The organism is Trinickia sp. Z7 (genome assembly GCF_056498045.1).
Genome location: NZ_JAUEQW010000008.1, coordinates 1 through 230,686, shown reverse-complemented (window position 1 = coordinate 230,686; position 230,686 = coordinate 1). Strand labels below are relative to the sequence as shown.

The following is a 230,686-nucleotide window of genomic DNA, read 5'->3' as shown; positions in this document are numbered from 1 at the left end:
GGCTTGGTTCATCATTCTGGCCACGGGGGTGACGCTTCATGCAGCCGGCGTCACGAGCATCGATACCGCAGCGCAGGCCGCGAGCGCGCTGCGCCCGCTGGCGGGCAATTTCGCGTCGTTGTTGTTCGCAACGGGCATTCTCGGCGTGGGCATGATCGGTGTGCCGGTGCTGGCGGGCTCGGGCGCATATGCGCTGTCGGAGGCGTTGAACTGGAAGGAGGGGCTCGAGCGAGAAGTCACGGATGCGCGCGGCTTCTACGGCATTATCGCAGTGAGCGTGCTAGTGGGGCTCCTGCTGCAATACACGCCCATCAGCCCCATGAAAGCGCTGGTCCTGAGCGCGATCATCAACGGTGTCGTCGCGGTCCCGCTCATCGTCGTCGTCATCGTGCTCGTGTCGAAGCCTTCGGTGATGGGGCGCTACACGGCAGGTCGCGCGGTGCGCGCATTGGGATGGCTCACGGCAGCGATCATGGCCGCCGCGGCGCTGGTGATGTTCGTGCGGCTGGCGTAGCGCAGCCGGCTGGCCGCCCTGCAGGCTGCAAGGGGTAGCTCATAGCTCGAATGCGCTTGGACCCGGCGGCCGCTCCCGCTTCACATGCCGAGCGTCATCGCGATCCAACCCGCGATCACGCCTGCCGCCACCACGGATGCGCATGTGAGCGCCAAAATTCTCGGTGGAAACGATCGCCCGAGCATGGCCACGGAAGGCACGCTCACGGGCGGCAGCGTCACGAGCAGGGCAGCGGCGGGCGCCGTCGCCATACCCAACGACAGCATGGCCTGAATGATCGGGACTTCGCCCGCGGTCGGAATGACGAACAGCGCGCCCGCAACGGCGAACGCGAAGATCCATGCGATGCTCGCATCGATACCGGGACCGATGTGCGGGAACAGCCACGCACGCGCCGCGCCCATCAACAACACCAGCACGATGTACTCGGGAATGAGACGCAGCGCCATGCGCGCGAGGATTCTCAGCCAGCGCGTGAGCATGCGCCCCGTATCCTCGACACGCGTCATCTCGTCGAGCGCACCACCCGCGGCAACGGCCTCTTCCTCGGTCGCGCTGCGGTCGACCCAGTAGCCGATGCCGAGCACCATGGCCAGGCCGAGCACGAGCCGCAGCCCCATCCACTGCCACCCGAGCACGAAGCCGATGAACACGAGCGTGGCCGGATTGAGCAGCGTGTTACCGAGCCAGAACGCGATCGCGGCGCCCGGCGCCGCTCGGCACGCGCGCAATCCGGCCACGACGGGCGCCGCGCAGCACGTGCACATCATGCCGGGCAACGACATGACCGCACCCGTTACCACGCTGCCGAAGCCGGTTCTTCCCAGCGCGCGCATGATCCACTGCACCGGAATCAACGCCTGCACGGCCGAGCCCAACAAGAGGCCGAGCACCATCGCCTGCCAGATCGCCTTGCCATAAGCGATCGCATAGCCGAGCGCCGAGCTCCATGAGGCGGCAGGCGGGGCGGACGCCGTGCCCATCAAAATGGAATTGCCGATCGCATGGCGGCTGGCGGCGACGAACGCGCGGTTGTAATACGGGAACCACTTGACGTAAAACAGCCCGCACACGGCGATGGCGAGCAATAGGGCGGGCCCGAGCAGTTGGCGACGGTTTCTGGCGGCAATCGTGATCATCGGCGTGAGCATTGACAGGGCGATACGGCGGACAACGAAGGCGAAGGCGCCTCATTGCCCGGATCCGGAATAAAGGTGGGATCATACTGCAGGTCGTTATCGTATCGAGCAGGCGCGAACCGCTGCGCCGAGCGGACGCTTCACACCGCCGGTGCAGCGGGCCTCGAACTGGGTTTCGCGACCGGCGATCCGGCCGCCGCTCGATTGGCGGCGTTCCCGGTGGCCACCTCACTGTCCTTCGCACTGGTGGCGTCGATATGCCCTTGCTTGATGATGGCGCACATCGCGATCAAGAGTGCGAACGCGATCGACCAAAGCGTGCAGTATCCGATGACTTTCATGGTAAGCACCTAACCGCGGAACGCGCGTGGGGCCGGCACGCGCACACGATTGCCCGCGGCTTTTATAGCACGAACGTGTGACAGTTCGCGACGGCAAAATACTTAGGTATCCGACTTATTGGGCCATCGGCCCGGCGACAGGGCTCGTCGCGTCAACGCAGTTGCGCGGCTGCGATGAACAGCACCATGCTGCCGATCGCGCCGTCCAGAATGCGCCAGGCGGTCGCCTTGCGAAACAGCGGGGCCAGCAGCCGCGCACCGTACCCGAGCGATGCGAACCACAGCGGGCTGATCGTCATCGCGCCCAGCGCAAACGCGACGCGAGATCCTTCGGGCTCCCGCGCTCCCGCCGTTCCGATCAGCAGTAAGACGTCCACATAGACATGCGGATTGAGCCACGTGAACGCCAAAGCCATGAGCACCACTGAGTAACCGCGTTGCGTACTTGCCGTAGGTTGGGCCGACGGTTCGCCGGCGACTTCCATCGCCGCATGACCGGGGCGCCACGCGCGCCGCAGCGTGGATAGCCCGAACCAGGCGAGATAGGCGAGCCCGCCGTACAAGATCCACTCCACGACGCGCGGATACCGTGCCGCAAGCGCTGCTGCGCCGCCTACTCCGCCTGCAATGAGAATGAAATCGGAAACCGTGCAAAGCAGGACGATCTTGCCCACGTGCGATCGCAAAATGCCTTGGCGCAGCACGAAGGCGTTCTGCGCGCCGATCGTAACGATGAGCGAAGCGCAAAGCGCCGCGCCGTGGGTATAAGCGGTCCAATTCATGGCGATGCCGATAGACGATACGAAGCAATGGCGCTAGTCTGCATGCCGGATGAGTCTAAGAACAGCTAATTTATCTAAGGCGGATTAAGGAGCGCTAATGCTCGACTACGCTTTGTTGGACGCGCTCGCCGCGGTGGTGCGTCTGGGTTCGTTCGATCGCGCGGCATCGGAATTGAACGTTACCGCGTCGGCCGTTTCGCAGCGTGTCAAGCTGCTCGAAGAGCGCGTGGGAAGCGTGCTGGTCAAGCGCGGGCAGCCCTGCATCGCCACGGCGTCGGGCGCATTGCTTTGCCGGCACACCGAACGCGTGCGCCTGCTCGAGGCGCAGTTGTCCGACGACATGCCTGGGATGGCCGGCAGCGTGCTCGGCCAGTCGTGGCCGACGCTGCGTGTCGCCGTCAACGACGATAGTGTGGGGACTTGGTTCGTCGATGCGGTTGCGGCGTTTTGCTCGCAGCGGCGGATGTTGCTCGATCTCGTCATCGACGATCAGGATCACACCGCGCAGCGCATTCGTGACGGCAGCGTGCAAGGGGCGGTCACCACGCAGGCCGAGCCGGTTCAGGGATGTCGTTCAGTGCGACTGGGGCGAATGCGCTATTTGGCCGTATGCTCGCCAGCATTTTTTGCGCGCTATTTCGAGGATGGCGTCAACCGGGAATCGCTGCGGCGTGCGCCGTGTGTCGTCTTCAATCCGAAAGATGCATTGCAAGCGCGGTTCATGCGGCGCGTGACCCGTGCCGACATCGATCCGCCGCAGCATTGGGTGCCGCACGTCGGCGGTTTCTTGCGCGCTTGCATCACGGGTTTGGGTTGGGGCATGTGCCCGACGAAGATGCTGGGTCCGGCGTTTGCCTCCGGCGAGCTGGTCGAACTGGCGCCGGGGCGTCATCTCGACGTCGATTTGTATTGGCAGAGTTGGCGCTTGTCGATCGGTTGGCTCGATGAATTCAGCGCGGCCTTGAAACAGCGCGCCGGCGAATATCTCGACTAGTCGCCCCGAGCCGAGGCAAAGGGCTTGCGACGGCCGGGATCGAACCGGCCCTAATCGCTGCGGGCAGGCGTTGCGGTAAACCCTTCCTTTTGCGTTCGGCAAGCGTGTTCTGGCAACATAGAGTGCTTTTTCTTCTTGGGAAGCCGGCTGCGCGAAGATGCGCCGGGCGCTTTGCGCCGCATAAACAGCTTTGATTCGACCACCACTAACTAGTTGCCGCGAGCAACGTATTCCCTATGCCTTTGAACGTCGAAAGTGCCCGCCAAGCTGCGGATTTGGGCAGCAAGATACGAGCGCTGCGGCACCGCCTGCATAAGACGCTCGATGCAACGGCCACGGCGGCCGGTATCTCCAAGCCATTTTTGTCGCAAGTGGAACGCGGTCTCGCTACGCCTTCGCTGACTTCCCTCGCGGGAATTGCCGCTGCACTCGGCGTGACGTTGCAGTATTTCGTCGATACCCCGAGCGAGGAGCGTTCGGTGCGCCGCGCCGGTCAACTGCGCTTCTTCAGCTTCGCCGATTCGACGGACCTATTCGCGCGGTTGACGAACTCGTCGGTCGGCAGCCAGCTCGAGAGCATTCTCGTGCGCTTGCCGGCGGGGCAGAGCGAGGCGGCGGAGGTGACGACGCATGCGGGCGAGGAATTCCTTTACGTGATTTCCGGCGAAATGTCGTTGACGCTCGAAGGCAAGACCTTCGTGCTTTACGCCGGAGACAGCGCCCACTACGAATCGACGGTGCCTCATAGCTGGGCCAACACGGGCAAGGGCGAAGTCACGCTCGTTTGGGTGGGCACGCCGCGGTTGTTTTAGCGTGCGGTTTAGCCGTTGTGCGGCCGGCGCGAGCGGGTGAGCCGTATCGGCGCTAATCGGGCGTGTTGCCGATGCGTTCGATCAGCGCCATCGCCGCGGCCGGATTACGCACCTTGTGACCGCTGATGACATAGAGGTACACGTCGCGAGGCGCGGGCTCGCCCTTCGTTGGGGCGATCGTTTGCAAGTCTTTCGGCTGCTTTCCCTCGGCCCACGTTTTCGCCCGCGCCGCCCAGGCATCCAACGCCGGTTCCGAATACCCGAGCGCTTGCGAATCGACGGTGCCCATGATGCGCGCGTAGACGAATGGGGCCGTGACGTCGGCGATTTGCGGATGGTCGCTATCGCCCGCTGTCACGATCGCGACGCCATGTTCGCGCGCGAGCGAGACGAACTCGGTGTGGCGAAAGCTCTCGTGCCTCACTTCCACGGCATGTCGGATCGCACGGCCTTCGACGCGCTTGGGTAGGAGCGCGAGGAAGGCGTCGAAATCTTCCCCATCGAACTGCTTGGTCGTCGCGAACTGCCAATTGATCGGGCCGAGCTTATCCTTGAGCGCGAGCACACCGCTCGCAAAGAAACGCTCGATGGAGTCCCCGGCTTCGGCAAGCACGCGCCGGTGCGTAGCAAAGCGCGGCGCCTTCAACGAAAAGACGAAATCGTCGGGCGTCTCGTCGCGCCACTTCTCGAAGCTCGTCGCTCTTTGCGTGCCGTAGAAGGTGCCGTTGATTTCGATCGAGGTTAGTTTGCGGCTGGCGTATTCGAGCTCGCGTTTTTGCGTGAGTTCGGCCGGGTAAAACGGGCCGCGCCATGGTTCGAATGTCCAGCCGCCAATGCCGATGCGGATTCTGCCGGCCCCGTTGTGGCGTTTGCGCGTGCGCGATGCGTCGGTCATAGCGGCTCCTTTGCTCGATGGGTAGCGGAGAATCGACGATTCGATGCGCGGTGGTCCGAACGTCAGCCGGGTCCCGTTACATCGTATGTCTAGCTCATTCGGCCGCCATGCTATGCGACGCTGCGAACGCGTCTTCGGATGCGCGACGGTGTTGATCCGATAGCTTGCGCATGAGCGGCAGCAGGATCAGCGACATTAGCACGCCTGCCGCCGCGAGCCAGCCCAACTCGGCAAACAGGTTCGTATACAGCGGCAGCGATTGCGTGGCGGGTAGGTCGTTGGACGGCAGTTGCGCGAAGTTCGCCACCACGCTGCCGAGATACTGCGATATTCCCGTTGCCAAAAAGTACGTGCCCATCATGAAGCCGCTCATCCGAGCCGGGATATAACGCGCGATCATCGCCAGGCCGAGGCCGCTCACGAGCAGTTCGCCGAGCGAGTTCAAGCCGTAGCCCCACACCATGAACCACGACGACACGCGCCCGTCCACTGCATAGCGGCCGCTAAACGCGTAAATCACGAACCCGAGGGCAACGGCCACGTATCCGAGCGCGAATTTCGCGGCGATGCTGATATCGCCGCGCCCTTTCGCGAGGCGCGTGTACGTCGACGCCAGCACGGGGCTGAGCAGCATGATCCAGATCGGATTGAGCGCTTGGAACTGGGCGGCGCTCCAGGAGAACAGGTGCACGCCGAACAGCGAGAAGGCCGGCTCGACATTGCGCAGCGCGAACAATGTCAGCGAGGTCATTTGCTGCTGATAGAAGATGAAAAACAAGATCGACTGCATGACGAGAATGAGGGCGGCGATGAGCCCGGCGCGCTCCGAGCGATCGCATTTGACGATCATGTAAGCGAACAGCGCGAGGATGATAGTGGCGGCAACATAGACGCAGGCGACAGCGAGGGTTTTGTCGCCGAGCACGAACGAAGTTGCCGTGCCTAGCAACACGGCGCCGGCCGCGACAGCCGCGACGCGCCGCCATACGATCGGCTGGCTGTCGGGCGCCGACCCGACATGGGACAACGAACGGTAGCGCACGAGAAAGTTCACCACGCCGAGCAACATGCCGGCGCAGCAGACGGCAAAGGCCGTGCGCCAGCCCCAACGATCCTTGATCCAGGGCGTGGCGAGAATGGATAGCGTCGAGCCGACGTTGACGGCCATGTAGTAAATCGTGAATGCGCTGTCGATGCGCGCGTCGTCGCCCTCGTAGATGCGGCGCACGAGGTTGGCCGAGTTCGCTTTGAACAGGCCATTGCCCACGACGATGACGCCGAGCGAGGCGTAAAGGAACGATAGATGATCGTTCGGCAGTGCGAGCATGCCGTAGCCGAGAGAGAGCACGATGGCGCCGAACAGCATCGTGCGCCGCGAGCCGAGCACCTTGTCGCCGATCCATCCACCGATCGACGGCGCGGCGTAGACGAGCGCCGTGAACGCGCCCCACGTGAGATTGGCGCGCGCATCGCCGAAGCCGAGCCGCTCCACCATATAAAGCACGAGCAATGCGCCCATGCCGTAATAGCCGAAGCGTTCCCACATTTCGATCAAGAAGACCGTGGTGAACGACCGCGTTTGCGAAACCGACGAATTCATCTAAAAGTTCTCCCGGATAGGTCGAATTAGGTTCGCACGTTGTGCGTGCGGTATTGGAACGCCGTTGCTCGATTGCGCACGGTAGTGCGCCGCGTGCCGGACGCGCTCGAGCGAGCTTACTCCGCTGCGCCGCGGCCGTACATGCCGCGCGCGATTCTCCTAGTGCCGGCTGCGGGCGTCACTTCGGGTATGCACCAGTGAGCGCCCCACATGGTTGATAGCTGCACACGAAAACGGGCGCGTGGTCTGATGCCGACTGCAATGCTCGATTGCATTTTTTTGCCGTTTTCCGACCCTCTCGTCACCACTATGAAAGCCACGCATCGTCTCGCGAGGGCGTTGATCGCCTTCGCCTTCTCATACGCCTTCGGGTTCAGCGAAACCGCAATGGCCGTTCTCGTTCCAGCGGGCGTGAAGCTTGCGCCCGTGCAGGAAATCACGCGCCAGCTTCCCGCGGAAATCGAAGCGGTCGATCCCGCGCATATCGAGTCGTGGGCTGCCAACACGGTAGGGCTCGATGTGTTCGAAGGCCTGACGCGCATCGATGCGGCGGGCACGATCGTACCCGGTGTTGCGAGATCGTGGACGCGAACGGCCCCCGATACCTGGCGCTTCACGCTACGCGACGATGCGAGGTGGAGCGACGGGCAGCCCGTGACGGCAGACGACTTCGTCTATGCATGGCGGCGCGTCGTCGATCCAAAGACCGGCTCGAAGTATACGGTGCTTGCCGAGTTCGTCAAAAATGGCAAAGCCATCGTGGCGGGCGAGGCCGCGCCCGCGTCGTTGGGCGTAACGGCCATCGACGCGCATACGCTCGAGGTGAGAACCGAAACGCCCGCTGCCTTCTTTCCCGAGTTGGCCGCGATGGCGTCGATGGCGCCCGTGCCGCGACATGCCGTGGAGCAGGCGCCCGAGCGGTGGGCCAAGCCCGGCAGCTTGATCGGCAACGGCGCCTTCGTCTTGGCCAATTGGCAACCGAACGATCGCATCGTCCTCCTAAAGAATGCGAGGTATTGGAACGCGAACAGCGTCGCGATTTCGAAAGTGACGTACGTTCCGATCGAAGACGACGGCACGGCTTTGCGCATGTACGAGGCCGGTCAGTTCGACTACACCTATCGCATCCCGTCGGGCCTTTACGGCCAAGTGCACGAGCGCTTCGGCAGCGAGTTGCGCACGGGCATGCAAATCGCCACGTATTTCTACAGCCTCGACAATCGCGCTTCGGCATTCCAAGACAAGCGCGTGCGGCAGGCGCTATCGATGGTGCTCGACCGCGATCTCTTGACGAAGCGGCTGGTGCAAGGGGGCGAAGCGCCCCTGTACGGTCTGATCGCCGTCGGGACGAAGGGGGCGAGCCCATTCGTTCCGGACTGGGCGGCCTGGCCGATGGACAAGCGCGTCGCCTATGCGCGGGATCTATTGCGGCAAGCCGGATACTCGAGCGCCAAACCGCTCCGATTCACGCTCACTTACAACACGAACGATCTGCACAAGAAGGTCGCCCTGTTCGCCGTATCGGAGTGGCGCTCGAAGCTTGGCGTCGACGCCAAGCTCGAGAACGTGGAGTTCAGGGTGTTGCTCCGCGAACGTCATGCAGGGAAAGTGCAGGCCTCGCGCGATGGTTGGTTCGTCGACTACAACGATGCCATGTCGTACTTCGACGTCCTTCGTTGCGGCAGCATTCAAAACGATCAGCGCTACTGCAATCCAAAGGTGGATGCGCTCGTTGCGCAGGCGAATGCGCGGCTCGATCCGAACGAGCGCGCTGCGCTGCTGTCGCGGGCGCACGCGCTCGCCATGGAGGACTACCCGATGATCGCGCTCTTCCAATACTCGGCCGACCGCCTCGTGAAAAGCTATGTGGGCGGTTATTCGGCGACGAACTACGTCGATCAGCGCGCGTCCCAAGACCTCTACATCGTCGCGCACTGAGCGAGGAGGAACGATGCTTCGCTACACGCTGCGCCGCACGCTCTGGACCATTCCCACGCTGCTGGGCGTCATCACGGCCTGCTACCTGCTGCTGCACGCGACGCCCGGCGGACCGTTCGATTCGGAGAAGCAACTCTCGGCCGCGGCGCTGGCCAATCTGGAGATGAAGTATCACTTGAGCGAGCCGCTCTGGCGTCAATACCTGCGCTATCTCGGCGCGCTTGCGCAAGGCGACTTGGGGCTGTCCTACCGCTACGTCGATTGGAGCGTCACCGATCTGGTCGCGAAGGCGCTGCCCGTCAGCATCGGCGTGGGTGGGGCATCGATCCCGATTGCGCTCGTGCTGGGTGTGCTGCTCGGGGCGGCCGCGGCCGTCCATCGTGATCGATGGATCGATCGCCTCGTGATGCTGCTCGGCAACGTAGGCAACGTCGTGCCGCCGTTCGTGCTCGGTCCCGTGCTCGTTTGGATCTTCGCAATCGTGTTGCGCACGCACGAGGGCCATGGATGGCTGCCCGCCGGCGGCTGGGGCGATGGCGCCTGGACGTACCGGCTGCTGCCGATCGCTCTACTGGTCGTCATCAACGTCGCGACCATCGCACGTGTGATGCGCGCGAGCATGATCGAAGTGTTGTCGAGCCCGTTCATTCGCACGGCGCGCGCGAAAGGTATGCCGCCGCGCATCGTGCTCTGGCGCCATGCGCTCAAACCGGCGCTGATTCCGATCGTGTCCTTGCTCGGCGCCATCTCGATCTCGTCGATCACGGCCGCGGTGGTGACGGAGTCGGTTTTCTCACTGCCCGGGTTGGGGCAGCTCGTCGCCAACGGCGCGATCAACCGTGACTACACGCTGGTCCTCGGCATCGTCGTGCTCACGACGGCCGTGGCCGTTCTATTCAATCTGCTGGTCGATCTCGCTTACGCGTTGCTCGACCCCCGCATTCGGTACTGACAACCATGACGCTTTCTTCTTCGTCCGATTTAGACGGTGCGTCCGCGCCGTGCGGATATCGCCAGCCCCCAGCGAGCGGGCCGGTGCTTTCCCTTCTTACCCGCTTCGCGCGCAATCGCGCCGCGGTGGCCGGCGCCGCAGTGCTGGCCTTGGTGGTGCTCGCCTGCTTCGCAGGTCCGCTCTGGCTCGGCCGCGATCCCGCGCAAAGCGATTGGACTGCGCTGAGTCTGCCGCCCACGCTGCATGGCGGTCATTGGTTCGGCACCGACGAATTGGGCCGAGATCTGCTGGTCCGCACGCTTACCGGCGGCCGCGTTTCACTCGAAGTCGGATTGCTCGGCACGCTTGCCGCCTGCGTATTCGGCGTGGCCTACGGCGCGTGCGCGGGATATTTCGGTGGCCGAATCGATGCAGCCATGATGCGCATCGTCGACGTCATGTATGCGATTCCTTACATGTTGATCGCGATTCTCATGATGACGCTTTTCGGCCGAGAATTTTATTTGGTAATCCTAACGATAGCCGCCTTCTCATGGCTCGATATGGCGCGGGTGGTCCGCGGGCAAACGCTGTCGTTGCGCACCCGAGAATTCGTCGATGCGGCGAAAGCGATGGGCGTGGCAGGGCCGGTAATCGTCGTGCGGCACATCGTGCCCAACCTCGCTGGCGTGGTGATCGTCTATGCGACGGTCATGGCGCCCGGCATCGTGCTGACCGAATCGGTCCTTTCGTTCCTCGGGCTGGGCGTGCAAGAACCGATGACGAGCTGGGGCGTCTTGATCGAAGACGGCGCGCAAAAGCTCGAAGCGATGCCGTGGCTGTTGTTGTCCCCGGCCGCCATGTTGTGCTCGACGCTTTACTGCGTCGGTTTTCTAGGCGACGGCCTGCGCGATGCGCTCGATCCCAAGGAGCGGTCATGAAGCCGGTATTGGAAGTTGACCGGCTGCGCGTGCGCTTCTTGCCGCGCAACGGGGTGCCCGTCGATGCGGTGCAGGCGCTGTCGTTTTCGCTCGAAGCGGGCGAGACGCTCGGCATGGTCGGCGAATCGGGCTCCGGCAAGAGCCAGACGGCAATGGCCATCATGGGCCTGCTGCCTTCGAACGCTCGCGTGTCGGGCGCGGTGCGCTACGGCGGCACGGATCTGCTGAAGCTCGATCAGCGGGCGCTCAATAGGCTCAGAGGCGAGCGCATCGCGATTGTTTTTCAGGACCCGATGACTTCGCTCAATCCGTTTCTGACGATCGAGCGGCAGTTGACCGAACCGTTGCAGACCCATCGCGGCGTCTCGCGCCGCGAGGCGCGCCGGCGTGCAATCGAAGCGCTGGAACAGGTTCATATTCCCGATGCGGCGCGCCGCATCGGGATGTATCCGCACGAATTTTCGGGCGGGATGCGTCAGCGTGCGGCGATTGCGATGGCGCTCGTCACCGAGCCGCGCATTCTGATCGCCGATGAGCCGACAACGGCGCTCGACGTCACGGTGCAGGCGCAGATCATCGACTTGTTGGGCTCGCTGATTCGCGGCCGAGGCATGTCGATGCTGCTGATTTCGCACGATATGGGCGTCGTCGCGAGCCTATGCGAGCGCGTCGTGGTGATGTGCGCGGGGTGCGCGGTCGAGCAGGCCGAGGCCGCGCGACTGTTCGGCGCACCCGCGCATCCGTACACGATCGGCCTCTTGAGCGCTAGGCCGCGGCTGCGCTCGCGCGTGCAAGAGCCGGTTGCCGGAGGCTGCGATGAACGATGAGAAACCGATCGCGAGCGACGCGCCGCTACTGTCGGTGCGTGAGTTGAACGTTCATTTTCGCGCTCGGTACACCGGCTCCCCGTGGCCTTGGCAAGTCCGGCGCCGCTGCATGTCGGTACGCGCGGTCGACGGCTTGTCGTTCGACATTCGCCCCGGCGAGGTGATGGGCCTCGTCGGGGAGTCCGGATGCGGAAAGTCGACCCTTGCCCGCGCAATCGTCGGTCTTGCGCCGGTCACGAGCGGCAGCGTCTGTTGGCGCGGGCACGAAACGGTGCGAGAGAACGGGCGAGACGACCACCAGATGCGGCGCTTGCGCCGCGAGGTGCAGATGGTTTTTCAGGATCCGCTCGCGTCGCTCGATCCGCGCATGACGATCGAACGCATCGTGTCCGAGCCTCTCGTCACGCATTGGCCGCAGATGCCCCGCGCGCAGGTGCGGGCGAGGGTGCGCACGATGCTCGAGCGCGTCGGGTTGAATGCGCATCATCTATCGCGCTATCCGCACGAGTTCTCGGGTGGTCAGTGCCAGCGCGTCGGTATCGCGCGCGCGTTGGTTGCGCAGCCGCGCCTTGTCATCTGCGATGAGCCCGTCTCCGCATTGGACGTGACCATCCAAGCGCAAATCGTGAACCTGCTGAGCGATTTGCGGCGCGAGCTATCACTCGCGATGCTGTTCGTCTCGCACGATCTCGCCGTGGTTCAGGCCGTGAGCACGCGCGTGCTCGTCATGTACCTGGGCCGCGCCATGGAGTTCGGCGACAGCCAGGCGGTCTATGACGCCCCGTCTCACCCCTACACGCACGCGTTGCTATCGGCGGTGCCGTTTTCCGATCCCGTGCTCGAACGCAGCCGGCCGCGTGTGCTGCTCAGGGGCGATTTGCCGTCACCGCTGGAGCCGCCTTCGGGTTGCGTGTTCCGCACGCGCTGCCCCCGCGCGGTACCGACGTGCGGGCACGCGGCGCCGAAGCTCGAAGCGCGCGAAGGCGCGAGCTCGCTCGCCGCTTGCTTTCGCGCTGGCGAGCCTTAGCAAGCGCACTTTTTCAATGCGGTCATTCGTTCAAGCGGCGTGGCCCCTGCCACGCCGAGGGAAGCGTTCGTCTTGCCGCAAGGCAGAAGAACGAGAACGCTCGTCGGCATCGTATCGACGGGCAGGGTCGATCTTTCAATGAGGTAGCCATGTCTGCGAGACGAGACAGCCTATTCGCCGTCGAAGTGCGCGCAATTGCGATCGCGTGGGTGTGCGGCGTGCAATTGACGAGCGGGATCGCAGCGGTCCGAGCCGACGAAGCGCCGATGCTTGCACCGCTTGCCGCGCCTTCTTCCGTGCAGCGACCTCCAATGGAGCTGCCACCCGCTTGCGCACAGCCGCCGGAGCACAGCGCCGGCGCGCACGGCCAGCCCGCAAAGACGTCATCGCAACTCGTGCAGCAAGCCACCACGCCGAACGCCGTGGTCAGTGCGGAGTCGGCGTTGACCCAAACGCCATCGTCGCCGCGCTCGAGCCAAACGAACAGTAAAGGATTTCTTTCCGACAGCCGCCTCGATCTCGAATGGCGCAATTACACCGACTACTTTTATGCCAATGGCTCGGGCCGTCGCCATGCCTGGGTCGAGGGATTGCAAGCGAAATTCGAATCGGGCTTCACGAAAGGCCCCATCGGTTTCGGTGTCGATGCGGCGCTGTTCGGTGCGGTCAAGCTCGACGGCGGGCGCGGCGCGCACAACATGGTCTATTTGGGGCGGCACGGTGATGGCGCCAATCGCCTCACGTGGGCTTATCCGGGCATGTATGCGGTGAAGGCCCGTATTTCGGACTCCTTATTGGAGTATGGGCTTCAGGACGTCTCGAATCCGTTCTTGGACCCGCACGACAACCGCGCGTTGCCGCCAACCTTTTTAGGAGCGTCTCTGCTCAGCCGCGAAATCGACGGGCTGGCCGTTCAGGCCGGCAGTTTCACGAAGGTCGTTGCGCGCGGGCAATCGAATTTGACCGATTTGCGCACGACCTACGGCGGGACGGCGGTCAAGCGCGTGACCTATGCGGGTGCGACCTGGGACTACGCGCCGGACGGCTCCGCATCGCTCTACGCAGATCAGGCCGACGACGTATGGCGGCAATACTACGCGTCGCTGCAACACGGCATCGGCACGCCCGATACGCTCGAGGTGACCGGCTTCGCGAATCTATATGCGACGCGCGACACCGGCGCCGCATTGCAAGGGCCGTTGAACGACGCGGCCTACAGCGTTTCGGTATCCGCGCAGCATGGGCCGCATGGATTGTTGCTTGGTTATCAAAAGATCCTCGGCGATCAGTTCTTCGACTACATCGACGAGACGGCGGGTGTCTATCTGGTCAATTCGATGGACGTCGATTACAACGCGCCGCACGAGCAATCGCTACAGCTGCGCTACACGTTCGACGGTAAATACGCGGGATTGCCGGGGTTTTTAGCGATGATTTGGGCCCAGCAAGGGTGGGGCGCCGATGCATCGGCCATGGCGAGGCGTAATGCGGTGAACGGCCCGTCCTATGCGGCGCTTTACTTCAAGAACGGCCAACCCGTGCATGGGCGACACCACGAATTCGGCTTCATTCCCACGTATGTCGTGCAAAGCGGGCCGCTGAAGAACGCGAAAGTGACGCTCATTGCGCAATGGCATGTCGGCTCGGCATATTACTCGGATAGCACGAACCAGGTGTATCGGCTTTTGGTGACGCTGCCTTTGCGGATGTTTTGACGATGCGTTGCCCGATAGGGCGGTAGGCGACCAGCGGCGAGCCGCCACGGCCGCCGCAGGGGTTCAGCTTCGCGAACGGTGAAGGCTCGAGCCGGAAGCGCTGGATTCGTATGAGCCGAGTTCGGTAAGTCTTTTCCGAAAATTCAACGGACGTGCTGCTCGCCCGGTAATTCCGCCCCATGCGCGCGGATTGCCGCGATGAGTTCGGCCGGCGTGATCTCATAGCGTACTTCGCGATGGATGCCGGGTTTGCGCTCGTCGATTTCGATCAGATGAATACTCTTTCCGTCGTCTGTCGCTTCAAGCCGCAAAGTGCGGACGACGTGTCCGCCCGTGTCGTGGATCTCGGTGAGCAGGGCCATTGCCCCGGAAGAGCCGGTGGTGCGCATCGAACGTTCCTCGAGTCGTGGTGAAGCGATTGTACGGGCTTACAGAGGCTTATGTCTGTCGTCGGCCGCGCATAGCGCTGGTGCGACAGGGTCGTGCGCCTCTTGCCCATTTCATGTCGATGAGTGTATCGCGAAGTGCGCTCGCTTCAGCGGCTTTTAAAAGTACTCGAACACAAAGCGCCACAGCGGGAGCGTTTGGGGGTTGACGCTCCCGGATTTTTCGCCGCTTGGGCACCGCCGGCGCTGCGGCCGACGGTGGTATTCGCCGTTACGCGACGTGCATGCGCTCGTTCTCGACCAAGGCTTGCGCGATCTCCCATGCATCGCGCGCGGCATCGACGCGGCCGCTCAACTGCCGGGCGAGCGTCGCGCCGTCGATAAGGAGCGCGCAGCGCCGCGCGAGCCGCGCCGCCGTGTCGCCGTCGAAGCGCTCGTCGAGGATGCGTTGCAGCGAATGCACGAACGCGCCGCGTTGGGCTTCCGATGTGGCGAGGATTTCGTTCTCTTCGGCATGAAATTCCGCCGCCGCATGGATAAGGAGGCTACCGGTAAAGGCATCGGAGCGAAACCACGCGTCGTGCCATTGGAAGATGGCGTGAAGCTTGTCCAAGGGATCGGTATGCGCGGCGACGGCAGCAGCGATGCCGGCTGCGAGCGTCGCCCCTTGCTCGTTCAATACCTCGACGACCAGGCGGCTCTTGGATGGAAAATGTTTGTACATCGTCATCTTGGCGACGCGCGATTCGGCGATGATGCGATCGATGCCAACGGCGTGAAAACCGAACTGCGCGAATAGACGAGTTGCGGTTTCAATCAAGGCTTTCTTTTTTTCGCTCATTTAGAGGCCCGCTTCTATAGTGAAAGTTTGTGTTTTCGCGGCGAAACCGGCAAGGAAGGAAGCTTCCTTCTCAAGAAACGATTTTGAGAGGAAGGGGGTTCGCTGTGCCTGGCTGGATTCGGGCTACCGCGCACGCTCTCAATGCGCGGAATGTTCTCGAAGCCTCGTCATTCAAATCGAAGCGGTCGCTGAAATCAACCCCCTGCGGATGAGAATCAGTAAGACGCTCGTTTTATTTATCGCCGAAAAGCGCACTCGGCTTATCGTGCGCACGCCAAGCGGGATGCGACCGCCTGCGCTCGGCGCCTGCGTGCATGCTTCAGGCGAGCGCGGTGTTACGATCTACAGCCCGGCAACCACTCCCTTCGACGAGCCATGGCGACGTTGTACGAAACGCTCGGCGTGCACGAGGACGCCTCCCACGACGAAATCAAGCGCGCCTATCGGAAGGCCGCGATGCGGGCGCATCCCGATCGCAATAAGGGCCGTGAAGCTGCCGCGCATGATGCGTTTCAGGAAATCAAAGAGGCGTATGCCATCTTGTCCGACCCGGCGCAGCGGCGCGTCTACGATGCCGTGTTCGCCGAGGAAATGAGCAAGCTGCGGCGCAGCGCGGCGCAGGGTGAGCGACGCGAGCCGCATCGGCAGCAACGGCAGGAGCCGCATCAACAACATTCGCAGGAACGCGAAGGACGGCAGGACGGGCAGGCGCGGCAGGAACGGCAGGACGGGCAGGCGCGGCAGGACGGGCAGGCGCGGCAGGAACGGCAGGAACGGCAGGCGCAGAAGAACGCCGAGCGCCAAGCGCAGGCCGAGCAGGAACGTTATGAGCGCTATGTATCGCAGGCGATGCGCTACGGCGAGCGCGGACATAACCGCGATGTGGTGTTCGGCGTCCTGCTCGGCTGCGGCTGCGAGGACGCGCTAGCGGCGCGCATCGCCGATGGCGTCGCGGCGCTGTGCGCTTCGCGCCAAGCCGCCCCGATCGGCCGCGAGGCCGGCGCTACCCGGACCGGGGCCGTTCGACCCGACGCGCGTCGGCGCACTGCTAGCAAGGGCGAAGCGGGCCAAGGGCACGCGAACCGAGAGCACGCGAACCAAGCAACCGCGAACCAAGCAACCGCGAACCAAGCAACCGCGAACCAAGCGCCCGCCGATGCATCGGATGTGGTTTGCTCGGCCGAGCCAAGCCGGCCGCGTCAACCGGCCAAATCGCAAAAGGAGCGTGCCGACGCGGCCGAAGAAGCGCAGAGCGCCGCGCATGCCGGGCTCTTCAGCTCGCTCTGGCACGGCATATTCGGCATTCGTCCGTAGCGCATGGGTGGGGCTGTGACGAATGCCGAACGAGCGTTCGTCAAGAGAAATCCGTCGATTTCGATAACGACTCCCACGCCTTCAGCTCCGCACGCAGCGCATCGAGTTTCTCGTTGACGAGCTTGACCGCATCGGGACCGAGCAACACATGCACGGGAGGCTCGGTCGCGGCGACGATCTCGAGGATGGCGCGCGCGGCTTTTGCCGGATCGCCCGGCTGCTTACCGCTGATCGCTTGGCGCCGCTCGCGCAGGTGATCGAAGACGGCGTCGTAGTCGGGGATCGAACGCTGTGCGCGCACCATCGAACGCCCGGCCCAATCCGTGCGGAACGCCCCGGGCGCAACGGCCGTTACTTTGATGCCGAAATCCTTCACTTCCTTCGATAGGCTTTCGGAGATACCCTCGAGTGCAAACTTCGTGCCGTTGTAGGCGCCGATGCCGGGCCCGGTGATATAACCTCCCATCGACGTGATGTTGATGATGTGGCCGCGTTTGCGGCGGCGCATGTACGGCAGCACGGCCTGCATCATGGCGACGGCGCCGAAGACGTTGACGTCGAATTGCTTGCGCCATTCGTCGAGCGTCGACTCCTCCAGCAGGCTCTCGTAGCCGTAACCGGCGTTATTGACGAGCACGTCGATGGGACCGACTTTGCCCTCGATATCGGCGACGACACCGGCAATGGCGTCGGTGTGCGTCACGTCGAGCAATTTGCCGATCGCTCGGCCGGGACCGAGCAATTCGAACTCGCCGAGCGCCGTCTGGTCGCGCAGCGTGCCGACGACGCGATGCCCGTCAGCGAGCGCCGCCTGCGCCAATGCGCGCCCGAAGCCCGTGCTCACGCCTGTGATGAAAAACAGCTTGCTCTGCGTAGTAGACATCGATTTCTCCCATCGGAAAAGCAATGAAGTCGGCTGTCTATGCTACGGCAAGTAGCGTATGTCGGTGGATCGTAAGGCGGTGCGATTCGGCGCAGGGCTCGGTTTCTAGCCGCGGCGGCCCTGCGTCATTCCCTGGCTCAAACGATTCCCGTTGCGTAATACACGGCGATGACGAAAAAGACAGCCAGGGTCTTGATCAACGTCACGGCGAAAATGTCGCGATAGGACTCCTTGTGCGTGAGCCCCGTCACCGCGAGCAACGTGATGACCGCCCCGTTGTGCGGCAACGTATCCATGCCGCCGCTGGCCATGGCGACGACGCGATGCAGCACTTCGAGCGGGATATGCGCCGCTTCGGCGTTCTTGATGAACCAGTCGGACATGGCGGCGAGCGCGATGCTCATTCCGCCCGAGGCCGACCCCGTGATGCCCGCGAGCGAGCTGACCGAGACGGCCGCGTTCACGAGCGGATTGGGAATCGACTTCAACGCGCCGCCTACCACGACGAAGCCGGGCAACGCCGCGATCACGCCGCCGAAGCCATATTCGGAAGCGGTATTCATCGAAGCGAGCAGTGCGCCGGCGATGGCGCTCTTCGTGCCGGTGGCGAAGCGCTCGCGCACACGGTTGAATGCGGTGAGCACGACGAGGACGATACCGGCGATCAACGCGCCTTCGACCGACCAGACGGCGACGACGGTTTTAATCGTCGCGGATAGGGGCGTATGCACGCCGGGCAACACCTCGGGCGGCACCGTATAGGCACCCGTGCCGTACCACTGCGGAATCAGCTTGGTCAACGCGAAGTTCGCAGCGCCCACGAGCACGAGCGGCGCAATGGCGAGCAGCGGGTGGGGCAGCGTTGCCGTGCCGATATGCTCGGGTTCGTTCACGAGCGAGGTGCCGTACCCTTCGCCTTTGGCGAGGGCCGAACGGCGACGCCACTCCAAATACGTGAGGCCCACGACGAGAATGAACAACGAGCCGATCGTGCCGAGCGCGGGGGCCGCCCATCCCGTCGTTTTGAAGAAGGCGCTCGGAATGATGTTTTGGATTTGCGGCGTGCCGGGCAGCGAATCCATCGTGAACGAAAACGCGCCCAATGCGATCGCGCCCGGCATGAGGCGCTTCGGAATGCCGCTTTGCCGATACAGCTCGGCCGCGAACGGATAGACCGCGAATACGACGACGAACAACGACACGCCCCCATACGTCAGCAGCGCGCAGACCGCGACGATGACCGCATTGGCGCGGCCTCGGCCGATGTAGCGAATGGCCGCCGCCACGATCGCCTCGGAAAAGCCGGCGAGTTCGATCACCTTGCCGAACACGGCGCCGAGCAGGAAGACGGGGAAATACAGTTTGACGAAGCCGACCATCTTCTCCATGAAGATGCCGGTGAACACGGGGGCGACCGCGGCGGGATCGGTCAGCAGCACCGCAGCGAGCGCGGCGATCGGTGCGAACAGAATGACGCTGTAGCCGCGGTAGGCGGCGAACATCAAGAACGCCAATGCGGCAAGAACGATGACGAACGACATCGAGTCTCCAAGTTGTGATTGTGGGTGCTAGCGAGCGCGGAAAAAGCGCAGGCAGCCCGCATTGCAGGTTTCGTGCCATTGCCGGCCGCTGCGTGCGCGGGACGGCATGTTCTCGCATTTGCGTGCGAAACCGGTTCTAAATGAGCATCGCTTTCTCTAAATGGAGACGCCCTTTGCAGCAACCTACCGTAGAGAGCACGCCAAAACCGCTCGAAATCGGGGATTTGGCGCTGTCTCTATTCTGAGATATGCTGTCTCCCTTTCGAGAATGGGGAGCGGCGGGATGCCGCGCCAACACGTGCAATGCTGCGTAGCCGCGACGGCGCACGAGCCGCGCACTGCGCCATTAGGACTTGGGATGATGACGGAGCTCATCGGCGTGCCCGCCGATTACAACGCGATCCTGCGCCGCGCCATGGATTCGCTGTTTCGCACCTTCGAAAACTTCAGCGAAGGCACGCTGATCGTCGATGCCGATGCGCGCATCGTTTGGATCAACGAGCGTTACGCCGCGCGGTTCGGCTTCGCCGACAGCCAACAGGCCATCGGCCTCGATTGCGAAACGGTCATCCCGAACAGCCTGATGCGCGAAGTCGTGCAAACGGGCAAGCCGATCCTGCTCGATGTGCTCGAGAACGGGCGCGAGCCGCTCGTCGTGACGCGCCTGCCGCTCAAGGACGAGGCCGGGGAGACGGTGGGTGCGGTCGGCTTTGCGCTGTTCGACGAAATGAAGTCGCTGACGCCGCTGTTCTCGCACTATTCGCGCGTGCAGGAAGAACTGATTGCGGCGCGTCAATCGCTCGCGCAGGCCAGGCGCGCTAAGTACACGCTGGCGAGCTTCGTCGGCACGAGCGCGGCCAGTCTCGAAGTCAAGCGCCAAGCGCGCCGTGCTTCGTACGTCGATTCGCCCGTGCTGCTGCTCGGCGAAACGGGCACGGGCAAGGAGTTGCTGGCCCATGCGATTCATGGCACATCGGTGCGCGCCCAAGGCCCGCTCGTCACCGTCAACGTGGCGGCTATTCCCGATACGCTGCTCGAAGTCGAATTCTTCGGGGCGGCGCCCGGCGCCTACACCGGCGTCGAACGGCGCGGTCGCGTGGGCAAGTTCGAGTTGGCCAACGGGGGCACGTTGTTTCTCGACGAGATCGGCGATATGCCTTTGCCGTTACAAGGCAAGTTGCTGCGCGTGTTGCAGGACCAGGAGTTCGAGCCGCTCGGCTCGAACCGTATCGTGCGCACCGACGTGCGCATCGTGGCGGCCACGTCGGCCGACCTGCCCGCGCTCGTCGCCGCGGGCCGCTTTCGCGCCGATTTGTTTTATCGGCTCAACGTCCTCACGATTCATGCGCCGCCGTTGCGGGCGCGCCGTTCGGACATCGAAGCGTTGGCCTACGCGATCTTGGAGGATCTTTCCACGCCGGGCCGAGGCGGACATGGCCGTCACTTCGAGCTGCAAGACGACGCACTGCGCCTGCTGGCGGCGCACGATTGGCCCGGCAATGTGCGCGAGCTGCGCAATACGCTCGAGCGCGCGGTCATGCTGTGCGACACGGAGCGGATCGACGCGCGCACGCTTGCGCCTTTCATCGGCGCGGCGTCGTTGCCACCGGCGGGATTCGCCGCGGCCGCGGACGGGCTCGATTGCGCGGGCGTACCGGCACGGCCAGTCGATTCCCATGCCCAAGCAATGGCCGATTTCGAACGGCGTTTCTTGAGCGATGCGCTGCGCGCGACTGGAGGCCGGGTGGCCGAAGCGGCGGCGCGGATCGGCATGGGACGCGCTACGCTTTATAAAAAGATCGCGGCGCTCGGGATTGCCATTTGAAGAACGCAGCGCGACGGGTCTCATAACGAGACATTTGCCCGATCGCATCGGCGTTATGCCATGGCATACTCCGGCCATTCGAAAAAGAACGTCAGGCCAAAGGAGTTCGTTCAATGCAATGCAAGTCTTGGTTTCAATTGCCCGCGGGGGCGTTGGTGCGCGCCGTGACTGCCGCGTCGCTGGGCGCGGTCATGCTGGCAGGGTGCGGCAGCAGCGCTCCGCTCTTCACGCGCGACGGGCGTCCCACGACGGCCGTCCAATGCTCGGCTTCCGGTCCTTGGGCGAACTGCACGGACCAAGCTCGCGGCATCTGCCAGAGCGATATCGATGTCATCGATCGATCGACCCAAGACGGCGTCAATAAGTTACTGTTTGCTTGCAAGGCCAAGTGACTTGCGGGCATTAGGCGTGGCAGTCTGCATCGCGCGGCGGCCGAAGATCGCCGAGGTCCATGGCTTGCTCTTGCCTTTTCCTATAGCGGCTTCGGCGATTGCACTTTTGCGCGAAAGAGTTGTCAGAACGCTGTGAGCGTCATCCAATCAATCAAGTCTTACCAACCAGGAGGCGAATGTCTATGCCAACTTACCGGCAGTTGACCGAGCAGCTTGCAAAAGTTCAAGCTCAAATGGAAGCCGCACGTGAAAAGGAGCTGGCCAGCGCCATCGAGCACATCAAGGCGCAGATCGCGGAATACGGCATTACGGCCGAAGAGCTTGGATTTGCGAGCAAGCGCACGGCGGCGCGCAAGACGGGCGGTTTGCCTCCGAAGTACCGCGACCCCAAGACCGGCAAGACGTGGACCGGGCGCGGCCGCGCCCCGGCGTGGCTCGGCAAGCGGCGTGAGAAGTTTCTGATCGAGCAATAAGCAGGCGTAAAGTAAGCGCGATTCGCACCCACCGGTGCGATCGAGCCGAGCGAAAAAGCGCGAAAGCGCTTTTCGTTCGGTTGCTGTTTGGTTTAGCATCGGCGCCAGTTCTCGAAAAACGTCGAATTCGAAATCGATATGGCTCCGATCGCCCGAAACCTGTTGGGAATGGCCGCGCTATTGGCCATCGCATTCGTATTCTCCAGCAACCGCCGCGCAATCCGACCACGCACGGTGGCGGCGGCGCTGCTCGCGCAAGTGGCAATCGGCGCATTCGTGCTATTCGTACCGTTCGGTAAGGTGGCGCTTGCCGATATGGCGGCCGGCGTCAATCACGTTCTGGACTACGGCAATGCCGGCATCGAGTTTCTATTCGGCGGCCTCGTGCAATCGAAAATGTTCGCGCTATTCGGCGATGGCGGATTCGTATTCGCCGTGCGCGTGTTGCCGGCCATCATTTTCGTGACCGCCTTGATTTCCGTGCTTTATTACATCGGCGTCATGCGCTGGATCGTGATTGCGCTCGGCACGGTGTTTCAAAAGCTGCTGGGCGTGTCGAAGCTCGAATCGTTCTCGGCCGTCACGACGATTTTTTTAGGGCAAAGCGAAATGCCGGCCGTCGTCAAACCATTTGCGCGCGATATGACGGGCGCGGAGTTGTTTGCGGTCATGTCGAGCGGGATGGCCGCCGTGGCCGGTTCGGTGCTGGCGGGCTACGCGGGCCTTGGCGTGCGCATCGAATATTTGCTGGCCGCCTCGTTCATGGCCGTCCCCGGCGGCCTCCTATTCGCGAAGATCCTGCATCCGACCACGGAGGCGACCCGCGTAAAACTCGACCAACTGAGTTTCGACGAGCGTCGTCCGGCCAACGTGATCGAGGCGGCCAGCTCCGGCGCCGCGGTGGGCCTGAAGATCGCGGTCATGGTGGGCGCGATGCTGATCGCGTTCGTCGGATTGATCGCACTCCTAAATGGTTTGGTGGGCGGCGTCGGCGCGTGGTTCGGGCACCCGCACGTTTCGATGCAATCGATTCTCGGCGTGGTGTTCGCGCCGCTCGCCTACTTGATCGGGGTGCCTTGGAACGAGTCGATGGTGGCGGGCAACTTCCTCGGTCAAAAGATCATCCTCAACGAATTCGTGGCCTACGCCTCGCTGTCGCCTTATCTGAAGGATGCGGCGAGCGTGGCCGCCGCAGGGCTCCCGGTGTTGACGCCGCGCACGCTCGCGATTTTGTCCTTCGCTTTGTGCGGTTTTGCGAATTTTGCCTCGATCGCCGTCTTGACGGGTGGTTTCAGCGCCGTTGCGCCGGAGCGCCGCTCTGAAGTCGCGCGTTACGGGCTGCGCGTCGTGCTGGCCGGAACGCTCTCGAATTTGATGAGCGCGACGATTGCGGGTATGTTTTTGACGTTACATTGAGCGTCGAGCCGATCGAATGAAAGGGGTCTCCATGACGTTGGAGCAGTTGCTCGAACGGGCACGCACTGCCCGCGAAAATGCGTATGCGCCGTACTCGAAGTTCAAGGTCGGCGCGGCGTTGTTGACGAAAGATGGGCGCGTTTTTGCCGGTTGCAATATCGAGAACGCGTCGTATGGCCTTTGCAATTGCGCGGAGCGCACGGCGTTTTTCAGCGCCGTCGCCGCCGGTTGCCGGCGCGACGAATTCGCAGCGCTCGCGGTGATCGGCGATACGGACGGACCGATTGCGCCGTGCGGCGCCTGCCGCCAAATCATCATCGAACTTGGCGGGCCGGACCTGAAGATTCGACTAGGCAACGTGCGCGGCGCTACACGGGACACGACCGCGGGCGAACAACTGCCCGATCCCTTCTATCTTTGAATATGCACAAAGTCATCTACGACACGGATCCCGGCGTCGACGACGCGATGGCGCTCGTATTTCAGGCGCTGCATCCGCAAATCGAACTGCTCGGCGTGACGAGTGTGTTCGGCAATTCGACGATCGAAATCACCACACGCAATGCGCTTTATTTGGCGCGGCGCTTCGCGCCCGGCACGCCCGTGGCGCGCGGTGCGGCCGCGCCTTTGCGGCGTGCGGCGCCTGCGCCCATCGATTGGATTCATGGCAGTGACGGCCTGGGCAATACCGGGCTAAGCGCGACTGATCGAAGCCCGCTCGATCCTCGTCCTGCGCATCGCTTCATCATCGATACCGTGCGAGCGTTGCCGCACCAAGTGACGCTTCTGGCGGTAGGGCCGCTGACCAATCTCGCGCTCGCGCTAGGCGAAGCCCCCGAGATCGCTTCGCTCGTCAAGCAGGTGGTGGTGATGGGCGGGGCGTTCGGCACCAACGGCATCAACGGCAATGTATCGCCGGCCGCCGAAGCGAACATGCTGGGCGACCCCGATGCGGCCGATATCGTCTTCGGCGCGCAGTGGCCCGTCGCGATCGTTGGCCTCGACGTGACCGAGCGCACCATCATGACGACGGACTATCTGGCGCGGCTGCGCGACGAAGCGGGCGAGGCGGGACGTTTCGTGTGGGACGTTTCTCGGCACTACGAAGCATTCCATCTGTCGAGTGCCGGCCTTGCCGGCACCTATGTGCACGACTCGTCGGCCGTCGCGTATCTGCTTGCGCCGCAACTGTACACAACGAGAAAGGGGCCGGTGCGCGTGCTGACCGAAGGCATCGCTGCCGGGCATACGCTGCAAAAGCCGCCGGCGTTCGCTGCGCCAGCGCCCGATTGGGATGGCCGTCCCGCCTGCGACGTGTGCGTGGAGGTGGACGCGGCGCAGATGCTCGCGCTGTATGCGCGCACGCTGGCCGGCAAGGTTTGAGTGCGATCGGCTGTGGGGGCCGTCGAGCCGCTTTGCCTGGGTTAAGTCGTTGCGGCCGGCTGCTCGGGGCCGAAGAAAACGACCCACGTGCGGAAATCGGGGGTGAACTGTTCGAACCGATGCTCGACATGAGCGGGAACGAACAACAGGTCGCCGCTTTGAAACTCGGTGCGCTGCCCCGCGCGCGTGAAGACGCCCGACCCCGATGCAACGATGTACAACTCGTCACGTGTATGCGGCGATTGCGTGTCGACTTCGCGCGGGGCGAATAGCTCGACCGACACGTCGGCACGCTGGAACAACACCACGAACGGTTGCGGCAAGCCGGATAGCGCATGCGCGGCATCGGTTTGCGCGATACGCAGCACGTCGTCAGGGATGGGGTTCATGGCAACTCCTGGCGGAGGAAGGAAGGGCGTTCGCGGACATTCTGGCCTGCGCGCCGTGCACCGACCATGTACAGTCACACGATATCCCATCGCGCCAGTCGCGTGTGCGGCGCACGACCGGCGATCACGAGCGCGACACCCCCACGAACGCTCGCGGCGTGTCGTTGCTCGCGGCGCGATTCGCCGCTCCCGAAAACCCTCACCTCAACCAGTGCATCGCGCGCGCTTGTGCCGCTATCCAGAAGGCTTGCGGGGCGGGCGATCGGGGGTGTCCCGAAAACACTCACCTTTCGAAGGGAGCGCTGCCGAAAAGCCTCGCCACCGGACCCTTGGCTCACCGCTTGTTGCCGCGCTGGCCCGACGTCTTCTCCTTGACCTTGGCGCGGGTCGTTTTACGTAGCTGCGGGCGCGCCTCGCGTTCGACGGCCCACAAGTGCAACAGAGCACGCGTGTTGGCAAAGATCGTTTGTTTGACGAGTTCGATTTTCTCGGCGTCGATCTTTGACCACCCAAGCAGCGTCATCACGCTGCGCGGCGCCATGTGGAACGACATGAATTGTCCATGTAGCGCGAGCAAACGAAGGATGGTGAGCGGATCCTCGGGAGCGGTGCCGCAGATCTTCGCGACGAGGGCCGTCGCTACGTTGTTGAGCGGCCCACGCACGCGGCTCTGAAAAATCTCGGTGGCGATGGGAGGCTCTTGCCCGCCTTGCTCGCGCACGAAGAATAGTTTCAAGGTGGGTGCGGACGGTGTCGTGAGCGCCTTGTCGATCATCACGTTTTGGATGCCGACGAACGCTTCGATCAATTCAGCCACGTTCTCGGTCGAGCGCAGCGTGTCCGACGCGCGGCGCACGGCGGGCTCGAACACGCCCCACACCTCGGCGGCAAGATGTTCGGCGCAGGCCCGATAAACGCCTTCCTTGTTCTCGAAGTAGTACTGCAGCGCCGGCGCATTCACGCCCGCGCGCGCGGCAATCTCGCGCGTGGAGGCCGCGACGAACCCATGCTCGCCGAATAGCTCGATCGCTGCATGGATGATGCGAAGGCGCGTTTCCTCTCCGCGTGCGTAGCCGCTTTCCGTCGAACGGCGAGGGCGCTTCGTTTCGCTCATGGTTTGCTAGTCAATCTTTTCAAACGACTGCGGATAGTACACCTGTCCAAAATATATCACTTGACACAAATTTTCCAACTGGAATAATTGTGCCCGCATCGCCTCATAGGATTTCTCGAACATGTCCACGACTACCGACGCGCCGCCTCGTGGCCGCACGCAGCAAGAGACCGGCGCCAATGGCCCGCGGCGTGCGCGCAGCCGCCCTTGGCTCATTGGTTTGCTGATCGTCGCGCTGGTCGCGGGTTCGGTTTGGTTTGCCCATTGGTGGACGGTCGATCGCTTCATCGAAAGCACCGACGACGCCTATCTGAAAGCCGACAACGTGACCGTCGCGCCGAAAATCAGCGGCTACGTCACCCAAGTATTCGTGCGCGACAACGAGACCGTTGCCGCGGGCGCCCCGCTCGTGCGCCTCGATACACGGCAGTACGAAGCCTCGCTCGCGCAAGCGCAGGCCACGGTCGCCGCCCGCGAAGCGGACCTGGCGCGAGCCCAAGCCGATCTGAAGCAGCAGCAAGCGGCGGTCGCGCAGGCGCAAGCGCAGGAAGAAGTGGCGCGCGTCGCGGTGCGCCACGCGCAAGACGACGTAGCCCGCTATGCGCCGCTGGCGGCCACGGGGGCCGAGACCGGCGAACGGCTGGCGAGCCTCGTCAGCACACGCGATCAAGCACGCGCAACGCTCGCGGCCAATGCCGCCGCGGTGCGCTCGGCGCAGACGCAAATCGATGCGACCACCGCCCAAATCGCGCAGGCCCGTGCGCAGGTGGAAGCGGCTCGCGCGAGCTTGCGGCAGGCTCAACTCGACGTGAACGACACCACGCTGTATAGCTCGATGGCGGGCCGCATTGGCGATCGATCCGTGCGCGTGGGGCAATACGTGCAGCCCGGTACGCGTTTGCTGACGGTCGTGCCGGTGCAAAGCCTGTATCTCGAAGCGAACTTCAAGGAAACGCAAATCGGCCGCATGCGCCCGGGGCAGCCGGCCACGCTGCACGTCGATGCATTGCGCGGCGTCGATTTGCACGGCGTCGTCGATAGTTTCGCGCCCGGAACCGGTGCGCAGTTCGCGTTGCTGCCGCCGGAGAACGCCACCGGCAACTTCACGAAAATCGTCCAACGCGTGCCGGTGCGCATTCGCGTCCAAGCCGATGCGCAAACGCGTAACGTACTGCTGCCGGGCTTGTCGGTGACGGTCGATATCGACACGCGCGGCGCCGCGCCGGACGATCGACGCCCCGCAGCCGATAGCAACCATGGCTGAGACGACCTTGCCGGCGGGCGCCGCTGGCACGCCCGGCCATCCGGAGCGCGCCGGCGCGGTGGATTGGATCGCCGTGGCGGCGGGCTCGCTCGGGGCATTAATGGCGACGCTCGATATTTCGATCACGAATTCGGCGCTACCCCAAATCCAGGGCTCGGTAGGTGCGACCGGCACCGAAGGCACGTGGATTTCGACGGGCTACCTGATGTCCGAGATCGTCATGATTCCGCTCGCGGCATGGCTCACGCGCGTGTTCGGGCTACGCAATTTCTTGCTGACCAATGCCGCTTTGTTCATGTTGTTTTCGATCATGTGCGGCGCGTCGCATTCGCTCGAGTGGATGATCATCGGCCGTGTGGGCCAAGGCTTCACCGGCGGTGCGATGATTCCGACGGCACAGACGATCATCCGCACGCGGTTGCCGCGCACGCAGCTTGCCGTCGGAATGACGATCTTCGGCCTGATCGTGCTGCTCGGGCCGTTGCTCGGCCCCGTGCTCGGCGGCTGGCTAGCCGAAAATGTGTCGTGGAAGTGGTGCTTCTTCATCAACTTGCCGGTCTGCATTGCGTTGCTCGCGTTGCTGATCGCCGGGTTGCCCGCCGATCCGCCGCATTGGCATGAGTTCATCAATGCCGATTGGATCGGTATCGTCGGTCTGTCGATCGGGCTCAGTTCACTGACGCTCGTGCTCGAGGAAGGACAGCGGCACCAATGGTTCGAGTCGAGCGAAATCGTCAGCTTCGCGGTCATTGCCGCGCTCGGCTTCATCTTGATCGGCGTTTCCCAATTCGTCGCGCGCAAGCCCATCATGCGGCTTTCGCTGTTGCGCAACGCGCGGTACGCGAGCGTGATCGTCATCGTGTTCGCCGTGGGTGCGGGCTTGTACGGCGTTTCTTATCTCGTGCCGCAGTTTTTGAGCTTGATCTCGGGCTATAACGCCGAGCAATCGGGCGACATCATGCTGCTCTCGGGCTTGCCCGCATTCCTGATGATGCCGATCCTGCCGCGCCTGCTCGGCAAGGTCGACTTTCGTTTGCTGGTCATCGGCGGGCTCGTTTGCTTCGGAGTCAGTTGTCTGCTCGATACGAGCTTGACCGCGCAAAGCGCGGGCCATGACTTCATTTGGTCGCAACTGCTGCGCGGGGCCGGTCAAATGCTGGCGATGATGCCGCTCAATCAGGCGTCGATGGCGGCCGTGTCGCGCGAAGATTCGGGCGACGCCGCAGGGCTCTACAACATGGCGCGCAATCTGGGCGGCTCCGTCGGACTTGCCGTCATCGGGGTCGTCATCGATCGCCGCAATGCCTTTCACGTCGCCGCGTTGCGTGAATCGGTGACGGGCAATTCGTTGATCGGTCAAGAGCGGATTGCCGCCAGTGCCGCCGGCTGGCTCGCGCGAACGGGCGATGCCGCCTATGCGAAGCTGCAGGCGCTGGGGCAGTTGGCCGCGCAAATTCAGCAGCAAGCGGCGGTGATCACGTACGCCGAAACGTTTTATTTGCTTGCCATCGCGCTACTCGCCTGCATTCCGCTCGCGCTACTGCTCAAAACGCCGGCTGCTCAGCCGGGCCGCCCGCCTTCGGCAGGGCACTGACTTTTTTGAATTCGATCATGTCGATGCCTCGTTCCCTCCGATATGTAGCGGTATGGTGCGTCCACGCCGCGCTATGCGGGTTGGCCGCTTGCACGGTAGGCCCCGATTACCGCGGTGCGCCGTCAGTCGCAGCCGATGCGTTGAAGGCGCCGACATTCGTGCGGGCGCCGTCCACGGGTGTCGTCGCCACGGCGCCGAGCGCCAGCGCCTGGTGGCGCACGCTGGGCGATCCGCAATTGGACGCGCTCGTCGAAGCGGCGCTGGCGCATAGTCCGGACGTGCGCGCGGCGCAGGCGCGTTTGCGCGAGGCGCGGGCGCAGCTCGTGGGGCAACGTGCCCAGGAACTGCCGAAGGCGTCGGCGGACGTGGCCGCGGTGAGAATGCGCAGCCCCGATCTGTCGAAGCTATCGTCGGGTAGCAACGGCGGCAGCGGCGCGGGGCGCGGCCCGCTGCAGCTGTATACGGCAGGCCTGGATGCGTCGTGGGAGATCGATCTGTTCGGCGGTACCCGCCGCTCGATCGAGGCGGCGTCGGCGCAGGCCGACGCGATCGAAGCGGACCTCGCCGATACGCAGGTGTCGCTTGCGGCCGAGGTGGCGCAGGCCTATGTCGATCTGCGCGACGAGCAGCAGCGGCTCATCCTTGCACGGCAGTCGGCCGACCTGCAGCAGCGCATGCTCGCATTGACGCAAGCGCGCCGAGCACACGGCACCGCGGCCGAGGTGGACGTCGAACGTCTGTCCGGGCAGGTCCAAACGACCCGCGCCGCGCTCGTTCCGCTCGACGAGCAGATTGCCGAATCGCTCGATCGGCTGGCCGTCTTGACGGGGCGTACCCCCGGCGCGCTCGATGCGGATCTGTCCGCGGCCGCACCGTTGCCGGCATTGCCGGCGAAGGTCGAGGTAGGCGAACCGGGCGCACTGCTGCGGCAGCGCCCCGATATCCGTGCCGCCGAGCGCCGGCTCGCGGCGAGCAACGCGCAGATCGGGGAACATGTGGCCGATTATTTTCCCAAAGTGTCGTTGCTCGGCGATTTGGGCTTCACGGCAGCCGATCCCGGCCATTTGTTTAGGAAAACTAACTTTTCTTGGCTCGGTGTGCCCTATTTGCAATGGAACGTGCTCGATTTCGGGCGCACGGCGGCCGACGTGCGTTCTGCCGAAGCATCGCGAGACGAGGCCGGCGCGCGCTATGAACATGCCGTGCTGGCCGCGCTTCAGGACGCGAATTCGGCCTTGTCGCGTTACGGGCACCAGCGCGAACACGTGGTGAGGCTCGAGCAAGTCGACGCCTCGGCGCAGCACGCATCGGCGTTGATGCGGCAACGCTACGCGGCCGGCGTCGCGACGGCAATCGATCTGCTCGATACCGAGCGCACCCAGTTTTCGGCGCAGCAGGATGTGATTGCCGGCCGCGCTGAATTGCTCAAGGATTTCGTGCTCCTGCAAAAGAGTCTCGGCCTCGGATGGCAAGTGCCGGGCTAAGGGCGACGGCAAGCACGACGGCAAGCGAGCTAGCGGCGCTTTGCCCTGTCAAAGCCTACGACAATGCGCACTGCAGGTTTTACAATGCGTGCAATTTCGAAACGGCGTCGAGTGCTGCCATGCTTCGCACGAACTTCGGTACGGCGCCGGATGTCGCGGCCCCAAGTGCGGTCGTCGACGCACGGGCAAATTCACGGCACGGGTCCCAGGGTGCAATAAACGGCATACTTTCATGCGATGCTGACGACTGACCAAACCCCGATTACTAGATGATCGCAATACGACATAGAAGCCGTCGTTTTTGCCGATCGGCAAGTGCATCGCCACTATTTGCCGGTGTTTTCCGGCAATGTTGCGAATAACGGTGGCATCTTAGGCGCCATGCTCATCTGCTAGCGCAAAAAAATCGATCAAAAATCTCCGTGTTGGCATCGCGCAACCGCTTGTCATGGCTGTCGCGCCACGCTGCAAGCCGCAGCGCATTTTTTTGAAATATTTTGAGGGTTTACGCGAAATAGTTTGTTCGTAGGCTAGGGCGCCTAGAGGAGAAGCGCATGAGCCATATGAGCCACGACACTTTCGCCGATTCGCCCGCAACGTTCGAGGACGGCGCCTATCGCACCGACTCGAGGATGCCGATCGATCGCACGCCGCGCGTCGCGATCGTCCACGATTGGCTCGTTACGTACGCGGGCGCCGAACGCGTGCTCGAACAGATGATCGCCTGTTTTCCGCAGGCGGACATCTTCAGCCTCGTCGATTTCGTCGAGGACCGTAAGTTCTTGCAAGGAAAGCGCGCCACGACTTCTTTCATCCAAAGACTGCCGTTTGCGAGAAAGAAATACCGCGCTTACTTGCCGTTGATGCCGCTCGCGATCGAACAACTCGATCTGAGTGCATACGACCTCGTTATCTCGAGCAGCCATGCCGTCGCCAAAGGGGTGTTGACGGGTCCCGATCAGGTGCATATCAGTTACGTGCATTCGCCCATTCGCTACGCGTGGGATTTGCAGCATCAGTACTTGGCGCAATCGAATTTGACGCGGGGTCTGCGCTCGATCATGGCCCGCGTGATCCTGCATTACATTCGCAACTGGGATTGCCGCACCGCCAACTCGGTCGATCATTTCGTCGCCAATTCGCAGTTCATCGCGCGCCGAATCAAGAAGGTCTATCAGCGCCGGGCCGATGTCATTTTTCCGCCCGTGGACGTGCAGTCCTTCGTCGTCGGCGAGCAGAAGGAAGACTTTTACCTGACCGCTTCGCGCATGGTGCCTTATAAGAAGATCGACCTCATCGTCGAGGCTTTTTCGCGCATGCCGGGCAAGCGGCTCGTCGTCATTGGCGATGGACCCGAAATGAAGTCGATCCGCGCGAAGGCGGGACCGAACGTCGAGATCCTCGGCTACCAACCGTTTGCCGTTTTGCATGACCATATGCGCCGCGCGAAAGCATTCGTGTTCGCAGCGGAAGAAGACTTCGGCATTGCACCGGTGGAGGCGCAAGCGTGCGGCACCCCGGTGATTGCATTCGGAAAGGGCGGCGTGCTGGAGACGGTGCGCGAACTGGGTCAACCGCACCCGACCGGGATCTTCTTTCGCGAGCAAACGGTGCCGGCGGTGGTCGCCGCGGTGCGCGAATTCGAGGCGCATGCCGGCCGCTTCGCGGCGCGCGATTGCCGCACGAACGCCGAGCGCTTTTCGATCGCGACGTTCCGCGAGCGGTTCATGGGCTACGTCGAGGACGTCATGCCCGGTGCGACGACTCAGCGAGGCGGCAAGGGGATGCACGGCAAGGACGACGCGAGCGGCGGGCCGCAAAGAAGGCCCGTGCGCGTGCTGGCCCTGGACCAAAGCGGTGGACTCGACAAGGCAGAGGTTTCCTTGTTGAGCGTGGCGAGTCGTCTGAAGGATTCGCTCGAAGTCGTGCTGTTCGACGACGGCCCGTTTCGGCTCGCGCTCGAAGAAGCCGGGGTTGCGGTCGACGTGCTGGACGCGCCCGTGCTCAGAGGAATGACGAACGCACGGCGTCTGCCTAGATCGCAAACGTTGCGAGGCATGGTGTCGATCGTGCGCGAAACGGTTCGACGGGCGCGGCACGTCGATGTGATTTATGCCAATACGCCCCGTGCGATGGTGGTGGGCGCACTAGCGGGCATGCTCGCGCGGCGTCCCGTGGTATGGCACTTGCGTAATGGCACCGCAGCCTATCCGCTGGGACGCGTGCAGCGCGCGGCGTTCAAGTGGTGCGCCCGGATCGCACTGGCACGCGCGATTGCCGATAGCGCTGCCTCGAAAGATGCGTTCGAAGCTTTTCTCAAAGCGTCGCGGTTGCGTATCGATATCGTCGACGAAGCATCGTCGGCGCCGAGGATGGCCGATGCGGCCGTCTCGGCAATACTCGGTGAAGCCGCGGTGCGATAGCAATTTCGCAAGGAAACGAACGATGTTCAAAGTCACCAAAGCAGTGTTTCCAGTGGCGGGACTAGGCACCCGGTTTCTCCCGGCGACGAAGGCGAGCCCGAAGGAAATGCTGCCGGTCGTCGACAAGCCCTTGATCCAGTACGCGGTGGAAGAGGCGATCGCGGCGGGCATTACGGAACTCATCTTCGTGACCGGCCGCAGCAAGCGAGCGATCGAGGATCACTTCGACACCTCCTACGAGATCGAGGCGGAACTCGAGGCGCGCGGCAAGGAGAAGCTGCTGGAACTCGTGCGCGGCATCAAGCCGAGCCATGTCGATTGCTTTTACGTACGGCAGCCGGCCGCGCGCGGGCTCGGTCATGCGGTGCTGTGCGCCGAGAAGCTGGTGTCGGGCAGCCCCTTCGCCGTGATTCTCGCCGACGATTTACTGCACGGCGCCGAGCCCGTGATGAAGCAGATGATCGATGTCTTCAACCACTATCACAGCACGATCGTCGGTGTGGAAACCATCGCGCGGGAGGATAGCCGCTCGTACGGGATCGTCGAGGGCCGCGAGTGGGAAGAAGATATCTTCAAGCTCTCGGGCATCGTCGAAAAGCCCGCGCCCGAGGCCGCGCCCTCCAATTTGGGCGTAGTGGGCCGGTATGTTCTGATGCCGAGCATCTTCGATCACCTACGGCGGCTCGAACCCACCGTGCTCGGCGAGCTGCAATTGACCGACGCCCTGCACTCGCTGCTGGCCGAAGAGCAGGTGCTCGCCTACCGTTACTTCGGCCGCCGCTTCGATTGCGGCAGCAAGCTCGGGTACTTGAAAGCGACCGTCGAGTTCGCGATGCGCCACCCTGAAATCGGCGCATCGTTCGAAACCTATCTGCGCGATTACGTCGGCCACCTAGTGGCTTCCTCTCCGTCCTAACGGAAAGCGCAAGGCGGCTCGATCGCGCCGCCTTCCCGCCCATTCCTCTCTTCGCTGCTTCTTTTGCGCGCCCCGCCGCCAGCCGGGCGCGCATTCGTCGTCGTGCCTGCGCGTTTCATCTGTCGGACATGATTCGTTTCTATGCTGATCGGCTAATCGAGCGCGCTGGGCACACACATCTGTGGGTATTCGATGCGGGCGGACGCGAGCAGACTCACGAATCGGAGAGGGCAGTGGCGATCATGGAGCGGCAGCCGCCGGGCATACATACCCCGTGGAGCAAACGTTTGTTTCCGGGCCGATTCCTCGCAATGCAGGGCCGTGCCGTATCGCGTTCAGTGCTGACCGGGGCGGCGCTTTTCGTGCTCGCCGCACTCGCGGCGGGATGCAGCGGCGATGACGAACGCGCCGTCCAGGCACCCGCGGCCAATGCGGCGCCGATGCTGCCCGGCACGAGAAGCGCGAGCGCTTCGCAGGCCGATGCGAATCCGGGCGCGCAACGATTCGACACTGCGGGCGCGGTGACCGATGGCGAGGCGCGCAAACCGTTGCTGCCGCCTGTCATGCATACGGCCGATTGAGCGGCCCATGGAGCGGCTTGTCGAGCGGCTGTCGAGCCGCCCAGAGCCGTTCGTTTGTCCGTCGATTCGGTGGCCGGCCCGCAAGCGTTGCGCCGCGCGCCGCTCGAGTTCCCAGCTTGTTCCTGAAGTGCGTTCGCTGTTCGCAGGTGGTTGATTTTGCCGTAGTGCGTCGGCGTGCCTCGCCCATGACGAGCACGCTCCCGTTCCTTTCCTTCGCCATGAAACACGACATCCAATGACATCGAAAAGCCGCCGTGATTTTCTGCGCGCCGCCGCTCAAGCGGCCGGTGCAGCCGCCGCGATGGGCGCATTGCCCGCCGGTATTCGCAATGCGCTCGCGATCCCCGCGCACGATGCGACGCGCAGCATCAAAGACATCGAACACATCGTGATCCTCATGCAGGAGAACCGCTCGTTCGATCATTACTTCGGCACGCTGCGCGGCGTGCGCGGCTATGGCGACCGCCGCGCGATCGATCTGCCGAACGGCAAGAGCGTTTGGCATCAGCCGTTGGCTGCCGATACGGGCTATCTGCTGCCGTTCCGGCCGAGCGCGCCCGATCTCGGCATGCAGTTCCTGCAAGATCTTCCGCACGACTGGACGACGACGCAAACCGCATGGAATCGCGGCCGCTACGATCAATGGATCGCGGCGAAAGGCACGACGACGATGGCCTATCTCACGCGCCAAGACATCCCGTTCCACTATCAGCTCGCCGACGCCTTCACGATTTGCGACGCCTATCACTGCTCGGGCATGACGCCGACGGATCCGAACCGCTATTACATGTGGACAGGTTGGGTCGGCAACGACGGCACGGGCGGCGGCCCCGTCATCGACAACGCCGAGGCGGGATACGGATGGTCGACGTATCCCGAGGTGCTTCAAGCCGCCGGCGTTTCGTGGAAGGTCTATCAGGACATCGGCACGGGCCTCGATGCGGCCGGCTCGTGGGGTTGGACGCAAAACGCTTATATCGGCAATTACGGCGACAATTCGCTGCTCTACTTCAATCAGTATCGCAACGCGCAACCGGGCAATCCCCTTTACGACAATGCGCGGACGGGGACGAACGTAGCGGCGGGCGGCGGCTATTTCGACGTGCTCAAGAAAGACGTGCAGAACGATACGTTGCCGCAGGTATCGTGGATCGTGGCGCCCGAAGCGTATTCGGAGCATCCGAATTGGCCTGCCAACTACGGCGCTTGGTACATCGATCAGGTCCTGCAAGTTCTGACCTCGAACCCCGAGATGTGGAGCAAGACGGCGCTCTTCGTGACTTACGACGAGAACGACGGTTTCTTCGATCACATCGCGCCGCCCTATGCGCCTTGGTCGAAAGAGGCCGGTCTCTCAACCGTCGATGTCGCGAACGAACATTTCCCCGGCAATGGCAACTATCCGGCCGGGCCGTATGGGTTGGGCCCGCGCGTGCCGATGCTCGTGGTGTCGCCGTGGTCCAAGGGCGGCTGGGTATGCTCGGAGACCTTCGACCACACCTCGCTCATTCGCTTCATCGAGCGGCGCTTCGGACACGGGCGCAACATGTGCGAAGCGAACATCACGCCATGGCGCAAGGCCGTATGCGGCGATCTGACGCGCGCATTCGATTTCGCCCATCCCAACGCCGCCATGCCGAACTTGCCTAGCACCAAGGCATACGCGCCCGCGGACCAGCAACGGCACGCCGATTACGTTCCGCTGCCGCCGCTCGTCCAGGCCAAGCCGCAGCAAGAACCGGGCGTGAGGCCTGCCCGTGCGTTGCCGTATGAACTGTTCGCACGGGCGCAGCTTCAGGCGGGTCAGGCGCAATTGCGCGTGAAGTTGACCAATACCGGGCACGCCGGGGCCGTGTTTCACGTTTACAAGGCGCTTAGCCTCGATGCGCCTCGCACCTACACGGTCGAGCCGCGCAAACATCTGCTGGACGAATTCCCGCTGAACCTGGACGGTACCTACGATTACGCGGTGCACGGGCCCAACGGTTTCGCGCGCCGCTTTGCCGGGCGAGCGCTCGCCGTGCATCTATGGACGAGCGGCCTGGCGGCGCCCGAGGTGAGCGAGTCGTACGACGTGGCGAACGGCAACATCGAGCTCCATCTTAAAAACGCCGGCGCCGCGGCTTGCGAGTTCACGATCTTCAACGCCTATGACGGAGCAAGCATGAAACGTCGCGTCGCCGGTGGCGAAAGCGCCGACCTGTACGTCGATTTGCGGGCTCATCACGGTTGGTACGACCTTCACGTGAGCGTCGACACCGACTCGAAGTTCGTGCGCAAGCTCGCAGGCCATGTCGAAACGGGGCAGCCGAGCATGAGCGATCCCGCGCTCGGCATGGCTTCGAATTAAGCTCGCACCTGCACGCAGGCCGAGGGTTGGCCCCTCCGGGCAAACCCTCGGCCTGCGCCGGCGAAGATGCGTCTCGCTCGACGACGCACCGCGGCAGCGCTGAAATAGTCAGCGCCACGCAACAAATCTCCCTGTAAACACGCGTCGAAAACACAAAACAGATGCATGAAGCCGCGCGGCGCTTGTAGAATCCGGCGTTGAAGCGGCGTACGCCGTACGCGCTTCGTGCGTTCAACGACCCATAGGTAGGAGAAACATGTCGACTTCCGCAAAGAAGGTTGCGAAAAAGGCTGCCGCCGCTCCGGCAAAAAAAGCAGCCGCCAAGAAAGCTCCCGCGAAGAATGCCGCGGCTAAGAAGGTCGCCGTGAAGGCGTCCGGCGCTGCGTCGCCGATCAAGGACACCTTCACGAAGGCCTCGCTGGCTGCTCACCTCGCGGAGCGTGCATCGGTCGAGCCGAAGTCCGTCAAGGCCGTCTTGGCCGCGCTCGAAGACACGATCCTCGGCGCGGTTCACAAGAAGGGCGCGGGCGAGTTCACGCTCTCGGGCTTGCTCAAGATCGTGGTGCAAGCGGTGCCGGCCAAGAAGCGGCGCTTCGGCAAGGACCCGTTCTCGGGTGAAGAGCGCTGGTTCCCGGCCAAGCCGGCCAGCGTGCGCATCAAGGCGCGCCCGCTGAAGAAGCTGAAAGACGCGGCCGCAGGCTAAGTCCGCTTCGGCAAAACAAAACCCCGCAAAGGCCGAGCGCCTTTGCGGGGTTTATTCATTGGAGCGGCGAATTCGGCCCGGAGCTCAGTGCGTTTTGCCTTCGCTCGTATAACCGTCGGTGAGCGTTTGCAGGAAGGCGACGATGTCTTTCATATCCGCGTCCGTCATCGGCGGCGCATCGCCCGGCCTGCGATCGAACGGCGCATCGGCCTTGTCGATGTTGCCGTGAAATTTGGCCGGCAGATCGTTGTATTGCGCGATATGGCCTTGGGCGTCGCGCGGGTAGATTTTCCCCGGCTCGACATCGCGCAGGTTATAGAACGTCAGCACGTCCTCGAGCGAGCGATAAACGCCGTTGTGGAAAAACGCATGACGGGTGGCCGAATTGCGCAGCGTCGGCGTGAGGAACATGCCGCAGTACTGTGTCTGCTGCGCCAGGTCGGTCCGGTGCGGGCCGCACAATCCCATGTCGTAATGGTTGGCGTCGCGGTTGACGGCCAGCGCGGTATTGCGCGGCACCCCCAACGCTTCGTATTCGTAATCCGTGAACATCGGCGGCTGGCCGTCGCGCGACGGTTGCGACAAATGACAGCCGGCGCAGTTCGCTTTCTTGGGATCATTGAATAGCCGCAGGCCGCGCAGCTCTGCCTGCGTCAGTCGTGCACGTCCTTCCAGCCAGTAATCGTATTTGCTCGAGTACGGGTGAAACGAGGGATCTTCGACTTGATAGCGCGCAACGGCGAACATCGCTTCCGATAACAGCAAGCGCGGATTCTTGAAAACCTGCGGCCCGAACAACTGCAAGAACACGTCGCGGTATGCACCGCTGTCGAATTTGCGAGCAACCGCGTCCTCGCTCGTATTGGCCATCTCGACGGGGTTCAGCAGCGGGCCGAGGGCCTGCGCTTGCAATGTGTCGGCGCGCCCGTCCCAGAACATGCCGCCTTGGGGAACCATCGCCGGCGCGGCAGGCGCGCTGCCGGCGCTCTTTTGCGCGAGCGTGGCGCCCGACGCTTGCGCTGCTTGCTGCGCCAAATCGGCGGGCGTATCGGCGTCTGCTGGCTCGGCGCCGATGCTGAAATTCGGCTGGCGGTAGAGATACATCAACGAAGGCGGAGGGCGGTCGCCTTGCAGCGTCATCGCGGGACCGCCGAACTGGACCGGCAGCGCGTTGGGTGGCCCATACGCGTGCGCGGGGCTGTGACACGAAGCGCACGAAAGCTTGCCCGACGCCGACAGGCTGGGATCGAAGAAGATGCGTTTGCCTAGCAGCGCCATTGCGCTGAGCGGCGCGGTTTGCGGGCGTTGCAGATGAACGGGGTGCGGGTTCGCGCCCGTCAAGCGCTCGACGATTTCGCCGACGGCGGACGGCGTGTGCTCCGGGTAGGCGAAGGCCCAGGCGCAGGCGCCGGTGGCGGCAACGAGAAGACCGAGTGCGAGCGTGCGCACCATCATGCGGCTGCGCACGGCGGGGTGGCGGCCATCGGCGGCCGGGTTCGGCAGGGCTGAATCGAGCGGTTGCATCGTGTCGAAGGGGCTAGCTGGCAAAAGAACACAGCCCGTTGCCGGGCTGTGGAGGAGCGAGGGCCGAGCAAACGGCTCGTGTCGTATCCGTGTCGCGTCTTGACTCGACCCGACCCGATGCTCGGCGATCTCTGCTTCGCAGGACGTACTACGGAGCGGTGCTCACCTGCGTGCCCAAGTTCGGGTCGAGGGACAGCGGCGTCGTGCGCGCGGCGCTCGAGAAGTCGAACATGCCGTTGATGCCGCCCGCCGTCGCGTCGAACGAGCCGCTGCCGATGCGCTGGCCGCCGAGCCAGTTGTCCTCGATGAAGCGAACGATCGACGCTTGCGAGATGGCCGTGTGATCGACGTAGTTCTTCTTCGCGTACGGCGAGATCACGAGGAACGGGATGCGCGTGCCCGGGCCGCAGCGGCCGTTCACGGGCTGGCCGTTCACGCCGAGCGGCGCGGTGCCGCTGCCGCACACGCTCGTGCCGTTCAACATGTCGGCGCTCGAGAACGAGGCCGAGGTAGGCGGCACGTAGGCGTGATCGTACCAACCGTCGGAATCATCCCAGGCCACGAGCACGGCGGTGTTCTTCCAGTCGGGCTGCTGCTGCAGGAAGTTCACCACCTTCGTCACGAACGCTTGCTCGTCGAGCGGATCCGAGTAGCCCGCGTGGCCGTCCTGATAAGCGGGCGCCTTCAGGAAGCTCACGGACGGGAAGTTGCCGGCCTTCACCGCGGCGAAGAAATCGTCCGAGTCGTACTGGTGGTTGGCCGGGTCGGCCGTCGTCGCGCCGGGCGCCGTCGTGTAGCCCACTGCCGCCATCGACGCGGGCCGCAAGTGCTGCGGGTTGGCCGTAGAAGCGTAGTACTGGAACCAGTTGTGGTGGGGGATGTAATCGGCCGTCGCCGCGCCCACTACCGTCGAGGTCGTGCTGCGCGCGCAACCGGTCGTGCCGTTGGCGTTCGTCGTCGATAGGTTGAAGCCGCCCATGAAACCGCCCCACGTGATGTTCTTCGCGTTGAGCAGGTCGCCGATGTTCTTGCCGGTCATCATGGCTTGGTCGGTCGTGCTCGAGCACACGTCCGAGCCCGGATCGACGTCGTTGATCATCGTGAGGCCGCCTTGACCGTCGGCCACGTAGTACGAGCTGCGCGACGATTTCACGATCTGCATGCCGTTGGTTTGCCCGGCGATCGCTTCGAGAGCGCCCGGGGTGGACGGACCGTACGTATCGGTGAAGGCGTTGTCGCTCATCGCATAGTTCTGCGCGTAGTTCCACAGCGCAGTGACCGTGTTGCCGTCGTAGTAGCCCATGACCTGGCCCGTCGTGCCGAACGCGCCGGCGCCGCCGCTCGTGCCGCGGCCCGTATATTTCGGGAAGAGGTCCATGAGGCCGTTGTCGTACGCTTGCTCTTCGGCCGTATAAGCGTGGTTCTGGTCGGCCGTCGCCGCTTGCGTGCGATCGAGGCGGAACGGGTTCGACGCGCCGGCGCCGTTGGCCGCGTTGGTCGCGTTCGGGTTGGCGGTCAGCAGCGTGCCGCTCAAGCCGTTGACGCTCGGCGTGCCGGCCGCGGCCGTGAACACCGGTTCGCCCGTCGGGTTGGTCGCATTCGGATAGGTGGCGAAGTAATGATCGAACGAGACGTTTTCGCCGTAGATCACGACTACGTGTTTGATCGGCGTCGCGGTCGCGGCCGCGTTTTGCACCGAAAGCGAAGACGCCGCCGGCGTATCGTTCGAACTGCCGCATGCGGCGAGAACGCCGAGTGCTGCGACGGCTACTGCAATGGGAACAAGCGTACGGCGAAGCATGGGGACGAGCTCCTGAATTGTCGTTGCCGCGAGCTCCCCATACGCAGATGCCGTCACCCCTTCCCGTGGGGATGATGAGCGAGGAAGCCGCCGCCAACGGTGGTTATTTTCGGAAGAACGGCGCATTGGACCATGTGCATATGAAGCGTCCGAGGCATATCCCTTTCAAATTCATTTCGCATGCGTGCGGCTTCCTGGAGTACTTGCACTAAAACTAAAGCGGCCCGAGGCCGTCGCCGAGCAGCCATGAAAAAAGCCAGCCGGGCGGACCCGGCTGGCTCGAGGTACTTCGTACTGCTAACTAGCTGCGCTGTCGATTAGAACTTGTGGCGCAGGCCCAAAGCGACGAGTTCTTGCGAGCTCGTGCCGTTGTAGCCGTACGAGCCGATCGACGCTTGCGCGTTCGTCACGGCGCCCGTGTCCGGGTTACGCGTCTGACCGCTGGCGTGCTGATAGGCGCCGACCAGGTACACGTCCGTGCGCTTGGAGAGCGAGTAATCCGCGCCCAACGAAGCTTGGTGATACGTGGCCGACGTATCGCCGCTCGACTTCGTGTAGGTGTAGCCCAGACCCAGCAGCAGCGCCGGCGTGGCTTGGTAGTTCAAGAAGCCTTGACCGACGTTGAACTTCTCGCTCGATCCGAACCCGGAGAAACCATCGGGCTTGTACTGTGCGTTGCTGTAGCTCGCGCCCATCGTGAACGGGCCGACCGTGTACTGCGCGGCCAGGCGTGCGATGCCGATCGACTTGGCCGTGGCGTAGAAGTTGTTGATGTTGGCATCGAACGTGCCATCCGACGTGCTGTTCCAGCCGGTGCGCAGGCCGTTTGCCAGCGTGTTCGAATTGTCGGCGTGGAAGTAGCCGGCAGCCAGGCCGAGCGGGCCGTTGTTGTAAGCCGCGGCCAGCGACCAGGTTTGGCCGGCGCCGGTCGAACCGGCAACGCCGCCGAACGCGTACATAGCTTCGAATTGCAGGCCGGCGTACGAGATCGATTGGAACTTGATCGCGTTGTTCGTGCGCGAGCTGTTGTCGTAGTTATCGACATCGCCCGGGGTGGCGAACGCGCTGCCGAAGTAGTTATCGGCCGTGATGGCTTGAACCAGGTCGACCACCGGGTCGTATTGGCGGCCGAGCGTCACCGTGCCGAACTGCGAGCTCGTCAAGCCGACGAACGCTTGACGGCCGAATTCGCGGTTGCCTTGCAGGTTACGGCCGTTCGACGGATCGAAGCCGTTTTCCAATTGGAAGATCGCGGCCAGACCGTTGCCCAGGTCTTCTTGGCCCTTGATGCCCCAACGCGTGCCGGCCAAATCGCCGCCGCTGGCATTGCCGAGCGCCCACAGATGTTGATTGCCCGATGCGTTATGGACGTACGTGAGCGACGTGTCGATCACGCCGTACAGCGTCACGCTGCTTTGCGCATGAGCAGCGCCGGCTGCACCGAGCAGCGCGAGCGAGAGGGTTGACAAAGCGATTTTTTTCATCATTTCTCCACGCGAAACGTTATTAGACTGTTGCGGGAAGGAGAATAGCGCAATGGAGTTGAAAGGCAGAACGGAAATTTATTCGTTGTCGCCAAAACGAAACACGCCGGGATTAGAGCAAGCCAATAGTGGCTATCGAGTGGGGTGTGAATTATTGCCGCATTTGAAATACTAAATTAGCGAAAGCGCAAAACTGTGACGCAATTGTGCAAATTTTCCCCGCGGCCGTGCATGACGCCCAATATTGGCGGCTCGGGTGAGTGGCCGCCTGCCCAAAGTGGGCGCGGCTCGGCGCACTTCGGTGCGGCTTGCACGGTAAGGCGACATTCGGTTCGGTGCCGGTGCCCGAGTGACGGGTAGACAAGTTTGTCGAAATATGGCCGCCGGCGGCCGAAACTAATCATCTGGCTTATTACGCCGCATGCGCGCGGCCGATTGCAGACGCTGGCGCCCGCGCGCCGCCGCGTATTCGGCGCCGAGTAATAGCACGGCGGCGGAAAAGTACAGCCACATCAATAAAGCGGCGAGCGAGCCCGCCGCGCCGAACGCATTGGCGAGCCCGGCGTGGGCCAAGTAAATCGCGAAAAGCTTCTTGCCGGCGGTGAACAGCAATGCGGCCACGATGCCGCCGGTGAGCGCATCGCGCCATGCGACGTGCGCATCGGGCAGGAACTTGAGCAAGGCGGCGAACGAGAAGGCGAGCACGACTACGCCCAGGACGAGCTGCAGGATGTCGCCGATCACCACGAAAGGCGTGCCGCCCAAGAGCCAGTCGCCGATGAAGGTCACGACCGTATCGAGCACGAGCGAGACGATGGCGAGAAAGGCCACGCCGAGCACGAGACCGAACGAGATCAACCGGACTTTGACGAGCGCAATGACGCTGGATACGCGTTGCGATGCATCGGCGGGCCAAACGATGGACAGCGCCGTATTGAGCGAGGCGAATGTCGCGGATGCGCCGAGCGCGAGCGCGACGAACGACACGAATGCGGCGGTCCCGCCCGCGCCGCTATGGGAGCGCGCGTTGGCGACGATCATTTGGACCGCCGCGGCGGCCTCGTCGCCGATCAGAAGGTGGGCGTCTTGAAAGATCTGCCCGCGAATGGCGTTCGCCCCGAAGAACCAGCCGGCCACGGCAATCACCATGACGAGCATCGGGGCCAGCGAGAACGCCGAAAAAAAGGCGATGCCGGCGGCCATGGTCGAACAGCGGTCATCGCCGAAGTGTTGCACTGCATCGACCGCGCAGGCGCCCTCCCGGCGCGCTTCGCGCGGCAAACGACTCAACCAGAATGAAGCCATCGATCGACCCTCGAGCGGACCCGTACCGTGATGCTTCGGGCTGTCGCAGGCGGCATGCCTGTGCGGCGATCGACGCGAGCGCGCGCTCGCCGGCGGCCTACCGCCTAGCGCCTGTCCGTCCGCAGCAGACCATAGATCACACTATTGGAGATCTCGCCGTCGATGATCCATCGTTCGCGCAAAAGTCCTTCGCGCACAAAGCCTAGGCGCTCGAGCACCCGGGCCGATGCGACGTTGCGCGGGTCGGTTTCGGCTTCGAGGCGATGCAGGCCCAAGACGTCGAACGCGCAATCGATCACGGCGCGCGCCGCCTCGCTCATGTAGCCTTTGCCCCAGAACGCGTTTTGCAAGCCGAAGCCGATCTCGGCGCGCGTGGACGCCATCTCCAGGTTGAACAGCGAGCATATGCCGATCACTTCGCGCGTCGCCTCGAGTTCGATGGCCCAGACGATCTCGATGTCCGCGCCGGAGCCTTGCACGCGGCGCGCGACGTAGTCGACGGCTTGCTCGAAGCGCCTCATGACCGGAAACGACCAGTAGCGCATGAATTGCGCGTCCGAGTACATGACGAAGAGCGGGGTGGCGTCTTGCGGGCCGAGCGGGCGAAGCTTGAGTCGGGCGGTCGATAGAATGGCAGCGTCGAGTGGCGGCATGAGGCGGCGAATAGGGGGATGCGGCGGGGATTCGGTTGGCGTTCTCGCAGTGTATAACGCGCATCCTCTCGCCATCGCAACCGCTACTTGGGCGTGACTGTGCGCCTAGCCACCATGGCCGCGCTGAGCTTGGCCAGTTGCCGGTGATCCAACCATGCTTGCGCAAGCGGCAGGATTTCGCTCTCCTCGAAGGCCATGTGATTGCGATATGCGTTCACGAACCGGTCCGCCAAACCGCGCTCGAGCGGCGTGGCGAGGCCCTGGGCGATATCGGCGAGCACGGGGCGCAACTGCGCCCAGGCCGCTTCGAGCTCGCGATGCTCGTCCAGCAACGCTTCGATCCTTTCGCCGATCGGCGAGCCGCGACGCCGGGCGCTCTCGCGCAACAGCGGAAAAAGATCGTCTTCCTCGTCCGCATGATGATGCGGACCCGCGACGTCGAAGTAGCGCATGATGTTTTTGCTTGCCTGTTGCGCTTGCTCGTCCGCGCCGTGCGAAAGGAGGTGAGCCGCCAGCTTTTCGAGCGTCGCGCACTGCGCGGCAATGCGCTCATGACAGGCCTTGAGCATTTCGAGCGGCTCATCGAACGATGGTGCAGGCTTGACGAGGACGTTGTCGGATTTCACTTTGCGCACGGGTTCTGCCTCGCTTCGGTCGATGACGCCTGGGCTCCCGCGCCGGCCAGGGATGACCGGATGAATGGGCGGGGGGCCGGATGGCGCTGCTTAAAAACATACGTACAATATATCAATTATGGTGGCCGGGCAACTCAGACGGGGAAGCCTCACAGCCATGTCATATGAAGTATTTGGCATAAATAGGGATGTTTTGGCCCTCTAATTGTTCTGATGCTCCGATAAAAGATGGATGAGAAATATATATAAACGACGTGGAGTCCGGTCTTGTGCCATCCTCGCCCACCTCTGGCAACGGGTGGCAGCGCAGGGCGTTCTTGCCATCGCCGGATTCCAGCCTCGAGCCGGGCGCGTGCCGACGGCGCTGCCAAGCTGGCACGACTCACTCGATCGATAGCGGCAACGTGGAGTAACCGGCCGCCGGATAAACGGCGTTCACGGGGGCGCTGCCGGAACCTGCGAGGCCGATCTTCGTCGTGCCCGCCAGCAGGGCTTCCATCATGACGCGCAACTCGAGCCGAGCCAACGGTGCGCCCGGACAAGCGTGGATACCCGCGCCGTACAGCAGGTTGTCGGCGGGGTCGCGATCCAATCGAAACTCGTCGGGGTTGCCGAACACGGCTTCGTCGCGATTGGCCGAGGCCCAGATCAGCGTGAGCCGGTCTCCTGCCGCGATCGTGCGCCCCCCGATCGACACGGCTTGCGTGGGCGTTCTGCGGTTGGCGATGAACGGCGGGTGGATCCGCAAAATCTCGTCGATGGCCTTCGGCAGTAGATGGGGGCATGCGCGAAGGTCGTGCTGAACATCGGCGTGCGCGGCGACGTAGTGAGCGAGGATGCCGACACAGGCAGCGATCGTTCCCAGTTCCCCGACGGTCCAATTGCGCAGGATACTGACGATCTCCGCATCGGAGAGCGGGCGCGCGCCGATTCGTTCCCTCAATAAGCGTGTCGTGAGGTCATCGGGTGCTCGCTCGCCCAACGCGCGCCGTTCGTCGAGCAATGCGCGGATATGGCCGTCGAACTGAACCGCGAGGCGTCCCATCGCCTCCTTGTCGCCCGCGAGCGTGGCTGTCTGGTTCAGCCCCATCCACTCGAGCAGCGGGGCCTGCAGCGTTCGCGGCCAGCCGAGAAACTCGCACTGGACCCGTATCGCGAACGTCTGTGCGAATCCGGACATGAATTCCATTTCGCCCGGCTTGTTCAAAGCGTCGACGAGCTCCCTCGCCACATCGCGGCAAGCGGGTTCGAACGTGCGCATGCGCTCGGGGTCGAAATACGGATCGATGATCGCGCGATAGCGTTCGTGTTCGGGCGGGTCCATGCCGTTGGGCACCGCCAAGTGACCCGATGCGGCATTGCTGAACGTGTGCGGGTCGTTCAGCACGCGCATGACATCGTCGTGCCGAAAAAGGGACCATTTCAGGTAACGGCTGTGAGCAACGGGGCAGTGCCGCCGCATCGCGTCATATGCGGCGATCTGATCTCGCAGGACAGGATCCGACGTTGGATCCCAGTCGTTCAACGGCTTGCTCATGCTCGTTCCTAATCATTGTTCCGCCCGCGAATGAGTCACGCCGCCCGAGTTAGACCGGATCGATCATGGATAGCCTGCGATGGACGCCACCCGCCGTGCAGTCTTGCACTGAAAACAATGATGTCGCGGGCCGCGCAGTCTTGCTTTGATTTATGTCACAACGTGAGGATTGGATGGGGCGGGAGCGCGCCGCGGCGGCAGACGATGCACCGCTGAAGCGGCGAAGCGAAGCGCGGCGCTCGTGAGTTCGCCGCACAGGGGATGCCGCGCTCGCTAGCCGCCCCTGCTGCCGCTGCGGCGGCGCTTCCTGGCAGGCGTCTCGCCCCCTTTCTCCGCGCGCGGCGCTTGCTTGCTCGCCGTCACGGCGCCGCCCATCGATTCGAGGCACGACAAGGCGTCGACATACGAGAGAAATTGCTGCAGATACCCCGGAGAGAGGTCGTGCATCAGCGACAGGGCGCGATGCACGAGGCTGCTCGAATTGAGCGGACCTGCGTTTCCGGGTACCTGCGCGAGCGATTGCCGCAACTGCTTCCGTGCGCTGATGCCGGACCATAGTGCCCGTAACTCATCGAGCATCGGCAGCTCTGGGTACGACGATGCCCCAGGCGCGGCACGCTCGGGCGCCTGGCTGTCGCTGCGCGCCTGCGCGTGGCTTGCGAGTGCGTCGGTCAGCACGGCAAGCCGGCCGCGCGCGGGTTTGCACCCGGATAATGCCGTCGCATCATGGAGGGAGGGCGACGCCGCCGCCCGCTCGATCTCGCGCCGATATGCTTCCAGCAATGCGGACAGCTTGTTGTCGATGAGATGGCGGACTTCGCCGCTGCGGTTTGCCGCACGCCGCGCCAATGCCTCGATGAAACGAAAGCGGACCGGGTCGATGCGGTCGGCGCCTTGCGCGCGCCATGCGTCGAGCACCGCCTGCGCTTGCATTGCGCCGCTACTCATGGCGTGCCGTCGCGGTGGATGGCTTCGGCACGGGCGCGATTTCCACGCGCCGGTTTTTGGCGCGCCCCGCATCGTCGGCGTTCGAGCTGACCGGCTGCTGCGAGCCGAATGCGGCCGCGAATACCGACGAGGCGGGCACGCCCTCATCGATCAAAGTGCGCGTCACCGTCAGCGCGCGCTGCGCGGACAGCTCCCAATTGTCGGCGAAGCGCCGGTTGCCGTCGCGCACCTGCCGGTCGTCGGTAAAGCCGCTCACCATCAGAATCTCATCGCGGGCTTGTAGATAGTTCGACAGTGGTCCGGCCAGGCTTTTCAGCAGTTCGCGGCCCTCCGGTTGCAATCGATCGGAATTGAGCGCGAACAGCACGCTGCCGTTGATGCCGATGCGCCCGTTCACGAGCGTCACGCGTCCGGCCGCGAGCGGGCCGGCCAGTGCATGCTCGAGCGCTTCGCGGCGCTGGGTTTCCATTTGCCGCTGTTTGACTTCGTGTTCGAGCCGGGACGAAAGCTCCAATTGTGCGCCGACGACGCACACGAGGATCAGCATGAAGGCGCCCAGCAAGACCGACATCAGATCGCCGAAGGCGGCCCATACCGGCACCGCGTGCGACAGGGCGTCGTCGATCTCTTCGCTCATGCCGCTTTCGCTCCGGCTAACGCGCGCTGTCCGGCGAGCTGTTGCAAGTCTTCGATGATCTGCTTCTGCGACATCACGCTCAGATCGACGACTTCTCTCGCTTGCGCCACATAGTAGGCAAGCTGTTCGTCGCTGCGAGCAAGCGACTTGTCGAGCGCGGCCTCGATACGTTGCAGGTGCGTCACGAGTTCGGTGTTGGACTCGCCGAACAGTTGCACGGCCATGCCGAACGCCTCGCCCAAGCTCGCTACTTCCACGGCGCTGCCGGCGACTTGGGCCGCGACGGCGCCTAGTTTTGCGGTTTCGGTATCGACCTTGTCGGCGAAGTGCGCGCCGACCCGGTCGAGCAGCCCAGCCGACGTGGCAACCAGCGCATCGACGGCCGACCGTTGCTCGGTGCTGGCGTGATTGACGGCGCCGAGCAGCGTTTCCAGTGTTTCGAGCAAACGGCTGCGTTCTTCGAGCATCGCGGTGTCGCGCACCATGCTCTCGGAGAGCTTCTGGCGCAATTCGGCGACGACTTCGGCCGCGGCCCGCGGAGCTTGTGCGGCGGCGTCCACGAGCCGGGCGACCTCGGCAATCGTCTCGCCGGTATGCGCCTGCATGTTGGCCGAAATGTCGCGCGCGGTCTGCGCCAACGCATCGCAGATTTCCTGCTGGCGCTCGGCCGTGCGCACTCCGGCCCGTTCCCATTGCCGACTCAACTCGGCCGCCATCGAGCCGAGCGTCTCGGCCCACGCTGCCACGCGCCGTTCGTCCTGAGACGCCAATTGCGCTTGCAACTGGGCATGCGATTGATCGACGGCGTGCAGCAAGCCTGCGCCATGTTGCTCGAAGGTCGCCGCGGCGGCGGCCAAGGCTTCCCGGTTGCGCTCGGCTAGCGTTTCGTTGACACGTTCCTGGTGCGTGAGCGCTTCCGTCCACGCGCCCGAGAGACGGCCTGCCGTGGCGTCCAAGCGTTCGGCGACGTCTTGCACCAGGTTGGCCGAGCGTTGCTCGAAGGTTTCGGTGAAGCGTGAGAGCGAGTGCGTCAGGTGTTGCGAGAGCGATTCGTTCGAGTGCCGATGAGCGGCCAGTGCATCGTTCCAGATACCCGCCACTTTCTGCGTCGATGTCTCGAACCCGGTTGCGAGCCCCGCAAGCTGTCGCTCCACCGCTTGCATGACGGCGCGATGCAACGAGGCACTTTCTTGCGCAAGCCCCGCCATCGTGGCTTCGACGACGGGTTGCAACGCCGCGCCCGCGGCCCGCGCGCTATCGGTGACGGTGCGCTTCAACGATTGTTCGACGGACGAAGCCAAACGCACGTAGGCCGTTTCGACATCGCGGTGAAAGGCGTCCTGGCTGGCAAGTTGTCGTGCGTTCGAGGCCGAGCTCTGTTGCTCGATGGTGACCATCATCGTCTGTAGACGGTCGATCAACGCGGGCATCATCTCGGCTTGACGCTGCAACAGCTTGAACGATTCCTCGCGCCGATGCGCGGGCGAAAACGCGCGCAACGTCGTGGCGATTTTGGTATCGAGCGCGCGGCCCGCTTCCATCCGCTCCCGCCGGCACAACGCGCTGAGCAAGCCGAGCATGGCGGAGGCGGCCACGCCTGCGATCGAGGTGCCGAACGCAAAGCCCAGCCCTCTGACCGGCGCGGCGAGCGAAGCGCGTATCGCTTGGATGTCCGCCGCGCTCTCCAGCGCCATTCCGGTGCCGCGCAATGTTGCCGCCATCCCCAGCAGCGTGCCGAGCATGCCCAACAGCACGAGCAGTCCGACGAGGTACGGCGTGAGTGCCGGGCCGGGCAGCCCCGCACGCTCGCCCTCGATACGCAAGCGCACCGCGTTGCGCAAGCTCGGATGCAATGAGTCGAGGCAGGCGCCGAGGCTGGCAGGCGGTTCGGACAGGCCGGCGACGGTGCGCGTCAATGTATCGGTGGCTTGGCTGTAGCGTCGCAGTTCCGATGCGCCGACGATGTAACACACGCCTACCAGCAGCGTGGCGGCAAGCGCCAGCGGGTTGGAGGCGACATAGCCGGCGCCGACCCAACAAACGACGGCAAGACCCGCCACGAACACGATGAGGTTGATCAGATGTCTGGGCATAGTGAGCCAGTTAGCTAGCTAGTGCGAAGTGCGGCGAGCAATGCTTCGATCGGTTGAAAACGGACTTCCATCTCGGCGAGCAAAACGTTTTGCACGTCCTTGCGCAATGCATCGAGCCACGCGTGCGGTGCGATGCACGGCCCGTCGCCCGAGGTATCGGCCGGGGCGCCGGTTGCCGCGCCGGCCGGCGCTTCTTGCGCGGCCTGGCGCAAACGCTCGAAATACCCCGCGAGCAACAGCGGCACATTCGCGAGCAGCGTTTGCTCGCGCGGCGCGAGTGCGCGCTCCATGACGGCGTCCACCATCGCCAGTCGCGCCATGGCAGGCGTTGCGGCAGCCAATGTCACGCGCAGGCGTTCGCGCAGGTTGCCGATCGCCGTTCCCATCTCCCGCTGCAGGAGCTGATATCGCTGGCGAAACGACGCGTAATCGACCGGAGCGTCGAGCGTAGCGGGGGCGCTCGTGTTGGAGCGCCCCCGCGTGGACGTGGCGAATACGCTGTCGTGGGCGATGGCGCGCGTTAACGTGGCGCGCACGCGAGCGGCGTCGTCCGCGGCCGCCGCGGCGTCGCCGCTCGGGCCGGGGGCGATGACCGGTGGATTGCCGTTCAGCGCGGTGGACAGCTTGATCGCGTCGGTCCAGTCGAGCCACTGGCTCAGCCGGTCCGGCAAAGCGGGACGGGCGTCGGGAACATCGGCAACTGTCAGTCGCGCAAGTAAGCGAATCAGGGTCGGGCCACTTATGGCTGTGCGCTGAGGGGCTTGCACCATACGACGAAAGTCAAAAGAGTCGAAGTTTACACGCTGACGGGACCGGACTGCCTCTGAGACCTGCACCCGGTGCGTTTTTGCAACCCGCGCGATCGGCGGCTCTGTGACGCGTGCTCCCGTCATGGTGGAGCGAGAGGTGTTTGAAACGGCTGGCTCGCCTGGCGCGGCTAACGTGGCATGCGCGGGCAGACGATATAGGTGCGAGGTGGGGTTGCCGACGAACCGTTCCGGTTCACCGATGATGTGGCGCCAGAAGAACCGAGAACGCGGCTGGGGGATCAGCCCCGGTTATCGATCCACTCGCGAGCCCAGCGGCTCGAGTAATGCAAGGCGGCTTCTTTGCTGCCGAAATATTCCAACGAGTAGAACTCGTAGGTACTGGCTTCATCGTCGGCCCCGCGAAGCACGAGGTTCGAGGAAAAACTGCCGTCAGCCAGACGATGGGCGGAAGGGGAAATCGCGTAACCGCGATAATGGTTGGTGAGTGATTGCATAAATGAATAAAGTGTTTGGGCGCATGGTAGTCAAGGGTTCCCGTCGAACGATAGGGTTACGTTCGAACATGATCTGGGCGGGAACGTGGCTCGCGCCGCGTCCCGCGTCCATCAACGCCGGTTGAAACGTGTTCGCGATGCGGCGGTCGTTGCCCGCTCGTCTTTGTGCCGATAGTTGATACGGCCTTTGGTGAGGTCGTACATCGACAACTCGAGCCTGACGCGATCGCCCGCGAGAATGCGGATGTGGTTCTTGCGCAAGCGTCCAGAGGCATAGGCGGCGACGATGGCGCCGTTCTCGAGCGTCACGCGATAACGGCTATCAGGCAGCACTTCATCGACGACGCCGTCCAATTCCAACAATTCTTCTTTTGCCATTGAGGCCTCCGGTTACTGCGTAGATTGAATGGTGGGACGCGCATCGCGCAACCAATCCTGCCGCGTAGCGGCAACCGGCTGATGCGCACAATGTTGAAAGCACGACGAGAGACGCACGAACGCGAAACGGCGGCTGCGATGCCACGAAGCGGCGAGGCCGCCTAGCATCACGACACCGGTGCATCCTTCCGGCTTGCGCATGGACGGACGCCAGCCGTGAAGCGTGGCAATGAGCGATGAAGCGGGGGAATGCGTTGCAGACGACCTGCCGGCGCGCGATTGCGCCGGCAGGCCGGAGACGATGGATGCGTTGCCGCCGATCGTCTCCGTCGCGCCCCAGGAGGAGGTGCGCAGGCGAATCAGAGGGGCTTGATGTTCGACGCTTGCAGACCCTTCGGGCCTTGCTTCGTCTCGAAGCTGACGCGCTGGCCTTCGACGAGCGTGCGGAAGCCGTCGGCGCGAATTTCCGAGAAATGCGCGAACAGGTCGTCCTTGCCGCTGTCAGGCGAAATAAAACCAAAACCCTTGCTGTCGTTGAACCACTTGACGATACCGGTATCCATGAAAATCCTTCAATGAAGACAAATGAACAGATGCGCCGCTAAGCGTGCGCGAAAAAAAGAATCAAGGAGGGAGAGGACAACGAGTACCGCAGTACGTGCGGCCAATGATGAGCAACAATCGCGCTTCTTGAAGACTTGAGTGACGGAATGTACGTGCTGCCGGGGGATCGGTCAAGCGATTTCTCTGGGGCGGGGCGATTTCGGCCGTCGGTGCGGCGGATGGGTTGGGCGCGATGATTTCATGGGGACGGCGTGCGATCGCTTGTCCCATATGGAACGGAGGGTGCGGGGCGCCCCATTTTTCACGCCGTTTCGTAGCAGGGGGCGTTGCGAGCCGAGGGAAAATATAAATCCGCGGCTCGCGCCGGGGCTGTGCGACCGGAGTATGATGGTCTGCGACCGGGTTCGAAGCTCACCTCCCCGCTCACAGGCCGCATCGATCGCTACTTGTTGGCACGCGCGTTCTCGCCGTCGATAGTTCGACCTCCCCCTCGTCCTTAGCCTGCCTCGGCGCCTGCGCGCCGGCAGCCGCTCACCATCGACGGCATCACTTTCAATGATTGCCAGGAGTCTGCCATGAGCATGCACGTGTACCGCGGCTTTGAAATCTACCCTTTGATCTACTGTCATTCGGAAACGACGGCCGGATCGAGTCGTAACTACGACAGCGGTTTCGACGCCGCCGTGAGAATTTGTCTGCGAGATGCCGATACGACCTCGGTCTTCAGCGATACGTTCAAGCTGAACGACAGTGCGCCCTTTCTGAGCACGGGCGCCGCGCGCCGCGCTTCGGTCGCGTTCGGCCAAGCCATCATCGACGAGCACAACGGCGAAAACTGGATGCAGTCGTAACGGCAGCCGAGCCGCGGCGGCGGCCCGCGCGAGGCGGCGTCGGCGATAAGCTTCGTTCGCTTGCGCAACAGGGCGCGATGCGCAGTGCGCCGGCATCCCACGAGATTTTCTAGAAGGTACCTATGACCAAAATCGTTTTGAAATTGAATGAACCCGTTGAAGTCGCACTTCGGCGCTTTCGCAGAGAAATCCAGAAAACCGGTTTGATTCAGGAGTTGAGGGCGCGTTGCGCCTATGAGAAGCCGACGTCCGAGCGCAAACGGAAACTGGCGAGCGCGGTGTCCCGGCAGCGAGCGCGGCTCAAACGGCAGACGCCGCCGCGCAAGATGTACTAACGGTACGCCGCGCGAACGACTCGGCCGCCGGCCGTTGGCCGTTCGCGCCAAGCTGGACGAGCGCAGCGGCGGCCCGTGGCGGCCCACCGCGGCTAGGCCGCGACGTTAATTCAACAGCCCGTTCTCGAGCGCATAGCGCGTCAACTCGGCGTTGCTGCCCAGGTGCATTTTGTCGAGAATGCGCGAGCGGTAAGTCGTAACGGTCTTCGGGCTCAGATGCAGTTGCTCGCCGATGTTGACGAGGCTTTCGCCGCGTGCGAGCAACTTGAGCACCTCCAATTCGCGATCGGACAGGACTTCGTGCGAGGACGGCGGCTGGCCGCTCATCGCGCTGGCAAACTTTTCCGCAAGCGACGGGCTCACGTACTTGCCCCCGTTCGAAGCCTTGCGCACGGCCTCGACGAGCGTGGCCGCCGAGCTGTCCTTGGTCAGGTACCCTGCCGCGCCCAGTTTGAGCGCCCGCATGGCGTAGATGTCTTCCGCGTATGTGCTGAGGATCAAGACCGCCAGTTGCGGATGCGCGGCGCGGAGCGTTTTGAGCAGGTCGAGCCCGTTCTTTCCGGGTAGCGCGATGTCCACGAGCGCCACGTCGAACCGTTGCGCATCCACCGCGCGAACGGCTTCCTGCGCCGACGCCGCCTCACCCGTCACTTCGATGTCGCTCGCGGAGCTCAGCATGAGCCGCACGCCGTTGCGCACCACCGTGTGATCGTCGACGAGCAAGACTTTGATGGTTTCAATGCCCATGTATATTCCCCATCGGCACCCTCAGCTCGACCGTGGTGCCTTGTCCCGCGCGCCCCGATATCGTCAAGCTGCCGCCGAAATGCCGGGCCCGTTCATGCATGCCGAGGATGCCCCATGTTTGGCCGCGGGCGGAATCCTCGCCGGCGAACCCCATGCCGTCGTCTTTGATTTCCACCACGAATTCGCCGTCGTGCGCTTCGGCGCGCACCGATACGCACGAGGCGCCCGCATGCCGTACGACGTTCGTCAGCGCCTCTTGCACGACTCGGAACAGCATCGTGCTGAGGTCGGCGTCGATGGCGAACGTCGATAAAGCCGTGTCGATCGAGCAGTCGCAAATGAGATCGGAGCGCGTCTGTATCTGGTTGGCGTACCACCTCATGGCCTCCCACACGCCCAACTGATCCAAGACGCTCGGCCGCAAATCCGTGATGACCCGGCGCACGGCTCCCAGGGCTTCCTCCGCCAAGCGGGTTGCGTCCACGAGCAGCGGATCGGCCGTTCCTCCCGCTTGGATCGAGCGTTCCACGGAGACCGAGACATACGCCTTGATGCCGGTCAAAAGACTGCCGAGTTCGTCGTGGATTTCTTGCGCGATGCGCTTGCGCTCGTTTTCTTTGATGTTCTCCTGGTGCGCCGCGAGCGAGCGCAGCTCGGCTTGCGATTGCTGCAACGTTTCCTGGGCGAGCTTGCTCTGCGTGATGTCGAGCAAGATGCCTTGCACGGGTGGATGGTCCGAACCGTCATGGATCGTCTGCGCTTCGTCGCGCACCCACAGGATCTCGCGATCCTTCGCGAACAAGCGGTATTCGATGCTGAGCGCCGCGCCGCTCGCCCGGCTGAGCGCGACGGCTTCTTGCACGCGCCGACGATCGTCGGGGTGGACATGAGCTTCGTGAAACGACGGCCCGAGCACCCATTCGTCGGCGGTGTATCCGAGCATGGCGATTTGCGGGCTGACGTACTCGAGCCGGCCGTGCTCGGACGACCAAATATAGGTAATGGCGGGGATTTGCTCGACCAGCGTGCGAAATTTCGCTTCCGCTTCGCGTTTGGCTTCGATCAGCCGCTGAGCGTTCAGCATCCGTTCGATGGCCGCCGGTACTTGCTCGAGGTAGCGCCGGTCCGCGTCCTTCGTCAGATAGTCCCGCGCCCCGCGGCGCATCAATTCCACCGCCAGCGCTGCATTGCTGCCGCCGGTCAGGACCATGACAGGGATGGCGACTTCGCCGTCGTCGCCCGCCAGGGCGGCCAGGAATTCGAGACCGGTGTGATCGGGCAGGTTGTAGTCGAGCAAGATGCAATCGGGCCGCTGCTCCATCGCCAATTGGAGCCCTTGCTCTCCCGTCTCCGCTTCGAACACCACGTACCGGCGTGCGGAATCGGCGGCCAAGGCGCGTTTGCACGCCATGCGATCGACGAGATCGTCTTCCACGAGCAGGATTCGAGTTTCTCGCGACACGGTCAGGCCTTCGTGCGGATCGAGGGAGGGCGGCGCGCGATCATCCCGGTAGCTCGCTGAGCGACCAGTAGACGTCGATCGAGCGCATGACATCGACGAAGTGCCGGTAATCGACGGGTTTGGCCATGTAACCGGCCACGCTGAAATTGAAGCTGTTGATCTTGTCTTCCTGTTCCTTGGACGTCGTAAGCACGATCACAGGGATGCGTCGCAGGTTTTCGTCGGCCTTGATGATCTCCAAAAATTCGATGCCGCTCATGACGGGCATATTCAGGTCGAGCAGAATGATGCACGGCAAGGCGTTGCTCGGATCGCGCAGGTAGTCGATCGCCATCTCGCCGTTTTCCTGGCGAACGACCGGGTTCGTGACGCGGATCTCTTTGAATGCCCGCTGTATCGTCATGACATCCACGTCGTCGTCTTCCACGACCAGGATGGGTTGATTCATTATCTTCATGCTTTGTTCTCCATCGACATGGCGGGGGTGTGCTGGGGCAGCGTGAAAAAGAAGGTGCTTCCGGCACCCACCACCGACTCCAGCCACACATGCCCGCCGTACATTTCCACGATTTTTTTCACGAGCGCCAAACCAACGCCCGTGCTTTCGACTTGATCGCGAGGGGTCAGCGTTTGGAACAGCTGAAAGATGCGCTCGAAGTGCCGTTGTTCGATGCCGGGCCCGTTATCCGCCACGGAAAACCGATAGGCGCGCTCTTGCTTGACCCACTCGATTCGGATTTGGCCGGCCGGCTTATCCATGTATTTGATCGAATTCGATAATAGATTCTGAAAAACTTGTTGGATTCGCGTTTTATCCGCAAGCACGGTGGGCAAGGGTCGCGTGACGATGATTTCGACGTTCGAGGGGGGCGCGAGCAGGTCGACGACCTCGCGCACCAACGCGTTCAGATCCACCCAAGTCGAAGTCTCCTTGATTCGGCCCGCGCGGGAATATTCGAGAATCCCGTCGATCAGCGCGCTCATGCGGTGGACGCGGCGTATCAGCAAGCGCATATGCTCGCGGCCTTCGGCATCGAATTTATCGGCGTAGTCGTGCGACAACCAATCGGCCAGCGACCCGATGCCGCGCAACGGCGCTTTCAAGTCGTGCGATACGACGTACGCGAAGTTGGTCAGCTCTTCGTTCGCCGTCGTGATTTCCTGCATCAAGACGCGTTGCCGCTCTTCGCTTTCCTTGCGCTCGGTGATGTCGCGCACGACGGCTGCGAGCATCCGGTGATTGCCCAGCCGAAACTTCGAAAGCGACAGCTCGACCGGCAGTTCGGAGCCGTCCGCGCGCCGCCCGGCCAGCTCGCGGCGGGCGCCATTGGTCAATGTGTCATCCGATAACGTGCCCGACAGCGCCGGCATCAACAGCGCGATGTTTTGTCCGATCAGGGCTTCGCGCTTGTAGCCGAAAAGCTGCTCCGTGCGTGGATTGACACTCTCGATCGCGCCCGTGTCGTGCAGCGTGATGATCGCGTCGGCCGCCGTATCCACGACGGCGCGCATGCGCGCCTCGCTGTCGAGCACGGCTTGCTCCGCGCGCTTGCGAAGCGAGACGTCGTGAATGGTCGCCATGACGAGCCGCAACCCGCGATCGGTCTCGAGCGGCGACAAGCTCACTTCGATCGGGATCTCGGCGCCGTCGCTGCGCTGGCCGCGCAGCTCCATGCCCACGCCCATCGGACGCGCCCGCAGTTGCGAAAAGAAGTTCGTGCGCTCCGTGACATGTGCGGAACGGAATCGCTCGGGCATCAGCATCTCGAGCATCTGCCCGTTCAAGCCCTGTTTCGGATAGCCGAACAGGCGTTCGGCGGGCGGGTTCGCAAGCGCGATTCGACCGTCCGGATCGACGATGATCAGTGCGTCGGCCGCCGAACTGAGGAGCCAATCCAATGTTTGGCCTTCCAGGATGTGATTTTTCATCTCGGCGATTCTGTGATGTCCGGTTTCCTGTATCGAGACCCGTGCGGGACGTGCGCGCCGCGCCCCGGACGATTCGCGCAGAAATGCGGCGGATGGGCGATCGGGGCAGCCGGCGTAGCGCCAATGTTACCAGCGCCGAGGCATCGCCTCCTCGGCCGCGCGCTGCCTCCGGGGAGGAGTGTGAATGACGGGTGCTTGACCCAGGTCACATTAGAAGGCGTCGTGGCGCGGCAAGATAGAGACCCGAGCATCAGGAAAGATAGGCGCGGCCTGCTGTTGCGCATGCATGCCGCTGGAATCGCGCCGCGCCGAGCAAGGCAACTCTCATGGAAGGCACGCACTTTTGTTATCCCGCACCCCAATGGTATGCGCAGGCGCTCGGCGCTTCCTGTGTCGAATCTTGGGTCAAGGCCAGCCGTCAGCCGTATTGGTACCGGCCAGCCGCATTGGCGGTTCTCGCCCCGCTCGACCGGCAGCGCGGTGGGGATCGCGCGCGCACCGGCGCCTATGACACCGTTCGCGCCGTCCAGTTGCGGCGCGAGATGGTGCTGTTTGCGCGCGAGCACGGCGTGTGCGCAGGCGTGGCGGAGGTGTATTGGTCCGCCGGCGTGACCGCGTTGTCCGAGCACGCGTTGCGGGCGGTCCATCATGCGGTCACGGAATGTTTCGACGTGGAGGCGGGCGCCGCGTTCACGGCCTGCGTCGCGGCGTCGCGGCCGCCGCACCCGGAGATCTTGAGCGCGCTGCGCGAGTTCGGCGTCACCACGTTGCATGCCGGCATCGACGCAAAGGACCCCCATCAGGGGGATGCGATCGAGCCGTTCATGGCCGCAGCGCGTAACGGCGGCTTTCGTTCCATTGCCGTGGAAGTGCCCATCGTGGCCGCGGATGCCTCCGTACGAAGTGCGCGGGCCTGGGTGGAGACCCTGCTGGCGTGCCGGCCGAGCCGCATCTTGTTGAGCGCGGGCGGCGGGGAGCAAGCGGCCGGCGGATATCGGAGCACGGCCGATATAGAAGCTCGCCTGCAGCAGATTCGGCGAGAGACGTTTGCCCGACTCATCGCGGCCGGCTACGAGTACGTGGCGCACGACGCTTTTGCCCTGCGCTCCGATGAATGGGTCGGCGCCAAGCGCATTGCGGCGCTCACGCCGCGGCCTTATGGCTATTCGACTCGAATGACGTACGCATCCATCGGGATCGGCCAAGGGGCGATCGGAAACGTCGGGCCGATGCAATACCAGAACTGCCGGGACGCGGGTGCGTATGCGCAGATGCTTACGCGTGGCGTATTGCCGGTGGAGCGCGGGCTGCTCTGCACGCCGGACGATTTAGTGCGACGCACGATCATGGCCGGTCTGCTCGCGAATTTTTCGGTGGACATCGAATCGATCGAGGAGTGCTACGACATCGACTTCCATATGACCTTCCGTCGCGAACTGGCGGCGCTCGAGCCGCTCGCGCGCAAGGGCTATGTAGAGCTCGACGCCAAGCGCCTCTTTTTGACTCCGGTAGGGCGTTTCGCCTGCGGCCATGTGGCGGACGCTTTCGATCGTTATCTAAGGCAGCTCGAGCAGGCGCGCTGGGAGCCGGAGGAGCCCTGAACCGTCGCCGAAGGTGTAGGGGATCACCTACATAACGCGACATGGATCGCCGATATGCTCGGCGCTCCCGATTCATGACAATGCGTACCAGCAGCGATAGAACGATTGGCGGCCCTGTTCGCCAAGCCTGGTTCTACGCGTCTTGGAGCATGGACATGGATACCACCGCATTTGCAGAAGTCGAACGTCTCACACCGCGCGCAGCGCACAAGCAAGTGGCTGGGGCATCCCCGATCGCATGGCTCAAGCCACAACGGGAAGTTAGCGCCAAGGCGGCAAGCGCTGCCGATCATCACGATTGCGCGAGTTGCGGCTCTCGCCGGTTTTGCCTGCCGGACGATTTCGATGTGGGCAATACGGCCGCGGTCAAGGGCGTGTTCGGCAACTATCGCAAGGTGAAGCAAGGCGAGGCGATTTTTCGCGCCGGCGAGCCGTTCCGGCATCTTTACGTTGCCAAAGTGGGGTCGTGCAAGACCTTTGCGATCGACAACGAAGGCCGCGAGCAGATCATCGGTTTCCAGATCGCTGGCGAATTCATGGGAATGGACGGCATCAGTACAGGGCATCACGTGTTGGACGCGATCGCGATGGAAGATAGCGTGATCTGCTACCTCCCGTTCAAGGAACTCGCCGCGGCCGGCGAAAACAACGTTGCCTTGCGCAACCATCTGCACAAACTCATGAGCCGAGAGCTGGTGCGCGAATCAGCGTTGTTGATGCTGATCGGACGAATGAATTCGATGGAGCGGCTCATTGCCTTCCTGCTCAACTTGTCCAAGCGCTATGCCCAGCGCGGCTATTCCTCGCAAGAGTTCAACCTGCGCATGACGCGCGACGAAATCGGGTCCCACTTGGGATTGACGCTCGAAACGGTCAGCCGTGGGCTGTCGAAGTTGGGATCGCTCGGGCTGATCAAGTGCTCGGGCAAGCGTGTGTCGATCACGGACCGAGCCGGGCTCGAAGAAATGAGCGGCCATCTCATTCCGCAGTGACGGAGAGCGCTGCGCCTGTGTGTCCTGCCTGTGCGTGCTGGCGAAGGGTGGACCCCAGGCGAGTTCGGCGCGGGCGGGCTTCTCCCTGCCACCAGCATCTATCTATCTGCCGCGACCGATGCTTTACGGGTGGCGGCCTTTCCGGTACGATTCTAGTTGTACGATGACAGATGACATGGCGCGTCCGCGGCAATGGACCACGCGGACCGAGCCGCGCTTGCGCGCCGACCTGCGAACGGGCCGTACCATGTGAGGCCGAGAGGGTCATGCTTCCCCGACACCTGTCAAGGCTCGAGAGAACGGACAAACCGCCGTTAACTTCGAGACGTACGATGACATCGGTGCTGGAAATCCATGAGAAACATAAAAGTTCGAACGAGCTTGCTGGCGGTGCTCGTGCTGTTTGCGGCGATGATCGTGATGGGCGGTGCGGCCGGGGTGCTCGCGCTGCATAGCGCCAATTCCAATGCGCAACGTTTGCACGAAATCGCGAGCCAGACGCGGCTCGTCAACGACGGCTACAAGGACAGCACCCGTACGCGGTCCGCGCTCGTGCGCGCCTATTCGGCGCTGAAAGAACATAACGACCCGGCGGCGCGCGACGCCGCACTGCAAAGCGCGAAGCGAACGTTCGACCTCTCGGCGAAGGAAACCTCGGCGTTTCAGGACGCGCCGCGCTTCGATGGGCTAGACGAAGCATTGAAGCAGGAACTCGTGAATGCGTCGACGCACCTGGCCGATTGCCTGCAGCGCGCGACCGATGCACTGCGCAGCGGCGATACTGCGGCCTATGCGACGATCAACGATCGGGACGTCACGCTGGCGGGGCAGGTCTACTCCGCGAACGTGGAGAAATTCCAGCGGCTCGCCAATCAACTCGATGAAACGACGCTCGACCAAGGCAACTCGCATTACGAGTGGATCGTCGTTTTGGTTTGCGCCGGCGTGGCGATCGCGCTGCTGGTGACGGTGGCGACGCATTTCGCGCTGCGGCGCGTGGTGACGCAGCCGCTCGCCGTAGCAGCCCAATGGCTCGATCGGATCGCGTCCAACGATCTCAGTGGACGGGTGCCCGAGGGCGGCCGCAACGAGATCGGGCAGTTGTTCGCGTCGATGAGCCGAATGCAGGCGGGCCTGCTGCGCACCGTCTCCAGCGTGCGCGCAAGCAGCGACGCGATTCATACGGCAGCCCGCGAAATCGCGGCGGGCAACCTCGATTTGTCCAGTCGGACGGAGCAGCAATCCGCTTCGCTTGAAGAAACGGCCGCCAGCATGGAAGAGCTGACCGCGACCGTCAAGCAAAACGCCGACAACGCGTCGGAAGCGTCGACGCTGGCCGACGGCGCGGCCGATCTCGCGCAGCGCGGCGGCGATGTGGTGGATCGCGCCGTGCAGATGATGGGCGTCATCAGCGCGAGCTCGAAAAAGATCGCGGACATCACCGGCATCATCGATAGCATCGCCTTTCAAACCAACATTCTTGCGCTGAACGCCGCCGTGGAATCGGCGCGCGCGGGCGAGCACGGGCGCGGCTTCGCCGTGGTGGCGGGCGAAGTGCGCACGTTGGCGCAACGCAGTGCGGGCGCAGCGCGCGAGATCAAGGCGCTGATAGGCGCTTCGATCGACGACGTCAAGAACGGCAACGAACTCGTCGGCAACGTGGGTCAGACGATGAGCGAGATCGTCCGCTCGATCCGCGGCGTGGCCGGCATCATGTCCGAAATCACGACGGCGACGGCAGAGCAGCGTATGGGCATCGAACACGTGGGGCAGGCGGTGAGCCAGATGGACCAAGTGACGCAACAGAACGCCGCGTTGGTCGAGCAGGCCGCTGCGGCCGCCCATGCGTTGGAGGAACAGGCGCAATCGATGCGGGAGGCGATGGCCGTGTTTCGCATCGATCGAGCGCGCTGACCGGTCCATCGAGTCGGCGCTCAGCCGCCGTTTGTGCGCGGAAGCTTTCCCTTTGAAACTCTAACGACGAGACAAGGATAATGGTCACAAAAACTGCGACTCGCGCCATCGCAGGCGCCGTCATGAGCTTGAGCCTCTCGGTCGCGGCGCACGCCGCAACGTTCGTGTACGTATCGAATGCGGATAGTCAAGACATTTCCGTGTTCCGCCTCGATCCATCGAACGGCGAGCTGGCGAGCGTGGAGACGGTCGCGGCGGGCGGCACGGCGATGCCCATGGCCCTTTCGCCGGATCATCGCCACTTGTATGCAGCGTTGCGCTCGAAGCCTTATCGCGTGGTGAGCTTCGCGGTCAATCCGATCGACGGCAGGTTGCTCGAACTCGGCAAAGCGCCGCTCGCCGAGAGCATGGCCTACCTATCGACCGATGCGAGCGGCCGGTATCTATTGTCCGCTTCGTACGGCGGCAACCTGCTGGCCGTCAATTGCATCGGCGCCGACGGCGTCGCGGGCGACGTGCTGCAGACGGTGTCGACCGGGCCGATGGCACATGCGATCAGAACCTCGGGGGACAACCGGTATGCGTTCGCTTCGGTGTTGGGATCCGATGCGTGGCTGCGCTTGAAGTTCGACGCGTCGACAGGAAACTTGACCAAAGAGGATGCGCCGGCCTACCAACTCCCGGAAAAATCGGGACCGCGGCATTTCGTCTTTTCGGCGGATCAACGTTTCGCGTATTTGATCGACGAACTGGATGGAAAGCTGCATGTGCTCTCGCTTCGCCATGACGGCCAAAGCGTTGAGCCCATTCAGGCGGTTTCGATTTTGCCGAAAGATTTTGGCGGTCAAAAGCCTTGGGGCGCCGATCTGCATTTGACGCCCGACGGAAGATTTCTTTACGCTTCGGAGCGCACTTCCAGCACGCTCGCCGCTTACCGCGTGAATCCATCCACCGGCAAGCTGACGCGAATGGGGACCTATGCGACGGAAAAACAGCCTCGCGGTTTCAATATCGATTCCTCCGGGCGGTACCTGCTCGCGGTTGGGCAGTTGTCGCCGACGATGACCGTCTATGCGATCGATCCGAAGAGCGGCGCGTTGCGTGAATCGGGCAAGTTTGCTGTCGGCAAGGGCGCCAACTGGGTCGAAACCGTGACCTACGAAGGGACGAACTGATCGGACCATCCTTGCCGCACCGGGCGCGATACGTTGCGCCTGAACCAAAGATCGATCCGCGAATGCCGCTCGCCGCCGAGCGTCATCGCGGGATAACCTGCCGGACTTCATGTCAGCGCGGGACCGTGTTGCCGTAGCCCTCGAGTATGCCTTTCACTCGAAGCGGCGTTCACTAGGCCGTAGTCCCCACGCAAAAAAGGCCAGGCCCGAATCTTGCGCGCCCCCCATTGAACCGACGAATGCCGATCTTCGGCATTTCGCCTAAGGCTTTGCCTGGTCGGAAACATCCAAGACGAAAATGGCAATTGAGGCTGACGTCGATAATTTATTTACAAGCTGCTTTCAAACGTTTGCGCGGCTTTGCAAACGTTTGTTTCCTCGATTCGGGCACAACCCGCGTCGGTTAAGCACGACGGCGGCGCTAGACTGTTGTTTCACCATTTCTAGATCCATGTTATTTTTGCGCCCGAAAAGGGGAGGTTGGGCAGCATTTTGTTCGTCCGACACTCGGTCCATGCCGAATAACTGGCGGCACGAAGATCGCCCCCTAAAAGCAGCGACATTCAAACGGGGAATGGTGTGATCAGTTTTGCCATTGATATCGCGCTCCGCGTGCGGTCGGCTCATCGCTGGCTCCGCAGTTGCCAAGCGCAGCGTCCGCTCGTGGTGGCGTTGTGCATGGCGTTGGGTGTTGCCGCGATCGTGCGTCCCGACGCTGCGAGCGCTGCGCCCGTCGCACGATCGCAAGACGCCGCGCGAAGCACGAGCGGCGTCGATGTCTCGAACGCCGCGTCCGCCGCGCACGTCAATCTCGCCGTCTACGAAGGCGACGATCCCCCGATGGACCTCCTGCAGGCGTTCGACGCAGTCGTCCTGGATCCCGCCCGCACCTTCGATCCCTCTTCGCGGCCGCTCCAGCACACGACGTATCTCGCACGCCTCGACGGCGCCGATACGCACGCGTCCTCCTTCATTGCCGACCAAATCGCGCCGCTGTGGCAGCGTGGCTTCCGCGGCTTCGTCGTCGATGCGAAAGGCGGCGAGGGTGCAATCGATGCGATCCGCGCAGCCTACCCGGAAGCGAAGGTCGTCGTTGAAGGCACTAATGCGCTGGACATCGCCCGCGCGCATCGCAACAACCTATATGCAGTGTTGGTGCAAGGGCTCTTCACCTCGATGCCGGGGAACGACGCCGATTCGTCGCCCGCTGCCTCCGCCGGTCTCGATGCCGTGCGCGCTTTCGTTCGCGACACACGCGTTCCCGTCGTCACCATCGAATACTGCGAGAAGACCGACCGCACTTGCGCGCGCAAGGCGGCGCACGACGCGATCGCCGCGGGGCTCGATGTGTATGCGACCGACCCGTCGCAGACGGTGGTCGGCATCGGCCGCATCGAAGTCATGCCGCGTAAAGTGCTCGTCGTGCAAGACCGCGAGGCGAGCATGCCGGTGGATCTCACGCCCGGCGTGCGCTTGCTCGCGACGCCGCTCAACTACCTCGGGTACGACATTCAATACGTCGATGCGACGAGCGCCTTGCCCGCCAACGTGACGCCCGACCGCTATGCGGGCGTCGTCGCGTGGATCCAGCGCGGCGACGTGGCCGATCAAACGGCGTGGCGCCGCTGGGTTCGCCGCGTCGTCGCCGCGCAGGTACCGATCGCGTTCATCGGGCAGTTCGGCTTCGCGGCCGATAGCGACGAGTTGCCCGGGCTGCGGCGTGTGAGCGGGACGCTCGCGCGGCCGATATCGATCGTCGCGCACGACCCGATGGTCGGCTTCGAGACGATGCCGCCCCCCGATATGCGCGACCTGCCGCGCGTTCGGGTGGAGGGCGCCGGCCGCTCGCTGCTCGGTATCGACGCCGCCGGCACGCGCGTCGATGCGGGTGGCGTGATGCCCTGGGGCGGTTTCGCGCTCAATCAATATTCGGAACTGTCGCTCGACGCGATCGAGCAAGAGCGGTGGGTCATTCAGCCGATCGATTTCCTGAAGGCGGCGCTGCGGTTGCCGGCGCTGCCGGGGCCCAGCGTGACGACCGAGAACGGGCGACGCTTGCTGATGTCGCATGTCGACGGTGACGGCTTTGCGTCCCACGTCGAATTCCCGGGGCCGGACTACGCAGGGCAGGCGCTGTACGATCGCATCTGGACCAGATATCCGATTCCCGTCACGCTCTCGGTCATCGAGGGCGAGGTGGGCCCGGCAGGCCTCTATCCGAAGCTTTCGCCCCGCCTCGAGCAGATCGCGCGCAAGATGTTTGCGTTGCCGTACGTGGAGATGGGCACGCACACGTATTCGCATCCGTTCATCTGGGAAGAGGTCGACACCAAAAGCGGCGCCCGCACCGATCGCGGCGGCACCGATGCGGCGTTCTCGTTGAATATTCCCGGTTATAAATTCAACCTCGACCGCGAGATCTCCGGCTCCATTCAATATATCGACAGCCGCCTCGCGCCGCCGGGCAAGCACGTCACCATCCTGCAGTGGTCGGGCGATTGCATGCCGCCCGCCGTGGCCGTGAGGCGGGCCTATGAGAGCGGCGTCTACAACATCAATGGCGGGGATACGGTTATCACGAAGACGCAGAACAGTTGGACCGCCATTGCGCCGATCGGTATCGACAAAGGCCCGGGCGCCTATCAAGTGTTCGCGCCGAATCAAGACGAGAACGTCTACACCAACGATTGGCAGGGTCCCTTTTACGGCTTCGAGCAGGTGCTGCAAACCTTCGCGATGACCGACGCGCCGTTGCGGTTCAAGCCGATCGACCTGTACTACCACATGTACAGCGGCACTAAAATCGCCTCGCTGACCGCGTTGGACCACATCCTGAAAGCCGTGTTGGCCCAGCCGGTGTTGCCCGTGCGCATCACCGACTATGTACGCAAGGTGCTGGATTGGCACACTTTCGCGGTGGCGCGCGAGGGCGATGCCTGGCTCGTGCGCGGCAACGGCTCCGTGCGCGAATTGCACTGGACCGGCAGCGAGGTGCCGCGGTTGTCCGACGCATCGGGGGTGACGGGCTACGCGCGCGGGCCGGACGGCATCTATGTGCATTTCGACGGCGGGGCGGCGCGTTTCGCGCTCGAATCGCCCTCGCAGACGCGCAATACGGCGCCTTATATCGCGCAAGCCAACGGCTTCGTGCAGGACTTCCAACGCGGCGCAAAGAGCCTGCGCTTCGCGTTCGGCGGGTATTACAAGCCGTTCGTCACGATCGCGAACGCCGCACAGTGCCGCGCGTCCAGCGCGGGCCGCGCGCTCGACGCGCGCCGCGACGGCGGCGCCCTGACGATCGCGCTGCCGGCCGTGCCGGGACAGCAAGTGGCCTATCAACCGATCCAAATCGACTGTGGCGAATAACCGACCCCGTATCGCGGCGCCGACCACGCTCGCGGGCCTAACGCTCGCGGTCGTCGCGGCGCTCGGCGCAATTTACCAAGGTGGCCGACTGCGCGAGCGCATCGTCGACGACCGCACGCCGAGCGAGCTCAACGTCGCGTACCTCGAGGCGTGGCTGCGCAGCGCGCCTTCCGATCCCGTATATCTTCGGGTGCTCGGCGAGCAATACGTGGCGCTGGGGCAGATCGATCATGCCGAGGCGATCGCAGCACGTCTGAGCGCGCTCGATGCGCCTGTCGCGCGTCGCAACGGCGAGCGTCTCGCGCTGCGCTGCGATATGCAGCGGGCGTTCGCGGCCACGCCGGGTTCGGCGGATCGCGAGGCGGGCCTCGCGCGCGCTCGAGAGCACCTGGCTGCCATGGCGGCCGAATCGTGGAGCGCCGACGATTTGCGCACGCTTGCCGGGCAGGCCCTGGCCGTGGGTGCGACGGACATTGCCGTGCGCTACGAAATGCAGCTCGTTCAGGCCGATCCCGATCGTCGCCTGTATTGGCAGCGGCGTGTGGCGCAACATCGGTTGGGGCTTGGCGACTATCGAGGCACGGCCCAGGCGTACTTCGCCGCGCAGGCGATGGATACCGACCGTGCGTCCGCGCGGCGCGATTTTCTTGCCGCCGTGCGGGCGTTGCAGTCTGGGAATCTGCTCGACGTGGCGTTGAGCGAGGGCGATGCCCATCTCGGCGCACTCGCCGACGATCGCGAATCGCTCGAGGCGATGCTCACGCTTGCCCGAGCCGCCCATCGCACCGATCTCGTGGAGCGCTATGGGCGCGCGTTGATGAAATTCGTCGTGCCGTCGGCGACGGGGGGCGCCACTAGCGAAACGAGAGGCGGCTTCTTGCCGGTATCGGCATCGCTGAAGGTAGAGCAAGCGCGTGGGGAGCGTGTCCGGCAGCAACCCGAGCGCGGTGTTTGGTTGCGGCTTGGGCAGGCCGAGGCAGAGCGCCTGCGGGCCGCCGGGGGGCCGTCGCGGTCGAGTCGTTTCGCTGCCGCCGCTTTCCCCGCTGCGGGGCGCGTGAGCGTGGTTCGCATCGCGACCGGCGCAGCCGTGCCCGCGTCGCAGCCCGCTGCGTCGCCGCAGTCGAGTGTCCATGCCGGGACAAACGCGAATGGCGCGCTGGCGCTCACGTTGTATCAATCTTTTCTCGAAGCGGGCGATCTCGCCAACGCCGAGCGAATCGCGGCGGAGGAAGTCAAACGCGCGCCCGATGCAGCAGCATGGCAGGCGCGGCTCGCCCAAGTCCAGGAGTGGCGCAACGAGCCGGCGGCTGCCCTGCAATCGTGGCTCGCCGCTGCAAAGGGGACGGGCGATGCGACGGCATGGCGCAACGTGCAGCGTCTTGCACCGATGCTGCATGACGACGAGCGTTATGTGCAAGCGCTCGCCCATGCTTCGAACGCCGCGCCGGACGACATGACGCTCGTCGACGGCGTGATCGCCGCCTATGAGCGGCTGGGGCGGCCCGACGATGCTCTGGCCTTCCTCGATGCCCGCGTGCACGGGCCGCAAGCCGAAGCGATCCGTAGTCGAATCGCCCTGCTGGCGCAGCGGGCCGGGCGCGACGATCTCGCGCTCGCGACCTACCGATCGCTGCAGCTTCAAGCACCGAGCAAGGTCGAATACGCGCTGCACGGCGCCAACTTGTTGTACGCGCACAATGATTTCGCGGGCGCGCTCGCGATGCTCAAGCGCTCCGCGCCCTATGCAACCGACGCCGATGTGCTGTTCTGGCGCACGTACGGCCAACTCGCCCAACGGTTGCAGGACGAGAAACAGACGCATCTCGCCTACCGCCATCTGCTTGCCGGCGGACAGGCCTCGCCCGAAGATCTGGCGGCCATGACGTTCTTCTACGATCCGCATCCGCTCGACGCGGCGCGCACGGCCGAGCGTCAATATCAGCGTACTGGCGAAATCCGCGCATTGCGCGATGCGATCGATTACTACCTCGCCGCGCACACGCGCGAGCGCGTCGCCGCACTGCTCGAAAGCTTGACGCCCGAACAGCGGGCAGCGGCCGAGCGCGACTCGGGGTTCCTTGCCGCGCGTGCGGAATACGAACGTCAATCGGGCAAGGTAGGCGATGCGCTCGACGATCTGCGGCGTGCGATCGCGCGGCCCGACTCGACGCCCGATACACGGGCCGCGTATCTGTGGATGCTCGTGGACCAGGGCAGCGAAGGCGAACTGCGCACGGTGCTGCAGCGGTGGCGGGCCGCCTCGCTCGAAAACGAATCGCTGTGGGGACCCTTCGCAGCTGCCGAGCTGCGGCTGAACCGGCCGGTCGCCGCCCTCGGTTATCTGCGCCGCCAGGCCGCGGCGCAGGCGCGCGACCCGCTGTGGCTGCTCACGTATGCCGACGCGCAAGAGATGGCGGGGCACCCCGGGCTTGCGTGGTCGATGCGCCGTGAGGTATGGCGTTCGCTGATGCGCGAAACCGAAGCTGCGCGCACCGCCAAACCCGGCCCGCGCGCGGGCGGCCCGGCATTGCGCTTGCCTGCGCGCGGCGATTGGGAGGCGAGCACTCAGTTGCAAGGGCGCCGAGCGATGCTCGCGCAGACGCTGACGAACGGCGACTTTGCGCGGCGCTTGCTCGATTCGTTGGCGGGACCGTCTGCGGATGCGCCTGCAGATTCCACGTCGGTGAGCTTGCTCGGCAATGCCAAGGGTCTCTCGCCGTTGCCGTCGTCGTCTACGCGCGGCGCACAATACCGGAGCCAACGCGAAGCGGTGGCCCGCGACGTCGCCGTGGCGTGGGCGGTTTCGCACGAGCGTTACGACGTCGCCAAGCGTTGGCTCGCGCGCCGCTACGCGCTGCGCTTGACCGGCTCGCAAGACGAGCAACTCGCCATTGCGCTCGCGAACGACGACGTACGCAAGATCGACGCGTTGCTCGACGATCGCACCGCGGTTCTGCCGCTCGCGAACCGGATCGACGGCGCGAACCGAGCCGACCGGCAGGGCCAGGCGCAAGCACTGGCGTTCGCCGGGCTGGACGGTGCGCCGGACGACGATATGCACCAGCGCCTCGTCGATACGTCGCTGTTCTGGAATCAGTCGATCGACGCGTCGGTCGACAATTACGTCGAGCATCCGCTCGATTACGTTCAGCAAACGCTGGGCGGCAGCCTCAAGCTGTCGGACCACTACATGATCGGCATGCGTGCCTATCAGCGCGAGCAGCGTTCGGCGGATACCACGCAGCTCGTCGGCGTCGATCCGCTCGACCGCGCGGCCGAATTCTATGCGCGCCGCCTCACGCACGATATGCGCACCGAGATCGGCTTCGGGCGACGCACGGCGCTGGACTCGTTCTACACGTTTCGCGCGGAAGCGACGGTCGGGACCAATTCGCCGCTTTCGTTCAACGCGTCGGTCGCGCGCAACGCCGAGGCCACCGAACTGCAAACGCTGCAGGTGGGCGGCATGAAAGACAAGGCGATGGGCGGGTTCACCTGGCAAATGACGCCGCGCTGGTCGCTCAGCGGTTCGATCGAGGCCGACCGGTTCTACAGTCAAGCGCGTACGTTCGTCGGCAGCGGCGCCGTGCAACAGGCGGAGATCGACTACAAGATCCGTACCGAGTACCCCGACTACACGGTGCGCTTCGTGGGCGCGCACGGGCAGTACAACGACAGCGGCCAGTCCGACGCGTTGCTCGCGCGCCTGTTGCCGGCCGACGCGGGGCCGGCGACGGCCGCGACCTTCACGCCGAACAGCTATACGGAGTTCGGTGCGTACATCGGCTTCGGCAACGATCTCGTCGATCGCTATACGCACGCGTGGCGGCCGTACCTGGACGTCGGGACCGTGCACGACACCGTGCAGGGGTGGGGTATCGATGCGAACGTCGGGATTGCCGGCTCGGTATTCGGCGGGGATCAGGCGGCGCTGTACTTCCGGCATCAGCGCGTGGCGCAGACGGGGTCGGCTGTCACCGTGATCGGCGCGCGGTATCGCTGGCTATATTGAACTCAAGCGCGGCGCAAGCTAGCGCGCCGCTTGCGGAAATCCACAAACGAAGAGGAAGAACGGACATGACTACAATCGAGCGTATCTCCAGGGCTATGGGCCTGCTGCTCACCGTCGCCTGCGGGCTCATCGTCAGCGCATGCGCAAGCGTCGAATCGACACCGGCGCCCGCGCTGGCCGATAGCGGCGCCATCGCCGTGCTGCCGCTCGCGAACTTCACCGAGACGCCCGACGCCGGCCGCGCCGCTCAAGCGATCGCTGCGAACACGCTGCGCACGGCCGGCGTTGCGCAGGTCGACACGATGCTCGCCACCGATAGCGGCGATGCGCTCGATCCGACCGCGCAGCCGAACCTGGAGCGGGGTCTGGACTGGGCGCGCACGCAGCATGCGAAGTATGTCTTGACCGGCGCCGTCGAAGAATGGCGCTATAAGGTCGGCGTCGATGGCGAACCGGTCGTGTCGATGACGTTCGAACTGCGCGAATTGCCCGCGGGCAAGGTCGTATGGAGCGCAGTCGGCACGCGCAGCGGCTTTAGCCGCTCGTCGCTCGGCGGCGTCGCACAGAAGCTCGCCCAGAAATTGCTTGCTCCGCTGGCCGTGCATCGGTAAGCGGAACGTATCGAGGACACGATGAACGCCCCAACCGTTGCCGAGCGCAATAGCACCGCCCCCGCGGGCGGCCGCCCGCGCGATCTGTTTAAAACGCCGACGACCGGCGCGGGCCGCCTGCGACGCTTCCTCGCACCCCTCGCGCGGCCCGCTTACGCGTGGGCCGAGGCGGCCGGATTCACGATCGCCGTGCTCGCGCTCGCGTGGTTCCTCGATCGCACCGACCCTTTGGTGATCGCCAAAGGCTTCCCATGGCTGTGGCTCGTGCCGATGATCATCTCGCTGCGTTACGGCGTCGTGCTCGGCGTCGGCTCGGGGTTGGTGTTCGCCGCATCCTGGCCCTTGACCTATCCGGCAGGCACGCCCTGGCCAGCGCCGTTTTTCGTCGGGGGCTTCGTGCTCACGATCGTCGCGGGGCATTTCGCCGATACTTGGAATCGGCGCAGCGACCGCGCAAGCGCAGTCAACGACTATTTGAACGAGCGCCTGTCAGCGCTGACCGACAACCACTATTTGCTGCGGTTGTCGCACGAGCGGCTCGAGAACGACTTGCTCACGCGGCCCACGACGTTGCGCGACTCGATCGCCGCGTTGCGCATGATCGCGGCAGCGCAAGGCTCGGCGGACGTGGATGCGGACGCCAATGAGCGCGCGCACGCGTCCGCCGGTGTCGACCGGAGCGCACCGAGGCCGGTTTCGGTAGCCGACGAAACGCTGCCCGGCGCTGCGGCGCTGATGGAATTCGTGGCGCGCGCCTGTCAGATCGAAGTGGCCGCGCTCTACGCCGTGCATAACGGCGCCCCGGCCCGCAGCGCGGCCACGGCGGTAGGCGAGGCTTTCGATTTCGATCCCGCCGATCCGCTCGTCGAACTCGCGCTCGCGACGGGCAAGCTTGCGCACCTGAAGTCGGAAGGCATGCTCACGAGCGGGAGCCAGTATCTCGTCTGCGCGCCGCTGTTGTCGGCCGACGATCGCATGCTCGGGTTGCTCGTCGTCAAGCGGATGGCGTTCCTGTCGCTGAACAACGACAACCTCCAGCTTCTGCTCGTGCTGCTCGGCTATTACGGCGACGGTGTCGAGCACGGCCGCGCCATGCACGCGATGCTCGTCGCGATACCGGATTGCCCGCGGCAGTTCGCGCTCGAATACGCGCGGCTCGTGCGGCTGCATCGGCGCAGCGGCATCCAATCGTCGATCGTCGCGCTGTCGTTTCCGCGTAGCGAGGAGCACGATTCGCTCTTCGAGCACGTCTTGCGTCGCGGCCGCTCGCTCGATTTCGCATGGCCGCGGCAGACGCCCCATCGCTCCGTGCTGGTCAATCTGATGCCGCTCGCCGATCCGGCAGGGGTCGCTGGCTATCTCGCGCGGGTGGAGGGCAATCTGCGCAATCAGTTCGACACCGACTTCGACGGCGCGCGCATCGGCGTGCATACGCTGCATGTGACGAGCGAATCGAACGAGATGAATGTGGCCGAACTGCTCGATCGGGTAGCCGGCAATGTTTGAGGTGCTCGCGCTCGTCGTCGCGGTCCCCGTCGCCGTGCTGTGTCAGGGCGTGGCGCTCCTTTACCTGTTGCACCCGTCGGCTACGACCGATCCTTTGGCGGCATTCCTCGGCGCTCAGGCGCTCGCCGCCGCCGGGCAGGCGGTCGTGTTCCGCCGCATGCTGCCCGCGGCACAGCGCTTCCCGCGTGGCGCCGTACTGGCGCAGTTGTGGTTGCTGTCGTTCCTGGCGCCGTGCGTGGGCGGCTTGCTGGAAGTGCTGGTGACCGCGTGCGGTGTCTGGCTGCCCTTACCCAGCAAGTCCCGTTCGATGACGACGCTGGGCCGGCCCGCGTTCGTTTCGCATTTGGTCTCGCGCGTGGCGCATGGCGGCGGCGCACGCGTGCAATCGCGCCTCGCGAACGCGAACGTCGCGACGCAAGACCGGCTCGCGGCGCTCGTCGCGATACAGCATTTGCCGACGCGCACCACCGGCGGGTTGCTGCGCGATCTGCTCGCCGATCCGGTCGACGATTTGCGGCTGCTCGCATACGGTCGTCTCGATCAAGCGGAAAACGAGATCGTCACGCGCATCTCCGATGGCCGCGAGGCGCTCGAGCAGGCGCAGGACGAGGACGAGATCCACATGCTGCATCATCGGTTGGCCGAACTGCATTTCGAACTCGTCTATCAACGATTGGCGCAAGGCGACGTGCATGCGCATACGATCGGCCAGGCCGAGGCGCACGTGCGCGCGGCGCTGGCCGTCGGCGAGGGTGAGCGCGACGCTGCGTTGTGGCTGCTGCTCGCCCGTCTAGCGCTTGCGCGCGGCGCATCCGAAGAGGCCGGCCCTTTCCTCGAGCGTGCGCGTGCGCTCGGCTTTCCGCGGGAGCGTTTGTTGCCTTGGCTCGCCGAAGTCGCCTTCCGGAAAGGACGCCATACGCAGGCGGCCGAGATTGTCGGCGAAATGGCGGCGCGCACCGGTGCGCCGGCGCTCCAACCCGTGGTCGAATACTGGACGAGATGAACACTTCGTTGAAACGGCATGCTGCCGAAGCCGACGTCTGCTTGCTGCTCGAGGGGACGTTCCCGTTCGTGCGCGGGGGCGTGTCGAGTTGGGTCAACGACATGATCCGCGCCTATCCGGACACCCGGTTCGGGATCGTCTTCATCGGCAGCCGTGCGCAGGATTACCCCACGGCCGTCTACCCGCTGCCCGATAACGTCGTGCATTTCGAGGCGCATTACTTGTACGAGGACGCGCCCGCGGACGCCGAACCCCGTCGCGCCCGCCATGGCGATCGCAATGCGTTCGCGTATTCGTCGAAGTTCCATGAGTTGCTGCGCGATGGGCGCCAGCACGCCGAAGTCGGCACGATGATGATCGATCTGATCGGTATGCTGTCCGACGGCGGCGCGCTCTCGGAAGAGCAATTTCTGTATAGCCGCGAAGCGTGGGACTACATCGAGGAACAGTATTCGAAGCGCTGCACGGATCCATCTTTCACGGATTATTTCTGGACCGTGCGCAACATGCATAAGCCGATCTGGCAATTGGCGCGAGTGGCGGAGCGCACGTTGCGCGCAAAGGTCTACCACACCGTGTCCACGGGTTACGCGGGCTATCTCGGTGCGCTGCTGCACTATCGAACGGGGCGGCCGCTGATCGTCAGCGAGCATGGCATCTACACGAAGGAGCGCAAGATCGATCTGCTGCAAAGCCGCTGGATTCGCGACAACCGTGGGTTGTTCGAGCGCGACGTGTCCGACGTCAGCTACTTTCGCGAACTCTGGGTGCGCTTCTTCGAAGCGCTGGGGCGCTTCGCTTACGACGCGGCCAGCGAGATCGTCGCTCTCTACGAAGGAAACCGGCTGCGCCAGGTTGCCGACGGCGCGCGCGCCGAACTCACGCGCACGATCCCGAACGGCATCGACGTCGACGGCTTGCGGCCGCTACTCGCGCGGCGCGACCCGGCTCGGCCGCGCCGGGTCGTCGCGCTGATCGGGCGCGTCGTGCCGATCAAGGACATCAAGACGTTCATTCGCGCGATCTTCGTTGCGACGCGGACGTTGCCCGACATCGAAGGCTGGATCGTCGGCCCCGAAGAAGAGGATCGCGACTACGCGCACGAGTGCCGTGCGCTGGCGGAAAGCTTGGGGCTCGAGCGCAACTTGAAGTTCTTCGGATTTCAGCGGATTGCCGATGTCTTGCCGCAAGTCGATCTCGTCGCGTTGAGTTCCATCAGCGAGGCGCTGCCGCTCGTCGTGCTCGAGGGCTTCGCGGCCGGCGTGCCCGCCGTGACGACCGATGTCGGCGCTTGCCGCGAACTGATCGAAGGGGCGCTGCCCGAAGACCGCGCCCTCGGCGTGGCCGGCGCGGTGGTGCCGATCGCCAATCCGGCCGCGTTTGCCGAGGCGGCCATCGCGCTCTTGACCGATGAGGCGCGCTGGGACACCGCGCAACGCGCGGGTCTCGCGCGGGCGCAGCGCTATTACACACGGCCGCAAATGATCGAGCGCTACCGCGGGATATACCAGCGGGCGGCGGCGCAGCCCGACGCCGCGCCGCGCGAATCGCGCGGCGGGGGGGGCGCAGCCCTCGGGTGTCCGATGCACGCGGCGAACGGCGGCGCAAGCGCAAGCACCGCGCCTTCCGGCGCGCGACCCACCACGCAGCCGGCCACCGTGTTCGGTGCGCTGCGCGACGTCCTGAACCGGAGGCGATGATGGCGGGAATCGGATTCGAACTACGCAAGTTGATGCATCGCAACACCCTGAGCGGTGTCGCGCGCGCGTACCTGTATGCGGGGCTCATCAGCTCCGGGCCGATGATCCTCTCTTGCTTCGGCATCTTGATCATCGGCGTGCTGAGCTTGACGGTCGTGGTCCCGACCGTGCTGATCACGCAATTCCAGGTCTCCGTCACCTACATGATTGCGTGCAGCCTCATCGTCACGGGGCCGCTGCAACTCGCCTTCACGCGCTTCGTGTCGGACCGGCTGTTCGAGGAACGTGATGATCTCGTCATATCGAACTACCGCGCCGTGCAGCTCGCGTGCACGGTGGCGTCGGGCCTGATCGCGGTCGTGGCCATGGGTTTCGGCTTTCGCGCCGAGCCGCTCGGCTACCGTATCTTGATGATCGCGGGCTTCGTGATTGCGAGCAATATTTGGATCGCGGTGATCTTTCTGTCGAGCGTCAAGCAGTACCGGCAGATCCTGCTTTCGTTTGCGATCGGCTATGGCTTCGTGGTCGGACTGACGCTTTCGCTGAATCGTCATGGCATCACCGGGCTGCTCGGCGGGTTCGTCGCCGGGCACGCGATCCTGTTCGCGCTGCTCTCGGGCATCGTTCATCGCCATTTCCACAGCCCGCGGTTCATGTCGTTCGAAGTGTTCGACCGCAAGATGATGTACCCGAGCCTCGCGTGGGTTGGGCTGATGTTCAACCTTGGCGTGTGGGCCGACAAGTTCGTGTTCTGGTACGTGCCCGAGACGGGAACGCGCGTCATCGGCTGGTTTCATGCGTCGCTGATCTACGATATCCCCGTGTTTCTCGCGTATGTCTGCGTGATGCCCGCCATGGCAGCGTTCCTGGTACGAATCGAGGCCGATTTCGTCGAATACTACGACGCCTTTTACGATGCCGTGCGCACCGGCGCGACGCTGCAGCGTATTCACGCCATGCGCGACATGATGGTGGGCAGCGTTCGCGCGGGGCTTTACGAAATCATCAAGGTGCAAGTCGTCACGTTGCTGTTGATGGTTGCGTTCGGCGCCGCGTTGCTCGGCGCGCTACGTATCTCGTCGCTGTATCTCCCGTTGCTGCTCGTCGATGTGATCGCGGCTAGCCTTCAGGTGTTGTTCCTGGGCCTCTTGAACGTGCTGTTCTACCTGGACGCACGCCGCGACGTGTTGCGGTTGACGGGGCTGTTCGTGCTGCTGAACACGGGCTTCACGCTGCTGTCGATCAAGATCGGTCCCGAGGCGTACGGGTACGGTTTTGCGGCGGCGCTCGTGGCGGTGACCGTTGTCGCCGTGCGCACGCTGGATCGCAAGTTCGCTTTTCTCGAGTACGAAACGTACATGCTCCAATGACCTCGCCGAAGGTGCCGCCATTGCGCCGGATCGCCCGCCTGCCTCGGGCGGTCCGCTCCGCGTTCGTCGCCTTGCTTGCGCTTACGCCGATCGCCTCCTTTGCCTGCATGCCCCGGCCGTCCGGCCCCAGCGTCGCGCTGTACTACGGAGAGGAACCTTCGGCGGATTGGTTCTCCGGCTATGACATCGCCGTGCTCGAGCCCGACAGCGGCTTCGAGCCGCGCGAGCACGCGAGCGCGCGCACGCAGTGGTTTGCCTACGCGAGCGTCGGCGAAGTGACGCCGCAGCGCGCTTACTATTCGGCGCTTCCAAGCGACTGGCTGCTCGGCAAGAACAAGGCTTGGGCCTCGCGCGTCGTGGATCAGGCCGCGCCGGGGTGGCCGGCCTTCTTCGTGCGCCACGTGATCGATCCGTTGTGGGCGCGCGGCTATCGCGGCTTCTTTCTCGATACGCTCGATTCCTACGAACTCGTCGCGAAGACGGACTCCGAGCGTGCGCGGCAGCGTGCCGGCCTCGAGCGCGTGATTCATGCGATCAAGGCGCGGCATCGTGGTGCGCGTTTGATCCTGAATCGCGGTTTCGAACTCTTGCCACAGGTCCATGACGAGGTCTACGCCGTTGCGTTCGAATCGCTTTTCAGCGGGTGGGATCAAGCGAAGGCCCGCTATGTCGAGGTGCCGCAGGCAGACCGCGATTGGCTGCTTTCGCAAGCGCAGATCGCTCGCGATCGATATGGCCTGCCGGTGATTTCGATCGACTATTGCGCGCCGGGCGATGACGCCTGCGCGCAATCGACAGCGGCGCGCATCGCGGCGCTCGGCATCGTGCCCTACGTCACCGATGGCGCGTTGCGCACCGTGCGGCCGGCCGAGGTGGCGCAGGCCCGTTGCGGCCGGCAGTAGAGGCACGAGAACACGGGCGCGCCGTCACGCGCATTCAGGCCCGCCTCGCGAGGCTGAAGAATCACCGCGCCTCCCGTAAGGGGTTTCCCTGAAGCGCGCGCAAGCTTGTTGACGGCCGATTTTGGAAGTCTCGGACAGGCGTCGAAGTCTTGACGGCCGCGGCTTGGTACCTGCTACCTGCGCTCGTCAGAAGGTTTGCCAGCTTGCGTCGGAGGTTTCCGCAAGGGCGTGCGCAGGTTTCATCATCCGCATTTTAGTTTCGCTCGGTTCATGCTTGGGCGCGCGCTGACTTGCGCGCGGCGCCGCAGTGCGCGACGGGCTAGGCGAGGGCGCGGCAGCCACGGGCCGAGCGCGGTTCGTGGCGACTTCGCGCCGCGCCGCCGGCGAGACGCGGGCCGCATCGTCCAATCGGAAGAATGCGATCGCCTCGTTGAGTACCCGGCCTTGATCCTCGAGCGACTTGGACGCCGCCGCGGCTTCTTCCACCAGAGCCGCATTCTGCTGCGTGACTTCGTCCATCTGCGTGATCGCCTGATTGACCTGCTCGATGCCGCGGCTTTGTTCGGTCGATGCGGCCGCGATCTCGCCCATGATGTCCGTGACGCGCGCGACCGCTTGCGTCACCTCCGTCATCGTCTTGCCTGCTTCGCCCGCCAGCGACGAGCCGTCGTGAATTTTCTGCACCGAAGCGCCGATCAGGTCTTTGATTTCCTTGGCCGCGCTCGAGGAGCGCTGCGCAAGCGAGCGCACTTCGCTCGCGACCACGGCGAAACCGCGGCCTTGCTCGCCCGCGCGCGCCGCTTCGACGGCCGCATTCAATGCCAGGATGTTCGTTTGGAAAGCGATGCCTTCGATGAGGCCGGTGATATCGGCGATCTTCGACGAGCTTTCGCTGATCTCGGTCATCGTCGTCACGACCTGGCCCACCACGGCGCTGCCCTTGGTCGCGACGTCCGAAGCGTTCGCCGCCAAGGAACTCGCCTGTTGAGCGTTCTCGGCGTTTTGCCTGACGGTCGAGGTCAGTTCCTCCATGCTCGACGCCGTTTCCTCGAGCGAGGCCGCTTGCTCTTCCGTGCGCGAGGACAGGTCCACATTGCCCGCGGCGATCTGGCTCGCTCCCGTCGCGATGTTATCGGCCGTGGCCCGCACTTGGCCGATCAGCTTCACGAGGCCGGTCTGCATGGTCGACATGGAGGCGAGCACGCTTCCCGGCGGCGCGGATTGCGCGCCCGCCACCGTGCCCAAATCGCCCTCGGCGATCCGCCGGGTGATGTCCGACAATTCATTGGGCTCGGCGCCGAGCGCCCGCGTGATGCTGCGCGTGATCAGCAGCGCGGCGAGGAGTGCCGCTACCACCGTGGCGGCGCAAATGCCGAACAGCAGCGCGCGCTGGCTGGAATACAACTCGCCAGCAAGCTGGACTTTGTGTTCGGCGCGCGTTTCGGTATATGCCGAAAAGGTATCGGTTGCCTTCACGAGTTCGGCAAGCAGCGGACGGCAGTTTTCGTCGATCTTTCTGATGGCGTCGTCACGTTTGCCGTTGAGCGCATCGTTCTCGATGTCGGCTGCCACGGGCCCATACTCCGCTTCGATGCGCCCGATCTCCGCGATCATCGCCTTCGCTTGCTCGTTGGTGTCGCTGCCCGCGGCGGCGGCTTGGTCGTTGAGTTTCTTCAGCGAAGACTTCACGTCGTTGTCGGCGCGTTGCAGCGCCGCCTTTTCCAGATCGACATCCGCGGGCTTGGTCACGAGCACCAAGTTGCGCGCCGCGATCGCGCGCCGGTCGACTGCGGCGCGCACGTCGGCAGCGGTGCGGGCGCGGGCGTCGATGCCCCTGACGTATAGCGAGAAGCTACCGTTGATTTGGCTCAGGGAATACAACGCGAGGCCGGAGACGACGAGGACCAGCGCCGCGAGCACGCCGAACGAAAGCGAAAGCTTTGCCTTGACGGTCATTGCGTTGAAGTTCATGAAGAAACCCCTATTAAAAAGCGAGTACATAAGGGCGACGTTTCGCGTCGCTATAGACGCCATATCGGCGGCTAGCAGGGCGAAAACTACATCACAATGTGATAGAAAACGTTTGCGTCAGGGATTTGGAGCGATGGGAGTTACCCGGGAAGCCGGATCCTCGCCTCTCGCATCGATGCAAGTGGGCGTGCGCGCGGCGGGGCTGTACGCTCTTAAATCGCGCGCGGCGCGTTGCCGGTCAGCGCCTTCATGAAAGACCACAAGGCCGGCACATCGGAGGTCGCCGCATTGAAGCGAAACCATGCCGAGGCCGTCTCTTCCGGGCGGAAGTACGAGCCGGGCGCCAGCCAGATCCCTTTGCTCAACGCGTCGCTGGTCACGGCGATACTGTCTTCGGGCTGGATCGGCAGCTTGGCCCAGAGAAACAACCCCGCGTTCGGTGCATGAAATAGTTCGAGCCCCACATCGGCCATGGCTTGCGTGACTCGACTATGCGCATTGAACAATCGTTCTCGAAGGTGCGCGGTATGGCGGTCGTAGTGGCCGTCGACGAGCACGTTGGCAACGGCGCGCTCGGTAATCTCCGAGGAGGTCAATCCGACGGCCATTTTGGTCAGCGCGAAGCGGGAGATCAGATCGCGGCTGGCCGCGATATACCCCACGCGCATGGCGGGCGTGATCGTCTTCGAAAACCCGGACAAATAGATGACCCTGCGCAACCCTTCCATGGCAGCGAGGCAGGGCGCACCCGCCGGTGCAAGGGGTCGCGAGATATCGTCCTCGACCACCCACAGGCCTTCGCGGTCTGCGATCTGCAGCAGACGAAACGCGGCCTGCGCATTGAGCGATGCGCCGGAAGGGTTCTGCAGCACCGTGTTGATGAACAGGCCCTTGGGCCGATGCTGCTCGATCAATGCTTCGAGCCGTTCGATATCGATGCCCTCCGGCGTGCGCGGCACACTGACGACATTGACGAACGCCACCTTCAGAATTTGAAGCAGGTTGCAGTAGCAGGGATCTTCGACGACAACCGTGTCCCCGGGCCGCAGCAAGGTGCGAACGACGAGGTCCAGCGCTTGGGTGACGCCTTGCGTCATCAAGACGTCGGCTGCACCGATAGCGAGGCCGTAGCGGCGCAGCGTGTCGGCGATCAGATCGCGCAGCGGGCCGAACCCGTGCGGGTGGCCGTATCCGCCTATACGTGGCCCCGGCACGCGGCTGACGACGCGCAGGGCGTGTTGAATTCCGCTTTCGTCGATCCAGTCGTTGGGGATCCAGCCGCATCCGGCCTTGATGGGGACGGTCTGATCGGCGAATACGTCGGACAAAAGCCACGCCGCGTTCAGGCTGGGCGTGCTCCAGCCCGGGGCCGCGGGCGCTTTGGCCGGCGGCGTCGCGACGCGGTAACCGGCGCCTGCTCGCGCGACCACGAGCCCCAGCGAAACCAGGCGTTGATACGCCTCCGATACCGTGTACGTGCTCAGGCCGTGCGATTTCGCGAGCGCGCGCACGGAAGGCAGCAAGGTCCCGGCCGGATAAGTCCCATGCCGCAATTCTCCTTGGATCGAGGAAACGATCTGATCGACCAGCGTGCCCTCGTCCTTGCGGCAACGAGAGAGCTTCAGCGTGAACATTTCAATACAGTTGGGAAGAAAAAATCAGCACGGTTTGATTGCTCGTTTTTTGCTGTGCAGTGATTGTAGCCCGCCGAACCGATACAGTCGGCGCCATATTCCACGGAGCCCACTCATGAGCACATCGCACAGCAGCCCCGATCTCTCGAACTTCTGGATGCCGTTTACGGCGAATCGGCAATTCAAGGCGTCGCCGCGATTGTTCAAGGCCGCGAAGGGGATGTACTACACGACGGTCGACGACCGTGCCGTTCTGGACGCCACAGCCGGGCTCTGGTGCGTGAATGCCGGTCACGGTCGCGCGGAGATCACCCGCGCCGTGGCCGAGCAGCTCGACACGATGGGCTATGCGCCCACGTTCCAAATGGGGCACCCGCTGGCGTTCGAAGCGGCGACGCGCGTGGCCGAGTTGATGCCGGCCGGCCTCGATCGCATCTTCTTCACGAATTCGGGCTCGGAATCGGTCGATACCGCATTGAAGATCGCACTCGCCTACCACCGCGCGCGAGGCGAGGGGCAGCGCACGCGGTTCATCGGGCGCGAGCGCGGCTATCACGGCGTGGGTTTCGGCGGCATCTCGGTTGGCGGCATCCTCGCGAATCGCAAGACGTTCTCGGGCAATTTGATGCCGCACGTGGATCATTTGCCGCATACCTTGAACATCGCCGAGGCAGGGTTTACGCGCGGCCAGCCCACGTGGGGCGCGCACCTGGCCGATGAGCTCGAACGGCTCGTCGCGCTGCACGACGCTTCTACGATCGCGGCCGTGATCGTCGAGCCGCTGGCCGGATCGACTGGCGTTCTCGTGCCGCCGAAAGGCTATTTGGAGCGGTTGCGCGAACTGTGCACGAAGCACGGCATTTTGTTGATTTTCGATGAAGTGATCACGGGGTTCGGGCGGCTTGGCGCGCCTACCGCGAGCGAGTACTTCGGCGTGACGCCCGACATCTTGACGCTGGCGAAGGCGATCAACAACGCCGCCGTTCCGATGGGCGCGGTAGCGGCCAGTCGCGCGGTGCATGATGCGGTGGTCGACGCGGGCGCCGCGAATGCCATCGAGTTCTTTCACGGCTACACTTATACCGCGCATCCGGCGGCCGCGGCCGCGGCTATCGCCACGCTCGATATCTATCGGCGCGACGGGTTGTTCGAGCGCGCAAAAGAACTATCCGGCGTGTTCGAAGATGCCGTGCATGAACTGCGCGGCGCGGCGCATGTGAAGGACATTCGAAACCTCGGGCTCGTGGCCGGCGTCGAGCTCGAGTCTCGTCCGGGCGCGGTGGGCACGCGTGCCTATGACGTCTTCCTCAAATGCTTCGAAGCGGGCGTGCTCGTGCGTTACACGGGCGATATCCTCGCGTTCTCGCCGCCGCTGATCATCGAAGAAAAGCAAATCGACCAGATTTTTTCAACGGTGCGGGACGTGCTCGGTAGTGTTGCCTAAGCCTGATACGAAGCGAAACGCGATCGGGCTTCGTCGCCCTCGTCACCCTCGTGGATCTGCGGCGTGATGTAGGCGATGGGGCTGGCGACGAAGGAGCGATGCGAAGGAGCCCGCGCGGCGTGCTTCTGTCGTCTCGTCTCGGTGACGCAGAAGAGCGTCGACGTGGTGCGTATTGGCGCAGGCGTTCGAGACCGAGTATGCGAGGGTGGAACGCGACGTGGGGAGCGTGGTGGTCGAGCGCGTCTAACCGGCCGGTAGACGCGCTGCTCGATGGCTTCGATCGATAGGCGATCGATAGAGCCGATCAAGCGCCGATCAATAGCGCGAAATCTGGTTGCCGTCGATGCGCACGCGATCGCCGGGTCGCAGATCGCCGGGCGTCTGCATGTCGAAGGAACGCATGCTGCCGTCGCTCAGTTGAATGTCGACACGGTAGCCCGAGGGCTGCCCAACGTTTTGACCGATCTGATTGCCGGCGACCGCACCGCCGAGCGCACCGATGACCGTGGCCGCATCGCGCCCATGGCCGCGACCGAACTGATTGCCGATCACCCCGCCTACCACTGCGCCGACCAGCGTCCCGGCCACGCCCGAGGGGCTCGTTGCGCCGCCGATCGGACGAATGCCTGCCACGGTGCCGTACTGTTCGCCATAACCGCCGGGTTGAACGTAGGCGGGCTGAGGCGGCGGCGCGTAGGCGGGCTGCGCGTAGGCGGGCTGCGCGTAGCTCGGTTGAGCGTAAGCCGGCTGCGCATACTGAGGTTGCGAACCGTAGGCGCCGTACGGATTGGGTGCGATGCAGCCGGTGAGCGATACGGCGCAAACCGCGGCGAGGGGCAGGAGAACGGCGGTTTTGGTCAGCGTGCGGTGTTTCATGGGATGACTCGATATCGATTAAACGCTAGCGAAACGGGAATGAATCGGTTGCGCCTCGGAGTATAGGGATTGGCGAATCGTCTGTACGCGGCCACGGGGTAACAGTGTGTAAAGTCTGTTGCCGGGCAAAGGCGCTATCATCGCCGCCCGAATGGAACCTAGCGGCAACGAAACGTGGACCGGATATAAATGGGGCGCGCGCATACCGAAAGTGATATCGGTGATGCAATTCGCGATCGACGTGCCATCCCGGTATCGAGCCTCGCGTATGTGCCGAACGCTGGCCCCCGCGACGTTTCAACCCTTGCAGTCCTTCACTTCGATTGCAGAAATGCCGTAACAGCTTTTGCTTCTTCTTTCCCGAGCGTATGAGCCACGGCCGACATCACGGGGGCATTCGCCCGCGTACCGTTTTGAAAAACCTCGATTTGGCGCATCAAGTACTCGGCATGCTGGCCCGCAAGCCGGGGAAATTGTCCGTTTCCTTGTCCCTGCGCGCCATGACACGAGGCGCACGCCGGCACGCCTTTCTCGGAAAGACCTTGTTCGAAGATCTTCTGGCCTTCTGCCACTAGCGCCGCGTCGCCGGCGCCGCCAGCCGTCGGCGTTTGTTGGGCATAGTAATCGGCCAACGAAGCAATGGTCGCATCGTCCAGTTGTGATGCGATCGCCCACATGTACGAGCGTGCGTCGGACTCCGAGCGCTGATGTTGCCCGAATCCCTTCAACTGCGCGACGAGATAGTCTCGCGTCTGGCCATTGAGCTTCGGAAACATGGGCGACTGACTGTCTCCATGCACGCCGTGGCATGCCACGCACAATTGAGAGGCCAAGCGCGCGCCGTCCTGCGCCGAGGCGCGAGGCGTGCCAAGAGCAAGGACGATAGCGACGACCGGTAACGCGGCCGATGCGCTGAGTCGAGCGGAATAACGCGACAGTCGTTTCATATGCCGGCCCACTTTTTCATTTGATTCGATTTCCGATGCTCGCGCTCTAGAACATGATCCAGGCCAGCAAATACAACGTATTGTTGTCGCTGGCGTTGCGACCGTTGCCGTCATAGTTGTAGCGCGCCCCGTTGAACCTCAGGAACCACGTGTACTGCACCGCGATCTTGACTTGCGGTATCGGTAAGTAATCCGCTTCGAGGATGACGCCGTTGGAGTTAGGGGTTCCATTCGCACTGCCGGTTACGGGCGCCGGTCCATATAGACCGGGGTCCGTGCTTCCCGTCGTTTGAAAGTAGGCGAGTGTGGCGCCGTACTTTCGCTGATAGTAGTACGACGCTTTCGCTTTGAAGGTATTGAGCGTATCGGACGCGTTCGTCGGCGTTGGCCCCGCACCGATTCCTCCGCTCGCAAAACTTGCATCCCAGCTCTGCTTTTCGTGAATCCAGGTGGCTTGCGCGGTGATCGAATGCGTGTACGTCAAGTATTGGTACTGGGTGTCGAAAGCGATATCCGTGAAGCGATCGGTCGGCGAAACGGGGATCGTGTTGTCGGGATACTTGTCGGCAATGAGGCCGTATGTGCCGAACATGATCGAGTGCGGTCCCCATTCGGCGTTGTAGGCAAGCCGCCAGTACGGGTTGTTGCCGGACAGGCGCGCCACGCCGCCGGGGCTCGTGATGTCCTGCCCCGTGCGCAAGAACGAGAACATCTTGTCCGCGGTTCGATACAAGCCGACCTCCGCGTAAATGCTGCGTTGCCAGAACACATAGGCCGTGGCGCCGGCCACTTGCTGCGCGAGTCCGCCGTCGATGAGCGTGCTGGCCATCGGCGTGAGCGAGACGCTGCTCGACGCGTAGGGGTAACCGAAGGCCGGCGTGCTGTTCCAGACATCCGACACGGTCGGGTTATTGTTGAGTGTCATGCCGTAGATAAAGTCGATGTCACCCTGCGTGAAATGGCCGGCCGCGCGGATATCGGTGTTGTCGATGCCGCTGTGGTGCGCAATACCGTCATAGGTCCATTGCGCGAAGGCGCCGACTGGCCCGGCGATCCGGCCTGCATAGAAGATGCTGGCCTGCTGTAGCGCCACCCCGCCGTTGCGTACGAAGTCGTAGTCGTTGTTATCGATCGTGCGCGTATTCGTTTGAGAGAACTGCAACATCGCGGCGAGGGGAATCGTTTTATTGTTGGTCAGCGTATAGCCAGTCAACTTGAAAAACCTGCCGAACGGGGTGAGTTCGGGAAAACTCACGTGGCAGGCCACGCATGCGAGGCCGGTTTGGCGGGCGAATGCAGGCACCGCCTGCGCCGCGCGACCGATTAGACATAGCGCCACGGCCATGAGAAACATCGCGCACCGAGCGCGAATGACGCGTTTGCCCCAGGCATTCATGGCGCCTCCCCCAAATATCTTTCGTCGTTTATAGGACAAATCGGACGAACCAAGTGGCTTTCTCGCGTGCTTTCGTTCGAATCGACACGTAACGCTCGATTGCGCCTCCCTTTGCACATACCGTAATGCTCGGTCGTCCGACGGTTCTTGACATGGCTCAAGGTGTCCATTGCTTGCGGGTTTACCGCTAGCGATTGGAATCGGCGTCGTTCTGCGACAATACCGGCCCCTCGTCTTCGATTCCAACCGCACACACGAAATGGCATCGCATAGCGCACACCATGCCCTGGGTTGGGCTGCCGGCATGACGGCGGCCGCAACCGTCACCGCAGCCGGAGCGGCCGGACCTTGGCACGTCGGCGCGTTGATGGCGTTTATGGCCGGCGTGGCAGGAGGCACGGCGCCCGACTGGCTCGAAATCGCGTGGTGGTCTCGCGCGCGGCGGCTATGGATCGCACATCGAACGGCGACGCATTGGGGAATCGGTTGGGCGGCCGCGCTGATCTTCGCCTACCACTCGCTTGGCCGCATCCATCCGTTTGCCGCCGCGCTGTTCGGTTTCGCATGCGGCGGTCTCACGCATCTGCTGGCGGATTGGCCCAACCCGCTCGGCGTGCCATGGATCTGGCGACGTCATTCGCTGAACCTATGGAACAGCGGGCGCTGCGATTTGATCGTCGTGGCCTTGGGGTGGGCGGGGGCGGCCTGGGTTGCACGACCGCTATGGGTTCCGTACGTCGCGCCCCTGATGCGTGGGTTGCATCCGCTCGTGCGCTGAGCTTCGCAGTGACCTGACGATCACGCCCCTAACGCCTGCGTACCGACATCGACACTCGACAGTTCGACGATCTCCTCGGTGATTTGCTCTTGCCGCAACCGGCGATATTCCATCGTCAACTGCATGGCCGTTTCGTCGATATTGCGCCGGGCGGCCATCATCGTGCGCATGCGCGCTTCGCTTTCCGCAGCGAACGACAAGACGATGGCTTCGCCCACCTGCGTGTACACGTATTCCTCCGCCAGCCTTTCGAGCAACACGCGCGCAGGCAGGGTGACCATGGGCGGCAGGCGGCGATGCGCCGGCTCGAAGCGCCCGAAATCGAAAGGCAGCAGCGATGTCGTCGCGATCGATGCGCCTTCCACGGGGTGCGGCGCGCCATGCACGAGCGTAACGCGGGAGACGCCGCCGTCTTGCAAGCGGCCATACAACGCGTGCACGATGCGCCCGGCAAGTTCGGGCACGGCATCCACATGCAGCGCCATTTCGGCAGACCAACTCGCCCGATAGCCGAATTCCTCTGCCACCAACTGGGCGCGATCGCCGACGATGAAATATTCGATGTCGCCCATTGAGGGGCGATGCGCCGCTTGCATCACCCGGTGGTTGTACGTACCGACGAAGCCTTGCTCCGTGCCGATCACGATCAGAATCTGCACGTCGCGCGATCGAGCCGGCGTCGATAGGTCCGAGGGAAAGGATGTCGCCAAGGTCATCGCGTCCGCAATTGCTGCCGCGATTTGAGCGGCGCATGCGCGGATACCCGGCAGACGTGCAAGCGCCTCGCGTGTGCGGGCAGCGGCGATGCCGCGCATCGCCGTGACGACCGATGCCAGTTCGCCGGCCGTATCCAGGCGCGCTTGCACCACGCCAAGTTCGTTGCTCATGGACTGCTCCGACCTTGCGGGCTTTGCTCGCTCGGTGGCCTCTGCGAATTTGTCGAGCTTGTCGGACTCGGCGGGCTTGGCGGGCTTTGCTCATCGCGAGGCACGAGATCCCGCACGATGCCGATCAGCATCTCACGGTCATCCGGCTGTACTTGCGCACCGTGTTGCAGCGCCGGGCCGAGCTTCGCCGCGATGCCGATGGCGTCCAGGCGCGCGGGAAGCGCCTCGCGCACTTGCGCAACGGCCGCGTTCGAGCACGTGTCGAACACGCCCTCGGCCAGCGCAAGCAGCAGGGCGATTTCCCCGATCGGGCGCAGCGGCGAGAACCTCGGTTGAGCGATCAGCGCACGGATGCGTTCGCCGCGCGCGATCTGTGCCTTCAGCCGCGCGTCGCTCAAGCCGCCGAAGCGCGTGAACATTTCGAGTTCGAGGAACTGCGCGTAGTCGAGCCGCAAACGCCCGGAAGCGGCGCGCAACGCCGGAAGCTGTGCCTTGCCGCCCACGCGGCTCACACTGAGCCCGACGTCGATCGCGGGGCGCTGGTTCGCCGCGAACAAGCGCGCATCGAGCACGATCTGTCCGTCCGTGATCGAGATCAGATTGGTCGGGATGTAAGCGGCCAGATTTCCCGCGTCGGTCTCCGCGATCGGGATCGCGGTGAGCGAGCCGCCGCCTCGCTCCGAACAGAGCTTCGCCGCACGTTCGAGCAACCGAGCGTGCAAGTAGAAGATATCGCCGGGGTAGGCTTCCCGTCCGGGCGGTGCGCGCGTGAGCAGCGACAACTCGCGATGCGTGGCGGCATGTTTGGACAGATCGTCGATCACGACGAGCGCATGCCCGCCGCGGTCTCGGAAATACTCGGCAATGCTGAAAGCCGCGAACGGCGCGATCCATTGAAGACCAGGCGGATCGGATGCGGACGCAACGACGAAAACACAACGCTCGGGGGCGCCGTGCTTGCGGACCGCATCGATCACGCGCTCGACCGCCGTCGCCCGTTGGCCGATGGCGACATAGACGCAAGTCACGTCGGAATGTTTTTGATTGACGATCGCATCGATGGCAATCGAGGTCTTTCCCGTCGCGCGATCGCCGATGATCAGTTCGCGTTGCCCGCGGCCGATGGCGAACAATGCGTCGATCAACAGAATGCCGGTTTCGATCGGCTCGGATACCAGCTCGCGTTCGATGATCGCCGGCGCGGGGCGCTCGATCGGAAGCGAGAGCGAGGCGTTTATCGCCTGACCGCCATCGAGCGGCCTGCCGAGCGGATCGACGATCCGGCCCAGCATGCCGGGCCCGACCGGCACTTCGACCACGCGTCCGGTGCCCAGCACGCGCGAACCGGCCGCGATGCCCGCGCCGCTGTCGAGCAGCACGCAACTCAGCATGTCGACATCGAGCTCGAGCGCGAAGCCGAATTGGCCACCGTCGAATTGCAGCAACTCGTTCAAGCGCACGTGCGGCAGCCCGCTCACGCGCGCGATGCCGTCCGCCACGTGTTCGACGCGCCCGACGATTTGCGCCTGCGGCGCGAGGCTGAGCCGTGCGAGTGCGGTCCTGCCGCGCGAGAGCCAGGCGCCCTCGGCGGTTTCAGGTGTGGAATTCGTCGTCATGGGACAAGAGCTCGGCCTTCAGCGTTTCTAGATCGTGCCGGAAGCTGTTTCGCACGACGACATGCGGTGCGACGAGTTCGAGCCCCGCGATCAGGCTCGGATCGACTTCCGTCTGCAGCTTCACCTCATGGCCTGCTGCCCGGGTGAGTGCGGTGCGGCATTGCTCCAACTCGTCGCCGCTCAACGCCCGCGGGGCGATCAAATGCAGCGGGGCGGAGGGCTCGCCAAGGTGAAGGCGATTCTCTGGCGGCAGCGTGCGGACGGCGTCTTCGAGCGGGGCGATGAAGCCTTCGACGAGCGCCTGCGACGGGAGCCTGGACAGTAACCGAGACGCGATGTCGAGCGCGAATGCGCTGGCTCTAGCGGCATCCGCGCGTGCCGCGTTCTTGCGCATCAGATCGGTTTGTTCCGTGGTGGATGCGCGCAACGCATCGGCTTCGTCGCGAGCGGCCGCGAGCAGCGACGTTCGCAATTGTTCGGTTTGAGCCGATACCTCGCTCAGCCGCTGCAGGCGTAGCGCATCCATCGATGCGACTTCCTCGGCGGCTTGCTTGCGGTCGCGCTCGGCCATATCGCGTGCTGCTGCCGCCTCTCCCATCATGGCGGCCGTGGCTTGCTGGCGATCGGCCATGATCTTGGCGACCGGCTTGAACAGGAAACGCGACAAGAGCCAGACGAGCACCAATACGTTGACGGTCTGAAACCCGAGCGTCCACCAATCGATGCGCATGTCGGATGCCTATTTGGTGAACGGGTTGGCGAACAGCACGAGCAGCGCCACGACCAGGCAGTAAATGGCCATCGTCTCGATCATGGCTAAGCCGACGAACAGCGTGCGCGAGATCGTGCCTGCCGATTCGGGCTGCCGGGCCAATGCGTCCATGGCCGCGGCGACGGCGCGGCCTTCCGCCAGGGCGGGGCCGATGGCGCCGAACGATACGGCGATCGCCGCCGCAACGATGCTGACGAGTTGAATCCAATTGGTCATGATGGTCCTTGCGATGGATGCGATGCGGTCTGGGCCTGCTCGCCTAGGGCGGCGCCGATGAACACCGCCGCGAGCACGGTGAAGATGTAGGCTTGCACGGCGCCGGTCAGCAGATCGAGTGCCATCAGCGGAATCGGTACGAGCAGCCCTGCCAAAGAGAGGACGATGCCGATCACGAAGACGCCGCTCATCACATTGCCGAACAGACGGACGACCAGTGAAAACGTACGCGTGATTTGTTCGACGAGATTGAGCGGGATCATGATCCACGTGGGCTCGGCGAACGATGCGAGATAGCGGCGAATGCCGCGCGCGCGAATGCCGTAGTAGAGGGTCGCCGCGAACACCACGCAAGCGAGTGCGGCATCCGTTTCGATATGCGCGGTGGGCGGCTCTACGCCCGGAATCATGCCGGACCAATTGCAAGCGAGGATGAAGACGAACAACGTGCCGATCAATGCCCGATAGCGCGCGGGATCGGATTGGATCGTGTCGCGAAGCTGACTATCGAGCGAAGTCACGAGCAACTCGAGGGCGACTTGCAGCTTCGTTGGCGCTAGCGATAGGCGCCTTCGTACCCACAGCACGGCGCCGACGATCACGATCATGATGGCCCAAGTGGTCACGACAGGCGCGGAGATCGAGACGACGCCGAGCCGTAGCAGCGATTCGGTCGCGAGGGGCGAGTGGATCATGGCGCTTGCCTTGCGAGTCGAATCGCGAAGTGCCGCGCGAGCACGATGCCGGCCAGGGCGGCCAACAAGGCGGCGGGTCCGAGACGAGCGAGGCCGAACAGCGCAAGCGCGAGCATGCCGAACCGTGCCGCTTGCAACGCGATCGCGGCGCCGATGGCGTGACGCGCATAGCAGCGCGCGTTCGCCCATAGCGAGGCGAAATAGACTGCACCGACGATGCCGCCGGCCGCGGCGCCGATGGCGATCTTCAAGGAAGTGGTTAGGGAGGCTATGTCGAGCATGCTCATTCCCCTGGGTTTTGACGATGCATCCAGCGCCAGGCGAGCCAGAGGCCGATTGCTGCGCCGATCATCAAGAGAGGCGCCGAAAAGAACACGCCGGTGGCAAAGCGCCGGTCGAGCCAGTGACCGACCCACAGACACAGTAAGGTCGGGATGACCACCATCCATCCGAGCATGCCGATCTGACCAAGCCTTGACCCGAGCGATGGCTCGGGCACATCGCGCGCCGCGCGATCGCGCCGCGCGGCTTGTTGCGCGGTTCGCTCCAACAGATGCGAGCCATGATTGCGCGCCGGTTCTTTCGGCGCTGGATCGCGCGGCGGCATGTCGGGTCGATCATCGACCATGGCGATTGCCTTCATCGACGCCATCCGCGCATCCGGCGCCGTTCGCTGAGCGAGGTCGCAGGTACTTCAATATCTGCCGGATCGCGTGCGCGTTCAGGCGCGTTTGTTCGACCCGCGCTTTTCGCGCTGCATCGGCTCGCGCGGCCCGGGTTGCGCGCACTTGCGTTTCGAGGGTGTCTAGCGCCTCGCCCAGTTCCGCTTCCCGGCATGCAATGCTGACCCGGGCGCCATCGACCACGCGCAACACGCCACCGCTGACCGCGCAAAAGCGCCGCTGCCCATCGGCGGTGCGCCAGCGCAACACACAGGGCGCGAGGACGGTCAGGAAATCGGCGTGACCGGGCAGAATGCCGAAGCTGCCCGTCGCATCTTCTGCGCGCAAGGCGACGATATCCGCGCTGTCGACGAGCATCTCTGATGGTGTGGCGAGCGTGAGCCGAAGCGTCGCGTTCATGAAGCGCCTCGTTCGCGCTCGCGCGCTTCGTCGAGGGTGCCCACCATGTACAGCGACTGCTCGTGCCACGTGTCGCATTCGCCGTCGAGGATGGCCTTGCATCCGGCTAGGGTCTCCTCGACCGTGACCGAGCGCCCTGCCACACCCGTGAACGCTTCCGTCACGGCGAACGGTTGCGTCAAAAAGCGTTGTAGGCGGCGCGCCCGGCCGACGATGCGCCGATCGTCGGCGGCCAGCTCTTCGATCCCGAGCAGCGAGATCACGTCTTGCAATTCTCGATAGTGCTCGATCGTGCGCCTCACCTCGGTGGCGACTGCGACATGCTCCGCGCCGACCACCAATGGATCGAGCAGGATCGACGACGATGCGATCGGGTCGATCGCCGGATACATGCCTTCGGCGGCCATGGCCCGGGACAGCACGACGGTGCTGTCCAGATGCGCGGCGATCGTCGTGACGGCCGGGTCGGTGAAATCGTCAGCGGGCACGTACACGGCCTCGATCGCGGTGATCGACGTGCCGCCGACTGAAACGATGCGTTCCTGCAGGGCCGCCACTTCCGTCGCCAAGGTCGGCTGGTACCCGACGCGCGACGGCAGGCGCCCGAGCAAACCCGAGACTTCCGCGCCGGCTTGCACGAAGCGAAACACGTTGTCCATCAGCAGGAGGACGTTTTGGTGCTGTTCGTCGCGGAAATATTCGGCAACCGTCAATGCCGTCAGCGGCACGCGCCAACGTGCACCGGGCGGCTCGTTCATCTGGCCGTACACGAGCACGGTGCGCGGCAACACGCCCGAGCTTTGCATGTCGTGCAAGAGCTCGTGTCCCTCGCGCGAGCGCTCGCCCACGCCGGCGAACACCGATATGCCTTGGTAGTGTTCGACCATCGCGTGAATCAGTTCCATCACGAGCACCGTCTTGCCCACGCCGGCGCCGCCGAACATTGCCGCTTTGCCGCCGCGGGCGAGCGGCGCGAGCAGATCGATGACCTTGATCCCGGTCGCGAAGATCGCGGTCGCGGCATCCTGTGCGGACAATGGGGGCGGTTCGCGGTGGATGGGACGCCGCGGAACATCGGCGCGCAATGCCGGGCCTTTATCGCCAGGGGCGCCCATCACGTCGATCAATCGCCCCAGCATTGCGTCGCCCACCGGGATCGCGATGGCTTGCCCCGAGGCATACGCGCGCACGCCCCTGGGTAACCCGTTCGTCGATTGCATGGCGAGCGCGCGAACGGTCCGCTCGTTCAGATGCGCTTGGACTTCGGCAACGATGCGCCGTCCATCCTCGCTTTCGATCGAAAGCGCGCTATTCAAAGGCGGAAGCCTGCGGGCCGGGAACGTAAGATCGATCACCGCGCCGCGCACGGCGACGACTTCGCCCGCGAGCGGGGTGCTGCTTTGTTCGACGCTGACCGATTGCGTTTGCATGGCGAGTCGTTCTCGAATGCCTTGCTTGGAAAAGAACCACCTCACTATGTATCGCGATCCGTTTCGGCGGTGGTTGATCGCGATCAACCGGGGGCGGGATCGGGTGCATCTCGCCGCTGCGGTTGACGTAGATCAATCCGCCCCCGTTCGCCGTCGCTGCGAACGAGGGGCGAGGCGATCAAGGAATGGGGGCTGCGAAACGACGCCACGAATTGAGATTGGCGCTAACCCGCACCGTATCAAAGATGATCCGCGTCGACCACGGCCTGAGTGAATGCCTGCGGCGCTTCTTCGGGCAGGTTGTGGCCGATGCCGCCTGTGACGAGGCGGAACTGGTACTTGCCCGCGAAGCGCTTCGCGTACGCCTCGGGTTGCGGATGCGGCGCGCCGTTGGCATCGCCTTCGAGTGCGATGGTCGGCACGGTGATGGGCGCAAACTGCGCCAAGCGTTTCTCGAGCGGTGCGTACTTCGGTTCGCCCTTGGCCAAGTCGAGCCGCCAACGGTAGTTGTGGGTTGCGATGGCCACTTGATCCGGGTTCTGGAGCGCGGCCGCGCTGCGCTCGAAGGTGGCGTCGTCGAACTTCCATTTCGGCGAAGCCAACTGCCAAATCAATTTGGCGAAATCGTGACGGTACTTGTCGTAGCCGATGCGGCCGCGCTCGGTCGCGAAGTAGAACTGGTACCACCACTGCAGCTCGGCTTGCGGCGGCAGCGGCGTGTTGCCCGCCTTTTGGCTGCCGATGAGGTAACCGCTCACCGTCACCAACGCTTTCACGCGTTCGGGCCAAAGCGTCGCGACGATGTCGGCCGTGCGCGCACCCCAGTCGAAGCCGCCGAACACGGCGCGCTCGATATGCAAGGCATCCATGAAGTCGATGGCGTCCTGCGCCAGGGCGGCGGGTTCGCTGTTTCGTACGGTGCGATCGGATAGGAAGTGCGTTTCGCCGTAACCGCGGGAATACGGGACCAGCACGCGGTAGCCCTTTGCCGCGAGGGCGGGCGCGACCTGCTCGTAGCTGTGAATGTCATAGGGCCATCCATGCAAAAGGATGACGACAGGCCCGTCGGCCGGTCCCATTTCGGCATAAGCGACATCCAGCACGCCCGCGCGGACGTGTTTGAGCGGCCCCCACGGTGCTTGCGATGCAGAGGATGCGGCCTGCGGTTGCGACACCGAGTCTTCGGCGTGTGCGTTCGGAACGAGGCAACCGAGGCTCAAGGCAAAGGTGGCGGCGAATGCGGCGTAGTTGGCTTTCATGAGAATCTCCTGCGGGTCGTGTCGAGAGTCGAGCGATGAGAATGGGTTAAACCACGCATACCGTGGCGTCGATGTTGCCCCGCGTCGCCTTCGAATACGGGCACAATTGGTGGGCGCGCTCGATGACCGATTGCGCGACTGCCGGGTCGAGCCCCGGAAGGCTCACGTTCAGACGCGCGGCCAGGAAGTAGCCGCGTTCGGTGTCCAAGTTCAAGTCGACTTCCGCCGAAACCGCCGTGTCGGGCGGCAGCGCGATGCCGACCTCTTGCGCGGCTCGGCTCATCGCGCCGATGAAGCAGGCCGACCATCCGGCGGCGAACAACTGCTCCGGGTTGGTGCCGGTGCCGTTGGAGCCCGGCGCCGACAACTTGATGTCGAGGCGATGGTCGTCGCTGCGCGACTGCCCGTTGCGACCGCCGGTGGTGTGGGTTCTGCCGGTATACAGGGTGGACATGGTCGGTTTCCTTTTTGGATGAAATGGCCGCTGAGTTGCAAAGCGCTGGCCGGTGTGCGTATGAAACCGTGGCGGCGTATCGTGCATGTATCGCGGCAGGCGCGCAATTTCATCGGAACGTGTCGCGCGCAGCGCCGGATACGTTCCGATACAAAGCGCCGCCGCTTCCCGGCGCCCGGACATGCCGCGAATACAAACGGATACAAAACGAGGGGAAAACGGACATGCTGAGGATAACGAAGCAGACGTAAATAGCGGGCAAGGCGGCGCACAACGCACCGTCAGGCACGCTGAGGAGGCGCACTCATGACTTTTTCTCGATTCGTCATCACGGCCCTCGCCCTGTCGAGCGCCGCGTTGCTAACGTTCCGGCTTGCTGCGGGCGGTTTGCCAGGCGCGCGGCAATCGGTGGTGGAGGAACCCGCGCCCGGCTTCGCGGGCGCCGATCGTTGGTATAACTCGCCGCCGTTGACGCTCGATGCGCTGCGAGGCAAGGTGGTGCTCGTCGAGTTCTGGACCCGCGAATGCATCAATTGCATTCACGTGCTCCCGCATACGAAGGCGCTGCATGACGCGTATGCCAAAGACGGCCTGGTCGTGGTGGGCGTGCATACGCCGGAATTCGAGGAGGAACGCGATCCGGCGGCCCTGCAGGCCGCACTCGATCGATATGGGATCATGTGGCCCGTCGCGGTGGATAATGAGTCGCGCATTTGGAACGCCTACGGCAATCGCTTCTGGCCCGCGATTTACTTGATCGATCGGAATGGCCGCGTGGTCTATCGGCATTACGGCGAAGGCGACTACGAGCAAACCGAGCGGCGCGTGCGCGCCCTGCTCGGAAAGCCTTGACACTAGACCCCGAATTCGACAGCGAACGGGCAACGAAGAGCATGGAACATATCGACCACATCCTCGTCGTCGACGACGACCGTGAGATTCGCACCGGCGTCGTCGAATATCTGCGCAAGAACGGGTTGCGTGCCAGCGCCGCAGTCAATGGTCGCGAGATGTTCGCGCAACTCGATTCGTCGGCGTTCGATTTGATCGTGCTAGACATCATGATGCCCGGCGACGATGGCCTCGTGCTGTGCCGAACGCTGCGCAGCGGGAAGCATAAAGCCGTGCCGATCCTATTGCTCACCGCGCGCGATGACGAAACCGACCGCATCGTCGGCCTCGAAATGGGCGCCGACGATTACGTGGTCAAGCCGTTCTCGCCGCGGGAGTTGCTGGCGCGCATCAAAGCCGTGATCCGTCGCGCGCGCATGCTGCCGCCCAATTTGCGCATCACCGAAACCGCCGGGACGCTCTCGTTCGGCCGTTGGCGGCTCGACACGACGGCACGCCATTTGATCGACGAACAGAACACCGTCGTCGCGCTGAGCGGCGCCGAGTTCCGGCTCTTGCGCGTGTTCTTGGATCACCCGCAGCGTGTGCTATCGCGCGATCAACTGCTCAATCTGACGCAGGGCAGAGACGCGGAGCTCTTCGATCGCTCCATCGATTTGTTGGTGAGCCGCCTGCGCAGCCGGCTCGAAGACAACGCCAGGGAGCAGTCGTATATCAAGACGGTGCGAAGCGAGGGGTACGTCTTCAGCATGCCGGTGACGCTGCTCGGAGGCGACGCGTGAGCGACGCGGCGCCGGATGCATCGATGCGCTGGCTGCCGCGCCGCATGGCATCGCGCGTGTACGTGATCATTTTCGCGGGGTTGATGCTGGCGCAGGCGCTATCATTTGCGTTGATGTATTACGAGCGCGATCAAAGCGCCACCGCGGTGATGCTCGATTCGGTGGAGCACGAAGTCGGCACGTCGGTGGCCGTGCTGGACCGGTTGCCCGCAGCGGAGCGCCCCGACTGGCTCGGCCGCCTGCAACGCGACAACTACCGTTTCGTCCTTGGCGATGGCCGAGTGGGCATGCCGCTCGCCTCCGGGCGCTCGCGCGAGCTCGTGCGGCGGATCGAGCGCGAAGTCGGCCCCGCCTATCACGTCAAGGCCGATACGATCTCGATGCATCCCGAGCGCTATCGAATCCACTTCACGTTGCACGACGGCGCGCCGCTCACCTTGGAAGTCACGCCGCGTGGCGTGCCGCCGATCGCGCAGTGGCTGCCGGTCGTGCTGGTGTTGCAGTTGCTGGTGTTGCTCGCATGCACTTGGCTGGCGGTGCGATTGGCCACGCGGCCGTTGACGCAGCTCGCGCAAGCGGCCGAAGCCATGACGCCCACAGCCGAGGGCCCTCACATGAGCGAAGCCGGCCCCATCGAAGTGGCGCAAGCCGCGGCGGCCTTCAATACGATGCAAGAGCGCATCAGCCGCCACGTCAAGGAACGGCTGCACATTCTCGCTTCGATTTCGCACGATCTACAGACGCCGATCACACGCATGCGCCTGCGTGCCGAGGCGTTGGAAGACAACGAAGATCGCGTCAAGCTGCTCGGCGATCTGCACGAGATGGAGCATCTCGTGCGCGAAGGCGTGGCGTATGCCCGCAGCGCGCATGGCGGGGCCGAAGCGCCCGTGCGCATGGATGTGGCTGCGTTTCTGGAAAGCGTCGTGTTCGATTATCAGGACGTGGGAAAGCCGGTCACGTTGACGGCGTCGGTCAGCGGCGTATCGATGGTGCGCCGGCAGGCGCTGCGGCGCGTGTTGGGCAACTTGATCGACAACGCGATCAAGTACGGCGGCGCGGCGCAAGTGAGCGCGTGGCGCAACGACGAAGGCGCGCTGTGCGTGGCGGTGCTCGATCGCGGTCCCGGTATTCCCGAAGACGAACTCGATCGCGTTCTCGAGCCGTTTTACCGCTTGGAAGGGTCGCGCAACCGCGATACCGGCGGCGCGGGGTTGGGCCTTGCCATCGCCGCGCAATTGACCCGCGCTATCGGCGGCCGCCTCGAACTTGGCAATCGGCAGGGTGGGGGGCTGGTGGCGACGGTCGTATTGCCCGTATGAGCGGATCGCGGCGCGCTCGGTAACCCGCATGAGGGCGTGCGGACGGCTTTGCGCGCAAGGCGCTGCCGGGGAAGTAGCGAACTCCACCCGATAGCGGTGCCGCGCCTAGTTCGGCTCGATGCGCCGAGCGTCGTCGTGGCCGAGCCTGCGAATGCGACCGGTGAAGATCACGACCGCGGCCACGACGGGCAGGATGAGCAGACCTTCGAGAATTTCCGGGTCCAGCGGCAGGTGAACCGCATGAAGCGCGCGCAACGCCGCGCCGGAAAGGTTGAGGACGTAATACGAAATCGCGGCCACCGAAAGCCCTTCCACCGCATGCTGCATCCGCAATTGCGTGCGTGCCGTGCGGTTCATGCCTTCGAGCAGCGCGGTCGTATGTTCCTCCTGCGCCAAATTGACCCGGGTTCTCAAGAGATCGACGGCTCGTGCAACGCGTGTGGCCGATTGCTGATGCCGGGCCCATACGGAGCTGCACGTCTGCATGGCGGGCAAGAGCCGGCGTTGCATGAATTCGGCAATCGTCGGAAAACCCTCGATCCGTTCTTCGCGAAGTTCCGCAATGCGCGCGAGCACGAGCTTCTCGTAAGCCGCCGACGCGCTGAAGCGCGTTTCGAGCCCGGCATGCGCCTCGAGCTGCCCGGCCAGCCGCGTGAGCTCGCGCAAGAGGTAGGCATCGTCCTCGTCGTGCCCCGGCTGTTCCATTCTTCGCATCAAGGCCGATAAAGAGCCGTCGAGCTTGCTCAGAAACTGGCTGTGCCGGCGGGCGTCGGGCAGCGCGAGCAGCGCCATCATGCGGTAGGTTTCGATTTCGAGTAGACGCTGAATCAGGCGGCCCGCCTGCTCTTCACGGAAACCAAGATCGAGCACGAGCAAGCGCAAGAAGTGATCGTCGTGCACGAGCCAATCGCAGTAAACCTCGCCGCCCGCCAGCACGTTCGTTCCGACGAGCACCGGCCCGGGCAAGAGGTCGCGCACTTGCGTTCGGATCCGCGCGGCTTGCTCGCCGCAGCGCAACTCCGCATGCGCGGCGACGAGCACGCTCTCGTGCAATAGAGAGAGCCAGGAAGCGGGCACCTCGTTCATTGCCGCGGCGTTGAATAGGCCGTCCGGCGTGCCCGTGCGAACGAAGGTGAACGTCGAAAATTCGGTGTGCTTCTCCCACTTGATTTGCCAATCGCCTTTCTGCGCCGCGTAGTGATTGTGGTGCGGCAAAGGCGCGGGCAACCCCAAGGCGGAAGACAAGGTCGCCAGCAGGCGTGCGTGTATTTCTTCGTCGTGCTCCGAATAGATCGCAAGGTGACTTACGGATGCCGGCCCGTCGATCAGAAGAAAAGGGCGGGCGTGAAGCTCCTGCGAGAGCGGATCTCTGAGCGGATGGTTGAGCGAAGAAAACATGAATGTGTCCGTGTCCGTGGCGTGACAGTGTAGCGCGCCAATATGACGGGAGATTTCCTCCCGCCCGGGCCGCGAATGTCGGCGCACTGCGTCGGAATTGTCCGATGCTGCTCTCCGGATTCCTACAGCAAGATAATCTGGGGCCGATAGCGCATAGCGCGGCTCGCGTCCATGATGGCATCGCATCGAAGCGAGATTCCGCCGAGCGACTGGCGCTCGAAGCGGGACATGACTTCGGTAAATCTAGGGGCCGATCATGCTGGCGTTTCCCAGATTCAGGTTGCGAGAGGGCATCGAACGCGTCGTCCTACATGGGCGGCGGATCGTGAGCATTGCCATCGCGCGCGGTAGCGGCGCTTTCATGATGCTCGGCTCGATGAGTGCCGAGCAACGCGTGGCGGCATATCTGCTCGACGTTTCCGATCGGTGGCACCCACGCGGCTATTGCGCTTGCGCGTTCTCGCTGAACATGACGCGGAGCGAAATCGGCAGCCGCGTCGGCCTAGGAACCGAGGCGGTCAACCGCGTGCTGCAGGGCATGCACAAGCGCGGGATCATCGATGTGGACGCGAGCGCGATTCATATCCTCGACGTGCCGAGCTTGATCTTGCTCTAACCCGACAGGCAGTCGCGCAAGCGCTCAACCATTGCGCAGGCTGATCCCGCGCACGACGAGCCCGCTCGCCGCGACGAGACAAGCCGCGAGCACCGCGATCGAGCTTGCCGGGGCGACCACGAATTGCGTCGTCAGCACGCCGCGCATCAAGTCGACGCCGTATGCGGCGGGATCATAGGCGGCCGCCAGGCGAATCCATTGCGGCGCGAGATCGAGCGGGTATAGCCCGCCCGAGAGAAAGAACATCGGCAACAATAGCGCGTTCGATACGACCGGAAACACGATCACGGACCGAAACGGCACCGCGAGCGCAAGTCCCAAAGCCGAGAAGGCGAGGGCCGCGAACGCCATCGCCAACAGCAACAACGCGAGACGCGGCGCGGTGAGACCGATGCCGATCATCGGCGAGAAAGGCAACAGCAACAGGCTTTGCACCCAAGCGACGAGCGCGCCCGCGCAGATCTTGCCGGCGGCGATCTCGATGCGCCCGGCGGGCGAGACGAGCAACGCATCGAGCAACCCCGTTTGCCGGTCATGCACGATGCCGACCGCAGCCGAGATCGCCGTGAACATCAGCGACAAGCCGATGATGCCGGGGAAGATGTACGCCTGATAACCGCTGACCTCGGCATAGGTGCCGCTTCTGAGCGCGGCCCCGAGCACGAAAAGATAAAGCAGCGGCTGCGTCAGCCCGAACAGGATCCGCAGCGGAGACGCCCAAAACCGTTTTAGATCGAAGCACACGACCGCCAGCACGGTGTTCATGGCGTGGCCTCTGCGACGGTGCGTACGGGCGCCGCCGTGCTAGGCGATGCGCCGGTCCAATGATCGATGACGTCCATCAGGCTGGGCGTTGCGATATCGGCGTCGAAAACTTCGAACGGCATCCGTTGCAGCAATGAAGGCAGGACGGCTTGCGGGTCCACGCATGAAACGATCGCGGCGTCCGCTTTGGGTTTCACCGCATACCCTTGTGCCGCGAGCCAGCGGCACGCGACGCCGACGCTCTGGACCCGCAACCGGATCACGCCCGCCACAGGAGAGCACAGCGCTCGCCATGAGCCATCGGCCAGCAATCCTCCCTGATGCAACACGACGATACGATCGGCCTCGCGGGCCTCCTCTGCGTGATGGGTCGTATGCAAGACCGTGTGGCCAGCGGCTACGAGCGTTCTAATCTCCGACCAGAAAGCATGACGTGCGGCCACGTCGAGACCGAGCGCGGCCTCGTCGAGCAATAGCACGCGAGGCCGCGCGACGAGGGCGCGAGCCAGTTCCAGGCGGCGGCGCTGACCGCCGGATAGAGTCTGAACGGGCGCCGCTTGGATCGCATCGAGCGCGAGCAGCGACAGCAATTCGTCGACGCGGCGCCGTGCGGCTCGCCCCCTCAATCCCTGCAACTGCGCAATGAACAGCAGATTGTCGAGCGCGCTCAAGCGCATCTCCAACGCCGAGTCCTGAAACACGACGCCGATACGGGCACGCACTTGCGCGGGATGGGCAATGGCATTCACGCCATCGATGAAGATTTGCCCGCAGTGCGGCACGGCCAGCGTGGCGAGCAGCGAGAGTAGCGTCGTCTTCCCCGCGCCATTGAGCCCGACGAGCGCGACCGATTCCGCCCGCCCGATCTTCAAGCCGACGTTGCGCAAGATCTCGCGGCCATTACGGCGAAAGCTGACGTCGCGGATATCGATGATGGGCTGATACGACATAACGTGGCGCCTCCCTGGGCTCAATCGAGCCGCTCGGCGCGCAGTGCTGGATTGGTGAAATGCACGCGCGAGGCCATTGCGCTCGACACCCACACGCGCCCATTCGTATCGACCAGCAACAGCGCATCGACTCCCACCTTGCGCACGAGCGACATCGCCGCGGCCGGACCGGCGACGAACGGCGCTTTGCTTGCGCCATCGGACAAGGCGCCCGCATGCGGGCCCGGCTTCACGAGGACCGTGACCGCTTCGCTCTGCGTAGCGGGGAAACCGTTGCGCGGGTCGATGATATGGCTATACCGAACGCCTTCGTACTTGAAGAAACGCGCATAGTCGCCGCTCGTTCCGATTGCCTCGCCATCGTGCAGTTCCAATGTCGCGAGCGTTCCCGCTCCGCGCGGATCTTGAATGCCGACTTGCCACGGTGCGCCGCCCTTGGTCCCCAACGCGAGCAGGTTCCCCCCGACGTCGATCAATGCGTTTTTGACGCCGCGCTGCCTGAGCATGGCGGCCGCTTCGTCGAGCGACCAACCCTTCGCATAACCCCCGAGGTCGATCGCCACCGCACGGTTCGCGCTCGTGACGACGCCGGAGGGCGAAATGTCGAGCTGCGCAATGCGAGGGTGCAGCGCCGCTTCGCGCTGCACCGCATCTCGCGAGGGCGGCTTCACGCCGAACTGATCTGCCTGGAAACCCCACAGACGAACGAGCCGGCCGAGACCGGGCTCGAACAGGCCCTGGGTGTCGATCGAGAGCTGCCGGGCCGCGCGCAGAATCGGGACGAGTTCGGGCGAAGCCTGAAACGGCTCGCCCGCGGCGATGCTGCGATTGAGCTGCGTCACTTCCGACGGCTGCCACGCGTGCAGTTCGCGATGCATCGCTTGGAAACGAGCGAAGACGGCATCCGCATCCTCCTGTGCTTCCCGTAGCGGCACGCCATACAGCGCCAATTGCACGCGCGTCCCGAATACGTACGTGCCGTGGATATAGACCTGCGGTGTTCTAAGCGTCTGCCATAGCCCGGCGCCGATGGCGATGATGAGCGCCACCGAGGCGAGGAAGATCTTTCGGGGAATAGCCAATTTGCAAATGCTCAAAAAGCTTCAATTTCATGCGGTCTAACGACGCATGACCACGCGAGTAACAGAACGATTATTGTGTTTTCGTCGTTGCGACCGATTGATCCATATCAAGCCGTCGGGCGACGGCTAAGTTCAAGCTCCGGCTGCGTCCGAACGCCGCGTTTGGCTGAAAAATATGCATGCCAAGTGCGCCTATTGAGATAGATCAATCTATCAATGAGCGCCGCCCAGCACACTACCAGCGAACAAATATGCGTCGAGTTCAAAGGGGTGAATCGACACATGTTTTCATGCGATGACATAACGAATTGATGAGTGGGTTTGTGGGGTGATCGGGTCTGGCAGTGTTCGGGTTCGATCTTGTCGAAGTATGGCGGTTGTCTCGTAGCCTGGCTGCATGCGTTCCTCTCACGGGGCGCGTTCGGCCGGTTGTGCGGCGTTGATGCGTATTGATGAGTGAGAATGTAATGACTTCTTCAAAAGAAAATTCCGAAGGGAAGGTGGTGGTGCCACAGGACACGGGACGTCGCAGGTTTCTCGCTTCCTCGGCGATTGCGGGCCTCGCGGGAGCAGGCCTCTCGCTCGGGTTGGCCGGCTGCAACAAGAACGGCGGCGGTGCTGCCGCCGCCGCCACCGATGCAGCCAGCGCCGCGAGCGGCGCGAGCAGCTCGAGTGCCATCAACTGGGACAAGTACGAGGTGCATCCGGGCAAGCTCGACACCTACTACGCGTTCTCGAGCGGCGGCCATTCGGGCGATCTACGCGTGCATGGTTTGCCCTCGGGCCGTGAGATTCGGCGCGTTCCCGTGTTCAACGTCGACTGCATGTCCGGCTGGGGCATCACGAACGAATCGCGCAAGATCATCGGGACGCGGCCCAACGGTCAATTGAATTACATCAATGGCGATACGCACCACGTGCATATGTCCTACACGGACGGCATGTACGACGGCAAGCACATCTTCGTCAACGACAAGATCAATGCGCGTATCGCACGCGTGCGCCTGGACACGATGGAGTGCGACGCGATCACGCAGTTGCCGAACGTGCAGGGCTTTCACGGCATCTTCCCGGACAAGCGCGACCCGATCGACGAGAAGATCAACTACACCACGCGCGTGTTTTGCGGCGGCGAATTCCATATTCCCGTGCCGAACGACGGCCGCGACTTGGATGATCCGAAGAAGTACTTCTGCCTGTTCACCTGCGTCGACGCCGAGACGATGCAGCCGCGCTGGCAAGTGAAGATCGACGGCAACCTCGATCTCGTGGCCACCTCGTACGACGGCAAGCTGGCTTGCTCGAATCAGTACAACACGGAAGGCGGCGTTCATTACGAAGAGATGATGTCGGCCGAGCGCGACGCCTGCGTGTTCTTCAACGTGGCCCGCATTGAAGCAGCCGTCAAACAAGGCAAGTTCGTTCATCTCGGCAACTCGACGGTGCCTGTCGTCGACGGCACGCATGCAGCGAACGCCGATCCGAAGACGGCGCTCACGTGCTACGTGCCCGTGCCGAAAAACCCGCACGGCGTGAACGTTTCGCCGGACGGCAAGTATTACGCCTGCTCCGGCAAGCTGTCGCCGACAGCCACTCTGATTTCGCACGAACTGGTGCTCAAATGGTTCGACGGCGGCTTCAAGGATCCGCGCGATGCGGTCGTGGCCGAACCCGAAATCGGCTTGGGGCCCCTGCATACCGGCTTCGACGGCAAGGGCTTCATCTACACGACGCTCTTCCTCGATAGCCAGATCGTGAAGTGGGACCAAGAGGCCGCGATCAGAGCGTATAAGGGCGACAAGAACGCGAAGGTCGTGGTCGACCGCATCGACGTTCACTACCAGCCGGGGCACGGTTTCACCTCGATGGGCGAGACGAAGGCGCCGGACGGTCAGTACTTCATCTCCGACAACAAGTTCTCGAAGGACCGGTACCTGCCCGTCGGCCCGCTGCACCCGGACAGCTCGCAATTGATCGACATCAGCGGCGAGAAGATGCAGCTCGTGGGCGACCACCCGCTTTATCCGGAGCCGCACGATTCGATCATGGTCCGGCGCGACATCATCAAGACGCGGCAGATCTACGATCTGAACGAATTCCCGCTCGCGGTGAAGAGCCCGAAGGACAACCGGATCGAGCGCAACGGCAAGAAGGTCACGATTCACCTGACCTCTCAGGCGCCGACGTTCGGATTGCGCGAATGGACGGTGAAGAAGGGCGACGAAGTCACGATCATCTTGACGAACCTCGATAAGGTCGAAGATTTGACGCACGGCTTTGCGATCCCGTTCTACAACATCAGCTTCGTCGTGCATCCGCAACAGACGCAGTCGGTCACGTTCATCGCCGACAAGCCGGGCGTGTTCTGGTGCTACTGCACGAACTTCTGCCACGCATTGCACCTTGAAATGCGTTCGCGGATGTTGGTCCAAGCGTAAGTCGTACGGCAACGTGCCTGCCTAGGTGCGAGGCGAATCGAGGGAGATGACGATGTTGGCTTTCCCCGTTCGCCTCGCACATCAATCCAGTATTTCTCATCGTTTGCAGTTCAGCATGTCGAAGTACCCTCTCGCTGCGATTCTCGTTGCCACGCTGTCGATGCACGTCGTCGCCGCGGCCACGCTTGCCGTTCACTCGGGCGAGCGCATCGGCGCTGCGATCGAGGCGGCACGACCGGGCGATACGGTCGCCGTGTATAGCGGGCATTACGACGAGAACCTGCGAATCGAAAAAGCACTCACGCTCGTCGGCATCGGCAAGCCGATGATCGACGGGCGCAATCGCGGCGATGTCATTCGCGTCACGGCGCCGGGCGTGCGCATCAGCGGCATCGCGGTTGTCAACAGCGGCGCCGATCTGACGGCGCAAAACGCCGGCATATACGTGCAACCCGGCTCGGACGGCGCACAGATCGATCATTGCGAACTCGTCTACAACCTGTTCGGGCTCTGGATCGAAAAATCCAACAACGTGCAAGTGCGTGACAACGTGATCGTCGGCAAGCGCGATTTCCTATCGCCCAATCGCGGCAACGGCATCGAGTTGTACAACACGAAGGGCGCCCAAATCGTAGGCAACGAGATCAGCTACGCGCGGGACGGCATCTACGTAGACGTGTCGTACCACGCGCTCTTCAAAAGCAACAAGATCCATAACGTGCGCTACGGCACGCACTACATGAACTCCTACTACAACGTGTGGGACGGCAACGAGGTCTTTCACAACCGCGGTGGCCTCGCGATCATGGAAGCGCGCAACCAAATCGTGAGGAACAACCGGGTGTGGGGCAACAGCGATCACGGGATCATGCTGCGCACGCTTCAGGATTCGCTCATCGAGAACAACGTCGTCGCGGGCAACCAACGCGGCTTCTTCGTGTACGACGCCGAATACAACACGATTCGGGGCAACCTCGTCGTCGGCAACAAAGTGGGCGTCCATCTCTGGGGTGGTTCCGTGAACAACACCGTGACGGGCAACGACTTCGTTCAGAACCGCGAACAGATCCGCTACGTCGCTGCGAAAGACGTGGCATGGACCGGCAACTATTGGAGCAACTATTTCGGCTGGGACAAGCGCGGCCGAGGCGTGGGCGACATTCCCTACACGGCTAGCGATCTCGTCGATCGTCTGACGTGGCGCGTTCCCGCGGTGAAGATCCTGATGAACAGTCCCGCGGTGCAATCGCTGCGTCTCATCGCTCAACAATTTCCGCTCATGACCGTGCCGAGCGTCGTCGACGCCGCGCCGCTCATGCGGCCTTCGCACGCCGCGTGGTCGAAGTGGATGGAGAAGCACCCATGATCGAATTGAAAGGCGTCGCCAAATCGTTTGGCTCGCTGCGCGCGGTCGACGGTATCGACTTGAACGTTCACCGCGGCGAACTGTTCGGTCTGATCGGCCGCAACGGCGCGGGCAAGAGCACCTTGTTTCAACTCATGCTCGGCTTGATCGCAGCCGATGCCGGGCAGGTGAGCATCAACGGCGAGCGCGCGGGCGGCCCGAACTTTCGCGCCGTCAAGCGCCGGCTCGGCTACTTGCCCGAAAACGTCGTGCTGTACGACAACCTCACGGGCATCGAAACCCTGCGTTTCTTCGCGCGCCTCAAAGGCGTCGACACGGCCCAATGCGCGCCGTTGCTCGATCAGGTCGGGTTGACCCATGCGGCCGCGCGCAAGGTACGCGAATACTCGAAAGGGATGAAGCAACGGCTCGGCTTTGCGCAAGCGCTGCTCGGCGATCCGCCGCTGCTGTTTCTCGATGAACCGACCAACGGTCTCGATCCCGAAGGCATCCGCGAGTTCTACCGGACGTTGCGCGCACGCCAAGAAGGCGGCACGACGATCGTCATCACCTCTCACATCCTGGCCGAAATCCAGCAACGCGTCGACCGCCTCGCGATTCTGCACAGCGGACGCATTCGCGCCGTGGGCAGCGTGCAGACGCTGCGCGCGCAGACCGATTTGCCGTTGTGGTTCGAAGTGCTTTCCCACTCGGACGATACGAGCCCAATCGCGGCGGCCCTGCGCCGCGCGCCGTTCGACAAGGTGACGACGAACGACCGGCGCGTGGCATTCGAGTGCCCGCGCAACGCGAAGATGGCGGCGATCGCCGCGCTTGCCCCGCTGACCGACCGGATCGCGGATTTGCAAATTCAGGAGCCGTCGCTCGAAGACGTGTTTCTCGGTTGGATGGGAGCGAGCGCATGAATCCGCTGAGTTGTGTGCATATGGCGCAAATCCGCGCGATCGCGGGCAAGGAGTTTCGCGACCGCATCCGCAATCGCTGGGTGCTGGCGGTGTCGATCGTGTTTGCGGCCTTCGCGCTCGCGACGACGTATTTCGGGGCGGCGGCGCAGGGGTCGGTGGGTTTTCAAGGAATCGAGCCGCTGATCGCGAGCCTCGTCAGCTTGACCATCTATCTGCTGCCGTTGATCGCCCTGATCTTGGGCTTCGATGCGCTGGTGGGCGAGCGCGAGCGGGGCACGCTCAATTTGTTGCTGGCCTATCCGATCAGCCGCGCGGAATTGTTGATCGGTAAATATTTGGGGCTAGCCGGCGCATTGACTTGCGCCACGCTCGCGGGCTTCGGCCTGGCGGGAGTCGCGATCGTCGCCCGCGCGCCGTCCGCCGACTGGTACCAGTACGCGGGTTTCGTCGTCAGCGCGGTATTGCTGGGATGGGTGTTCCTGAGCCTTGCGGTATCCGCTTCGGTCTTTTGCGCAAGCCGCACGTCGGCAAGCGGTATCGCGATCGCCTTGTGGTTCTTCTTCGTGCTCGTCTATGACTTGTTGCTGCTCGGCGCTCTCGTCCTCACGGGCGGCGCCGTGCTCGGCCCGCTGTTTCCCTTGCTCTTGATGCTCAATCCCGCGGACATCTTCCGAATCTTGAACATCTTTGGGCCTGGAGATTTGCACACGATGTTCGGCCTCGTCAGCGTGTTTCCCGCCGCGCTCGCGCAGCCTGTTTTTCTCGGCCTGGTGATGCTCGCGTGGATCGTGGCGCCGCTCGGCCTTGCCGCTTGGAGATTCAATCGATGAACTGCCGCCGCCTAACGACCGCCGCCGCGGTGCTTGCTCTGATGCTCGCCGCCGGCTGCCAGAGCCAATCGAGCGCGTTGCCGCCGCCGCACGAGATCGACGATACGACGGTCAGCGTGCTCGACGGCATGAGCTTGAAGGACTACCCGGGCCCCAAGGCCCAGATCGAATACGCCGACGGGCAGACAGACTTCTTTTGCGACACGTTGGGGCTCTTTTCCGTCTATTTGCGCCCGGAGCAAGACCGCAAGGTCAGCGCGATGTATGTGCAGGACATGGGTGCGGCGGATTGGCAGCACCCGGTGGGACATTGGATCGACGCCAAGCGCGCGACGTATGTCGTGGGTGCGAAGAAGCTCGGCGCAATGGGGCAAACGTTCGCCTCGTTCGCGAACGAAGCCGACGCGCAGCGGTTTGCGAAATCCGAAGGCGGCAAGCTGTATCGATTCGATCAAATCACGATCGATATGGCGACCGTCGATGGCGGCGTGATCAAAGATCAAAACATGTAAGGGGATACAGGTGACACCTTTCTATCAAAACGTGCCGTCCGAGGCGGCGAAGCAAATCGACTCCATTAGCCGTGTGATTTACGACTTGCGCGAAGACCGCAAGCTCATTCTCGCCCGATACGACGTGACCGACGAAGCGGGCCTGCTGGCGCGAATCGCCGCAGGGGAGATCGACGAGCATCCGGCGTATGAGGACTATCTGGGTGCGAAGACGCTTGCGCAAACGCGCGAAGCGCTGCGCGAGCAACTGCGCGAAGTATTGGCGACGGGGGTGTGACGATGCTCCACATTGAACTCATAGAGAAAATCGAGTCCACTTACGGTGCGGCGGATTTGACGTCCGTCACCTTGTGCCGCGATGCGCTCGAAGTGCGCCTCTCGAACGGCGTCGAACTGACGCTGCGCATTGCCGGACCCAGCGAATACGCATTGGGCTGGCGCTGGGGCGAGGCCGTCATGGGCATCGACACCGCGCCGCTGCACGACACCCTTGGCACGTATCCGAATCATCTGCATACGCCCGACGGCCGCGCCGTCGACGATCCCGTCAGCGAAGCCGGCGCGGACCCGTGGCGCAACGTTCGCGCGTTGATCGATCGGTTGCTTGTCGAGCCCTTGTTGGGCTACGAAAGCGCATCTCCATGCGTAACCGTCGATGCGTCGATCGATGCATCGCTCAATCTGTAATGAAGGAAAGATGATGAAAGCTAGAAATGTGTTGTTTGCCGGGATCGGACTTGCGCTCACGCTCGGCTTGTCGGCCTGCGACAAAGGCGATGCCGCTTCGGAGAAAACCAGCGCGGCTCACACGTCGACCGCACCGGTGGCTTCGGTGGCGGTGGAAGGGGCGGGGGTATCGGTGGTCAAGGTGGCTGCGACCGCCGCGCCCGCCGGTGGCGGCGCCCCCAATCCCGCGGGCGAGAAAGTATTCAAGAGCGTCTGCTTCATGTGCCACCAGACGGGTGCGGCCGGCGCGCCGATGTATGGCAACAAGGCCGATTGGGCGCCGCGCATCGCGCAAGGCAAGGCCACGCTGTACAAGCATGCGCTCGGCGGCTTCACCGGCAACAACGGCACGATGCCCGCACGCGGCGGCAATCCGAGCCTGAAGGACGACGAAGTGAAAGCAGCGGTCGACTTCATGGTGGCGAAGGTGCAATGACGGCGGCACGGCAGTGTTGATCACGTTCGGATAAGGGCAGGGGCGCCGCGCGCCTCGATTGAAGTGTTGGTTGCATGGTCCTCGCCCGGATTCGATGTTTCTCGCGCGCCACTCGCGCCCAAGCCGCCGGCCTCGCAGGCGACCGTTATAGAAGCGACGAAAATGAAAGTGTGGATTCGGACTTTGCTATTGGTGCTGCTGCTGACGGCGGCGCGCTCGGGCTTTGCTTCGATCTATGAGCAGGAATTGCCCGACGCGCTGTTTACGCAGCCCGAGATGTGCAAATGGACCGATTGCGCGGGGGTGTTGCCCGGTGCGAACGCGTTCTCGGCGCGCAAGGGCAACCCGCCCTATGTCGAGGCCTACGCGGACGATGGTCACGCGCGTGTGCTCAAGGGGTATGTGTTTCTATCGACCGATATCGTCGACATCCAAGGCTATTCGGGCAAACCGATCGTCACCCTGATCGGGATGGATACGAAAGGCACCATCACGGGCGTGAGAGTGCTCAAGCATAGCGAGCCGATTTTGCTGGTCGGGATTCCCGAAAGCAAACTGCTCGGTTTTCTGCACCAATATGTCGGCCGGTTCGCGGGCGCGCGTTTCGAGATCGGGCACAGCGATGCGGGCAGCGCCAGCCTCGACGCCATTTCGGGCGCGACCGTCACCGCGATTGCCGAAAACCAGCTGATTTCCCGCTGCGCGATCGCCGTCGCGAGTCAGGTGGGCATCGTGAAGCAAACGCTGTTACCGCAGGCGAAGTTGCTGCCCTCGAACGAGCATGCGACGTGGGCGGCGCTGGTCGACACCGGCGCCGTGCAACATCTGGCGATCCATGCGGCCGACGTGGGCGAGTCGGAAGACGGCAGTCCTTACCTCGACCTTTATTACGGGTACTTGAACGCGCCTGGGGTGGGTAAGAGCGTGCTCGGCGATTACGACTACGAGCAGCTCATGAGCCGGCTCAAGCCCGGCGAGCATGCGATTTTCGTCGTCGCGAACGGCAGGGAATCGTTCAAGGGCTCGGGGTTCGTCCGTGGCGGCATCTACGACCGCATACAGGTGCGGCAAGGCATCAACGCTTTCACGTTCAAGGACTCCGATTACCTGAACCTTTATTCGTTGCAAGCGGCGGGCGCGCCTTCGTTCAACGAGACGGGCATCTTCATCGTCCGCAGCGCGCAATTTAGTGCCGCTTATCCGTGGAAATTCGTTTTTCTCGGCCATAAGGTCGACAAGGAAACCGGTGCGAAGCGCTTTTCGGCTTTCAATTCTCCTTATTGGCTGCCGGCGCGTTTCCTAGAAGGCGGCCGTCCGCAGGTGGAAGAGGAAAGACCGGCCTGGCGCAATGCATGGGATGCCAAACGGCTCGAAATCGGCTTGTTCGTGGCGTGGGCCGCAGCCGTCGTGTTCTTCTTCGTTAGCCGCGATCGTTGGGTGCGCAAAGCCAAGCGCGCCGACAAGCGCTGGGTCTCGTGGCCGAAAACGGCGAGCTGGCTGATCGCGATCGGCTTCGCGGGCTGGGCCGAGATGGCGCAGCCGTCGATCACGCAAGTGCTCACGTTCATTCATTCGCTGTTCGGCGGCTGGAATATCGGGCTTTTCCTCTCGGATCCGCTCATCTTCGTGTTCTGGATCGTCATTGCGGTGACGGTGATCGTGTGGGGACGCGGGCTCTTCTGCGGCTGGATGTGTCCGTTCGGGTCGATGTCGGAGCTGCTCTACAAGCTCGCGCGAATGACCGGCCTGAAAAAGCTCCAGCGCAAGCTGCCGATGCGTTGGCACAATCGGCTGCGCAAGCTCAAGTACGTGGTGTTCGCGGTCTTGCTCGCGGTGTCGTTCTTCTCCATGCCGTGGGCGGAAAAGCTCGCCGAAGTGGAGCCGTTCAAGACCACGTTCCTCGTCGGCGTCTTGCACCGCTCCTGGCCGTTCGTGCTGTTCTGGACCGTGGTGGTGGGCGCATCGATCTTTATCGAGCGGCCGTTTTGCAAGTATCTATGCCCGCTCGGCGCAAGCCTTGCGCTGCCGGGGCGCTTCCGGCTGTTCAAGCTGCGCCGCAAGCCCGAATGCACGACCTGCCACGCGTGCGCGGCCGGCTGCGGCTCGCAGGCCATCGACGACGCGGGCCGGATCGATCAAATGGAATGCATGCTCTGCCTCGACTGCATGGTCTTGTATTACGACGAGCACACGTGCCCGCCGCTGTCGAAGGAAAGGAAACGTCGCGAGAAGGCGGGGCTCGCGCTTACGCCTGTCGGGAAGAATGGACATTACATCCCGATCAAGGTGGAGCATCAGCCGAGCGTCGATACGAAAACGTCCGTGTGATTTTCTCGCGCTCATGACGTAGGGGCGGCGGTTGCTTTCGCCGCCGCTCGCTTCTTTTTACTCACCGGCGCGCCTTGCCGCGCAGTTTCTGCCGCGAAATCGGTGTTTCCCCGCACCGTTTGCAGAATTTTATTTCCCTTGCTCGCTCCTACACTGTGCTCACGCCGCGCCGGCGGGGGCGAGCCCGGAGCAGGGCGCGCGCTAGCTGGCGTAACATCGCATTTTTCCCACCCAGCGACATTGATCATGTTCGAACACGTTGACGCGTACCCCGGCGACCCCATCCTGACGCTGAACGAGAATTTCCAGAAAGACCCGCGCCAGGACAAGATCAACCTGAGCATCGGCATCTACTTCGATGACGACGGCCGTGTACCGGTCATGGAGGCCGTGCGCGAAGCCGAAACGGCGCTGTTGTCCGACCTTGGGCCGAAGCCCTATCTGCCGATGTCGGGCTTTGCGCCCTACCGCGACGCGGTGCAGACGCTCGTGTTCGGCGAACGATGCGCCGCTCGCGCGGAGAAACGCATCGCAACGGTGCAAACGCTGGGCGGCTCGGGCGCGTTGAAGATCGGCGCCGATTTCTTGAAGCGTTATTTCCCCCAAGCGCAGGTATGGGTCAGCGATCCGACCTGGGAAAATCATCGGTTCATCTTCGAGCGCGCGGGGTTCACGGTCAACACGTATCCTTACTACGACGATGCAACCGGGGGCCTCAAGTTCGATGCGATGCTGGCCGCAATCGATGCGTTGGCGCCACGCAGCATCGTGGTGCTGCATGCGTGCTGCCACAATCCGACTGGCGTCGATTTGGACGACGCGCAATGGGAACGACTGATCGCTGTGCTGCATGAGCGCGAGTTGCTGCCGTTCGTCGATATCGCTTATCAAGGGTTCGGCAGCAATCTCGAGGACGACGCATTCGCCGTGCGCGAACTCGCCCGGCGCGGCGTGCCGATGCTCGTGGCCAACTCGTTCTCGAAGAACTTCTCGCTCTACGGAGAGCGCTGCGGTGCGCTCAGCGTGCTGTGCCAAGACGCAGGCGAGGCCGATCGCGTACTGGGCCAATTGACGAGCGCGGTGCGCTCGAACTACAGCAATCCGCCCACGCATGGCGCAAGGATCGTCACGAAGGTCTTGACGACGCCCGTGTTGAACGAGAAGTGGCGTAATGAATTGACCGCCATGTGCCGGCGAATCGCCGGTATGCGCGGGGCGATCCACGAACTTCTGAGCCGGCACATCGAGGGCGAAACCCTTTCGCGCTACATCAAGCAGCGCGGGATGTTCACCTACACGGGGCTGAGCGCCGAACAAGTCGATCGTCTGCGCGAGCAATACGGTGTCTACATCCTGCGTTCGGGGCGCATGTGCGTGGCCGGTTTGAACGAGCGCAACGTCGGCGCGGTTGCTGAGGCGATCGCAAAGGTGATCGCCACCGCCGCTTGACGTCGATCGATGCGCCGCGCACTTCATGGGCTGCGGCCGCCGCTGCGGGGCGCATCGGCGCACGTCGTCAAAGCACGCCGCCCTCGGGGAACACGAGCCGCCATTGGCGGTTCTCATCCTTCTCGATAGGCGTAGCGGGGTTGCGAAAGACCAGCTTGCGAAAGCCGCTGGGCGGCACCCATTCGTCTCTGCGGGGACGCCTCTGATCGGGAACCGATGCCAACTGCATGCCCAAGCCGGATGTCAGCGTCCCATAGTCGCTGCCGTTGGCCGCGCGATCGAATGACCATCGCTGCCCGGCCTCGCGAAGCGGCTCCCAAACGATCAACCGATTGGAGTTCGCATTGTTCTCGGCCGTCGCGAGGCTGAGGCCGCCGAGCACGGTACGCAGCGAGCCGTCGGGTCCTCGATACCAAAGTTGATTACCGGCCGATGTGGGGTCGTCTTTCCGAACGAACGATATGACGGGCGTGTCTTGACCGCCGAAGTTTTGCACGTCCAGCACTTGCTTCGTCGAGACGTCCTCGATGTAGAACGCATTGATGCCGAAGCCTCGTGTTTCGTCGATGACGATCTCGTCGTCGATGCGGCTGATCGGCCAGATGTAGAGCCAGTTCACCCGGCTTCTGACCGTGGCATACAAGCCGCAGTCCTTCTTCACGCGAACGATCAGTTGCGGCTCGAAGAAGTACGACATCGACGGCGGCTTGGGAATCGAACTGCCGTCGAAGGCATATTCCTTTCCGGGCAGACCGATCAAGAAGCTCATTCGCGATTTCGTTCTCGAGGGCGTCACGGTGACGGCCGGCGCGCTGTAGCTTCGGGTCCATGCGATCTGCGCCGCCACGCTGAATGTCGGCCCGAGCCCCGCTCCATAGCCGGAGGTCGTATTGCTGCCGAATCCCACGCTGACGGTTAGGCCGATGGTCAAGCTTTCCGTCGCGGTGCCAACCGTCGATGTGGGCGCAAACTCGAAGATCTCGGCGCCTTCGCCAAAAAATTCCAGATCGAGTTGCATCGTGTCGGCGAAATAGCCGAGCGACTGAAAGCTACGTTTCGGCCCAATATCTTTCGATACGAATTCCGAGCCGAACGCCGATTGTTCGAAATAGCCGTCCAATGCGTAATAGTCGTAGTCGGGGTCCGGCCGCAAGGTAACGCCATCGATTTTGATGCCGGATACGTCGAGCTTGTACGGGCGAAAGCGGACCGTCGACAACAGTCGCTGCCGTTCCGTATTGGCCGCGCCGGAAACGATATTACCGCCGGCATCGAGGCGGTTTTGCTTACCATTTCGGGTAGTGGTGAATTCGGCCATTCGCCGCACGGCGATTCCGTTCGACGTTCTCACGAGTGGCGCCCAGCCCGCGGGCGGCACGATTGAAAACTGCGATTGCAGGCTGGTGCTGGCGGGGGAGTTCGAGTCGCTCATTTTTTCGGTCCTGGATCGGGGCATCGAAACCGCATCGGCTGTCTCCCGGCGACCGGGCGGTGCGCTTCGCGCGGCCGAAATCGGGAGACGGGGCGGTATGGATTGGCGCGACGCCCGGGGGCGTCGTGCCGATATGGTCGATGCCGCAACGACGGGTGACAAGTCCAAACATTGCATCCATTCGGGTGCGAACGAAGTACGGTGCGCGAGGAGGCGCGATGATCGACGAGAACGTGTATGCGGTGGCTATGCTTCGTCACACCGGTCGCGTATTGCAGATGTTCATCGGGGAGCGGCTCATCAACAAGATTTTTGCCAGAGTGCTGCAATCGCATGCAATGGGCCGGCTCGTCATCGCGCATTTCGACTGGAAGGCGGGCGCCGGGCCGCGGCCGACGCTTGCTGGCTTGCAGGCGCGGACGGGCGGCGGTCGAACCCTGGCGGCATTTGTCGGGGTCGCCAAGGTCGCTCGCCTGATCACGGCGGTGCCGAATCCGCTCGACCGGCGCCAGAAATACCTCGTCCCGTCGTATCGAATCGTCGAAGGGCTCCGCGACTGGCTGCGTCATCATGTGGAGCTGGCCGAGCGGATGGGGTTGATACCTGCCGCCAGCGCACAACGCTTGGCGCACGATGAGCCGTACTTCGAGTGCTTCGTGCGCTCGTCGGTGCTCGTCATCGACGGCGTGGCCGAGACAGCCGTGCGTTTCGAGCGATGGCAATGGTTCGAAGGCCGCGAATGCGGCCAGCGAATCGCCTATGCGTTGCTCCAGGCGCATTATCGGGCGTGCTTGGATGCGGCAAGCCCGGTGCACGAATCGCGGGAACTGGATATCACGGGCGGCGCAATCGCACGACTGTTGGGGCTATCGAAGTCCCATGTCCGCAACGTGCTCAACGGCGCCGAACGCTGCGGCATTCTCGTTCAGGATCGGTCGCACCGGCGCATCTGGCTGACGGCGTCGTTTCTCTTCGAGGCGCGCGATCAATTCATGCATCTGTTGGCGTTGATGGCGCTTGCTCACGGAAAAGCCGAGGCGGCCCTTCGAGCGCAGGCAGGACACTGCGCACCGACCGTGGCGCGCCAGGCCGGGGCACTCATGCCACGTGCGCAAGCATGAGCGCTCGACTCGACTACGGTAGACACCTTCAGGATAGACAGCGTCTTCGACAACCTTCGGACCTATCGACGTGGACCCGACCCGCGAGCTGACCGACGACGCATTTCTCGAAGCCTTTCTTGCGCTCGCGGCAAGAAGCTTGGGTGGTGTTGCTGCGCCTCACGCGGCGGCCGATTGCGCCGTCGCGCTCAGTGCGCGCAGCGCCGCGCCGTCATGCCGGAACAAATGCGCGTGCCGCACCGGAACGCCGACCTCGATTCGCTGGCCGTCGGCCACGGCCGATTCGCCCGAGCCCTTGACCTGAATCGCTCGACCATCGGCAAGCGCCACATGCAGTAGCGTTTCGCCGCCGAGATGCTCGACGACGATCACCTCCCCCGCAAGACGCGCATCGGCATTGGTCGCGCCGTGCTCCGACAAATGCTCGGGGCGAACGCCGAGCGTGAGCGTCTCGCCCGCTTGCACACCGGTGGCCTCGCAAGGCACGGCGAGCGCGGCGCCGCCCGGTAGGGCGACCGTCACGCCGGTGCGATCGGCCCCGATGACCTCCACATCGATGAAGTTCATTTTCGGCGAACCGATGAAGCCGGCCACGAATCGATTGCGCGGTTGTCGATAGAGTTCGAGCGGCGAGCCGATTTGCTCGACCGCGCCGTGATTGAGCACGACGATGCGATCGGCCATCGTCATCGCCTCCGTTTGATCGTGCGTGACGTAAATCATCGTCGCATTCAGCTGCTTGTGCAGTTTGATGAGTTCGAGCCGCATCTGCACGCGCAACGCCGCATCGAGGTTCGACAACGGCTCGTCGAACAGAAAGACCTTGGGCTCGCGCACGATCGCGCGGCCGATCGCAACGCGTTGCCTTTGTCCGCCCGACAACGCGCGCGGACGACGCTCGAGCAACTGGCCAATCTGCAGGATCTGCGCCGCCTCGCTCACGCGCCGGTCGATTTCGCTTTGCGGCAGCTTGAGCATACGCAGCCCGAACGCGATGTTTTCATAGACGGACATATGCGGGTAGAGCGCATACGACTGGAACACCATCGCTACGCCGCGCTCGGACGGCTCGACCTCGGTTACATCCTCGCCGCCGATCAGAACATGCCCGGAGTCGACACGCTCGAGGCCGGCAATGGTGCGTAGCAGCGTGGACTTCCCGCAACCCGACGGGCCGACGAACACGAGGAACTCGTGATCGGTCACTTCGATGTCGACGCCTTTGAGCACCTCGGCGCCGGCGAAAGTCTTGCGGATTTGCTGCAGCTGAACTGCGCTCATTTCGCGTCTCCTACGAACGTCGCATGTCGAACGTTGCGGCGCGGACATCTTGCACTGCCGCAAGGACTCCTAATCAATTTCTTCTTGACAAGCATCGTCGGGCAAAATATACATTTGAAAAAATGAAATTACAAGTGAAACGCGTCCCCGGATGGCCGCCGGTTGCGCCCGCAGTCGCATGAGGCAGTACCGAATGCCCGCAGGCATCGAGCGAGTCGATGTCTGTCGTCGAATCGATAACAACCCGGGTAACGACCCGCTTTGCAGCGGACGGGACGCGTCCTCTCAGGGGTGTCGTGCCGGTCCACAAGGAGACAATCGATGAACAAACGGTTCTTGCAGCGCAAGCTGGCGATGACCTCGCTGGCAGCCGCTTCGTTTCTGTTGGCGGCGCATGCGTCGGCGTGGACGTTGAAAGAAGCGGCCGCGCCGTACTCCGGTACCACCTTGCATGCGATCTTCCTCGATCGCCCCGGCTACACGGCCGCGGAGAAACTGATTCCGCAGTTCGAGAAGGAGACGGGCATCACGATCAAATGGGACGTCGTGCCCTACGAGAGCACGCGGCAAAAGGAGGTGCTCAACTTCGTGAGCGGCGGCGCCCAAGACATCGTGCTCGTCGACGTCGTATGGATAGGCGAATTCGCGAGCAACAAGTGGCTCGTGCCGATCAAGAAGTTCACCGACGATCCGAAGCTCGCCGATCCGAACCTGAACCTGAAGGGCTTCTTCCCGATTCTGCTCGATTCGTTCGGTACCTGGGATAAGGTCACGTACGGCTTGCCGTTCGACAACTACTCGGGTCTCATGTTCTACAACAAGTGCATGCTCAAGGAGGCCGGATTCAGCGAGCCGCCGAAGACGTGGGACGATCTACTGAACGTGTACGCGCCCAAGCTCACGAATGCCGCCAAGAACCAGTACGCATTCGCCCTGCAATCGCGGCGCGGCGAAACCCAATCGGCCGACAGCTTCATGCGCATGCTGTGGCCCAACGGCGGTTCCCTGCTCGATGCCAAGTTCAAATCGAACTTGATGTCGCCGCAATCGCAGGCTGGGCTCGACTATCGGCAGAAGCTGATGAAGTACATGCCGCCCGGCATCGTCGATTTCGATCACGCCGAAGCCGTCAACGCCTTGGCTCAGGGGCAGGTGGCGATGATCACGGAATGGTCGGCGTTCTATCCGACCTTGACCGACCCGGCCAAATCCAAGCTCGGCGATTGCTTGGGTATCGCCACGGAACCGCGCGGGCCCGCAGGGCTCAAGCCCGCGCTCGGCGGCTTCTCGCTGGCGGTCAACGCGAAGGCGAGCGCGAAGAAGCAAGCGGCCGCGTGGCTCTTCATCCAATGGATCACCTCGGAGCAGATGGCCAAGCCCTACCTCGAAGCGGGCGGGGTGCCGGCTCGCACGGCCGTGTATCAGGATGCCGCCGTGCAGCAGAAGTATCCGTTCGTGAAGCCCATGGTCGAGTCGTGGCAAGGCGGCGTGCCCGATTACCGTCCGCGCTTCCCGGAGTGGCCGGCGATTTCCGAAATCATCGGCGAATGGGGAACCAAGATGATGCTGGGCAATGTCTCGGTCAAGGACGGCGCGCAGACGATCGGTTCGAAGATGGAAGCGATCCTGAAAAAAGCGGGCTATTACGACGGCAAGAAGCCGCTGCTCAAGTAGAGGCCGCGTATGCCGCGGTTGCCCAATGCGAGTCGGAGGATCGAGATGCTCAACGGTACCGTGCCGCGTACGGACTCGGGTTCGGCCGCGCGCAAGCGCGCGCGGCTGCGCCTATGGCCGCGTTCGCCCGCGTTTTGGTTCTTGTTTCCAGCGGTGTTCGCGCTGGCCGTGATCGGGATCTATCCGCTGTTGGTCGCGTTGTACAACTCGATGCATCAGTATCGCCTGGCCGATCTCGAGGCAGGCACGCCATTCGTCGGCCTCGACAATTACGTCGCGACCTTCGCCGACGCGACGTTTTGGCAAGCGCTCGGCCGCACGATGCTGTTTCTGTGCTTGACGCTGCCGCTCGAGATTGCACTGGGGCTATTCGCGGCATTGATGCTGCATCGATCGGGGCTGGCGTGGATGCGTGCGGCGGCCCGCGTGAGCCTAGTCGTGCCGATGGCGACCACCTACGCGGTAGTGGGGCTGATCGGCCGCTTGATCTTCAACCGGCAATTCGGCGTCGCCAACTATCTGCTCGGTTTCTTCGGAATCCCGCCGCAAGATTGGCTCGGCGACCCGACGCTCGCGTACGTATCGGTGATGATCATGGACGTATGGCAGTGGACGCCGTTTTGCGCGCTCATCCTGCTGGCGGGCTTGACGATGGTGCCGAAGGAGGCGGAGGAAGCGGCGCGGCTCGAAACGCGAAAGCGCTTGACGATTCTTTGGCACATCGAGCGGCCTTACTTGTTGCCTGGCCTCACCGCCATCCTCATCCTGCGCTCGGCGGACATGCTCAAGATGTTCGACGCCGTCTACACGATGACGCGCGGCGGGCCCGGCGCCGCCACGGAATTCATCAGCGTCTACATCGAGCGCATTGGCTTTCGCTTGTTCGATCAGGGGTTGGCCTCCGCGCAAGCCATGTTGCTGCTCGTGTTGACGATCGTGCTGTCGCGCCTTTACATCCGCTATATCTATCGGGAGCTCGCATGAGCCTATCTTTGTTGGGGCTAGTGACCGTCGGCGCGGCTCCCCGCTCGCATCGGGCGCGCGCCGGGCGCCGGCGCGCCACGATTTGGCATGGTCTCGCGTTGGTCGTCATCTTTTTGTCATCGGTCTTTCCGTTCTACTGGATGGTGACGACGAGTCTGAAGAAGCAAGCCGACGCGCTCGCCTATCCGCCCGTGTGGCGCTTCACGCCTACGCTCAAGCACTACACCGACGCGCTGTTCACGCACGACGTCGCCGGCAGCCTCATCAACTCGTTGATCGTCGCGAGCAGCACGACCGTGCTCGCGATATTGCTCGGCACCCCGGCGGCCTATGCGCTTGCGCGCTACGAATTTCGCGGGAAGCGCGACCTCTGGTTCTGGTTCATTTCGAATCGGATGGTCAGTCCGGTCGTGCTGGCCGTGCCGTTCTTCTTGATCGCCACGAAGCTCGATTTGATCGATACACACATCGTGTTGATCCTGCTCTACCTGACGTTTTCGTTGCCGATCGTGGTCTGGATTTGCACCGATCAATTTCGCAACGTGCCGATCGAGCTCGATGAAGCCGCGCGGCTCGACGGTGCGTCGCCGTGGCGTGTGTTCTGGAAGATCAACCTGCCGCTGGCGATGCCTGGCATCGTGGTGTCGGCCATCTTCGCGTTCATCTTCTCGTGGAACGACTTGTTGTATGCGCTCGTGCTCACGCGCGACAACGCCGTTACCTCGCCCGTGGCCGCCACGAACTACATGAGCGGTTACGAATTGCCTTGGGGAGAAATCATGGCGACGGGCACGCTGATCGTCCTGCCGATGGTGATCTTCGCGTTGCTGGTATCGGGGCGTCTCGTGCAGGGTCTCACCATGGGCGCTGTCAAATGACGCATTTGCTATAACTGTCGGTTTTCCACTCGTCGATACCTTCCTTTCATCATGGGCAAGACCCCCCAATCTGCGCAAAGCGTCGAAGCGGACGAAGGCGTCGATAGCGAAGAAGAGCTGCAGACGCGCGTCGCCTGGCATTACTACGTCGGCAACATGACACAGCAGGAAATCGCACAATTGCTCGGCACGAATCGCGTGCGCGTCAATCGCTTGCTGGCGGCGAGCCGCGAGTCGGGGCTCGTGCGGATTTCGATCAACAGCCGCATCGCGCCGTGCGTCGCGCTGGAGGAGCAACTCGTCGATCGCTTCGGTCTGCTGGCGGCCGTCGTCGTACCGACCGGCGCGACTTACGAAGCGACGATGGCCGCGCTCGGCATCGGCACGGCCAATTACTTGGTGCAGCACATCGCGGCCGGACATACCATCGGCCTCGGCTGGGGCAGGACGATCCGCGCGGTGCTGCGCGCGCTGCCGCAGCGTTCGTACGGTCCGCTCTCGGCCGTGTCGCTGCAAGGGGGCCTCGCGCATTGCCCGAGCATCAACACGTTCGATATCGTGTCCGACTTCGCCGATCTTTGTCATGCGGACGGCTATCTCTTTCCGGCGCCCATTTACGTCAGCAGCCAGAAGGTGCGCGACGTCATCCTGCATGAAGACGCCGTGCGCGAAACCTACGAGCTGGCGCGCGGCTCCGATCTCGCGTTGGTCACGGCCGGCGATCTCACCGAATCGCTGGTCATCACATACGGCGTCAAGGACCCCGAGGATTTGCGCACGCTGCGCAAAGCGGGGGCCGTCGGGGACGTGCTGGGCCATTTCGTCGATGAGCACGGCAAGCTCATCAACCATCCGTTGAACCGGCGCACGGTGGCCATGGCGCTCGACGATTTGCGAGGCATCAAGCACGTGATCCTGACCAGCGGCGGTGCCACGAAGTTTTTCGTCACGCGTGCGACGTTGCGTGGCGGGTATGTGTCGACGCTCGTTACCGACGAAGAAACCGCGCGGCGTCTCTGCGAGGAACCATAAGGAACCCTAATCGTGAATGCGACGGATACCGCCGAAGGCGGCGACGCGTTTTCCGGAAAGCGCGTTCTTGTCACGGGAGCCGGAAAGGGGATCGGCCGGGCCACTGCGATCCTGCTTGCCACGCGCGGGGCGAGCGTCGTCGCGCTGAGCCGCTCCGCGGACGATCTGCGCGCGCTCGAGCGCGAGATCGGCTGCGAGACGTATGCCGTAGATCTGGCGGATGCAGCCGCGGCCCGCGCCGCGGCGCAGGCTGCGCAACCGATCGATCTGCTCGTGAACAACGCGGGCATTGCCCGGCTCCAGCCGTTTCTCGAATGCGACGTTGGCGCCTTCGACGAGACGATGGCCGTCAATGTACGAGCGGCGATGATCGTGGGGCAAGTCTGCGCCCGCAACATGATCGAGCGCGGCGTGGGCGGGGCGATCGTCAACGTCTCGAGCATCTCGGCACAGATCGGGTTTGCGTTGCATGCCGCCTATTGCGCCTCCAAGGCTGCGCTCGATGCGCTCACGCGGGTGATGGCCGTCGAACTCGGCCCGCAGGGCATTCGCGTGAACGCAGTGAACCCAACCGTTACCTTGACGCCGATGGCCGAGCAAGCATGGAGCGATCCGGCCAAGGCGTCGCAAATGCTCTCGCGCATCCCGTTGAACCGGTTCGCGCAACCGGAAGAGGTGGCGCAGACGATCGCGTATTTGCTCGGCGACGAAGCCCGCATGATCAATGGCGTAAGCCTTGCCGTCGACGGCGGCTTTCTCGCGCGCTGAACGCTGACTTCCTTTCTCATTTGAAGCGAGCCGACTATGAGTACACCGAACGAGACGACGAAAATGACGGCGGTCGTATGCCATGCCCCGAAGGATTACCGCGTCGAACGAGTCGAGCGGCCGCGCCCGGGCCCGAACGAACTCGTGATTCGCATCGCCGCGTGCGGCATCTGCGCGAGCGATTGCAAATGCTATTCGGGCGCGAAGATGTTTTGGGGCGGCCCGAGTCCATGGGTCAAAGCGCCCGTGATTCCGGGGCATGAATTCTTCGGCTACGTGGAGGAATTGGGCGAAGGGGCCGCCGAGCATTTCGGCGTAAACGTGGGCGAGCGCGTGATCGCCGAGCAGATCGTGCCATGCGGAAAGTGCCGATACTGCAAATCGGGGCAGTACTGGATGTGCGAAGTTCACAACATATTCGGCTTTCAGCGCGAGGTGGCCGACGGCGGCATGGCCGAATACATGCGGTTCCCGCCCACGGCGATCGTGCATAAGATTCCCGACGGCATCTCCATTGAGGACGCGGCCATTATCGAGCCGCTCGCTTGCGCGATTCACACGGTCAACCGCGGCGACATCCAATTGAACGATGTCGTCGTGATTGCCGGGGCAGGGCCGCTCGGCTTGATGATGACGCAAGTGGCGCATTTGAAGACGCCCAAGAAGCTGGTCGTGATCGACCTCGTGGAAGAGCGGCTCGCGCTAGCGCGCGAGTACGGCGCGGACATTACGATCAACCCGAAAAAGGACGATGCGCTCGCGATCGTGCGCTCGATCACCGATCAATACGGCTGCGACGTCTACATCGAAACCACGGGCGTGCCTGCGGGGGTGCCGCAAGGGCTCGATCTCATTCGCAAGCTCGGGCGCTTCGTCGAGTTTTCGGTGTTCGGGGCGGAGACTTCGGTCGATTGGTCGATCATCGGCGATCGCAAGGAGCTCGACGTGCGCGGTGCACACCTCGGCCCCTATTGCTATCCGATCGCCATCGATCTACTCGCACGCGGGCTGGTGACATCGAAAGGGATCGTCACGCACGGCTTCGCGATCGAAGAGTGGGAGGAGGCGATCAAAGTCGCCAATTCGCTCGATTCGATCAAGGTGCTGCTGCGGCCCGGCGACCGTGCGCCTGGTTGAATCCGTTTGGACGGTGCGGAGGCGCTGAACAAGGTACGCGGTGCAAGCCGGAGCCGCCGGGAGGCAGACGCCGGCCGCAAAATTGCTTGATACGCGATCATGCTGACACGTGCGGACGGCGAAGGAGCTTCCATGACAAAGCACTACGATCTCGTTATCGTCGGAACCGGAACCGCCGCATCGGCGGCGGCGTCGCAGTGTCGCGCCGCAGGCTGGAGCGTTGCGGTGATGGATCATCTGCCATTCGGTGGCACTTGCGCGCTACGCGGGTGCGACCCGAAAAAAGTGCTCGTCAGCGCGGTGGAAGCGGTCGATCACGCTCAGCGGATGCGCGATAAAGGCGTGGACGGCGGCACACCGTCCATCGCGTGGCAGGAACTCATCGCGTTCAAGCGTACTTTCACGGAGCCGGTACCGCCGATGAAAGAAAGCGACTTTGCGAAACACGGGATCGATTTCTACCATGGTGGAGGCGAATTCTGTGGGCCGCACTCGATCAAGACAGGCGATGAAATCCTCGATGCGCGCTTTGTGCTGCTCGCCGCCGGCGCCGTTCCCAGGCCGCTCGGTATTCCCGGCGAGGAATACGCCATCACGAGCACCGAGTTTCTCGAGCTCGACAGCCTGCCGAAACGCATCGTCCTGATCGGTGGCGGTTATATCGCGGCGGAATTTGCCCATACCGCGGCTCGCGCGGGGGCGAAGGTCACCATCGTGCAACGGCGCGACCGGCTGTTGCCGTCATTCGACGCCGAGGTCGTTGGCTGGCTGATGAAAAAATTCGAACAGATCGGCGTCGATGTTCGTTTCAATACGGAGGTCGAGCGCATCGAGCGCAGCGTCGACGAGTTCACGGTCGCGGTGTCGTCGGGTGGCGAGAAGCAACGCTTACCCGCCGATCTCGTGGTTCACGCGGCGGGCCGCGTGCCGGATCTCGGTCCGCTGAGACTCGATGTGGCGGGCGTGGCGACCGAGGACGGCCGGATCGCGCTCAACGATTACCTGCAGAGCGTATCCAACCCGTCGGTTTATGCAGCCGGTGATTTTGCGCAGAAGGGGCCTCCGCTCACGCCGGTTGCGAGTCACGATGCGAAGGTTGCCGCCGAAAACATGCTCCACGGCAATCGGCGCAAGCCGAACTACGAAGGCGTGCCCAGTGTCGTTTTTACAATCCCGCCGCTGGCGTCGGTCGGCTTGACAGAAGCGGCCGCGAGCAAGCGGGGACTGAAGTTCCGCATGCGTCGCCAACAAGCCGATGACTGGTATACCGCGCGCCATGTCGCGGAAACCTTGTACGGCTTCAAGGTTCTGGTCGAAGAAGGCAGCGATAAAATTCTCGGCGCCCATCTCGTGGGGCCTCGGGTCGACGAAGTCATCAACGTCTTCGCACTGGCAATTCGTCAGGGTGTCACGGCCGAAGCACTCCAGGCGACGATTTTTGCCTATCCCACAGGCGCCTCGGATATCGGCTATATGTTGTAGCTTGGATTGACCGAGGAACGCCAGGGTGCGAGTGAGCGAACAGGTGCGCGAGCTGCATCGACCGATTTGCCCATGACCGGAATGAATCGTCGCCGCAGGGGTATCCGCGGCTGGCGAGCACACCGCAAGCGCCCGGCCGGCTTCACGATGTAGCCGCACCGTTCAACGCTGTTTCTTCACGAAACGCAGAATCGCATCGACGATCATCTCGCGATGCTTGGCGCGCAGGCGCGGATGCGAGGGATCACGCCCGAACGCTGCGCCGAACGTAGACCGATTGCTGACGCGATGAAAACAAAGCGAGCTGATCATCAGGTGCAGATCGATCGGGTCGATATCGTCGCGGAATTGGCCCGACGCAACGCCGCGGGCGAGCAAATCTTCGATGGTTGCGATCACGCTCGCATTGCGGCTTCGAAATGTCTTGAGCTGCTCGAGATACTTCGCGCCGTGAATGTTTTCGATGGTGACGAGACGGACGAAATCCCGGTGCCGGTCGTGATAATCGAAGGTGAATTCGACGAGCCTGCGCATCCCTTCGACCGGTGCGAGTTCGCTCACATGCAGGTCTTGCTCGAGCGCGCGAATGTCGCCGTACACCTTGTCGAGCACCGCTTCGTACAGCCCTTCCTTGCTGCCGAAGTAGTAATACAGCATGCGCTTGGTCGTATTCGTGCGCTCGGCGATGGCGTCCACGCGTGCGCCCGCGAGCCCCATTGCGGAAAACTCGGCCGTCGCCACTTCTAGAATGTTGCGCTTGGTCTCTTCCGGGTCGTACTTGCGTCGCGCGTCGAGTTTTGCGCTAGCGCCATTGGACGGGGCCGCCGGTCTTCCCATGTCGTCTTGCGTTTTCAGAGTGAATGCGCGCGATTCTAGCATGGCGGCTTTGCCCTAAAAGGCCGGGCCGGCCCGATGGCAGGCCCGGGCATAGAGCGGCTACAACGTGATGCGCTTGATATCGCCGACGATGAAAATATACGAGGCCGCGCCGATCAATGCGATCACGCCGATGAATGCCAGTGCGCCGACGAACGAACCCGTCGCACTGACGATCAAACCGATGACGAGCGGCGTGATGATCCCGGCCAGATTGGCCGCGACGTTGAAAATCCCGCCCGTCAAACCGAGCATGCCGTCGGGCGCGATGTCCGACACCAACGTCCATCCGAGTGCGGCCATACCTTGAGCGAAGAACGCGAGCGACAGAATCGCGATGACCGCCGTGTTGCTTTGGACGAAGTTCGCCAGCACGATCGTCGACGCGAGCAACAGCCCGGCGATGATCGGCAGCTTGCGTGCGACGTTCGGCGACTTCCCTCGGCGCAGCAGCCAATCCGAGAACGTGCCGCCGAACATCACGCCGACCGATGCCGCGATGAACGGCATGATCGCGAAGAAGCCGATCTTGAGCCAACCCATGTGACGCTCCGTCGCCAGATAGGTCGGAAACCAGGTCAAGAAGAACACGAGCGTGGAGTTGCCCGCGAACTGACCCAGGCAGATGCCCGTGAGTTGCCGATGCTTGAGCAGCCGGCCGATATCGCGCCAGTCCACCTTGGGGCGTTTGCCATCGTTTGCGCTCGAGCCGCGCCGAGTGAGACCGCCGCCGGCTTCGATGTAATCGAGCTCGGCGTCGTTCGCCGCCGGGTGCTCGCGCGGTTCGCGGTAAAAACGCCACCAGATCAAACCGAACACGATGCCGACCGCGCCAACGACATAAAAGAGCATGCGCCAGCCGAAAGCGCCCATTAATGCGAACAGCAAAGGGCTGAAGAAGGCCAGGCCGATATATTCGCCGACCGTATACGTGCCGGTGGCGAACGCGCGCTCCGTTTGTGGAAACCAAGTGGCCACGACGCGGCTATTGGTCGGGAAGCAGGGCGATTCCGTTACACCGAGGCCGAGCCGGCAAGCGAACAGGGCGCCCACGCCGCCTACGAGTCCCTGCGCCAGCGTGCACAGCGACCACAGCGTCATCGATAGGAAGTAAGTCAACTTGCTGCCGAAGCGATCGAGGAACACGCCGCCCGGGATCTGCGAGGCAACATAGCTCCACGAGAACGCTGAAAAGATCAAGCCCATCAAAGCCGCATTGATACCCAGCTCCTTCGTCAACTGCGGCGCGGCAATGCCGAGCACGGTCCGGTCGAGATAGTTGATCATCGTGCCCGCGGCGAGCAGGCCGAGAATCTGGTAGCGGGCACGCGTGCGCCGAACCGCGGACGGTTGTGCGGCCGCTTGCATGGGCGTCCCGCTGAGCGAGCGGGGGGTAATCGGAGGGGCCATGTCTTTTGTCTCCTATCGACCTGAGTCGGTGTAATTGAATGTGAGCGCGCTATCGTTCGAGCAACGCTTGCAAATGGGCATACATACGTTCGGCGTCCGGTTCGACTCCCGTGAAGATGCGAAATGCGTCCACTGCCTGGTAGACGGCCATGCCGCCGCCGGTCAGCGTGCGGCAACCCGCGCGTTCCGCTGCCTCGATCAGGGCAGTGCGGATGGGGAAATACACGACATCGGCCACCCAGTGGCCGCGATGCAGCAGCTCCGCGGGCAACGGCATGCCCGGAAGCTTCGCCATGCCGGTCGGCGTTGCGTGAATGAGTCCTGTGGCGTGACGCATCGCGTCGGGAAGCGAGGCGCCCGCCGTGACTTTGGCGGCCGGAAACCGCCGTTGCAATTCGGCCGCGAGCGAGATCGCCCGCGTGTGATCGACGTCGAACAGCGCAAGCTGTTCGGCGCCTAAGCCCAGCGCCGCATGGGCCACCGCGGCGCCTGCGCCGCCAGCGCCCAGTTGCACCACGCGCGCGAGCGAGACGCCGGGCAAGCCGCTTTGAAACGAGCGCGTGAAGCCGGACCAATCGGTGTTGAACCCGAAGCGCTTGCCGTCCTTGAACAATACGGTGTTGACCGCTCCCAGTGCGCGTGCGTCCTCCGACAGCTCATCGAGCAACGGAATCACCGCTTGCTTGCACGGATAGGTGATATTCAGACCGTCGTAGCCCATGCGCTCGGCGGCCTCGAGCAGAGCAGGCAATGCGCCGGAACCGAGGTCGAGCGTCTCTAGATCGATGCGCCGATACACGTAGGTGAGCCCTTGTTCCCGCGCTTCTCGTTCGTGCATGGCCGGGCTCAGAGAACCTTGAATGCCCGCGCCGATCAATCCGACCAGCACCGAGCGCGCGCCGCGTGTCGTTTCCGCGCTCATTGCCGGTCCTCCACCTGGAGCAGGACCGCCATTCGCTCGAGCGCCAGCACGTAGCCTTGCGTGCCGCAGCCGATGATGACCGCCTCCGCAATCGGGGACACGAACGAATGGTGTCTGAACGCCTCGCGCTTATGCACGTTCGAGATATGCACTTCGATGACGGGCTTGGCGATTGCCGTCAAGGCATCCGCCAATGCGACCGATGTATGCGTATAGGCGGCGGGGTTGATGACGACGCCGTCGATACGGGTACGCGCTTCGTGCAACCAGTCGATCAATTGATGTTCGGCGTTCGATTGCTTGAAGTCGATGGCGAGCCCCAGACGTTCGCCGGCTTCGGTGCAACGTCGGGCGACATCGGCCAGCGTTTCGCTGCCGTAGATCGCCGGCTCACGCGTGCCCAGCAGATTGAGATTCGGCCCATTGAGGACCAGAACCGAAGCAAATGTCATTGCGACTACTCCATGTAAGCGATTGCAGAACGAATGGTGACGTGTCGTTCCGAATGCACGCAAGTGTGCGCTCGGTCGAGGTGGAAAGTCATTCTGGGGTTTTCACGAATTTGTACCAACTAGTTAGTTCACGTAGAGTGCGTCGTATCCGTGGCGACGTCCATCCATCGAGATCTCATGCCGAACCGTCCCTTTAGCCCTCGCAATGCGCCGTTGCCGCGATCAATCTCCACCGTGTCGATCAGTGGCACGCTGGTCGAGAAGCTGCGGGCGATCCACGCCGCAGGCTTTCGATGCGTCGAGATCTTCGAAAACGATCTGCTTTATTACGACGGAACGCCTGCCGACGTGCGCCGTGTCGCCGCCGATCTGGACCTGCGGATCGTTCTCTACCAACCGTTTCGCGATTTCGAGGGCGTCGGTGCCGAGCGCCTCGCGCGCAATATCGAGCGCATCAACCGCAAATTCGAGGTGATGCACGCACTGGGCGCCGATCGCCTGCTCGTTTGCAGCAACGTTTCGCCCGACACCATCGCCGATGACGGACTGATCGTCGAGCAACTGGGCGTGCTGGCGCAGCAGGCGCAGGCGGCCGGTGTCACGGTGTGTTACGAAGCGCTGGCATGGGGCCGGCACGTCAATTCGTATCGCCACGCGTGGCGGCTCGTGGATGCAGTCGATCATCCCAACCTGACGCTCGCACTCGATAGTTTTCATACGCTGTCGATCGGCGATTCGCTCGACGAACTCGCGTCGATCCCAGGCGAGCGCATCGGGTTCGTGCAGATTGCCGATGCCCCGTGGATGAAAATGGATGTGCTCGAATGGAGCCGTCACTATCGCTGCTTTCCGGGGCAGGGCGATTTCGCGTTGCACGATTTCACCGCGCGCGTGGTGAAGAGCGGCTATCGCGGGCCGCTTTCGCTCGAAGTGTTCAACGACGGTTTCCGCGGTGCGCCGCCTGCGGCCACGGCGGCCGACGGATACCGGTCGCTGTTGCTGCTGGAAGAGCAGACGCGCGACTCCCTGAAAAACGCGGAAGCTGGCGAAGCGTTGCCACTGTACGCGCCGCCTGCGGTGCCGGCGCGCCTGTCGGTTCAATTTCTCGAATTCGCCGTCGACGCCGCCTCGCGCGAGCGCCTGATCGACTGGCTCGAACGCTTACGCTTCCGATGCGCGGGCCGGCATCGGTCGAAGGACGTCACGCTCTATCAGCATGGCGCAGCCGCAATCGTGCTCAATGCGGAAACCGATTCGTTCGCTAGTTCGTTCTTTCAGCAACACGGCTTGTCGCTCTGTGCCTCGGCGTTCCGTCTCGACGATGCCCAACTCGCGCTCGATCGCGCCGCCGGGTTCGGCTACGTGCCGTTTTCCGGGCGCGTGGGTCCTAACGAACGCGTAGTGCCCGCAGTTCGCTCGCCGGACGGAAGTATTAACTACTTAGTGAACGAAACATCGGGGGAGCCGACGCTGTTCGAGGCGGACTTCGTGCTGACCGATATCGATGGTCCTAGCGAAGTGGGACCGTTGACGGGCATCGATCATGTCTGCTTGGCCTTGCCGATGGGCTCGCTCGATAGTTGGACGCTATTTCTGAAAGCCGCGTTCGGTTTGCAGGCCTCGCCCAGCGTGGTCGTGCCCGATCCCTACGGGCTCGTGCGCTCGCGCGCATTTTGCAATCGCGAGCGGTCGTTGCGTCTCGTGCTCACTGCCTCGGTGGACCGCCATACGGCGGTGGCCGAAGCGGTGCAGGCTTATCACGGCACGGGCCTGAATCACGTTGCGTTCGCTACGGCCGACATTTTTCGCGCAGTGGCCGAATTCAAAGAGGCGCTCGTCCCGCTGTTGCGCATTCCGCGCAACTACTACGACGATCTGTCGGCACGCTGCGCGCTGCCGGAGCCGTTCCTCGCCCGGCTTCAAGCACACGACCTGCTCTATGACCGCGATGAAAACGGCGGCGAATTTTTGCATGCCTACACGGAAACGCTCGATAAGCGCTTCTTTCTCGAGATCGTGGAGCGTCGCGGCGGATACGACGGGTATGGCGCGCCCAATGCCGCGGTAAGACTGGCTGCGCAAGCTCGACGGCTTGGCAAAGATTCGGCGCTTTAGCGGTCGACCGCGCCGTTGCTCGCAACGGCAACGCGTACTTCGTTCTATTTGAATGCAATCACGAGACTCCGGGATCGACCCGGAGCGATCACCCTTGGAGATGGAGAAAGTCGTTCGATGAAAACCACCTGTGTTCCCATGAGCCGCTTGGCCGCCGCCGTTGCGGCGCTCGCCTGCGCGCCGGCATTTGCGCAAAGCAGCGTTACGCTGTATGGCGCGGTAGACGACGCCGTAACCTACGTCAACAATCAAAAAGGCAGTTCGAACGTCTATCTTCGTCAGGGCAATCTTTACGCTTCGAAGTTCGGCTTGCAAGGCAAGGAGGACCTCGGCGGCGGCACCACCGCGATCTTCGACCTGCAGAACGGCTTCGATTTGAACACGGGGGCGCTTTCCTCTGCGGGGCTCATGTTCAATCGCCAGGCATACTTAGGGCTGCAAAACGTTCGCGCCGGCACGTTGACCGCGGGACGTCAATACACGCCGTACTACATGTTCGTCGGGCCGCTCACGGGCAGTTCATGGCTCACGGGCGCAACCGGCGCACACCCGGGCGACATCGACGGGCTCGACACGACGGTGCGGATCAACAATTCGCTCGTCTATACGTCGCCGAACTGGGGCGGCTTGCAGGCGAGTGCGATGTACGCATTCGGCGGGATCGCGGGCAGCACCGGGAAAGGACAGACCTACAGCGGCGCGCTGCGTTATTTGAACGGCCCGCTTTCGCTCGCGTTCGGCTATCTGCGCATGGACAACGCGCAGCGTACGGCTGGCTTCGACTCGTCATCGACGGGTAGCTTCGGCGTGTCGGCGCTCAACACGGGCTATGTTTCGGCAAAAACGATCCAGCATGTCGCGGCTGCCGGCAACTATACGCTCGGCAATCTCGTGCTCGGGCTCTCCTATTCGAACGTCGAATATCGGTCCGGCGCGCAATCGCTGTTCGGGTCGACCGCGGTGTTCAATACTTACGCGGCGCTCGCGAGCTATCGGTTCACGCCGACCTTCGACGTCGGGGCGGGCTTTGCCTTTACGGCTGCGTCGAAGGCGAACGGTATCGCCGATGCGGCGCGCTATCAGCAGTACTCGCTGAAGGAGGCCTATCACCTGTCCAAGCGGACCACGCTCTATGCGCTGCAGGCTTACCAGCATGCGAGCGGTCAGACGCTCGGTAGCAAGGGGGCCGGCAACATCGTCGATGCGGCGCCGGCGGTGGGCGATTCGCAAAACGCCACGCCGTCGTCGACGCATTCGCAATTCGTCGGCATGGTGGGGATTGCGACGCTGTTCTGACGATAGGCTGAACGTTCGGGCGGCAGCCGGTCGCGCGGCCTCCTTCGCTCAGGGCCGCGCGTCTTGCTCGCGGAAGATCCGACCGGCGAGATGAAATGCCGAATTGGCCGCGGGCACACCGCAATAGATGGCCGTTTGCAGCAGCACTTCTTTGATTTCGTCACGCGTGACGCCGTTGTTTGCGGCCGCGCGCAGGTGCAACGCCAATTCCTCGCCGCGATTGAGCGCGACCATCATGGCGATCGTCAACAGGCTGCGCGTGTGCCGCGGCAATCCCTCGCGCGTCCAAATCTCGCCCCACGCGTACCGCGTGATGAAGTCTTGGAACTCTTCCGTCAACGCGGTGCGGTTGGCCAGCGAGCGATCGACGTGCTCCTCGCCTAGGACGGCGCGCCGTATTTTCAAGCCCGCTTCATAACGTTCTTCGTCATTCATATCGAGGTTCGCAGAGTGATTCGATCGAGAGGGATTCAACGCGCGGCCCGATACCGCTCGAGCACGGCGTCGACGAATTGCCGCGCCTGCCCGCTGTAATTGGCCGGGTCGAACAGCGCATCGAGTTGATGTTCGTCGAGCACACGCGTGACGTCCGGGTGCTCGCCCAGGACCTCCCGCAGCGTGCGTCCGCTGCGAACGGCTTCGCGCGCCGCGTGCTCGACGAGCTCGTGCGCCGGCAAGCGGCCAAGCGATGCGCCGAGGGCGAGCATCGCGGCTTCGGCGAGGACGAGGCCGCGAGTCAGGTTTAGGTTGGCGGCGAGCCGTGTCGCATCGACTTCCAGCCCGTCCACGATCTCACTGATGTTGGCCAATGCGCCGGCGCACAGTCTTGCGATGTCGGGCAGCGTTTCCCATTCGGCCTGCCAACCCCCCAGCGCGCGTTCATGCTCTTGGACCATGGCGCCGAGCATCGTGGCGACGAGTCCCGGCACGCGCGCGGCGGCGGTCAGCGCGGCGGCGCAACCGACGGGGTTGCGCTTGTGCGGCATGGTCGAGGATCCGCCTTTGCCCGCTGCCTGCGGCTCGGCCAGTTCGCCGATCTCGGTTTGCATCTGCAGCGAGACGTCACGCGCGATTTTTCCGAGCGTGCCGGTGAGAAGGCCGAGCACAGTGGCCGCTTCCGCGATCCGGTCGCGTTGCGTATGCCACGGCACGCTCGGCAACGGCAGCGCGAGCTCTTGCGCCAAGGCTCGGGCGACGGCCGGCGCAGCAGCGCCGAGGCTGGCGAGCGTGCCGGCTGCGCCGCCGAACTGCAAGGCGAGCGCACGAGCGCGCGATTGCGCGAGCCGTTCCCGGTGCCGCTCGAGCGCATCGAGCCATTGCGCGAACTTGAGCCCGAACGTGATCGGCAGCGCTTGTTGCAGCCAAGTGCGTCCGATCATCGGCGTATCGCGGAACGCGGCGGCTTGCCGTGCGAGGACGTCGCAAAGATGGCTCACGCCGAACTCGATCTGCTCGAGCGCATCGCGCAGTTGAAGCACCATGCCGGTGTCGATGATGTCTTGGCTCGTCGCGCCCCAATGCACGTATTTGGCCGCGTCGGCGGCTCGGCTGGACACGCATGTCGTCAGTTGCTTGACCAGCGGTATCGCGAGATTGCCCGCGCTTGCCGCCGCTTCGGTCAGTGCCCGGGCATCGATCAGGTCGACATGGCAGGCCGCTTCGATGGGCGCGACAGCATCGGCGGGAATGACCCCCGCCTTTGCCAGTGCCCGCGCAAGCGCTGCTTCGACATCGAGCATTCGCTGCACGGTGGCGCCGGGGGCGAATACGGCGAGCATCGCATCGGTCGAGGTGAGCCTGTCGTTGGGCCGTCCCGGGTACTCGAACATGGTGCGCGATTGATTCAGCTAGGAGGAAAGGGGTGTCACGCGAGCGGTCATGCGTTCGGTGACCGAATCGCTCAATCGGTTTGTTCGATAATCGAACAAACCGATGAAAATCGAACGGATGACTAGATCCTAAGCTTCGCGGACAGCGATGGTCAAGCCCAGCCCAACCGCCATGCATGCCCTCATCGTTTTCGCGCGCGCGTTGCAGGCGCGCGGCGTATCGGCCGACGCGCACGCGCTGGGCCTGGGGCGCCATTGGCGAGCGTGAGGTCGCGCAGAATGGCGGCGAGCGTTTCGACGAGTTCGACGGGTTCGCCCGCGCTGCGACGCAGGAGCCCCACCGGTTCTTCCGCGTTGGTGACGGCGAGCGGCAGCGCGGCCAGGTCGCTGCGCTCCAGATCGTCGCGCGCCGCGAACTCGGGCGTAATCCAGACCGCATCGGAGCGCCGAGCCAGCAGGCGTGCGACGGAGACGGAGAGGGTTTCGATGCAATTGCCCGGCACGTGCAACGCGTGCGCATCGAAGAAAGCGTCGGTGTGCAGCCTCGGCACCGTGCCGCTCGGGGCGACGACGAGCGGATAGGCCAGCACCGATTGGGGTGAGACGTGGCCCGCGCTCAACAACGGATGGCGTGGATGCACGGCCATCACGAGGGGCTCGGCATACAGCAACTCGAACGAGATGCCCTGCATCATCGACGGTTCCGCCATGCGGCCGATCGCACAATCGAGCCGGCCCGCTTTGAGCGCCGACAGCAGCACGTCGTTGGTCGCGGTATGAAGCCGCACGCCCGTTTGCGGATGGCGCTCGCGCAGGCGCAGCAGCGCGTTGGGCACGATCCCGCTCGCGACGGTCGGCAAAGCGCCGAGTTCGAGGATCGTAACGGGCGGCGTAACGGGACCCTGCAAGGCGCCCGCGGCCGACTCCATCGCTTGCTCGACGCCGACGGCATAGCGCAGAAAGTGCTCGCCGGCCGGCGTCAGACGCGCACCGTGTCTGCCGCGCTCGACGAGGTGGATGTTCGCGAGCGATTCGAGTTCGGCCAACGTTTTGGAAACGGCGGGCTGAGTCAGGTTCAAACGCTCGGCGGCGCGGCCGAGATGGCGCTCGCGAGCGATCGCGAGGAAACAACTGACATGGCGAAAGCTGATTTTGGTTTCCATTACCGCAGGTTATGGATTGGCGGAACAGAAGTCAATTTACGCGCCCAGGCATGCGCCCTAGAGTGGGCGTCGACCATCGCGGCCCCGTTGCAGCACCGGCGGGGCGTGCTTACCCGGAGGAGAGCGATAACCATGTCAGATCTGCCGACGGCCGTTGCAGGCCGCGTTTATGGCGATTTCGTCCAGCGCGACACCGCCGTGCATCCTCTGGCCCATACGCCGGAGTACAAGACGAGCGTGCTGCGTTCGCCGCGCAATGCGTTGATTTCAACGCTCAACACGGTATCGGAGCGGACCGGTCCCGTGTTCGTCGCCGACGAGCTCGGTCCCCTCGACAACGACTTGATCCTGAACTTCGCCAAAACGGGATTGCCGATCGGCGAGCGCATCGTCGTGCACGGCTTCGTGCGCGACGAGTTCGGCCGTCCCGTGCCGAACGCTTTGGTGGAAGTGTGGCAAGCCAATGCCGGCGGCCGTTATCGGCATCGCAACGACAAATACTTGGCGCCCGTCGATCCGAACTTCGGCGGCTGCGGGCGCATGCTCACCGACGAAAACGGCTATTACGCCTATCGCACGATCAAACCGGGCCCGTATCCATGGCGCAATCGCATCAACGATTGGCGGCCCTCGCATATTCACTACTCGTTGAACGGCGACGGCTGGGCGCAGCGTCTCATCACGCAAATGTACTTCGAAGGCGATCCGCTCATCGCGCAGTGTCCGATCATCAAGACGATCCCGAGCGAGGAGCAAGTGCGCGGCTTGATCGCGCTGCAGGACACCGGCAACAACATTGCGCTCGATAGCCGCTGCTATCGCTTCGACATCACGTTGCGCGGCCGGCGTATGACCTACTTCGAGGCCGAGAAACAGAAAGAGGAAAAGAAGTCATGAGCCGCTTCACGTTTTCTCCGATTTCGCCGTCGGCTTCGTTCGCTCCGGTTCGCATTCCCGAAACGGCTTCGCAAACGGCCGGCCCATACGTTCATATCGGGCTCGCGCCTAAGCAGGCCGGTTTCGACATCTTCGAAAACAATTTCGGCCCCGTGCTCGTTTCGCCCCAGACGCGTGGCGAGCGCATCGCGATCGAAGGCCGCGTATTCGATGGGTCGGGCTCGCTCGTGCGCGACGTGCTGGTCGAAATCTGGCAAGCAAATGCCGATGGCAAGTATGCGCATCCGGGCGATCACCAGGACCTGCCGCTCGATCCAGCGTTCCGCGGGTGGGGGCGGGCGTGCGCCAACTTCGACACGGGCGTATTCCGGTTCGAGACGATCAAGCCCGGGCGCGCTATCGGCGCTGGCGGTGCGCTGCAAGCGCCGCATGTATGTTTGGTGCTGTTCGCGCGAGGTATCAACGCCGGGCTCCACACGCGCCTGTATTTCGGCGACGAGGCCGAGGCGAACCAAAACGATCCCGTGCTGACCGGCATCGAATGGGCGGTGCGACGCCAGACACTGATCGCGCAACGCAGCGAGCGAGAAGGCGCAATCGTGTACTCGCTCGATATTCGCCTGCAGGACACGCCCGACGGTGGACGCGAAACGGTGTTTTTCGACATCTAAGCGTTCCCCGGTTGATCGGATGCTGTGCGATAACCGCACTGTTTTTCGATAATCGCCGTTGACTGCGCTACGGCGGCCCTCTAAATTGGTCGTCAACTTGAAGGACGGAGGCGCTGCCGTCGGCGCATACATCGATGATCGATAAGACAATTTCCTCGCTAGAAGCGGCTGTGGCCGGTATCACCGACGGTGCCACCGTCATGATCGGCGGCTTCGGTTCCGCCGGGCAACCGGCCGAGTTGATCGATGCGCTGATCGAACAAGGCGCGCGCGAACTCACCATCGTCAACAACAACGCCGGCAATGGCGAGATCGGTCTTGCCGCGCTGCTCAAGGCGCGGCGGGTGCGCAAGATCATTTGCTCGTTTCCCCGTCAAGCGGATTCGCAGGTATTCGACACCTTGTTTCGCGCCGGGCAAATCGAGCTCGAGCTCGTGCCGCAGGGCAATCTCGCGCTGCGGATACAAGCGGCGGGCGCTGGGCTTGGCGCGGTTTTCACGCCGACCGGCTACGGCACGCGCTTGGCCGAAGGCAAGGAAACGCGCGTGATCGACGGCAAGCCTTACGTGCTCGAGTACCCCATCAAAGCCGAATTCGCACTGATCAAGGCGCATCGCGGCGATCGTTGGGGCAATCTGGTTTACCGCAAGGCGGCGCGCAATTTCGGGCCGATCATGGCATTGGCCGCGACGACCACGATCGCTCAGGTGTCGGAAATCGTTCCGCTCGGCGCACTCGATCCCGAAGCCATCGTCACGCCGGGCATTTTTACGCAGCGTGTCGTTGCGGTGCCGCAAGCGATTGCGCGCGCAGCATGAGGACCTTTCGATGAACAAGTGGACACGCGATCAAATCGCCCAACGGGTCGCCCGCGATATCCCGGAAGGGGCGTACGTCAATCTCGGCATCGGCTTGCCGACGAAGGTGGCCAATTACCTGCCGGCCGAGCGGGAAATCTTCCTGCATAGCGAAAACGGATTGCTCGGCATGGGACCCGCGCCCGTCCCGGGCGAGGAAGACCCTGAATTGATCAATGCCGGGAAAGAGCCCGTGACGTTGCTCGAGGGCGGGGCGTTCTTCCATCACGGCGATTCCTTCGCGATGATGCGCGGCGGCCATCTCGACATCTGTGTGCTCGGGGCGTTTCAGGTTTCGAGAACGGGCGACTTGGCGAACTGGCATACGGGCGCGGCCGATGCGATTCCCGCCGTGGGGGGCGCGATGGATCTCGCGATCGGCGCCAAGCAAGTGTTCGTCATGATGGACCACCTGACGAAGGCGGGCGAGTGCAAGCTCGTGGCGCAGTGCAGTTATCCGTTGACGGGCATCGCGTGCGTCGATCGCATCTACACGGATTTGGCTGTGATCGATGTGACCGCGCACGGGCTCGTAGTCATCGATATCGTCGAAGGGCTCGGTTTCGACGCTTTGCAGGAAGTGACGCCCGTGCCGCTTTCGCGGTCTTGATCGATAAGGTTCGGCATGATTGAAACCAGCGTTCAGCATACCAACGGCATCGCTTATACGAGCGCGGGCCCGACTGACGCGCCCGCGCTCGTGCTGTCGAATTCGCTCGGCACGACCCTCGACATGTGGGGGCCGCAACTCGATGCGTTCGCCCAGCGCTACCGCGTCGTGCGATACGATCCGCGCGGACATGGGCGCTCGATCGCGCCACCCGGCGCGTATACCATCGACATGATCGGTCGCGACGTGCTCTCCGTACTCGACGCCTTGGACATCGAACGCGCGCATTTCTGCGGGATTTCGATGGGCGGTTTGACGGGGCAGTGGCTTGGCGTGCATGCCGGCGCACGTATCGATAAGCTGATCGTCGCCAACACCGCCGCGCGCATTGGAACATGCGCGGGATGGACGCAGCGCGCAGATCTCGTGCGCGAGCGCGGCATGGCCGAAGTGGCGGACGGTGCGGCGGGGCGATGGTTTACCGCGAATTTCATCGAGCGCCAGCCGGAAACGGTGCGCCGCCTGACGGAGCAATTGCGCGCATCGCCGCGGGAGGGATACGCGGCGTGTTGCGATGCATTGTCCGTGGCCGATCTGCGCGAGGAAATCGACGTAATCCAAGCGCCGACGCTCGTCATTGCGGGCCGGCACGACCCCGTGACCACCGTGGACGATGCTCGGTTCGTGGCCGAACGTGTATCGCGCGCGCGCATGGCGGTGTTGGACGCGTCGCACCTATCGAATGTCGAGGCGGCCGAGGCATTCACCGCGGCCGTGTTGGATTTTCTCGCCTAGTCAAAGCGACAGCAGCGCGAGTTCCTGCGCACCTTCGAGCAAGGCCGGCAGAATCCGGCTTTCCATTTCCGCAACCGAGATGCGCGCCGCTTGCACGCCGACATTGAGCGCTGCAGTGGCGTGCCCGTCTGGGCCATTGACGGGCACCGCGATCGAGCGTAGCCCGATCTCCAGTTCTTGATCGACGAGCGCGTAGCCGTTGCTACGCACGGATTCGAGCGTGCTGATCAAACCGTCGCGGGACACGATCGTGCGAGGCGTGTATTGAATGCGCTTCGTGCGATCGAGGTAAGCGTTCAGTGCATCGGGGCTCAATTGCGCCAGCAGCACGCGTCCCATCGAGGTGCAATACGCAGGCAGGCGGCTGCCGATATGGAGATCGATCGACATGATGCGCGAAGTCGATGCCCGGGCAATATAGAGGATCTCGTCCCCATCGAGTATCGCCACCGAACTCGATTCGTTGAGCGTGCTGCTGATATGGCGCAGCACGGGTTGAGCCGCGTGCGCGAGCGGGGTGGTCGCGAGGTAGGCGTGACCGAGCTTGAGCACGCGAGGACGCAGCGAGAACAATCGGTTGTCTTCCTCGGTCACGAAGCCGAGCTTGGCGAGGGTATAGAGACAACGCCTCACGGCGGCGCGCGGAATGCCGGTGCGCTGGCTGATCTGCGAGGTCGTCAACACGCGACGCTCTTGCGAAAAGGCTTGCAGCACGGCCAAGCCTCGTTCGAGCGAGGTCATGAAGTTCGGATCGCCCGCCGGCGCGGCGGCCGATGTTTCGCCGCTGTCGATGTGCTCGATGCTTTCTTCCGATGTTTCCGTGTCGGGACGACGGCTCGTTCGTTTCATGGCATTTCACGCATTGGCTGCAGGAGGTTCGATAATCGCACACATTTTTGATAATCGCACTTGACGCTTGAAATATCCATCGCCAAGATTGACTGCGCAGGGCAGGCCAAGAACCGGCTCATGCGGCCGCACGGCCGATCGCCGTACCCGGGCCGCTCGATGCCCTCTGTCATTGCCTATTCGACTCCCCGCGCGCTGCAGTCGCGCCCCCCATGGCAAGGATCTTCGATGGAACACGCTTTTATCTGCGATGCAATTAGGACGCCCATCGGTCGTTACGGCGGTGCGCTTTCGACGGTGCGCGCCGACGATCTCGCCGCGGCGCCGATCAAGGCGTTGATCGAGCGCAATCGGGCGGTGGATTGGAATGTGATCGACGATGTCATTCTCGGCTGCGCCAATCAAGCCGGTGAAGACAATCGCAACGTGGCGCGAATGGCGAGTTTGCTCGCCGGCTTGCCCATTGGCGTGCCGGGCAGCACCGTCAATCGGCTTTGCGGCTCCGGGCTCGATGCACTGGCGATTGCGGCGCGCGCGATCAAGAGCGGCGAGACCGGGCTGATGATTGCCGGTGGCGTCGAGAGCATGAGCCGCGCCCCGTTCGTCATGGCCAAAGCCGAGAGCGCGTTCAGCCGCGCTGCCAAGATCGAAGACACGACGATCGGCTGGCGCTTCGTCAATCCGGCGATGCGGGCCATGTACGGCGTGGATTCGATGCCCGAAACCGCCGAAAACGTAGCGCAGGAATTCGACGTCGGCCGCGAGGATCAAGACGCATTTGCATTGCGTAGCCAACAGCGCGCGGCCGCCGCACAAGAAAGCGGGCGTTTCGCCGAGGAAATCGTCGCGGTGCAGGTCGCTCAAAAGAAGGGCGATCCGATCGTCGTGACGAAGGACGAACATCCGCGCGCAACGACGCTCGAGGCGCTCGCCAAGCTCAAGGGGGTCGTGCGTCCCGACGGCACGGTGACGGCCGGCAACGCATCGGGTGTGAACGATGGCGCTTGTGCGTTGTTGTTGGCGAACGAAGCCATGGCTGCGCGCTTTGGCTTGCGTCCGCGCGCGCGGGTGGTCGCCATGGCGAGCGCGGGCGTCGCGCCGCGCGTGATGGGCGTCGGGCCGATCGAGGCGGTGCGCAAAGTCTTGCGCGTCGCTGATTTGCGTCTCGAGCAGATGGATGTCATCGAATTGAATGAAGCGTTTGCTGCGCAAGCGCTGGCCGTGACGCGAACGCTCGGGATAAGCGACGACGATGCGCGTGTCAATCCGAACGGCGGAGCGATCGCGCTCGGCCACCCGCTAGGGGCATCGGGGGCGCGGCTCGCCACCACGGCCGCGTATCAACTCGCGCGCAGCGGCGGCCGCTACGCGCTTTGCACCATGTGCATCGGCGTGGGGCAAGGCATCGCCGTGGTGCTCGAGCGCGTCTGAGCGCACTTACGCGGTGCCATTGCTGCGCTATCGAAGCGCGGTGGCCTGCATCGTTCGGGTGCGACGTCGCACTTCCGGATAGTCGTATTGCGTGGTTCTCCCGGAACTGGCATATTGGCGCGTGCATGTTGCGCGGCATGCCCTTCCTTTCCTGATGAAGGCTCGCATTGCTTGCCGGGCCGGCCCGCAACATTCAAAACATTCAAAAATGTGTCACACGTGAGGCGACATGATCATGGTCGTTCTCCGATTCATACGGGGATGGGCTGCCCGCTTTCTCGCAGGCCGAATGGTCACGCCATTCGCGATCGTCATCGTCTTGCTTTGTGTTTCATGGGGCGGCACGCTGGCCGATTCCGGCGTCCCTCGTAAGGCCGTATTGCGCGTGCTGGCTTGGCCGGGCTATGCCGACGACGATTGGGTCGCCGCATTCGAGAAGCGTTTCCACGCCAAGGTCGAGGTGACCTTCGTCGATTCCGACGAGGCGCTATGGACCCGCATGCATAGCGCCGCGCTGCCGTCGTTCGACGTCCTCGCGGCCAATACCGCGGAAATCCAACGCTATGCGCGCGCCGGGTTGCTGGCGCCGCTCGATCTTTCTCTGATACCCAACCGCCGGCGCCAGCGCCCGTATTTCCAGAAGCTCGAAGCGATCGGCGGCCTCATGGGCGGCGGAAATGCAGTTGCGATTCCATTCACCTATTCGTCGATGGGGCTCATCTACGACCGCAAACAGATCGCGGTTGCGCCGCACTCGATGCGCGCGCTCTGGGACCCGCTCTACCGCGGCAAGGTGCTCGACTTCAACAGCGCCCAGCACAACTTTTCTTTTGCCGCGCTGGCGCTCGGCTATCGCGATCCCTTCCAGTTATCGCCCGCGCAAATGCGAACCGTCGCGCGCGAGCTCGTGCGCCTGCGGCAAAACCTGCTCACGTATTACACGCTTCCCGAGGAAGCGACCGCGCTGTTCGTGCAGCACCATGCGGCCTTGATGTTCGGCAATTACGGCACGCAGCAAGTGGCGCTGTTGCGTCGGGCCGGCGTCGACGTGGGTTACGTGATTCCGGACGAGGGCGCGCTGGCGTGGCTCGATTGCTGGGCGGTGACGAGTGGCGCGGGCAACCGCGAGCTTGCCCATGCGTGGATCGACTACATGCTCGAACCGCAGATCGCGGCGCAGCTCACCGAGCGGCAGGGGCTCGCCAATACCGTGACAGCTTCGCCCGGCGAGGAATCCCTACTGGGGCAGCGGCTCGTCTGGATCGCGCGCGTGGAGAGCATCGCGCAGCGTGAAACGCTGTGGCAGCGGATCCAGGCAGGCGAGCGGCTTGGGAGCTTTCCAAAATGATCAAGCTCGGTTTGACGTCCAGGCTATCGATTTTGCTCGTCTGCATCGGTGTCGCGGCATCCGGTGCGACCGGCTATTACAGCTATCGCGCCAATCGCGCCATGCTGATGCAAGAAGCCGAGCGCAGTTTGCTCACCTCCACGCAGTTTCTGGCACAACGCTTTACGGTCGCGCTGGGCGATGTGGCGGACGACGTCCTCGTTTTGTCGACGTTGCCGTCGTCGGTCGCGGTTGCACGCGGCGAAGAAACGTCGCGTGCCGGCCGCGCCAGAATCGAGCAGGTGTTTACGCAGTTCATGACGCATCACCCCGAATACCTGCAGATACGCCTCATTACACGCAGCCTCCACGGGCTCGAGCGGATTCGTGTGGAGCGAGCGGCGCAGGGCATCGCCGTCGCGGGCGAGAGCGAGCTTCGCGAGAAAGGCCAATTTCCGTATGTGTTCGACACGCTCGGGACGATGGCGGGGCACGTCTATCTTTCGCCGATCGGGCTCACGCCCCGAGCCGGTTCGAACGCGGGCGGCAAGCCGGCCATGACGGTCGGCGCACCTATCGTCGACGTGGATGGCAGCACGGTGGGCGTGCTCGTCATCGACGTCGATTTGGCCCAGGTATTTCAGCGGCTCGGCAACGATTTGCGTAGCGGTTATGAAATCTACCTGGCGAACGAATGGGGCGATTTCCTGATTCACCCGGATCCGAGTCAGACTTTCGGGTTCGAACGCGGGCGGCGCGTGCTGATGCAAGCGAGCTTCCCCGCGACCGCCTCCCTGTTCAGCGGCGGCGCGCCCGACGTAACATTCAACGCTGCTTCGCCGGCCGGCCGCATGCCGGCGCAGGCACTCGCGTTCGTGCGTTCGCCATTCGGGCTCGTCGACGGCAATCGTTTCATCGTGCTCGGTCTGGGCCGCTCGCTAACGACGGTGTTGGCGTCGGCCAACACACTCGGTCACCAGATCGTGCGCATGGTGTTGATCTGGAGCGCCTTTGCGATCGTGCTGGCCATCTTGTTCGCGCGCGCACTGGCGCGGCCTCTGCGGGTGCTCGCCCAAGCGGCGACGCATATCTTCGACGACACGGGCGCAGAGGGACTGCCGGTTTCGCGCTCCGATGAGATCGGCGTGCTGGCGCGCTGCTTCGAGGGCATGCGTTTGGAGATTCGCTCGCAGATGAAGACGCTCCATGCCAAGCAACGGGAATTGGCCCACCTCGCCGGACACGACACCCTAACGGGCCTGCCCAACCGCATGCGGTTCTCGGAGCAGCTCGAGACGGCGATTGCGCAGGCGAGGCTCACGGGAGGGCGCCTGGCCGTGGTCTTCATCGACCTCGACGGCTTCAAGCAAATCAACGATCGGCTGGGGCACTCGGCCGGCGACCGCACGCTCGCCGTCGTTGCGCAGCGGCTACGCGACGCGCTGCCCGATTCGTGTATCGTGGCGCGGCTGGGCGGCGACGAATTTGTCATTCTCGTCTCGGGCGTTCGATCGCCCGACGAAATCGCGCATACCGTGCGTCGCGCCCAGGCCGCGCTCGACGAACCGGTAACGCTCGACGCGCATCATCGCGTGGAGGTGGGCGCCAGCATGGGGATCAGCGAATTCCCGGCCGACGGCGATCATGCGGAGGATTTGCTGGCAAAGGCCGATGCCGCGATGTACGCGGCGAAGACATCCCCCCATTGCCGTCATTTGTGCTATCAAGAACTTACGGCAAATGAGGCCTTTGCCGACTGCAGTCGCATCAGTAAGCTTGCATAATTGCCTCAAAGGCGCTTTGCTTATGGAAATAGCGCCAAATTGCAATGCAATTCGTACTTTTGGAGACTGCCGGTAGGCAGTAGAATGATTCGTTTGTTCAACGGGGCCAGCTATGTTTTTCGACGAAAACGATTGCGCCGTGCTGGAAGTCCTTCTCGGAACGAAAAGCCCTTGCTGGCGCCTAGGCAGCGACAGCAACGCGTTGGAGCTGGCGGCCGTGCGCGGCCTGACCAATGTCAGCGTCGCCCTTACCGACGCGCAGGCCGCGCAGATTCGTAGCCTGACCGGCGTCACGTCGCACCTGCTGCTCGAGATTTCGCTGTTCGGCCATGGGTTGACCCTCCATCTCGTGGGAAAAAAGGTCAACTTGACCGACTGGGCCGGTACGGCCGCCGATTATTCGGACACGGTTTCGGTGGCGAGCGCGCTTTCCACCGGGCTCGCCGCGGCCGAACAAGTCGTGTCGGAAGTCAATTCGCTCGTCGTCATCCTGGATCGCAACGGCAACGTGCAGCGTTTCAATCGGATGTGCGAGGAAGTGACGGGCATGCGTGAAGTCGATGTCATCGGCAGAAGCGCATTCGAGATGTTCATGAGCCCGGACCAAGGCCGGCAATCCCGTACGAACATCGCGCAATTCTTTGCGAGCGGAAAATCGTTCGAGGTCGAGCGTGTCATCAATACGGTTAAAGGTCCGCGCCTCTTTCAGTTCCGCAATAAGTTCGTTCATAGCGGCAGCGGGATCGAAGAAGAATTCATCATCTGCTCGGGTTTGGATATCACCGATGAGCGGGATGCGCGAAACCGCTTGAACGACTTGGCGTCGAAGGACGTGCTCACGGGGCTCATGAATCGCTACGCGATCAACGCGACGATCGAGGCCGCGCTCGAGCGGGCGCGCGACGACGAAGACCGCGTGCTGGGCATCGTCTTCCTCGACCTCGATAACTTCAAGCGTGTCAACGATCACTTCGGGCACGTCAATGGCGACCGGTTGATCAAGCGCGTGTCCGAAATCGTGAGCGAGTGCTTGCCGCGAGGGGCGACCATCGCGCGGCTAGGCGGAGACGAATTCCTGATCCTCGTCGATCCTTGCACCCAGGAAGGGCTGCAGACGCTCGCCGAAACGATCATCGACCGGCTGCGCACGCCGGTTCATTTGGATTTGATGGATGTCTACACGAGTTGCTCCATCGGCATCGCGCTGTTCCCCGAGCACGGCGAGACGCTCGAAGCGCTGATCTCGCACGCGGATACGGCCATGTACGCGGCCAAGGAGGCGGGCAAGCATACCTATTGCGTCTTTGCGCCCGAGATGAATCAAAAGGTCGCCAAATACATTTGGCTCGATACCGAACTCAGAAGAGCGATTGAAGAGAAGCAGTTCGTCCTTCATTACCAACCCCTGGTCAACCTCCGCACGGGGCGTCTGCACAGCGTGGAAGCCTTGTTGCGCTGGCAATCCACGAGCCGCGGGCTGGTGCCTCCCGGGGAGTTCATTCGCTTCACCGAGGAATCGGGCCTCATCCTTCCGATCGGCCGGTGGTTGATGCAGGAGGCGGTCGCTCAGGCGGCGCGTTGGCACGAAAGCGGGCTCGATATCCGGATCTCCGTGAACGTATCGGCACGCCAGCTGCGCGACGCTGCGATCGTCACCCAGTTGCGCGAGCTGGTCGAGCAAAGTGAGTCGGCCCGCACGCTGATCGACATCGAATTGACGGAGAGCTGCTTCATCGAGGACGAAAAGGCCGCTGTCGAACTCATGAGGCAGTTCAAGCAGTTGGGCGCGCGCATTTTGCTCGACGATTTCGGCACCGGCTATTCGTCCCTATCGCAATTGACGCGATTGCCGATCGACATCATCAAACTCGATCGCAGCTTCATCACGGGCATCGACCAAAACTTCCAAGCGCAGTCGCTCGTGCGGTCCGTGTTGAGCCTTGCGCGCGCGTTCGGCTTCTCGGTCGTGGCCGAAGGCGTCGAAACGGAGCGCGAAGTTCAGTTCCTGAAGGACATCGGCGTTGACTTCGCGCAAGGGTTTTTCTATGCCCGGCCGATGGCGGCCCAGGCATTCGAGGCGTGGCTGGACGACAAGAAGAAGCTCAGGCTCATCGCCTGAGCTTGCCAACGGCGTGGCGGCGCCCAGATGCGGGTCCTGGCTCAGGGCACGGCTTTGAGCTTGGATACGCGCCGGTTCTGCAGCACGACGAGTCGTTCCATGAACCCGATGTCTTTCTCCTCGAGCATGAACGCCGAATTGACCCAGTCTTCGGTGATGTCCATGAGTTCGGAGCGCGAGAGCGGCAGCACGCGCTGACGGGCGCGAAGCATCGCGCGCGTGCCGTTGAGCATGGGGCGCATGACGTCGATGAAGGTTCTCGTCGCCATCAAAGCCTGGCCCGGCTCGAACACTTCGTCGACGAGCCCTTGTTCGGCATGCCATTCCGCGAACCGCGATTCACCGGTACTGATCAACGTTTCCGCCACGCGCATGTTCGACTTGCGTGCCACGAGCGAATAGCCTCCCATTCCTGGAAATAGGTTGAATGCAATTTCGGGAAACCCGAGTTTCGTTCCCTTTTGCGCGAGCACGTAATGATGCGCCAGTGCGGCTTCGAAGCCGCCGCCCAGGGCGCTGCCTTCGACCATTGCAATGCTGATCGCGTCGGTGCCGAAGCCGTTGTAAATCTCCCAAACGCCGTCGATGCACGACCGGGCATAGGCCATCAATTTGTCGCGCTCTCCTTTGCGGATGACGTCGACAAAAAAGTTCAGATCGCCGCCGACATTGAAAATCTCTGGAACGAGTGAGCCCGTGACCCAAAAATCGAACCGGAGTCCGGACTCGCGGGCGGCGCGCGCCAAACGAATGATGTCGGTGACCAACTGCTGGTTGAAGCAGGGTCTCGGCGCCGAGCGCAGCATCATCCACATGACGTGGCGGTCTTCCTCGTAGTAGGCCATGAGTTGGCTAAATTCGCCTGCCTCGTGAAAAGGCCGGCATCCAGAGCTGACTTCGAATCGCATGTTGTTCCTTTTGCGTGTGTGATATTGGCTTGAACTGCTCCCGATGGGCGGGTGCGCCCTTCGAGGCATCGCCAATTTAGCGCGTCGGAATTCGTAGGCCGAAGTAGAGAGGAGAAAACTGCGGGGAATTGCTTTCGGGAATGTGTTGCAGCCCGCATAGATGCCGCATTCGCGCGGCGTTGACGCATATCAACGGAGGGGCGCCGTGAGTGCGCCATCCTACATTTGCCGGCAGTGGCTACCGGTAGTGTGACGAGATATTCGGAATGCGGATGAAAGTCGTGTGAAAGAAATGTGGCACACCCAAACTGCGCAGGCGGTTGCGCAATCGATTGCGACCGACGCCGAACACGGCCTGGATAGCGGCGAGGCGTCGCGCCGTCTCGAACGATACGGGCGCAACGATGTTGCCGAAGGCGCTAGGCGCAGCGTCGCGGCGATGTTCGCCGCGCAATTTCGCGACTTCTCGATTCTCGTGCTGGTGGCGGTCGCGGTCGTTTCGGGGTTACTGGGCGATATCGAAGATCTCTTGGTCATTGCCGCGATCGTCGTGCTCAATGCGAGCATCGGCTTCGCCCAAGATTTTCGCGCGGACCGCGCGATGGCTGAGCTCAAGCGCCTTGGCGGGCGTCGCGCGATGGTCGTGCGCGACGCCCGCCGCTCGACCATCGAGGCCGCTTTGCTCGTGCCGGGCGACATCGTGCTGCTGGAAGCGGGGGCCATGATCCCGGCGGACTTGCGGCTGATCGAAGCGCCGCAATTGAAAGTCGACGAGGCGGCGCTGACCGGCGAAGCGGTTCCCGTCGAAAAAAACGTGGCCGCGCTGGGCGATGCCGCATTGGCCATAGCGGATCAAACCAACATGGTCTTCAAGGGCACCGTCGTTACGTACGGGCGCGCGCGGGGCATCGTGGTGGCGACCGGAATGGACACCCAATTCGGCCGCATCGCCGCGCTGCTCGATCAGGTGTCGCCCACCGCTACCCCACTGCAAAGACGTCTTGCCGTATTCGGGCGGCAGCTCGCGATCGGCGTGCTGGGCGTGTGCGCCGCGATCTTCGTGGCGGGCGTGTTGCGCGGCGAAGCGGTGCTGGCGATGTTGCTCACGGCCGCGAGCCTGGCCGTGGCCGCCATCCCTGAGGCGCTGCCGGCGGTCGTGACCGTCATGCTCGCCTTGGGCGGGCGCAACATGGCGCGGCGCAACGCGCTCGTGCGCAGGTTGCCCGCGGTGGAGACGCTCGGATCGGTGGGCTGCATCTGCACGGATAAGACGGGAACCCTGACGTGCAATGAGATGCGCGTCGTGCAACTGTCGCCAAGCGCGGCCGCGCGGGTGCCGGCGGACGCAGCCACGCGCGACGGGGTGATCGGCCAGCTATTGCAAGCGGCCGCATTGAGCAACGACGCCGGATACGATGCGCGCGGCGAGCCCATGGGCGATCCAACGGAGGTCGCGCTAGCGCGGGTCGCGGCCGAAGCGGGTTTGCACCGACGCGAGCTAGAGCAAACGATGCCGCGCTGCATGGAGTTTGCGTTCGACTCCGACCGCAAGCGTATGACGACGATACATCGTGCGGGGAGCGGGTTCGTCGCCTATACGAAGGGCGCGCCGGAGGCAGTCGTCGAACGGTGCACCGCCGTGGCGCGCGACGGCGGCGACGATGACGGACACGGCCAGTTGGACCGAAGCGCATTGCTCGCCACAGCGGAAGCGATGGCCGTCGATGGGCTCAGAGTCTTGGCCGTTGCGCGGCGCGAGTGGCCGGCGCTGCCTGAGCAGGCCGCTCGTGTGGACGCCGTCGAAAGCGGGCTGACGTTGATCGGTTTCATCGGCATGCTCGATCCGCTACGCGACGGCGTATCCGCGGCCGTCGCGAAATGCCGCGCAGCCGGCATTGCCACGGTCATGGTGACGGGGGATCACCCTGCGACGGCGCGCGCGATCGCGCGTTCGCTCGGCATGTTGGAAGAAGGCGACACGGTGATGACGGGGCGCGAGCTCGCCGCGCTCACGGACGACGCGCTCACGCGCCGCATCGATCATGTGAAGGTATTCGCGCGGCTGGACCCCGCGCAAAAGATCCGTATCGTGCAAGCGATTCAGGCGCGCGGCCGCTACGTCGCCATGACCGGCGATGGCGTGAACGACGCGCCCGCGCTTGCGCATGCGGACATTGGCGTGGCGATGGGAAAAGCGGGCACCGATGTCGCACGCGAGGCGGCGAGCCTGGTGTTGCTCGACGACAACTTTGCGACGATCGTCGCGGCCGTCGAAGAAGGCCGGCGCATTTACGGAAACATCCGGAAGTTCATGCGGTATGTGCTGACCTGCAATTCGGCCGAGCTGTGGGTGATTGCCGCTGCGCCTTTTTTGGGACTGCCTGCGCCGCTGCTGCCGATCCATATTTTGTGGATCAACCTGCTCACCGACGGCTTGCCCGGCCTCGCTTTGGCGGCCGAGCCCGCGGAGCCGACGATCATGCAAGAGCCCCCGCGGTCCGCACGCGAGAGTGTCTTCGCGCACGGCATGTGGTGGCACATTGCGCTGGGCGGGTTGGCCATGGCGGCCGTCACGCTGTTGGCGCAAGGCTGGGCGTTGCGGCATGGCCATGCCGCTTGGCAGACGATGACATTCACGGTGTTGACCTTGTCGCAACTCGGCCATGTGCTTGCCGTTCGTTCCGAGCGTGAGTCGCTCTTCGTGCAAGGACCGACTTCGAACTTGCCTTTGCTCGGGGCGATCGCACTGACGATCGTTTGCCAATTGGCGGCGATTTACGTTCCGGCGTTCAATGCCGCCCTTCGGACGAGTCCGCTCGATCCGGCCGAACTCGCGCTATGCCTGGCGATGTCCGCGGTGGTTTTCCTCCTCGTGGAGGGCGAGAAGTACCTGATTCGCCATTGCCTGACTTTTGGCGCCGTGCGTGCACGCCTCGGCGCAGAGAAGCGCGCGAAAGGATCGAGGCCGACATGACCACACCGTTCGGCAAGCGCACCGTGCATGCGCTGCTTCTTACCGGGCTGCTCACCCTGGGCGTCGTCGTGCTGCGGCCGTTCCTGATCCCCGTGGCGTGGGCTTGCATCATCGCTTACGCGACTTGGCCGGCATTCGAGGGTGTGCGCAGCGTGACCGGCAACCGGCGGGCGCTCGCCGCGTTGGTCATGACGTCGATCGTCACGCTCGGCTTGGTCGTTCCTATGCTGCTACTGTCGATGCCGCTCATGCGGGAGACGATCTCGTTTTTCAAGCAAATGGCGGCGTGGTTTTCGAATCCGCACGATTCGTTGCCGCGCGCACTCACGTCGTTGCCCTGGGTTGGCACGTGGCTGCAAGCATGGATGGACGAAATAGTGCGCGAGCCGTCGGGGTGGCGCGTGCAACTGACGCAGTGGGGCAACCGCTGGATCGGCGATGCGGCGCGGCTTGCGGGCGGCTTGGGGCGCAACGTCGTCAAATTCGGCTTTGCGCTGTTGACGTTGTTTTTTGCCTATCGCGACGGCGAGACCGTGCTCGCTCAGGTCAGGCGCTCGCTGAGGCCTTACTTGGGCGAGCGCCTGGACGTCTACCTATCCGCCATAGGCGATGTTTGTCGTTCCGTGGTGCAAGGCATCGTGTTGACCGCCGCGGCGCAAGGGACGCTCGCAGGCATCGGGTACTGGGCGGCTGGCGTCGCCGCTCCGTTGCTGCTCGCGATGCTGACCGCCGTGGCTGCGCTGTTGCCGTTCGGCACGCCACTCGTATGGGCGCCGGCGGGGATTGCCTTGATTGTCGGCGGCCATGTGTGGCCGGGCGTGGGGCTGCTGCTGTGGGGGGCGCTGGCCGTCAGTTGGATCGACAACGTCATTCGCCCATTCGTCATCAGCAGCGCGGGCCATATGCCGTTCCTGCTCGTGATCTTCGGCATCGTGGGCGGCGTGCTGGCATTCGGTCTCATCGGCGTCTTCATCGGCCCCTTCGTGATCGCGACGCTGCTAGCGGTATGGCGCGAATGGCAGTCGGGTCTCGATACGGCTGGGGGAGATTCGTCGGCGGATTGACGCCGATGCGAGCGAGGGGCCGACCCAATCGCCAAACGATGTATGAGCGCGGCCCGTGGGTGCGGCGCGAGTGTTAAGAATCCGGTAAGGAAGCGGCCCGAACATACAGAGCATGAACTGGGAGGATCAACGATGTCCGCTTCGGCTCGCTCGAACTTGGCTCGGGTGCTGTGGATGGCCGGCATGACCGCAGCTTGTGCGGTGTCGCCCGCTCGTGCGCAAACGCCCGCGCAAGCGTTGAACGCGTACTCCGCACAGGCCGGTGCAGCGCCGTCGCCTGCGCGCGGTCAGGAGTTCTTCACGACGCGGCATGGGCGCGAGTGGGCCTGCGCCACGTGCCACGGCGCGACGCCGACCGGCAACGGGCAACACGCGGCCACCGGCAAGACGATTGCTCCGCTTGCGCCCGCATTCAATCCCGAGCGCTTCACCGATGCCGCAAAAACGGAGAAATGGTTCCGCCGCAATTGCGGGGATGTGGTGGGGCGCGAATGCACCGCGTCGGAGAAGGCCGACGTCCTCAGTTGGTTGATGACGCTCAAACGATAGCGATAGCCCGAGCGCATCGGACACAGACTCAACCGCGAGAAACCGACCCATGACTACCCGCCGCCGCGTCGCCACTGCATCCGCGCTTGCTGCGCTTTTCGGGCTAGCGCTCACGAGCGCTGCCCTCGGAGAAGAAGAGCAACGGACAAGCGCCACACCGTTGTTGCCCAAGTACCGGCAGGAGTGCGCCGCCTGTCACATTGCTTATCCGCCCGGCATGCTTCCCGCCGACTCTTGGCGGCGCATCTTGAGCGATCTGGACCATCATTTCGGCCAGAACGCATCGCTCGATGCGGCGTCCGTGAAGGAACTAGAGGGCTGGCTTACTGCGCACGCTGCGAAAGGAACGGGCGCGGCAAGCGCGCCGCCGCAAGATCGCATCACGCGTTCGCGATGGTTCATCGCCGAGCACGACGAAGTCCCGGCATCGACCTGGCGGCTGCCTGCCGTGAAAAGCGCTTCGAACTGCGCTGCCTGTCATACCCAAGCTGATCGAGGAAACTTCGATGAACGATACATTCGCATCCCGCGCTGACGCTCAAGCACGGCCGGCCGGCACGGTCCGCATTCTAGTGTGGGACGCGCCGGTGCGCGTGTTCCATTGGCTCATGGTCGCGTCGTTCGCCGGCGCATGGCTGACTGCCGAAAGCGAGCGATGGCGCCTGCTGCATGTCACGCTCGGCTATACGATGCTCGGGCTCGTTGGTTTTCGTGTCTTGTGGGGGCTGATCGGGACGCGCTATGCGCGCTTTTCCGAGTTCGTGCGCGCGCCTGCGGCCATCGCCCGGTATTTGACCAGTCTCGTGAAAGGAAGCCCCGAGCATCATGTCGGACACAATCCCGCGGGCGCGGTCGCGATCGTCGCCATGCTGCTGGCGACGATTGCGGTCGGCGTTACCGGCTGGGCGACCTATAACGGCACCGGAGGGGAATGGTTCGAGGAACTTCACGAAGGTGTCGCCAACGCGATGCTCGCGCTGGTCGTCGTTCACGTCGTGGCGGTATTGGCGAGCAGCCTGCTGCATCGCGAGAACCTGGTCACAGCGATGATCACGGGCCGCAAGCCGGGACGAGCCGGCGAAGGCATTCGCGGGGCGCGCTGGGCAATCGCTGCGCTGCTGATGGCGGCAGTGCTCGGCGGTTGGTGGACGCAATGGCGCGCAGCGCCAACGGCGCCGGCCGCCGCTCACACAGTTGGGGCTGGCGCGGACACGCAAGCCGGCGACAAGGACGACTGAGCGGCACGGACGAGACCCCCAAGCCATGCGCATCTTGCTTGTCGAAGACGACCCCTTGCTCGGAGACGGCGTGCGCGCCGGATTGAGGCAACAGGGTTTTCAGGTCGATTGGGTTCGCGACGGCGAGGCCGCCGAAAAGGAGTTGCGCGCGCAACCGTATGCCGCCGCGGTCCTCGATTTGGGGTTGCCGCGCATGGATGGGATCGACGTGTTGCGTCGTGTTCGACGGGCGGGCGTGGCGTTGCCGATTCTCGTATTGACCGCGCGCGATGCCGTGCCCGATCGGATCCGGGGGCTGGATGTGGGGGCCGACGATTACGTCGTCAAACCTGTCGATCTGCACGAGCTCGGCGCGCGGCTGCGGGCGCTGGTGCGGCGCGCGCACGGCCGCCCGAGCGAGCGGCTGCAAGCTCAGCACGTCGTCCTCGAGCCGGCATCGCGCACGGTATATGCGAATGGGTCGCCCGTCACGCTCGCGGCGCGCGAGTTCGATTTGCTGCATGTGCTGATGCTCAACGCCGGGCGCGTGCTCACGCGCGAGCAAATCGAACAGCATCTGTATAGCTGGGGCCAAGAGGTCGAGAGCAACGCCGTGGAAGTGCATATCCATCGCCTGCGGGCCAAGCTCGGCAGCGATTTGATCCGGACCGTGCGCGGCGTCGGCTATGTGCTGCTGAACGAACCGGTGCGCGATCCATGATGCTGCCGCGTTCGCTGCAGGGCCGCTTGTTGGTGCTCGTGACCGCCGTGGTCGCGGTGGTATGGCTGGCCGCTACGGCGCTCGCGTGGCGGGACGCGCAACGGGAAATCGATCAACTGCTCGACAGTCATCTCGCGCAGGCTGCAGCCTTGCTCGTGATGCAGCAGGCGCAAGCCGAGGCCGAAGACGAGGCGCTCGACGCACCGATCTTGCATCCGTATGCGCCGCGCGTGGTGTTCCAGGTTTTCCATCGAGGCCACCTGGGCATTCATTCGGCCAATGCACCGGCACAACCGATGGCGCCCGCCCAGCACGACCGCACGAGCGGCTTTTGGACGGTGCAAATCGACGGCAAGGCGTGGCGTGTGTTCGCCACGCCGGGCGCGCAGCACGACGTGCAAGTCTACGTGGGCGAGCAGGTGGCCGCGCGCACGTCTATTCTGATGGCCGTCTTGCGCAGCGCCTTCTGGCCCATGGGCGGTGCGCTGCCGATTCTCGCGCTCGCCACGTGGTGGGCGGTGCGGCGCGGGGCGGCGCCGCTGCGAGACCTGGGGCGAGCGCTCGCGCGGCGCGACCCGCATGCGCTCGATCCGATCCGGATGATGCGCGCGCCGCAGGAAATGCAGCCGATGGTCGATGCGCTGAACCGGTTGTTCGATCGGATCCGCGACGTGCTCGACTCCGAGCGTCGCTTCACGGCAGATGCCGCGCATGAATTGCGCACGCCGATTGCAGCCGTCAAAGCACAAGCGCAAGTCGCGCTGGCCGAGCATGATGCTCGATTGCGCGAGCATGCACTGCGCGGCGTGCTCGAAGGTTGCGATCGTGCGGCGCATTTGGTCGACCAGCTCTTGCTGCTTTCCCGGCTCGAAGCGGGAACGCTCACCGAGCGTGCCCCGCTCGAACTCGCGAGCGTGGCCCGGCAGGTCGTAGCCGACTTCGCCCCGCGCTCGATCGAGAAACTGCAGCAGATCGAACTCGATGCGGCCGAACCGTGCCCGATATCCGGCAACGAGACCTTGCTCGCGTTGCTGCTGCGCAATCTCATCGACAACGCCGTGCGCTACAGCCCCGCTCGCTCGCGCATCGTAGTGTCGGTATTTAGCCGGGACGCTCATGCGGTGGCAAGGGTGGAAGATGGCGGTGCCGGTCTCACTCCTGACGAATTGAATCGTTTGGGCGAACGCTTCTTTCGCGGCCGGGACAATGCGCAAACGGGGAGCGGTCTTGGTTGGTCCATCGTGCGGCGCATAGCGAGTGCGCACGGCGCTGCGATCGACGTGGGGCTATCGAGCGAGTTGGGCGGATTGCGTGTGGAGGTTTCCTTCCCCTATTCGCCCGTTGATCCAGGTCAATCGGCGGCCGCTCGATCTTGCTAAGGTAATCGGCACTTGCCGGTTTCTGGTCGAGCCCACCATGGAAACTGTCTTTTCGATTCAGGCAGTCTCCAAGGTCTATCCGATGGGTAGCGTCAGCGTCCATGCGCTCGAGAACGTCAATCTCGATTTGGAAGCCGGGGAGTTCGTGGTGTTGCTCGGCGCATCGGGCAGCGGCAAGTCGACGTTGCTGAACTTGATGGGGGGACTCGACACGCCCACGAGCGGCTCGATTCAATACCGCGACCATCGCCTGTCCGACGCCACAGAGCGAGACCTGACCCGCTTCCGGCGTGAGCATGTCGGCTTCGTTTTTCAATTCTTCAACCTCATACCCGGTCTGACGGCTCGCGAGAACATCGCACTCGTCACCGATATCGCCGAGCATCCCGTCGATCCCGGCGAGGCATTGCGCATGGTTGGGATCGAAGCGCTGGCGGACCATTTTCCTTCGCAGATGTCGGGCGGCGAGCAACAACGGGTGGCGATTGCGCGCGCCGTCGCCAAGCGCCCCGATGTGCTGCTGTGCGACGAGCCGACCGGTGCGCTCGATTTCCGTACCGGCAGGCGCGTGCTCGAAGTGATCGAACGGGTGAACCGCGAGTTTGGCGCGCTGACCATCGTCGTCACGCACAACGCCGTGATAGCGGAGATGGCGAACCGCGTCGTTAGGATGAGCAGCGGCGCAATCATCGACGAACGCCGCAACGCGCAGCGATGCAGCGCGCAGGATCTGACATGGTAAGCGCGCTCTCTCGGCTGGCATGGCGCGACCTATGGCACGTTCGCGCTCAGGCGAGCGCGGCGGTGCTGGTCGTCGCTTGCGGTGTAGCGACGTTCGTCGCAATGCGCAGCACTTATCTGGTGCTGCTCGGCGCGCAGCGCGACTACTACGCGTCGTACCGTTTCGCCGATTTGTTCGTGCATTTGAAGCGCGCCCCCGATTCGGTTGTCTCGCGCATTGCAGACTTGCCGGGCGTGCGACGCGTGGAGGCACGCGTCGTCGCCGACGTGACCGTCGATGTTCCTGGCCTGCGAGAACCTGCCACCGGTCACATTGTCTCCGTGCCGGAGCAGACCTGGCCGACGTTGAACGTATTGCATTTGAGGAGCGGCCGATACGTCACGCCTGGGCGCGATGACGAAGTCATGATCAGCGCCGCGTTCGCCGAAGCGAACCACCTGCAAGCGGGGCAGCGTATCGGAGCCGTGCTCAATGGCCGCTGGAAGCGCATGCGCATCGTCGGCGTCGCGCTGTCGCCGGAATATATCTACGAAGCCGGCGCCGGCTCCATCTTTCCCGACAATCGCCACTATGGGGTGTTGTGGATGGGCCGCGATGCCATCTCGGCCGCTTTCCGCATGGAGGGGGCATTCAACGATTTGGCGCTGACGCTGGACGACCGCGCAAACGCGGCGGACGTCGTCGCACGCATCGATCGAGCGCTCGCTTCCTATGGCGGCTTGGGTGCGATCACGCGAGAGGACCAGGTGTCGAATCGCTTCATCACGGATGAGATCGCGCAGAACCGGATTACCGCGACGTACGTCCCGGCGATCTTTTTTTGCGTAGCGATGTTCATGTTGCAAAACGTGCTTGGCCGGCTTGTCGATATACAGCGAACTCAGATCGGCTTGATGAAGGCGTTCGGATACGGTAATGCACGGGTTGCGATGCATTACTTGCAGTTCGCGGGGGTGATCGCTGTCGTGGGCGCCGCCGTCGGCGTGGCAGTGGGAATGGCGTTGGGCTCGACGCTAATCGAGGTTTACGCTCGCTACTACCGGTTCGCTCGCCTCGACTTTCATGTGGACATGGCGGTCGTTATTCTGGCCTTCACGATGAGCGCCGCGGCCGCGATGGGCGCGACGGCATTCAGTGTCGCCAAAGCGGCGCGGCTCATGCCCGTGGAGGCATTACGCTCGCCCGTTCCCCCCGATTTCGCCGCTGGGTGGGCCGAGCGGCTCGGACTCTATCGCCATCTGGGCGTGACTTGGCGAATGATTGCGCGCAATGTCACTCGCCGGCCCGCCAAGGCTTTGCTGTCCTGTCTTGCGATAGCCTGCGCCAGCGCGATCCTGGTAACGGGTGGGTTCTTCTTCGATGCGATCGATTATCTCTTCGACGTGCAATTTCAGCGCATCGAACGTCAGGACCTGACGATCGCTTTTACGCAGCCGCTATCGCATCGCGCGATTTACGCACTGCAGCGCTTGCCTGGGGTACTGCGCGTCGAGCCGTTCCGCGACGTGCCCGTCAAGCTGTCGGCCGGACCGCGAGCGCGCCGCTTGTCCCTGAGCGGGATCTCGCCCTCGTCCGAAATGCATCGGCTGCTGGACGACCGGAGCTTGCCGCTGCGCGTTCCGCCAGACGGGATCCTCATTTCGTCGCAGTTGGCCGATACGCTTCGTGTCCGAACCGGGGGCGCGGTCACGGTCCAGGTGCTCGAAGGCGAACGCCAAACTCGCCGAGTGACGGTCGCAGGCCGGATCGGCGACATGGTGGGCGTTCAAGCCTATATGGATCAACGAGCCCTTTCGCGCTTTCTGGGGGAAAGCAACGACTGGTCCGGCGCTTGGTTGAAGGTCGATCCGCAAGCGCGAGACCGCTTGTACGCAACGCTCAAGCGGATGCCCACCGTCAACGCGGTGGCGCTGCGTCAATCGGTGATCGACAGTTTTCGCAAGATCATGAACGAGAGCGTCCGGCTCTCGACCTCGATCAATTTTTCTTTCGCTTGCATCATTGCGTTCGGCGTCGCATTCAACGGGATGCGCATCGCTTATTCCGAGCGAGTCCAGCAACTGGCGTCTTTGCGTGTACTCGGCTTTACGCGTGCCGAGGTCGCGTGGATACTGCTTGGTGAGCAATTCCTGCTCGCCGGGCTCGCTACGCCGGTAGGGCTCGCTTTGGGCTATGGCGTGTGCGCGTTGCTGGTTCGGCGCCTCGAAACCGACCTTTATCGATTGCCGCTCGTGGTCGCTTCATCCACCTATGCTTACGCGGCGATCGTCACGGCCGCCGCGGTCGCCGCGTCCGGTTTGATAGTGGCGTGGAAGATTCGGCGGCTCGATATCGTCGCCGCGCTCAAGGCGAGGGAGTCATGAAGGCCGGCCGAGCACGCCGATTGCCGCTGTTCGCTGTGGGCGCAGTGGCCCTTGTCTTGACGCTGGCCTACGCATTCTGGCCGGCCCCGATGGTGGTCGATACGGCAACGGTGAAGCGCGGGCCGCTGTTGGTCACGATCGACGAGGACGGCGAGATCCGGGCTCACGATCGCTACGTGATCACCGCGCCGATCGCAGGCCGCTTGTTGCGCGTGGACTTGCGGGAAGGCGATCGCGTGCGTGCCGGGCAGGTCGTGGCGGTAGTCGTGCCGGCGCCGATGACGCCCGGCGAGAGCGCCGAACAGCAAGCGCGCGTGGAGGCGGCGCAGGCGTCATATCGTGAGGCGACGGCACGCGTCGAGCACGCGCAGGCCGATTTTTCGCAGGCGCGACGCGAGCGCGAGCGTGGACAAGCGATGCTCGATATCGGCGCAATCTCACGGCAGACTCTCGAGCAGTTGCGTGCGACGGAAGCATCGAGCAGCAGCGATCTGGTTGCGGCGCGCGCGCGCGAGCGGGCCGCGGGGGCCGAAGTGCGAGCCGCGATCGCCAATTTGAAGGCGCTGGCGACCGGCCAGCCGGTGGAGGTGCGCTCGCCCGTGGATGCGATGGTGCTGCGCGTCGACGAAAAGAGCGAACGCGTGACGGCTGCCGGGACGCCGGTCATGCTGTTGGCCGATCCGTCGCGCTACGAGGTGGTGATCGATGTGCTCTCGACCGACGCAGTCAAGATCGGCCCGGGCATGCGCGTGTCGCTGGAGGATTGGGGCGGTGACGCGCCGATCGACGCGAAGGTGCGCGTGGTCGAGCCCGGCGCGTTTACCAAGGTGTCGGCGCTAGGCGTGGAAGAGCAGCGGGTGCGCGTGGTGGCCGATCTAATCGGTTCGCCAGGGCGTTTGAACGATGGCTATCGCGTGCAGGGCAGAATCGTGATTTGGGAGCGAGCCGACGTGCTAGGCGTTCCTATCGGCGCGCTGTTCCGTTGCGGCGAACAGTGGTGCGTATTCGCCGTGGCCGACGGTAGAGCGGTGCAACGCGTGGTGCGGCTTGGGCAGCGCAATGCCGATGCTGCGCAGGTGCTCGAGGGCCTGGGCGAGCGGGAGAAAGTCGTCGTATACCCACCGAGCACGCTCGTGGACCACGCTCGCGTGCAATCGCGTTGATGAAGGCGCTTGTGCGCGTAGAACGCCTTAGGCCCAGTTAGCGTCCGCTTGCGGGAACGATCCGTTTTACCGGGTCCACGTGCGTCATGACGTTCAACACCCGATGGCGCGACAGCACGCGCTGACGCGCCGCCACGGCGATCTCGTGCCCGGCTTCCACCGAAATCGCGGCATCGACTTCGATATGGGCGTCCGCCACGATCATGTCGCCCATCTTGCGGGTACGCAGATCGTGCACGCCTTGCACGCCCGGTGTGGCGAGCAGCGTCTCGCGAATCGCGTCGATCTCATGCTCGTCCGCCGAGCGATCCATCAGGTCGTGCATGGCGTCCCAGCCGAATTCGGCGCCCATCTTCAGCACGAGCAAGCCGACGATGAGCGCGGCGATCGGATCGAGCATCGGATAGCCCGCGAGATTGCCCACGATGCCCACGCTCACGACCAGCGACGAGGCGGCATCCGAGCGAGCGTGCCAGGCGTTGGCGACGAGCATGCTCGATTTCACGCGCTTGGCCACGGCCAGCATGTAACGAAACAGCAACTCTTTCGCTATCAACGCAGCGACGGCAACCCATAACGCCAGGACATGCACGCGCTGAATGGTCTCGGGCGCCTCGAGCTTGCGCACGGCTGACCAAAGCATGCCGATTCCAACCACCGCAAGCAGCAGGCCGAGCACCAGGGAAGCCGCGGTTTCGAACCGCTGGTGGCCATATGGGTGCTTCTCGTCCGCGCTTTTGGCGCTGTGATGGCTTGCGACGAGGACGACGAAATCCGCGATCAGATCCGACAGCGAGTGGATGCCGTCGGCGACCAGGCCCTGCGAGCGGGAGAGAATACCGGCGGTGACTTGACCCAGCGTCAGGGCGAGGTTGACGCCGACGCTGACCCAGGTGCTGCGTGACGCGGCGGCAGAGCGCGCGGCGGTGGCGGAGGCGGGATCTTCGGTGTCTTCGTCGAAGGCGGGTTGCGGATTCATCGGCTGGGTTCGCGCACTTGCACGCGGTCACGTTCGTTTTCGCACCGGCCTCTCGCGCGGCGCGCCTGGCATCGATTGTGTCGCCGGCGGCGGCGGAGCGTTTGACGAAGGTCAAGCATGCCCGCTTCGTTGCGTGCGCGCGCCATGCGCCCCACGGCGGGCGACCGCCGTGGGGGCACACGCACCCGAACGATTACGGCGCGACCGGGTGGGTCACATCGGAGCCGAACCAGCGGTTCGAGATCTTTGCAAGCGTGCCGTCTTGTTTCATCGCGCTCAAGGCATCGTTGACCGCCTTCTCGAACTGGGGGTTGCCTTTGCGGAACGGAATCCCCATTTCCTGTTCTCCGCCCTTCAGGATATTGCCGGGGCGAAGCGGAAGGTTGGACGTCTTGATGATGTAAGGCAGCATGAGCCGATCGTCCAGCGTCGCGTCGATGCGCCCGGAGGCGAGATCGCGCAGCTTCTCGGGGGCGCCGGGATACGTTTGAACATTGACGCCGGACACCGCGCGCGCCATCTGATCGTAGTTGGTGCCGAGCGTCACGCCGAGCTTTTTGTCGCCCTTGAATTCAGCCAGCGATTTGAAATCTCGCTTGTCGTTGGCTCGCTGAATCAATTGGGCCGCCGAATAGGTGTAGGGCTGGCTGAAATCGAGCACCTCCTTGCGTTGCGGCGTGATCGTGACTTGATTCACGATCACGTCGAACTTGCCCGCCTGCAACCCTGCGAGAATGCCGCTCCACTCGGTGGCGATGAATTGCGTCTTCACCCCGAGCTTCGCTGCCAAGGCTTTCGCGACATCGACGTCGAAGCCTTCCAGTTCCCCGGCCGAATTGCGGTAATCGAAGGGCGGGTAGGTGCCCTCCAGACCGACGCGCAGCACGCCGTTCGTCTTGACGGTTTGAAGCAGGTCTTCGGCGTGAGCGGCCGCGCCGACGAAGCTGAACGCAGCGGCGAGCAGCACGCTGCGGAAAAGTACCTTGATGACGTTCTTCGACTGCATTGTCTCCTCCTTGGGTTTGAGCCTTGCTTTGATTGCTGCGTGTGCGCAAGGCGCGACCTTCCTCGGAAGGATCGAATGGCACTACGAGAATTCATAATGCGTCCGATACGAAGTCGAGCGCAAGCGAGCGCACGCCGTCGAACGGTAACACTTTCGGCGTCGACGAGCACGTGCCCGCACCACCGGCGCGCGGCCTGCGCCGTGCTGCCCGTTCAACCGACGGTGAGGGCGGCGTCGCGGCCGGCTCGCTCCGCGAACCGGTGGGCTGTCTGCATGGCGATTTCGACGAGATGTTCGGCGCGGGGCGTGCCGGTGCGCCAAGTGACGACGAACGGCAGCGCAGGCGGCGTCTCCAACCCCTCGAGGCGGCGCAGCGCACCTTTATGCAGCAAGTCGGAGACGAGCGCCGGCGGCATGGCGGCGATCCCCAATCCGGCCTGCGTCAATTGAATCATCGCAGCCAGGGAATTGACGCAGCTCACGCGCGGCTCGTTCACGCCATGCGATTGCATGAGGCGAAGCAGGTCCTGATGCGGTCGCGAGTGACGCGAATAGGTGATGAGGCGCTCGCCGCTGAGCCGCCGCAGTGCCGCGGTCGAGGTTTCGCCCGGCTGCTTGGACGCGATCGTGGACTCGGCGGCCGCGATCCATTCGACGGAAAGATCGAGCAGCCCGACGCTGCGAATCGTTTCGTCGCGAATCATATCGGTTTGGATCACCAGATCGAGCGTGCCCCGGCGCAACTGTTCGATGAGATTGAGCGCCGTGTCCGAGGTCACTTCGATATCGAGGTTCGGGTATTGGCGCACTGCGTCGGCGACGAAATCGACGAACCAGGAGTGAATCGCACTGTCCATCGCGCCGATTCGAATGGTGCCCGCCACCGAGTTCTCGTCCTGCAGCGAGGCGTAGAGCTCGGCCATGGTCCGGCTCACTTGCTCGGCGTGATGCATCACGCGCTCGCCCGCGCGAGTCAGCGTGACGCCCTTCGGTTCGCGCTTGAAAAGCTTCGCGCCCAGCTCCTGTTCGAGCACCGAGATCCGGCTCGAAATGGCGGCCTGCGTCGATTGAAGCTTATCCGCTGCCAGGCTGAAGCTGCGTAGCTTGGCCACCCACAAGAACGTTTCGAGAAACTTGAGATTCACTTTTTGCTCCGCGGCGCCGGATGGCTGTCCAAGGCATATGCGGCTGGCCCAGGTCGAATACACGGATTGTGACGGGATTGGCCGCGACTAGTCGACGCAGAAAAATAAATGCGGCGCATAAAGGAAATCGGTGCCTATCGCCATGCGCTTTTTGGGCGCGAGTGGACACCACCCGCGCCGCATCGTGCAAGCTGAGCCGTTCATCACGGCGCGCCACGGCCCGGCATCGATCCGCCGCTCGCCCGCGCGACAACGGCTACTTTCCCGCGGCGGGTGGGGCACGCCGGCGAGCGCGTCAGTACACGCGGCAAAAGCCCGCCATGGCGCGAGCGAGCGCGATGGCCCGCAACGAAGTGAATTCGAACTGATGTTCGAACGTATAGCGGCCGACTGCCCGCGCCACCTCGGTTGCGCAGGCTTGGCTCTCCATGACGGGCGCTGCGCTCGCCAGCCCGGCGATGATCTTGGTCTGCAGCGCGTCCAGTTCGGGGCGGATGGCGCCGACGAGATCGACCGGCGCATGGGGCGGCGCGAATCCGGCGCGACGCCAACGCGAGAGCAGTTCGTACTGCACGAGCTTGTTGGCTTCGATCTGAGCCTTGAAAAAGCGCGTCGTATCCGCGGCCGAGAGATTCGCTTGCCCGCCTTCGGCCACGGCCTTGGCGATCACGGCGCTCTCGCGTGCAGGGTCTTCGACGCTCGTGCCGCTATCCCATTTCGACAAGGCGACTTGGTCGCCGATAGCAAGGCGCTCTGCAGCGCTTTCGATCAATGGGCGCAGCAGGTGTCCGGCATTTTGCGCGCGCGCGGCCGGCGCGCCGAGCAAGAGGAGGGCGGCGCACACGGCGGTGTTCAAGCGACGACGAGATTTCATGAGCGATCGGTAAGCGTTCGTGGTCGATTCATTACTTCAGGGCGAGGGGAGAATGTATATAAACTTCCCGCAAAAGAAAAGGCGGAAGGAGAAAACCGCCGCCGGCTCGAATGTAAAGCGCTCGAATCCGTTCGATCGTCACGTGAACGTGAGCGCCTGCTGGGTCCGATTATCGTTGCGCGCATAGGTCACTCCGGCAATACCATTCACGCCGACTTGCTGGCCTTCCTGTTCGATGTGCAGGCTCGTCAGGAAGCGGCCTTCGCGGTATTTGGGGTCGCTATGGATCGCGTCGATCTCTTGGCGCGCGGCCTGTGCGGCATCCGTCTTCCCGAGCCGGTCCGCCATGTAGGCAGCGGCGCGCAATTTATTCGCCGTCTCGACGTTGCCGCCGAATTCCGTGTAAAGCTGCGGCGTCGCCGTCAAATCGCGCTGCCTCAGGTAATGATTGACGAATTCGATCATTCTGGATTTTTCGCGCGCCACGACGTTTTCGCGCGATGCCCCGCCCGCGTTATATTCCTTCGCAAAATACTGCTTGGCCTTTTCCTCGGCGTATTTGTCGACGTTTTGCCCGAACTCGTGAAGGAACGAAATGGGCGCTTGGAACGTGCGAGTCGAAAAACTGGTTGGCAATTCCTTGTCGTCCTGCAGGATTTGGACGCGCCGATCGGCCACGCCGAAACGGAAGAACTGCGCGGACCCCGACAAGAACGGAGCAACCGACGTGATGACCGAGCCGCTCAGTTCGTGATTGCCGATCGGGACCTCGTCGTACCCGTTGAGTGCGGCCAGCGATCCTTGGAACGATGCGTTATAGCTCGTCGAATCGGTTTCCCATTCGGTCTTTAGGAATCCTGATTGATCGCGATAGCGCATCGTCGCGCTTTGCGCTTTTGCACCGGCGCCAACCGTCGGTGTGGATAGCTTGAAATGACCGAAGCGGATACCCACGCTGCCGTTCACGCTCAGCGTGCCCTGCTTGTCGGTTTGATCCATTTCGTAGAACCCGATCGAAAGGTCGTCGCCGAACGCTTGATACGCGCATTTGATCAAGGATTTGCGATCCTCCTCGTTGGCGGGGCGAGCGTGGCCTTCCAGTTCGCCGCCCAGTACGAGCAGTTTCAGCAGTTGCGCTTTCTTCTCGTTGACGGCGCGATCGCCCATTACGCCGCCCGATAGATTGCGCGGAAAACCAAGCACAGCGCCTTCTTGGTGAACCACCTCGTAGGCGCCGCCTGCATCGATGCCGCCGCCCAGCGTGACGGGATGCGCGTGGCCGCTGAAGTGGCCGACGCTGCCGCCGAGGCCGCCCTGGCCGCGCTTGAGCGTCGTCACGCTGACGCGCAATTGGCTGCGGTCGGTGCTGGTCACCGATTCGAAGCGTACCGTGCGGATTTTGCCGCCGCCCAGATCGACGTGCACGCTCCCAAGCAGGTGCAAGGGAATGCTCGAAATGATGCCGCTGACGTTTTTGGTCGTGCCTTGGACATTGCCCGCGCTATCGAACGCGAACCCCGATCCGAGTTCCTCCGCCGCGACGATCTTCCCGAGAATATCCGCTACTTCCTCGCGCGACTTGCCGCGCAGCGAGGGCGTTTCGATCGGGGCGACCTTGCCGGGGTGCTCGGCGTGTTGGAATGCCTCGGCGAACGCGCGCCAAGGGTGATCGGCTGCCTGCGCGTTCAACATGCCTTCGAGCGCTTCGTTGCTGGCCGGGCCGCCCACGTCGGCGGCCCACTGGCGCAGTCGTTGTGCGGTCAACGGCTGATTTTCTTCGCCCGCCATCGCGGCGATTTTTGCGCGCAATGCATCATCGGGCTCGGTCCCGGCCTCCGCGAGTTTCGCCGCCACGGCGGCGGCGACTTTTTCCTGCGAGAGTTGCGACAAGACGCTCGGTTGCGCGTAACGAGGCAGCGGCCCCGTCTCTTCCTTCGTCGTCTGCATGATCGAAGCGCGAACCAGCAGCTTGAGCGCCTGCTCGTCGCCGCCCGCAGCATCGCTCGCTAGCCCCTCGCTGGCATCGATCGTTTCATGGACCTTGTCCATCATGTCGCGCAATGCACGGCCGGCATGGGTGCCGCTGCGATTGCCGACGCCCATGCCGCGGCCGCCGTCGCTCTCGGCGATACGGTTGTAGGTATAGAAAGGACTCTTGTTCTTGTAGACGCCGACATGCCGGCTCAACGCCTCGAGCGATCCCATGAACTGCGTCCACGCTTTCGGCCGACGCATGGCGCGATCCAAATGCTTGCCTACGCTTTTGCCGAGCCTGGCTTCTGCCAGTCCGAACTGGCTGCGCGCACCGTTCGGCTCGCGCGCCTCGTCGGTCAACATGTCGCCGCGGATCATCGAGATCGCGAAGCGGCACCCGTGTGTCCCTTTGGCGAACGCCGCGCCTCGCGTGGCGTCGTCGGCCACGTGGACGTCGATTTCGCGCAACTCCTCTTTCACTGCCAGCATGGCCTTCTGCGCGAGCGTGAGATTGCTAGGCACGGCGGTATTGTCGCGGCCTGGCCAGTTGCCATCTCCGGCTTGAGCGATCGCTGCATGGAGCGCACCGTCGGCGAAGATCGATGCGGGGTCGTGCGCGAGCATGCGCGGACCGTTCGGCACTGGCGAGGCTGCACTGCCCACCTGGCGCGACGGGCGCGAGAAGATGCCGAGGATCTTGCCGCCCGCCTTCGGCTCGGCTAAGGAGCGTGCTTCGCGGACCGCCTGTTGCGACGCCTTCAGCAGTACGCCGACGAGCATGCGGTCCTTTTCGATCACGGACGGATGCGTGCCGGCGGGGCGCGCGGTTTGCGGCGTGAGTTTCTCGAGCAGGCTCGCGCCGACGCCGCCCGGGATGTGCACGAGCTCTTGCGCGAGCGCCCAGGCGCGGTCGGCATCGTAATCGAGGCTGCGTTGCGGCTGAGCGGCATCGCGCAATGCGTCGAGCAGGTTCGTTTCAGGCAGCGAGCGCAACGCAATGCGCGCATCGTGCGCGGCATCGTAGGCGGGGTCGTAAGCCGCGTCGCGAGTTCGCTCCGGGCTGCGGCCGAAGGCGATATGCAACGCTTGTGCGAGGCTCGTCGTTTCGAGCGGGGTCAAGTGCTTGTCCTCGGCGAGCGTTCTAATCGAATCGATGAGCTGGCGACGCTCCGTCCCCGGGAGGAACTTTTCGTCGAGAAACAGTTTGTCGAGCGCGTGCGCGTCTTCGAGCGCGCTGACGGTGGGACTTTCATGCAGCACGGCGGGGGGCGTGCCACCCGGCAAGTCTTTCAGACGCCGGTGCGGTTCGATCGGCGCATCACCTTCGTGCACCACGCCCGTGAAGGGCTTGGCGCGAGCCGTTCGCGTATTGGTCGCGATCGGCGTTAAGGACAGGCTCGTCGACGAGATTCCGAAGCCGTGTATGTACGCTTCGTCTTTGGCATAGGTGTGCCAGCCCGCGATCGCCTGCTTGAGCCGCTTGAGCTTGCTCAGGCTTTGGCGGGGCGCAGCCGCGTTCGGCATCGGGTCGGGATCGGGCGGCGGGACGGCGGCAGTCGATCCGCCGTGTGTAGTCGATTCGTCATGCCGCGACGCGTGCGGGGGGGAATTCGACGGCGAGGCCGGCGTGATCTCTTGGGTTCCCGCCTGCCGCAAAGGAAACGGTACGCCGCGGTCGAGGTCGAGTTCGATGAAGTCGTCGTCATTCTCGAGATCGGATTCATCGAAAATCGGGCCTTGGTCGAAGGCGTCCACGCCGGTGGACGACGATGGATTCAGAGACGTTTGCGGCGGCTTTGTCGTATGCGCCGATCCGTCCTGGGAATCGGAGCCGTTCTCTTGCAAAGGCGCCGAGACGGAAACGTTCGGATGTGCCGAGACGTTGGATGGGTTTGATGCGCTCGGGTCGTTGGATGCGTTCGGGGTGTTCGATGCGTTCGTGCCGTCGGCTGCGCTAGGGACGTGCGGGGCATTAGACGCGTTCGACAGGCGAGCGTCGCCCGATGCATGCGCGCTCGGCGGCGGCGTCCGCAGTGTTCGTTGCGGCGTATCCGTATTCGGTTCCGGCTGTCGCTTGGAGTCGGCGGTCGGCAGTGGCGCCGCGCTAGCTTGGGTCGACGAAGCCGGCTTGCGTCGCCAGAGGCGGGAGATGCCGCGTCCCGAGCGGCGGGCAGGCGGATCGCCGGGAACCCCGATCTCGGGCGCGAGGAAATGGGCGAGCGTAGGCGTGGGCGCGGCAGCTTCGGCAGATCCGCTCGAGCTGGCGCCGCGGTACAAGCTCTTTTGCGAGACGATGCGCGCCACCGTGGCTTGCAGCGGTTCGTCGCGCTCGTCGACGGCGCCAGGCCGCACGGCGTCGGGAGTCCTAATCGATGCTGGCACGGTTGCATGACCGTCGTCCGGCCGCGCCCCCGGCGCCGAACTGCTCTTCGCAGAGCGTCCGATACGGGTCAGGTTCGAGATGAAGCCCGTCAGCGAGCGCTTCGTGCTCGATCCCGGCTCCCGCGCGTGCGCTTGGCTTCGTCTTTGATTCGGGGTCCGGTCTGCAGAGGTCGACGAGGCGCCGCTGCGAAAGGTGAGTTTCATATGCTCGACTCGCTTCAAGGAGACGCTCGGGATCGGCCGCGCAACGCAGGCGTCATTGCGTGGGGTGGCCTGACTTGCCTCGGAATGCCTCATCGAACACGGGTGTGCCCGCGTTCGACGAGAGGGCGCTTTCTATCGGTGCGTGCCGTTACACCGGTTCGCCGCGTTCATCGACGCCTGCCGCGGCGAACGCGGCATCGCGTGCGGCGCGCAACTTCTCGGGTTCGATGTGCGGGCCGTCGCGCAGCGGCGTCGGTCCGGAAGGGCGCACGTTCTTCTTCATGAACTCGTTCGTCAGCACGTGCGTTTCGAAAGCGCGCACCTTCGCTCGCGCACCGACGATCACGCGCTCGTAGTTGCCGATCGTCACCTTGTGACGCACCTCGGGCGAAAGCTTGTCGAGCAGGGGCTTATACATGTTGCCGGTCTCGGCCCAGGTTTCTTCCTTTTTCGGGTCCAGCGCGTCCGATCCCATCAGGAAGCGGTCGGGGAACTCGGTGATCAGCTTGGCCGCCGCGTCGATCGACGCCGGATCCGGTTCCTCGATACCCTGCGCGTTGGGTTTCATCACGATTTGCCGAGCCACGCGCGACCATGAGATGTCGACCTGTACGTGCTTCATGTCGGGATCTTTAAGGATCTGGCGCAGGTTTTCCATGTGGTTGTCGGGCTTGGCGACGAAGCGCCCGATGCCGCCGAAATGCGCCCAAATCATCGTCGTGTTCTTCACTTCGGGCGAGGCGAGCAGCTTCTTGACGCCGTCGAGATGTTGCGGCGAGCCGAGCCCGTTCTTGCGCTGATTCTCGGTGGAATCGACATCGCAGTGCATGACGACCGGCATGCCGATGACGCCGGCCGTCGCCACCATGTCTTTGAAGGGCTTCACGTTGTCGGTCAGATTCGCCTGGCGCGCACCGTCGAATTGACGTTCGACCAATTCTTTATGAATGGTGACTTCGCCCACGCCGGTGAACGTGCCCGGGTCCTTGTGCAGCTTCTTGAGCAACGCTTCCGAGCTGAGCGGCGAGCCCAAATGCAGGCCCGTCACCATCGGATCCAGACGGTCGCGCTGGGCATCCGTGAGACCCGACATGTCCATGAACTGCGCCGTATCGGCGTCGACTTGCTGGTTGACGACGAGATGCGCGCTCTTGGCGATTTTGTCTTCACGCTCGGCGGTCAGCTCGTGCCGGGCCATGCTCATATCTTCCTTCGGAACGTAATAGTCTTCCGCTGGAATATGGTTGTTGTCGGGATGGCCGCACGGGATGACGTCCGTCGGAATCGGCATGATCACGCTGCGATAAACGCCGACTTTGTCCATCATCGCGAGCATTTCCTCGGGAAGGATGCCTTGCTGCGTGTATTGCGTCGGATGGAAATGCGAGTCGGAAGTCCAACTGCCGAGCGTGGTCTTGCTCGCTTGCTCGAGCGCTTCCTTGTTCGTCGTGTGCGCGACGGCATCGATCTGACGGCCGCGCAGCGCGGCGGTGATATGGCCGGCGCGTTCGGCAATCGGCACGCGCGAAGGCACGCGGGAACCCGTGGTGGTCGTGCTGCCGTCTTCGAAGAAGCGCGTGTGCGATTGCAACATGGAAGCGGCGCCGCTGCTTTCTCCTTTTGCACGCTTGGCGAGATTGCCGGTCAGCGCATCGGCGCTGCTGCGTTTGGCCGTGCCCGTGGGCGAGGGCTGGGGCGCATCGTGAGCAGGGGCGAGGGATGCATCCGCGTGTGCGGTTGACGTCGACGCGCGGCTGGAGTGTACGGAAGTCATGAAGGTTGTCCTGGGCGGAGGTGGAGCGTCGAGCGAGCCGTGAGACGGCGCTCGCTCGTCGGCATGGCTGAATCTCTCAAGTTCATTCGAATGACGGGGCTAAGTATTACGAGCCCGATGTGAAAGCACGGCGATAGGCGGCGAAATCTGCGTTCCCGTGGCGAATCGAAGCGCGCGCGGGCGTGCGCGGCGGCGTTTGAAGTGCGGTGGCACGACGGGGTGCGGCCGCAGGAAGCGACCATGTCGGAGACCGCTTCGCCCGCGGCCCGAGAATTTCGTCGTGCGCGAGCCGGCCGCGCGCGCAGCCCCGCTATCTTGGCGCGCAGAGCGACGCTTGATCCATTCCACCATCGGAGCGGTCGAGGGCGGCGCTCGAGCGGCGAGCCCCCTGCGCGAGCATTGCGTTTGCCGTCCCACACTATGAGGAGGTTCAAAGGCCATGAGCGTCAATGTTTCCATCGATAGCAGCACCCAGATCGAGCCGATCGATCTGAATCCCTCTCAGTCGTCCTCCGCCGATGCCGCGGTGGCGAATTACGAGGCCCTTTACGAATCGGCGTTGCAATCGATACAGCAAATGCTGCAGCAGATATTCGCCGAAGAAGGTTCGACCGGCGCCGGAAACGTCGACGGGGGCGGCGATTCATTGGGTTCCGGTATGACGACGCAAGGCGCCGCCGGTGCGCTCGCTGCCTATATGCATCAGAACGGGATCGGAACGCTCGATCCCAATCAGCTCTATCAGATCGCTTACAAACCGGCGGCAGGCACCTCGCCGGATGTCTCGGAGGCAGCCAAGTTCATGCTCGAGAATCCGGACGCGTTCAATCGAATCGAAACGCACGACGTGGCGGGCGCCGACGGCATCGCAGGCGTGAACGACTTCGACTGGGCGGCGCAGGGCGGCGCGAGCGATACCTCGAGCAATACTTCGAGCGCGGACGACGCGGCGTTGGCCAGCGAGCCGACCGCCGCGGGGGCGACGCCGATGGATGCGCAAAGCGCCTCCGGCGCGCTCGCTGCCTATATGCACGAGCAAGGCGTGCAAACGCTCGATCCCAACCGGCTCTATCAGATGGCGTATCGCCCGGCAACCGGCGAAACGGCGCAGGACGCGGTGGCCGCGAAGTACATGTTGGCCCATCCCGATACCTTCAACCAGATCGAAACGCACGACGTGGCGGGCGCCGACGGCATTGCGGGCGTGAACGACTTCGACTGGGCAGCGCAGGGCGGCCTCGGGAACGCCTAAGCAATAGGGGGCGAACGCGTGGGCGCAATTGCGGCGAGTCCAACGGGCGGTAAGCGCATTGAAACGCCGCATCGCCCGTCCCCCGTCTTCTTCTTGTCGCTGTTAGCGGTGACGTCCTCGCTTTGCGGCATGCGGCATTCGCATCGACGCACTGTCCCGACGCCGCGCCGATCGATTCGCCGATAGACGCCGATATTCGTCGGTAGCTGGCTGCGTGCCGTCGGGCCCGAACCACAATTTCCCCATCTTGCCGCTGCCGCGGCCGGAAAACGTAAAGCATGGGGAATCCGATGAGAACGCATCGTGCTCGTCTGCGCCCGAAACGGGTGTGGAAATTCGTGCTGTTGACGCTCGCTTGGTCATTCGCTTTTTGCTCAGGACCGATTCGATCGGATCGAGTCGATCTGCTCGCGCGGTGGCGGCATGTGGACGCGTCCGCATTGCATGCAATGGGCGCCGATTCACAGCGCAATGAACGTGGAGTATCGCCATGACCAAAATCACCAAAGCCTTCGCGTCGCTGATCGGATTCGCGCGCGGCACGAACAAGCCTAGCGCAGCGGCCGGGAACGCAGCGGGGACGCGGCCCGCAACGAACGCGACGTTACAGGATCTAGCGTCACGCAAGGCATCGGCGCTGTCGGGAGCCGCGCTGACGAGGGCCGGTACGGCGCGACCGCGACTGGCGGCTCGCGAATTGCCGCGGCTGGGCGCTGCCGCTCGGGCACGTGCTGAAGCCGCGGCGACGGCGCGCGAAGTGGCACGCATTCAAGCATTGCCGAGCCCGGCGCTGCCGCTCGATCTGGATCGGCGATTCGCCGCACTCAAAGCAATTACGCCCAAGCCGACCGGCCAGCCCGGTGTGACGTTGAATAGGCCTGCGGTCGAAAGCGCAAAGCCCGAAAGCGCAAAGCCCGAAAGCGCAAAGCCCGAAAGCGCAAAGCCCGAAAGCGCAAAGCCCGAAAGCGCAAAGCCCGAAAGCGCAAAGCCCGAAAGCGCAAAGCCCGAAAGCACAAAGCCCGAAAGCACAAAGCCCGAAAGCACAAAGCCAGAAGGCACAAAGCCAGAAGGCGCGAAGCCCGAAAGCGCGAAGCCCGAAAGCACAAAGCTAGAAGGCGCCGCCGAACTACAGGGCGCACGCGAAGAACTGGCCAATCTAGCCGGAAAGGTTCACGAGCACGTCAACGCCATGCACGCGGCCACGACGGCGCATCCGACGCAGCAACAGCAATTGCTGCAACAAGAAATCGCCGCCCTACACGAGTTGGCGATCGTGATCTCGCAAATCTTGCAACGCCTCACGCGGCGCGCCGGCGAGGCGTTGCTGTCGATCACGCGCAGTTGATGAAAATCACCTTCAAGGAAGGCGGCGACTTCCAAATCGAGCCGCAGGGCGAAGAGCAAGCACACAGCCGCGAAGCAGTGAGGGCCAGGGCGGCGCTTCGCTACGGCGAGCCGCCGGTCTATTTCGACGCGCTCAAGCACGGCACCTTCGCGAGCTTCGAGCAATCGCCCGACTATAGCGCGTCGAAGACGCAGATCAGAAAGAGCATCGATTCTCTGCGGCAATTTCTCGAAAGAAAGCACGACCCCGTGAACCGCGCCGCGTCGGCGCAGATCGATGAATTCGGTAAACGTGTCGAGTCCGGCTCGACCGGATTCTTTTCCACGCGGGTCGCGCTCGCCCATTCGATGGGCAAGGAAGCGCTCGAACAACTGGCCTTCAGCATCGAGAACCCGCAGGTGGGCGAGGACCGACGCGAGGTTGCGCTCAAAAACCTGGCGCCCGAGCTCATTGCCTGCGCCGACGGGGCGATCGATCAACTGGTCAGGCGCGCGCGATTGTTGGAGCTCGAAAGCGCGGGCGGCCTGAAATTCAACGCGCGCTCGGAATGGGAGAAGATGCTGAGCCAATCGATTCTCGAATTCGTGCAGAAGCGGTTCGGCCTCAGGCAAAACTATCGAAACAACGAGATTCACTTTCACAACGCATTCTGGAACCACCTTGCGTCGCGCTACGGCATGACCGAGTCGGTCGACGACTTCATTGCCAGCCTTGGTTTGACCGATGCCGATCACGAGGCATGCGAGCGCCACGTGACGCAACAGGTCACACCGGGACGGCTCGTTCACCACGTCGCGGAAAACCGCCTAGCCGAGATTCGCGGCGCCTTTCGAGCAGTTGCCGATCGTCCGTTGTCCCCCGAAGAAGTGTTCGCGTTCTACGGGGAGTTCGAACATTGGGCGCTAACGGAATTGCACGGGCGATTCGGCGTAATCCCGCCCGGCGCATTGTTCTCGAGCTACGAAGACGAGCATGAGGAGACGCGTTATCGAATGATTCGCGACCCGGCGCTATTGATGGCGACAATCGGAGAGAACCTCGTGAAAAGCGGATTGCTCAACGCATTCCCGGTTACGGTCATACGCGAAAGCGGGCAAGAGCGAATCCTGCAGCTGGCCTATCAAGCCTTCGTCGTGCATCACGCGCAGGACCGGACGGACCGTTCGCTGACGCTGGACGATCTCGCGGGCATGGGCGATGCGTTGACGCCGCGCATGGTGGTCACGGCGTTGCGCAATACGGACGACGAAGCGTTGGCGCAAGTCCCAGCCGATCGTATGACGCATCTGCTCGAAAGCGAAAGCGAGCCGTTCGCATGGCTCGTGCGTTTGAGCGATACGGCGGTTCGCCGCTATCGTGCGAGCCGCTCCGATGCGGAGCCGGCACTGTTCTCGCGCATCGCGGAAAAAATGCGAGCGCTGGGCGCAATGCAGCAAGAATTGGCGTTTCTCGCGGCAACGAAGGCCGGCGACGAGCCCGTAGCCGCCTTTCTCGCCCGCGGTTTTACAACGGTGCGCGGCTTCGATGGCCACGGCAATTCGGCGCTGCACTACGCCGCCAGTCAACAAATGCTGACCGTGATCGAGCGGCTCGAAGGCAAGCTCGATTTCAATGTCCGCAATATCGACGACCGAACCCCGCTGATGGCGGCCGTCGCAGCCGGGAAGGTGCAGGCGATGCAAGCGTTGCTGGACCGCCGAGCGGATCTCGAGCGTACCGACCCGCAGGGCCGAACAGCGCTGTTGCTGGCCGCTGCCTACGATCGGCCCGATGCGATGGCGGCGCTGCTCGATCGCGGCGCGTTACCTACGCACACGGACAGCAACGGCTGGGACGTCTTGCTGGTCGCGGCGGCGCACGACGGCGCGGCTGCCATTGCCGAGCTGGCGCAAAGGGGCTTCGACATGGAGCACGCAACCTCGACCGGCATCACCGCGCTCATGGTCGCGGCCCGATACGGCAGGCGCGCCGCGGTCCAAGCACTCGCCGCGCAACGGGTCGACCCCAATCGATCCACAGCCCACGGCGTCACTGCGTTGATGTGCGCCAGTCAATTGGGTCACGCATCGGTCATCGATCCGTTGCTCGATTGCGGAGCGGCGCTGGACCACGTGACATCGCTGGGCATGACCGCAGTGATGCTGGCGGCCCAGAATGGGCACGCCGATACGATCGACAGATTGGCAGCGCGCGGCGCCGATTTGGAGAAAGCGAGCCACCAGGGTATGACCGCGCTATTGCTCGCAGTCGCGCATGGAAAAGCCGCCGCGGTCGCGGCACTCGTGGCGCGCCACGCCAACCAGGACCACGTGGGGCCTGGCGGTATGACCGCATTGCTGTGGGCGGCGAAGATCGGCGATCCAGCGATGCTCGAAACGCTGATCGGCGCCGGCGCCGACATCCATTGCACGGTCGATGGCCGGTTCAATGCGGTAATGGTCGCGGCGATGAACGATCGCAGCGCGGCCATCGAAGCGCTCGCGGGCAAGCTCGATGTCAACCTCGTCAATGCGAATGGGGAAACGGCCTTGATGCTGGCCGCGAGCCGCAATTGCGTCGAAGCCATCAAGACGCTGGTATCGAAGGGCGCCGACCTCGAGCGCGGCGATGCGCGCGATCGCAGTGCCTTGCTGTTCGCGGCCGACAACGCGCACGTCGAAGCGCTGCAGACGTTGTTGACCGCCGGCGCAGATGTCGCGCGCGCAGATATCCATGGCATGACCGCGCTTGCGCTGGCGACGAGGCACGATGATCCCGATGCGATCAACGTGCTGCTCGATCATGGCGCCAACCTCGAGCACGATCACGGCAACGGGGTGACCGCATTGATGATGGCGGCGCAGGACGGCAATCCCGACGTGTTGGAGGCGTTGCTCGATCGCGGCGCCGCCATCGACCGGCAAGACGATCGAGGCTTTAGCGCGTTGATTCATGCGGCGCGTGGCGGCCGCAGCGAAGCAGTCGCGCTATTGCTGGACCGCGGCGCCGATGCGCGATTGCGCGACCGATCGGGAGACAAGGCGCTGGCGCATGCGCAAGAGGAGGGGCATCACGAGGTGATCGGACTTTTGCTAGGAGAGGGATCGGACGGTGAAAGCGACGACTCGACGCCCGCGTCGTCCTCCCGGTCGTCTTCGCCATCGCCATCGACGTCGCCGGCACGACGCGAAGATCCGTCCGCTTCCGCCGAGCCGTCCGCCAAGCGCCTGCGACGCTAAGCGTCACGACGTCGAGCGGCCGGAGCGACGCGGCGCGCAACGTCGGGAGAACGAAGGAGCGGCAACGCGTGGGGGCAACGCGTTCGCTCTGCCCGCCACGCAGGCACGCCCGCCCACCCTGCGCCATAGGCGCCTCGTCTCACCGCCGCTCACATCAATACCGGCTTCCACGCGCGCGCCAATTCATCGACGAGCTTGTTCATGGCTTTTTCTTGCTTAGCCGGATTCGTTGCGCAAAACGCGCGATCGAATGCGTTGGGCCCCAACGCCTTGCGCGCTCGTGCAGCCTGATCCCGCAACTGATTCCTCTGTTGCCGACCGATCTGCGAGAAGCTGTCGACCGGCAGCGCCAGTCCAACAGGGTAGGTGCGACCGAGCGCTTCGTCCGGCAACGCATCGGTGTGCAGCAGTGCGACGCCGACGTAGCATTCCGCCAACGCGTGTTGCCGCTCTTGGTTCCAACGCGACAGGTGAAGCCACGCCCCCGGCGTTGGCGCTTTGGGCCAGAGTTGATAGATCGCATCGGCCATCTTGGCGATCGCATCGGCTTCGCCGCCGAAGTACGCCCTATGCAACGTGTCCTTGCCGACCGTGCGTTCCAACTCGGCGGCGAGCTGCACGCCCGATTTGCCATTGGTGAGCCGCGCGCCGGCGGGGCCGTTGTCGAGCATGGTGCCGCGATAGGGTTGCGCTTCGGGGAAGTGCTCGGTGAAGTACTGCGCTAGTCCTTCTTCGATCGCGGGGCGTCCGCTGCGCAGCATCAGCTCGTGAAACTTCGGGTTCGCGAAGCAGTGAAGATACTCGTGCTGGGCGATGTGCGTGCCAAGCTCGCGCGGCAGCGTCTTGTCCACCATCAAGCTCAACACTTTCGCACCGCTCAGACTGCCCGGCACGTATTGCACGTTCGTGAGGCCCGGCGTGCCCATCGGAAGTTGCGAGGTAAGGCGTGGCTCGATGGAGCGGCAGTCGCTGTCGGCGGGGATATGCTCGCCGTATCGTTCGAGCACGTTGGCTCGCGCTTGATAGAGGGTCGGTAAATCGACTCGCGCACGGGCGGCAGATTGCGTCGGCGGAGCCGGTCTGCTCGGCCTAGGCGTTGGCGCTTGCATGTCCGCAGCCGCCGCTCGTTGCCTGCCGTGGTACACGCCATAACCGGCCCCGAGCGCCAACGCGCCGACGTAGCCTTTCCAGAGGTGCTTCATCCAGCCGCCGTCTGCTGCATTGGGCGCTGGCTGCGTTCGAGCCGCGGGTGGCGTGGTGTCTTCGGGGGCTTGTGCTGCGTCGCGTTGCTGTGGCGCCCTCGCGCGTCTGCGAGAAGCGGCGGCATTCGCATTCGATGCGGTGCGGCGAGCGAGCGGTTCGAGATTGGCATCGCGGGCGCGACGCGACGAAGATGGGGAGGTCGCCGTGCTCTCGCGAGGTTCGTCCGCGGGGGCGCTTGCCGGCGCGTGGCCGGCCGGGGTCGAGCTTGTGACTTTGGGCATGAGTGCGCGTATTCGAATTCGGGGTGCGCCCCGCGCGGCGCGAGAGCGCACCCTCGATCCCGCTTAACCTTGCGTCAGGCTCTTGGCGTTCTTCGGGCCGGCTTCTTCGAGCTGATCCTTGGCCGCGTCGTTGTTGAGCGCGTTTTCCATCTGCGTGGCCGCATCCTGCAACGCGATCGAGCTGGCCGTGCTGGCCGACATCTCGGCGATCGTCGAAGCATTCGAGCCGACCGTTGCGCCCGTCGAGAAAGAAGAAGTGTTCAGTGCCATTTTTCAGTACTCCTAATCATCAAGGTGAAGCCCTCTACAGGGCCGATGGATTGCCGCGGCCTGATGGACACGGGTACGACGAACTTGCTGTGCTGCCAATACCTGCCAGCGGTACCGCTTCGCGCTGACCTTCGCCGATCGCTTCCAGGTGCTTCGTCGACGTCAGCGTTGGACTCTACTTTGCGACCGCTGGCGTTTTCGAGCTGACCTTCGGACGAATTTTCCAGCCTGGCGGCGAACTTTGCGTTTTCGGCGTCACGCGCGTATCCAGATGTAGTTGCCGTCCGCGAGATGCCGAAACATTTCGTCGTCGGACAGCAGGATGTTCTCGCGCCAGTAGCGACCGTGCTCCACGTAATGCTCGATCATTTCGACGAGCCAAGGGCCGTTCGAATTGGCTTCCAACACGCCGCGCACGACGAGCACGACGCCGCCGGTCTCGGCTTCCACGCCGAGCTGGGCCTGATCTTGCGCGTAGACCGAAAGGTTGGCTTCGAGCAGCAGGCGAAAGACACGCAACGTGCGCCCGCCCGAAACGATGCCGAATTGAAAATTGACGTAGATTGCGGCCGGATCTTCTTCGTAGAAGTCGATGCCGACATCGAAGTCGTCGATGCCGACGACACCGCGCTCGATCACGCGGTCGGCGTCGCCGATGCCGCGCAAATCGCACAGTTCGCGGATCAGCTCGTTGCGGCGTTCGAGGCTCATGGGGAAGGGGAGGCGCCCCGATGGAAGTGCCCAAGGGGTGCGCCCCGCGCGGCGCGAGAGCGCACCCTCGATCCCGCTTAGCCTTGCGTCAGGCTCTTGGCGTTCTTCGGACCGGCTTCTTCGAGCTGATCCTTGGCCGCGTCGTTGTTGAGCGCGTTTTCCATCTGCGTGGCCGCATCCTGCAACGCGATCGAGCTGGCCGTGCTGGCCGACATCTCGGCGATCGTCGAAGCGTTCGAGCCGACCGTTGCGCCCGTCGAGAAAGAAGAAGTGTTCAGTGCCATTTTTCAGTACTCCTAATCGTCAAGGTGAAGCCCTTTGCGGGGCCGATGGATTGCCGCGGCCTGATGGACACGGGTACGACACGTCCGTACATGCGTACGGGACGCTTGCAACTGGAACTTCAACTACTACTTCGATTGCCACCAAGACAGCCGCTAAAGCTGCGTATGCAACCGGCTACTGCACCGTGTCGCCCGCCGACGTCACGCGTCGACGGTCGAGCGGCAAAGCTGCGCGGCGGCGTTCAAACCGTCGGCTACGGTCGTCGCTTGCTGGCGCATCATGGGATCGGCAAGCTTCACCGCTCGGGATGCGATCTCGGAAGCTAGGCGATCGAGTCCCAGAGCAGCATCCACGAGCGCACGGCGTTGATCTGCGCTTTGTTCCGACAGCGTCTTCACGGCGTCGATCGCATCGATCGTTTCGTCGGTCAGGTTGTCATACATGATCGTCCTCAGTTCAAAGGGTGCGCAGTTGCGCGTGAATCGATGAATTGCTTGGTTCCGTCACCGCCTTCGACATACTGTAGATCGTCGACCGCGAGCAGCGACTCGACCGTGGCCGGCATCGGCATGCGCTCGTCCGGCGCAATCTGTTGCGTAACCTGTGTCACCATGGGCGCCAGGTCGGCGCTCAGTTGCATGAGCGTCGCCTGCGCCGCATGCGCATCCTTCGCCACGCCGGTCACGCCGAACTCGCGCCGGCCGAGGTATCGCACGCGCAGCGCCGGGTCGTGCAGCGACTCCTGCAGGTCGCGCGTAATTTCGTCGACGCAGCCGATCCGCCATATGATCTTTCCCGGCGCGATGGTCTCTAGCGTCGTGCGCACGAGCGCCTCGCCGGCACGGTCCGGCACCAGACCGACCACGTCGAAGCGTCCGCCTTGGGGCGTTATCGTCACATCCGGCTGATGCAGCCGGGCAAGCGCGGCGCGCAGATCGTCGGCGCTCGGCTGCCGCGCAACGCCGTGCAGCGAGCCATCGATGCGCGGATGCAGCACCGCGGGCAACGCGATGCCCGCACCGCCTATCGCGAGCACGGCGATGCCGGCGGTTCCGGCTACGCGCAGTCCACGGCGATGTTTGCCCGGCGCGGGCGCCGGCGGCGTCGCGCTCGCGGCCGAGGGCTCCGGCACGACGATGGCGTCGGGCGTGGGCTGAGCGGCAGGCGCCAACAACGTTTCGAGCAGCTCGATATCGCTCGGCCATTGCGCGTCGGCATCGCCCGTGCAGAGCACGACATTGCCGAACCGGCGCGGCTTGAAGTCTTCGAGCACGATCGCGTCGCCCGGATGCGCGGCATCCGAGATCGTTACGCTTGCGTCTTCGTGCTGGCTCAATTGCATGGCGGGTTGATCCCAATCGCTGATTTGGATGTGCGCTTCGTCATCGCTGCCGATGCGCATCTGCGTTGGTTCCAACTTTATGCGGGCGCCTGCGTGGCGCCCGGTGAGTAGACGAATTTCCTTGGTCATGAGCGAACTCCTAGTATTGCGGGGCGCGGCGCGCGGCGCTTCGCGAAATGTCTAAATGCGGGACCGGCGTCGATCTAGCAGCGAGCTGATCTTGGCGACTGCGAGCGCGCGTTCGGTGTCGGTGCGCGAGCGTTCGAGATTGAGCAGCATCAACGGCAGCAGCAGGTTCATCGACTGTTGTTGGGCCGGCGCGGGTCGCGTCGGGACGGCGACGGCGTCGATAAGGCGCTGTCTGATCGAGGCCAGCGCCCCGGACGCGTGCGAGGCGGCGCCCGGCAGCAGCAGGAAGTCGCGCACGGCGGCCAACACGAGATAGGTCGAGCTCCCCGGCGGGCGGGCGCTGGCCTGCTCCTCGCGCGCGCGCAGCAGGGTGCTTTCGGCGGTTTCCCGAGCCTGGGCGGCATCGCCGGTGGCATTGGCCGCGGACATGAATCGCTTGGCGCTCGCGAGACGCTTCGGGGGACGCGAGGCCGTCGCCTCGTCTTCGTTGCGATCCCGGCTATCTCCGCCCGAGCCCGTATGCTCGCCGGGATGGCGATCCGCGACGCGCATGACGAACTCGCTCTGCTTCTGCAGATGCTCGGTGAGCATCATCAGCAGTTCCTCGCTGGCGCCCGATTCGTCGATGCCGTCTTGCGAGTCCGCGCCGCGCCGCCGCTTCATGCGCGAGCGGTTCGCGCTCTTTTGCGTCTGGTGAACGTGATGATGCTGGCGATGGTGTTGCGCGCCGGGCAAGCCGGATTCGCCGGACGTCGCGGCCGCGTCGTCGACGGGCGCAGTATTCGGTCCGATGCCGCGCAGTCGCATGCTCATGGGAACACGCTGCGCATGACCGACTGCGCAAAATGCATCACGGCCGAGGCGCCCCACGGCGCCGCAACGATGATGACGACGGTGACGATCATGAATTTGAAGCCGTGCGAAATGGTCGAATCCTGCAGCGACGTGACCGCCTGCAGAAAGGCGATGACGAGCCCCGCAACCGCAGCGACGGCCACCGCGGGCAGTGAGACGAGCAGGCACAGTGTCAGCGCGTCGGTGGTCAAGCGTGTGATGGCATCGGCGTCCATGCGTCGGCTCCTTACTTGTACGTCGAAATCAGGCCGTGGATCAGCGTCGACCAGCCATCCATCGAGACGAACAGCAACAGCTTGAACGGGATGGCGACGTTGGTCGGCGTCACCTGCGAAAGGCCGAGCGCCATCAACAGATTCGCGACGATCAGATCGATGACTACGAACGCGAGGTACAGCAAGAAGCCGATCTTGAAGGCGGAGGTCAGTTCGGTCAGCGTGAAGGCGGGCGCGAGCACGACCAGGTCGTCGCTTTTGAGCCTTGAGACTTTATCGGCCGGCCAGATCTGTTGGGCGGAACGCATGAAGAACGCTTTCTCGCGCTCGTCCGTATGCTTGATCAAGAACTGGCGGAACGGCTCGCGCGCGGCATCGAAGATCGGCATCACTTGGCTCGTCGCCGATTGCTCGCTAGACACTTGCGCACGATGCATGGCCTCCATGCCCACGGGCGCCATGATGAAGCAACTCACGATCATCGCGATGCCGTTCAGCACCGTGCTCGGCGGGACCTGCTGCACGCCGAGCGCGTTGCGCAGCAAGCCGAGTACCACCACGATCTTGGTGTACGACGTGACGACCATGGCCGCGAAGGGAAGCAGCCCGAATGCGAGCAGCGCGACGAGCAGCGACGCGACATCAAGATTGCCGTTCATCGCTTGCCGCCATCCGGTGAATTTGCACGCCCAGGTTGTCGCCGATCGCGACGAGCTTGCCGAAGGCGAGCGTTTGCCCGTAGGCGACGAGCCGCACGGCGGCATCGGCCAGCGGCAAGGGCAGATCGAGCACATAGCCCGATTGCAGCGACCCGATTTGGGCGATGCTCAGATTGACACCGATGAGTTCGACGTGGACCGGCAAGTCGATCGCATCGACCGGAACGAGCGGCTCGGCGGCCAGCTCCGCCGAGGCGTCGGCGAGCGGGTCGAAGGTGTCCGGCTGGGCGGCGGGGGCGAGGGTCACGGCAGTCTCCAAGGTAACGGTGTACGTATCGACGCGAACGCGCGCGTGCAATTGGCGGCCGCGCGGCACGCCGATGCGCAGCGAGGCATGGTCGATCGAGCCGCCTTCCGAGAACGGTAGGCCGGGGCGCCAGCCAAGCAGGACGTCATTGCGGCCAAGCGAAGCCAGCAGTGCGGGCGAACATAGGCGGCTGCGCAAGCGGATCGCGACGGGGACGACGATGTCGCCCAGGGCGTCGAGCGGCGCGTGCGCCGGTTCGCGCGTCCAAGCGCGTTCCAGGTCGGCTGCGAGCGCTTCAGGCAGATGAGCGACGGCGAGGGTGGTTTCGATGCCCACGGCGTCGAGCGCGAGGTGCAGGCCTTGGACATCGCTCGGGTGCGCATCGATTGAGATCGACTTGATCGAAGGGGCCGTGCCGTCACCAGTATCGAGCCGGGACAGCCACGCGGCCAGCCACATATTGGCGAGCGCGGCGGCGCGCCGAGGTTCGCTGTCGAGCGCAATGCTTTGCAGCGCTGCATGCCGCGTCGCGTCGGCTACGACGGTGATCGGACCGTGCCGGCTCTCCAGCGTCAGCGTGAGCGGCTGCTCGAATGGGCGCGCGGCATTGCCGAGCACGCGCAAACCGTATTCCGCTGCCGGATGCGTCGCCTGGCGCAGCGCTAGTGTGCGAGTCAGTCGCGCCAGCGCGCTCGCATAGTGCGGCAGTTTGCCTTCCAGCGATGTCGGCAACGCGTCGTTCATGGTTTGCTTCGGCTCCTGATTACGTGGGGTCGTGCGGCGCGGCATGCAGCGGATCACGCGCTGACCTGAACGTCGATTTGGCGGCCCAACGATTCGGCCAATCGCGTGCGCAGGGCGTCGGTGTTCTCTGAGATTAATTGCGTGGAACGCGGATGCTGCGTCTCGAAGCGAATTGCAATGGACGACGGCGAAAGTTGGAGATGAAGCAGCGTGTCGGGCAGCACGGCGGGGTTCATCGGCAGCGTCACGCCCCACGATGCGTCGTTCGCATCGCCCGACATCGAACAAAAGCGCGCGATGCGCTCGGTCAGCTCGCGGGCGAAAAGATCAGCGTGCGCCGCCACGGCACAGGCATGCACGATTTGCTTTCCCAGCGCCGCATCTTGCTCGTGCGGGGCGAGGTCCCGCGCTTGGCGGCGCGCGTGCGCGTTGGCGTTCGCGGCGCCGAGCGAGGCATGCATTGGCGCGCCGTGCGCGGCTGCGTCGCCGTGAGGCGCCTGCGTTGAGTTCGGTGGCCGCTGAGGTTCCAGCGCGAGGTTCGGCACGGCGTTGGGGGTGGCGGCGCTTTCGGTATCCGACGCGCAGCCGGGAGGCGTGTCATGCAGCGCGTCGTCGGCCGGCGCGATGAGGGCCGATGACGGAGCGAGGCCCGCTGCGCTCGCGAGCATCCGGAATAGCTGCACGGCGCCCGCATTCGACGAAGCAGGCGCGGCGCTGGCACGCGGCGTCGCAGTAGACTGGCCCTGCGCGCCGGGCACGATGCGAATGTCCTGGGCGTTGCGCACGCGATCGGTCATGACGGCTCCTTCCCTCATCAGAACGTGAGACGGCCGACGGGAGTCAAATGCGCGTCGGAACCGAGCTCTTGGAACGAGTAGACGTGCAGCCACGGCAAGCGTTGCTCGATCATTCGCCGTACGTAACGCCGAATGTCCATCGCCGCGATGACCGCCAAATGCCTGACCGGATCGGCGCCGCAAATCGCTTCGAGATTGCCTAGCAAGGTATCGACGGTCGCCGGCTCGAGCGCGAGGAAGTTGCCCGCCGGCGTCGGCTTGATCGCTTGCCGGATGGTCTGCTCGACTTCGGGATCGAGCACGATGGCCGGCAGCTCGCCCGTGCCGCCTGTTGCGAGGTGCGCAATGAAGCGCCCGAGGTCGCCCCGCACGTATTCGGTCACCATCAGCAGGTCTTTCTCTTTCGGCCCCCAGATCACGAGGCTTTCCAAAATCGCGCGCATGTTGCGAATCGGCACATGCTCTTCGAGCATGCGGCGCAACACTTCGGCGATGCGCTGCGCCGGCAGTGCCTTCTGCACCTCGGCCACGAGCCCCGGGTAGTCGGCGCCCGCGCGCTCGAGCAACCACTGGGTCTCTTGCAGCCCGATGAAAAGCTTGGCGTCCGCCCCGAGCCGCGCGACCGCATGGCCCGCGATCAGCGTCTCCCGGCTGACGATCGCTTTGCCGAGCTCGGGCGGCACTTTTGCAGCCTCGATCCAATAGCTCAGCGCAAGCCCGGCGACGTCGCGGCGCTCCTCGCATTGGGCGCGCAGCGTATCGGGCGCTTGCCGCAGCACGCACATGCCGGGCGGAAGATCGACCGGAAGGGACGGCACGTCCTGCACGATCAACTGATAGCTGTGCGCTTCGAGCTCCTCGGCTATCCAGAGGGCAGTGCGTGGAAAGGGCAGGCCGAGATCGGCGGTGAGGGCGCGCCGTCCTTGTTCGAACGCTTCGTCGAGTTTGGCGGCGTCGATGATCGCGGCGAGCGCCGGGGATAACCGGATCGCCAAGGGAACGGCGAACGCGGGTTCCTTGGTCGAAATGGTCGGCGCGTTTTCCTTCGAGCCCTCGCGCGTGAGCGCGGGCAGTTCCGGGCCAGCCGGTTCGTTGTCTTTGCGCTGCTTGCGGCGCAGCGCGAATGCGGCCGCCGTCAATGCGCCGGCGAGCACGACGAACAACGTGGACGGAAACCCGGGCACGAGCGCGAAGCCGCAGAGCAAGGCCGCCGCGCTGAACAGCGCGCGCGCGTTGCCCGAGAGCTGCTCGAGAATTTCCACGCCGAGCGAGCGCGGCTTGCTGTCCTCGTCGGCCACGCGCGTGATCAGCACGCCCGCGGCCACGGAAATCAAAAGGGACGGGATTTGCGACACCATGGCATCGCCGATCGACAGCACGGAAAAGCGATTCGCCGCCTCGCCGGCCGACATGCCGTGATAGCTGACGCCGATCACGATGCCGGCGAGGATATTGACCATCGTAATGACGAGACCGGCGATCGCATCGCCCTTGACGAACTTCATCGCCCCGTCCATCCCGCCATGCAGTTGGCTTTCGATGGCGAGCAACGCCCGGCGTTTCTGCGCTTGCTCGGCGGTCAGGTTGCCCGCGCGCACGTCGGCGTCGATGCTCATCTGCTTGCCGGGCATACCGTCCAACGAGAAGCGCGCGCCGACTTCGGCCACGCGTTCCGAGCCTTTGGCGATCACGATGAACTGCACGGTCGTAATGATGAGGAACACGACGAGGCCGACCACCAGATTGCCACCCACCACGAGCTCGCCGAAGCTTTCGATGATGTTGCCGGCCTCGGCGTGCAACAGGATCGACTTCGTCGAAGCGATGTTCAGCGAAAGGCGGAACAGCGTCGTGAACAACAACAGCGACGGGAAGGCCGAAAGCGATGTAGCTTTGGGGATGTACATCGTCACCATCAGCAGCACGATGCTCGTCGTGATGTTCAGGCCGAGCAAGGTGTCGATCAGAAAGGTGGGCAGCGGCAGGATCATCAGCGCGACGACGGCGACGATCACGCCGGCGATCGCGACTTCCCCGCTGTATTGCGACACGCTCGAGAGGGAAGCGCTTTTTGTCATGACGGTATGCCTCGGTGAGGGGGGATGGGATCGCTAGGGTCGGCGGGGCTCTGCAATGACGGGCCGGCCTCTTCGGCCCGCCGCGAGGCTGCCAGGTCTTCGACCCATGCGAGCACGGCGGCGACGGCTTTGAAGCAGGGTTCGGGGATGGCGTCGTCGAGCGGCACGAGATAGAGCGCCCGCGCGAGCGGCGGGTTGCCGACGATCGGTACGCCATGACGCTGCGCCATGCGCCGAATCTCGAGGGCATCGGCATCGACGCCCTTCGCCACGATGCGCGGCAAGTCGTACTCGGCGGGCATGTAGCGCACGGCAACGGCGTAGTGCATCGGGTTCACGATGACCGCCTGCGCCCCCGCCACGGCTTTTTCCGGGTTGCCTTCGACGATCTCCTTGGCCACCTGCTTGCGCTTGCCTTTCAGATGCGGGTCGCCTTCGGCGTCCTTGTGCTCGCGCTTGACCTCTTCCTTGCTCATACGGTGATCGCGAATGAAGAGCCACTTCTGGATGCCGTAGTCGGCCACGCCCAGCACGAGATAGAGCACGCCGCCCACGGCGAACAGGCGGCATAGCGTGGACCACGAAAGCTCGATCAGGTCCGGCAAGGGCTCGTACGCCACGCCGACGATCAGCGGCACCAGCCCCGTGAGCGTCTTGTACAAGGCCGCCGCTAGGATCGCCGCTTTGACGAGCATCTTCGCGAGGTCGATCAGCGCGCGCAGCGAGAACATGCGCTTCAAGCCCGAGGCCGGATTGATGGCGTTGAACTTGGGCTCGAGCGGCTTGAAGGAGATGACGAAGCCGATCTGCGAGGCCACGGAGACGACGGCTGCGACCACCGCCACGAGGACGGGAATCGACAACAACAGCGCTTGGATGCCGATGCGCGCCATGGCCCGGCCTAGATCGGCCTGCGTCTCGCCCACTGCGTGGACGTCGAGTGCAACGCCCAGCAGCGCGCGCAGGTGCTCGCCCATGGTCGGCCCGGCGAACGAAAGCCCTAACGAGGCGGCGATCAGCAGCATCGAAAACGATAGGTCCGGGCTTTTGACGGTCTCGCCATCGCGACGGGCGTCGCGAAGCTTCTTGTCTGTCGGCTCTTCGGTCTTTTCGTCGGACATCGGCTGGGGCTGCGCCTTCGCGCAATCACTGGGAATGGCCGCGAGTCTCGCGCGCCCGGCGGTCGCGCACGCCGGCGAGCGACGAAAGCGCGCGTCGGCCGGCGAAACGGGCGGCAAGCCGTGCGCGGTTCGCTCCCGGGCGAGGGAATTCGCCGGCCGCGTCGAACGGGCGGCGCGGTGCCGGATACGTTACGGGCATCGGCTGTGCGCCGCCCGATACGAGCGCCGCCGGCCCGAGTCCTGATGAACGACTTTGAACTTCGCGAGGCATAACGATGAATCTCACGACATGCAGCAACCGGCTGGTGTCGGCTCTGGTCGAGCTCTTGACCTGGGCTGCGCGCAAGGGGCACTTGGACGAGGCGGACCGCTTGCTCGCGGCGCTGCACTTGATGCGCCCCAACTTCGTCGAACTCAATGCTTACGATGCGTGGCTGCTGATTCGCCGCAATCGAATGGCCGACGCGGCGCAACTGCTGCGCCAACTCGAGGGCCGCGAACTGCAGCCGCCTTTCGGCCCGTACGTCACCGCGCTGCTGGCGGTGTGCATGTCCTCGCTCGGCGATCCGAGCTGGCGCATCTACGCCAACCAAGTACTGACGCGCGACGAGGACCCGGAATCGGTCGGTCTGATGAATCTGCTGATGGGCAAGCGCACCGACACCGAGACGAACGAGGCGCAGACCGGCAAGGCGGATGCGGCCGAGCTGCTTCGGCAGGCAATGTCCATGAGCTATATGCGCGCGTAGGGGGCTCCTCATGACTTCCGCAATCACGGCAATTGCGCCGCCCGTTCCGCTATCTGCCACGCAAGCGACCGGCGAAGCGGGAGGCGTCGCCCAATCCTCTTTCGGCGCGCAGGCGCCCGGCGGCCTTGGCGAGCGCTTTCGCGAGGCGCTCGCGCAAGCTCGGCTAGTACCCGAGCAAGCCGGGCGCATACAGGGGCCTTCGACGGTGTCGCAAGCGGTGGCGATGCAAGACGAAGCGTTCGGCGCGCTGACCGCGAAGATCGACGCCTTCGAGGCAACGAGCGGCGATATGTCGCTGCAGCAGGTGCAAGCGCAGTCGCTGCAAATCCAGCGCGAAATCACCGAGGAAATGGTGAAGATCTACACGGGCACGGCAGTCGCGCAAGGCGGCAAAAGCACCGTGCAGACTCTGATGAAAAATCAATGACGGGAGAGCGCGATGCGCCGGTTTCCGAACATATTGCGCATGATCGCGATCGCCGTGGTGGGCGCCGCGCTGCTTGCGGGATGCAGCAAACAGTTGTATGCGCAACTATCGGAGCAAGACGCGAACGATTTGATGCGCGTGTTGATCGAGGCCGGTATCGAGGCGAGCAAATCGTCGCCGGACGGCGGCAAGACCTGGTCGGTCGCAGTCGATGGCGACGAATTCGCGCGCTCGATGGAGGTGTTGCGCGCCCATGGACTGCCGCATGAGCGATATACCTCGCTTGGCGAGTTGTTCAAGAAGGATGGGTTGATTTCCACGCCGATCGAAGAGCGCGTGCGTTTCATCTACGGCGTGTCGCAGCAGCTTTCCGAGACGCTCTCGCGCGTCGATGGGGTTGCATTCGCTCAAGTGCAGATCGTGCTGCCGAACAACGATCCATTGTCGAACGTCGTGAAGCCATCGTCCGCGGCCGTGTTCATCAAGTATCGGCCCGGCACCGATGTGCAGGCGCTCGTGCCCAGCATCAAGAACCTCGTCGTCCACAGCGTGGAGGGGCTGGCCTACGACAACGTCAGCGTAACGCTGGTGCAGGCGAGCGAGCCTGCACCTGTGCCCGCCGCCGCGCCGGGGTGGGCCGGGCGCCTACCGATCGTATGGATGGCGGCGGCAGCGGTGTTCGGCATCCTAGCCGGTGCGCTGGCGCTAGCGCTGACAGCGATGCCGCGGACGTTGAAAGATGGCGCGCCTCTGCGCTGGGTGAAGCGCCTCAAAGACCGTGTGCCCAAGCGCGCGGCGGCGTCATGACCCCAGCGGATCATCCGCTCGTTCGGATGCTGAGCGGCTTCGAGGGGCGCGTGTCGGACCTCTCTCGCGCGCTGGCGCAGTCAGGGGTGCTGCCGGGGCGGCCGCTACCTGCGCCGCCGCACGAGCGGGAGTGGGACGAGCGCGACGCGCGGGCGCTTGCCATTGCGACAGCGGCCGCTAAGCGCATTTGGTTTGCGACGGCCGTGCCGCTCGACGCGTTCTTGCAACCGGGCAATCGCGTGGCGATCCTCGAGCCGCCGGCGCTGCGCCGTGTGCTTGCCGCGCGCGCGCTGTTCCGTTGCCGCGATAGCGTGCGCCGCTGCATCGATCGCGAGCAGCGGCGCGCCCTGACGCTCGCCGTGGGTAAGCAGGCGCTCGCGCGATTGGAGGATCGGACCTGCCCTGGCGCATTCGACGAGCCGTTGCCGAGTGCGCTATCGGCCGACGCGCTCGCGCACCTGGGTTGGCGCTCGATAGCGCAAGACGGCGCATGCGGCAACGCGACGTTGGTCACCATCGTCCGGTTGAGTTTGGCCCAACTCGCGGGCGATGAAGCATGGCGGCAAGCCTGTGCGGCGGCAATCGACGAGCCGGTGCGCACGCACGCTCGCGCTGCCGATGGTGCGCGTTCGTCGAGCCGGAGCGGGAGCGACGGCGTGAACGTGAACGTGGACGTGGACGTGAAAGTGAACGCGAGCTTGAGCGATACGAGCCGCTTCTTTTCCATCGCAGGTGATTTGTTTCCGGAGCTTCAATGGCTATTTGGTTGAAAACCCAACCGAAGGTGATCGCCCTCGATACGGACGTCGTGCGCGCGAACGACATGGCGCGCGTGCTCGAATTGAGCGATGCGCTGGCCGCGCTCGATGAGATCGTGCACGCGACGATGCATGCGGCCACGGAGCGCGCCCGAGAATTGGTCGAGACCGCGCGCCGGGAGGCCGACGCGTTCGTCGAGGCGGCGCGGCGCAAGTTCGACAACAGCGCGCGGCTGGGATACGCGGCCGGACATCGCCGCGCCGTCGCGCAAGCGCACGCGCGCTTCGTCGCGATGGCGCGCAGCGAGCAGGAAGAGCTGCAAGCGTCCTCGGAACGGCTAGCGCGGCTCGTGATGAAGGCGGTGGAGCAGGTGGTGGCCGAAACCGATCGCGATGCGTTGATGCGGCGGGTCGCCCAGGCCGTCGCACGATCGATCGAAGATGCGGCGCATTTGACCGTCATCGTCTGCCCGGCGAACGCCGCGCGTGCCCAGCGCTTGTTCGGAGAACTCGCGTGCGAGGCCACGCCGCCGCTGAATCTCGAAGTGGTCGTGAACGACGAATTGGACGAAGACGTTTGTATTTGCGAATGGGACTACGGGGTCGTCGAATCCAATCTGCGGGCGCAACTGGCGGGCCTGGAACGCGCGCTGGCAAACGGCGCGGGCGTTACGGAGCAATGAGATGAGCACGATCGTCCGCTTGGCCGACCGCTTGGAAACGGCGCTGGGGGCCAGCGCGTCGCTCGAACGCTATGGCAAGGTGCTCGAAGCGGTCGGCACGCTGATCAAGGTCGGCGGGCTCGATGCGCAGCTCGGCGAGCTGTGCGAGCTGTGGCGTCCGGACGGCACTTTGATGCAGCGCGCCGAGGTCGTGGGCATCGCTCGGCAATACGTATTGCTGGCGCCTTTTGGCAGCATGACCGGCGTATCGCGCAGCACGCGGGTGACGGGTAGCGGCGAGCCGCTTTCTGTCCCGGTCGGGCCCGGCCTGCTCGGCCGCGTGCTCGATGGGTTGGGCGAGCCCACCGATGGGCGCGGGCCGGTCGACGCCGAGCGCCGCGTGCCCGTCTTCGCACCGGCCCCCGATCCGCTCGAGCGACGCATGATCGAGATGCAGTTGGGCACCGGCGTACGCGTGATCGATGGCTTGATGGCGCTGGGCGAGGGCCAGCGCATGGGCATCTTCGCGCCCGCGGGGGTCGGTAAAAGCACGTTGCTCGGCATGCTCGCGCGCGGCACGGCCTGCGACGTCAACGTAATCGTGCTGATTGGTGAGCGCGGTCGGGAAGTGCGCGAGTTCATCGAACTGATCTTGGGCGAAGCGGGCATGGCGCGCAGCATCGTCGTCTGCGCAACATCCGATCGTTCGTCGATCGAGCGCGCGAAGGCCGCCCACGTCGGCACGGCCATCGCCGAATATTTCCGGGATCGTGGACAACGCGTCCTGCTGATGATGGATTCGCTGACGCGCTTCGCGCGCGCGCAGCGGGAGATCGGTTTATCCGCGGGCGAGCCGCCGACGCGGCGCGGCTTCCCGCCGTCGGTCTTCGCCGAGTTGCCGCGCTTGCTCGAACGCGCGGGCATGGGGCGCGAGGGCTCGATCACGGCGCTCTATACCGTGCTGGCCGACGATGAAGAGGGCGGCGATCCGATCAGCGAGGAGGTGCGGGGGATTCTCGACGGCCACTTGATCCTGTCGCGCAAGATCGCCGCGCGCAATCGCTATCCGGCCATCGACGTACTGGGCAGCTTGAGCCGGGTCATGTCTCAGGTGGCATCGGCCGAGCACTGCGCCGGCGCGGCGCGCGTGCGCCGGCTGATGGCCAAGTACGACGAGATCGAAATGCTGCTGCAGATCGGCGAATACAAGAGCGGCTCCGACCCGCACGCCGATGAAGCGATCGCGATGAACGAGGACATCGAAGCCTTCGTGCGTCAACGCACCGACGAATTGGCGGATCTGGACGAGACGCGCGATCTGTTGAGCGGCTTCGGCCAGACGTAGGCGAGCCTCGATCATGAGCCGGGCCGCCTTGCGCATCTGGAAAACCGTGGTGGTCGCTAAAGCTCGTGCCAAAGAGCGCGTCGAGCGCGAATTGGCCGACGCGCGCCGCCATCACCTGGCGCTGATCGACGCCACCGAGCAGGCCAACGAGGCGCTCGAGGCGGCCAGCGCGCGCCGGCTCGAGCACGAAGCGCGCATTGCTCGATTGCTCAGCGGTGCCGAGCGGTTGTCGCCCACCGTCTATCTCGACCACGACCGCTACCGCACGCCGCTGCGCGAGGCGGTGGACGAGGCGCGCGCGGTCGTGCGGCGCGCGGTTCAGGCGGCGCAGAGCCAACAAGAGATCGTCGACCGGCTCGGCATGGCGTTGCGCCGCGCCGATGCATCGCTGGAAGCGGCGCGTGAGCAATTGCAGCGCGCGCAAGCGGCCGCCGAGCGGCGCACCGAAGATCGCAACGACGAGGAGGCGGGCGAAACCGCCGCGGCTCGCGTTCACCGAGGAGCATGAGATGTACGAGGGATTGCACGCCGGGCGCCTGCTTGCAGATGTCTTCAACGAATATCAGGGGTTCTTTTTGACGCTCGCGTTGAGCGCGGCCCGCATCGCAGTCGCATTCCAGATCTTTCCGCCCACGAGCGGGGACATGCTGCCCGGCATGGCCCGTAACGGTGTCATTTATGTCCTGGCCTTCTTCGTCGCCGCCGCGCAGCCTGCGCATTACTTCGACAGCGTGAACTCGGCGCAATTGCTGATGATCTCGGTCAAGGAGATGTTCCTCGGCGCGGTGCTCGGCTATGCGGCGTCCACCGTCTTCTTCGTTGCGCAGTGTGTCGGCACGTTGATCGACGATCTAGCAGGCTACAACAGCGTGCAAATGAACAATCCTCTGCGCGGCGATCAAAGCACACCGATCTCGAACACGCTGCTGCAGATGGCCGTCGCGCTGTTCTACGTGGGCGGCGGCATGACGTTTTTGCTAGGCGCCATGTTCGAATCGTTCAAGTGGTGGCCGCTCGTATCGCTCACACCGTCAATGTCGGACGTGGCGCAAAGCTTCATCATCGCGCGCACCGATTCGATCATGGCCGCCACCGTCAAGCTCGGCACGCCGGTCATGCTCGCATTGATCCTCGTCGATTTGTCGATCGGCATTCTCGCGCGTGCGGCAGAAAAGCTGGAACCGTCGGCCTTGAGCCAACCGATGCGTGGCGCCATCGGGTTGCTGATGCTGATCTTTCTGATCGGCGTGTTTGCGCAGCAGGTGTTGGGCTCGTTGCATCTCGACCAATTTACGCGAGAGGCAGCGGCGCTCGCCGGCGCTACGCCCGATCGTCGCGCGCGTTGAGCCGGGTCGAAGTCGGCACGCCAATGCGCCCTGGGGCCGATCGGGCGGCGCTATCGAGATCGCTTATGGGGAGGATTGTTTTTTCTGATTGAGAATTGTTGTGGTAGTTGCTGAGATTGTTGAAATTGCGCGTAACGATGCTGGCTAATATCGATCTCAGCACAGCACCGGCACGCGCGAGTAGCGATGATGCCGATGCGCGGCCCGAGCCCGACCGGCCGCCAATTGTCGGGCAAGCAACGCGAGTGTCGAGCTATGTATCCGACCGTCTATTTGGCCCTGTTGTCCGCACTGAAGTTTCGCAAGAGCCTGCCCCGCTATTGCAACGCCGCCCTCGACGGGGATTTTGCACGGGCCTATTGCGCCGTGGACGATGCGGCCGACCTGAGCGAGCGTGTTCATTCGCAGGCGCGCGCTCGCAGCAACGAGGAGTTGACCGCGCTGGCCGATATCTCGCTAGTGCGGGGCAACCCGGAGGAAGCCGAAGATTTCTATCGCCGTGCGCAGAAAATGGTGTGGCGAAACGACGATCAATTGCGGGCGCAGTCGTGCCGCAACACGGGCTGGATCTCGTTGCTGCGCGGCCGCTTGGGCGTCGCGCAGCGCGGCTTTGCGCGCGTGGCGGGCGAAGCGCAAGCGGATGTCGAGCAGCGCGTCGAAGCGTATCTCGGCATGGCGCTCTCGCATCATCAATTGGCGCAGCAGCAAGCAGCCGACGATGCGCTTCTCGAAGCCGCCGAACTGGCCGATACGCTCGACGAGCCTCGCTTTCGCCTTATCGTCGATCTGCTGTCGCAAGAGTTCGACGTGCGCTTGCAGGTTCGCGCTTCGCGTGCGCTCGACGACAACGCATTCTGGCAATCGGCGCTGACCAATGTCGCCCTGACCGCGGGCAGGCGCGGGCGGCTCGAACCGGCTTGCGCCGTGGCCGTGCGTCCGGCGTTGCTGGCGTTGCGAATCGAGGAGCTGCACGCTATCGAGCGCTTGGCGCAAGGGCAGGCCGACGCGCCGGCGGCGGTCCTTGCGGCTCGGATTGCGCGCAGCGCCATGAACCCCGAGCTCGCATTTCGTGCCTGCCTCGATATCGTGCTGGCCGCATTGGCAGGCGGCCTGGAGGACATGGCCGCGGAAATGATGGACCGTTTGCCGCCGGCTGGCGAGCGGCCGCACCGCGATTTCGACTATCTGTATTGCATGGCGAAGGTGGCCGCTCACCGGGGCGAGTTCGTGCGCGCGTTGAAGTTCTACTCGCAGTACACCACCGAAGCGTTGCGGTGCCTGCGCAATGAAACGGCAACGCTGCGCAATGGGACCGCAAGCCGTCCGCGCGCGGCCGCCGCAACCGTCAACGACGACGTTTCGGCGCGCTTGCCGGCGAAGTATCGGCGTGCCTACCGGTACATCATCGAAAACATCGATCGCGAAGATCTGACCACGCGCGAGGTGGCCGCTGAGATGAACGTGACGATGCGCACGATCCAGCTCGTATTCAAGCGCGCCCTGGGCGTGACGCCTTGCGGCTTGATTCGATCGCTGCGGCTCGAGGGGATACGCGAAGCGTTGCTCGACGAAAACGGGCCTGCGCCATCGATATACGACACGGCGGCGAAGTGGGGCTTGAAGAGCCGCTCCACGCTGGCGAAGGGATATCGCAGGCATTTCAACGAATCGCCTTCCGAGACGATCGTGACGTATTCGCGCTGATACCGCCATCCGCCAGGAGCAAAACGTGATGAAAATACCACGACGCGTGCGTCGCATGAACGCGCTCGCCTGCGCGATGTCGATCGGCCTCGGCCTCGGCCTGGGCCTGGTAGGGCCCGCCGCATGTGCGAGGACGATTCCCTGGAAGTCGAATCACTTCCAGTACGTCGCGGATCACAAGGACATCAAGGAGGTCTTGCGGGATTTGGGCGCGAGCGAGAACGTGATGACCTGGATTTCACCGCAAGTCGACGGCGTGGTGACGGGGCGCTTCGACGAGACGCCGCAGCGCTTTCTCGATCGCATGTCGGATTCGTTCGGTTTCACTTGGTACTTCGATGGCTCGGTACTGCGCGTATCGGGGCCGAACGAGGCGCGCAGCGCCACGATCGGGCTCATGCACGCCACGACGGCAGATTTACGCGGCGCGTTGTCCAGGCTAGGGGTGACCGATCCGCGTTTTCCGGTGCTCTATGACGACGCGATGCGCACGGCCCTCGTCTCCGGCCCGCCACGCTTGGTCGAACTCGTGACCGACGTCGCGCATTTGATCGATCACGATGTGGCGCGCAGCGATGCGCCCGAGGTGCGTTCGTTCCGGCTTCACTATGCATGGGCGACGGATCGCACCTTGATGATCAACGGGCAGCCCGTGGTCGTGCCCGGTGTCGCTTCCACGCTGCGCAGCCTTTATGCCGACGGCGACGCGCGGGCAGGCCAAGCGCCGGTGGCTCCGGGCGACGACGCTTATCGGCTGGGCGCTATCGGCGGCAACGGCGGTAGCCCGGCGCAGGCAGGGGGCGACCGTTCGTTTCCGCCTCTGCCGGATCTATTCGCCCGCAACGGGGGGGCGGGCCCGAACATCAATCCGCCTTTACCCACGGGCTTGCGCGGCGGCGATGCTAGCGCCAAGGCAGGCGGGGGCGCAAGCGCGAACGCGCTTGCCTCGATGCCGCCGTTGCCCGGCGACGCGGCTGGCATGGCAGGCGACGCGGCGTCGAATGCGGGGCGCTCGGACGACCCAATCATTCGTGCCGACGCTCGGAACAATGCGATTCTCGTGCGCGCGCATGCCGACACGATGCCGGCGCTGGCCAAACTGATCGCTTCGCTGGACCGGCGGCCGGGCGTGCTGGAAATCGATGCAAGCATCATCGAGATCACCGAAACCGGCTTGAAGGAGCTTGGCGTCGATTGGCGTTTGCATTCGAGCCACTTCGACCTCGAAACGGGGAACGGCCAAAACACGCAGGCGGGCTACCCGGACTCGGTCAACCCGCAAGGCTTTCCGGCTGCTGGCGGGACGGGATCGATCGGCACGCTTTCGTCCGCCGCGGCGGGTGCGGCGGGGGCAGCGGTTGCGGCCACGCCGGCGGGCGGTGTGCTGACGGCCGTGATCGGCGGCACGGGGCGATATCTGCTGAGCCGCATCAGCGCCCTCGAGCAAACCGACAACGCACGCATCACGGCAAGCCCGAAGGTGGCGACGCTCGACAACATGGAAGCGGTCATGGACAACAAGCAGACGTTCTATGTTCCGGTTCAGGGCTTCGAGTCGGGCAGCCTCTACAGCGTGTCGGCCGGCGTGGCGCTGCGGGTGTTGCCGAGCATCGTCGCGGATCAGGGCAAGCCGCAAATTCGGCTGGACGTGCATATCGAGGATGGCAACCTGACGAGTTCGAACGTAGGAAACCTTCCTGTGGTCAGCAAGAGCACGATCGATACGCAGGCATTGATCGACCAAGGGCAGAGCCTGCTCATCGCCGGCTACACGGTCGATCAGGACGACCGCAGCGAGTCGGGCGTTCCGGTGCTGTCGAAAATTCCCTTGATCGGCGGCCTGTTCCGCTTCAAGCATCATCAAGGCCAGAAGTTCCAACGGCTCTTTTTGCTGACGCCGCGAGTCGTATCGGCGTCGCCGGACGATGCCGCGCCTTGCGACGGATGCGTGCCGCCGGCACAGTTGGGATCCCTAACGAACTTACCGGCGAACTAACCGGGCGTCGACGTTCTTCGAGTGCTAGGCAGGGGAGCGGGACCGGCGTCGGACCCGCTCTTTTTTCTTGTGGGCGTGGGTGGATCGTCCGACGAGCAAACAAAAAAAAGACCGGCACGATGAGCCGGTCCTGGCGTTGGCAACGACGCCGAGCGCTGCTGTTTAGACGTTTAGGCGTCGCCCGTCAGCATTGCGCGACGCTTCTTCGCGCCGTCGCTGTGATTCATTCCCGCCTGCAGCATGAACAGCTCGAGCATGGCCTGTTGAAGCTGCGCGTCATCGCCGCTGCTCGCGCCATTGGCGGCGCGATTTGCCGTGTTGTCGGCCGCGTTCTGCGCATTGTCCGCGCGCTGTTGTTCTTTCTCTTTCTTGTCCTCCGGGCCGGTCGCGCCATGCTTGCCCTCGGCGCCGCGGCTTTGACCGCTGCCGCGGCCCGCCATCGTGCTGAACCGTTCCGAGAGGTTCATCTTCGACGAGCCGCCGGGGGCGCCCACGAACGACGTGCGCGAACGCTTGCCGCCGCCCGAAAAGCCGCCGCTGCCGGCCATCCCCAGGGCAGCGCCTGCCGCAACCTCGGCATACGACGAGCCGGACCCCGAGCCGCCTGCGGGCATGACCTTCGACGCGAGCGAGCCGAGCTTGTCCTGCGCCTCGTTGCTCACCTCCATCTCGGATACGTTCTTGACCACGCCCTTGACGGTCTGCGCGACGTTGCCGTGCAGCGCGCCGCCAATGGCCGCGTCGAGTTGCTGGCTGCCGATGTGCGCATTGACCAGCATCTGCGTGCCGACGGCCGCCATCGCACCTTCGGGCGTCAGATCCGATGCGACCTCGGCCGCATCCATCCCGGCCTTGCCCAGATCGCCCATCGCCGCGCCCCAGTGGCCGTGAACGGCATCCTTACCGGCTTGGACCGTATCCTTGATGGCGCTTTCCGTGCCGTTGACGACTTGGGCGCCGACCTGGTCGACGCTCGACTTGACGTCCTTGCCGAGTGTGTCGTATCCCTTTTCGACCTTGCCCATGGCCTTGTCCATGCCCTTGCTCAAATGCATGTTCGCGAGCGAATCGACGGTGGCGTGACCCAGCGCCGTGCCGGCGTCATAGGCGGTGTTGAAGCCGTCTTGAGCGGTCTTGACCGTATCGTCGAGCGCTTGCTGCCAACGCCCGTGAATCAGATCGCCGCCCGTCTTGGCCAGATCTTTGCCGACGGTGCGGGCATCCTTGCCGAGCTGCTCGCCGACCATGCCCACGCCCGTCTTGATGCCTTCGCCGATTTTTTGCATGCCTGTTTCGGCTTTGCCCATCGCCTTGTCCATTTTCTTGCTCAGATGCATGTGAGCGAGCGAATCGACGGTGGCTTGCTCGCCGGCGGTGCCCGCGTCGTAAGCCGTTTTGGCGAGGTCTTGGGTGGCTTCCATTGCCTGATGCAACGCTTTCTGCAGATGACCGTGGATGAGATCGTCCGCTGCGTCCAGCGTATGTTGGGCAACGTGCTCGGCGTCCTTGACGATGGTTTTGCCTACCTGCTCGACGCCTTTGACGACGCCTTCGCCGACTTTGGCGATATCCTTGCCTGCCGTTTCGAGCCCATGGCCGACTTCCTTCGCGGCGTGCGCGATGTCATGGCCGACGTGCTCGAAAGCATGCTTGATGTGTGAAAAGAGTCCCATGGCGATTCCTTGAAATGGTGCCGTTCAATCGAAAGAGCCGGCGCTGGCGCCGGCTCCTTGCGCTTGCGATCAGATGCCGCCGGCTCCGGAGGTTTTCTGTTGATCCATGATCTTTTGGAGCATTTGCGTGATTTCGCCAAGCATTTGCAGTTCGCTTTGCGTCGCGCCGCCGCCCGCATTGCCGTTGCCGCCGCCGGTCGATTGGCCGCCTTGCGACTGCAATTGCTGAAGCATTTGCGTGATTTCGGCGAGCATCGATTCGATCGACGGCGGTTGGTTCGCGCCACCCGCACCGCCTGCTCCATCCGCACCGCCTGCACCATCGGGGCCACCCGCGCCGGCTGGGCCGCCCGTCGCACCCGATCCCGGTGCGCCGCCGCCACCCGCGCCACCAGCGCCGCCGCCCGCGCCACCCATTTCTTGCTTGAGCATGTTCAGGATTTCGCCCAGCATTTGCAGGATCTGGTCGCTGTTTTGGCTCTGGCCCGCTTGGCTGTTCTGCGATTCGAGTTGTTGGAGCATGGTCACGATTTGCTGCAGCATCGAGTCGAGCGAGTTCGACTGACTGCCGTTGGCGGCGTCGGCCGGACCGCTTGCGCCGCTGGCCCCGGACGCGTCGGGCGCGCCGCCGCCTGCGCCGCCTGCGCCGGACGGCGCGCCGCCGCCTCCGGCCCCGGATGGTGCGCCGCCGCCGGCGTCGGGCATGCCGCCACCGCCGCCGCCTTTCGAATCCAAGCCGGTCTGGGCATTTTGTTTTTGGATCGCCTGTTGCAGCAGGTCTTCGATCATTTGCAGGACTTCGGCCAGAATTTGTTCGAGCTGCTGCGCCGGATTGTTGCTCGACTGGGACGGGCTCGAAAAATCGAGCGAGTTCACGCCCGTGCCGAATGAATTGTCGATCGATACGCTCATGAATAGCCTCGTGATCATGAATGTGGGTCTGCACCGCCTGACGGCGGTGAGGGAATGTTTCGCCGCGCGGCGAGGCGCCCGCGCACGTTCCTGTCGGATCGCCGCGGCAATGGCGCATCGCTCGCTGGTACGATACGTGGCGGCGATTCGCGCGCGCGCGCCTGCCGGCGAAGTCCACGAGACATCCGCGAAACGAATAGGTGAGACTGGGAATAGAGAAAGGCCGTCGATCGCGTCGATCGCTTCGGAGTCGCCGCGAGCGAACTTTGACGTGCGAACGACGCTGAATGCGCGAAAGCATCGATCGTCGGCCCCGACGATCGATGCCATAAAAGCGAGCGAAGGAACGGTTAGGGCTGGGCTTCGGGCACTTTGACGGTCGCTTGCGGCACGTCTTGCAAACCCTGCGGCGCGTCGGTCGAGACCGCAAAAGCCATCTCGCGGGGCATGTGGCTCGATGCGGTGGGCGCTGCGGCAGCGGCTTCGACCGGCGCCGCGTCGGTCGCGAGGTCGAGCTTGTAGCCGAGCGCGTAGACCGTCTTCAGATTGGCGCTGGTGGATCCCGCGCGGCGCAGCTTCCGGCGCAACTTGTAGATATGCTGCTCGATCGAGCGGCCCGCGACATCCTCGCACGAACCCCATACGCTGCTCGCGATCTGGGCCCGGCTGAGGAACTTGCCCGGGCTCGAAAAGAAGAGCCACGCCATGGCGAACTCGCGCGGCGTCAGCGCGACCGGTTCGCCGTCGATCGTCAAGGTGCCCACATCGCGCCGCAGCGTATAGGCGCCGACCGTGATCACATCGTCGCCGCACTCTTGTTTGCAGCGACACAGCGCGATATGCACGCGCAGGCGCACTTGCTCGAGATCGAAGCGGCTCGCCACATCGGTGGCGCCCGCGTTGATCCATCGCAGCATCGCGGCCCAATCCGAGAACGGCGTGAGCACGATGACGGGCGTGGACAGGTTCGCATTGCAGTTGCGCCAAGACAGCAGCGAATTGACGAGCATCGAATTGTTCTTGGCATCGATCAGCACCGCATCGAACGCTGTGGTGCGCATGGCGCGAAAAAGCGCTAGCTCGGCACTGAACGGATCGACGGCGGTGGCCTCTTCGGCGAAACAATCCGCGAGGCCGGCTGCCAGTTGTGAGTCCTCGGTAACAAGAGCGAATCGCACGATGTTCTCCAATCAGCGCGCTTCGTCGACGAAGCGGCATATCCACAATCGGCGACGCCTGCACGCACGGTGCGTTGGCGTCGTTGCACCTGAAACCATCGAAGCGTCCCGTCCTCTCGCGACGGGCGTTTCGCCACCGGGCGCGCGCACTGACGGCAGCGATCGCGTTCCCGGCTTCCCTCGACGGACGCCCTCGGCTGCGTCCCGCTTCATTCGACGATGAAGTCTCGTCCGTAGGTACCCGCTTCGATGGCGGCGGATGCGTCCGTCCCAAAATGTGGAAGGCCCGGTAACCGGGGTGTCCGGAGGCGTCAAACCCACCGGCGACAAGGCGTCCCGGCGCTTGGCGTAGTTGCGGTGTCAGAATGTTCTGACATGTTAATCCGCGTTTTCCGAGCCAAACGCAGGGCAAGATCGCGGCAAAGTGCAGCTTGAATCGAATCGGCGGCCGATAGCCGCAACTTTCTTGACATGAACGAGCACCAACGGTGAAACAGCGAACGAGGTTGATTCAAAACTGCATGCTGCCGATCATCGAACCCGCGATAGGGCGTGTGCGGCCGGCCGCCGGCCACGACACGGTCGCGGGCGTGCGTTTCGTCGAGCCAGTGCAGTCCGCGTGTGCTGCGCGGTAATTCACGGAGCGCTTAGGTGAGGGGCGGTAAGCTTGCGTGCGCGTCTGCGCCATTCACCCGTTCTCAACGCGCGGTAATCGTGAGATGCTCGGCATCGTCACACGCTCGCGTTGCAGATCGATACCGTCGAGCGTCGGGCGGCCGGCTCGTGGTCGCCATGTCCCACATATTGAGCAGAAGTTGCGCCGTGCCGCCGAGGATCAACCCGTCGTTCGTTTTGCGCCGCAACCGTCGTGGCCGGACGACGCCGCGCGCCCGGCTTTGGCGTTGCCGGTTGGCCGCGTGGCTCATGGCGGCTGGGGCCGGACTCGGCGCGCCGCAGGTGCGCGCGGAGCGCTTCGACATCGTCTATCCGCGGCTCACGACCGTGGACGACCCGAGGGCGGCCTACGCCAAGGCGGTGCTCGCGCTAGCGATGCGCGAGGCGCACGCCGACTACACGATTCGCCAGTCGAATGACGTCATGCAGCGGGAGCGCGCATTGCGCGAGCTTGCCCAAGGGGGCGCGATCAACCTCGACTGGGCCAGCATGTCGGCCGACGACGAGGCCAATCTACGGCCCATTCGCATACCGATCTACCGCGGCTTGATCGGCTATCGCGTGTTGTTGATCCGCAAAGACCGTCAGGCCGATTTCGACAAGATCGACACGCTCGATCAACTCAAATCGCTAACCGCCGGGCAGGGCTTCGGATGGGTGGATACCGGCATTTTGCGCGATGCCGGATTGCGCGTGGAAACGTCCACTTACGATTCCTTGTTCAGGATGGCGCAGGCGGGCCGCATCGACTACTTTCCGCGCGGCGTGGTTGAAGCGGCGAGCGAACTGAAAGCGCGCGGCGCCGAAAATCCGGACCTAGTGGTCGAACGGCATTTACTGCTCGTCTACCGCTCCGATTTCATTTTTTATACGAGCAAGCGCGACGAACGCCTCGCCCGGACGATCGAGGCGGGACTGCGGGCTGCCTATCGGGACGGCGCGTTCAAGCGGTTGTTCGACTCGCAGCCCGTGATTCGCGAGGCGCTGGATGCAGCCGGCATTGCGCACCGAAAGATCATTCACCTCGACAATCGCTATTTGTCCAAAGACGATCGCGAGATCGCGAGCGAGTATTGGTTCCATGAGCGATGAAACTCGCAGCGGCGATGGTTCAATGACCCATTACAACCCGCCATCGATCTCGGGACGGCGTGTGATCGAGCGCTTGCGCGGAAGTGTCGTGCTGCGGCTGTTCGTCATCGTCTTTTTGTTCAGTTGCGTCGTCACGGTCGCACTCACGGCCCTGCAACTTTATCGGGAGTACCGCCAGGGCGCAGCGTTCGTGTCGCAGCGGCTCGTGGAGGTCGACCGGGTGTACGGCGGTAGCGTCGCGCAAGCGCTATGGCGCCTGGATCAAGCGCAGCTCACGCTCGAGCTCGACGGCATGCTTCGGCTCGAGGGCATCAGCGCCGTGCAGGTGCGCGAGCCCGGGGCGAACCCGCTCGTCGTGTCGGCCGGCCGTCCCGTGGGCGCCACGACGGCGATTTCGCACGATTTTCCGCTCATGCATGAGGTGGACGGCGCGCAAAGACTGATCGGCACGCTGCACGTGGAAGCGACGCTAGCCGACCTGTATCGCTCGCTGGCCCGCACCGCGGCGCTCATTCTCGTGAACCAGGCCGCCAATACGTTCTTGGTCGCGTTGTTCATCACTTGGTTGTTGAACCGGCTCGTTACGCGGCATTTGGCGGCGATCGCTCGCGCGGTGGCGCGCTACGACCATCGCGAGTTGTCGACGCCGCTCGTGCTCGAGCGCCGCACCCACAGCGTGCCCGACGAACTCGACCGCGTCGTTTGCGCGCTCAACGGCATGACTTCGCGCCTGCATCGCGCCTATCTCGACGAACGCGAAGCGGCGCTCGAACGTGAGGCGCGTCGAGCCGCGGAGGCGGCCAACAGCGCCAAGAGCGCCTTTCTAGCGAGCATGAGCCACGAACTGCGCACGCCGTTGAACGGCATTCTCGGGTATGCGCAACTGTTGCGCCGCGACGACTCGCTGGGACCGGCGCAGCGCGAGGCCGTCGACGTCATGATGCGTTGCGGCGAGCAGTTGCTTGCGCTGATCCACGAGGTGCTCGATTTCGCGATGATCGAAGCCGGGCGCATGCGCGTCGAGATCCGCGACGTTCAACTCGCCGCGGCCGTGAGCGCCATCCGCGAAATGATCGTCGTCAAGGCGATGGAGAAGGGGCTGCGCTTCGTTTGCACGATCGAGCCGAATGCGCCGGCGGGCGTGCGCGCCGACGAACGCAGATTAGGACAGGTGCTGCTGAACCTATTGACGAATGCGATCAAATTCACGGCGCATGGAACCGTGGAGCTTCGCGTGCTGCGGGCGTCATCGGGCGGCGCGTGCTTCGAAGTGCGCGACACGGGGGTGGGTCTCGGCGATGACGAACTACAACGCGTGTTCCTGCCGTTCGAGCAAGGCAGGCGCAAGCCGAACAGCGACGGCGGCATCGGCTTGGGCCTTGCGATCAGTCAGCAGTTCGTTCGCGCGATGGGCGGCGAGATCGTCGCGGAAAGCGAGTTGGGGCGCGGCAGCGTGTTTCGCTTCGAATTGCCGCCAGCGGTCGACGGCGGCACGCTTGCGCTCGCCGCCGACGGCGAGCGCGTGGCGACGGGGTATGCGGGGCCGCGCCACACCGTGCTGGTGGTCGACGATGTGCAGATCAATCGCGACGTCGTTTCCGATTTCCTACGGGGGCTCGGCTTCGAGGTCATTGCGGCCGATTCGGCAATCGAAGGATTGGCCGCGCTGCAGCGTTCACAGGTTTCGCTGATCCTCACCGATATCGTGATGCCCGAGGTCGATGGCCGGGCCTTCATTCGCCGCGTGCGCGCGCTGCCGGTGCGCGGCGACGTTCCGATCGTGGCGTTGTCGGCCAGTTCGTCCGCATCGGATATCGGCGACACGCTCGAGGCCGGAGCCGACGCGTTTCTCTCCAAGCCGGTCGACTTCAAGCGATTGCAGGCCGAAATGGCTACGCTGTTGGAGCTGGAATGGATCCATGGTGCGCGGGATGCGGCTCCGGCGCCCGAGCTCGATCCGGCTTCGGACCGCTTATTTGCGACGCCGCCCGCCGAGTCGATGGCCGAGTTGCATCGGCTCGCACGGATGGGCGATATGCGCGGCGTGGGCAGTTGGGTCGATGCGCAATGTGCCGGCGATGCGCGCTACCAGCCGTTCGCTTCGGCATTGTGTTCACTAGCGCGCGCATATCAGTCCAAGGCGCTGTTCGCATTCGTCGAGCGGCACGTGCAAGGGGGACGAGCGTCGTGATCTCGATGATGGATTTCACTGCACGCGCGGCGACGATTCTGATCGTCGACGATACCCCGGCCAATCTCAGTCTCGTCGTCGATACGCTCGGCGAGCGCGGCTTTCGTGTGCTGATCGCGCAAGACAGCAACGAAGCGATCGCGCGCGCACGTTTCACACAGCCCGCGCTGATCTTGCTCGACGTCAACATGCCGGGCGCGAACGGCTTCGAAACGTGCCGGCAGTTGAAGGCCGACGAACTGACGCGCGACATTCCCGTCATCTTCATGACGGTAGCCGACGCAATCGCCGACATGGTGGAAGGATTTCGCGCCGGGGGCGTGGATTACGTCACGAAGCCCGTGCGTATCGAAGAAGTCATCGCGCGAATGGGCGTGCACCTGACCATGCGTGAAATGCAGTTGACGCTCGTCGAGCAAAACCGGCAATTGCAGCAAGAGGTCGAAGTCAGGCAGAAGGCGGAACGCGAGCTTTCTCGCATCCGCGACGAGCTGGAATTGCGCGTGGCGCGCCGCACCGAACAGCTGGCGCGTGCGAACGACGATCTGCGTGCCGAGATCGCTGAGCGCGAACGTGCGCAAGCACAGCTGAAAGTGAGCGAAGCGCGCTTGCGCGAGATCGTCGAGGCGAGCCCGGTGCCGCTTTGTATCGGTGCGATTTCCGAGCCGCGCGTGCTTTACGCGAACGAGCAATGGCGGGAGCTGTTCGGGGTGACGCAAGCACAGCAGCACGAGGTCAGCATCGATGCGTTTTACGTCGAGCAGGATGGCCGCGCCAAGCTGCTCGAGCGCGTGAGGCAGGGCGGCAATGTCAGCGATAGCGAGGTGCTCGTGCGCCGGCTGGACGGCACGACGTTCTGGGTGACGATCACCGCGCGGGTGGCGACCTTCCAAGACGAACCCGCGATCTACGTGGGCATTCGCGATGTGACGGAGCGCCGTCGCATCGAGCAGGCGCTCGTCCATTCGCGCGAGCAACTGCGCCGGTTGAGCGCCTACATGGAGGCGATTCGCGAAGAGGAACGCAAGCGCATCGCGCTCGAAATTCACGACGAGCTGGGGCAGTTGCTGACGGCGTTGAAGATGGACGTATCGCTGCTCAAAATGCGTGTAGGCGGCGAGCCGGAGCTATTGAAGCGAGTCGCCTCCATGCGCGATCTCGTCGAGCAGACCATGCTGATGGTGCGCAATGTCGCGAATCATTTGCGTCCTGCGGCGCTGAACTTCGGGCTGGTATCGGCGCTCGAATGGCTTGTCGAAGATTTCGGCAAGCGCAACGGCGTCGTCTGCCAACTCGTCTCGAACGCGGGCGAGCCCGAACTCAGCGACGCCCACGCCACGGCGCTGTTCCGCGTCGTGCAGGAATCGATGACGAACGTTGCGCGCCACGCGTGCGCCACCCGCGTGCTGGTCACGATGATGCGCGATGCATCGAAGCTCATCTTGAACGTGAGCGATGACGGCTGCGGTTTCGATCCGGCAACGGTCGACAAGCGCGACTCTTACGGCCTACTGGGCATGAGCGAGCGGGCTCGCCTGGTGGGGGCATCCCTGCAAATCGATAGCGCCCCCGGCTCGGGCACTGTGATATCGATCTGCATTCCCCTCGAAAACGGAATGGAACATGATCAAAACTCTCATCGCGGATGATCACGCGGTAGTGCGCAGCGGCTTGAAGCAAATCATGGCGATGGCTGCCGACGTGACGGTCGTCGACGAAGCCGCGAGCGGCGCCGACGTATTGACCAAGCTGCGCGGCAAGGAGGTGGACCTACTGATGCTCGACATCACGATGCCGGGCATCAGCGGCGTCGATCTGATCCGCCGCGTGCATGGCGAATATCCGGACATGCCGATCCTCATCCTCAGCATCCACAACGAGCCCCAGGTCGTATCGCGCGCGCTGCGCGCCGGAGCCAGCGGTTACGTCACGAAGGACAGCGATCCCGAGGTGCTGCTGGCGGCGGTGCACAAGTTGGCAAGCGGGGGGCGCTTCATCGATCCGACGCTGGTCGATGCCGTCGTGTTCGAGCGGCATTCGTTGGACGTGCCGCCGCACGAGATCCTATCGGACCGCGAGTTCGAAGTGCTGCGCCTGCTGGCGAGCGGGCGCAGCGTCAACGATATTGCGGAAGCGTTCGCGCTGAGCGCAAAGACGATCAGCACGCACAAGCGGCGTTTGATGCAGAAATTGGGCGTTACCAACAACGCGGAGTTGTTCCGCTATTCGATTCGGCATGGCTTGGCGGCGCAATGAGCGCCCGGGCCGAGACGTTGCGGCGGTGACGCTTGCCCGCCGCGCGTCAATGCAGCTTACCGAACAGCACCCCCACGCCTTCGCCGGGCGTCAATCCCACCTTGTAATAGGCTTCGAGGCGTTCGATCGTGGCCGAGTCGGGTTCGTAGGTCGGATGAATGTGCCCGTCGTCGAGGGCGCGGTTGTACCATGCCTGCATCCATTGCGCGAGCTCCAACTCTTCGAGCGGCATCATGAGCGCCTCCGGATCGACGAAAGAGATGGTCATGGCGAGCGTACTCCTGAAATGCGTTTGAATCGAGGCGTGAGCTGCGTCGAACCGAGCCGATGGCTTCGGCGCCGGTGATTCACATGCTACGCGGATGCGAGCGCGCGCTCGATAAGGACAAGCGCAAAGTTGAGGTCGGAAATCCTTGCTTTACGTGTCAGGATTTCCTTCATAAAGATCTGCTGAAATCGCGCGCACGCGGTCGGAGCGGTAAGCCGGTGTCGGCCGTCCATTTTTTGCCCGTCAATCGGCTGAAGAGTCGTCCGAGCGTTCCGCCTGGGCCAGTTGCCGAAGGTGAGCGCGCCGCGTCTTGACGTCGGTCTTCAATACCCGATGCTCGTGCTTGACCATCGCTTTGTAGGATTCGAGTATCGCTCGTCCCGTCGCTTTCGTTTCATCGAATGCCCATTCGCCCGAGCGCAGCTTCTTCTTCGTATCTTTGGGCAGCGCCAGTTGATGATGCTCATACAGCGTTTCTGCGCGTTTATTGACCTTTATCCGGTGAGCGAGCGCGTCGTCCGCCCGTGTTCTGGCCGGCTTCGCGCCGCCGTCGTGCGTCTTGGCATCGGCATCGAAGCGCACTTGCAGGTTCCAGCGGCGCGAGCCCGCCACCGCTTCGGTCGAATCCGCGCTAGAGCTCGAGTTTTGCCGGTCGAGCGACGCGGTGTGCTGGGACGATGCTCGTACCTGCGAAGCGCCTGCGAGCAGGCCCGGATCGCGCTCGGCTGGTCGATGCACGGCCTGAAAGTGATTGCCGAACATGGCGACGCCGACCGGGTGCTCGCCCAGTCCGGACGCCTGAAAGCGCACCGGCCCATCGCTGCTGGGCATGATCAACTGAAGATTCATGCTGACGCCGTAGTCGCGATTGATGCCGCGCAGTAACGCTGCAACGGCCGGTTCGTCGTCGTAGAGCATGCGATCGCCGCGCTCGATTTCCGGATAGTCTCGCGCGAGCGCGGCGCGGTAGTGCGCGGCGCGCCGCGCGAGCGCGGGTTCATCTTGCTCGTCATAGCGTCCGGTCGCATGTTGGAGCAGCGAGATGATCAAACAATCCATCGAGGCGTGCCCGCTGTTGTCGGCGGCGCGAATGCCGCGCTGTTGGAACCAGCGCAACGTTTCATCGCGGCCGGCGCCCATCATCATGTCACGCTGTCGTTGCAATTCGCGCGGCTCGTCGCTTTCTTGCGCGGAGAGCGCCGCTTGCGCGGGACGAGCCGAGAATGCGCGTTCCGGTTCGGCAGCCGGGACGGACGGATGCGTTGCGCGGGCGCTGGCGCCCAGCTCCGGAATGTCGCGCAGCGCAAGCGCTGCCGATTGCGCGTCGAACGATGCGAGGTAATCTTCCGCGCCGGTGGGCGCGGTGGGCGCGGTGGGCGGCTGTGGGTCGACGTCGGCGTCGATATTCGCATCGGCGGCGGCGTTGGCGGCAGTGTTGGCATGGATGCCATTCACGATGACGGCATCGCGATCGGCGGACGAGCCGTGGGTCGACGCTTCGTTTGCAGGCGCCTCGGATCGAATCGAAATCATTTCGGTTTGCGCTTGAAGTTGCACGTCTGACTGCGCTTCCGGTTGCGCTTTCGGCTGCGCTTTCGGCTGCGCTTGGGTTTGCGCTTCGAGCGTCGCCTCGTCCTTCGCTTCGTCTTGTTGCGTCGGCGTCGTTTCAGGCGGCTGCGGTTGCTTTGCGAGCGTCGTCAAGCGATCGCGCACGCCCGTACTCATCGCCAAACCCTTATCGACGCTTGCGCGCGTTTTCGACAGCGGCAATTGCGCGACCATCTGCGCGATGGGCGAGATCACCGAGATCCCGACGCTGTCGGCGATCATGCGCATTTGGCGTGTCTTGAACTTGGCCTTCGTTGCGAAGGATGCCTGCCGATAACGCCATTTGTAGTAGCCCGTCGTACCGTTGAGCTTTGCCGAAGCGAGTTCGACGCCGCCCACCGATACCGCGATTTGATCGGGAATGTCGCGCTTGGCCTCCAGTTGCGCGACGAGGGTGTCGAGCGCGGCGTCACAGTGGCGATCGTTCAGATCGAGTAGCGCCGGATTGGCGGCGGGCAAATCGAGTGTGCTCACGACCGGCTCGCCCTTGCGCTCGATCGTGCTCGCCAGCTTGGCCATCCCCGTCTTCTGAAACCTGGCGCGCTCGGCCGCCGAGTAGGGCGCTGTGATCGGCGCGGTGCTTTGCGAGAGCAAGCGCGCATCGTTCTGATCGCCGTATTTCGATGGAGGATGCACGCCGTGGCTCAATGCCACGTCTTTTTGTATATTCAACCCGAGGCTCGCGGTGGCGCCGAACGCGTTGACGAGACCTCCCAAGGCGGTGGCGCCGGCATTGGTCATCGTATAGCGCTCGCGTTCTCCGATCACCATGGCTTTGGCGCGCTTGGTCGCATCCACCTGTTTGCGCGCGTCGCCGGCGAACAATGCGCGCGCTTCGGCATTTTCGATGGCCGTCAATGCCGAAGCGGCGCTTTGCAACGCGGCGTGCGCGCGGCCCGGGTCCTCTTGCGCGAGCGCGGCTTTCATGCGTGATTGTGCGAGTTCGAACTGAAGCCAATCGCGCAAGGCGGCTTTGACGTTGGCGCGCCGGCCGGCTTGGACCTGCGCCTTGGCCTGAGTCTGACGTCTCGACTCGTGCGTGCTAGTGCGTGCGGCTTTGGCATTGAATTCGTGCAGCGACACGATCGATTCGGTGACGCTGCCGAGCAGTAGGCGTCCCATGCTGTCGAAGCGCATGCGTTCCGGTGTTTTCCACGCTTCGGAAACAGTGGAGGCTTTGAACTGATTCGAGTGCGCCATTGCAAACGCCTCTTCCAGTTCGTTGACGGTTGCTTGATCCTCGCCGGCGTCGGCAATGCTGCGCCGAAGCTTGGCGTACTCGCTCCAATTCTCGAGCGGATCGAGGTCGTTCTCGATGAAATCGCGACGTGCGATCTCATCGAGCGCGGCGACGAGGCGCGCCTTGGCTCGTTTGCGCACCTCGGGCTTGTTGGTCGCGCGTTTTTGCGCAATGTAGGTGCGATACGCTTGCGCGCGTTCGTTTTGCTGCTTGGCCGCGTTCCCGCCGAAGAGGTCGAGCGATTTTGCGAGCGCGACGATGGCGCGCTTGGCTTTCGCCTCGCCGTCTTTGCTCGGTCCCGAACTCAGTTGAAAGCCGACGTAGAGCGCCGCCGCTAGGGCCACCGCGCCGGCGGTGGCGCCGGCCGTCACCGCAGCGGTGACGGCGACCGGGGTCAAGATGCCCAGCACGGTCGTGGTAACGCCGAGCGCACCCGATGCCACGCTCACCCCCAGAGCGCGCTTGTTGCCCTCGTATTCGATCTTCGCGCTTTCGGCCGCACTCTTGTAATCCGACTTCAATTGCGAACGCATGCAAAAGCGAGCGTAGGCGATGGCGAGCGCTTGGCCGGCGGCCTCGACATCGCTCTGCGCCTGGAGGCGTTGTTCCGCGGTCGCGCTCGGGTCCGCTAAGCGGGTGCGCGCTTCGTCCAGTTCGGCCTTGGCGCGTTCCATCTTGCGCACGGCATGACCGACCTTGTGCAACTCCCATGCGAGCCGTTTCGATGCTTGCAGAACGTTCGGCCCCGTTTTGGCGCTAGGCGATGCATCGGCCTTGCCGAGCGGCATGATTTCTTCCGTTCCCGAGTTGCGAAACCGCACGTTGGCCGAATCGAAAGCAAGCTCCGTCGTCAGCATCGTCATCAGCACTTGCACGGCGGAGAGCGCGGTTTTCGCGGGCATGTGTGCCGATGCGGCCAATTGCGCGACGCTGAAGGCGCCGTTGACCGCGGTCGATACCGTGACCGGCTGCCGGTGCAGGGCGCCTGTCCCCGTCGTCTTGAAGCTGTCGAGGACGGCTTCGGTATCTTCGAGCCCCGCTGTCTCGAGGAAGGTCGCGATCATTTCGCGGTAGTAATCGCCCGCGCTCGCACCTTCGGGCAGCAAGCGCTGGTCCTTCATCTCTGCGGGGATCGTCTCCGGGCGGGCGCGCTCGAAGTTCAGGGCCAGCAATCGTGCCAGTCCGACGGTGGACGGCCGCCTGCGTTGCGCCTGCGCCCAGCGCTCGCAAATGCCGAGCGCGGCAGCCTCGTCCCAACGTTCCACGCTGACGGCGGGGGCGTGCGGGACCTTCTTGGTATCGAGTAGTTGGGCGAAACGATCGCGCATGCTTCCGCGCTTTGGCCGCGCCGTGTTTTCCCGCGCCGGTGCACCTCGTGATCGTTCCGAGTTGGCGGTGGCATCCGCCGCGGGGGACGATACCGGAATAATGCGGCTCAGAATGGATTTCATGTGCGGGCGACGCGTGAATATGGATTCGAAGGACATGCTAGCGTCGTGCCGCGCGGCGGCCGAGCGGAGAGCGCGAAACCCCGTGGCCTACGACGAAATGCATGTGCCGGGCCGGATCGGCGCCCGCGTATCGAACGATTCATGACAAGGCGAATTCGATCCCAGCCCGTTGCAGGGCGATGCCCGATGCGGGGTCGATCGCCGGCGCGAAATCGACTTCGAACATTTTCACGACGGACGTCGTGCCCGCATACTCGGTCAAAACCGGCAGCAGGGGATCGTCGTCGTGCATCGCCGCCAGCGCATACAGCCACGGTCCGTGACACAACGCGTTATAGACATGGCGCAGCAAGGCGGCGCATAGCGCTGCGTCGTCGTTTTCCACGGCGATGAACGCGAGATAGAGGTAGGGAAGCCGAGCGCCGATGGCCGGTAGCCGGGGAAGACGGCACAGGGACGCTACCAGATTGTAAGGCGTCCTAAGCAATTGCGTCGCGCGCGGGTACCGCTCGACGTGGGCTTGCCGCAGCGGTGCTTGATCCCATGCGGCGATCGTCGCGCAGATGCGCTCATCGCGCAGCGCCACGAAAAAATCTTGTGCGCGTAATGTGTCGCATCGGCCGCCGGGCTCGAAATCGGCCGTATCGAGGATCGGCGCCCACCTCAAGCGGCTGCGCCGCTCATTGATGAACTGCACGAGTGCGGGCAACTCGTCCGCCCGCGCGCGCCGCAGCTCGATGCCGGGCACGCCGGGCTCGGCGCGCCGGCGTGTGAGACGTATCGCCCGTGCGAGCAACCGCGCGCGCTGCACGTAAAACGGCAGCCCCGCTCGCCCGCCGACGAGATTGCCGAGCGCCGCTTCGTTGTCGCCGTAGATCAGCGTGTAGGCCGGCAGCGGTTCGGCATCGTGCAGCGTGCGCAGATATCGAAACACGCGGGAGAGCAGCACGCCGCTGCGGTGATCGCGATCGATGCGCAGGTCGGACAGATAGGCGGTGCGCCGCGGTTGACCGTCGATGTACGAGGCGGTCACGCAGCGGCTGCCGGTGGCGACGATACGACCCGTCGCGCTCTCACGGCCGACGATGATTTGAACGGGCATGCCGAGCAAACGCGATGACGCGAAGAAGGAAGGTTCGCGCCGCAAACTGATCGCGGCGGCGCCTTCGATCCAATCATGCGCCATCCGGCCGCGAAGTTGGGCGTCGTCGGCGGGAGCGGCTAAAGAGAAGTGATAACGGCTCATGGGTGTGCAAGTCGATCGAAAAGAGCGAAGTCTGCGAGAAAAATCACGGCTTCCATGTTCCCCGAATGCGTCTTCAAAGCGCCCGGCCCAACGGCGCGAACACGCAGCGGCACCATCCGAATGCCATTCGCGCGAACGAGGGAACCGCGGCCGCAGCAAAGCGCACGGCATCGAGCAACATCGCGCGACGGCCAACCCCGGAGCGAATATCGCAGCGACATAGGGCAACGGTGTATCTCGCCAAATCGAGTGCGAGATAGGCGGTCGCAAGCACGAGCGCGAACCGTAGCGCGCCGGGAGGCACACCGGCGTGAGCGCAAACGTCTATCGCGACGTGACGGTGGCCGAGTTCCTCACGTGCATGCCAACGCCATAGCCGGCTTGCGCGCGATGCGTCGTCTATCAACAGGTTGTCGTTCGAGCCGATCTCCTCGGCGAGCACGGCCGTCAAATGCTCGAATGCGGCAACGAGTGCAAGCCGCATCGGCAAGCCCATCCGGTTCAGTTCCTCGGTGACGCGTTGCGCGCGTTGCATGACGAGGCGAACCTCGGGGGCGTCCTCCGCCATCGCGTCGTTATAACGTTGATGCGCTTGCCGATGTGCGCGCTCTTCGCGCACGAAGCGATGGATTTCCCGTTCGAGCGCGGCCGCGGGGGAAGGCGTTGCGCACGCGCGCCACGTTTCGAGCGTCTCGATCAGGAACGCTTCGCCGGGCGGTAGCAGCAACGACAGCGCGTCGAAGAAACGGCTGCGCACGTAGGTGCGATTCCAGCGCCGCGCAATGGCACGCGGCCTGGTCGTGTCGAACGAGGCGCTCATCGCCCGGCCCCCGGCCGCGCCGGCGGTTCGGCGCGCGCGCTATCGTCCATTTGCCACGACCTCGGCCCTTCACGGAGCCAGCGGCGCACGAAAGCACCATAGGTGTAGGGCGTCGGCGCTGTCGCGTCGGCCATGAGCCGGCCCGGCGCTTGGAACCACGGCAACGCGGGATCGCGGTGATGGACGCGGTGCAACGTGCGGTGCAGCGTCAACCATCCGAGCCCGGAGGGCAGCACGACGTCGTGCGTCAGCGAACCCGGGGCGCGCCGGTGCGATCCGGGCACGACGGCTACGCCGTAATGTTCCGACTGTGTGAGCACGAAGTCGATCCACGCGAACAGGGCGAGCGGAAGCAAATAGGCGAGGGCCAAGGTTCGTGGGGCATAGTGGGCGCCCAACGCCAGCAACGCGACGAATGCAATCATCCAGAGCAGCGTTGCATTGCGCTGCACGCGCTTGGCGGCGGGCACCATCGCCCAGCCGATTCGGTTCAGATGCCACGCGACCCAGGGAAGCTCTATCGGCGCCAGCAACCAAATCCATCGTGTGCGCCAGCTCAGCGAGTAGAGCCGCCCTTCGGGATCGTGCTGCGTGCAGGTATGGCGGTGGTGTGCGAGATGAAAGTACCGGTACGCAAAAAAATTGACACCGAACAGCGCGGCGCATGCCACGCCGACGATGTCGTTGAGCGCGCGATTGCCGAAAAACGTTCGATGTACCGCCAGATGCTTCGTCTCCTGGCAGCCGACCATCAGCAGCGCTTGCGGCACGGCAAGCAGTGCGGCAAGCCATGTATCGGCCGCAAGCGCTATGAGACTGGTATTGGTCAGAACGGCTAATAAAAAAAGCGCGCTAGGCCAATGGACGTGTCCGCGGCGGGCAAATCGTCGGATGGAAGCATGCATGACGCGATGTCTCAAAGAAAGCGGGACAAGGGGAGGGTCGCCCGCTGAACCGAAACCAGCGGCAGCGATGCCCATAGCGGACCGAGCGAGGACAGTGGCACCGTTCCCCGTAGCAGTACGCCGTAGTCGAGCGAGCGCTCATGAGGAAAGTAGTTGGGCTTGACCGACACGATCTTCGAGAACCCGCGCGAGCTGTAATAGCGCAATTGCGGATCGAGCGGCAGGCCCGCACGGCGCGCCCTGACGTAGTCTTGGGCACGCGCGCCCGGATGGGCGGCCAACCAGTCGCGCAGGCCCGGAATCGGGGAGCCGAGATAGATGTGGCGGCAGCCGCGCTTGAGCGCATATGGCCAAAAGAACCTGAGCAAGGCGGTTACCCCCGCCGCATCGCGGCTCGTGAGACTCACGCCGAACAAGGTGGAACTCGTGCGCGGCTCGGGGAGCGACGCGCAGTCGCGCCATGTATGCACACGGCGATGAAAGTCGTCGGGCACGGGGCGCATGAATAGCGAGGCGAGCAGTCGGTCGGAGCGTGCGCAAAACGCCCCGACCGCGAGGTCGGGGTACGCATCGATTCGGGCTCGCAACGCCTCTTGCGAAGCGGCTTGAACGTCATCCCATTTCTCGTGTTCGAGCTCGATCAGGGCGGGCAAATCGCGGAGCGTCAAAAATCGCGCGTGCGCCCCTGCGTCGGCAGCGGCGCGTGCATTGGAAGGCGAGAGAAAATGAAGTGCGTGATCCATAAAAATATTTTGTGACCGTTATTCAAAAACGTGATGGAGCGTGAATAAACGGAGTGCTGCGTATTTAGCGAAATCTACGTGTCACGGTCATGACAGGTATAAAGCGCCATTGGAGAATCGTTGTGGGTTGATTGCGCCGGATTAAGCCGATTCGTTAATGGAATCGGTTTTTCGTCATTATTGCGCCGGCAAACCGCAATCCGAACCGATATTCGCGCATAACGTTTTCGACGAGCGAGGATACGAATGCATGGCCGAGGGGTGAGACGCGCCGCGCAGGCTTTGGTGGGCGCAACCGAAGGCAAGGGCAAGAGCCCGAAATCCGCGGAGCTACAGGAGCAGACCGGGTCATCACGTCCGAACCGAAGTTCGCCCATGCTCGAGCCGTTGCGCGGCAGGCGTGTCCATACCGTCGTAGCCGACACGAAGATCGCCGATGACGGCAAGGTCGTGGACCCAGGACATGTGCAATATCAGACATCGGAATCCGAGCGCAGGCGCGACCCGCAATTGGCGCGTGCGATCGGTCATGCCCGCCGCACCGATGCGCTCGCGCCTCGTCCCGAGCGGCTCGAAGTGAGCGGCACGCTTCCGGACGGCAAGCCGTTTCGCGTCAATGCGCTCAAGGGCGCGGCGATCGATGCGGGCGACGACAAGATCATCGATCCCGGCAGGGTATCTCGCGTGATCGATCATGGCGAAATGACGGACGAGCAGATCGCGCGGATGAAAGCGATGCAGCGACGGCCGATCTTTCCCGATTATGAAACGAGTGGCGCGCAGGGAAGCAACTGCGTTCATGGTCATGCGCAAGTGGCGCGCACGGTGTTCGATTGGAACGTGCAGCCCGAACGCCATGCGAGGCCTCAGGACCTGGCCGAGCAAATGGCGCATTTCAGGACGCGGAAGAGGACGTCCCCCGGTGCGGATAGCGGCGCGGCGTCGAGCGATTCGCGCGAGGCGGAGGACGAAGCGTAAAGCAGCGGTGGGGCGGTCGCCGAACGGGATTTCGCCGGCACGGGCACAAAGCATGCTGACGGTCTCTTGCGCTCATTGCATGCCGTCAGCGCGAACGGCATACGAGCCTGCAACCCGCATAGCCCTCGGAGACAAGTCATGGCTGAACTCAACGCCCCCTTAAGATCCGATGCATTGGCCGAAAATCGCGCCGCATGGTGGCCTCATGCCGGCGTCGTGTCATGGAGCGCCGTATTTGCGGGCGCCGTCGCGGCGGCAGCGTTCGGCCTGATCTTGCTGACGCTGGGCACGGGCCTTGGGCTTGCCGCGATCTCGCCTTGGCATTCGGCGAGCACAACCGCGTCGAGGTTCGGAGTCGCTGCGATCGTCTGGGTGTGCGTCACGCAGGTCCTCACCTCGGGGTTGGGCGGTTACCTGGCTGGCAGGCTCCGGCATCGATGGCTGGTCGTGGCAGCGGACGAGGTCTACTTCCGCGACACGGCGCAAGGCTTTCTGACCTGGGCCGTGGCTACGCTCGCCACGGCCGCGCTGTTCGCGGCCCTGTTGCCGGTCGCGGGCCGCGCCGGGGCTCAAGCCGCGGCGCGATCGGCATCGGCGGCGGTGCTCGTTGATCGCGGCGACGCAGCGGCCGCTGCGAATCGCTGGCCCATCGGCTACTTCGTCGACTCCCTGTTCCGGCAACCGTCCCCGTCCTCGTCCGCCTCCGCCGCCACACCCGTGGTCGCGCCGGCTCCTGTTGCGGCCGTGGCGGGTTCGGCTCCGGCCGCGGATACCGCAGCAAGCTCCGCCGCCAATGCGTCGGCGCCTTCGTCTGCTGCGCCCGCCGTCAATGGCGCAGCGAATACGGCGGCGGGCGCGGTGGTGAGCGCCGTTGCCACGCCCGCGATCGCGGCTGCCGCAAACGCGGAGCCGGCGCCTGCAATGGCCGAGCCCGCGACGTCCGGTACGCCGCCCAAGCCGGAGGTGACGCGCATTTTCCTCAATGCGCTGGCAACGGGCGATTCACTTTCGCCAGCCGACACCGCATACGTCGCGAGCATCGTGTCGCGATACACCGGGCTGGCTCCCGATGCGGCGCAGGCTCGCGTCGATGCAACGTATACGCAGCTTCAACGCAAAGTCGCGGCGATGGACAGCGCGGCGAAAGCCGCCGCGGATATCGCGCGCCGCTCGGCCATCTCCGCGTCGTTGTGGCTATTCGTGTCGCTGCTGATGGGCGCGTTCGCGGCGTGCTTCATGGCGGTGCTCGGCGGACGCTTGCGCGATATCTGACCGAGCTCGAAACGACGCCGCGACGGTGCGGATACATTCGATTCGATCCAATCCAATCCAATCCAATCCAATCCCACAAACGAACCAGGAGGACGTATGCGCTCGATCCTGCTTTACCTGCTCGGTGTACCGATTCCGATCATCATCTTGATTGCGCTGCTGTATCACTGATACGGCGGAGATAGGCGTACCGAGATGCGAGCGGCGCGAGGGCGTTATTGGCCCCGCGCCGCTCGGCCCGGCCCTACTTCGGGTCTGCGTCTTCGGTCAATTTCTTGCCAAGGCTGGCGAAAATGCGCTGTGTTCGGCCTTTGGCGTGCAGTGCAAAAAGAAGCAGCGAACGCCCGGTCACTTGGTACACGTCGCCCGATTCGAAATCGGGCAATTCGTCGCGCACGGGTACGTTCGTATCGATGAGGCAACTCCATTGATCGCTGCCTGCGATGTCGGGCAGCTTGAAGTCGACGACGTCATGATGGGCGTTCATCACGATGAGCAAGGTGGCGTCGGAAGCCGGCTTGTGGATGCCGCTCGTCTGCGCGCGGCCGTCGAGCAAGACGCCGAAGCATCGCATCGACGGATCGTTCCATTGCTCCTGCGCGAGGTCGGTGCCGGCCGGACTCAACCAGCGCACTTCGCATAGCTGCTGACGCTCGTCGAATTGGCCGGTCAAAAAGCGATTGCGGCGCAGGACCGGCAGCGTATGACGCAGCATCGTCAGCTTGATGACGAAGTCGGTCAACGCGTGCCCATCGTCGTCGATCCCGGCCCAGTCGACCCAACTTATTTCGTTGTCCTGACAATAGGCATTGTTGTTGCCGCGTTGCGTGCGGCCGAACTCGTCGCCGGCGACGATCATCGGCGTGCCTTGGGAAAAGAGCAGCGTGGCCAGCAGGTTACGTTTCTGCCGTTCGCGCAAAGCTTTGATTTGCAGATCGTCGGTCGGCCCCTCGGCGCCGCAGTTCCACGACTTGTTGTCGGCATGGCCGTCGTTGTTGTCTTCGCCGTTCGCTTCATTGTGCTTCTCGTTATACGAAACCAAATCGTTCAGCGTAAAGCCGTCGTGCGCCGTCACGAAGTTCACGCTGGCCCACGGGCGTCGCCCGCGGCGGTTGAACTTGTCGCCCGAGCCGGTGATCCGGCTCGCCAGCTCCGCCGCGACCCCCTCGTCGCTCTTCCAGAAGGCGCGCACGGTGTCGCGGAATCGATCGTTCCATTCGGCCCACCCCGGCGGGAAACCGCCGACCTGATATCCGCCTGGGCCGCAGTCCCATGGTTCGCCGATGAGCTTGACGCTCGACAGGACGGGATCTTGCCGGCAGCTATGCAGGAAGCTCCCGCCTTCGTCGAAACCGTATGGTTCGCGCGCGAGAATCGTCGCGAGATCGAAGCGAAAGCCGTCGACGTTCATTTCCCCCACCCAGTAGCGCAAGCTGTCGGTGACCATTTGCAGCACGCGGGGGTGGGACAGATTCAGGGTGTTGCCCGTGCCCGTATCGTTGATGTAATAGCGCGGCTGGTCTGGCAGCAGCCGGTAATACGACGCGTTGTCGATGCCGCGAAACGACAGCGTCGGGCCGCGCTCGTTGCCTTCGGCGGTATGGTTGTACACCACATCGAGAATGACTTCGAGCCCTGCGTCGTGATAGCGGTCGATCATCTCTTTGAACTCGCGAATCGTATCCGCGTTGCGCGCGAAGAAACGGGGATCGGCGGCGAAGAAACCGATCGTGTTGTATCCCCAGTAGTTCGTGAGTCCTTTGTCGAGCAGATAGCTGTCGTTGACGAACGAATGAATCGGCATCAATTCGACCGTGGTAACGCCTAAGCGCTTGATGTAGTCCACCACTTCCTTCTGCGCCAGGCCTTCGAAGGTGCCGCGCAGCCGTTGTGCGATGCCCGGGTGGCGCTTCGTGTAGCCGCGCACATGCAGTTCGTAGATGATGGCGCGGTCCCACGGCACGCGCACGCGCATCGGGTGCGTCCAAGAGAAGGTTTGATCGACCACGACGCACTTGGGCACGAACGGGGCGCTGTCGCGCTCGTCGAATGTCAGATCGTCACCGTCCGCGCCGATCGTGTAGCCGAATACGGCATGGTCCCACTTCAAAGCGCCGACGTGCGCTTTCGCATAGGGATCGAGCAGTAGTTTGTTCGGATTGAAGCGATGGCCGGCTTCGGGCTCGTACGGGCCATGCACGCGGTAGCCGTAAACGGCGCCCGGGGCGAGACCCGGCACGTAGACGTGCCAGACTTCGTCGGTATATTCGGGTAATTCGATGCGTTCGAGCTCACGCTGGCCCGCTTCGTCGAACAGGCACAACTCGACTTTGGTCGCATTCGCAGAGAACAGCGCGAAGTTCACCCCCGCGCCGTCCCAGCTTGCCCCCAAGGGAAAAGGAAGCCCTTCGGCAATCGACGTAATGCTCGGCATATCACTCTCGGCGGTTTGGTTTCGGCGCGAGAGCAATGCAAGTTTCGTACCCAGCGGCGCAGCTTCGAAGACGCGTGAGAACCGGCTGGGTCAGGACTGGGCCGCCAACGCCGCGCCTTAGGTTTGGCTGCCGTGAACGAGCAGCAGCGGCACGCTGGCAAGGCGAGCGACCCGCTCGGCAACGCTGCCGAGCAGCCACCGTGCGATGCCGCGTCTCCCATGCGTGCCCATGACGATGAGTTCCGCGTTCCAGGCGTCGGCTTCGCGCACGATCGTCTGGGCCACATCGTCCTGCGTGTGGGCGGTTTTGGCGAGGCGCGTACCCGTGTTGACGGAGGCTTCGGCCAGCGTCGACTTCGCGTCGGAAAGCGCTTTCGTTCCTTGTTCGATGAAAGCGTCCTCGAGTACATCGATGGGCACGAGATCGCTCAGACGCACCGCGCGATCGATGACATACAAGGCGAGAAGCGAGGCATCGGGCGCGGCGAAGCGGGCGCCGTAATGCAATGCCTGGGTGGCATGCGGGCTGCCGTCCACGGCGAAGACGATGCGTTGCGGTGCGCGATCGACCTCGCCGGCATAGGCGGCCGGCACGATCAGGATCGGGGAGTCGGCGAGTCGCGCCAGCGGCGCCGAGACGCCCCCTTCGATCCAGCGCAGAACGCCGTGGTGTTGCCGGGCGCCCACCACGATGAGTTCCGCTCCCGATGCTTGCGCGGCCTCGAGCAGCGCGTGGACCACGTTGCCGCCGTGCTTTGCAAGGTCGACTTCCTCGGTGTCGACCTGGACATCTCGTCCGGCGAACGCGTCCTTGGCTTGGGCAAGCGCGCGCTCGGCGTCGCGCAGTAGCTCATCGCGCGCCGCGTCGAGCGAGGCGCTGGCGAGCGTGCCTAGCGGCACGAGCGTGCGCGGGTCTTCGGCGATGCTGACCAGCCGCACCTGAGCGCCTGGCGCGACCATGTTGCGCGCATAGGCGACGGCGCGTTGCGAGGCAGCGGAAGGATCGACCGCAATGAGAATCTTCGTGGGTAGGCGCGGGCCTTGATGGGTAGAGGCGGGGGCGTTCATGTTTTGCTCCTTGCGGGCGGGATTCGGTCCCGATATCGAGGATTGTGTTGGGCGCGCGGCATTTGCCCTTTGACGAACGTCAAGGTCATGCGTTTGCGGCAGGTCAATGCACGTGGGGACTCGCGGCGTAGCATCGACGGCACGCAACGTTTCTTGGTTCTTGTTTCTTCTTTTCGGTTGCCATGCCGCGCCTTCCTCTTTCCGTCGATTTCATGCTTTTACTCGGCTCGGCGCTCACGCTCTTGACCGGGGGCGTGTGCGTCGCGTTCGGCATGGGAGCGCTCGGACACGCTATTTGGCTTGCCGGAGCGCTGCCGGTCTTGCTCGCGCTGACGATCTCCATCGGAAAGGCCGTGTTCAAACGCCAAGCGGGCGTGGATATCCTCGCGTGGCTGGCCATCGGCCTGGCGCTTGCGCTGGGCGAGACGCTCGCCGCAGCAGTGATCGCATTGATGGTTGCGAGCGGGCGAGCGCTCGAGCAATACGCTCAGCGCCGCGCGAGGCGCGAAATGACCGCGTTGCTGAGTCGCGCACCGCGGGTTGCCATGCGCTTGGAGGGGGGGCAATGGCAAGCGGTCGCACTGGATGCCGTTCGCCCCGGCGACCGCTTGCTCGTACGAAGCGGCGAGTGCGCCCCGGTGGACGGCGCACTCACGGGCGCCGCGCAATTGGACGAGTCGATGTTGACCGGCGAATCGGCGATCGTGGGGCGGCTGGCGGGGCAGTCGGTGCGTAGCGGCGTCGTCAATGCCGGTAGTCCGTTCGAAATGGTGGCCGGCGCGCGTGCAGAAGACAGCACCTACGCCGGCATCGTGCGCATGGTTGAAGCGGCGCAGCGCGAGCGTAGTCCGTCGGCGCGGCTCGCCGATCGCTACGGGGCATTCTTCGTCTTGCTCTCGTTGATGCTGGCCGGCGGCAGTTGGTGGGCAACGAGTGAGCTTGCACGCGCGCTCGCGGTGCTCGTCGTCGCCACGCCGTGCCCGCTGATTCTCGGTGTGCCGGTGGCGATCGTTTCCGGCATATCGAATTGCGCCAAACGCGGCATTCTGGTCAAGGGGGGCGGCGCGTTGGAGCGGCTCGCGCAAGCGAGCATCCTCTTCTTCGACAAAACCGGGACGCTCACGGGCGGACGGGCGCGGCTCGCCTCGATACACTGTGCAACGCACATCCAGCCCGATGCCGTGCTGCGCTTCGCCGCGTCGCTGGCGCAAGCGTCCGGCCACGTGATTTCCGAAGCACTGACGATTGCGGCGCGCGAGCGCAACATCGCCCTATCGGCGCCTTGCGCCGTCGAGGAAACCGCGGGTGCGGGATTACGCGGGCAAGTCGACGGCGCGAACGTCGCGATAGGCAGTTTCGCCTACGTCTCGTCGCTCGCCGCAAGCGTGCCCTGGAGTGAAGACCTGCTGCGAGACATCGGCTACGAAGGCGGGGCCGCCGTATTCGTCGCCGTGGACGGCGAGATGATCGGCGCGGTTCGGCTGGCCGATCAATTGCGAATCGATACGCCAAGGGCATTGCGCCTGCTCAGGCGTGAAGGCATCGACCGGCTCGTGATGCTGACGGGCGACAGAGAGGACGTCGCGCAAAGCGTCGGCGCGATGCTCGGCGTCACAGAAGTGCGCGCCGAGCAAACCCCCGCGGATAAACTGCATGCGGTCGAAGCCGCGCGGCGCGAAGGCGTCGTGATCATGGTCGGCGACGGCGTCAATGACGCGCCGGCGCTTGCCGCGGCCGATGTGGGCGTGGCCATGGGCGCGCGCGGGGCGGCGGCGTCTTCGGAAGCAGCTGACGCCGTGCTGCTCGTCGATCGTCTGGACCGCCTCGTCGATGCCGTTCGCATCGCTCGGCGCGCGCGCCGGATCGCGCTCCAATGCGTCGTCATGGGCATGGGATTGTCGACGGGCGCGATGATCGCTGCGGCGCTGGGGTGGCTGCCGCCTGTCGCCGGTGCGATGCTTCAAGAAGCGATCGACGTACTCGTGATCGTCAATGCTTTGCGAGCGGCGCGGGTTCGCCCAGCCGCGCCGGCGCGCGCGCTTGCGCACATCGACGTGCAGCGCCTGAAGGCCGAACATGCCGCGCTCGCGCCGGTGCTCGAGCAGATCAGAGCGCTCGCCGACGAATTGCCGGAGCTCGATGGCGCAGGCGTTGCCCATGCATTGTCGGCACTCAACGAAGCCCTCGATCGACGCCTGATTCCGCATGAGCGCGCGGACGACGAGAAGGTCTATCCGCGCCTCGCCCCGTTGCTGGGCGGCGACGATCCGCTCGCCGCGATGAGCGGCGCGCACCGAGAGATCTACGGTATGGCGCGCCGTCTGAAGCAGATGGCCGGCAGCATCGCAGCCGCTGGGCCGACGCTCGAACAACTGCGCGATGCGCAGCGCTTGCTCTACGGTTTAGAGGCGGTCGTGCGCTTGCATTGCGCTCAGGAAGAAGAGCTTTTCCATGCGGTGGACGCCTGCGCATGATGGCGTGTACACGCGTTGCCGCGCATGCGCTATTCGCTTACGACAAGCCATGCCGAAAGGTGGGTGCGATCGATGCGATCAGTAGGGCGGCCATCGTCCAGTTGAACGCGCGTAGCGCGGCGGAGCCCGCCAAGAATCGCCGCACGCCGAGGCCGAACGCCGCCCAGATCGAAATGCTCGGCAGATTGACGATGGCAAAAGCAACGGCCAGCGTCAGCGCGTTGACGAGCAGATTGTCGTTGACCCGAAACGCCGTGACGCCCGTGACCACCATCATCCACGCCTTCGGATTGACCCATTGGAATGCCACGGCTTGGAGGAAGGTCATCGGCCGCTTATTGGCGGCATCCACCGACAGCGAACGCGACGCGGCGATTTTCCAGGCGAGGTAAATCAGGTACACGACGCTCAGGACCTCCATCGCGGAGTAAAGTGCGGGCGCGCGCGCGAAGACCTGGCCCAGCCCGAGCGCAATGGCGACCATCATGATGGTGCAGCCGCAGGTGATGCCGAGCATATGCGGCAAGGTGCGGCGAAATCCGAAATTGACGCCCGACGCGAGCAGCATGGTGTTGTTGGGGCCGGGGGTGATCGACATCACCAACGCGAACGTCATGGCGGCCGAAAGCGCGGCGTAAGGCAAGGCGGTGAGCATGGCTTCGATCCTCGGATCGGCGGTATTCGAGGAGTGTATGGACAATGGCCGTAACAGTACCGGTACAGATTTTCAGATAATGATCGGTACGGAACAGGGCGGGCAGCAGCTACCGAACCGCCACTTGCCGGCGATCGAAGCTGTCTTTCAGCTCTTCTTCGCGGTTGTCCTCCACGCGATTGCGCCCGCGCGCCTTGGCGTCGTACAGCGCCGCGTCCGCGCTCGCCAGCAAGGCCGCCGGTTGAGCGCCCGGATGAAATCGGCTCGAGGCATGCCCGATCGATACGGTGACGTGGCACGCGTTCGCCCGCTTCATCGGCAACTCCATCTCGGCGATCGTCTGTCTCAAGCGCTCCGCAATGGCCCAACTCGCCTCGGGGTCGCACGCCGGGAGCACGACGACGAACTCTTCGCCGCCGTATCGCGCGACGAAATCCGTCTGCCGCGACAGCGATGCATTCAGTGCTTGGGCGATGCGTCGGAGGCACTCGTCTCCGGCCAGATGGCCGAATGCATCGTTATAGTTTTTGAAATGGTCGACGTCGACCAGCAAGAGCGAGAGCGGATTGCCGGTGCTGGTGGCGAGCGCCAGTTCGCGGGGATAGCGTTCGTCGAAATAGGCGCGATTGAACACGCCCGTGAGTCCGTCGCGCACGGACAGTTCCTTGAGGGCGCGGTGCGCATCGGCCAGCCTTTGATAGGTGCGGCTCGTCTCCGACATCAACATGCCGAGCACGGCATTGGCCGATACCATCGACGCGATTCGGGCGGCATACCAGCCGAGGCTGTAGCGTGCGCCGGCGCCAAGCGTGAGCGTCACGTCGATAAAACCGGCCAGCAATGCCACGGCGAGCCAGAGGTCCATCAGCGTGCGCAATCGCGTCACCGATACGTGCATGAGCAGGGAAGCCAAGCAGATCGCCCAAACCGAGAGCAGGATCGGGTTCGCGGACAAATGGCGGTACGTCGGGGTGCTGGCCACGAGGTTGGGCAACTGATCGCGTGCGGCGGTCGCGGCGAGACTGAGCGCCAGCGCCAGGCCGATGGACGCGGCGACCATCGAGGCGCCGCCGATGCGGCGCCGCTCGATGCGTTGAACTGGCGGCCACTTGCGTGTCGTGAGCGCGAGCGCCGCCAACACCGCATAGCCTGTGCGCCACAGCAGCCATATCCAGATGGCGGTTTGCCGGCCCGCTCCGAACAATCCGCTGGCGGCGAACACGCCGGGATAGACGGCCAAGTGAAACGCCGCGCTGACGGTGGTAAAGGCGTAGGCGCACGCAAGCGCGGCAAAGACGATGCGGCCGGACGCGCGATACTGCGTCCAGAGCAGGAAGCCGGTTAGCCCTTCGGCGATGGTGACCGAGGTGGCGAAGATCGGCATGAACGGTTGCACGACGGCGCCTTGGGCCGTCGAGCGCGGCCAGACGTAAAGTGCGAGGCACAGCATCAGGGCGACGGCGATCGCGGCGGTCAGCCTCTGTGTTTTGTTGGCCGGAATTTGGATAAGCGTTGCTTGCATGGGACCGATAAATCGTTCGCGAGGGACAGCCCGCACAGCTTATCGCCTACGTTTCCCATGTACTACGGCAACTTTTAGCAAAACTGGAGTGACGTTCGACAACAGGTCGTGCGCTCGTTGCACGGTTAGTGCGTGACCGATAGGAACAAATACGCCGCGAACAGGGAAAGATGCACGGCCCCTTGCAACACGGTCGTGCGCCCGGTGCTCAGCGTCAATGCGCTGACGAATAGCGTCAGCGCCAGCAGCACGGTTTCCATGCCGCCGATCCCAAGCAGCAGAGGGCGCCCTGTCCAGATGAAAACGGCAGCGACCGTGGGAATGGTCAGTCCAATGCTCGCGAGCGCAGAACCGAGCGCGAGGTTCATGCTCGTTTGCAGGCGGTTGGCGCGCGCGGCGGCGACTGCGGCGAGCCCTTCGGGCAAGAGCACGAGCGCCGCGATCACGATGCCCACCGTGGCCGCGGGCGCGCCGAGATTCAGCACGCCGCGTTCGACCGCGGGCGAGAGCAATTTGGCGAGCAGGACGACCGCAACGAGGCTGGCGAATAGCAGCAGAAGGCTGACGAGCGCGACGCGGTTCGTCGGCTGCGTGGCGTGTTCGCTGTCATCGACGGCGCCCGACAGGAAGTATTCGCGATGGCGCACCGTCTGCACGAAGACGAAGACGCCGTATAGGACGAGCGAGGACACCCCGGCGAAGGCGAGTTGCGAGGTGGACAACTGCGGCCCGGGCATGGCGCTCAGGTAATTGGGCATGACCAGCGAGAGGACCGACAGCGACGCGAGCACCGCGAGCGCTTTGCTTGCGCTGAGCCCTTTGAAATCCTGCTCGCCGTGCCGCCAGCCGCCGACGAGCAGACACAAGCCCACGATACCGTTGCAGACGATCATGACCGCGGCAAATACGGTGTCGCGGGCCAGGCCCGCTTTTTCCGGGCCGCCTGTCAACATCACCGATACGATCAATGCGACTTCGATGACGGTCACGGCGATCGCGAGCACGAGCGTGCCGAACGGCTCGCCCACGCGGTGGGCAACGACCTCGGCATGATGAACCGCTGCGAAGACGGAGCCGACGAGCGCGACGCCGATCAGCGCGATCGCGATGCCCTCGGCATGCACGATGCGCGAGAGCACGAGCACTATCCAAGCGGCGAGCGGCGCCCAGAGCGTCCAGCGCGGAAGCGCATGCGATGAGGTCGACATGGAGGATCCTTGATCGTGGCTGACGCGATCGGGGATTCTATCAGGCGGGGGTGGGGGTTCGCGGCGCAGCGGGTGCGCGTGCGGATGTGAATGCGCTCGGCGCGGGCGCACTACGGAAGGGAATCAGACCCCGTGCCGCCTTTTCGGCGACACGATGGGCCTTCGACAACCGGCAATCGTCAGATGAAGGCCGTTACTCGGCCACGGAAACTTGCACCGAGCGCCGCTCGGCGGAGACCGTTGCGCGTTCCAGGCGCGGGCTCGCGCCGCGGATGAACAGGGCCGCACATGTCGCAACCATGGCCCAAACGCTGAGAATTACCGCCAACGTGCTCATGCTAGGTCTCCTGAATGTCGAGGATCGCGACTGCTGCGGCGTGGTGCCTGCCAGCGCGTCGATGCTTTGTAGTCTGCGCCCGCCAGCCGTTTTTCGATTGGACGAAAAGAAGCCGAATTCGACGCTAATCCAAGTCATGTGTTCGGCCCCTGTTTGTTCGCCAAGGCCATTGGTCGACACTTTACTCGCTTCCTGGCGTTCGTCCAATTCCCTGATATGCGTATCGACTTAGTTTGGCAGTAAAAATATATTGGACGACTTACGCCGCATCTCGCAGTATTCGTACCTGAACGTGTCCGAGGCGCGCGCCGGGGCGCAACTAGCGCTTCCTGGCGTCGACGGCCCCTCCCGGGGTTGGTTGCCTGCGTCCATTCCGCGTCTCGAATCACTGCAAATACCCGACTTAAACAACTGAGGACTCCATGCCCAACTATCGGTCACGCACATCGACCCACGGCCGCAACATGGCCGGCGCCCGCGCGCTTTGGCGCGCCACCGGGATGAAAGACGACGATTTCGGCAAGCCTATCATCGCCGTCGTGAATTCGTTCACCCAATTCGTTCCGGGGCATGTGCATCTGCGCGATCTCGGCGCGCTCGTCGCCCGGGAGATCGAAGCGGCAGGCGGCGTGGCCAAGGAATTCAATACGATCGCGGTCGATGACGGCATCGCGATGGGGCATGGCGGCATGCTTTATTCGCTGCCGTCGCGCGAACTGATTGCCGATTCGGTCGAATACATGGTCAACGCGCATTGCGCCGACGCCATGGTCTGTATTTCCAATTGCGACAAGATCACGCCGGGCATGTTGATGGCCGCGATGCGTCTGAACATTCCGGTTGTGTTCGTGTCGGGCGGCCCGATGGAAGCGGGCAAGGTCAAATCGCCGGCGGACGGGCAAGTGATCGCCAAGATCGACCTCATCGACGCGATGATCAAGGCGGGCGATCCGAAGATCAGCGATGCGGAGGTGGCGGAAGTCGAGCGCAGCGCTTGCCCGACGTGCGGCTCGTGCTCGGGTATGTTCACGGCCAACTCGATGAATTGCTTGACCGAAGCGATCGGCCTTTCGTTGCCCGGCAACGGCACGATCGTCGCCACGCATGCATGGCGCAAAGGCTTGTTCGAACAAGCGGGGCGCCTGATCGTCGACCTGTGCCGCCGTTACTACCAGGAAGAAGACGCGTCGGTGCTGCCGCGCAGCATCGCCAGCAAGCAGGCGTTCGAAAACGCGATGGCGCTCGACGTCGCCATGGGCGGCTCCACTAATACCGTGCTGCACCTGTTGGCTGCGGCGCAGGAAGCGGGCGTCGATTTCACGATGTCGGACATCGACCGTATCTCGCGCAAGGTGCCGTGCTTGTGCAAAGTGGCGCCCGCAACGGACAAATACCATATCGAGGACGTGCACCGGGCAGGCGGCATCCTCGGGATTCTCGGCGAACTCGCACGCGCCGATCTGCTCGATCTCTCGTGCGGCAACGTGCATAGCGGCACGCTTGGCAACGCAATCGCGAAGTGGGACGTCGCGGGCGGCGCGGGCGAAGAGGCGCAGAAGTTCTATCGCGCGGCGCCGGGCGGAATCCCCACTACTGTCGCATTCAGCCAAGAAGCGACGTTCACGCAGCTCGATACCGACCGCAAGGCTGGGTGCATTCGTAGCAAGCAGAGCGCCTATTCGAAGGACGGCGGTCTCGCGGTCCTGTATGGCAATTTGGCCGAGAAGGGCTGCATCGTCAAAACCGCGGGCGTCGACGAATCGCAATGGGTGTTCTCGGGGCGTGCGCGCGTGTTCGAAAGCCAGGACGAAGCCGTTGAAGCGATCTTGGGCGACAAGGTGGTGGCGGGCGATGTCGTCGTGATTCGCTACGAAGGCCCGAAGGGTGGCCCGGGGATGCAGGAGATGCTGTACCCCACGTCGTATTTGAAGTCGAAGGGACTCGGCAAGACCTGTGCGTTGTTTACCGACGGCCGTTTCTCGGGGGGCTCGTCGGGACTCGTGATCGGGCATGCCTCGCCGGAAGCAGCGGAAGGCGGCACCATCGGTCTCGTGGAAGAGGGCGATGTAATCGAAATCGACATTCCTCAGCGCAAGATGCACCTGGCCGTCGCGGATGAGGAATTGGCGCGCCGCCGTGCCGCAATGCAGGCGCGCGGCGATAAGGCATGGATGCCGGCCAACCGCGAGCGCGTCGTCTCGCAAGCGTTGCAAGCTTATGCGGCGCTGGCGACTTCGGCGGACCGGGGCGCCGTGCGCGATATTTCGCAACTGAAGCGTAAATGATGGGGCGCGGCTAGGCCGCGGCAGCGGCCCGGGGCATTGAAGGCCGGTGAGCGGGAGGCGCTTGCCGGCTCGATTAGTCTCTCGGCTGCGGTTTGTATCTGGGATTGGCAGCGAACTTATGGCGATGTTTAACCGATGGGTAGAGTCGGGCATCTGCCATAAGTTAGTGATGGCGCGTTGGGTGGCAGCGAGCCCACATAGTGAGTGATAGCGCCGTCTGATAACGATTACGGTTAGTGGCAGGGTATGGAGCCCCCGTCTGTTCCTTCAATTCACTAGTTGCACCGGCATTACCGGTTCTATCTGCTTGCCGAGCGACGTTCTGCCGATGACATTTGCATGAAGCGAATGCGATGGGAGTCGGCATTAATTGCCGGGTCTCGCGGAATTCACGACTGATATGGGGGATTGATTACTTGTTGAATAGCTTGTTATCGCTATTTGACTGATTGCACGGTAGATTTGCCGGTCGGCATTCATTAGAATCTTGCGCACTCAAGAACAAAGCAAGAATCGCCATGGCCGACGCGACCGTATTGCAACCCAAGCCGACCGACGTGTTCGTGTCGCCGCTCGTTAAGATCTCGCCTGAGGACGTCCATTCGGCGATTCATTCGCTCGATGTTTGGCTGCAAAGCATCAGCAAGGGTTTGATCACGGTCGAACGACTGAAGACGGTCGCGCAGACGGTTCCGGTGCTGGCCAACATTTTCGCCGCGGTCGATGCCGTGATGGATA

Annotated in this window: 196 protein-coding genes and 3 pseudogenes (1 of these 199 cut by a window edge); 105 read left to right on the top strand and 94 right to left on the bottom strand. The window is 63.7% G+C overall.

The features are described from left to right. Positions 1 to 514, top strand: the final stretch of a protein-coding gene (locus QQS38_RS16210; protein WP_479646385.1) for an NRAMP family divalent metal transporter. Its footprint begins 791 nt before the window's first position; the window shows 514 of its 1,305 coding nt (coding positions 792–1,305); the start codon falls outside the window, past its left edge; it ends in the stop codon at positions 512 to 514. Between the two features lie 80 nt (positions 515 to 594). Here the strand turns inward: QQS38_RS16210 and QQS38_RS16205 are convergent, their stop codons facing one another. From QQS38_RS16205 to QQS38_RS16195, 3 genes are all read right to left on the bottom strand, one after another. Then, positions 595 to 1,665 carry a permease gene (locus QQS38_RS16205; RefSeq protein WP_479646384.1) on the bottom strand — a complete coding sequence of 357 codons (1,071 nt, stop codon included), beginning with the start codon at positions 1,663 to 1,665 and terminating at the stop codon, positions 595 to 597. A 128-nt stretch (positions 1,666 to 1,793) separates the two neighbouring features. Beyond that, positions 1,794 to 1,994, bottom strand: coding sequence for a hypothetical protein (locus QQS38_RS16200; RefSeq protein ID WP_479646383.1), 201 nt, complete (start codon positions 1,992 to 1,994; stop codon positions 1,794 to 1,796). A gap of 152 nt (positions 1,995 to 2,146) precedes the next feature. Then, a complete protein-coding gene (locus tag QQS38_RS16195; protein ID WP_479646382.1) occupies positions 2,147 to 2,776 on the bottom strand; it encodes a LysE/ArgO family amino acid transporter in 630 nt (209 codons plus the stop codon). Positions 2,777 to 2,873: 97 nt separating this feature from the next. On the opposite strand from QQS38_RS16195, the gene QQS38_RS16190 reads away from it, so the two are divergent. Then, a complete protein-coding gene (locus QQS38_RS16190; protein ID WP_479646381.1) occupies positions 2,874 to 3,770 on the top strand; it encodes a LysR family transcriptional regulator ArgP in 897 nt (298 codons plus the stop codon). A gap of 236 nt (positions 3,771 to 4,006) precedes the next feature. Beyond that, a complete protein-coding gene (locus QQS38_RS16185) occupies positions 4,007 to 4,582 on the top strand; it encodes a helix-turn-helix domain-containing protein (RefSeq protein WP_479646380.1) in 576 nt (191 codons plus the stop codon). Between the two features lie 52 nt (positions 4,583 to 4,634). On the opposite strand, the gene QQS38_RS16180 is transcribed toward QQS38_RS16185, so the two are convergent. Both QQS38_RS16180 and QQS38_RS16175 read right to left on the bottom strand, forming a co-directional pair. Next, complete coding sequence (locus QQS38_RS16180) at positions 4,635 to 5,477, bottom strand: DUF72 domain-containing protein (RefSeq protein WP_479646379.1); 843 nt, start codon at positions 5,475 to 5,477, stop codon at positions 4,635 to 4,637. Between the two features lie 94 nt (positions 5,478 to 5,571). Then, complete coding sequence (locus QQS38_RS16175; protein ID WP_479646378.1) at positions 5,572 to 7,077, bottom strand: peptide MFS transporter; 1,506 nt, start codon at positions 7,075 to 7,077, stop codon at positions 5,572 to 5,574. Positions 7,078 to 7,386: 309 nt separating this feature from the next. Between QQS38_RS16175 and QQS38_RS16170 the strand changes: the two genes are divergently transcribed. From QQS38_RS16170 to QQS38_RS16145, 6 genes and pseudogenes are all read left to right on the top strand, one after another. Next, a complete protein-coding gene (locus QQS38_RS16170) occupies positions 7,387 to 9,015 on the top strand; it encodes a peptide ABC transporter substrate-binding protein (protein ID WP_479646377.1) in 1,629 nt (542 codons plus the stop codon). Between the two features lie 13 nt (positions 9,016 to 9,028). Beyond that, positions 9,029 to 9,967 (top strand): ABC transporter permease subunit, encoded by a 939-nt coding sequence (locus QQS38_RS16165; RefSeq protein ID WP_479646376.1) that lies wholly within the window; start codon positions 9,029 to 9,031, stop codon positions 9,965 to 9,967. A gap of 5 nt (positions 9,968 to 9,972) precedes the next feature. Continuing rightward, positions 9,973 to 10,887, top strand: a complete 915-nt coding sequence (locus tag QQS38_RS16160) for an ABC transporter permease (protein WP_479646375.1) — start codon at positions 9,973 to 9,975, stop codon at positions 10,885 to 10,887. After that, a pseudogene (locus tag QQS38_RS16155) lies at positions 10,884 to 11,690 on the top strand (ABC transporter ATP-binding protein); the annotation flags it as partial. The gene QQS38_RS16160 and the pseudogene QQS38_RS16155, both read left to right, overlap by 4 nt. 13 nt (positions 11,691 to 11,703) lie before the next feature. Beyond that, positions 11,704 to 12,741 carry an ABC transporter ATP-binding protein gene (locus QQS38_RS16150; RefSeq protein WP_479646374.1) on the top strand — a complete coding sequence of 346 codons (1,038 nt, stop codon included), beginning with the start codon at positions 11,704 to 11,706 and terminating at the stop codon, positions 12,739 to 12,741. 149 nt (positions 12,742 to 12,890) lie between these two features. Then, complete coding sequence (locus tag QQS38_RS16145) at positions 12,891 to 14,456, top strand: OprD family outer membrane porin (RefSeq protein WP_479646373.1); 1,566 nt, start codon at positions 12,891 to 12,893, stop codon at positions 14,454 to 14,456. 143 nt (positions 14,457 to 14,599) lie between these two features. On the opposite strand, the gene QQS38_RS16140 is transcribed toward QQS38_RS16145, so the two are convergent. Next, complete coding sequence (locus tag QQS38_RS16140; RefSeq protein WP_325342889.1) at positions 14,600 to 14,845, bottom strand: hypothetical protein; 246 nt, start codon at positions 14,843 to 14,845, stop codon at positions 14,600 to 14,602. Positions 14,846 to 15,113: 268 nt separating this feature from the next. Next, on the bottom strand, positions 15,114 to 15,683 hold the full coding sequence (locus QQS38_RS16135) for a TetR/AcrR family transcriptional regulator (RefSeq protein ID WP_479646372.1): 570 nt from the start codon (positions 15,681 to 15,683) through the stop codon (positions 15,114 to 15,116). A gap of 375 nt (positions 15,684 to 16,058) precedes the next feature. Between QQS38_RS16135 and QQS38_RS16130 the strand changes: the two are divergent. Next, positions 16,059 to 16,289: pseudogene (locus QQS38_RS16130) on the top strand (DnaJ domain-containing protein); the annotation flags it as partial. A 748-nt stretch (positions 16,290 to 17,037) separates the two neighbouring features. On the opposite strand, the gene QQS38_RS16125 reads toward QQS38_RS16130, so the two are convergent. Both QQS38_RS16125 and QQS38_RS16120 read right to left on the bottom strand, forming a co-directional pair. Then, positions 17,038 to 17,880 carry an oxidoreductase gene (locus QQS38_RS16125; protein ID WP_479646371.1) on the bottom strand — a complete coding sequence of 281 codons (843 nt, stop codon included), beginning with the start codon at positions 17,878 to 17,880 and terminating at the stop codon, positions 17,038 to 17,040. Positions 17,881 to 18,017: 137 nt separating this feature from the next. Then, complete coding sequence (locus QQS38_RS16120; protein WP_479646370.1) at positions 18,018 to 19,421, bottom strand: GntP family permease; 1,404 nt, start codon at positions 19,419 to 19,421, stop codon at positions 18,018 to 18,020. Between the two features lie 358 nt (positions 19,422 to 19,779). On the opposite strand from QQS38_RS16120, the gene QQS38_RS16115 reads away from it, so the two are divergent. The 6 genes from QQS38_RS16115 (at position 19,780) to QQS38_RS16090 (ending at position 24,910) form a co-directional block, all read left to right on the top strand. Continuing rightward, on the top strand, positions 19,780 to 21,246 hold the full coding sequence (locus tag QQS38_RS16115; RefSeq protein WP_479646369.1) for a sigma-54 interaction domain-containing protein: 1,467 nt from the start codon (positions 19,780 to 19,782) through the stop codon (positions 21,244 to 21,246). 191 nt (positions 21,247 to 21,437) lie between these two features. After that, complete coding sequence (locus QQS38_RS16110; RefSeq protein WP_479646425.1) at positions 21,438 to 21,638, top strand: hypothetical protein; 201 nt, start codon at positions 21,438 to 21,440, stop codon at positions 21,636 to 21,638. A 182-nt stretch (positions 21,639 to 21,820) separates the two neighbouring features. Further along, a complete protein-coding gene (locus QQS38_RS16105) occupies positions 21,821 to 22,111 on the top strand; it encodes an H-NS histone family protein (protein ID WP_479646424.1) in 291 nt (96 codons plus the stop codon). A 138-nt stretch (positions 22,112 to 22,249) separates the two neighbouring features. Further along, positions 22,250 to 23,527 (top strand): NupC/NupG family nucleoside CNT transporter, encoded by a 1,278-nt coding sequence (locus QQS38_RS16100; RefSeq protein WP_479646368.1) that lies wholly within the window; start codon positions 22,250 to 22,252, stop codon positions 23,525 to 23,527. A 31-nt stretch (positions 23,528 to 23,558) separates the two neighbouring features. Beyond that, complete coding sequence (locus tag QQS38_RS16095; RefSeq protein ID WP_479646423.1) at positions 23,559 to 23,948, top strand: cytidine deaminase; 390 nt, start codon at positions 23,559 to 23,561, stop codon at positions 23,946 to 23,948. Further along, positions 23,945 to 24,910 (top strand): nucleoside hydrolase, encoded by a 966-nt coding sequence (locus tag QQS38_RS16090; protein ID WP_479646367.1) that lies wholly within the window; start codon positions 23,945 to 23,947, stop codon positions 24,908 to 24,910. Before QQS38_RS16095 ends, QQS38_RS16090 begins: the two co-directional genes overlap by 4 nt. 41 nt (positions 24,911 to 24,951) lie before the next feature. Here QQS38_RS16090 and QQS38_RS16085 read toward each other — a convergent pair whose 3' ends face one another. Then, positions 24,952 to 25,299, bottom strand: a complete 348-nt coding sequence (locus tag QQS38_RS16085; protein ID WP_479646366.1) for a cupin domain-containing protein — start codon at positions 25,297 to 25,299, stop codon at positions 24,952 to 24,954. Between the two features lie 334 nt (positions 25,300 to 25,633). Next, on the bottom strand, positions 25,634 to 26,413 hold the full coding sequence (locus tag QQS38_RS16080; protein WP_479646365.1) for a CerR family C-terminal domain-containing protein: 780 nt from the start codon (positions 26,411 to 26,413) through the stop codon (positions 25,634 to 25,636). Between the two features lie 121 nt (positions 26,414 to 26,534). Between QQS38_RS16080 and QQS38_RS16075 the strand changes: the two genes are divergently transcribed. The 8 genes from QQS38_RS16075 (at position 26,535) to QQS38_RS16040 (ending at position 37,728) form a co-directional block, all read left to right on the top strand. Continuing rightward, complete coding sequence (locus tag QQS38_RS16075) at positions 26,535 to 27,677, top strand: HlyD family secretion protein (RefSeq protein WP_479646364.1); 1,143 nt, start codon at positions 26,535 to 26,537, stop codon at positions 27,675 to 27,677. After that, positions 27,670 to 29,271: an MDR family MFS transporter gene (locus QQS38_RS16070; RefSeq protein WP_479646363.1), complete on the top strand. Its 1,602-nt coding sequence runs from the start codon at positions 27,670 to 27,672 to the stop codon at positions 29,269 to 29,271. The genes QQS38_RS16075 and QQS38_RS16070 overlap by 8 nt, the downstream gene beginning before the upstream one ends. Before the next feature lie 23 nt (positions 29,272 to 29,294). After that, positions 29,295 to 30,755 carry an efflux transporter outer membrane subunit gene (locus QQS38_RS16065; RefSeq protein WP_479646362.1) on the top strand — a complete coding sequence of 487 codons (1,461 nt, stop codon included), beginning with the start codon at positions 29,295 to 29,297 and terminating at the stop codon, positions 30,753 to 30,755. Positions 30,756 to 31,318: 563 nt separating this feature from the next. Beyond that, positions 31,319 to 33,178: a glycosyltransferase gene (locus QQS38_RS16060; RefSeq protein ID WP_479646422.1), complete on the top strand. Its 1,860-nt coding sequence runs from the start codon at positions 31,319 to 31,321 to the stop codon at positions 33,176 to 33,178. Between the two features lie 22 nt (positions 33,179 to 33,200). Then, positions 33,201 to 34,094, top strand: a complete 894-nt coding sequence (galU, locus tag QQS38_RS16055) for a UTP--glucose-1-phosphate uridylyltransferase GalU (protein ID WP_479646361.1) — start codon at positions 33,201 to 33,203, stop codon at positions 34,092 to 34,094. 128 nt (positions 34,095 to 34,222) lie between these two features. Next, positions 34,223 to 34,675, top strand: coding sequence for a hypothetical protein (locus QQS38_RS16050; protein WP_479646360.1), 453 nt, complete (start codon positions 34,223 to 34,225; stop codon positions 34,673 to 34,675). A 235-nt stretch (positions 34,676 to 34,910) separates the two neighbouring features. Beyond that, positions 34,911 to 37,025 carry a phosphocholine-specific phospholipase C gene (locus QQS38_RS16045; protein ID WP_479646359.1) on the top strand — a complete coding sequence of 705 codons (2,115 nt, stop codon included), beginning with the start codon at positions 34,911 to 34,913 and terminating at the stop codon, positions 37,023 to 37,025. Between the two features lie 256 nt (positions 37,026 to 37,281). Then, a complete protein-coding gene (locus QQS38_RS16040; protein WP_479646358.1) occupies positions 37,282 to 37,728 on the top strand; it encodes an HU family DNA-binding protein in 447 nt (148 codons plus the stop codon). Between the two features lie 84 nt (positions 37,729 to 37,812). Here QQS38_RS16040 and QQS38_RS16035 read toward each other — a convergent pair whose 3' ends face one another. The 14 genes from QQS38_RS16035 to QQS38_RS15970 all read right to left on the bottom strand — a co-directional run bounded on the left by QQS38_RS16035 (position 37,813) and on the right by QQS38_RS15970 (position 52,550). Beyond that, on the bottom strand, positions 37,813 to 39,252 hold the full coding sequence (locus QQS38_RS16035) for a cytochrome-c peroxidase (protein ID WP_479646357.1): 1,440 nt from the start codon (positions 39,250 to 39,252) through the stop codon (positions 37,813 to 37,815). A 148-nt stretch (positions 39,253 to 39,400) separates the two neighbouring features. Continuing rightward, a complete protein-coding gene (locus tag QQS38_RS16030; RefSeq protein WP_479646356.1) occupies positions 39,401 to 41,053 on the bottom strand; it encodes a phospholipase C in 1,653 nt (550 codons plus the stop codon). A 317-nt stretch (positions 41,054 to 41,370) separates the two neighbouring features. After that, complete coding sequence (locus QQS38_RS16025) at positions 41,371 to 42,537, bottom strand: porin (RefSeq protein WP_479646355.1); 1,167 nt, start codon at positions 42,535 to 42,537, stop codon at positions 41,371 to 41,373. 396 nt (positions 42,538 to 42,933) lie between these two features. After that, complete coding sequence (locus QQS38_RS16020; RefSeq protein WP_479646354.1) at positions 42,934 to 43,842, bottom strand: YihY/virulence factor BrkB family protein; 909 nt, start codon at positions 43,840 to 43,842, stop codon at positions 42,934 to 42,936. A 104-nt stretch (positions 43,843 to 43,946) separates the two neighbouring features. After that, a complete protein-coding gene (locus tag QQS38_RS16015; RefSeq protein ID WP_479646353.1) occupies positions 43,947 to 44,495 on the bottom strand; it encodes a GNAT family N-acetyltransferase in 549 nt (182 codons plus the stop codon). Positions 44,496 to 44,578: 83 nt separating this feature from the next. Continuing rightward, positions 44,579 to 45,130, bottom strand: coding sequence for a hemerythrin domain-containing protein (locus QQS38_RS16010; RefSeq protein WP_479646352.1), 552 nt, complete (start codon positions 45,128 to 45,130; stop codon positions 44,579 to 44,581). A gap of 382 nt (positions 45,131 to 45,512) precedes the next feature. After that, positions 45,513 to 46,667, bottom strand: coding sequence for a cytochrome P450 (locus QQS38_RS16005; protein ID WP_479646351.1), 1,155 nt, complete (start codon positions 46,665 to 46,667; stop codon positions 45,513 to 45,515). 273 nt (positions 46,668 to 46,940) lie between these two features. After that, positions 46,941 to 47,615 carry a DUF2894 domain-containing protein gene (locus QQS38_RS16000; protein WP_479646350.1) on the bottom strand — a complete coding sequence of 225 codons (675 nt, stop codon included), beginning with the start codon at positions 47,613 to 47,615 and terminating at the stop codon, positions 46,941 to 46,943. Further along, on the bottom strand, positions 47,608 to 48,252 hold the full coding sequence (locus QQS38_RS15995; RefSeq protein WP_479646349.1) for an OmpA family protein: 645 nt from the start codon (positions 48,250 to 48,252) through the stop codon (positions 47,608 to 47,610). The genes QQS38_RS16000 and QQS38_RS15995 overlap by 8 nt, the downstream gene beginning before the upstream one ends. Continuing rightward, the gene (locus QQS38_RS15990; RefSeq protein ID WP_479646348.1) at positions 48,249 to 50,345 is read right to left on the bottom strand and encodes a DUF802 domain-containing protein; all 2,097 of its coding nucleotides are present in this window, start codon (positions 50,343 to 50,345) and stop codon (positions 48,249 to 48,251) included. Before QQS38_RS15990 ends, QQS38_RS15995 begins: the two co-directional genes overlap by 4 nt. A gap of 14 nt (positions 50,346 to 50,359) precedes the next feature. Further along, complete coding sequence (locus QQS38_RS15985) at positions 50,360 to 51,115, bottom strand: DUF3348 domain-containing protein (RefSeq protein WP_479646347.1); 756 nt, start codon at positions 51,113 to 51,115, stop codon at positions 50,360 to 50,362. Between the two features lie 278 nt (positions 51,116 to 51,393). Then, complete coding sequence (locus QQS38_RS15980; protein WP_479646346.1) at positions 51,394 to 51,609, bottom strand: hypothetical protein; 216 nt, start codon at positions 51,607 to 51,609, stop codon at positions 51,394 to 51,396. 111 nt (positions 51,610 to 51,720) lie between these two features. Continuing rightward, complete coding sequence (gene infA / locus QQS38_RS15975; protein ID WP_277428344.1) at positions 51,721 to 51,987, bottom strand: translation initiation factor IF-1; 267 nt, start codon at positions 51,985 to 51,987, stop codon at positions 51,721 to 51,723. A 359-nt stretch (positions 51,988 to 52,346) separates the two neighbouring features. After that, positions 52,347 to 52,550, bottom strand: a complete 204-nt coding sequence (locus QQS38_RS15970) for a cold-shock protein (protein WP_277428343.1) — start codon at positions 52,548 to 52,550, stop codon at positions 52,347 to 52,349. Between the two features lie 576 nt (positions 52,551 to 53,126). On the opposite strand from QQS38_RS15970, the gene QQS38_RS15965 reads away from it, so the two are divergent. Both QQS38_RS15965 and rpsU read left to right on the top strand, forming a co-directional pair. Beyond that, entirely contained in the window at positions 53,127 to 53,402 is a 276-nt protein-coding gene (locus QQS38_RS15965; protein ID WP_479646345.1) for a hypothetical protein, read from the top strand. Between the two features lie 122 nt (positions 53,403 to 53,524). Then, a complete protein-coding gene (gene rpsU / locus QQS38_RS15960; RefSeq protein WP_277428341.1) occupies positions 53,525 to 53,737 on the top strand; it encodes a 30S ribosomal protein S21 in 213 nt (70 codons plus the stop codon). A 105-nt stretch (positions 53,738 to 53,842) separates the two neighbouring features. Here the strand turns inward: rpsU and QQS38_RS15955 are convergent, their stop codons facing one another. Genes QQS38_RS15955 through QQS38_RS15940 form a run of 4 tightly spaced genes read right to left on the bottom strand, consistent with a single transcriptional unit; the run spans position 53,843 to position 57,875 of the window. Beyond that, a complete protein-coding gene (locus QQS38_RS15955; protein ID WP_479646344.1) occupies positions 53,843 to 54,484 on the bottom strand; it encodes a response regulator in 642 nt (213 codons plus the stop codon). Beyond that, positions 54,474 to 55,946 carry a sensor histidine kinase gene (locus tag QQS38_RS15950; RefSeq protein ID WP_479646343.1) on the bottom strand — a complete coding sequence of 491 codons (1,473 nt, stop codon included), beginning with the start codon at positions 55,944 to 55,946 and terminating at the stop codon, positions 54,474 to 54,476. Before QQS38_RS15950 ends, QQS38_RS15955 begins: the two co-directional genes overlap by 11 nt. Positions 55,947 to 55,986: 40 nt before the next feature. Beyond that, positions 55,987 to 56,403 carry a response regulator gene (locus QQS38_RS15945; RefSeq protein WP_479646342.1) on the bottom strand — a complete coding sequence of 139 codons (417 nt, stop codon included), beginning with the start codon at positions 56,401 to 56,403 and terminating at the stop codon, positions 55,987 to 55,989. After that, the gene (locus QQS38_RS15940) at positions 56,400 to 57,875 is read right to left on the bottom strand and encodes a sensor histidine kinase (protein WP_479646341.1); all 1,476 of its coding nucleotides are present in this window, start codon (positions 57,873 to 57,875) and stop codon (positions 56,400 to 56,402) included. The genes QQS38_RS15945 and QQS38_RS15940 overlap by 4 nt, the downstream gene beginning before the upstream one ends. A 326-nt stretch (positions 57,876 to 58,201) precedes the next feature. On the opposite strand from QQS38_RS15940, the gene QQS38_RS15935 reads away from it, so the two are divergent. The 12 genes from QQS38_RS15935 to QQS38_RS15880 all read left to right on the top strand — a co-directional run bounded on the left by QQS38_RS15935 (position 58,202) and on the right by QQS38_RS15880 (position 78,027). Next, on the top strand, positions 58,202 to 59,476 hold the full coding sequence (locus QQS38_RS15935; RefSeq protein ID WP_479646340.1) for an oxygen-independent coproporphyrinogen III oxidase: 1,275 nt from the start codon (positions 58,202 to 58,204) through the stop codon (positions 59,474 to 59,476). Between the two features lie 155 nt (positions 59,477 to 59,631). Then, a complete protein-coding gene (locus QQS38_RS15930; protein ID WP_479646339.1) occupies positions 59,632 to 60,468 on the top strand; it encodes a helix-turn-helix domain-containing protein in 837 nt (278 codons plus the stop codon). A 354-nt stretch (positions 60,469 to 60,822) separates the two neighbouring features. Beyond that, positions 60,823 to 62,382, top strand: a complete 1,560-nt coding sequence (locus QQS38_RS15925) for a methyl-accepting chemotaxis protein (RefSeq protein WP_479646338.1) — start codon at positions 60,823 to 60,825, stop codon at positions 62,380 to 62,382. A gap of 80 nt (positions 62,383 to 62,462) precedes the next feature. Continuing rightward, entirely contained in the window at positions 62,463 to 63,557 is a 1,095-nt protein-coding gene (locus QQS38_RS15920; protein WP_479646337.1) for a lactonase family protein, read from the top strand. 678 nt (positions 63,558 to 64,235) lie between these two features. Then, positions 64,236 to 66,923: a bifunctional glycoside hydrolase/polysaccharide deacetylase family protein gene (locus QQS38_RS15915; RefSeq protein ID WP_479646336.1), complete on the top strand. Its 2,688-nt coding sequence runs from the start codon at positions 64,236 to 64,238 to the stop codon at positions 66,921 to 66,923. Continuing rightward, on the top strand, positions 66,913 to 70,935 hold the full coding sequence (locus tag QQS38_RS15910; protein ID WP_479646335.1) for a tetratricopeptide repeat protein: 4,023 nt from the start codon (positions 66,913 to 66,915) through the stop codon (positions 70,933 to 70,935). Before QQS38_RS15915 ends, QQS38_RS15910 begins: the two co-directional genes overlap by 11 nt. A gap of 65 nt (positions 70,936 to 71,000) precedes the next feature. Next, a complete protein-coding gene (locus QQS38_RS15905) occupies positions 71,001 to 71,546 on the top strand; it encodes a penicillin-binding protein activator LpoB (protein WP_479646334.1) in 546 nt (181 codons plus the stop codon). A 21-nt stretch (positions 71,547 to 71,567) separates the two neighbouring features. Then, positions 71,568 to 73,052, top strand: a complete 1,485-nt coding sequence (locus QQS38_RS15900; RefSeq protein ID WP_479646333.1) for a PelD GGDEF domain-containing protein — start codon at positions 71,568 to 71,570, stop codon at positions 73,050 to 73,052. Beyond that, positions 73,045 to 74,055, top strand: a complete 1,011-nt coding sequence (locus tag QQS38_RS15895; RefSeq protein WP_479646332.1) for a hypothetical protein — start codon at positions 73,045 to 73,047, stop codon at positions 74,053 to 74,055. The genes QQS38_RS15900 and QQS38_RS15895 overlap by 8 nt, the downstream gene beginning before the upstream one ends. Continuing rightward, the gene (gene pelF / locus QQS38_RS15890; protein ID WP_479646331.1) at positions 74,052 to 75,755 is read left to right on the top strand and encodes a GT4 family glycosyltransferase PelF; all 1,704 of its coding nucleotides are present in this window, start codon (positions 74,052 to 74,054) and stop codon (positions 75,753 to 75,755) included. Before QQS38_RS15895 ends, pelF begins: the two co-directional genes overlap by 4 nt. Then, entirely contained in the window at positions 75,755 to 77,125 is a 1,371-nt protein-coding gene (gene pelG / locus QQS38_RS15885; protein ID WP_479646330.1) for an exopolysaccharide Pel transporter PelG, read from the top strand. The genes pelF and pelG overlap by 1 nt, the downstream gene beginning before the upstream one ends. After that, on the top strand, positions 77,122 to 78,027 hold the full coding sequence (locus QQS38_RS15880) for an endo alpha-1,4 polygalactosaminidase (protein WP_479646329.1): 906 nt from the start codon (positions 77,122 to 77,124) through the stop codon (positions 78,025 to 78,027). Before pelG ends, QQS38_RS15880 begins: the two co-directional genes overlap by 4 nt. A 186-nt stretch (positions 78,028 to 78,213) precedes the next feature. On the opposite strand, the gene QQS38_RS15875 is transcribed toward QQS38_RS15880, so the two are convergent. Next, on the bottom strand, positions 78,214 to 79,998 hold the full coding sequence (locus tag QQS38_RS15875; RefSeq protein ID WP_479646328.1) for a methyl-accepting chemotaxis protein: 1,785 nt from the start codon (positions 79,996 to 79,998) through the stop codon (positions 78,214 to 78,216). Positions 79,999 to 80,210: 212 nt separating this feature from the next. After that, positions 80,211 to 81,632, bottom strand: a complete 1,422-nt coding sequence (locus tag QQS38_RS15870; RefSeq protein ID WP_479646327.1) for an aminotransferase-like domain-containing protein — start codon at positions 81,630 to 81,632, stop codon at positions 80,211 to 80,213. A 115-nt stretch (positions 81,633 to 81,747) separates the two neighbouring features. Here QQS38_RS15870 and aptA point away from each other — a divergent pair, with 115 nt between their 5' ends. Next, entirely contained in the window at positions 81,748 to 83,076 is a 1,329-nt protein-coding gene (gene aptA / locus QQS38_RS15865; RefSeq protein ID WP_479646326.1) for an omega-aminotransferase AptA, read from the top strand. A gap of 315 nt (positions 83,077 to 83,391) precedes the next feature. Here aptA and QQS38_RS15860 read toward each other — a convergent pair whose 3' ends face one another. The 3 genes from QQS38_RS15860 to QQS38_RS15850 form a co-directional block, all read right to left on the bottom strand. Then, positions 83,392 to 83,952 carry an outer membrane lipoprotein gene (locus QQS38_RS15860; RefSeq protein ID WP_479646325.1) on the bottom strand — a complete coding sequence of 187 codons (561 nt, stop codon included), beginning with the start codon at positions 83,950 to 83,952 and terminating at the stop codon, positions 83,392 to 83,394. Between the two features lie 314 nt (positions 83,953 to 84,266). Continuing rightward, a complete protein-coding gene (locus QQS38_RS15855; RefSeq protein ID WP_479646324.1) occupies positions 84,267 to 84,899 on the bottom strand; it encodes a c-type cytochrome in 633 nt (210 codons plus the stop codon). Between the two features lie 46 nt (positions 84,900 to 84,945). Next, the gene (locus QQS38_RS15850) at positions 84,946 to 86,295 is read right to left on the bottom strand and encodes a cytochrome C (RefSeq protein WP_479646323.1); all 1,350 of its coding nucleotides are present in this window, start codon (positions 86,293 to 86,295) and stop codon (positions 84,946 to 84,948) included. A gap of 259 nt (positions 86,296 to 86,554) precedes the next feature. Here QQS38_RS15850 and QQS38_RS15845 point away from each other — a divergent pair, with 259 nt between their 5' ends. Further along, a complete protein-coding gene (locus tag QQS38_RS15845; protein WP_479646322.1) occupies positions 86,555 to 87,073 on the top strand; it encodes a metal-dependent hydrolase in 519 nt (172 codons plus the stop codon). A 20-nt stretch (positions 87,074 to 87,093) separates the two neighbouring features. Here the strand turns inward: QQS38_RS15845 and QQS38_RS15840 are convergent, their stop codons facing one another. The 11 genes from QQS38_RS15840 to QQS38_RS15790 form a co-directional block, all read right to left on the bottom strand. Continuing rightward, entirely contained in the window at positions 87,094 to 87,960 is an 867-nt protein-coding gene (locus tag QQS38_RS15840) for a F0F1 ATP synthase subunit gamma (RefSeq protein WP_479646321.1), read from the bottom strand. Then, the gene (locus QQS38_RS15835; RefSeq protein ID WP_479646320.1) at positions 87,957 to 89,576 is read right to left on the bottom strand and encodes a F0F1 ATP synthase subunit alpha; all 1,620 of its coding nucleotides are present in this window, start codon (positions 89,574 to 89,576) and stop codon (positions 87,957 to 87,959) included. Before QQS38_RS15835 ends, QQS38_RS15840 begins: the two co-directional genes overlap by 4 nt. Beyond that, entirely contained in the window at positions 89,554 to 90,306 is a 753-nt protein-coding gene (locus QQS38_RS15830) for a F0F1 ATP synthase subunit delta (RefSeq protein ID WP_479646319.1), read from the bottom strand. Before QQS38_RS15830 ends, QQS38_RS15835 begins: the two co-directional genes overlap by 23 nt. A gap of 9 nt (positions 90,307 to 90,315) precedes the next feature. Beyond that, positions 90,316 to 90,564 (bottom strand): F0F1 ATP synthase subunit C, encoded by a 249-nt coding sequence (locus QQS38_RS15825; protein ID WP_479646318.1) that lies wholly within the window; start codon positions 90,562 to 90,564, stop codon positions 90,316 to 90,318. Next, positions 90,561 to 91,259 carry a F0F1 ATP synthase subunit A gene (locus tag QQS38_RS15820; RefSeq protein WP_479646317.1) on the bottom strand — a complete coding sequence of 233 codons (699 nt, stop codon included), beginning with the start codon at positions 91,257 to 91,259 and terminating at the stop codon, positions 90,561 to 90,563. Before QQS38_RS15820 ends, QQS38_RS15825 begins: the two co-directional genes overlap by 4 nt. Further along, positions 91,256 to 91,540, bottom strand: a complete 285-nt coding sequence (locus tag QQS38_RS15815) for an N-ATPase subunit AtpR (RefSeq protein WP_479646316.1) — start codon at positions 91,538 to 91,540, stop codon at positions 91,256 to 91,258. The genes QQS38_RS15820 and QQS38_RS15815 overlap by 4 nt, the downstream gene beginning before the upstream one ends. Before the next feature lie 2 nt (positions 91,541 to 91,542). Next, positions 91,543 to 91,887 (bottom strand): AtpZ/AtpI family protein, encoded by a 345-nt coding sequence (locus QQS38_RS15810; protein ID WP_479646315.1) that lies wholly within the window; start codon positions 91,885 to 91,887, stop codon positions 91,543 to 91,545. Beyond that, complete coding sequence (locus tag QQS38_RS15805) at positions 91,877 to 92,341, bottom strand: F0F1 ATP synthase subunit epsilon (RefSeq protein ID WP_479646314.1); 465 nt, start codon at positions 92,339 to 92,341, stop codon at positions 91,877 to 91,879. Before QQS38_RS15805 ends, QQS38_RS15810 begins: the two co-directional genes overlap by 11 nt. Beyond that, positions 92,338 to 93,771 (bottom strand): F0F1 ATP synthase subunit beta, encoded by a 1,434-nt coding sequence (gene atpD, locus QQS38_RS15800; protein WP_479646313.1) that lies wholly within the window; start codon positions 93,769 to 93,771, stop codon positions 92,338 to 92,340. Before atpD ends, QQS38_RS15805 begins: the two co-directional genes overlap by 4 nt. Before the next feature lie 239 nt (positions 93,772 to 94,010). Continuing rightward, entirely contained in the window at positions 94,011 to 95,030 is a 1,020-nt protein-coding gene (locus tag QQS38_RS15795) for an alpha/beta fold hydrolase (protein WP_479646312.1), read from the bottom strand. Between the two features lie 46 nt (positions 95,031 to 95,076). Then, positions 95,077 to 95,484: an organic hydroperoxide resistance protein gene (locus QQS38_RS15790; RefSeq protein WP_479646311.1), complete on the bottom strand. Its 408-nt coding sequence runs from the start codon at positions 95,482 to 95,484 to the stop codon at positions 95,077 to 95,079. A 306-nt stretch (positions 95,485 to 95,790) separates the two neighbouring features. Here QQS38_RS15790 and QQS38_RS15785 point away from each other — a divergent pair, with 306 nt between their 5' ends. The 3 genes from QQS38_RS15785 to QQS38_RS15775 are packed head-to-tail and all read left to right on the top strand — an operon-like array spanning position 95,791 to position 98,440. Beyond that, on the top strand, positions 95,791 to 96,336 hold the full coding sequence (locus tag QQS38_RS15785; protein WP_479646310.1) for a redoxin family protein: 546 nt from the start codon (positions 95,791 to 95,793) through the stop codon (positions 96,334 to 96,336). 41 nt (positions 96,337 to 96,377) lie between these two features. After that, positions 96,378 to 97,118 carry a response regulator gene (locus QQS38_RS15780; RefSeq protein WP_479646309.1) on the top strand — a complete coding sequence of 247 codons (741 nt, stop codon included), beginning with the start codon at positions 96,378 to 96,380 and terminating at the stop codon, positions 97,116 to 97,118. Continuing rightward, a complete protein-coding gene (locus QQS38_RS15775) occupies positions 97,115 to 98,440 on the top strand; it encodes a sensor histidine kinase (protein WP_479646308.1) in 1,326 nt (441 codons plus the stop codon). Before QQS38_RS15780 ends, QQS38_RS15775 begins: the two co-directional genes overlap by 4 nt. A gap of 105 nt (positions 98,441 to 98,545) precedes the next feature. Here the strand turns inward: QQS38_RS15775 and QQS38_RS15770 are convergent, their stop codons facing one another. Next, positions 98,546 to 99,838 carry a DUF3422 family protein gene (locus QQS38_RS15770; protein ID WP_479646307.1) on the bottom strand — a complete coding sequence of 431 codons (1,293 nt, stop codon included), beginning with the start codon at positions 99,836 to 99,838 and terminating at the stop codon, positions 98,546 to 98,548. Positions 99,839 to 100,163: 325 nt separating this feature from the next. Between QQS38_RS15770 and QQS38_RS15765 the strand changes: the two genes are divergently transcribed. After that, positions 100,164 to 100,454: a helix-turn-helix domain-containing protein gene (locus QQS38_RS15765; protein WP_479646306.1), complete on the top strand. Its 291-nt coding sequence runs from the start codon at positions 100,164 to 100,166 to the stop codon at positions 100,452 to 100,454. Between the two features lie 24 nt (positions 100,455 to 100,478). On the opposite strand, the gene QQS38_RS15760 is transcribed toward QQS38_RS15765, so the two are convergent. The 3 genes from QQS38_RS15760 to QQS38_RS15750 are packed head-to-tail and all read right to left on the bottom strand — an operon-like array spanning position 100,479 to position 103,233. Next, positions 100,479 to 101,219, bottom strand: a complete 741-nt coding sequence (locus QQS38_RS15760; RefSeq protein WP_479646305.1) for an ABC transporter permease — start codon at positions 101,217 to 101,219, stop codon at positions 100,479 to 100,481. After that, positions 101,216 to 102,169: an ABC transporter ATP-binding protein gene (locus QQS38_RS15755; protein WP_479646304.1), complete on the bottom strand. Its 954-nt coding sequence runs from the start codon at positions 102,167 to 102,169 to the stop codon at positions 101,216 to 101,218. The genes QQS38_RS15760 and QQS38_RS15755 overlap by 4 nt, the downstream gene beginning before the upstream one ends. 20 nt (positions 102,170 to 102,189) lie before the next feature. After that, positions 102,190 to 103,233 (bottom strand): FAD:protein FMN transferase, encoded by a 1,044-nt coding sequence (locus QQS38_RS15750; protein WP_479646421.1) that lies wholly within the window; start codon positions 103,231 to 103,233, stop codon positions 102,190 to 102,192. A 485-nt stretch (positions 103,234 to 103,718) separates the two neighbouring features. On the opposite strand from QQS38_RS15750, the gene nosZ reads away from it, so the two are divergent. From nosZ to QQS38_RS15700, 10 genes are all read left to right on the top strand, one after another. Further along, the gene (gene nosZ / locus QQS38_RS15745; protein WP_479646303.1) at positions 103,719 to 105,689 is read left to right on the top strand and encodes a TAT-dependent nitrous-oxide reductase; all 1,971 of its coding nucleotides are present in this window, start codon (positions 103,719 to 103,721) and stop codon (positions 105,687 to 105,689) included. A gap of 115 nt (positions 105,690 to 105,804) precedes the next feature. Further along, entirely contained in the window at positions 105,805 to 107,055 is a 1,251-nt protein-coding gene (locus tag QQS38_RS15740; RefSeq protein WP_479646302.1) for a nitrous oxide reductase family maturation protein NosD, read from the top strand. Continuing rightward, positions 107,052 to 107,960 (top strand): ABC transporter ATP-binding protein, encoded by a 909-nt coding sequence (locus tag QQS38_RS15735; protein ID WP_479646301.1) that lies wholly within the window; start codon positions 107,052 to 107,054, stop codon positions 107,958 to 107,960. Before QQS38_RS15740 ends, QQS38_RS15735 begins: the two co-directional genes overlap by 4 nt. Next, a complete protein-coding gene (locus QQS38_RS15730; protein WP_479646300.1) occupies positions 107,957 to 108,790 on the top strand; it encodes an ABC transporter permease in 834 nt (277 codons plus the stop codon). The genes QQS38_RS15735 and QQS38_RS15730 overlap by 4 nt, the downstream gene beginning before the upstream one ends. A 41-nt stretch (positions 108,791 to 108,831) precedes the next feature. After that, entirely contained in the window at positions 108,832 to 109,302 is a 471-nt protein-coding gene (locus QQS38_RS15725; RefSeq protein ID WP_479646420.1) for a nitrous oxide reductase accessory protein NosL, read from the top strand. 10 nt (positions 109,303 to 109,312) lie between these two features. Continuing rightward, on the top strand, positions 109,313 to 109,579 hold the full coding sequence (locus tag QQS38_RS15720; RefSeq protein WP_479646299.1) for a hypothetical protein: 267 nt from the start codon (positions 109,313 to 109,315) through the stop codon (positions 109,577 to 109,579). 2 nt (positions 109,580 to 109,581) lie between these two features. Then, on the top strand, positions 109,582 to 109,989 hold the full coding sequence (locus QQS38_RS15715) for a hypothetical protein (RefSeq protein ID WP_479646298.1): 408 nt from the start codon (positions 109,582 to 109,584) through the stop codon (positions 109,987 to 109,989). Positions 109,990 to 110,002: 13 nt separating this feature from the next. After that, entirely contained in the window at positions 110,003 to 110,464 is a 462-nt protein-coding gene (locus tag QQS38_RS15710) for a c-type cytochrome (RefSeq protein WP_479646297.1), read from the top strand. A 162-nt stretch (positions 110,465 to 110,626) separates the two neighbouring features. Beyond that, positions 110,627 to 112,792: a 4Fe-4S binding protein gene (locus tag QQS38_RS15705; protein ID WP_479646296.1), complete on the top strand. Its 2,166-nt coding sequence runs from the start codon at positions 110,627 to 110,629 to the stop codon at positions 112,790 to 112,792. Positions 112,793 to 113,038: 246 nt separating this feature from the next. After that, positions 113,039 to 114,241 (top strand): amino acid aminotransferase, encoded by a 1,203-nt coding sequence (locus QQS38_RS15700; protein WP_479646295.1) that lies wholly within the window; start codon positions 113,039 to 113,041, stop codon positions 114,239 to 114,241. A gap of 67 nt (positions 114,242 to 114,308) precedes the next feature. Here the strand turns inward: QQS38_RS15700 and QQS38_RS15695 are convergent, their stop codons facing one another. Beyond that, complete coding sequence (locus QQS38_RS15695) at positions 114,309 to 115,673, bottom strand: RICIN domain-containing protein (RefSeq protein ID WP_479646294.1); 1,365 nt, start codon at positions 115,671 to 115,673, stop codon at positions 114,309 to 114,311. A 218-nt stretch (positions 115,674 to 115,891) separates the two neighbouring features. Here QQS38_RS15695 and QQS38_RS15690 point away from each other — a divergent pair, with 218 nt between their 5' ends. Next, positions 115,892 to 116,794 carry a hypothetical protein gene (locus QQS38_RS15690; RefSeq protein WP_479646293.1) on the top strand — a complete coding sequence of 301 codons (903 nt, stop codon included), beginning with the start codon at positions 115,892 to 115,894 and terminating at the stop codon, positions 116,792 to 116,794. 159 nt (positions 116,795 to 116,953) lie between these two features. Here QQS38_RS15690 and QQS38_RS15685 read toward each other — a convergent pair whose 3' ends face one another. After that, complete coding sequence (locus tag QQS38_RS15685; RefSeq protein WP_479646292.1) at positions 116,954 to 118,075, bottom strand: ABC transporter ATP-binding protein; 1,122 nt, start codon at positions 118,073 to 118,075, stop codon at positions 116,954 to 116,956. Positions 118,076 to 118,396: 321 nt separating this feature from the next. Between QQS38_RS15685 and QQS38_RS15680 the strand changes: the two genes are divergently transcribed. From QQS38_RS15680 to QQS38_RS15650, 7 genes are all read left to right on the top strand, one after another. Continuing rightward, on the top strand, positions 118,397 to 119,749 hold the full coding sequence (locus QQS38_RS15680) for an ABC transporter substrate-binding protein (RefSeq protein WP_479646291.1): 1,353 nt from the start codon (positions 118,397 to 118,399) through the stop codon (positions 119,747 to 119,749). A 45-nt stretch (positions 119,750 to 119,794) separates the two neighbouring features. Then, on the top strand, positions 119,795 to 120,733 hold the full coding sequence (locus QQS38_RS15675; protein ID WP_479646290.1) for a carbohydrate ABC transporter permease: 939 nt from the start codon (positions 119,795 to 119,797) through the stop codon (positions 120,731 to 120,733). Further along, entirely contained in the window at positions 120,730 to 121,611 is an 882-nt protein-coding gene (locus QQS38_RS15670) for a carbohydrate ABC transporter permease (RefSeq protein WP_479646289.1), read from the top strand. The genes QQS38_RS15675 and QQS38_RS15670 overlap by 4 nt, the downstream gene beginning before the upstream one ends. 51 nt (positions 121,612 to 121,662) lie before the next feature. Continuing rightward, positions 121,663 to 122,643 (top strand): sugar-binding transcriptional regulator, encoded by a 981-nt coding sequence (locus tag QQS38_RS15665; RefSeq protein ID WP_479646288.1) that lies wholly within the window; start codon positions 121,663 to 121,665, stop codon positions 122,641 to 122,643. 12 nt (positions 122,644 to 122,655) lie between these two features. Further along, positions 122,656 to 123,411 carry an SDR family oxidoreductase gene (locus QQS38_RS15660; protein WP_479646287.1) on the top strand — a complete coding sequence of 252 codons (756 nt, stop codon included), beginning with the start codon at positions 122,656 to 122,658 and terminating at the stop codon, positions 123,409 to 123,411. A 36-nt stretch (positions 123,412 to 123,447) separates the two neighbouring features. Then, a complete protein-coding gene (locus QQS38_RS15655; RefSeq protein ID WP_479646286.1) occupies positions 123,448 to 124,548 on the top strand; it encodes an alcohol dehydrogenase catalytic domain-containing protein in 1,101 nt (366 codons plus the stop codon). 132 nt (positions 124,549 to 124,680) lie between these two features. Next, complete coding sequence (locus QQS38_RS15650) at positions 124,681 to 126,030, top strand: dihydrolipoyl dehydrogenase family protein (RefSeq protein ID WP_479646285.1); 1,350 nt, start codon at positions 124,681 to 124,683, stop codon at positions 126,028 to 126,030. Between the two features lie 162 nt (positions 126,031 to 126,192). Here QQS38_RS15650 and QQS38_RS15645 read toward each other — a convergent pair whose 3' ends face one another. The 4 genes from QQS38_RS15645 to aroQ all read right to left on the bottom strand — a co-directional run bounded on the left by QQS38_RS15645 (position 126,193) and on the right by aroQ (position 129,690). After that, positions 126,193 to 126,867: a TetR/AcrR family transcriptional regulator gene (locus QQS38_RS15645; RefSeq protein ID WP_479646284.1), complete on the bottom strand. Its 675-nt coding sequence runs from the start codon at positions 126,865 to 126,867 to the stop codon at positions 126,193 to 126,195. A 99-nt stretch (positions 126,868 to 126,966) separates the two neighbouring features. Continuing rightward, positions 126,967 to 128,274 (bottom strand): MFS transporter, encoded by a 1,308-nt coding sequence (locus QQS38_RS15640; protein ID WP_479646419.1) that lies wholly within the window; start codon positions 128,272 to 128,274, stop codon positions 126,967 to 126,969. A 91-nt stretch (positions 128,275 to 128,365) separates the two neighbouring features. Next, positions 128,366 to 129,238 carry a shikimate dehydrogenase gene (locus QQS38_RS15635; protein ID WP_479646283.1) on the bottom strand — a complete coding sequence of 291 codons (873 nt, stop codon included), beginning with the start codon at positions 129,236 to 129,238 and terminating at the stop codon, positions 128,366 to 128,368. Continuing rightward, a complete protein-coding gene (gene aroQ / locus QQS38_RS15630) occupies positions 129,235 to 129,690 on the bottom strand; it encodes a type II 3-dehydroquinate dehydratase (protein ID WP_479646282.1) in 456 nt (151 codons plus the stop codon). The genes QQS38_RS15635 and aroQ overlap by 4 nt, the downstream gene beginning before the upstream one ends. Positions 129,691 to 129,903: 213 nt before the next feature. Here aroQ and QQS38_RS15625 point away from each other — a divergent pair, with 213 nt between their 5' ends. Both QQS38_RS15625 and QQS38_RS15620 read left to right on the top strand, forming a co-directional pair. Further along, positions 129,904 to 131,805 carry a bifunctional sugar phosphate isomerase/epimerase/4-hydroxyphenylpyruvate dioxygenase family protein gene (locus QQS38_RS15625; RefSeq protein WP_479646418.1) on the top strand — a complete coding sequence of 634 codons (1,902 nt, stop codon included), beginning with the start codon at positions 129,904 to 129,906 and terminating at the stop codon, positions 131,803 to 131,805. Between the two features lie 117 nt (positions 131,806 to 131,922). Beyond that, positions 131,923 to 133,101, top strand: coding sequence for a porin (locus tag QQS38_RS15620; RefSeq protein ID WP_479646281.1), 1,179 nt, complete (start codon positions 131,923 to 131,925; stop codon positions 133,099 to 133,101). A gap of 48 nt (positions 133,102 to 133,149) precedes the next feature. On the opposite strand, the gene pcaC is transcribed toward QQS38_RS15620, so the two are convergent. The 3 genes from pcaC to QQS38_RS15605 form a co-directional block, all read right to left on the bottom strand. Next, the gene (gene pcaC, locus QQS38_RS15615) at positions 133,150 to 133,536 is read right to left on the bottom strand and encodes a 4-carboxymuconolactone decarboxylase (RefSeq protein WP_479646280.1); all 387 of its coding nucleotides are present in this window, start codon (positions 133,534 to 133,536) and stop codon (positions 133,150 to 133,152) included. Between the two features lie 35 nt (positions 133,537 to 133,571). Continuing rightward, entirely contained in the window at positions 133,572 to 134,930 is a 1,359-nt protein-coding gene (locus QQS38_RS15610) for a 3-carboxy-cis,cis-muconate cycloisomerase (protein ID WP_479646279.1), read from the bottom strand. Positions 134,931 to 135,112: 182 nt separating this feature from the next. Next, the gene (locus QQS38_RS15605; RefSeq protein WP_479646278.1) at positions 135,113 to 136,093 is read right to left on the bottom strand and encodes a LysR substrate-binding domain-containing protein; all 981 of its coding nucleotides are present in this window, start codon (positions 136,091 to 136,093) and stop codon (positions 135,113 to 135,115) included. A gap of 132 nt (positions 136,094 to 136,225) precedes the next feature. Between QQS38_RS15605 and pcaH the strand changes: the two genes are divergently transcribed. The 5 genes from pcaH to pcaD all read left to right on the top strand — a co-directional run bounded on the left by pcaH (position 136,226) and on the right by pcaD (position 139,923). Next, complete coding sequence (pcaH, locus tag QQS38_RS15600; protein WP_479646277.1) at positions 136,226 to 136,990, top strand: protocatechuate 3,4-dioxygenase subunit beta; 765 nt, start codon at positions 136,226 to 136,228, stop codon at positions 136,988 to 136,990. A 53-nt stretch (positions 136,991 to 137,043) separates the two neighbouring features. Then, positions 137,044 to 137,661 (top strand): protocatechuate 3,4-dioxygenase subunit alpha, encoded by a 618-nt coding sequence (pcaG, locus tag QQS38_RS15595; RefSeq protein ID WP_479646417.1) that lies wholly within the window; start codon positions 137,044 to 137,046, stop codon positions 137,659 to 137,661. A gap of 134 nt (positions 137,662 to 137,795) precedes the next feature. Beyond that, positions 137,796 to 138,479, top strand: coding sequence for a 3-oxoacid CoA-transferase subunit A (locus QQS38_RS15590; protein ID WP_479646276.1), 684 nt, complete (start codon positions 137,796 to 137,798; stop codon positions 138,477 to 138,479). Positions 138,480 to 138,489: 10 nt separating this feature from the next. Further along, positions 138,490 to 139,128, top strand: a complete 639-nt coding sequence (locus tag QQS38_RS15585; protein WP_479646275.1) for a 3-oxoacid CoA-transferase subunit B — start codon at positions 138,490 to 138,492, stop codon at positions 139,126 to 139,128. Between the two features lie 15 nt (positions 139,129 to 139,143). Continuing rightward, positions 139,144 to 139,923, top strand: a complete 780-nt coding sequence (gene pcaD / locus QQS38_RS15580; RefSeq protein ID WP_479646274.1) for a 3-oxoadipate enol-lactonase — start codon at positions 139,144 to 139,146, stop codon at positions 139,921 to 139,923. Here pcaD and QQS38_RS15575 read toward each other — a convergent pair whose 3' ends face one another. Further along, positions 139,924 to 140,772, bottom strand: coding sequence for an IclR family transcriptional regulator domain-containing protein (locus tag QQS38_RS15575; protein WP_479646273.1), 849 nt, complete (start codon positions 140,770 to 140,772; stop codon positions 139,924 to 139,926). It lies immediately after the preceding gene. 228 nt (positions 140,773 to 141,000) lie between these two features. Here QQS38_RS15575 and pcaF point away from each other — a divergent pair, with 228 nt between their 5' ends. From pcaF to pdeR, 4 genes are all read left to right on the top strand, one after another. Further along, positions 141,001 to 142,203 carry a 3-oxoadipyl-CoA thiolase gene (gene pcaF / locus QQS38_RS15570; RefSeq protein WP_479646272.1) on the top strand — a complete coding sequence of 401 codons (1,203 nt, stop codon included), beginning with the start codon at positions 141,001 to 141,003 and terminating at the stop codon, positions 142,201 to 142,203. 229 nt (positions 142,204 to 142,432) lie between these two features. Next, positions 142,433 to 143,551: an extracellular solute-binding protein gene (locus tag QQS38_RS15565; RefSeq protein WP_479646271.1), complete on the top strand. Its 1,119-nt coding sequence runs from the start codon at positions 142,433 to 142,435 to the stop codon at positions 143,549 to 143,551. Next, on the top strand, positions 143,548 to 145,314 hold the full coding sequence (locus QQS38_RS15560; RefSeq protein WP_479646270.1) for a diguanylate cyclase domain-containing protein: 1,767 nt from the start codon (positions 143,548 to 143,550) through the stop codon (positions 145,312 to 145,314). The genes QQS38_RS15565 and QQS38_RS15560 overlap by 4 nt, the downstream gene beginning before the upstream one ends. Before the next feature lie 112 nt (positions 145,315 to 145,426). Next, on the top strand, positions 145,427 to 147,433 hold the full coding sequence (gene pdeR / locus QQS38_RS15555; protein ID WP_479646269.1) for a cyclic di-GMP phosphodiesterase: 2,007 nt from the start codon (positions 145,427 to 145,429) through the stop codon (positions 147,431 to 147,433). A 41-nt stretch (positions 147,434 to 147,474) separates the two neighbouring features. Here pdeR and QQS38_RS15550 read toward each other — a convergent pair whose 3' ends face one another. Further along, entirely contained in the window at positions 147,475 to 148,341 is an 867-nt protein-coding gene (locus QQS38_RS15550; RefSeq protein WP_479646268.1) for a crotonase/enoyl-CoA hydratase family protein, read from the bottom strand. Between the two features lie 292 nt (positions 148,342 to 148,633). Between QQS38_RS15550 and QQS38_RS15545 the strand changes: the two genes are divergently transcribed. From QQS38_RS15545 to QQS38_RS15500, 10 genes are all read left to right on the top strand, one after another. After that, positions 148,634 to 151,315 (top strand): cation-translocating P-type ATPase, encoded by a 2,682-nt coding sequence (locus QQS38_RS15545; RefSeq protein ID WP_479646267.1) that lies wholly within the window; start codon positions 148,634 to 148,636, stop codon positions 151,313 to 151,315. After that, on the top strand, positions 151,312 to 152,379 hold the full coding sequence (locus tag QQS38_RS15540; RefSeq protein ID WP_479646266.1) for an AI-2E family transporter: 1,068 nt from the start codon (positions 151,312 to 151,314) through the stop codon (positions 152,377 to 152,379). Before QQS38_RS15545 ends, QQS38_RS15540 begins: the two co-directional genes overlap by 4 nt. 174 nt (positions 152,380 to 152,553) lie before the next feature. Then, positions 152,554 to 152,928, top strand: coding sequence for a DUF1924 domain-containing protein (locus QQS38_RS15535; protein WP_479646416.1), 375 nt, complete (start codon positions 152,554 to 152,556; stop codon positions 152,926 to 152,928). A gap of 49 nt (positions 152,929 to 152,977) precedes the next feature. Beyond that, positions 152,978 to 153,463, top strand: coding sequence for a diheme cytochrome c (locus tag QQS38_RS15530; RefSeq protein WP_479646265.1), 486 nt, complete (start codon positions 152,978 to 152,980; stop codon positions 153,461 to 153,463). Continuing rightward, on the top strand, positions 153,435 to 154,166 hold the full coding sequence (locus QQS38_RS15525; protein WP_479646264.1) for a cytochrome b/b6 domain-containing protein: 732 nt from the start codon (positions 153,435 to 153,437) through the stop codon (positions 154,164 to 154,166). Before QQS38_RS15530 ends, QQS38_RS15525 begins: the two co-directional genes overlap by 29 nt. A 25-nt stretch (positions 154,167 to 154,191) precedes the next feature. Then, entirely contained in the window at positions 154,192 to 154,866 is a 675-nt protein-coding gene (locus QQS38_RS15520; protein ID WP_479646263.1) for a response regulator, read from the top strand. After that, on the top strand, positions 154,863 to 156,245 hold the full coding sequence (locus QQS38_RS15515; RefSeq protein WP_479646262.1) for an ATP-binding protein: 1,383 nt from the start codon (positions 154,863 to 154,865) through the stop codon (positions 156,243 to 156,245). The genes QQS38_RS15520 and QQS38_RS15515 overlap by 4 nt, the downstream gene beginning before the upstream one ends. Positions 156,246 to 156,282: 37 nt before the next feature. Beyond that, positions 156,283 to 156,987 (top strand): ABC transporter ATP-binding protein, encoded by a 705-nt coding sequence (locus tag QQS38_RS15510; protein WP_479646261.1) that lies wholly within the window; start codon positions 156,283 to 156,285, stop codon positions 156,985 to 156,987. After that, a complete protein-coding gene (locus QQS38_RS15505; RefSeq protein ID WP_479646260.1) occupies positions 156,981 to 159,350 on the top strand; it encodes an ABC transporter permease in 2,370 nt (789 codons plus the stop codon). Before QQS38_RS15510 ends, QQS38_RS15505 begins: the two co-directional genes overlap by 7 nt. Then, complete coding sequence (locus QQS38_RS15500) at positions 159,347 to 160,513, top strand: efflux RND transporter periplasmic adaptor subunit (protein ID WP_479646259.1); 1,167 nt, start codon at positions 159,347 to 159,349, stop codon at positions 160,511 to 160,513. Before QQS38_RS15505 ends, QQS38_RS15500 begins: the two co-directional genes overlap by 4 nt. 37 nt (positions 160,514 to 160,550) lie before the next feature. Here QQS38_RS15500 and QQS38_RS15495 read toward each other — a convergent pair whose 3' ends face one another. The 6 genes from QQS38_RS15495 to QQS38_RS15470 all read right to left on the bottom strand — a co-directional run bounded on the left by QQS38_RS15495 (position 160,551) and on the right by QQS38_RS15470 (position 170,851). After that, positions 160,551 to 161,492, bottom strand: coding sequence for a cation diffusion facilitator family transporter (locus tag QQS38_RS15495; RefSeq protein ID WP_479646258.1), 942 nt, complete (start codon positions 161,490 to 161,492; stop codon positions 160,551 to 160,553). 193 nt (positions 161,493 to 161,685) lie between these two features. Continuing rightward, a complete protein-coding gene (locus QQS38_RS15490) occupies positions 161,686 to 162,498 on the bottom strand; it encodes a transporter substrate-binding domain-containing protein (RefSeq protein WP_479646257.1) in 813 nt (270 codons plus the stop codon). 212 nt (positions 162,499 to 162,710) lie between these two features. Then, entirely contained in the window at positions 162,711 to 163,643 is a 933-nt protein-coding gene (locus QQS38_RS15485; RefSeq protein ID WP_479646256.1) for a LysR family transcriptional regulator, read from the bottom strand. A 295-nt stretch (positions 163,644 to 163,938) separates the two neighbouring features. Next, the gene (locus QQS38_RS15480; RefSeq protein WP_479646255.1) at positions 163,939 to 164,517 is read right to left on the bottom strand and encodes a chorismate mutase; all 579 of its coding nucleotides are present in this window, start codon (positions 164,515 to 164,517) and stop codon (positions 163,939 to 163,941) included. 138 nt (positions 164,518 to 164,655) lie between these two features. After that, positions 164,656 to 169,077 carry a DUF5585 domain-containing protein gene (locus QQS38_RS15475; protein WP_479646254.1) on the bottom strand — a complete coding sequence of 1,474 codons (4,422 nt, stop codon included), beginning with the start codon at positions 169,075 to 169,077 and terminating at the stop codon, positions 164,656 to 164,658. Between the two features lie 148 nt (positions 169,078 to 169,225). Then, the gene (locus tag QQS38_RS15470) at positions 169,226 to 170,851 is read right to left on the bottom strand and encodes an amidohydrolase family protein (protein WP_479646253.1); all 1,626 of its coding nucleotides are present in this window, start codon (positions 170,849 to 170,851) and stop codon (positions 169,226 to 169,228) included. A 439-nt stretch (positions 170,852 to 171,290) separates the two neighbouring features. On the opposite strand from QQS38_RS15470, the gene QQS38_RS15465 reads away from it, so the two are divergent. The 3 genes from QQS38_RS15465 to QQS38_RS15455 all read left to right on the top strand — a co-directional run bounded on the left by QQS38_RS15465 (position 171,291) and on the right by QQS38_RS15455 (position 176,666). Continuing rightward, positions 171,291 to 172,103 (top strand): hypothetical protein, encoded by an 813-nt coding sequence (locus tag QQS38_RS15465; protein ID WP_479646252.1) that lies wholly within the window; start codon positions 171,291 to 171,293, stop codon positions 172,101 to 172,103. A gap of 490 nt (positions 172,104 to 172,593) precedes the next feature. Continuing rightward, positions 172,594 to 173,448, top strand: a complete 855-nt coding sequence (locus QQS38_RS15460; RefSeq protein WP_479646251.1) for a hypothetical protein — start codon at positions 172,594 to 172,596, stop codon at positions 173,446 to 173,448. Continuing rightward, the gene (locus tag QQS38_RS15455) at positions 173,448 to 176,666 is read left to right on the top strand and encodes an ankyrin repeat domain-containing protein (protein ID WP_479646250.1); all 3,219 of its coding nucleotides are present in this window, start codon (positions 173,448 to 173,450) and stop codon (positions 176,664 to 176,666) included. The genes QQS38_RS15460 and QQS38_RS15455 overlap by 1 nt, the downstream gene beginning before the upstream one ends. 149 nt (positions 176,667 to 176,815) lie before the next feature. On the opposite strand, the gene QQS38_RS15450 is transcribed toward QQS38_RS15455, so the two are convergent. From QQS38_RS15450 to sctU, 13 genes are all read right to left on the bottom strand, one after another. Further along, positions 176,816 to 177,868, bottom strand: a complete 1,053-nt coding sequence (locus QQS38_RS15450) for a hypothetical protein (protein ID WP_479646249.1) — start codon at positions 177,866 to 177,868, stop codon at positions 176,816 to 176,818. 345 nt (positions 177,869 to 178,213) lie between these two features. Then, a complete protein-coding gene (locus tag QQS38_RS15445) occupies positions 178,214 to 178,420 on the bottom strand; it encodes a hypothetical protein (protein WP_440565154.1) in 207 nt (68 codons plus the stop codon). 255 nt (positions 178,421 to 178,675) lie between these two features. Beyond that, positions 178,676 to 179,131: a type III secretion system chaperone family protein gene (locus tag QQS38_RS15440; protein ID WP_479646248.1), complete on the bottom strand. Its 456-nt coding sequence runs from the start codon at positions 179,129 to 179,131 to the stop codon at positions 178,676 to 178,678. Positions 179,132 to 179,208: 77 nt separating this feature from the next. Further along, positions 179,209 to 179,415: a hypothetical protein gene (locus tag QQS38_RS15435; RefSeq protein ID WP_440565154.1), complete on the bottom strand. Its 207-nt coding sequence runs from the start codon at positions 179,413 to 179,415 to the stop codon at positions 179,209 to 179,211. Positions 179,416 to 179,616: 201 nt separating this feature from the next. Next, the gene (locus tag QQS38_RS15430) at positions 179,617 to 179,859 is read right to left on the bottom strand and encodes a hypothetical protein (RefSeq protein WP_479646247.1); all 243 of its coding nucleotides are present in this window, start codon (positions 179,857 to 179,859) and stop codon (positions 179,617 to 179,619) included. Between the two features lie 8 nt (positions 179,860 to 179,867). Beyond that, entirely contained in the window at positions 179,868 to 180,887 is a 1,020-nt protein-coding gene (gene hrpD5 / locus QQS38_RS15425; protein WP_479646246.1) for an HrpD5 family protein, read from the bottom strand. 51 nt (positions 180,888 to 180,938) lie between these two features. Continuing rightward, on the bottom strand, positions 180,939 to 181,550 hold the full coding sequence (locus QQS38_RS15420) for a hypothetical protein (protein WP_479646245.1): 612 nt from the start codon (positions 181,548 to 181,550) through the stop codon (positions 180,939 to 180,941). Positions 181,551 to 181,696: 146 nt separating this feature from the next. Beyond that, positions 181,697 to 181,957 (bottom strand): type III secretion system export apparatus subunit SctS, encoded by a 261-nt coding sequence (gene sctS / locus QQS38_RS15415; protein WP_479646244.1) that lies wholly within the window; start codon positions 181,955 to 181,957, stop codon positions 181,697 to 181,699. Between the two features lie 11 nt (positions 181,958 to 181,968). After that, the gene (gene sctR / locus QQS38_RS15410; protein WP_479646243.1) at positions 181,969 to 182,616 is read right to left on the bottom strand and encodes a type III secretion system export apparatus subunit SctR; all 648 of its coding nucleotides are present in this window, start codon (positions 182,614 to 182,616) and stop codon (positions 181,969 to 181,971) included. Beyond that, the gene (gene sctQ / locus QQS38_RS15405) at positions 182,600 to 183,667 is read right to left on the bottom strand and encodes a type III secretion system cytoplasmic ring protein SctQ (RefSeq protein WP_479646242.1); all 1,068 of its coding nucleotides are present in this window, start codon (positions 183,665 to 183,667) and stop codon (positions 182,600 to 182,602) included. The genes sctR and sctQ overlap by 17 nt, the downstream gene beginning before the upstream one ends. A gap of 53 nt (positions 183,668 to 183,720) precedes the next feature. Continuing rightward, positions 183,721 to 184,464 (bottom strand): type III secretion HpaP family protein, encoded by a 744-nt coding sequence (locus QQS38_RS15400; protein ID WP_479646241.1) that lies wholly within the window; start codon positions 184,462 to 184,464, stop codon positions 183,721 to 183,723. A 17-nt stretch (positions 184,465 to 184,481) separates the two neighbouring features. Next, complete coding sequence (sctV, locus tag QQS38_RS15395; protein ID WP_479646240.1) at positions 184,482 to 186,542, bottom strand: type III secretion system export apparatus subunit SctV; 2,061 nt, start codon at positions 186,540 to 186,542, stop codon at positions 184,482 to 184,484. After that, the gene (sctU, locus tag QQS38_RS15390; RefSeq protein WP_479646239.1) at positions 186,539 to 187,663 is read right to left on the bottom strand and encodes a type III secretion system export apparatus subunit SctU; all 1,125 of its coding nucleotides are present in this window, start codon (positions 187,661 to 187,663) and stop codon (positions 186,539 to 186,541) included. Before sctU ends, sctV begins: the two co-directional genes overlap by 4 nt. Positions 187,664 to 187,938: 275 nt before the next feature. On the opposite strand from sctU, the gene QQS38_RS15385 reads away from it, so the two are divergent. The 10 genes from QQS38_RS15385 to sctC all read left to right on the top strand — a co-directional run bounded on the left by QQS38_RS15385 (position 187,939) and on the right by sctC (position 197,457). Continuing rightward, entirely contained in the window at positions 187,939 to 188,412 is a 474-nt protein-coding gene (locus QQS38_RS15385; protein ID WP_479646238.1) for an HrpB1 family type III secretion system apparatus protein, read from the top strand. Between the two features lie 10 nt (positions 188,413 to 188,422). Beyond that, entirely contained in the window at positions 188,423 to 188,839 is a 417-nt protein-coding gene (locus QQS38_RS15380) for a hypothetical protein (protein WP_479646237.1), read from the top strand. A gap of 39 nt (positions 188,840 to 188,878) precedes the next feature. Further along, complete coding sequence (gene sctJ, locus QQS38_RS15375) at positions 188,879 to 189,646, top strand: type III secretion system inner membrane ring lipoprotein SctJ (protein WP_479646236.1); 768 nt, start codon at positions 188,879 to 188,881, stop codon at positions 189,644 to 189,646. After that, the gene (locus QQS38_RS15370) at positions 189,643 to 190,416 is read left to right on the top strand and encodes a type III secretion protein HrpB4 (RefSeq protein ID WP_479646235.1); all 774 of its coding nucleotides are present in this window, start codon (positions 189,643 to 189,645) and stop codon (positions 190,414 to 190,416) included. The genes sctJ and QQS38_RS15370 overlap by 4 nt, the downstream gene beginning before the upstream one ends. Next, positions 190,401 to 191,087 carry a type III secretion system stator protein SctL gene (sctL, locus tag QQS38_RS15365; protein WP_479646234.1) on the top strand — a complete coding sequence of 229 codons (687 nt, stop codon included), beginning with the start codon at positions 190,401 to 190,403 and terminating at the stop codon, positions 191,085 to 191,087. The genes QQS38_RS15370 and sctL overlap by 16 nt, the downstream gene beginning before the upstream one ends. Position 191,088: 1 nt before the next feature. Beyond that, positions 191,089 to 192,411: a type III secretion system ATPase SctN gene (gene sctN, locus QQS38_RS15360; protein ID WP_479646233.1), complete on the top strand. Its 1,323-nt coding sequence runs from the start codon at positions 191,089 to 191,091 to the stop codon at positions 192,409 to 192,411. Between the two features lie 13 nt (positions 192,412 to 192,424). Continuing rightward, positions 192,425 to 192,919 carry a hypothetical protein gene (locus QQS38_RS15355; protein ID WP_479646232.1) on the top strand — a complete coding sequence of 165 codons (495 nt, stop codon included), beginning with the start codon at positions 192,425 to 192,427 and terminating at the stop codon, positions 192,917 to 192,919. Position 192,920: 1 nt separating this feature from the next. After that, entirely contained in the window at positions 192,921 to 193,757 is an 837-nt protein-coding gene (gene sctT / locus QQS38_RS15350; protein WP_479646231.1) for a type III secretion system export apparatus subunit SctT, read from the top strand. Between the two features lie 186 nt (positions 193,758 to 193,943). Next, on the top strand, positions 193,944 to 195,461 hold the full coding sequence (locus QQS38_RS15345) for a helix-turn-helix transcriptional regulator (RefSeq protein WP_479646230.1): 1,518 nt from the start codon (positions 193,944 to 193,946) through the stop codon (positions 195,459 to 195,461). Positions 195,462 to 195,489: 28 nt separating this feature from the next. Continuing rightward, the gene (sctC, locus tag QQS38_RS15340; RefSeq protein WP_479646229.1) at positions 195,490 to 197,457 is read left to right on the top strand and encodes a type III secretion system outer membrane ring subunit SctC; all 1,968 of its coding nucleotides are present in this window, start codon (positions 195,490 to 195,492) and stop codon (positions 197,455 to 197,457) included. A gap of 170 nt (positions 197,458 to 197,627) precedes the next feature. Here the strand turns inward: sctC and QQS38_RS15335 are convergent, their stop codons facing one another. From QQS38_RS15335 to QQS38_RS15325, 3 genes are all read right to left on the bottom strand, one after another. Then, the gene (locus QQS38_RS15335) at positions 197,628 to 199,130 is read right to left on the bottom strand and encodes a hypothetical protein (protein ID WP_479646228.1); all 1,503 of its coding nucleotides are present in this window, start codon (positions 199,128 to 199,130) and stop codon (positions 197,628 to 197,630) included. A gap of 69 nt (positions 199,131 to 199,199) precedes the next feature. Beyond that, positions 199,200 to 200,042, bottom strand: coding sequence for a hypothetical protein (locus QQS38_RS15330; RefSeq protein ID WP_479646227.1), 843 nt, complete (start codon positions 200,040 to 200,042; stop codon positions 199,200 to 199,202). 350 nt (positions 200,043 to 200,392) lie between these two features. Next, positions 200,393 to 201,220 carry a response regulator transcription factor gene (locus QQS38_RS15325; protein ID WP_479646226.1) on the bottom strand — a complete coding sequence of 276 codons (828 nt, stop codon included), beginning with the start codon at positions 201,218 to 201,220 and terminating at the stop codon, positions 200,393 to 200,395. A gap of 792 nt (positions 201,221 to 202,012) precedes the next feature. Between QQS38_RS15325 and QQS38_RS15320 the strand changes: the two genes are divergently transcribed. The 4 genes from QQS38_RS15320 to QQS38_RS15305 are packed head-to-tail and all read left to right on the top strand — an operon-like array spanning position 202,013 to position 207,434. Continuing rightward, the gene (locus QQS38_RS15320) at positions 202,013 to 202,987 is read left to right on the top strand and encodes a hypothetical protein (RefSeq protein ID WP_479646225.1); all 975 of its coding nucleotides are present in this window, start codon (positions 202,013 to 202,015) and stop codon (positions 202,985 to 202,987) included. Beyond that, a complete protein-coding gene (locus tag QQS38_RS15315) occupies positions 202,977 to 205,178 on the top strand; it encodes a hybrid sensor histidine kinase/response regulator (RefSeq protein WP_479646224.1) in 2,202 nt (733 codons plus the stop codon). Before QQS38_RS15320 ends, QQS38_RS15315 begins: the two co-directional genes overlap by 11 nt. A 5-nt stretch (positions 205,179 to 205,183) precedes the next feature. Continuing rightward, positions 205,184 to 206,827, top strand: coding sequence for a response regulator (locus QQS38_RS15310; RefSeq protein ID WP_479646223.1), 1,644 nt, complete (start codon positions 205,184 to 205,186; stop codon positions 206,825 to 206,827). Continuing rightward, positions 206,802 to 207,434, top strand: coding sequence for a response regulator (locus tag QQS38_RS15305; protein WP_479646222.1), 633 nt, complete (start codon positions 206,802 to 206,804; stop codon positions 207,432 to 207,434). The genes QQS38_RS15310 and QQS38_RS15305 overlap by 26 nt, the downstream gene beginning before the upstream one ends. A 46-nt stretch (positions 207,435 to 207,480) precedes the next feature. Here the strand turns inward: QQS38_RS15305 and QQS38_RS15300 are convergent, their stop codons facing one another. The 6 genes from QQS38_RS15300 to QQS38_RS15275 all read right to left on the bottom strand — a co-directional run bounded on the left by QQS38_RS15300 (position 207,481) and on the right by QQS38_RS15275 (position 215,715). Then, entirely contained in the window at positions 207,481 to 207,702 is a 222-nt protein-coding gene (locus tag QQS38_RS15300) for a hypothetical protein (protein WP_479646221.1), read from the bottom strand. A gap of 243 nt (positions 207,703 to 207,945) precedes the next feature. Next, positions 207,946 to 211,878, bottom strand: coding sequence for a type III effector protein (locus tag QQS38_RS15295; RefSeq protein WP_479646220.1), 3,933 nt, complete (start codon positions 211,876 to 211,878; stop codon positions 207,946 to 207,948). Positions 211,879 to 212,140: 262 nt separating this feature from the next. Beyond that, positions 212,141 to 213,247, bottom strand: a complete 1,107-nt coding sequence (locus tag QQS38_RS15290; RefSeq protein ID WP_479646219.1) for a hypothetical protein — start codon at positions 213,245 to 213,247, stop codon at positions 212,141 to 212,143. A 73-nt stretch (positions 213,248 to 213,320) separates the two neighbouring features. Then, a complete protein-coding gene (locus QQS38_RS15285) occupies positions 213,321 to 214,067 on the bottom strand; it encodes a metal-dependent hydrolase (protein ID WP_479646218.1) in 747 nt (248 codons plus the stop codon). Then, positions 214,064 to 214,972: a fatty acid desaturase family protein gene (locus QQS38_RS15280; protein ID WP_479646217.1), complete on the bottom strand. Its 909-nt coding sequence runs from the start codon at positions 214,970 to 214,972 to the stop codon at positions 214,064 to 214,066. The genes QQS38_RS15285 and QQS38_RS15280 overlap by 4 nt, the downstream gene beginning before the upstream one ends. Positions 214,973 to 214,983: 11 nt before the next feature. Next, the gene (locus QQS38_RS15275) at positions 214,984 to 215,715 is read right to left on the bottom strand and encodes a hypothetical protein (RefSeq protein ID WP_479646216.1); all 732 of its coding nucleotides are present in this window, start codon (positions 215,713 to 215,715) and stop codon (positions 214,984 to 214,986) included. A 375-nt stretch (positions 215,716 to 216,090) separates the two neighbouring features. On the opposite strand from QQS38_RS15275, the gene QQS38_RS15270 reads away from it, so the two are divergent. After that, positions 216,091 to 216,693 (top strand): type III effector, encoded by a 603-nt coding sequence (locus tag QQS38_RS15270; protein WP_479646215.1) that lies wholly within the window; start codon positions 216,091 to 216,093, stop codon positions 216,691 to 216,693. Between the two features lie 138 nt (positions 216,694 to 216,831). Next, positions 216,832 to 217,965: a hypothetical protein gene (locus tag QQS38_RS15265; protein WP_479646214.1), complete on the top strand. Its 1,134-nt coding sequence runs from the start codon at positions 216,832 to 216,834 to the stop codon at positions 217,963 to 217,965. A gap of 244 nt (positions 217,966 to 218,209) precedes the next feature. Here QQS38_RS15265 and glgX read toward each other — a convergent pair whose 3' ends face one another. Both glgX and QQS38_RS15255 read right to left on the bottom strand, forming a co-directional pair. Next, on the bottom strand, positions 218,210 to 220,399 hold the full coding sequence (glgX, locus tag QQS38_RS15260; RefSeq protein ID WP_479646213.1) for a glycogen debranching protein GlgX: 2,190 nt from the start codon (positions 220,397 to 220,399) through the stop codon (positions 218,210 to 218,212). A gap of 117 nt (positions 220,400 to 220,516) precedes the next feature. Continuing rightward, a complete protein-coding gene (locus QQS38_RS15255; protein ID WP_479646212.1) occupies positions 220,517 to 221,467 on the bottom strand; it encodes a universal stress protein in 951 nt (316 codons plus the stop codon). A gap of 182 nt (positions 221,468 to 221,649) precedes the next feature. Between QQS38_RS15255 and QQS38_RS15250 the strand changes: the two genes are divergently transcribed. Then, positions 221,650 to 223,941 (top strand): heavy metal translocating P-type ATPase, encoded by a 2,292-nt coding sequence (locus QQS38_RS15250; RefSeq protein ID WP_479646211.1) that lies wholly within the window; start codon positions 221,650 to 221,652, stop codon positions 223,939 to 223,941. Between the two features lie 37 nt (positions 223,942 to 223,978). Here the strand turns inward: QQS38_RS15250 and QQS38_RS15245 are convergent, their stop codons facing one another. The 4 genes from QQS38_RS15245 to QQS38_RS15230 all read right to left on the bottom strand — a co-directional run bounded on the left by QQS38_RS15245 (position 223,979) and on the right by QQS38_RS15230 (position 227,663). Next, on the bottom strand, positions 223,979 to 224,596 hold the full coding sequence (locus QQS38_RS15245) for a LysE family translocator (RefSeq protein WP_479646210.1): 618 nt from the start codon (positions 224,594 to 224,596) through the stop codon (positions 223,979 to 223,981). A 109-nt stretch (positions 224,597 to 224,705) separates the two neighbouring features. Next, entirely contained in the window at positions 224,706 to 226,118 is a 1,413-nt protein-coding gene (locus QQS38_RS15240; protein WP_479646209.1) for a sensor domain-containing diguanylate cyclase, read from the bottom strand. Between the two features lie 125 nt (positions 226,119 to 226,243). Next, positions 226,244 to 227,326, bottom strand: a complete 1,083-nt coding sequence (locus QQS38_RS15235) for a calcium:cation antiporter (RefSeq protein ID WP_479646208.1) — start codon at positions 227,324 to 227,326, stop codon at positions 226,244 to 226,246. Between the two features lie 193 nt (positions 227,327 to 227,519). Next, positions 227,520 to 227,663, bottom strand: a complete 144-nt coding sequence (locus tag QQS38_RS15230) for a hypothetical protein (RefSeq protein ID WP_479646207.1) — start codon at positions 227,661 to 227,663, stop codon at positions 227,520 to 227,522. 422 nt (positions 227,664 to 228,085) lie between these two features. Here QQS38_RS15230 and ilvD point away from each other — a divergent pair, with 422 nt between their 5' ends. Then, positions 228,086 to 229,948, top strand: coding sequence for a dihydroxy-acid dehydratase (ilvD, locus tag QQS38_RS15225; RefSeq protein WP_479646206.1), 1,863 nt, complete (start codon positions 228,086 to 228,088; stop codon positions 229,946 to 229,948). Between the two features lie 518 nt (positions 229,949 to 230,466). After that, positions 230,467 to 230,686, top strand: a pseudogene (locus tag QQS38_RS15220) (Rhs family protein); the annotation flags it as partial.

Bases quoted from the DNA above. Each gene is read 5' to 3' on its own strand.
- QQS38_RS15540 (WP_479646266.1), top strand. From the start codon at position 151,312: ATGACCACACCGTTCGGCAAGCGCACCGTGCATGCGCTGCTTCTTACC.
- QQS38_RS15270 (WP_479646215.1), top strand. From the start codon at position 216,091: ATGCTCGAGCCGTTGCGCGGCAGGCGTGTCCATACCGTCGTAGCCGAC.
- QQS38_RS16180 (WP_479646379.1), bottom strand. From the start codon at position 5,477: ATGACCGACGCATCGCGCACGCGCAAACGCCACAACGGGGCCGGCAGA.
- QQS38_RS15455 (WP_479646250.1), top strand. From the start codon at position 173,448: ATGAAAATCACCTTCAAGGAAGGCGGCGACTTCCAAATCGAGCCGCAG.
- QQS38_RS15940 (WP_479646341.1), bottom strand. From the start codon at position 57,875: ATGAAAAATCACATCCTGGAAGGCCAAACATTGGATTGGCTCCTCAGT.
- QQS38_RS16170 (WP_479646377.1), top strand. From the start codon at position 7,387: ATGAAAGCCACGCATCGTCTCGCGAGGGCGTTGATCGCCTTCGCCTTC.
- QQS38_RS16045 (WP_479646359.1), top strand. From the start codon at position 34,911: ATGACATCGAAAAGCCGCCGTGATTTTCTGCGCGCCGCCGCTCAAGCG.
- QQS38_RS15695 (WP_479646294.1), bottom strand. From the start codon at position 115,673: ATGAGCGACTCGAACTCCCCCGCCAGCACCAGCCTGCAATCGCAGTTT.
- QQS38_RS15840 (WP_479646321.1), bottom strand. From the start codon at position 87,960: ATGAGCAACGAACTTGGCGTGGTGCAAGCGCGCCTGGATACGGCCGGC.
- QQS38_RS15450 (WP_479646249.1), bottom strand. From the start codon at position 177,868: ATGAAGCACCTCTGGAAAGGCTACGTCGGCGCGTTGGCGCTCGGGGCC.
- QQS38_RS16165 (WP_479646376.1), top strand. From the start codon at position 9,029: ATGCTTCGCTACACGCTGCGCCGCACGCTCTGGACCATTCCCACGCTG.
- sctT (WP_479646231.1), top strand. From the start codon at position 192,921: ATGTACGAGGGATTGCACGCCGGGCGCCTGCTTGCAGATGTCTTCAAC.
- QQS38_RS15480 (WP_479646255.1), bottom strand. From the start codon at position 164,517: ATGAAATCTCGTCGTCGCTTGAACACCGCCGTGTGCGCCGCCCTCCTC.
- atpD (WP_479646313.1), bottom strand. From the start codon at position 93,771: ATGCAAACGCAATCGGTCAGCGTCGAACAAAGCAGCACCCCGCTCGCG.
- QQS38_RS15400 (WP_479646241.1), bottom strand. From the start codon at position 184,464: ATGACCGATCGCGTGCGCAACGCCCAGGACATTCGCATCGTGCCCGGC.
- galU (WP_479646361.1), top strand. From the start codon at position 33,201: ATGTTCAAAGTCACCAAAGCAGTGTTTCCAGTGGCGGGACTAGGCACC.
- QQS38_RS15295 (WP_479646220.1), bottom strand. From the start codon at position 211,878: ATGCGCGATCGTTTCGCCCAACTACTCGATACCAAGAAGGTCCCGCAC.
- infA (WP_277428344.1), bottom strand. From the start codon at position 51,987: ATGGCAAAAGAAGAATTGTTGGAATTGGACGGCGTCGTCGATGAAGTG.
- QQS38_RS16005 (WP_479646351.1), bottom strand. From the start codon at position 46,667: ATGAGCAAGCCGTTGAACGACTGGGATCCAACGTCGGATCCTGTCCTG.
- QQS38_RS15255 (WP_479646212.1), bottom strand. From the start codon at position 221,467: ATGAACGCCCCCGCCTCTACCCATCAAGGCCCGCGCCTACCCACGAAG.
- QQS38_RS15880 (WP_479646329.1), top strand. From the start codon at position 77,122: ATGACCTCGCCGAAGGTGCCGCCATTGCGCCGGATCGCCCGCCTGCCT.
- QQS38_RS15810 (WP_479646315.1), bottom strand. From the start codon at position 91,887: ATGGTCGATGATCGACCCGACATGCCGCCGCGCGATCCAGCGCCGAAA.
- QQS38_RS15525 (WP_479646264.1), top strand. From the start codon at position 153,435: ATGAACGATACATTCGCATCCCGCGCTGACGCTCAAGCACGGCCGGCC.
- QQS38_RS15610 (WP_479646279.1), bottom strand. From the start codon at position 134,930: ATGTTCGAGTACCCGGGACGGCCCAACGACAGGCTCACCTCGACCGAT.
- QQS38_RS15590 (WP_479646276.1), top strand. From the start codon at position 137,796: ATGATCGATAAGACAATTTCCTCGCTAGAAGCGGCTGTGGCCGGTATC.
- QQS38_RS15925 (WP_479646338.1), top strand. From the start codon at position 60,823: ATGAGAAACATAAAAGTTCGAACGAGCTTGCTGGCGGTGCTCGTGCTG.
- hrpD5 (WP_479646246.1), bottom strand. From the start codon at position 180,887: ATGACCAAGGAAATTCGTCTACTCACCGGGCGCCACGCAGGCGCCCGC.
- QQS38_RS15935 (WP_479646340.1), top strand. From the start codon at position 58,202: ATGGAAGGCACGCACTTTTGTTATCCCGCACCCCAATGGTATGCGCAG.
- QQS38_RS15785 (WP_479646310.1), top strand. From the start codon at position 95,791: ATGACTTTTTCTCGATTCGTCATCACGGCCCTCGCCCTGTCGAGCGCC.
- QQS38_RS15305 (WP_479646222.1), top strand. From the start codon at position 206,802: ATGATCAAAACTCTCATCGCGGATGATCACGCGGTAGTGCGCAGCGGC.
- pcaH (WP_479646277.1), top strand. From the start codon at position 136,226: ATGTCAGATCTGCCGACGGCCGTTGCAGGCCGCGTTTATGGCGATTTC.
- QQS38_RS16085 (WP_479646366.1), bottom strand. From the start codon at position 25,299: ATGAACCCCATCCCTGACGACGTGCTGCGTATCGCGCAAACCGATGCC.
- QQS38_RS16035 (WP_479646357.1), bottom strand. From the start codon at position 39,252: ATGCAACCGCTCGATTCAGCCCTGCCGAACCCGGCCGCCGATGGCCGC.
- QQS38_RS16120 (WP_479646370.1), bottom strand. From the start codon at position 19,421: ATGTCGTTCGTCATCGTTCTTGCCGCATTGGCGTTCTTGATGTTCGCC.
- sctR (WP_479646243.1), bottom strand. From the start codon at position 182,616: ATGAACGGCAATCTTGATGTCGCGTCGCTGCTCGTCGCGCTGCTCGCA.
- QQS38_RS16100 (WP_479646368.1), top strand. From the start codon at position 22,250: ATGGCTCCGATCGCCCGAAACCTGTTGGGAATGGCCGCGCTATTGGCC.
- QQS38_RS15980 (WP_479646346.1), bottom strand. From the start codon at position 51,609: ATGCAATCACTCACCAACCATTATCGCGGTTACGCGATTTCCCCTTCC.
- QQS38_RS15665 (WP_479646288.1), top strand. From the start codon at position 121,663: ATGGGCAAGACCCCCCAATCTGCGCAAAGCGTCGAAGCGGACGAAGGC.
- pcaC (WP_479646280.1), bottom strand. From the start codon at position 133,536: ATGAATGACGAAGAACGTTATGAAGCGGGCTTGAAAATACGGCGCGCC.
- QQS38_RS15730 (WP_479646300.1), top strand. From the start codon at position 107,957: ATGAATCCGCTGAGTTGTGTGCATATGGCGCAAATCCGCGCGATCGCG.
- QQS38_RS15685 (WP_479646292.1), bottom strand. From the start codon at position 118,075: ATGAGCGCAGTTCAGCTGCAGCAAATCCGCAAGACTTTCGCCGGCGCC.
- QQS38_RS15955 (WP_479646344.1), bottom strand. From the start codon at position 54,484: ATGGGCATTGAAACCATCAAAGTCTTGCTCGTCGACGATCACACGGTG.
- pcaD (WP_479646274.1), top strand. From the start codon at position 139,144: ATGATTGAAACCAGCGTTCAGCATACCAACGGCATCGCTTATACGAGC.
- QQS38_RS16105 (WP_479646424.1), top strand. From the start codon at position 21,821: ATGCCAACTTACCGGCAGTTGACCGAGCAGCTTGCAAAAGTTCAAGCT.
- sctU (WP_479646239.1), bottom strand. From the start codon at position 187,663: ATGTCCGACGAAAAGACCGAAGAGCCGACAGACAAGAAGCTTCGCGAC.
- rpsU (WP_277428341.1), top strand. From the start codon at position 53,525: ATGACCAAAATCGTTTTGAAATTGAATGAACCCGTTGAAGTCGCACTT.
- QQS38_RS16065 (WP_479646362.1), top strand. From the start codon at position 29,295: ATGCCTCGTTCCCTCCGATATGTAGCGGTATGGTGCGTCCACGCCGCG.
- QQS38_RS15280 (WP_479646217.1), bottom strand. From the start codon at position 214,972: ATGCATGCTTCCATCCGACGATTTGCCCGCCGCGGACACGTCCATTGG.
- QQS38_RS15430 (WP_479646247.1), bottom strand. From the start codon at position 179,859: ATGTATGACAACCTGACCGACGAAACGATCGATGCGATCGACGCCGTG.
- QQS38_RS15520 (WP_479646263.1), top strand. From the start codon at position 154,192: ATGCGCATCTTGCTTGTCGAAGACGACCCCTTGCTCGGAGACGGCGTG.
- QQS38_RS16200 (WP_479646383.1), bottom strand. From the start codon at position 1,994: ATGAAAGTCATCGGATACTGCACGCTTTGGTCGATCGCGTTCGCACTC.
- QQS38_RS15970 (WP_277428343.1), bottom strand. From the start codon at position 52,550: ATGGATACCGGTATCGTCAAGTGGTTCAACGACAGCAAGGGTTTTGGT.
- QQS38_RS16025 (WP_479646355.1), bottom strand. From the start codon at position 42,537: ATGAAAAAAATCGCTTTGTCAACCCTCTCGCTCGCGCTGCTCGGTGCA.
- QQS38_RS15250 (WP_479646211.1), top strand. From the start codon at position 221,650: ATGCCGCGCCTTCCTCTTTCCGTCGATTTCATGCTTTTACTCGGCTCG.
- QQS38_RS15275 (WP_479646216.1), bottom strand. From the start codon at position 215,715: ATGGATCACGCACTTCATTTTCTCTCGCCTTCCAATGCACGCGCCGCT.
- QQS38_RS15795 (WP_479646312.1), bottom strand. From the start codon at position 95,030: ATGAAAGCCAACTACGCCGCATTCGCCGCCACCTTTGCCTTGAGCCTC.
- QQS38_RS15550 (WP_479646268.1), bottom strand. From the start codon at position 148,341: ATGCGATTCGAAGTCAGCTCTGGATGCCGGCCTTTTCACGAGGCAGGC.
- QQS38_RS16125 (WP_479646371.1), bottom strand. From the start codon at position 17,880: ATGTCTACTACGCAGAGCAAGCTGTTTTTCATCACAGGCGTGAGCACG.
- QQS38_RS16050 (WP_479646360.1), top strand. From the start codon at position 34,223: ATGATTCGTTTCTATGCTGATCGGCTAATCGAGCGCGCTGGGCACACA.
- sctV (WP_479646240.1), bottom strand. From the start codon at position 186,542: ATGACAAAAAGCGCTTCCCTCTCGAGCGTGTCGCAATACAGCGGGGAA.
- QQS38_RS15920 (WP_479646337.1), top strand. From the start codon at position 62,463: ATGGTCACAAAAACTGCGACTCGCGCCATCGCAGGCGCCGTCATGAGC.
- QQS38_RS15345 (WP_479646230.1), top strand. From the start codon at position 193,944: ATGATGCCGATGCGCGGCCCGAGCCCGACCGGCCGCCAATTGTCGGGC.
- QQS38_RS15760 (WP_479646305.1), bottom strand. From the start codon at position 101,219: ATGAACACCGTGCTGGCGGTCGTGTGCTTCGATCTAAAACGGTTTTGG.
- QQS38_RS16075 (WP_479646364.1), top strand. From the start codon at position 26,535: ATGTCCACGACTACCGACGCGCCGCCTCGTGGCCGCACGCAGCAAGAG.
- QQS38_RS15380 (WP_479646237.1), top strand. From the start codon at position 188,423: ATGACTTCCGCAATCACGGCAATTGCGCCGCCCGTTCCGCTATCTGCC.
- QQS38_RS15945 (WP_479646342.1), bottom strand. From the start codon at position 56,403: ATGAAGATAATGAATCAACCCATCCTGGTCGTGGAAGACGACGACGTG.
- QQS38_RS16115 (WP_479646369.1), top strand. From the start codon at position 19,780: ATGATGACGGAGCTCATCGGCGTGCCCGCCGATTACAACGCGATCCTG.
- QQS38_RS15875 (WP_479646328.1), bottom strand. From the start codon at position 79,998: ATGAACTTCAACGCAATGACCGTCAAGGCAAAGCTTTCGCTTTCGTTC.
- QQS38_RS15420 (WP_479646245.1), bottom strand. From the start codon at position 181,550: ATGAAGCGGCGGCGCGGCGCGGACTCGCAAGACGGCATCGACGAATCG.
- QQS38_RS15245 (WP_479646210.1), bottom strand. From the start codon at position 224,596: ATGCTCACCGCCTTGCCTTACGCCGCGCTTTCGGCCGCCATGACGTTC.
- QQS38_RS15675 (WP_479646290.1), top strand. From the start codon at position 119,795: ATGCTCAACGGTACCGTGCCGCGTACGGACTCGGGTTCGGCCGCGCGC.
- QQS38_RS15995 (WP_479646349.1), bottom strand. From the start codon at position 48,252: ATGAGCGAAGAGATCGACGACGCCCTGTCGCACGCGGTGCCGGTATGG.
- QQS38_RS15240 (WP_479646209.1), bottom strand. From the start codon at position 226,118: ATGCAAGCAACGCTTATCCAAATTCCGGCCAACAAAACACAGAGGCTG.
- QQS38_RS16175 (WP_479646378.1), bottom strand. From the start codon at position 7,077: ATGAATTCGTCGGTTTCGCAAACGCGGTCGTTCACCACGGTCTTCTTG.
- QQS38_RS15860 (WP_479646325.1), bottom strand. From the start codon at position 83,952: ATGAAACACCGCACGCTGACCAAAACCGCCGTTCTCCTGCCCCTCGCC.
- QQS38_RS16040 (WP_479646358.1), top strand. From the start codon at position 37,282: ATGTCGACTTCCGCAAAGAAGGTTGCGAAAAAGGCTGCCGCCGCTCCG.
- QQS38_RS16205 (WP_479646384.1), bottom strand. From the start codon at position 1,665: ATGCTCACGCCGATGATCACGATTGCCGCCAGAAACCGTCGCCAACTG.
- ilvD (WP_479646206.1), top strand. From the start codon at position 228,086: ATGCCCAACTATCGGTCACGCACATCGACCCACGGCCGCAACATGGCC.
- QQS38_RS15985 (WP_479646347.1), bottom strand. From the start codon at position 51,115: ATGGTGCAAGCCCCTCAGCGCACAGCCATAAGTGGCCCGACCCTGATT.
- QQS38_RS15830 (WP_479646319.1), bottom strand. From the start codon at position 90,306: ATGCGCATCGATTGGTGGACGCTCGGGTTTCAGACCGTCAACGTATTG.
- QQS38_RS15510 (WP_479646261.1), top strand. From the start codon at position 156,283: ATGGAAACTGTCTTTTCGATTCAGGCAGTCTCCAAGGTCTATCCGATG.
- QQS38_RS16000 (WP_479646350.1), bottom strand. From the start codon at position 47,615: ATGAGTAGCGGCGCAATGCAAGCGCAGGCGGTGCTCGACGCATGGCGC.
- QQS38_RS15735 (WP_479646301.1), top strand. From the start codon at position 107,052: ATGATCGAATTGAAAGGCGTCGCCAAATCGTTTGGCTCGCTGCGCGCG.
- QQS38_RS16110 (WP_479646425.1), top strand. From the start codon at position 21,438: ATGCTGGCAGGGTGCGGCAGCAGCGCTCCGCTCTTCACGCGCGACGGG.
- QQS38_RS15700 (WP_479646295.1), top strand. From the start codon at position 113,039: ATGTTCGAACACGTTGACGCGTACCCCGGCGACCCCATCCTGACGCTG.
- QQS38_RS15905 (WP_479646334.1), top strand. From the start codon at position 71,001: ATGACTACAATCGAGCGTATCTCCAGGGCTATGGGCCTGCTGCTCACC.
- QQS38_RS15585 (WP_479646275.1), top strand. From the start codon at position 138,490: ATGAACAAGTGGACACGCGATCAAATCGCCCAACGGGTCGCCCGCGAT.
- QQS38_RS15285 (WP_479646218.1), bottom strand. From the start codon at position 214,067: ATGAGCGCCTCGTTCGACACGACCAGGCCGCGTGCCATTGCGCGGCGC.
- QQS38_RS16020 (WP_479646354.1), bottom strand. From the start codon at position 43,842: ATGGCTTCATTCTGGTTGAGTCGTTTGCCGCGCGAAGCGCGCCGGGAG.
- QQS38_RS15895 (WP_479646332.1), top strand. From the start codon at position 73,045: ATGTTTGAGGTGCTCGCGCTCGTCGTCGCGGTCCCCGTCGCCGTGCTG.
- QQS38_RS15460 (WP_479646251.1), top strand. From the start codon at position 172,594: ATGACCAAAATCACCAAAGCCTTCGCGTCGCTGATCGGATTCGCGCGC.
- QQS38_RS15500 (WP_479646259.1), top strand. From the start codon at position 159,347: ATGAAGGCCGGCCGAGCACGCCGATTGCCGCTGTTCGCTGTGGGCGCA.
- QQS38_RS15560 (WP_479646270.1), top strand. From the start codon at position 143,548: ATGATCAAGCTCGGTTTGACGTCCAGGCTATCGATTTTGCTCGTCTGC.
- QQS38_RS15530 (WP_479646265.1), top strand. From the start codon at position 152,978: ATGACTACCCGCCGCCGCGTCGCCACTGCATCCGCGCTTGCTGCGCTT.
- pdeR (WP_479646269.1), top strand. From the start codon at position 145,427: ATGTTTTTCGACGAAAACGATTGCGCCGTGCTGGAAGTCCTTCTCGGA.
- QQS38_RS16135 (WP_479646372.1), bottom strand. From the start codon at position 15,683: ATGAGCGAAAAAAAGAAAGCCTTGATTGAAACCGCAACTCGTCTATTC.
- QQS38_RS15335 (WP_479646228.1), bottom strand. From the start codon at position 199,130: ATGGGACTCTTTTCACACATCAAGCATGCTTTCGAGCACGTCGGCCAT.
- QQS38_RS16015 (WP_479646353.1), bottom strand. From the start codon at position 44,495: ATGCCGCCACTCGACGCTGCCATTCTATCGACCGCCCGACTCAAGCTT.
- aptA (WP_479646326.1), top strand. From the start codon at position 81,748: ATGAGCACATCGCACAGCAGCCCCGATCTCTCGAACTTCTGGATGCCG.
- QQS38_RS15290 (WP_479646219.1), bottom strand. From the start codon at position 213,247: ATGAGCCGTTATCACTTCTCTTTAGCCGCTCCCGCCGACGACGCCCAA.
- QQS38_RS15385 (WP_479646238.1), top strand. From the start codon at position 187,939: ATGAATCTCACGACATGCAGCAACCGGCTGGTGTCGGCTCTGGTCGAG.
- QQS38_RS15465 (WP_479646252.1), top strand. From the start codon at position 171,291: ATGAGCGTCAATGTTTCCATCGATAGCAGCACCCAGATCGAGCCGATC.
- QQS38_RS15620 (WP_479646281.1), top strand. From the start codon at position 131,923: ATGAAAACCACCTGTGTTCCCATGAGCCGCTTGGCCGCCGCCGTTGCG.
- QQS38_RS15915 (WP_479646336.1), top strand. From the start codon at position 64,236: ATGGCGTTGGGTGTTGCCGCGATCGTGCGTCCCGACGCTGCGAGCGCT.
- QQS38_RS15780 (WP_479646309.1), top strand. From the start codon at position 96,378: ATGGAACATATCGACCACATCCTCGTCGTCGACGACGACCGTGAGATT.
- QQS38_RS16160 (WP_479646375.1), top strand. From the start codon at position 9,973: ATGACGCTTTCTTCTTCGTCCGATTTAGACGGTGCGTCCGCGCCGTGC.
- QQS38_RS15790 (WP_479646311.1), bottom strand. From the start codon at position 95,484: ATGTCCACCCTGTATACCGGCAGAACCCACACCACCGGCGGTCGCAAC.
- QQS38_RS15850 (WP_479646323.1), bottom strand. From the start codon at position 86,295: ATGAATGCCTGGGGCAAACGCGTCATTCGCGCTCGGTGCGCGATGTTT.
- QQS38_RS16140 (WP_325342889.1), bottom strand. From the start codon at position 14,845: ATGCGCACCACCGGCTCTTCCGGGGCAATGGCCCTGCTCACCGAGATC.
- QQS38_RS15470 (WP_479646253.1), bottom strand. From the start codon at position 170,851: ATGACTTCCGTACACTCCAGCCGCGCGTCGACGTCAACCGCACACGCG.
- QQS38_RS15605 (WP_479646278.1), bottom strand. From the start codon at position 136,093: ATGGAAACCAAAATCAGCTTTCGCCATGTCAGTTGTTTCCTCGCGATC.
- QQS38_RS15715 (WP_479646298.1), top strand. From the start codon at position 109,582: ATGCTCCACATTGAACTCATAGAGAAAATCGAGTCCACTTACGGTGCG.
- QQS38_RS15235 (WP_479646208.1), bottom strand. From the start codon at position 227,326: ATGTCGACCTCATCGCATGCGCTTCCGCGCTGGACGCTCTGGGCGCCG.
- QQS38_RS16095 (WP_479646423.1), top strand. From the start codon at position 23,559: ATGACGTTGGAGCAGTTGCTCGAACGGGCACGCACTGCCCGCGAAAAT.
- QQS38_RS16030 (WP_479646356.1), bottom strand. From the start codon at position 41,053: ATGCTTCGCCGTACGCTTGTTCCCATTGCAGTAGCCGTCGCAGCACTC.
- sctQ (WP_479646242.1), bottom strand. From the start codon at position 183,667: ATGAACGACGCGTTGCCGACATCGCTGGAAGGCAAACTGCCGCACTAT.
- QQS38_RS15490 (WP_479646257.1), bottom strand. From the start codon at position 162,498: ATGCAGTCGAAGAACGTCATCAAGGTACTTTTCCGCAGCGTGCTGCTC.
- QQS38_RS15320 (WP_479646225.1), top strand. From the start codon at position 202,013: ATGTCCCACATATTGAGCAGAAGTTGCGCCGTGCCGCCGAGGATCAAC.
- QQS38_RS15825 (WP_479646318.1), bottom strand. From the start codon at position 90,564: ATGACCAATTGGATTCAACTCGTCAGCATCGTTGCGGCGGCGATCGCC.
- QQS38_RS15650 (WP_479646285.1), top strand. From the start codon at position 124,681: ATGACAAAGCACTACGATCTCGTTATCGTCGGAACCGGAACCGCCGCA.
- QQS38_RS15870 (WP_479646327.1), bottom strand. From the start codon at position 81,632: ATGTTCACGCTGAAGCTCTCTCGTTGCCGCAAGGACGAGGGCACGCTG.
- pelF (WP_479646331.1), top strand. From the start codon at position 74,052: ATGAACACTTCGTTGAAACGGCATGCTGCCGAAGCCGACGTCTGCTTG.
- aroQ (WP_479646282.1), bottom strand. From the start codon at position 129,690: ATGACATTTGCTTCGGTTCTGGTCCTCAATGGGCCGAATCTCAATCTG.
- QQS38_RS15635 (WP_479646283.1), bottom strand. From the start codon at position 129,238: ATGAGCGCGGAAACGACACGCGGCGCGCGCTCGGTGCTGGTCGGATTG.
- QQS38_RS15640 (WP_479646419.1), bottom strand. From the start codon at position 128,274: ATGCAAGCGGCCGCACAACCGTCCGCGGTTCGGCGCACGCGTGCCCGC.
- QQS38_RS15475 (WP_479646254.1), bottom strand. From the start codon at position 169,077: ATGAAACTCACCTTTCGCAGCGGCGCCTCGTCGACCTCTGCAGACCGG.
- QQS38_RS15545 (WP_479646267.1), top strand. From the start codon at position 148,634: ATGTGGCACACCCAAACTGCGCAGGCGGTTGCGCAATCGATTGCGACC.
- QQS38_RS15705 (WP_479646296.1), top strand. From the start codon at position 110,627: ATGAAAGTGTGGATTCGGACTTTGCTATTGGTGCTGCTGCTGACGGCG.
- QQS38_RS15505 (WP_479646260.1), top strand. From the start codon at position 156,981: ATGGTAAGCGCGCTCTCTCGGCTGGCATGGCGCGACCTATGGCACGTT.
- QQS38_RS16190 (WP_479646381.1), top strand. From the start codon at position 2,874: ATGCTCGACTACGCTTTGTTGGACGCGCTCGCCGCGGTGGTGCGTCTG.
- QQS38_RS15815 (WP_479646316.1), bottom strand. From the start codon at position 91,540: ATGCTCGACATAGCCTCCCTAACCACTTCCTTGAAGATCGCCATCGGC.
- QQS38_RS15770 (WP_479646307.1), bottom strand. From the start codon at position 99,838: ATGTTTTCTTCGCTCAACCATCCGCTCAGAGATCCGCTCTCGCAGGAG.
- QQS38_RS15805 (WP_479646314.1), bottom strand. From the start codon at position 92,341: ATGAACGCGACGCTTCGGCTCACGCTCGCCACACCATCAGAGATGCTC.
- QQS38_RS15990 (WP_479646348.1), bottom strand. From the start codon at position 50,345: ATGCCCAGACATCTGATCAACCTCATCGTGTTCGTGGCGGGTCTTGCC.
- QQS38_RS15680 (WP_479646291.1), top strand. From the start codon at position 118,397: ATGAACAAACGGTTCTTGCAGCGCAAGCTGGCGATGACCTCGCTGGCA.
- QQS38_RS16070 (WP_479646363.1), top strand. From the start codon at position 27,670: ATGGCTGAGACGACCTTGCCGGCGGGCGCCGCTGGCACGCCCGGCCAT.
- QQS38_RS15725 (WP_479646420.1), top strand. From the start codon at position 108,832: ATGCTCGCCGCCGGCTGCCAGAGCCAATCGAGCGCGTTGCCGCCGCCG.
- QQS38_RS15440 (WP_479646248.1), bottom strand. From the start codon at position 179,131: ATGAGCCTCGAACGCCGCAACGAGCTGATCCGCGAACTGTGCGATTTG.
- sctJ (WP_479646236.1), top strand. From the start codon at position 188,879: ATGATCGCGATCGCCGTGGTGGGCGCCGCGCTGCTTGCGGGATGCAGC.
- QQS38_RS15670 (WP_479646289.1), top strand. From the start codon at position 120,730: ATGAGCCTATCTTTGTTGGGGCTAGTGACCGTCGGCGCGGCTCCCCGC.
- sctS (WP_479646244.1), bottom strand. From the start codon at position 181,957: ATGGACGCCGATGCCATCACACGCTTGACCACCGACGCGCTGACACTG.
- QQS38_RS16080 (WP_479646365.1), bottom strand. From the start codon at position 26,413: ATGAGCGAAACGAAGCGCCCTCGCCGTTCGACGGAAAGCGGCTACGCA.
- QQS38_RS15930 (WP_479646339.1), top strand. From the start codon at position 59,632: ATGGATACCACCGCATTTGCAGAAGTCGAACGTCTCACACCGCGCGCA.
- QQS38_RS15330 (WP_479646227.1), bottom strand. From the start codon at position 200,042: ATGAGCGTATCGATCGACAATTCATTCGGCACGGGCGTGAACTCGCTC.
- QQS38_RS15655 (WP_479646286.1), top strand. From the start codon at position 123,448: ATGAGTACACCGAACGAGACGACGAAAATGACGGCGGTCGTATGCCAT.
- QQS38_RS15835 (WP_479646320.1), bottom strand. From the start codon at position 89,576: ATGACGACGAATTCCACACCTGAAACCGCCGAGGGCGCCTGGCTCTCG.
- QQS38_RS15355 (WP_479646232.1), top strand. From the start codon at position 192,425: ATGAGCCGGGCCGCCTTGCGCATCTGGAAAACCGTGGTGGTCGCTAAA.
- QQS38_RS15710 (WP_479646297.1), top strand. From the start codon at position 110,003: ATGAAAGCTAGAAATGTGTTGTTTGCCGGGATCGGACTTGCGCTCACG.
- QQS38_RS15515 (WP_479646262.1), top strand. From the start codon at position 154,863: ATGATGCTGCCGCGTTCGCTGCAGGGCCGCTTGTTGGTGCTCGTGACC.
- QQS38_RS15855 (WP_479646324.1), bottom strand. From the start codon at position 84,899: ATGAAACGACTGTCGCGTTATTCCGCTCGACTCAGCGCATCGGCCGCG.
- pcaF (WP_479646272.1), top strand. From the start codon at position 141,001: ATGGAACACGCTTTTATCTGCGATGCAATTAGGACGCCCATCGGTCGT.
- sctC (WP_479646229.1), top strand. From the start codon at position 195,490: ATGAAAATACCACGACGCGTGCGTCGCATGAACGCGCTCGCCTGCGCG.
- QQS38_RS15575 (WP_479646273.1), bottom strand. From the start codon at position 140,772: ATGAAACGAACGAGCCGTCGTCCCGACACGGAAACATCGGAAGAAAGC.
- QQS38_RS16150 (WP_479646374.1), top strand. From the start codon at position 11,704: ATGAACGATGAGAAACCGATCGCGAGCGACGCGCCGCTACTGTCGGTG.
- QQS38_RS15845 (WP_479646322.1), top strand. From the start codon at position 86,555: ATGGCATCGCATAGCGCACACCATGCCCTGGGTTGGGCTGCCGGCATG.
- QQS38_RS15315 (WP_479646224.1), top strand. From the start codon at position 202,977: ATGAGCGATGAAACTCGCAGCGGCGATGGTTCAATGACCCATTACAAC.
- QQS38_RS16060 (WP_479646422.1), top strand. From the start codon at position 31,319: ATGAGCCACGACACTTTCGCCGATTCGCCCGCAACGTTCGAGGACGGC.
- sctN (WP_479646233.1), top strand. From the start codon at position 191,089: ATGAGCACGATCGTCCGCTTGGCCGACCGCTTGGAAACGGCGCTGGGG.
- sctL (WP_479646234.1), top strand. From the start codon at position 190,401: ATGGCTATTTGGTTGAAAACCCAACCGAAGGTGATCGCCCTCGATACG.
- pelG (WP_479646330.1), top strand. From the start codon at position 75,755: ATGGCGGGAATCGGATTCGAACTACGCAAGTTGATGCATCGCAACACC.
- QQS38_RS16185 (WP_479646380.1), top strand. From the start codon at position 4,007: ATGCCTTTGAACGTCGAAAGTGCCCGCCAAGCTGCGGATTTGGGCAGC.
- QQS38_RS15565 (WP_479646271.1), top strand. From the start codon at position 142,433: ATGATCATGGTCGTTCTCCGATTCATACGGGGATGGGCTGCCCGCTTT.
- QQS38_RS15535 (WP_479646416.1), top strand. From the start codon at position 152,554: ATGGCCGGCATGACCGCAGCTTGTGCGGTGTCGCCCGCTCGTGCGCAA.
- QQS38_RS15820 (WP_479646317.1), bottom strand. From the start codon at position 91,259: ATGATCCACTCGCCCCTCGCGACCGAATCGCTGCTACGGCTCGGCGTC.
- QQS38_RS15740 (WP_479646302.1), top strand. From the start codon at position 105,805: ATGTCGAAGTACCCTCTCGCTGCGATTCTCGTTGCCACGCTGTCGATG.
- QQS38_RS15495 (WP_479646258.1), bottom strand. From the start codon at position 161,492: ATGAATCCGCAACCCGCCTTCGACGAAGACACCGAAGATCCCGCCTCC.
- QQS38_RS16195 (WP_479646382.1), bottom strand. From the start codon at position 2,776: ATGAATTGGACCGCTTATACCCACGGCGCGGCGCTTTGCGCTTCGCTC.
- QQS38_RS15965 (WP_479646345.1), top strand. From the start codon at position 53,127: ATGAGCATGCACGTGTACCGCGGCTTTGAAATCTACCCTTTGATCTAC.
- QQS38_RS15645 (WP_479646284.1), bottom strand. From the start codon at position 126,867: ATGGGAAGACCGGCGGCCCCGTCCAATGGCGCTAGCGCAAAACTCGAC.
- QQS38_RS15230 (WP_479646207.1), bottom strand. From the start codon at position 227,663: ATGAGCACGTTGGCGGTAATTCTCAGCGTTTGGGCCATGGTTGCGACA.
- QQS38_RS15435 (WP_440565154.1), bottom strand. From the start codon at position 179,415: ATGGCACTGAACACTTCTTCTTTCTCGACGGGCGCAACGGTCGGCTCG.
- nosZ (WP_479646303.1), top strand. From the start codon at position 103,719: ATGACTTCTTCAAAAGAAAATTCCGAAGGGAAGGTGGTGGTGCCACAG.
- QQS38_RS15755 (WP_479646304.1), bottom strand. From the start codon at position 102,169: ATGTCGTATCAGCCCATCATCGATATCCGCGACGTCAGCTTTCGCCGT.
- QQS38_RS15300 (WP_479646221.1), bottom strand. From the start codon at position 207,702: ATGACCATCTCTTTCGTCGATCCGGAGGCGCTCATGATGCCGCTCGAA.
- glgX (WP_479646213.1), bottom strand. From the start codon at position 220,399: ATGCCGAGCATTACGTCGATTGCCGAAGGGCTTCCTTTTCCCTTGGGG.
- QQS38_RS16145 (WP_479646373.1), top strand. From the start codon at position 12,891: ATGTCTGCGAGACGAGACAGCCTATTCGCCGTCGAAGTGCGCGCAATT.
- QQS38_RS15265 (WP_479646214.1), top strand. From the start codon at position 216,832: ATGGCTGAACTCAACGCCCCCTTAAGATCCGATGCATTGGCCGAAAAT.
- QQS38_RS15310 (WP_479646223.1), top strand. From the start codon at position 205,184: ATGATGGATTTCACTGCACGCGCGGCGACGATTCTGATCGTCGACGAT.
- QQS38_RS15690 (WP_479646293.1), top strand. From the start codon at position 115,892: ATGATCGACGAGAACGTGTATGCGGTGGCTATGCTTCGTCACACCGGT.
- QQS38_RS15900 (WP_479646333.1), top strand. From the start codon at position 71,568: ATGAACGCCCCAACCGTTGCCGAGCGCAATAGCACCGCCCCCGCGGGC.
- QQS38_RS15445 (WP_440565154.1), bottom strand. From the start codon at position 178,420: ATGGCACTGAACACTTCTTCTTTCTCGACGGGCGCAACGGTCGGCTCG.
- QQS38_RS15370 (WP_479646235.1), top strand. From the start codon at position 189,643: ATGACCCCAGCGGATCATCCGCTCGTTCGGATGCTGAGCGGCTTCGAG.